A 230,686-nucleotide genomic window follows, 5' to 3' on the forward strand; every position below is an offset into this window, starting at 1 on the left:
TTTCCCTTCCCTAGCTGTAATTATCTTTTTATTAGAAAAAGATAAGGGAGCAGAAGAGTTGGAGGGGGGACTTGCTTTATCCTATCTTTTCTTTAATTTTACTGCTGCAGTTTTAACTGCCTTAATTGGAGGAGTTTTTGTTAGTGCAGCTCTAAACAGCAGTGACTTTATTTTCAAGATCAATGATTTTAGAGGTGTAAAAGTGGCATTTTTAATGCCCTTAATCATTATTTCACTCTATTATTTTGTACAGCCTGGCAGTAAGAATTTAAAAAAAGAAATTCCTAAAATATTAGAGAGTGTTATTAAAATTAAGCATTTAATTCTTGCTGGAATTTTAGCTTTGATAGCAGTTATTTATATCGGAAGAACAGGTAATTTCCCGCTGCTTCCAGTTCCTGCATGGGAATTAACTGTCCGTAGTTTGCTAGAGAAAATATTATATGTGAGGCCCAGATTTAAGGAGTTTTTAATTGGGCACCCGCTTTTTATTTTTTCTTTGTATATAGCTGCTAAAAAGAGAAAAGAACTTTATTTTTATCCACTTTTAATGCTGGCTTCAGTTGGAGTTATAACAACAGTTAATACCTTTTCTCATCTGCACACACCAGTTATGATTTCGCTTTTGAGAACCTTTCATTCCTACTGGCTTAGTTTTATAGTAGCTTTAATCTTGATTTTATTTTATAAAGCTTTTAACTATTTTTATCAAAAATATTATAATATATGGGGCTAAAAGATGAAAAAAATTGTAATCTCTGGTTATTACGGCTTTAATAATCTTGGTGATGAGGCTGTTCTAGCTGGAATAACTTCACTCTTAAAAAAGAAAAATAAAGATTTAAAAATAACCGTTTTATCAGCTTCACCAGCTGAGACAGCTGAGCTGTACAATGTAAAAGCGGTTAACCGCAGCTCAATAATTCAGATTATATCAGTACTAGCAGAAGCAGATCTTTTCATAAGTGGTGGTGGAAGTTTGCTGCAGGATGTAACCGGCAATTTTTCGGTTCCCTATTATCTTGGCTTTGCCTGGTTAGCTAAAATGCAGGGGACAAAAACCGTTTATTATGCTCAGGGAGCCGGACCTTTAAACAAAAAATGGAGCCAGAAGCTGACTGCGCTGACCTTAAATAGATTTAATTTGTTAGGGGTTAGAGATCTGGGTTCAAAAAAGCTTTTAAAAGATATTGGTGTCAAAAAAGACATTAACTTAACTGTTGATCCGGTATTTGCCCTCTATGATCCTCTGCGCAACAGCAGGCAGAAAATAAAGGGGAAGCTAGAAGTTGGGATCTCTGTCAGACCCTGGTCTGTAGATTATATCGACCAACTTGCTGCTGCTTTGAATAAATTTTCAGAAGCAAAAAATGTTAAGTTTATCTTATTTCCAATGCACCAGGGATCAGATGAAGAAGTATCTATTCAGCTCAAAAACAAGCTGAAGGCTGAAGCTGAAATTAATGATCTGCCAGCAGTCCCTGAACAAGCAGTAGAAAAGTTTTCGCAGCTGGATCTATTTGTTGGTGTGCGTTTACATAGTTTAATCTTTGCTCTTTTAAATCAGATTCCGCTGCTGGCTTTAAGTTATGATCCAAAAATTGAGGGGTTAATGTCAGAGCTGGATTATCTGCCATTAATCAAATTAGAGGACTTAGATGTAGAAGCTGTAGTAGAAAAATTAGAATACATATTTGCTGAAAGGTACAGCCTCCGCAAGAAGATTAAAGGCTTTTTGCTAAAAAAAAGGTCTGAAGCAGAAAAATTTTCTGAACTTGTTTTGGAGGAGGTTGACTCTTGCGAAAGCTGATAAAAATTCTTGATGTATATATTGATCAGGCCAACATGAATCAGTCAGTAGAAAGGGTAAGAAAGCTAATTGCTGATCATGAGAACTCCTCTTTAATTGTTACTCCAAATTCAGAGATGCTGGCAATGGCTGCTGAAAACCAGAAATTGGCTAGAATTTTAAACTCAGCTGATCTGGCAACTCCAGATGGGATAGGAGTTGTGTTAGCTTCTAAAATTTTAGGTCAACCTCTGGAAGAAAGGGTAGCTGGTTTTGATTTAATATCAAGATTGTTCAAAGAGTTTGCTGAGGAAGAAATTAATTTTTATTTTTTAGGCAGTAAACCTGGAATTGTTGATAAAGCAGTAAAAAATTTGAAAAAAGATTATCCAAATTTAAATATATCTGGTTATCATCATGGATATATAGATCGTGATGATCAGCAAAAAATTATTGCTGAAATTAATTCAAAAAGTATTGATTTGCTGCTGGTGGGAATGGGAGTTCCGCTTCAGGAAAGATTTTTAGATAAGAACTTAAAAAAATTAAAGGTAGGTGCTGCAGTTACTGTCGGTGGAAGTTTTGATGTGCTGGCAGGTGAAGTGAATAGAGCGCCACTCTGGATGCAGAAAGCAGCTCTGGAATGGTTTTACAGGCTGCTGCAGGAGCCATCACGTTTTGGGAGAATGCTGGCCTTACCTAAATTTATTTTTTTGGTACTTAAATCTAAGTATCTAAAATAAGTTTACAAGTTTATAAGGGGGTATAAAGATTGAATAAAAAAACAATAATTGAGTATCTTGGAATTACGGCCGGTTCATTTTTAATTGCTCTGGCTTTAACTGTGTTTTTAGTTCCTAACAGAATTGCAGCTGGTGGTGTTAGTGGTTTAGCTACTGTTATTTTTTATCTAACATCATTTCCAATTGGGGTTACAATGTTAATTATTAACATTCCTCTTTTTTTAGCCGGGTTAAAAATAATGGGGAAAAGTTTTGGAATTAGAACAATTTATGGAATTGGCTCATTATCAATTTTTACTGATCTTCTGCAGCCACATATGACATCTTTGACAAATGATTTGCTTTTAGCCTCAATATATGGGGGAGTAGTTGGTGGAATAGGACTTGGTTTAGTATTTCGTTTTCGGGGAACAACCGGGGGGACAGATCTAATTGCATCTTTAATAAATTATTATACAGGGATTTCTGTCGGGGAAGGACTTTTAATTGCAGATGGTGTTGTAGTTACTTTAGCTGGTATTTTCTTTAACTTAGAAGTGGCTCTTTATGCTGCAGTTACAATTTTTATTACCTCTCAAACAATTGATGTCATCCAGGAAGGTTTAAATTTTAAAAAGGGAGTACTTATTATATCTGATCGAGCAGAAGAGATTAATCAGATGGTGGTTGATGATTTAAATAGAAGCACAACGGAATTTGCAGCTAAGGGTGGTTATTCTGGAGAAAAAAAGCGGGTGCTGCTCTGTATTATTTCCCGTTCCGAAGTTTCAGAAGTAAAAAGAGCAGTGGCTGATATTGATAAAGATGCTTTTGTAATTATTAGCAATGTTCATGAAGTGCTCGGAGAAGGTTTTACCGAAATTGCTCATTAGTCATGTAACAGTTTAATATTATTTATTATTTTTGAAATATACTTTAAGGAAGCAGGTGGCAGATTTTATGAATAAAATCAGAAAAATATTAGAAAAGAAAAAGCTGTTTTTAAGTTTAACTCTATTAATTTTAATTTCTTTTACTTTTGCAGCAGCAGCTCAGAATGGAGCAGTTCAGGAACAGCTACCAGAAGAGCAGCCGGCAAATAATTATACTAAGGCAGATGCTTTTCAGGATGTAATGTTCTTGCTGCAGAATTATTATGTAGAAGATGTTGATTTTGAAACTTTAATTGAAGGCGCTATTGACGGTATGCTGAATAAGGTGGATCGTTATTCTTATTTTATGTCTCCTTCAGAATACAAAGAAATGCAGCAGGAATATGAAGGTCATTATGGCGGAATTGGTATTGTAATTACAATGCGTGATAATAGGCTGACAATAGTTTCTCCAATCAAAAATACCCCAGGAGAAAAGGCAGGTTTAAGAGCTGGTGATATTATTTCTGCTATTGATGGAGAAGAAACTGCAGAAATGTCTCAGATGAAAGCAGTAGACATGATGCGGGGAGAAGAGGGAACTGAGGTTACATTAACTATTGATCGAGGTGATGAAGAGCCTTTTGATGTAAAAATAACTCGTAAAGATATAGAGGTTCCTTATGTAGAAACAGAAATGAAAACAGAAGAAATTGGGTATATCTCTCTGGCTCAATTTATTGAAAATGTAGGTACTGATGTCGAAAAAGCAGTTGCTGATTTAAAAGATCAGGGAGCTAAAGGAATTATTCTTGACCTAAGAAATAATCCTGGAGGTCTGCTGAATGAGTCAGTTAATGTTGCTTCGGTATTTTTAGATAAAGGTGTAGTCGTATCAGTGAGACAAAAAGATGAGACAGAAAGAATATTAGAGGTTAACCAGGAAATAAATTCTGATACAGAAATTCCACTAATTGTTTTAATAAATAAAGGTTCTGCTAGTGCTTCTGAAATTGTCGCTGGAGCTGTACAGGATTATGATCGCGGTAAGTTAATGGGAACAACAACTTTTGGTAAAGGGGTTGTTCAATCAGTAGTACCGTTGGAAGATGGATCAGCTGTAAGTCTAACAACAGCTCGTTATTATACACCTGATGGCAATTATATTCATGAAAAGGGAATTGAGCCCGGAACAAAAGTTGAATTAGATCTAGAAGCTGCTCAGGAAGATGGCAGTGATAACCAGTTAGATCGGGCTATAGAAGAAATGAAAAACATGATATTTGTCAGAGAATTTCAGGATAAAAAAGCTGCTGGCGAGTAGAAAAACAATTAGTGAAAAAATAAATTTCTAAATAAAGAAACCAGCTCTGTCTGGTTTCTTTATTTGTGTAAAAATGATTGACTAAACAAGGAGGAATAAAATTGACAGAAAACAATAATAATAATTTAGACCAAGAAAAAATTTCATTTAAAAATCGTTTGTCGGTTAAAGCAATTTTAACTGTAGTTGTAATTTTAGTTTTAGCTTTTTCTGTTTTAACATATTTCATTAGTAATAAGGTGGATGATGAGACAACTAGTCTCGCTTTAGACAGAAACTTGAAAACTGTTGAATATATTGACAGTGAAGTTGAAAATCAGCTAAGAGGAACAAGAAAAGTGATTGAAACTCTTGCAACTAATAAAAACATAGTTGAAGGTGATTATGAAGAAAAGAAAATAATCTTTAGCAAAGTTGCTGAATATAATGACCAATTTAATTATTTGTATTTTAGCACACCTCAAGGGGATCATTATCCTTTTCCTGAAGTTTCGCTAAGTTCTGAATATGATCCAAGGGAGCGAAGCTGGTATCAAGATGCCAAAGCAAATTCTGAAGTCATCTGGACAGATATATATTTAGATGCTGCAACTGAAGAACTAGTAATTACTATTGCCACACCTGTTTTTATCAATGGTCAGTTTGAAGGAGTTCTAGGTGGAGATGTTAATCTGAATTTCTTAAGTAATTTAGTTAATGAGGTTCAAGTTGGTCAGCAGGGACAGGCATATATTGTTGATGAAAATGGCCAATATATAGCTCATCCAGAAATTGAAAAAGTTTTAGAAAAGGAAAATATTGATCAAAACTTTAGCTTAAGTTCATTAATAAATAATGATGAGCAATATTTTACTTATCAGCTCCAGGATGAAAAAAGGTTAGTATCATACAGAAAGTTAAATGAAATACCAGGATATGTAATGGCTGAAGTTCCTGAGAGTGAGATTAAAGAGTCTTCTAATATAATAATTAAAAACATTGTGACTGCTTCTATAATTATATTAGTACTTTTAAGTGGGATTATTTTTATTGCATTCCGCAAATATATTGTGAATCCAATTAAATCTATCTTGAAATTTGCAAATGATATAGCAAATGGAAATCTTAAATCTGAATTAGAGATTTCCAAGAATAAAGATGAATTTAGTCTTTTGATGAGAGATTTAAATAAAATGAGAAATAGTTTAATTGACATCATTTCAGATATTTCAAAACAGGCTGATCAAGTTGCTGCTTCCAGTCAAGAACTATCAGCTGCTGGAGAACAGGTTGGTAATAGTGCTGAGGATGTTGGACGTTCTATACAAAATGTAGCTTCTGGAGCGGAAGAACAGTCTGCTCAAATTGATGAAACTGAAAAAGTATTTGAGAGTTTAGAAGAATATTTGATAGAGATTTCTAATCGTGCAAGTTTGATGAGGCAGGATACTGAAAAAGTTATGAATAATATTCAATCTGGAACAAAACAGGTTAATATGTCAGTTGATGGAATCAATGAAGTCAAAAAAGATACTGAAGAAGCATCTGCTACAATTAATAAATTAGGTGATCTTTCTCAAGAAATTGGAGAAATTGTCGAATTAATTAGAGGAATAGCTGATCAAACTAATTTGTTAGCTTTAAATGCAGCAATTGAAGCAGCGCGTGCTGGTGAGTCCGGACGTGGATTTTCAGTAGTTGCTGATGAAATTAGACAGTTAGCTGAGGAGTCACAAAGTGCTACAGATAATATCTCTAATTTAATAGCTAAAGTTCAGGACAATGTAGAGAATGCAGTTAGTAAAATGAATCAAAATAGAAATAAAGTAGATAAAAGTGTAAATAATATTGAAAAGACCGGCAAGGTATTCAAAAACATCAAAAAAGATTCTGAAGCTGTAGTTGAAGGCATCAATGAAATTAATGGTAAGACTAATAAGGTGGAGGAAGGCAGCAGCACTGTTAAAAATTATTTAAAAGAAGTTAATAGTGTGAGTAATGAAGCTGCTGGTAATGCTGAAGAAGTTGCAGCATCTTCTGAAGAGCAGGTTGCTGCTACAGAAGAAATTATTTCTTCTGCTAAAAACATGGCACAAATTGCAGAAAGCCTTGCTAAATCAATTAATAAATTTGATTTTTAATTATTATTTCTGTAATTTAAAGCCAAAAATGACGGTGAGTGAGAAGAATTAAAAACATAATAAATGTTTGATAAGTTATAGGGCTTCCTTTTATTCTAACAATAAAGGGAAGTCCTATTTTAATTTAACAACAATATTTTGTTTATTTAAATTTATTGAAATGAAAACAATTTTCGAAAAATTATAAAAAACTATTGACACATTAATAATAAATTGTTATTATAATAATAAGTTATCATCATAATAAAAATAAATTATTAAAAAATAGCAAAAAGGAGGGATTGAATTGAGAAAAAAAGTTTCAACTAATAATGCTCCAGCAGCTATTGGTGCTTACTCACAGGCTATTTTAAGTCAAAATATCATTTTTACTTCAGGACAGCTGCCTATGGATCCTGAGACAGGTGAAATGCTGGAAAATGATATTGAAAAACAGACAAAACAATCTTTAGATAATTTAAAAGCTATATTAAATGAAGCAAATTCTGACTGTAATAATATTCTAAAAACCACAATTTTTCTTAAAGATTTAGATGATTTTGAGAAAGTTAACAAAATTTATTCTAAATATTTTGATGGAGCACCACCTGCAAGATCATGTATTGAAGTTTCAAAGTTACCAAAAGATTCTTTGATAGAAATTGAAGCTGTAGCACTAGAACGCAAATAAAAATTAGGAGGGTTAAATTATTATGAAATATCCAGCAGAACCATTTAAAATTAAGACAGTTGAGACAATTGAGATGACAAGCAGAGAAGAAAGAGATGAAATCTTAAAAGAGGCAGGTTATAATACATTTTTACTTCCATCAAAAAATGTTTATATTGATCTTCTAACTGATAGTGGTACAACAGCTATGAGTGATAAGCAGTGGGCTTCTCTAATGATTGGTGACGAAGCTTATGGTGGTAGTGAAAACTGGTTTAGATTAGAAGAAGCAGTTAAAGATATTTATGGTTTTGATTATGTAGTACCTACTCATCAGGGGAGAGGTGCTGAAAATATCTTGTCACAGATAATGATAGAAGAAGGAGATTACATACCTGGAAATATGTACTTTACAACTACAAAAGCTCACCAGGAATTAAATGGTGGTGAATTTGTTGATGTAATTGTTGATAAAGCACACCAGCCTGATGTAAAAGCAGATTTCAAAGGAAATGTAGATTTAGAAAAATATGAAAACTTAATTGAAGAGGTAGGAGCTGAAAATATTCCATATATCTGTGTTGCTGTTACAGTTAATATGGCAGGTGGACAACCTGTAAGTATGGAAAACATCAAAAAAGTTAAAGAACTTTCAGCAAAACATGATATTAAGGTAATGTCAGATGCTACTAGATGTGTAGAAAATGCTTACTATATTAAAGAACGTGAAGATGGCTATCAGGATAAAAGTGTTAAAGAAATCTTGAAAGAAATGATGAGCTACTTTGATGGTGCTACTATGAGTGGTAAAAAAGACTGTATGGTTAACATTGGTGGTTTCTTAGCAATGAATGATGCAGATATGTATCAAGAAGCAACATCACTAGTAGTTGTATATGAAGGTATGCCAACATATGGTGGTATGGCAGGCAGAGACATGGAAGCTATGGCTACCGGTATTCGTGAGTCTGTAGATCCACATTATATTGAACACAGAATTAAGCAGGTTCGCTATTTGGGAGATAAGCTTGAAGAAGCCGGAATTCCTATTATAAAACCAGTAGGTGGTCACGCTGTATTCATTGATGCAAGAGAATTTCTACCACACTTAAGTCAGGATGAGTTACCTGCTCAGGCATTAGCAGCAGCAATTTATCTGGAATCAGGTGTTAGATCAATGGAAAGAGGAGTTGTTTCTGCAGGTCGTGATGAAGATGGAACACATCACTATCCTAAATTAGAAACTGTTAGATTAACTATTCCAAGAAGAGTATATACTTATGCTCATATGGATGTTGTTGCAAATGCTGTAATAGATCTTTATAATAAGAGAGATAAAATTAGTGGTTTAGAATTTGTTTATGAACCACCAACATTAAGATTCTTTACTTCTAGATTTGAACCACTAAATGACCAACTAATTGCTGAATAATTGTATATTAAATTAAAGCTATATTAAATATAGAGCAGCCGAATTAAAATCGGCTGCTTTTAAAAAGAATTAAAAATCTGAAAAATAAGAAAAGTTAAATTATATCAGGAGGGTATAATCCTATGGTAAAAAAAAGGCAGGGAAAAGAGCCTACTTTTAGACAGTCTATTTTTGCTTTGCTCTTAGTTATTTCAGTTATTTTAGTTAGTATAAATACTGCGTTAGTTTTAGAAACAGCCATGGTTTTAGGTGCTATAACAGCAGCTTTATTTGCAACATATTTAGGTTACAATTGGGATGAAATTCAGGATGGCATGATTAGTGGTATTAATAACAGTCTTGGAGTTTTAATGATACTAATTATGATAGGTATGGTAGTCGGAAGTTGGATACTTGGAGGAACCATTCAGACGATGGTTTATTATGGTTTAAAATTATTATCACCAGGTATTTTTCTGCCAAGTGCATTTTTATTAAGTACTATTACTTCATTACTAATTGGTAGTTCATTTGGTACAATTGCAACAATGGGTATTGTTATGATGGGAGTAGCAGAGGGCCTTGGAGTTCCAGCGACTATTACAGCAGGTGCGGTTGTTTCTGGATCAATCTTTGGAGATAAATTATCACCAATGTCTGATTCAACTAACTTTGCTGCTGCGATGAGTGATACTGGTTTATTTGATCATATTGGTTCAATGATGTATGTCTCAATTCCAACAGCTTTTACCAGTTTAGCTTTATATGCTTTTATTGGAAGAGGATTTGCAGAAGGAGCATCAAATATTGGAACTGTAGATACTATTTTAAATACTCTTCAGAGTAATTATAATATATCTTTACTCACATTAATCCCACCAATAATAGTTATAGTTTTATCTTTAATGAAAACTCCAGCAGTTAAAACTCTGACAGCAAGCTTTTTAACAGCAAGCGTTTTTGCAGTTTTAACTCAGGGTGCTGGTATGACTGAATTAATTAATGTAGTTGCAAATGGTTATGATGCTAATACTGGAGTTGAGCTGATTGATGGATTATTAACTCAGGGTGGAATAAACAGTATGATGAGTACTGTTGCTATAATCATGGCTGCTACAGCAATGGGTGGTATATTAGAAAAAACTGGAGTTTTAAAGGTCATCTTAAATTCTCTAATGAAATATATTAGAACTCCAAGAAATTTAATTTTAGCAACATTAGCTTCAGCATATTTAATGCTTTTAGCCACTGGTGAAATGATGGTTTCTATGCTTTTGCCTGGAAAAACTTTATCACCAGCTTACAAAAAAATGAATATTAAGACTAATGTCCTGTCTAGAACACTAGAATCTGCTGCAACTTTAGGCTGTGCGGTTTTACCATGGGGAGTTGTTTCAGTTTACATACAGAATGTTTTAGATATTAGTCTGGGATATATTCCATATACTTTTACTCCTTTTATTTCTCCATTAATATCTGTTATTTATGCATTTTTAGGTGTAGCAATATTTAAACTAAATGAAAATGAAGAAATTAAAGAAAATGTTGATTTTGGTAAAGCAAAATCTATGTAAAAATTATATAGGTAATAATTAAGAAGGCTCTTATGCAGGAGCCTTTTTGATTATTTTAAATAGATTTAGCTTGTCTGAAACTTTGAAATTGGATATACTATAATATAGAGGATTTTATAGGTTAAAGATTAAAATCTTTTATTAGTAGATATTAGTATAATAATACTGTATCATTAATTTGGGGAAATTATTCAAGAATATAATAAAATAAAGTCGAGGAGTGAGTAGTGTGGAGAATAAAGTTTTAAATGAATACAAAGTTTTGACAAAATTTATAGCAGAGGTATTGGGGGAACATTGTGAAGTAGTACTTCATGATGTTAATGATTTTGAGAATTCTATTGTAGCAATTGAAAATGGTCATATAAGTGGAAGAGAGGTTGGAGATTCTTTAACAGATTTAGCTTTAAATATTTTGAAAGATGAAGAAAAACTTGAAAAAGATTATCTGGCAAATTATACTGGGAAAACTTATGATGGAAAAGAACTCAGATCTTCTACTTATTTTATTAGAGATGACCAGGGTAAGGTTACTGCTATGTTATGTATAAATATTGATTTAAGCAGATATATTGAAGCTAGAGATTTATTAAATGTAATGATTGGTAAAAGAGATAATATAGAAGAAAAAGAACCTAAGAAAAATTTTGCTGAAAATTTTACTTCTTCCATTGAAGAATTAATTGATTCAATGATTGAGAATTCTATTGGGAGTTCTTCTATACCACCAAGCAGAATGACAGCAGATGAGAAAAAAGATATAACTAAAAAATTAGATAAAAAAGGTGTTTTCTTATTAAAAAATTCTGTCTCAAAAGTTGCTAAAAAACTACATGCATCTGAAGCAACAATTTATAGATATTTAAATGACTAAAAAATAGTTATAAGTAAGAGGATAGAAGCAGAACTGTAAAATCAAGCTGCAGCCTGTTTTTATCCTCTTTAATTATTTACAAACGATTTATGATTTCTCCAACATCTTCAAATACATAGTTAAAATATTTTTTATTATCCTCTAAATCTTTTAGATCCTCTCTTTTAGTTTCACCACTTAAGACTAAAATACCAGTGATGCCTGCCTCATGAGCCATTCTCATATCAGTATATAAACGATCTCCAACCATTGCCAGCTCTGATTTTTCAAGCCTAAATCTCTTTAAGATGAATTCCACAGTTAGTTTTGATGGCTTACCAATTACCAAAGGTCTTTTGCCTGTTGAGGCTGCTAATAATTCAATCATTGACCCTGTATCAGGTTGTGTTTTACCGCCACGTAATGGGCAGACCAAGTCAGGATGTGTGGCTATATAATTTACACCAGACAATATTAGCTCATGGGCATCCCATAGTTTTTTATAATTTAATGTTTTATCAAACCCTAAAACTACATAGTCAACCTTCTCTGGCTGTTCCCGAATATTTTTTTTCTTGTTTATAATCTGATGTCCAAATCTCTCCATTTCTTTTTTTAAAGAATTTGTTCCTAAAAGATAAATTCTTTTCCCCTGCTTTTTTCCTATAGAGGCCAGATAAGCAGCTGTAGTTTCTCCAGAATTAATAATTTTTTCTGGAGGGAGGTCAATATTCATTTTTGAAAGTTTTTGCTGATAATCATTTCTGTTTTTTGAAGAATTATTAGTTAATAATATATAATCACGATTTGTTTCTTTTAGTTTAGCTAAAAAATCGAGAGTTTTTGGTAGAATTTTATTTTCTAAATAAATAGTGCCATCCATATCTAATATAAAAAATTTAATTTCTTTTAAGTCACCCATCAGCTTCTCCTTTCAAGCAGTAAAATCATTTTTGAATTTTTATAATTACTATAATAAGAGAGCCCGGGCATAACTGCTCAGGCTCTCTTATTTAAAAATCTGACTTATATTTCGAGAGTGTCAAATCTAATTTCCAAATAGCTCTGTATAATCCTGCAGAACACTATCTGCCTGATCATCGGCTTTATCTAAAGCGTCTTCAGCAGAGGATACACCTGTAAACGCTTCTTCTACAGCTGTGTCAACAATATCTCTGATTTCTACAAAGTTACCAAGCAGCACACCATTAGCTGCAGGTGATTGAACACCGCTCAATATTTGTAGGAAAGCTGTTAGATAATTTGGATTATCACTGAACCAGCGATTATCCATTAGAGTTTTAACAGCAGCGTTTGTGGAAGGGAAATAACCAGTATCTTTATGCCATTGAATTGTAACATCTGTTCTGCTTAAATATTTAAAGAATTCAACAACAGCCGCATATTCTTCGTCACTGTGCCCCTGCATTACCCAGAGGGAGGCTCCACCAATTACAGAGTTACCGATTCCATAACCTTCAAAGCGAGGTAAGAAAGTAGTTCCAACTTCAAAATCAGCAGATTCCATAATAGAACTTAGAGAAGAAGTTGACTGGATTAACATTGCAACTTCACCAGCCAGGAAATCCTGGTTTGCAGAATATTCACGGCCTCCATAAGCAATAACATCTTTTTCAACCAGGTCAGTCCAGCTTTCTAAGACCATTTTAGCAAATCTCTTATCAAGATATACTTCACTAGCTCTTCCTTCTCGTCCGTTAACATTGTTTGCATAAGGAACATTGTGATAAGCATGCATTTGTTCTAAGATCCAGGCAGGCCAGCCAAAAGATAGGCCATGACTAGCTGCTCCACTTTCAATTATTTTCATACCCATTTCTTCTACATCTGCCCATGTATCAGGAGCTTCCATAATACCTGCTTCTTCAAAAGCATCTTTGTTATAATATAGCATTGCAGTTGAAGAGTTAAAAGGCATAGAATAAAGATTTCCATCAACACTATAATAATTTAGAATTGGCTGAATTACACTGCCAAAGTCAATTTCACCTTCTGCAATTTCATAAACAGGAACAATAGCTTCACTATCTAACATTGTTTGAGTACCAACTTCATAAACCTGGATTATGTGAGGTGGATTTCCTGAACGTACAGCTGAAATCCCCTGAGTTAATGTTTCAGCATAACTACCTGTAAATTGAGCTGTAACGTTAATATCAGGATGTTCTTCATTAAATCCATCAACAATTCTTTCAACTGCAGCCGTACGCCCACCACTCATAGCATGCCAAAACTCTATTTCTATTGTCTGAGCTGAAACCGTTGCTGCACTAAAAGCAAAGAGAGTGACTAAAGTTAAAATAATAATAGTTTTTCTAAGCATAAATTCTCTTCATTTATTTCAATAAATGAAGATTACACCTCCTTTTTGTGATGAAAAATGAATCAGTGACATAAACTTAAAATTCGATCAAGTTTAGATTTTTGAACTCACCTCCAGTTATAAAATTAATTGATTGAGTTCACTTTTCTCTATCCCTCCTCTGATAGATAACAACTACTTTAAGTGATATATTATTTATCCTGCTGCATTGCAAAGCCTTCGACCAGACTTTTCTGCAGAGTTAAATAAACTAAGAGCGGTGGAATAACACCAATTATTAGTGCTGCCATAATAACATTCCATTCCGGTTGAGCATCGGAAGGGATTAACATTTTTAAGCCAATTTGTACTACTCGCACACTGGCACTATTGGTTGTTACAAGGGGCCACAGGTACTGGTTCCAGACCCAAATAAATTCGATAGTAAAAAGTGCAACTATATTACTTTTAGAAAGAGGAATCAAGATTGACCAGAGAAATCTCATTGGAGTAATTCCATCCATTAAACTTGCTTCAAGTAATGATTCGGGTATTGTCATATAAAATTGTTTGAATAGGAGAACTCCGGTAGCACTGGCGAAAAAAGGAATGGTCAGTGCATAATAAGTATCAAGCCAACCTAAATTATCCATTAATTGATAGGTTGGTACTATTCTAATTGGTAATGGCAGCATGTGTGTAATTAAGATCATAACAAACAGAATATTTTTTCCTGGAAAATCCCCAAAATAAACAAAAGCAAAAGCTGCCGAAATTGAAAGAATGATTTTTCCAACTGCGGTAACAACGGAGATAAAAGCACTGTTAAAGAGGAGTCTACCCATATTAGACCGCTGCCAGGCCTCACGGTAATTATTAATTATGTTATCACCGAACTGTAATTTTGGTGGAGAAGTATATACCTCATTAACATTTAAGGTGCTGACCATAAATGCATAAATTATTGGAAATGAAACTAAAAATACAGAAATTATTAAGAAAAGATGAATGAAGAATGTAGTAGATTTTTTGCGTTTCATCCTGAATTCGCCCCTTTACTGATAGAATACTTTTTCACCGGCATATTTAAACTGAATAATTGTTATAATTGCTACAAAAACAAAAAGTATGATTGACTGAGCAGATGCATAACCTGTTCTCATACTTAAAAATGCATCTCTAAATAGTTTATAGGTAACTATATCTGTGGCTCGAGCCGGACCCCCTTGTGTTAAGACATCAACAACACCAAAGGTTAAAAAGAAAACCTGCAGAGTATTCATAATTAATAAAAAGAAGGTTATTGGTGAAATTAAGGGAAAGGTAATCCGCCAGAATTTAGTAAAAGGACTGGCACCGTCAATATCTGCTGCTTCTAATAAAGTCGGTGAAACATTCTGTAGAGCAGCAATGAAAAAGATGAAATTATAACCAAGCATTCTCCAGCTGGAGGCAATAATAATTAAAATAAAAGCTGCTGTACCATTATTAATCCAGTTAAAATCTAAAGTAGTTAACAATTTTATATAATAAGACATAATTCCTACATTTGGATGCATTAAAACTCCCCAGATAATACCTGCAAAAGCAAAGGAAAAGGCAAAGGGCCAGATTAATAAACTTTTATAAATTTTTGCCCCTCTAATTTTCTTGTTAGTAACTACTGCAAGAATTAGAGCAGAGGCAATAGAAATAAAAACTGTAATTGCTGTGAACAAAAGTGAGCGGGTTAGACTGTTCCAGTAAGCAGGTGAAGTTAAGAGTCTATGAAAATTTTCTATTCCAACAAAAATCTGTCTGTTGCCAAAAGGAGTGGAACGAAAGAAACTTAGATAAAGTGACTGAGCTGAGGGATAAATTAAAAAGGTTGTAACGATAATAATAGATGGAGCAATTAAAAGATAAGCCAAATATCTGTATTTTTTAGCGAACTTACTGTTCAATCTGATTACCCCCTGTTTTTTTAATATTTTGAATTCTTTTATTAAACTACAATGTATCTACACCAATATATTTCTCTATTAGTTGGAAAAGACCTGCTAAAAAAATTATAAAACTTTAAAAATCTTTAACAATAAGTTAACGTTAAATTAGTATAATTAAGCTTTACACTTGATACTATAATATCAAGGAAAGCAGAAAACAATTGAACTAATATTAAGAATTGACAAACAATTCAATAAAATATATAATTATGGTAAGCAGAGAATCAAATTTTGTAATTTTTACTGATCTTTTACATCTTAACTTATTTGGTCTAGAAAGTGTAGTTGAGGTCGTTAGTTAAAATTAAAAATTTTTGACTAAAAATTAAAAAAGGAGTGAGTTAATTAATGAAAAAGTTAAGTTTTTTGATGGTGATTGCTTTTGCATTTTTCCTTACACTCTCTGCAGCAGCTCAGGAACCAGTTACAATTGAATTTTGGCATGCAATGGGTGGCTATAATGGTGAGATTGTAAACACCATAGTTGAGAGGTTTAATGAAAGCCATGATGACATTCAGGTTGAAGCTCAAAACACAGGTAGTTATAATGATACTTTAACTAAAACTCAGGCAGCAGTCCAGAGTGGATCAGCACCTCATATTGTTCAGATTTATGAGATCGGAACTCAGGTTATGCTTGATAGTGGAATTATTATCCCTGTAGAAGAATTAGGAAGAGAAGTTGCCCAGGATAACAGTTTTGATTGGGGTAAATTTTTAATTCCAGTTTCTAATTACTATAACGTAAATGGCCAGCTTAATTCTATGCCATTTAATTCATCAACACCTATTCTATATTATAATAAGGATGCTTTTGAAGAAGCAGGACTTGATCCAAATGATCCACCGCAAACTTTTGCAGAATTGAAAGAATATGCTCGCAAACTGACAATTCGCAATGAAGATGGGGATGTAGAACGTTATGGATTCACCTTAGGTATAGTTGGTTGGTTTGTTGAACAGATGACAGCTAATCAGGATGCTTTACTTGTTAATAATAACAATGGACGTAATGGAAGGGCTACTGAATCTTATTTAGATCAGGAGCCAGTTGTAAGATTTATTGAACTATGGCAGGAAATGGTTGATGAAGGTATCATGTTAAATCCTGGCCGCGGCTGGGACGGAGCCAAGCAGGCTTTTCTATCCGGGAGAGCAGCAATGATGATTGAATCAACTGCACAGGTTACTAACTTTACTAATAATGCAGAAAATGATGGTTATGAATTAGGAACAGCTTTTCTTCCTCGACCTGAGGGTGTAGATCGCGGTGGAGTTGTAATTGGAGGGGCTAGTCTCTGGGCAGTAAGAGATCATCCAGAAGAAGAACTTAAAGCAGCCTGGGAATTCTTAAGTTTTCTTTCTGAAATGGAGCAGCAGGTATACTGGTTTGAAAATACCGGTTACTTCCCTGTAACAAAGGCAGCTGTAGAGCACGAAATGAATGGTCAGTTCTTTGCTCAGAATCCAAATCATTTAACTGCTTTCCTTCAGTTATTATTAAGTAAGAGATCTGCTTCAACTCAGGGTGCATTAATCGGTACCTTCCCTGAAGTTAGACAGATTGTTGAAGAAGCAGTAGAAAAGACTCTGCAGGGAGATATGACTCCTCAGGAAGCAATGGACGAAGCAGCTTCTAGAGTAGATAGATCATTAGAACAGTACAATTCACTTTATGAATAAACGTTTTAAAAATTTAATAGCTTTAAAGTGATTACTTACCCCTTCCTCATCTAATGGGGAGGGGGATTTCCATTAGCAATCAGTAATCTTCAGCTTAATATATATACCAGGGGAGGTAGAAATAATTGAAAGAACAAGATTATGATTCACATTTTTCAGTACCTTATTTGCTGATCTTACCCTCAATGATTATTTTAACACTTTTTTTATACTGGCCGACAATCCAATCGGTCATTTTAAGTTTATACCGCACTGCTCCTTTTGGAGCCCGCAGGATTTTTTCTGGTGCTGATAACTATATCAATTTATTTACTGATCCAGTTTACAGGGCAAGTTTAGTTCGGTCTGCTGTCTTTGTTTTGATTACAATTTTTGGTGGGCTTGCAGTTTCGCTTATCCTGTCTGTGCTGGTAAATCAAAAACTGAAGGGGATTAAAATTTATCGGACTATATTCTTTATACCTTATGCTATTTCTCCTACAGTTGCCGGTTCCCTCTGGGTATTTCTTTTAAACCCGGTGGCAGGCCATATTAATTATTTTTTAGATCTTTTGTTTAATGTTCAGGTGCCCTGGCTGACCAATGGTTTTTTTGCCTTTATAGCTATTATTATTGCGACTATCTGGAAAAACATGGGCTTTAATATTATCTTTTTTCTGGCCGGACTGCAATCGATTCCAGACAGCGTTTATGAGTCGGCTAAGATTGATGGGGCCAATGCATTTCAGATTTTTAGAAAGATAACAGTTCCTTTACTTTCTCCAACTACATTTTATTTGATTATCATGAACATAATTTTTACCATTTTCCAGTCTTTTGGAATTGTAGATATTATGACTCAGGGTGGCCCGGCAGATGCTACCAATATTGTGATTTATAAATTATATCGCGATATGTTTGTTAATTTCAGGCCGGGACTGGCAGCAGCTCAATCTGTTATTTTATTAATCTTAGTTCTAATTGTGACCTTTTTCCACTTTAAATTTGGAAGCAGAGGAGTACACTATCAGTAAAAGATTATTTGAGCAGCAGCTAGAATCTAAATTGGAGAAATATAATAAAGGAGTTGCTTTAAGATGCGCAAATCGAGAAAAGATTTATTAAATAAAATTTTGACTCATCTACTTTTAATAGTAATTAGTTTTGTAGTTCTGATGCCAATTTTACTAGCTATCAGTGTTAGTTTTCAGCCTAGAAATCAAATATTTTCTTATCCACCATCACTGATTCCAAATCGATTTTATTTTGGCAACTATATCAATGCCTGGAATTTAGTTAATATGGACCGCCTGCTATTAAACAGTCTGCTGGCATCAGCAATAGTAATGATAGGTAAACTTGCCCTTGGAGTTTTAAGTGGATATGCTTTTTCTCATTTTGAATTTAAATACAAAAAGACACTGTTTTTTGCAATTTTATTTACTCTGATGCTGCCGATGCAGGTGAGAGTGGTTCCCCTATTTGAGTTTGTCAGCAATTTGGGTCTGGCCAATACTTATTCAGGACTGGTTTTACCATTTCTGGCAAGTGCCACTACAACTTTTTTGATGAGGCAGCATTTTTTAACAATCCCGACTTCATTAATGGAATCAGCCCAGCTTGACGGCTGTGGTCCTTTTAGATTTTTATTTCAAATCTTAATTCCGCTTTCTGGACCAACTCTGGCCGGTCTGGCAACAGTTAACTTTTTAGTGATGTGGAATGCCTACCTCTGGCCTTTAATAATTTTAAATTCTGATGAAATGAAGGTTGCTCAGCAGGGTGTTAAAATGTTATTTACCAGTGCTTCCGAGAGGGATTGGGGCCTGATTATGGCAGGAACAATTATGGTTGTGATTCCAACTTTGATTGTGTTCCTTTTAGCTCAAAAATTCTTTGTTAAAGGGATTGCAACTCAAGGATTGAAAGAATAGAAATATATTTTTAAGATAACTTTAGAAATAATCGATGATATAATTTGCAGCTACCTCTGAAAAGTTGTATTATATAAGTGAATCCAATAAAGTTAATTTAAGCAAAAAAAGATAGAAGGAAGTGAATATAATGCAAACAAAAATTATTGGTCATCGTGGTGGAGCTGCTGGGTATCCTGAAAATACTTTAATCGCTTTCAGAAAAGCAGTAGAATTGGGAGCAGATGGAGTAGAATTTGATGTGCAGTTAACAAAAGATGGTGAAGTTGTAGTTATTCATGATGAATTTATTGATCGGACAATGAATGGCAGTGGTTTGGTTAAAGACCACACATTAAAAGAATTAAAAGAAATGAATGCAGGTGAATTTTTTAGTGCTGATTTCAAAAGCGAAAAGATACCAACTCTAAAAGAGGTGCTGGAAATAGTAAAAGGTTTAGAGATTATCAATATTGAACTGAAAAATTATCTTAACTATCCCAAATTAGAAGAGAAAGTATTAAAGGTTGTGGATAAATTTAATATTAGAGATAAGGTTATTATTTCTTCCTTTAATCACTACAGTCTTGAAGATATAAAAAAATTACAGCCTGCAGTTAAAACAGGTGCCATATTAATGTCAAAAATGATTAATCCTTCTGATTATGCTTTTAAGCGTGGGTTTAATAGTTTACATATGCATTTTTTAACTTTTGACAAACAAATAATAGAAAAATCACATTTTATGGGTATCAAAACCTGTGCTTATACTGTAAATTATCCTTCAGCGGCAGCTGATTTAATAAAAAAGGGAATAGATATGATTATCACAGATGATATTGAAATGGTTAAAAAAGTTCGCGAAGAAAATGATATTATTTAGATAATAACTGAACCAAATAATAAAGTTTGAATTTTTTGACTATAAATAGTATAATTAAAAAGTAGACAAAAAGATTTATAGTAATTAAATATTGAATAATTAATCCTAAAATTTCCAGTCGGTTTTTTTGTCATTTGATCTTGTCAAAAAAATATAAGAGGTGATCAAAATGTTAAGAAAGCTCCATTCTCTTAAATCGTTTGAGGTTCACGGACGCGATGCGAAATTAGGGAAAGTCGAAGATTTTTACTTTGATCAACGACAGTTTGTGGTTCGTTATTTGGTTCTTGATACTGGAAGCTGGTTAAACCAGGAAGAAACTTTAATTTCAACCCATGCAATTGACACCATTGATTATGATGACAAAAAAATAATGGTTGATTTAACAAAAGACCAGCTTGAAGATTCTCCCAGCATTAAAAAGAATGAGCCAATTTCAAAAGTAAAAGAGCAAGAAGTTATTGATTATTTCGGTTGGCCTGATTACTGGACAAAGTCTCATTCAAGTGACAGTGAGCTGATTCATGCTGGTATAAGTGAGCGCAAAAAGCTGCTTGATTTTAAAGTTATTGAAAAAGAAAGAGAAGCTCGAGAAAAAGCAGAGATAGCTCAAACAAATTTAAGAAGTGTGGAAGAAATAAGAGGCTATAAAATTCATGCTAAAGATGAAAATTTTGGCCATATAGAAGATTTCTTTGTTGAAGAAGAAGACAGCTGGATAATAAGATATATTCTAGTTGATACTGGAAGAAAGATTAAGGGTAAGAAATCTGTTTTAATTGCCCCTGATTGGATCCACAGCATCAGCTGGGAGAATAAAGAAATTTTTGTTGACAAAGATAAAGAGGAAATTGCAGCAGCACCAAAATATGAAGAAGAAAAATCAAAGAACACAATTTCCAAAAGTTATGAAGAGATACTCTATGACCATTATGATGAAGATAAATATTGGTAAAACAGATATAATTATTAAAAGAGTCCTTAGCGGGACTCTTTTTTCTTACCTATTAAGAAGGATTATGAAAATTTTAAAATTAAGTACTTTAAATTAGTAATGATTATTGCTATAATTAAATAGCAGTACTAAACATATATTCACTTGACTAAAAATGTCTTAAATTTTACTGATATTATTCTAATTTAAGATTATAATTAATTTAACTATATAAAAATGATTAACAGTATTCTTAATTATAGGTGTTTTTAAAATTGGAGGGGATAGTTAGTGAAAGAAGGAAAATTTAAATTAAAGGCCCCTTTTGATCCAAAAGGTGATCAGCCAGAAGCAATAGAGAATTTAGCTGCAGGAATCAAAAAAGGATACCGACATCAAACCCTGCTTGGTGCTACTGGTACTGGTAAAACATTTACAATGGCTAAACTGGTAGAAGAGGTAAATAAACCAACGCTGGTTATTGCTCATAATAAGACTCTGGCAGCTCAGCTGACAAGTGAGTTTAAAGAATTTTTTCCTGATAATGCAGTTGAATATTTTGTCAGTTATTATGATTATTATCAGCCTGAAGCATATGTTCCTCAGACTGATACCTATATAGAAAAAGATGCATCGGTAAATGACGAAATCGAAAAGCTCAGGCTTTCTGCTACAACATCACTTTTTGAAAGAAGAGATGTGCTGATTGTGGCCAGTGTTTCTTGTATCTATGGTCTTGGTTCTCCTGATGATTATTTAAATTTGTCTCTAGATCTTAAAGTTGGCAAAATTATGGATCGTAAAGAGATTACAAAGAGTTTGACCTTTATGCAGTACAGCCGCAACGATATGGATACTTCCCGCGGTCATTTTCGAGTTAAAGGAGATGTAGTGGATATTTTTCCTGCTTATCGCGATATTGCAATTAGAGTTGAACTTTTTGGAGATGAAATCGATAGAATTACTAGAATTAATACAGTAACTGGTGAGGTAGAGGCTGAAATAAATGAGATGACTATTTATCCTGCCAGCCATTTTGTTACTCCAGAGGATAAAGTTGAACGAGCGATTAAAACTATTTCTGCTGAACTGGAAGAACGTTTAAAAGAATTAAGAGCAGAAAACCGACTGGTTGAGGCTCAAAGATTGGAACAGCGTACTCGATATGATCTGGAAATGCTGGAACAAATGGGTTTCTGTTCTGGAATCGAGAACTATGCCCGTCATCTTGCAGGTCGAGAACCAGGGTCCAGACCGATGGCCCTTTTAGATTACTTTCCTGATGATTTTATGGTGATTATAGATGAGTCACATATGACAGTACCTCAAATTGGAGGAATGTTTGCTGGTGATCGTTCGCGTAAAGAAAAGTTGGTTGAATATGGATTTAGACTTCCTTCTGCTCTTGATAATAGACCGCTTAATTTTGAAGAATTTGAGCAGGTTGTGCCCCAGGCAGTTTACGTTTCAGCAACACCGGGTCCTTATGAGAAAAAAAACAGCCAGCAGATAGTTGAACAGATAATTCGACCTACAGGACTTGTTGATCCGGAAATAGATGTCAGACCGACAAAAGGTCAGATCGATGATCTTCTGGAAGAGATTCGACAGGTTGTGGGAGCTGGTGAGAGAGTACTGGTCACAACGCTTACCAAGAAGATGTCGGAAGATTTGACTGAATATCTGGCAGAGGCAGGAATTAATGTCCGTTATCTTCATTCCGATATTGATACAATTGAACGTTCAGAGATTATTCGTGATCTGCGATTAGGAGAATTTGATGTTCTGGTAGGTATTAACCTTCTTAGAGAGGGTCTTGATTTACCGGAGGTTTCTCGGGTTGCAATTTTAGATGCTGATAAAGAAGGATTTCTTCGTTCACAACGGGCTTTAATTCAGACTATTGGTCGTGCTGCTCGGAATATTGGCGGGAAGGTAATCATGTATGCTGATAAAATAACTGATTCAATGAAATTTGCTATTGATGAGACAGAAAGAAGAAGAGAAATTCAGATTCAGCATAATAAAGATAATAATATTATTCCTGAGACAATTATTAAACCTGTTCGTGATGTTGTGAAACCGGTAGATATGGTAGTTTCAGAAGATAAGAGTCGTTATTATGATAAAAGTCAGGAAAATAAAGATCCTGATGATAATAGTCAAAATTATGACGACATGACAAGCAAAGAAATACAGCATTTAATTATAGATTTAGAAGCTGAAATGGAAGATGCAGCTAGAGATTTAGAATTTGAAGTAGCTGCCCAGATCAGAGATGAGATTGAAGAACTGGAAACAAAATTAGAAAATATGTAGAAAAAAATAAGAGTATTTGTAATACTTCAATATAGATTACAGGTCTTATAAGAATATATTATAATTAATGATATCGAATACAAATAAAGAGGTGTAGAATTTAAAATGGGATTAGAACGTTTGATAGTAAAGGGTGCTGAAGAGCATAACCTTAAAAAAGTTGATATAGATGTACCAAGAGATAATCTAATAGTTATTACGGGTTTGAGTGGTTCGGGTAAATCTTCGCTGGCTTTTGATACAATTTATGCAGAGGGGCAGAGGCGCTATGTGGAGTCACTTTCTGCTTATGCCCGTCAGTTTTTAGGTCAAATGGAAAAGCCAAAAGTGGAATATATTGAAGGTCTTTCTCCTGCAATTTCTATTGATCAGAAAACAACCAGCCGTAATCCGCGCTCAACTGTGGGTACAGTAACTGAAATTCATGATTATTTGCGTCTGCTTTATGCCAGAGTTGGCATTCCTCACTGTCCAATTTGTGGTAAAGAAATTAAATCTCAGACAGTTGATGAAATTGTTGATCAGGTGCTTGAACTGCCTGAGAGAACTAAGATTCAGATACTGGCCCCGGTTGTTAGAGGCAGAAAAGGTGAGCATGAGCGGGTATTTGTAGAAGCACAGCGGGATGGATTTGTGAGAGTAAAGGTTGATGGAGAAACGATTCTCTTAGAAGATGCTGAAAAACTTGATAAAAATTTTAAGCATGATATAGAAATTATTGTTGATCGTCTGGTGATTAAAGATGGTATTAGAGAGCGTTTAGCTGATTCTGTGGAGACTGCTCTGGAATATGCTGAAGGCTTAATTATGATTGATGAAATAGATGGAGAAACCACAACTTACAGTGAAAATTTTGCCTGTCCAGAACACAATATTAGTTTAGAGGAGATGTCTCCTCGGATGTTTTCATTTAATTCTCCTTATGGTGCCTGTGAAAATTGTGATGGCCTTGGTGTTAAAAAAGAGTTTGATCCAGATTTAATTTTAGACAGGGAAAAATCGATAGCAGATGGTGGGATAATTCCCTGGGCCAGATCATCCAGTCGTTATTATCCAGCTCTTTTAGAAGCGATGGCTGATGAATATGATTTTAGTTTAGAAACAAAAATAGAAAATTTAGATGATGATATTGTAGAAAAATTAATCTATGGTGATAATAAAAAAATAACTTTTCCTTATACTAATCGTTATGGGAGAACTAGAGATCACACTACTAGGTTTAAAGGAATTACTGGGTATTTAAAAGAAAGAATGGAAAAATCTGACAGCACAAGTGCTCACCGAAAATTAGAAAGATATATGAACGAGATTCCATGTCATGTCTGTCATGGTCAGCGTCTAAAACCAGAAGTGCTTGCTGTTACAGTTGGCGGAATTTCCATAGCTGAATTTAGTTCATACACAATCAAAGAGGCCCATGATTTTTTAGAGGGGGTAGAACTTGATGACAGGCGGGCTAAAATTGGTAAAGAAATTCTAAAAGAAGTCAGAGAACGATTAAGATTTTTGCTCGATGTAGGTCTTGATTATTTAAACCTTGAGCGTTCTGCTGGTACACTTTCTGGTGGTGAAGCTCAGCGGATAAGGCTGGCAACCCAAATAGGTTCTGGCTTGATGGGAGTCTTATATATTTTAGACGAACCAAGTATTGGTCTGCATCAGCGAGATAATAATCGATTGATTAGTACTCTGGAGCATATTAGAGATTTAGGAAATACTGTGATTGTAGTTGAACATGATGAGGAAACAATTAGGGCAGCAGATTATATTATTGATATGGGTCCTGGAGCGGGTAAGCATGGAGGAGAGATAGTTGCTGAAGGATCATTAAAAGATATATTAGCAGAAGAGCGTTCTCTGACCGGCCAATATCTATCCGGAAAAAAGAAAATTGAGGTACCCGCAGATCGATATCAGCCTGGAGATAAATGGCTAAAAATAAAAGGAGCCAGACAGCATAATCTTAAATCTATTGATGTAGAATTTCCACTGGGAACCTTTACCTGTGTTACTGGTGTTTCTGGATCAGGAAAAAGTACTTTAATAAATAATACTCTCAAGCGCAGGATGATGCGGGAATTATATGACTCAACTTTACATCCGGGAGACCATGACGAAATAGAAGGAATGGAGCAGATTGATAAGGTTATAGATATCGATCAGTCTCCGATTGGGAGAACTCCTCGTTCTAATGCAGTGACCTATACGAAGGTTTTTAATTATATTCGTGATGTTTTTGCCAGTACTCCTGAAGCCAAGCAGCGTGGATATGAAATTGGCCGCTTCAGTTTCAATGTTAAAGGAGGCCGCTGTGAAGCCTGTAAAGGTCAGGGAATAGAAGAAATAGAAATGCATTTTTTACCGGATGTTTATGTCCCCTGTGAAGTATGTGATGGTAAACGATATAACCGTGAAACACTAGAGATTAAATATAAGGGCAAGACAATAGCAGATGTGCTGGATATGACTGTAGAAGAAGCCGTAGAATTCTTTGAAAATATTGAACCAATCCGCCGCCGACTGCAGACTCTTTATGATGTTGGGTTGGGCTATATTAGACTTGGTCAGCCAGCAACTACCTTTTCTGGTGGTGAAGCCCAGAGAATAAAGATTGCTAAAGAGCTGGGGAAGATGAGCACAGGTAAAACTTTATATTTATTAGATGAACCGACTACAGGCCTTCATTTTGCTGATATTAAAAAACTTTTAGAAGTACTGCATCGATTACGTGAGGATGGAAACACTGTAATTGTGATTGAGCATAACCTGGATGTAATTAAATCAGCAGATTATTTAATTGATCTTGGCCCTGAGGGAGGAGAAAAAGGAGGAGAACTAGTTGCTTGTGGTACTCCGGAAGAAGTAGCTAAAAAAGAAAATTCTTATACAGCTAAATTTTTAAAAGAAGTTCTTTAGAGTACCGGGTACCATTTAATGGAGGTGCTAAATTTGGATAATATCAAAAGCTTATTAAATTCTAAGATATTGCTGATTATCACAGGCTTAGTTTTGCTGTTTATTGCTCTGTCCGTTGATCTGGAAGTTGTACAGCCGCTGTTATTGCTATTTGTTATTTTTTCTGCTGTTAAATTTGACAGGAAAGCAGTCCTTTATTCTACAGCTTTTTCAATTGCTGTTTTGGCAGTTCAAGATATTTATAATTTAAATATTAATCTCTTAGAATTTATAATTGAGGCATTAATTTTAATCATTGCAGCTTTTTATATTATCCAAAGCACCAGTAAAATCAGGAAATTAAACTTTAAGCTAAGAGAAAGAGTTAAAGAACTGACAGGATTATTTAGAATTTCAGAGGTAGCAGAGGAATATGGATTAGATATTTCTCAGACCATCAATAAAATTGTAAAAGAAATTCCTTTTTCCTATCAATATCCTGATGATTGTGAAGCACGAATAACTTATCAAAAAGTTGAGTATAAAACTGATGATTTTAAAGAAAGTCGCTGGATGCAGCGGGAAGATTTGAAAATTGATGATCAGATTGTTGGCAGCATTGAAGTATCCTATCTCTCAGAACACTCTATAAAATATAAAAACACTGTTTTCTTAAAAGAAGAATTTGATTTATTAAAATCTATTGCAGCTAAAGTTTCAATTATTTTAAAAAACTTAGAACAGGAGCAAGAAATTAAGGAACAGCAGCAGTTTCTGTCAATAACTTTAAATTCAATTGGTGATGGTCTAATAGTTACTGATAAAAAGGGAAGAATCCAAAAATTAAATACAGTTGCTGAAAATTTAACCGGCTGGAGTATTAAAGAAGCCAAAGATAAGGATATAGAAGAAGTTTTTAAAATTTTTAATGCCCAGACAGGAGAGAAGGTAGAAAACCCTGTTGGAAAAGTTTTAAGAGAAGGAAAAATAATGGGCTTAGCAAACCATACAAAATTAATTTCCAGGGATGGTGCTGAATATCACATTGCTGATAGTGCTGCCCCAATCAAAACTGAATCCGGGCAAATTCAGGGAACAGTAATGGTCTTTAGAGATATCACCAGGCGTAAAAAAGCTGAAGCTGAATTAAAAAAGCTGAATGAAATATACAGAACGTTAAGTATGGTTAATCAACTTATAGTTAGAGAAAAATCACTTAAAAAATTATTGGATGAGGCTGTTCAAATAATAGCTGATTACGGGAAATATAAAAATATTTGGATTGGAAGGATTGATAATAATACAGAAAAAATTAGAGTCTTGTCTTTTTCTGAACCAAATAATAGAAAACTTAAAAATAAAGAAAGTTATAATCTTGATTTGAATAATTCTGTGATTGATTTCAAAAAAGAATTAATGAGTGGTAATAATAAATTAATAGTCAACAATCTTTCTGAAACTGAAGACATCAATTCATTATTAAACAGCAGCTGTGGCTCACATGCTTTCTTTTGCTTGAAGGCTTTTGATAAACCATGGGGAGTTTTATCTTTCTGCTCAGCTGAAGAAAATAATTTTGACCAAATAGAAGTAAAACTTTTGGATGAATTAACTGGAGATATTTCTTTGGGTATTGAAAAGATAATTAATGAAAAACGCCGTAAAGATTCAGAAAAAAGGTTGAAAAAAAGTGAGCAAAAATTCAGGAGATTATTTGAAAATTCTCCTGTGGGAATTTTTAAAACTACTTCAAAAGGGAAAGTGAAAATGATTAATCCTCATATGGCTGAAATTTTAGGGTTTGATTCAATTTCTGAAACAATAAAAAATTATAATAATTTAAAAAAAGAACTTTATGTTGATTCTGAACGGCGAGATCAGTTTATCAAACTTATGCAGGAAAATGGAGAAGTCAATAACTTTGTCTATCAGGCCTATGATAAGAATAAAAATACCATGTGGCTTGAGATGGATGCCAGAGTCAGTAAAGAATATGAAGATGGAACTTTTGTGATTGATGGATTCTGTTGGGATATAACTGAGCGAAAAAAGAACCAGGAAAAAATCCAATACATCGGATTTCATGATAAGCTGACTAACCTATATAACAGAGCCTTTTTAGAAGAAGAGATTAAAAGAATTGATACAAAAAGACAGCTGCCAATCAGTATTATTATGGGAGATCTTAATAATCTTAAATTAATTAATGATACTTACGGTCATCAAAAAGGTGATAAATTGATTAAAAAAGCAGCAAGGATATTTGAAAAGTCATGTCGAGGGGAAGATATTATTGCCCGCTGGGGTGGAGATGAATTTGTTGTTTTGCTTCCCCAGACATCGCTTAAGGCAAGTGAGGAAATAATAAAAAGAATTGAGCAGGAAACTGCAAAAGAAGAAGGAGAACTTGCTGTTTCTATTGCTCTGGGAAATGCTGCTAAAATAGATATAGAAGAAGATTTGATGATGGTATTGAGCAAGGCAGAAGATAGGATGTATAAAAATAAGATTTCAAGCCGAAAAAGTGCCCGCAGCAGTGTGCTTTCTGCATTTTTGACTTCTCTGAAAGAAAAAAGCTCAGAAACAGAAGAACATGTTTCTAGAATGAGTCAAATAGCTAATGAATTTGCAGAAGAAATAGGTTTATCTAATTCAGAAAAAGATAGGCTGCAGCTGCTGACACAGATGCATGATATAGGTAAAATTGCAGTTCCTGAGGAAATATTAAATAAAAGCAATGGATTGAATGAAAAAGAATGGGAATTGATGAAAAAACACACCGAAACTGGATTTAGAATTACATCCAATATAGAAGACTTTGCACATATTTCTTACGAAATTCTTCATCATCATGAATGCTGGAATGGAAATGGTTATCCTGATGGTCTAGCCGGCAAAAAAATTCCAATGCTTTCTAGAATGCTGTCTATAATTGATGCCTATGATGTAATGATTAGTGGTAGGCCATATCAACCCTCAATGACTGAAAAACAGGCTTTAGAGGAACTGCAGAGATGTGCAGGTACTCAGTTCGACCCCAAATTAGTGGATAAATTTATTAAAATAATTAGTAATAATCTAAATAAAGGTGATTTAATTGAGTGAAATTGAAAATAGAGAACACATAGAGGCTCAACTTAAGGAGCTGCCCCGACAACCGGGAGTTTATCTGATGAAAGATGAAACAGGTATGATAATTTATGTTGGTAAGGCTAAATCACTGCGCAGCAGAGTTAGATCATATTTTCGTAAAAATGATCAGACCTATAAGACTAGAATGCTGGTTAAATATATAGATGATTTTGACTATATAATGACAGATACAGAAGTGGAAGCTTATATTTTAGAGGCCAACTTGATCAAAAAACATCAGCCTAAATTTAATATACGCCTGAAAGATGATAAGACATATCCTTATATAAAAGTTACTAAAAATGTGGATTTTCCACGAGTGTTTAAAACCAGGATTGTAAAAAATGATGGGGCAGAATATTTTGGCCCTTTTGCTGATGTCGATGCAATATATAAAACTCTGGATGTAATTAAGGATATCTTTAAACTGAGAAGCTGCAAGAAAGAATTAAAAGCTGATGAGCCAGAGGATCGGCCCTGTTTGAATTATCATATAGATAAGTGTTTGGGCCCCTGTATTGGCGCAGTTAGCAGAGAAGATTATCACGAGTTGATTGATCAGGTCTGTCTGTTTTTATCAGGTCGTCAAACTGAATTAAGGCAGCAGGTAGAGGAAAAGATGCAAGAAGCGGCAGCTGAAAGGAATTTTGAAAAGGCCGCTCGTTTTAGAGACGCACTTGAAGCTTTTAAAAAATTAAGTGAAAGTCAGAAGGTAATGACTGATAAAAATATTGATCAGGATGTAGCTGCTTTGGTTCAGGGAGAAGAAGATAATGCCTGTGCTCAACTGCTCCTGGTGAGAAATGGTCGTTTGATTGGACAGGAGTATTTCATTCTTCAGGGAACTGAGGAAGAAAGCAAGGAAGAAACAATGGCTTCTTTTTTACAGCAGTATTATGAACAGGCAGCTGGAATCCCGGATGAGCTGCTTTTAAATACAAAAATTAATTATCAGGAACTTTTGGCTGAAAGATTAGCAAATATTAAAGGAAAAAAAGTAAGTATTCAATATCCTCAAAAAGGGGATAAGAAAAAGATGCTGGAGATGGCTGAGCGAAATGCTGAACAGAACTTAAAGAAAGAAGATATCCGCAGTAAATATGAAAAACAGCGAACTTCAGGAGCGGTTGAAAAGCTGGGAGAAATATTAGGAATGGAAAATGATCCTTATCATATTGAAGGTTTTGACATTTCCAATATTCAGGGAACTGACTCAGTTGCTTCAATGGTAGTTTTTAAAAATGGTCGGCCCTCCAAACAGGATTACCGCCGCTTTAAAATTAAAACTGTCGAAGGTCCTGATGATTTTTCCAGTATGAAGGAAGTAGTTGAACGCCGTTATGCCAGATTGTTGCGTGAAGACAGGGAACTGCCGGATTTGATACTGATTGATGGTGGTAAAGGGCAGCTTAATGCAGCTTATGAAATTTTAGAACTTCTGGGAATTGAAGATCTGCCGATAATTGGCCTGGCAAAAAAAGAAGAGGAAATTTTCAAGCCGGGAGAAAGTGATCCGATTACTCTGCCGCATCATACTCCTACCCTGCAGCTGCTGCAGCGGGTTAGAGATGAGGCACACCGCTTTGCTGTTAGTTATCATCGTAAACTTAGGTCACGGCGTCTAACTCATTCGATGCTGGATGAAATCCCTGGAGTTGGTGAAACAAGGCGAAATGCCCTGCTTCAGCATTTTGGTTCACTTGCTAAAATCAGAGAGGCAAAGATCTGGCAGCTCAAGCAAGTTGATGGTATCAGCGGTAAAACAGCACGAAAAATATATGATTACCTGCGAGAAAATATGAGGGCTTACTAAAAAAAATTAAATTTCTTGAAGGATTTTTTTTACCAGTGTTGAACGTGTAATATAGAGCATCTGATATATCACAGAATAAATAGGAAGTGTTATTATGGTTATTAATAAGAAGAGTCTGACAGATCAGGTTTATACAATGATTAAAGAACAAATTTTAAATCGGGAAGTAGAACTAGGTGAACAGCTTAATACGAGACAGATTGCTGAAGAGCATGGTATTTCTTTAATGCCGGTCCGTGATGCTTTGAGGAGATTGGCTAATGAAGATCTAGTTGAAAACAAACCTAGAGTTGGTTTTTTTGTTAAAAACTTTTCTGAAGCAGAGGTCAATAATATTTTAGAAGTTCGTAAAATGCACGAACTCTATTGTTTAGATAATTATTTTGGGCAGATTGATAAGGCAAAGATTGCTGAACTGAAAGACAAATTTCAAAATGGTAATCAGGAATATTTCAGCAGCTATGATACTCAGTTACATAAAGAGATAATATTTGCTTCGGATAATGATTATTTAATTGATAGTTATTTAAAGATGATCAATCACTATACAATGCTTTTTAGTTATTTAAATTATAAGCGTTCTGAAAAATCAAGACAGGAACACATAGATATTATTGATTGTATTCTTGGAGGAACTAAAGAAAAGGCATATAAAATTTTATTTAGGCACTTAGATAGGGTACAAATTGCTGAAGATGCAGAAATTAAAAAGAGAGCTTAATTGAAAATAGTTGGTTTCTAGTACCACCAGATTATACTAGCAAACCTTTTTCATTAGGTTCTATCACTGAAGAATTATATTTTAAATTAAATGATAAGATAAAAATGTTGACAATCCTGTAACAGGATTATGGGTTTTTGAAAAATAAAAAAAGGATTTTTGAAAATTAAAGCGAATATTTTATAATAGGATTTAATATAAAACATTGTTTTGCTATTCGAAACAGGAATTAAATAATAGTTTCTATTATTTAATATATAAAGGGTTAAGCATATAAGTTAATAATCCCTTAATCAAAATATTTTGGAGGTGGTATTTTAATTTCGGTTGTTTGTTTAATAAAATTTTAATTAATAATCAGGAGGGAAATTATGTTAAAAAATAAAATTTCAATCGTTTTAATTACTTTATTAATGATCTCTGTATTTTCTGTAGGTGCTATGGCTGTAGAGGAATTGAAAATTGTTGCCGCACATAACCAGACTTCTCCAGAAAATCCTTATCAGGTAGGTTTGCTTGCTTTTAAAGACAAAGCTGCAGAGCTTTCTGATGGCGCAATTAATGTAGAAGTACATGCTGGTACATTAGGTACAAGTGAAGCAGAACTAGTTGAAAAACTTAAACTTGGTGCTGCAGATGTTGTATTAGTTTCACCTGGATTTATGAGCAGAACTGGAATTAATGAGATTCAGTTATTTGCATTTCCATACTTGTTTGACAGCTATGATCACTGGGAAAGAGTAGTAGATGGTGAAGTTGGAGATCAAATGGCAGAGCTTGTTAATGAGAAATCAAATAATGATTTCAAATTAATCGGTTACTGGACTGCTGGTGTAAGACACTATTACGGTAAAAAGCCTATCTATGAAATCGAAGATCTTGATGGTGTAAGTATCAGAACACAGACTTCTGGTGTTGTTGCAGACTACTGGAGCAGTTTAGGTGCAGTTCCTACATCTGTAGCATGGGGAGAATTATATCAGGCACTTCAGCAGAATGTTGTAGATGCAGCTGAAAATGCATATCCTTATTATGTACAGCAAAATCATCACAAGACTGCAAATGGTAAATATACTTCAGAAACCGGACATGATTATACTACAAGATTCTTATTAATCAATGGTCGTAAGTTCGAGAGCTTCTCTGATGAGCAGCAGGAAATTTTAATGGAAGCTGCAAAAGCAAGTGTAGAAGCTGAAAGAGCATCATTATATGCTCAGGAAGATGAATATAAACAAATATTACTTGATGATGGTGGAGAAGTAAATGAATTGGATAGAGAGCCATTTATTGAAGCAGCTGTACCTTACCAGAACGAAGCAGCTGAAGAATATGGTGTAACAGAATTATTAGAGCAGATTAGAGAACTTAAGTAAAAAATCAATCACTCCTAACAGGTGTCTTCCTGTTAGGAGTATTTTTTCAATAAGTAGTTAATTTATTGGAACTAAATAATTTGATGTATATAAAATTTTTATTATGGATAAAAAGAGGTGAAACAATGATTAAGAAAGCTGCTAGAATAATGGAAAAAATCCAGGTTACATTTGGTGTGATTTTCTTATCGCTATTTTTTCTAGTTATTGTAATTCAAATGTTTGCTAGATATACTGGTATTTCTTTAATTTGGACAGAAGAAGCTGCTAACTATTCTTTTATTTGGTCAGTGTTTATGGGTGCATCGGTTATGATACATAGAGAAGGACATTTCCGGTTTACTATGTTTTTTAATAAATTAACTGGAAAAGCTAAATCTATTTTAATTATATTTATTAATACAATTTTATTAATTTTTAGTTTTGCTTTAATTTATTATGGGGTTATTGCAACCCAGAATTTCTGGAATTATAATTGGTTTTCTATTCAAAGCTTTAAAATGGGATATATGTTTATTTCAATTCCAATTATGGGGGTCAGTATGACAGTTTACATGATTGATCATATATATGATGCTTATAAAGAAATGAAGAGGTGTGAATAATGTTAGGATTTGGACTAGTTGCTTTATTTTTATTTTTAATGTTTATTGGTGTTCCTATAGCTTTTGTGATTGGAATTATAGCATTTTTAGGGATTTCAGCTGCCCCATATATTCCTGAAGTTACAGTAGTTATGAAAATGTTTAATGGTTTAAACTCGTTTGTTCTTTTAGCTGTACCACTATTTATTTTAGCTGCAAATTTAATGAACAGTGGTGAAATTTCTAAGAAATTAATTAATTTTTCAATTGCTCTTGTTGGTCACATTAGAGGTGGTCTGGCCCATGCAAATGTTTTAGTATCTATGATTTTTGCTGGGATATCAGGTGCTTCACAGGCCGATACTGCAGGAATAGGTAAGGTATTAATTCCAAATATGATAGATACAGGTTATGACAAGGAAACAGCAGTTGGAGTAACAGCCGCTTCTTCAACTATTGGTGTTATTATTCCACCAAGTATTCCGATGATTATTTATGCTGGTTTAACAAATACATCTGTTAGTGAACTGTTTATTGCAGGTATTGTTCCTGGAGTTTTAAGTGGTTTGGGAATGATGATAGTTATTTACATATTATCATTAAAGCGTGGCTATCCAAAATATGAAAGAACAAATTTAAAAAAGATTTTTCGTTTAGCTAAAGAAGCATTTCCGGCTCTTATGACACCAATAATAATCATTGGAGGAGTTATCACAGGTTGGTATACAGCAACTGAAGCTGCAGCTTTTGCTTCTTTATATACTTTTGTAATAGGTATGTTTTATTATAAAACTATTAAATTAACAGATTTACCAGGAATATTAGAAGATACTTTAACTTTAAGTTCTCTTTCTTTATTTGCCTTATCTACTGCAAGTGCTTTAGGTGAATTAATGGGATATTACCAGGTATCTACTATTGTACAAGAATTTTTTACTGCTCATATAGAATCAACTTCTGTATTCATGGTCATTATTATACTATTTTTCTTATTTGTAGGTACATTTATGGATGCTATACCAGCTATGATTTTATTTATACCAGTAATTTTACCTTTAGCCTTGAATCTGGGTATAAGTCCTGTTCTATTAGGTATGGTTGTAATTGTAACACTAGCCATTGGTTTAGTAACTCCGCCATATGGACTCTGTCTTTTAATTGCAGCTAGGATCGGCGATATGTCAATTGAACGTTCTTTTGGAGCAGTGCTGATGTTTATTGCTGTTGTTTTAGCTGTTTTAATATTTATGGCATTTTTCCCGGATATCGCTTTTTATATTCCCAAATTATTTGCTCCATCACTTGGGATTTAACTGATCCAGTATTAAATCAAAAATTTTAGGAGGATTAATGATGTCAAAAAGAGTAGCCATAACCTCAGAATATTTCGGTAAATTTTCTGATGAAGCTTTTAAAATTTTGGAAGATAACGAATTTGAGGTAATAGAAAATAAGTATGACAAGTTTTTAGATAAAGAAGAAGAAATAGTTTCCTTAAGCAAAGATGCTAATGCTGTCATTTGTGATTTAGAAGAGATATCTAAAAATGTTATTGATCAGTCACCAAATTTAGAAATAATTGCTCGGAGAGGTGTTGGGACTGATTCAGTTGCAGTTGATTATGCAGAAGAAAGAGGAATAAAGGTTGCCAGAACCTTAGGTGTTGTGGAAAAACCTGTAGCAGAACTTGTAATGTCATTTATTTTGAATATTTCCAGAAAAATTATTCCTTTAAATAATGATATGCATCAGGGTAAATGGAATAAGATACTTGGAAACAGTTTAGAAGGTAAAACTCTAGGTATTATTGGCATGGGTAATATTGGTGAAGAAATAACTAGGAAGGCTAAAACTTTTGATTTAAACATTGTCTATTATGATGTTGAAAGAAAGTTGAAAGCTGAAGATAGATTTGGAATAAAATACCTCAGTTTGGATGAATTATATCAAAAAGCTGATATAATAACTCTGCATGTTCCTTTAAATAAACATACAGAAAACTTAATTGATTATGAGGCGCTGAAAAAAATGAAAGACACAGCAATTCTTATTAACACTGCCCGAGGGGCAGTGGTGAATAATCAAGATTTAAAAAAGGCATTAGATAATGATTTAATAGCTTTTGCAGCAGTCGATGTTTTTGATACTGAACCTAAAACTGATTCAGTTCTAGTTGACTGTGATAATGTACTATTAACACCACATGTTGGTACTTTTACTGAAGAAATATTTATTAAAATGGATGTTTTAGCTGCTCAAAATGTAGTTGATTTTTTTAATAATTAATACTAAGGGGAGATATTTAATGCTCCCCCTTAAAATTAATTTATCTGAATATACTTACCATTGTATTCGGATTAGAAAATAAATTTAAAAAATCACAATAATTTTGCAGGATTTTTTTTGTCAGTGGCGAATATGTAATATAGAGCATCTGATATATCACAGGAATGAAATAGGAAGTGTTATTATGGTTATTAACAAAAAAAGTTTAACAGATCAGGTTTATACAATGCTTAAAGAACAAATTTTAAATCGAGAAGTAGAATTAGGAGAACAGCTTAATACCAGGCAGATTGCTGAAGAACATGATATTTCTTTGATGCCGGTGCGTGATGCTTTGAGAAGGTTAGCAAATGAAGATTTGGTGGAAAACAAACCGAGAGTTGGTTTTTTTGTTAAAAACTTTTCCGAAGCAGAAGTTAATGATATTTTAGAAGTACGAAAAATGCACGAACTATACTGTCTCGAAAATTATTTTGAGCAAATAAATAAGAATAGAGTTTTAAGACTAAAGGATAAATTTATTAAAAGTCATCATAAACATTTTAGTGTTTTTGATAGTCAGCTGCATAAAGAAATTGTTTTTGCTTCACACAATAATTATTTAATTGATAGTTATTTAAAAATGATTAATCATTTTACTATGCTTTTTAGTTATCTAAATGATCAGCGTTCTGAAACTTCAAGAGAGGAACACATTGATTTAATTGATTCAATTATAGCAGATAATAAAGAAAAAGCATATAAAATTTTATTTAGACATCTTGATCGAGTGGAGATTGCAGAAGATGCAAAAATTAAAAAAAGAATTTAAATTTAGAAATTAATTTGCAATACTTTAAATAATGTTATAATATTAAAAATAGAAAGAAAATTAACAACAAAAAATATCTAGTATAAAAATTTTTAGTTCATCTGATATATCACATATTATATATTCAATATCAGGATATATTATCAGTAAGTGATTTTTAAATTATTCGTCAGGGGTTGATTATTTTGAAAATAAATAATTTAGAATTATTTCAAGTACCACCTCGCTGGCTTTTTCTTAAAATTTCAACAGATGTAGGAATTGTTGGTTGGGGTGAGCCAGTTGTTGAAGGAAAATCTGCTACAGTAAAAGCTGCAGTAGAAGAGATGAAAGATTATATAATTGGAAAAAATCCTTTAGAGATAGAAGATATTTGGCAGACATTATATCGTGGATCTTTTTATCGCGGTGGTCCGATTTTAATGAGTGCTATCGCGGGAATTGATCAAGCTCTATGGGATATAAAGGGTAAATATCTTGAACAGCCCGTTTATGAACTTCTTGGCGGTAAGGTTAGAGATAAAGTTAGAGTTTATTCCTGGATTGGTGGAGATCGTCCTGATAATGTGGCTCAGGCAGCAAGGGAAAAAAAAGATGCCGGTTTTACTGCAGTAAAAATGAACGGTACAGAAGAATTGCATTACATAGATAGTTATAAAAAAGTAGATCAGGCGGTTGCTAGAGTAGCAGCAATAAGAGATCGGCTTGGTCCAGATTTTGGAATAGCAGTAGATTTTCATGGTCGGGTTCATAAGGGGATGGCTCGGATATTATTTAAAGAGCTTGAGCCTTTTCGCTTAATGTTTATAGAAGAGCCAGTTCTTTCAGAAAATATTGAAGCATTAACTACTATCGATACTTTTGGTATTCCAATTGCCCTAGGTGAGAGATTATTTAGTCGTTGGGATTATAAAAAAGTTTTTGAACTAAATAAAGTGGATATTATTCAACCAGATTTATCACATGCAGGTGGAATTTCAGAAGTTAAGAAAATAGCAGCAATGGCTGAGGCCTACGATATTGCAGTAGCTCCTCATTCCCCGCTAGGACCAATTAATCTAGCTGCAAGTTTACAAATTGATGCTGTAACTCCAAATGTATTTATCCAAGAACAAAGTTTGGGGATTCATTATAATCAAGGAAATGATCTTTTAGATTATTTAGTTAAGAAAGAAGTTTTTAAATACAAAGGTGGTTATGCTCAAATTCCAAATGCACCAGGACTTGGAATTGAAATTGATGAAGAGTTAGTTCGAACTAAAGCCAAAGAATCACATGACTGGAAAAATCCTATTTGGCGTAATGAAGATGGTACAATTGCTGAATGGTAAATAATATTTTAAATAAAGGTCTTCAAAGTTTATATGAGGGGTGAATAAAATGGGAAAAATAGAAAGAGAAATAATCAGTCAAAAACAATATTTGCAAACTAAAGAAATAGACAAATATTTAGAAAAATTGGCTGAATTAATTATTCAAAATGAAAAAGAAAACATTTTATTAATTCCACCAGATTATACAAGAAAATCATCAGCTTTAGGGGTAATTACCGAAAAACTTTATTTTTTCTTAGAAAAAAAGATTGACAATATAGATATTTTACCAGCTTCTGGAACTCATGATCCAATGGATGCTGAATCTTTAAAGTCAATGTTTGGTGATATTCCAACTACTAATTTTTTAGAACATAACTGGAGAACTGAAACTATTAAAGTTGGAGAGATTCCTGCAATAAAAATGAAAGAGTTTTCAGATGGAGAGTTAACTGAAGCTTTACCTTTAGAAGTTAACAAACATCTATTTTCTGCTAAATATGATTTAATTATTTCTTTAGGTCAGGTAATACCACATGAGGTTGTTGGTATGGCTAATTACACTAAAAATATTGTTGTTGGCTGTGGTGGAGATCAAATAATTAATAGATCTCATTTCTTAGGTGCTCTTTCTGGTATGGAAAAAATAATGGGAAAAGATCACTCACCTGTTAGAAAGCTTTATGATTACTGTCAAAAGGAATTTTTAGACGAATTGCCACTACTTTATTTAATGACAGTTAATTCGGCTGTTAGTGATAAGAAGACCGGTCTGACAGAAATTAAAGGAATTTTTACTGGTAGCAGCAGAAAAACATTTGAAAAAGCAGTTGCTTTAAGTCAGCAGGAAAATATTATAAAACTTAAAAAAGCACCTAAAAAGATTGTTGTTTATCTAAAAAAGGATAAGTTTAAAAGCACATGGATTGGGGCAAAGGCCATTTATAGAACTAGGATGGCAGTTGCTGATGATGGTGAGTTAATAATTATAGCGCCGGGACTTTATAAATTTGGAGAAGATCAACTTATAGATAAATTAATTAGAAAATATGGCTATTGTGGTACTGAAAAAACACTAGAAAGTCTGCATAACAATCAGGATTTACGTCAAAATTTATCTGCAGCGGCTCATTTGATTCACGGCTCATCTGAAGGTAGATTTAAAATTTCACTTGCTTCTCCAAAATTAAGTCGGCAAGAAATAGAAGCTGTAAATTTTAATTATTTAGATTACCAAGAAATAACTGATAAATACAAACTGGATAGCTTAGAAGATGGTTTTAATACTGTTGATGGAGAAGAGATCTTTTATATCAATAATCCTGCTACAGGATTGTGGGTATATCAAGATAAATAAGAAAATTAGGAGCAAGTTTATAATTCTATAAGCCCTTTAAATCTTAAATTAGTGGAGGTGGTAATAAGAAATAAAATGGATTATCATAAGTTTCAATATTATTTCTAGTTGTAGAGTCTTAATATTTAATTACTTAGATTATAAAAATTATTATTAAAAAATTATTAGGGGGAAATTATCTTGAGAAAAAAATTAATGATTAACTTATCACTTGCTCTTTTATTGCTTTTAACTTTTTCAGTAACTTCACTGGCGGCCGAATACACAATTAATGCGGGTATTGGGTTGAATGATAAATCAGCTCAGTATATGTCTTTAGAATACTTCAAAAAATTAGTAGAAGAAAGAAGTAATGGCGAAATTGAAGTTAATCTTTATCATTCCAGCCAGCTTGGTGATGATAGAGAAATGATGGAAGCCCTACAAATGGGTACACAGCAGATGACTTGTCCATCTACTGCACCTATTGCTCCATTTGTAAATGGATTTAAAGTATTTGACCTTCCTTTCTTATTCCCAACTCACGAAGCAGCGGATTATGTACTTGATGGTCCAGTTGGACAGAATCTACTAAAGCAGCTTGAAGATGAAGGTCTTGTAGGTTTAGCTTATTGGGAAAATGGATATCGTCAGTTGACAAATAGTAGAAGAGCAGTTGAATCTCCAGAGGATGTTGAAGGTTTAAAAGTTAGAACAATGGAAAATCCTATGCATTTAGCTGCCTGGGAAGAAATGGGAGCTAATCCTACACCTATGGCATTTGGAGAATTATTCTCCGCTATGCAGCAGGGTGTTGTTGATGGTCAGGAAAATCCTTGGGGTACAATTTATCTTCAGAACTTCTTTGAAGTTCAGGATTACACAACAGATACAGGCCATGTATACTCACCATTTGTACTTATGATGTCTAAACAGTTCTATGATAAATTACCTACTGATTTACAGCAGGTTGTTAAAGTAGCAGCAATTGAAGCAAAGCATCATAACAGAAAGACTAATAGAGCTATGAATGCTGAATACTTAAATAAATTAAAAGATGTTATGGAAGTTACTATTTTAACTCCAGAGCAAAAAGCTGAATTCCAGGAAGCAGTTCAGCCTGTATATAACCAATTCAAAGATGAGATTGGTGCAGATCTAGTTGAATCTGTACAGCAGCAGGTTGAAGAATTTCAAGCTCAGCAATAACTATTAAACTAATAAGAGGGAGATAATCTCCCTCTTATTTCTAAATTTTTAATTACAATTAATTTTGATTATAATTTAATATCAAAAGAAAATAGGGCTTATTTTGAGATTTAAAAGGGGTGATAAGTATGGAAAACAATAAAATTTTTAATACTTTTTTTAGCATTTATAAATTTATTCTTATTATTTTAACACTTTCAATGTTTATAATTGTAGGAACAAATGTTTTTAGTCGTTTTGTTTTAAATAATTCACTTGGTTGGGCAGATGAACTATCAAGGTTTGTTTTTATTTGGATTTCATTTTTAGGAGCGGTAATGGCATATGGTAGTGATGATCATGTAGGCCTAAATTTTGTTATCGCTAAAATACCATCTGCGAAAGTTCAGAACATAATTAGTATTATTTCAGATCTTTTAATAATGGCAGTATTAGCTATCATAACATATTATGGATATATTGTAGCAACTTCAGCAACAAATGTGTCTCCTGCTCTTTATATACCAATGACTTTAGTCTATTCTATTGTACCACTTAGTGGTTTTATTATGATGCTGATCAATTTAGCAAAAATAAAAAAACATGTGCAATTGTATATAAAAGGAGAAAAAGAAAAGTTTGATATTTTAGATGAAAGTGGGGGTGTAGAATAATGCTTTGGTTATTTTTAGGAACTTTGTTTATATTTGTCTTAACAGGAATCCCGGTTGTTTTTGCACTGGGTTTATCAAATATTGCTTTAATGAATGCTATGGATTTGCAATTTATGGTTTTACCGTCTAAAATGATATCTGGTATGAATAGTTTTCCGCTTTTAGCTATTCCTTTTTTCATGTTTGTAGGAGAGGTTATGAATCATGGAGGAATTGCTAAAAGATTGGTAAACTTTGCTGATGCGATTGTTGGACATATCACCGGTGGTCTGGGTCATGTAAATATTTTAGCGAGTATGTTTTTTGGTGGGATTTCTGGCTCAGCAATTGCTGATACAGCAGCAATTGGTGGATTGCTAATTCCACCGATGATTGAGCAGGATTATCCGGCTGATTATTCAGCGGCAATAACTGCATCATCTGCAGTTATTGGAATTATAATTCCACCAAGTATTCCTTTTATACTTTATGGTATTATTACTAATACCTCGATTGCTCAGCTTTTTATGGCAGGGATTATACCTGGTATATTAGTGGGATTGTCTTTAATGGCTACAACCTATTTCACTACTAAAAAACATGGTTATGGACATATTGTTGAGGCAGAACAGGTACAAAAATTTACTATTTCTCGATTATGGGAGACTTTTAAAGAAGCAGCTCTTGCTTTAACTATTCCTTTTTTAGTTGTTGGAGGTATTTTAGGAGGAGTCTTTACAGCAACAGAAGCTGGTGCTGTAGCAGCATTTGTATCTTTGATTTTAGCTCTAATTGTGTATAAAGAAGTGACTGTTAAAGATCTACCAGGGATTTTATTGGCAACAGCTAAAACAACAGCAATAGTTCTTTTCTTGTGTGGAATGGCAATGGTAACTGCTTGGCTATTAACTGTAGCCAGAGTGCCTTTTGAATTAGCCGAACTTTTAACATCTTTAACTGATTCTACTATTGGAATTTTGTTAATAACTAATATATTATTATTTTTAGTTGGTTTTGTAATGGATTTAACCCCAGCAATGTTAATTTTAGCACCCATTTTATTACCTGTAATGCGTCAGGTAGGAATTGATCCAGTATATTTTGGTGTAATCATGTCAATTAACTTAGGTATCGGCTTAATCACACCTCCTGTCGGAACAGTTTTATATGTAGCAACTGGAGTGGCAGATATTACATTAGAAGATCTGGTTAAATCTATTTTACCATTTTTATTTACACTACTTGCAGTTTTAGCATTATTAATTGCTTTTCCACAAATTGTAATGTTTATACCAAATTTAATGAGATAATGTTGATTAAATAAATAAAGTTGGCTTTATTTAAAGTAAATTATTAAAGCCGATGAGGAGATGATTTAGTTGCTTAGAAGTCAGGAAATACGGAAGCAAGGAGCAGAAATTGATGCTTTGAGAATGGGGATGGACTGGACTGCAGATGATTTAGATAAGATGCAGATTGTAATAGCCAATACATACGGTAATGGTCATCCAGGAAGTTTTCACTTAGATAAATATGTAAGTGCACTAAAAAATGAACTTAAAGAAATTGATGTAATGGGAAGTCGAATGACAACTTCAGACATTTGTGATGGTATTGCTCAGGGTCATGATGGAATGAATTATTCGTTAGTATCCAGAGAGATGATTGCAAATATGGTTGAAATTCAGGCAATGGCTGCACCTTATGATGGGATTGCTTTATTTTCTAGTTGTGATAAATCTGTGCCAGCACATTTAATGTCTATTTTACGCCTTAACTTACCTGCTGTCCATATTCCAGGTGGTTCAATGGCACCTGGGCCAGATGGTTTAACTTTAGAAATGGTCGGAACTTATTCTGCAGATCTCAAGAGAGGTGAAATTACTGAAGAAGAATTTAAAGAATATCAGTATTCTGCTTGTCCAAGCTGTGGAGCCTGTCAGTTTATGGGTACAGCTTCAACAATGCAGCTGATGGCTGAGGCACTTGGTTTAGCACTTCCAGGAGCTGCTTTAATTCCTTCTACAAGCCCGGCTCTAGAGGTAATGACCAAAGAAGCTGGTCATTATTTAGTAGATCTAGTCAAAAAAGGAATCAAACCATCTGATATAGTTACTCGCAAATCATTTGAAAATGCAATAATGATTCATGCTGCTATTGGTGGTTCAACAAATGCACTGCTTCATATACCAGCAATTGCTCATGAATTTGGTTTTGAGATTGAACTAGATGAGTTTGATCAGATCCACCGAGAAATACCTTTTATTGCAAATGTTAAAACAAGTGGTCAGTATCCAACTCATTACTTCTGGTATGCAGGTGGTTTGCCAGCTGTAATGAAAGAATTGAAAGATTATTTACATTTAGATCAGATGACAGTTACAGGAAAAACACTAGCAGAAAATTTAGAAGAACTTGATAAATTTAGCTACTTAGATTATATGCAGTCTGAAGCACCTAAAAACCTGCCTAATGATGTGATTTATCCAGCTTTGGCTCCGATTAATGATGAAGGTTCTTTAGCTGTACTTAAAGGTAATCTGGCGCCAATGGGAGCAGTAGTTAAACATTCAGCAGTTGACCCTAAAATGCATCAATTTAAGGGTAGAATTAAAGCTTATGACACAGAAGAAGAAGCTTTAGATGCTGTATTATCAGGTGATATAGTTTCGGGTGATGCAGTAATCATTCGTTATGAAGGACCAAAAGGCAGTGGAATGCCAGAAATGTTTTACACCAGTGAAGCAATAGCTTCAGATGAAGTATTAAATACTTCTACGGCTTTAATAACAGATGGAAGATATTCTGGTGCAACTCGTGGGCCAGCTATCGGTCATGTTTCACCAGAAGCTGTTGATGGTGGTCCAATTGCTTTAGTTGAAGATGGAGACTTAATAGAAATTGATATTCCTGCTCGAAAACTAAACATTATTGGCCTAAAGGGAGAAGAAAAATCTGCTGCAGAAATTGATAAGGTTTTAGCAGCACGTAAAAAGAATTGGGTAAAGCCAGATTTTAAATTTAACAGAGGGACTTTAGGACTTTATGTTCGTCATGCAGTTCCTGCTGCTAAAGGAGCTTATATTGGGATGGATTAGTATCAATGGTATATTTAATAATTTGAAAATAAAAAGTTAGTAATAAATGAATATTTAACTTAAAAAATAAATTATTCTATTTGATAGAGGTGAAAATAATGACTAAAGAAACCCGTCTAGATCCTCAGACAGCGTATCTTCAGGCTGCACCTGCTCAGTATATTAATGAGAAGGATATTTTAAAAAAGGCTGGAGCTTACGTTAGTGAGTGGGGGAAAAGAGTTCTAATTAGTGGTGGTGTAAGAGCTTTAAATGCAGCAGAAAAAGACTTAATCAATTCTTTGGATGAATATGATATCTATTGGGAGAAGCATATTTTTGCAGGTGAAGTTTCTCAGTCCAATATCGAGATTATTAAAGAAAAGGCAAAAAAAATGAACGCAGATTTAATTATTGGAGTTGGTGGTGGAAAGGCAATTGATACTGCAAAAGCGGCTGCTGAAGATATGAGACTTCCAGTTGCTGCTGTTCCTACTATTGCAGCTACCTGTGCTGCTGGATCAGCTTTTGCTGTTGTTTATACAGAAGATGGACAGTTTGAAAGAGACTATTTTATGACTCAAAATCCACGTCTGGTAATGGTAGATCCTCAAATCATTGCAGAAGCTCCTGCTAAATATTTAAAATCAGGGATTTTAGATTCTCTAGCTAAATGGTATGAAGGTAAGGCTGTAGAAAGTGGAATTGATAATCCCAGTTTAGAAACTGTAGTAGCTATGAACTTAGCTGAGATCTTATATAATAAAATGAGAGAAGAAGCAATTATAGCTGTTGAACAGTGTGAAAAAAATGAGCTAGGTGAAGAACTAAAAGAAGTTATTGATTTAAACATTTATCTAACTACTGTTATACAGAGTTTAGGCCAAAACACTTCTCGAGGTGCTGCCGCCCACGGAATTCATAATGGGATGACTTCAATTGAGGAATCACATGAACTTTTACATGGATTAAAAGTGGGATATGGGATTGTTGTCCAGCTCTTTTTAGAGGAAAAGCCAGAAGAATATATAGATGATGTAATCAAATTTTTCAATGAATTAGGTTTAAAACCATCATTTAAGGGCTTAGGGCTTCCTTTTTCAGAAAAAAATTTAAAGAAGACAGCTTCGAACTCTGTGAATGATACAGTTATGTTAAAAATGCCGATTAAAGTAACAGAAGAAATGATCATTGAAGCTATGAACAAGGTTGAGTCAAAAGTAAATTAAATTTTTGAAACTAATCCCTCCAATTATTAAATAAAGCCAGTTTAGAAGTTGAGAAAATTTTCTTCTTCTAAGTTGGCTTTTGTTTTATTAAGAGTAATTTTTTTAAATTTTATAACATATAAACAATTTTCAAAATAATCTTTTAATTTCTCGCAAATATGATATAATATTATTGAATCAAGTTTTCTTCTTAAAATATATCTTAATAAATATAATTTTCAAGTCAAGAGAAATTATGGAGGTGATAGTTTAATTCATTTTGATAAAATTATTAAACATTTGTTGAAGTCTGAATAAAAAAATAAGGAGGACAAAGAAATGTTATTTAAGAAAAGTATGTTGTTAAGTGTATTATTAATGGTGGCTTTGCTTTTTGTCTCAAGTTTTTCAGCGATGGCTCAGGATGGAGAAGTTGAAATTTTCAGTTGGTGGACCGGTGGTGGAGAAGAAGAAGGTCTAAATGCTTTAATTGAACTGTTTAATGAAGATTATCCTGATGTTGAGGTCATTAATGCTACAGTTGCTGGTGGTGCTGGTTCTAATGCTAAAGCTGTACTTAAAACCAGAATGGTTGGAGGAAATCCTCCAGATTCATTCCAGGTTCATGGTGGTGCAGAATTAGTTAATACTTATGTTGAAACAGGAATGATGGAACCAATTACTGGTTTGCTGGAAGAATGGGGAGTTAAAGACAAGTTTAATCAGCAGATTTTAGAAATGTCTTCTTATGAAGGCGAATATTATTCTATTCCGGTTAATGTTCACCGCTCAAATATTATGTTTTATAACAATGCAGTACTTGAAGAAAATAATGTTGAACCTCCAACAGACTTAGCAAGCTTTAAAGATGCTTTAGCTAAACTGGATGAAGCTGGTGTTGTTCCACTTGCTTTAGGTGATACCAATAAGTGGCCTGCCGGTCAGGTTTTTGAATCACTATTAGTATCTACTTTAGGCCCTAATGGATATAACGGACTCTGGAATGGTGAAACATCTGCTGATGATCCAGCAATTAGAGAAGCACTTGTTCACTTTAAAGACATTATGCAGTATGTAAATGAAGACCACTCTGCTCTTACCTGGCAGGATGCTACTCAGTTAGTACATGAAGGAGAAGCAGGCTTTAATATTATGGGTGACTGGGCTGAAGGATACCTCAAAACATTAGGCTGGACACCTGGGGAAGAATTTGGCTGGACTCCAGTTCCAGGTTCAGAAGGAACCTTTATAGTTGTAACTGATACCTTTGGTTTACCAAAAGGTGCTCCAAACCCAGAAAATGCTAAGAAATGGTTGAAGACAATTGCTTCTAAAGAAGGACAGGATACATTCAACCCAATCAAAGGTTCTATTCCTGCTCGTTTAGATGCTGATAAGAGCAAATATGATCCTTATCTAACAAGTGCAATGGAAGACTTTGCAAGTGATACATTGTCACCTTCTATCGTTCACGGATCTGCAGCTCCCGAAGGATTTATCACAGCAATGAATGATACAATAAATGCCTTTATCACAACTGGTAATGTAGATCAGGCATTTGAAAGCTTCCAGGAAAATCATGAGGAGTATGTAAAATAAATTATAATTAGATTTGACAGTTAGAAAAGATACAGTAGTATTTAACCTAGAATGAAAATATCTCCCCTCCTTTTTTTAGGGAGGGGAAGATTTATTTTTATGGAGTGATAAATATGAAAAGAAAACATAAAGAATCACTTACCTCACTTGCTATTTTATCACCATCAATAATTACACTTGCAGTTTTTGTTTATGGATTTATCAGCCGCAGTGTTCAAATTTCAATGCTTGACTGGGATACCTTTTCTAGTTTTATGAGAAAAGCTAAGGATTATGTAGGGCTGGAAAATTATTTAGGATTATTTGCTGAGTCTAGATTTCAAACTGATCTTTGGAATACTTTATATTTTACCCTCTTTTTTATTCTGGGCTGTTTGGCAATAGGTATTTTATTATCACTAATTTTAAATAATAAGCCAAAAGGCGGATATTTCTTTCAGAATCTTTATCTTTTCCCGATGGCAATTTCATTTGTAGTAACAGGTACAGTCTGGCGCTGGATTTTTGCTCCTGGCCGTCTCCCAGACAATCCCCGAGGAATAAACCTGCTTTTTGAACAGCTGGGTTTAGATGCTTTTCAGTGGGGATGGTTTACAAGCACCAGCAATTTTTTGGGCTTTAATGTAGCCTTAATAGCTGTTATTATAGCTGCTGTCTGGCAGTATTCTGGCTATACAATGGCCATGTGGTTAGCTGGTTTGAGAGGTATTGATCAGCAGCTGATTGAAGCAGCTAGGATTGATGGAGCTAGTAAATGGCAGGTCTTTACAAAAATACTGTTTCCTATTCAAAAGCCAATTACTCTTTCGGCGATTATTGTGCTGGCCCATGTATCACTTAAGGCCTTTGCTTTAATCTATGCAATGACAGGTAGTGGACCAAATAATGTAACAGATATACCTGCAGTTTATATGTTTGAGGCAACCTTTAGATCCAATCGTTATTCAACTGGTTCAGCAATTGCGATTGTGCTTCTAATGATGGTTGGACTGCTGATAATACCTTATTTGGTCAACAGCTTTAAGGAGGAGTAATCAATGGATGAAAAAATGACAACACGCGAAAAAGTAATGAGATATGCTATTTTAATTGCTTTTGCTATATTTTTTCTGATTCCAATGTATGTTCTACTTTCTACTAGTCTAAAAAGTTTTTCGGAAGTATCAATCAATACAATGTGGCAGCTTCCAGGAACTTTATCTTTTGATGGTTTTAGAGAGGCTTTTGCCAAGCTGGCACCAAATGTACTTAATAGTTTTTATCTTGTAATTCCGGCAACTCTGCTGTCTGCAATAATGGGCTCAATGAATGGCTATGTTTTATCACACTGGAAATTTAAAGGGTCAGATACTCTTTTTGCTTTAATATTATTTGGTATGTTTATTCCTTATCAGAGTGTTCTTTTCCCACTGGTACAGTTTATGCAGACAATAGGCCTTTATGGGTCGATACCTGGTTTGATTCTGGTTCATGTTGTTTATGGGCTGCCAATAACTACTTTAATGTTCAGAAACTATTATCAGGATGTACCGGATGCTTTAACTGAAGCAGCAAAAGTTGATGGAGCAAATATTTTTAGTATCTATCGCCATATCTTTTTTCCTATATCTATTCCTTCTTTTGTTGTTGTTTTTATCTGGCAGTTTACAAATATCTGGAATGAATTCTTATTTGCAGTTTCCTTGACTGATACTCAAAGCCAGCCAATTACAGTAGCTTTGACAAATCTGGCAGGAAGCCAGGTTGTAGAGTGGAATGTGCAGATGAGTGGTGCAATTATAACTGCACTGCCAACTCTTTTAGTTTATATTATTTTTGGTCGTTATTTTATTAAAGGTATGTTGGCTGGTTCTGTTAAAGGATAATTTAAACTGAAAATATTAAGATTAATTTTTGATATTCAATCCTAAAAAATAAAATCTAAAAATTAAATAACTTAAGGTATACTCAGTCTGAAAGATTAGGCTGGGTTTTATCTTTATTTTAAAAATCAAAGCCAAAATCTTTAAAGAGGATTTTGGCCTTTTTTCAAGAATTAAATATATTAAGCAATTAATTGAATTTGAATAATTTTAATTTAAAAATATTATTACAGGAGTGACTAATCAATGAAAAAAGTTAAATGGGGTATTCTAGGTTGTGCAAATATCGCCCGCAAGGCAGTGATCCCTGGAATTATAGGGGCAGATAATTCAGAATTAACTGCAGTTGCCAGCCGCAATCAGGAAAAAGCAGAGAAATTTGTAGAAGAATTTGGGGCAAAAAAATATTATAATGATTATGAAGATCTTTTAGCAGACCAGGAAGTAGAAGCTGTTTATATTCCGCTGCCAAATTCTTTACATAAAAAGTGGGTTATCAAAGCAGCAGAAGCTGGTAAACACATATTATGTGAAAAACCACTTTCCGGTAAAAATAAAAAAGAAGCAGAGAAAATGAATCAAGCAGCTGAGAAAAATAATGTTAAGCTAATGGAAGCTTTTATGTATCGTTTTCAGCCCTTTGTAGTTAAACTTAAAGAAATAATTGATGATGGTATAATTGGTGAAATAAAAGAAATCAAGGCGAGTTTTGCCTTTGATATTAGTGGACGAGGTAATGATATCCGAGCTAATGCTGAGCTTGATGGGGGTGCATTAAACGATATCGGATGTTATACTGTTAATATATCAAGGTATTTAATGGAAGCAAAGCCGACCAAAGTAGCTAATTTCTTTCAAAAGGAAAATCAAGCTGGAGTTGATTTAAGTGGTAGTGGGACTCTTTATTTTGAGGGAGGACGTTTTGCCAGTGTTTATTACAGCATCAATTCTCATTCTGAAAAAGATTTAGAAATTATAGGCAGTAGAGGAGTTATTAGAATTCCGGAATTTTTTGCCTGGAAAGAAGAAAACTATTTCTTGATTGAAAAAGAGGGAGAAATAGAAAAATTAGATGTAGAAACCAAAGCACAATATCAGCTGGAAGTTGAAGCCTTTGCAGAGGCGATTATAAACGATACGGAAGTTCCGCTAACGGTCAGAGATGAAAGTTTTGCTAATCTTGAAGTTATGGATGCTATGCGTAAATCGGCTGCCGAAGAAGTTATAGTAAAGCTTTAAAATGGTGGGATCTAATAATTGAATTGTATTGATAGGAGGGTGAATAGTGGAAGTTGAAAAAATTAATCAGGTTATAGAGAAATTATTAGTTTATGGAGAGATCAACAATTTACTGGGGGAATGGGACCGGGTTTCAGCGAGAAATCAAATCAGAGATATTTTAAAAATCAAAGGAAGTCCTGCTGAAGCAGTTACGGCAGAAGATTTTGAGCTTCCTCAAGATCCACAGCCATTATTAGACCAACTTTTAGATTTTGCTGCAGCAGAGAAGTTAATTAATGATAATGTTACTGAGAGAGATCTTTTAGACACGAGGATCATGGGGGCTATGATGCCGAGACAATCAGAAGTTGCACTCAGATTTTATAATACTAGTGAGGAGTTTGGTATTAAAAAGGCAACTGATGAATATTATAATTTAGCACAAGCCAGTAATTATATTCGCCAGGCAAGAGTTGCTCGGGATTTAAATTGGAAAGCAGAAAACGAATATGGCCAAATTGAAATTACAATTAATCTTTCCAAGCCGGAAAAAGATCCGGAAGAAATCGCAAAGGCCCGGGAAGAGGAGCAAAGTAATTATCCTAAATGCTATTTATGTTTAGAAAATGTAGGTTATTCTGGAAATTTAAATCATCCTGCTCGTCAAAATCACAGAGTTATCCCTTTGAAATTACAAAATGAAGATTGGTTTCTGCAGTATTCACCTTATGTTTACTATAATGAACACTGTATAGTTTTTCATAAAGAGCATATTCCAATGCAGATTGACAAAAACACATTTGCAGTATTACTTGATTTTATTGATCAGCTTCCACATTATTTTATTGGTTCAAATGCAGACTTACCACTTGTAGGGGGGTCTATTTTGAATCATGATCACTATCAGGGAGGAAGGCATATCTTTCCAATGGAGGAGGCAGAAGCAGAAGAATTCTATCAGCATCCAACCTTTCCCGATGTAGAAATCAGCCGGATTAAGTGGCCGATGTCAGTAATTAGATTGAAAGCTGATGTCAGAGAAGATATAATAAATCTTGCAGTTAAAATACTAGACAACTGGCGTCAATACTCTGACCCTGAGCTTGATATTCTTGCTTTTTCACAGGTTGAGGGCAGACAGAAGGCACATAATACTATTACTCCTATTGCTAGGAAAAAGAATGGAAGCTATGAATTAGATTTAGTTTTACGTAATAATCGTAAAAGCGAGTCTTATCCTGAAGGTATTTTTCATCCTCATCAGGAATTACATCATATAAAAAAAGAAAATATAGGTTTAATAGAAGTAATGGGAAGGGCGATTTTACCTGGACGCCTCAAGACTGAGTTGAATCTGATCTCCAAATATTTGAGCAGCCAAATAGTAATTGATGAATTAAAAGAGGCTGAAGGATTAGAAAAACATCTGCAGTGGATTTCAGAGCTTAAAAGAAAACATGGAATTAATTTAAGTCAAGAGGAAGCTGAAAAAGTTATTGAAGTTGAAATTGCAGATAAGTTTAGTCAGGTTTTGGAAGATGCGGGTGTTTACAAAAACAATTCTATCGGCTACCAGGGTTTTGAAAGATTTTTAGCTGCAGTTGGAATAGAAAAAGAGGAACTATAATTTAAGAAGGAAGTGGCAAGATATGAGTAAATTCAATCTGGATTCTATTGATTCTTATAGTTATGAACCATTAAGGAAACAGGTTTATAAGGTGTTGCGGGAAGCAATACTCAAGGGTGAACTGATGATTGGAGAAAAAATAACCGAAATGGAAATAGCGGAAGAACTTAGTGTCAGCAGAACTCCTGTACGAGAAGCCTTTAGAATGCTTGAACAGGAGGAATTAATAAATATTATTCCCCAGCAGGGAGTTTTTGTGGCGGGAATAGAGACTAAAAAAGAAATTGATGACATATTTTTACTGCGAACAGAACTTGAGGGACTGGCAGCTTATCTTGCTGCTAAAAAGATAGATGAAGAACAAAAAGTACTTTTGAAAGAATATACAGAAGAGCTGGAAGAATGTATAGCTAATGATGACCAACGAGGCTGTATTCGGGTAGATATTGCTTTTCACCGGATTATTAAAGAGGCTTCTAATAATAGGTGGTTGGAAAAGTTTTTAGATACACTTTTTGAACAGGCGACGAGATTTCGCCGCAGCAGTTTTTCCCGTCAGGGTCGAATGCAGGAATTTTTATCAGAACACATGGAGTTAGCAGAAGCAATAAATAGTGGAGATGCTGACAGAGCTAGAAAGTGTGCTGAAGACCATATTAGAGCAGCCTGGAACAGCATTTTAACTGTATTTGAAAAAGAAAATAATTAATAATTATAAATAAATCAAAATAATACTTTTGCTTACTAAAGGATTATGTTATAATAAATCTTAAGATATTTTTATCATTTCGCAGATTAAAAAAGTAGCGAGAAGATAGGATTTTAAATTAAAGGAGGAAAAATTCAAATGAAGAAAAGTTTAATAGTGATTTTAATTCTGTTGGCAGTAGCAACTTTTAGCACAGGTGTAATGGCTCAGCGCTATGTAGTGGGAACCAATGCAAGTTTTCCACCCTTTGAATATGTAGAAGATGGTGAAATTGTAGGTTTTGATATTGATTTAGTTAAAGAGATTGCTAAACTTCAGGGTTTTGAGGTGGAATTTAGAGATATTAGTTTTGACTCTTTAATTCCTGGTTTGGCATCAGGCAGTCTTGATATGGTTGCAGCTGGAATGACAATTACTGAAGCTAGAAAAGAAGTTGTAGCTTTTTCTGATCCTTATTATTCTGCCAATCAGTCAGTTTTAGTTCACCAGGATTCAGAAGAAGATTTAACTGTTCTGTTTGGTGATAATGATATTGGTGTTCAAACTGGAACTACTGGAGATACCTGGGTTCGAGATAAGTTGATTGAACGTGATATCTTAACTGGTGAGATCAGAAACTATGATTCATATGTTTTTGTAATTAGAGATCTTGCAAATAAAAATATTGATGCAGCTGTTTTAGATAAGCCGGTAGCAGAAACTTATAGTAAAAATAACCCTGTTGATGTAGTTGCAGAAGTAATAACAGGTGAAGAATATGGTATTGCAGTATCTAAAAATAATGCAGCTTTACAGGAAAAAGTTAATGCAGGACTTGCAAAAGTAATAGAAAATGGTACAATGGATGAATTAATTGAAAAATATTTTGAATAAAATATACAGGCTTTTCCTCGCTAGATCCTATTCGGGCTTCTGTGAGGAAAGCCTTTTAACTTTTTATTCTAGTTAATAGACTAATTCTAGAAATCATAAATTTTACTTTTAAGGGTTTAATGAATATAATATTAATTGAGCTTTTTAAAGTTAGATTATATGATAAAGTTTTATCAAAACCAAATTTAGGAAGGATATATTATGGATAAACTAGAACTAATACAGGAAGCGTTACCATATTTATTAGAAGGAACCTGGATCACAGTTCAATTAAGTTTTTGGAGTCTTTTAATTGGTATAGTGGTTGGCCTTCCAATTGCCTTTGCTCAGGTTTATGGAAATAAAGTGCTTAAGGGCGTTGTTGCTGTTTATGAAAGATTGGCCAGAAGTATACCACTTTTAGTTATGCTTTTACTTTTAAACTATGGACTGCCAATGTTGGGGCTGAGAATTCCAGTTTTTAGAGCTGCAGTGCTTGGGATTGGACTTAGATCAGCAGCCTATCAGTCTCAAATTTATAGAGGAGCTATTCAATCAGTTGGTGGTTCACAAATGAAAGCTGCTCAATCAATCGGAATGAGTAAAATGCGGGCCTTTTTTCATATTATAGCACCACAGGCAATTAGAATTGCAATTCCGCCGGTTGCTAATGAATCAGCAATAGTGCTGAAAGATACTTCACTTGCTTTTACAATAGGGGTTGTTGAACTTTTGCGGCAGGGAGAGTATTTTATTGCAACTTCAAATGAGCCAATGGTTATCTACTTAACTATTGCAGCAATTTATTTTATTTTAACTACTATAGTCAATGGAGGACTATCCCTTTTTGAGAAGAAATATCAGATTCCAGGGATAGGTATTGAAGGAGGACATTCAGATGCCTACTAAGCATTTATTAAGAATAGAAGATTTACATCATAGTTTTGAAAATGAAGAAGTTTTAAAAGGGATTTCATTTTCTATTGATAAAGGGGAAACTAAGGTTATTGTTGGCCCAAGTGGGACAGGTAAAAGTACAATTTTAAATAATATTATTCGTCTTGTACCACCGAAAAAAGGTAAAATTTATTTGGAAGATACTGAAATTACTTCAAGTAAAAAGATAAATGAAATTAGACAGCAAATTGGCTTTGTTTTTCAGGATTTTGGATTGTTTAATCATCTTACTGCTAAAGGAAATGTGATGATTGGATTAACTAAAGTCAAAAAGATGAATAAAAAAGAAGCAGAAGAACTGGCCCTTTTTGAACTTGATAGAGTTGGATTAAAAGACTATGCTGATTCATATCCTTCCCAATTATCTGGAGGACAAAAACAGCGAGTTGGAATTGCCAGGGCACTTGCTATGCAGCCAAAATTAATTTTATTTGATGAGCCAACTTCAGCTCTGGACCCAGAATTGACTGGAGAGGTACTTAAAGTTATGCGGAATTTGGCAGAAGAAGGAATGACAATGCTGGTTGTTACCCATGAGATGGGTTTTGCCCGCAGTGTTGCTGATGAATTAATTTTTATGGAAGGTGGAAATATTGTTGAGCAGGGGGATCCTGAAAAGCTGTTTACCAATCCAGAACATAAACGGACCAGAGAATTTCTTTTCCAGTTGACTAATTTATACGGTGAGGGTGAAAACTAATGCTAGATATTTTTATGGAATATTACCCTTTGTTTTTAAGAGGATTGGGTGTTACTGTTTTTGTAACAATAATTTCCTGTTTTTCAGGAACCGTGCTGGGAACTTTGTTGGCTTTAGGTAAAATTTATGGGAACAAATTTGTATCAGCTTTGGTGAGGACTTTTATTTCCATAATTAGAGGTACTCCACTTCTAGTTCAGTTATTTATAATATATTACGGTTTACCATCTTATGGAATCAGATTAGCTCCAATTACAGCAGCAATTATCAGTTTTATTATTAATAGTGGAGCATATCAGGCTGAATATCTGAGGGGATCAATTCAGTCAATTAGCGGCAGTCAGTTAAAGGCTGCTCAATCAATTGGGATGACAAAATGGCAGGGAATAAGGTATATTATCTTACCTCAGGCATTAAGAAGAGTTATTCCATCCTGGACAAATGAATTTATCTATATGATTAAGTATTCTTCTTTGGCTTATGTTATTGGGGCCAAAGAATTAATGACAGAAGGAAAGTTAATTGCCAGCCGTAACTATCAATTTTTTAATGTTTATTTTGTAGTTGCTTTAATATATTTAGCGGTGATCATTCTTTTTGTTTATTTATTTAATAGAATCGAGAAAAAGGTTACGATACCTTAAAACATAGACATATTGAGATCTACAAATTATTGTAATCTTAAATTCAAAGTGCTATAATTGAATAAAGGAAATATATGTAATCTAAATCTACCATTAATTCTAGTTTATGGAAACTACTAAGAGTAGGGTGGTGAAAGTTTTGGATCAAAAGCTTTTGGATGCGATGAGAGATATTATCGTTACTGAAACTAAAAAAATTGTAAAGGAAGAAACTAAGAAAATAGTTCAAGAGGAGACTAAGAAGATAGTTCAATCTGAAACAAGAAAAATTGTGCAGGAAGAAACTAAAAAGATAATTCAGTCTGAAACAAGAAAAATTGTTCAGGAAGAAACTGCAAAATTGAGTACTCAGGTTGAAGAAAACACTCAGATTCTCCGAGCGCTGGAGTCAAATAAAGATATTCAGAATGCTCGGATGGATAGGATGGAACATGATTTGGCTCAATTACTCGGCAGCAGCAAAAAAATCGACGACCTGGAAAATAGGTACATTCACCACAGTCATCAACTAGTCATTGAAACAAATGAAGCGGTGGAAAAGGATGCAGGTTAAATATAATTAGAATATTTTTAATAAAGGCAGTTTCCAGTCAGGGGCTGTCTTTTTATGATAGAATCCAGATTAATTTCCATAAATTGCTTCGGTAAACGGTGGCTGCACAAAAAGAAAGGAGAATTTAAATGAAAATTTATACTAAAAGTGGAGACAAGGGTAAAACTAGTCTTTTTGATAATTCCAGAATTGCTAAAGACTCTCTCAGAGTTGAAAGTTATGGAACTATAGATGAACTCAACTCTTCTCTTGGATTTGCTAAAAACTTTGTTGAAGATGACGAAGCATATAATATTATTCGTACAGTTCAGCGCCAGCTATTTAATTTGGCAGGAGAACTGGCAACTCCTGAATGGGAAAGCTTTCCTGAAAAAATAACAGCAGCAGATGTTGAGTTTTTAGAAAAGAAAATAGATTACTATCTGGCTCAGATGAATAAAAAAGAAAAATCTATGTTTATTATCCCGGGAAGTTCAAAAGCGAGTGGAGCACTACATCAGGCTAGAACTATCTGTAGACGGGCAGAGCGCAGAATTACTGCTCTTGCAGGAGAAGCAGATATTAGTCAGGATTTACAAAAATATATTAATCGTCTATCAGATTTAATTTATTCACTGGCCCGTTTTTCAGAAACTAAACTTGATTATGTGGAGTTCAAAAAGAAATGAGAATTTTAGTTGATGGAGATGGCTGTCCAGTTATTTCTATAATTACTAAGCTTGCTGCCCAGGAAAACTTAGAATTAATTGTCTATACGGATCTTAATCATCAGCATGAGCTTGATTATGGAACTTTAAAAGTGGTAGACCAGGGATTTCAATCTGTGGATATGATCCTTTGTAATAATATTGAACCAGGAGATATTGTAATTACCTCTGATTATGGATTAGCAGCTTTAGCTTTAAGCAGAAAAGCAGAAGTTCTAGGTTTTTCAGGTAGGAGGTTCAGTAATCAAAATATAGAAAGATTATTGACAAAAAGACACCGTCAATTTAAAGAAAGGAAAAGAACAGGGCGTCATACAAGTCATAAAAAAAGAACAGCAGCTGATGACCAAAGGTTTAAAAAGGCACTGCAGAAATTATTAAATTCATAAACAAACTATGGCTTTATTATAAGTTTTTTTATTTTAAATTATAAAAAACCTCGAAGAAGGTGATCTGATGGATAAACAGAAAAAGACAATTTATGCCTGGGCACTCTATGACTGGGCTAACTCCGCCTTCGCAACAGTAATACTGGCAGCAGTACTGCCAATATTTTATAAAGATGTGGCTGGGGTTAATCTTCCTGGTAATCTAGCAACTTCCTACTGGGGCTATACTCAGACTATTGCTATGATAATTATTGCTGCTATTTCGCCAATCCTGGGAGCTGCTGCTGATTACTCTGACTCTAAAAAGTCTTTTCTCAAATTTTTTGTGATTTTAGGTGTTACAGGAACCGCACTTTTATTCTTTGTTAATGAAGGAAATTATCTTTTGGCTTCATTATTTTTTGTTATCGCTAATATTGGTTTTTCGGGTGGAAATGTGTTTTATGACGGGTTTTTAACAGATATCAGTGATTCAAAATCTATTGATTACATTTCAAGTCTGGGTTATGCAGCCGGTTATTTAGGAGGCGGTCTGCTTTTAGCAATAAATCTTTTAATGATTTCTAAACCGTCTTTATTTGGGATCAACTCTACCACTACAGCTATTCAGATCTCATTTGTTACAGTTGCTGTTTGGTGGTTTGCTTTTTCATTACCTGCTTTTAAATATTTACCTGATCCTCAAAAAAGAGTTGAGAAAATTCCATTAGATAAATATACTAAAATGGCATTTAGTCGCCTGAAATCTACTTTTATTAATGTTCGAAAATACAGAGAATTATGGAAGTTTTTACTTGCTTTTTGGCTTTATAATGATGGTATTGGAACAATTATTAGAATGGCAGCAATTTACGGTAGGGAAGTTGGCATTAGTCAAACTGATTTAATTGGTGCATTACTTTTAACTCAGTTTGTGGGAATTCCATTTGCACTGCTTTTTGCTAAAATTGCGGGCAGAATTACTGCTAAAAAAGGAATCTATCTGGCTCTTACTGTTTATATTGGAATTACGTTGTATGGTTATTTTTTGAACTCAGCTATAGACTTTTGGATATTAGCTGGCATTGTAGGTATGGTTCAGGGGGGAGCGCAAGCATTAAGCCGCTCTTTATATGGAGCTATGGTGCCGGAGTCTAAATCAGCTGAGTTTTTTGGTTTTTTTGGAGTATCCAGTAAATTTGCAGCTATAATTGGACCAACTGTTTTTGCTTATACTGGACAGCTTACTGGATCCAGCCGTTATGGAATTCTTGCTATAGCTGCTTTCTTTATTTTAGGAATATTTTTTCTAAGCCGAGTTGATGTTGAAAAAGGTAAAATAGAAGCCAAAAGTTAATTTATAGTAAAGATGATGATATAGTTGAGATATTTAATTTATAAAATATCGCTATATAAATTTAATTCTAAAAGAGGGGGAAGGAAAATGCCTGATTTTTGGACTCATCTTATTGCGGGAGAAGAAATTACAGCAGGAATTAAAGACAAAGAGATACGGACACTTTTAAATAATAATTATCAGCTGTTTAATTACGGCTGTCAGGGAGCAGATTTTTTCTTTTATAAAGATTTTTGGCCATGGAAGAAGTCTGAGATTGGTTCTAAAAAGGGAGAACAAATTCATTCACTCAGCGGTAAAGAATTATTTAAAGAACTTTTGTTAGCTTATAAAAAAGAAGAAATTTATGCCCAATCTAAATTGACTGATTCAGATTTTAAAAAGAATAATCTTGTTTATCTACTAGGTTTTATTTCTCATTATGCACTTGATCGAGAATGTCATCCTTTTATTATTAAAAATGGTGGTAGAGATAAAAAGCATAAATTAATTGAGGCCAGTATTGATATTTATATTATGAAAGAGAAGTGGAATCAGAGTCCGTCTGCCAAAAATCCTCTGCTTTTTTATCAACTCCAGGAAAAACACTTTGCAAATCTTAATTATTTTTATCAGCTAATTTTTGCTAGCATTATTAAAGAAAAGTTAAAAGAAGATTTAATCAAAGAATCCTATCAAGATTTGAGGAAATATCACAAACTATTTTCAACAAATGTTTCTAAAAAATATTATCTGTTTAAATTTTTGAATATATTCACCAGCCAAGATTTAAGCAATCACTGCTATGCTTTAAATGAGAAGGTAGAGGTCTGGCCTGTAGAAAATTATAAACAGTTTGAAAAACACTTTAATAGAGGTATAAAGTCTGCTCAAAAATTAATTGAGCAAACTTTAAGCTATTTCAAAAACGGAACATCATTAACTGAGATTATCAATTTATTTGGTGAAAAAAATTTTTTAGGAGAAGTCTAAGTAGATTTTTATTATTTTAAACAAATTTAATTTTTTTCGACAGGAAGGTCAGTTCTGCTGCTCCATCCAACCCAGGATTCATCATATAATTTTAAATTTTGATACCCGAGCAGTCTTAATGTGAAAAATGTATGAGCTGCGCTTACACCAGTATGTGAAAGAATTACTATAGTTTCTTTATCTTTGGTAATCCCTTTTTCTGTAAGTATTCTATCAATTTCTGCAGCAGATTTAAAGTTATAATCTTTGGTTAAAAACACATCCGATTTTAGATGAATAGAGTTTGGGATTCTTCCTTTGCGTGGAGCCCCCGAATCAGTTTCAGTACCTAAAAATTCTGCTTCAGATCTTGTATCTAAAATAATAAAATTTTGATTATTGAGGTTCTCTGCTATCGTATCCGAATTAATTATCCATTGGTTGAGGACATCACTAACTACGAAATTACCTTTTTGAGGTTTATGAGGGAGCATTTTCTTTTCAAAGCCCTCCTTTTCCCATGCATCATAACCGCCTTCTAAAATCATTATGTTTTTATGGTTATAAACTTGAAACACCCACCATAGTCTGGCAGCCCAAATGCTATTATTATCATCATAAACAATGATTTCAGAATCATTATTAATTCCTTTTTCCTGAGCAACTGCTGCAAATGCACCTGGCTTAGCAATTAAGCCTTGAACCCAACCTTCTGGATCAGAGAAATCATTGTCCCACATATTAACCGCCTGTGGTAAATGACCCAGCAAATATTTAGCGCTATTTCTGACATCAATTATTTTTAGGTTTTCTTGTCCATCTGTTATCATTTGGTTTAGTTCTGTTACCGATATCATAAATTCTTTATTTTTAAAATCAGATTCAGCTGCAGCGGTAAATGTTATTAAAAGAAGAATAATAAAAAAAGTAGAAAATAAAATATTTAAAGATTTATTGTAATTACTCATTTCAGGACCTCCTTGAGGTGGTTACTTTCTTTCATATTTTATTATATACCTTAGTGAGATAATTTTCATCTATTTAAGGATTTTAATTAGAAAAAATTTCAAAGGCAGGATTTTTGTAATTTTTGTTGAAATTAATATAAGAGTGAGTAGAAAATTGACTGTTAGGAGGATAATATGAAAAAAGTAATCTTAGATTGCGATAATACAATTGGGTTAGAGGAAAAAGATGTTGATGATGGTCTGGCATTCTTATTTTTATTAGGCCGCGAAGACATTGATTTAATGGCTGTTACCAGTGTTTTTGGAAATAGTACTTTAGAAGATACTTATAGCACTACAGAAAAGATGTTAAGTGACTTTAAGTTAAAGGATAAAATAAAGCATTTTAGAGGTGCTGTTGAAGCCGGTGATTATGATACTGAAGCGGCTGAATATTTAGCGAAAACTGCAGCAGAAAACAAAAATGAAATTACTTTAATTGCTATTGGACCTCTTTCTAATCTGTATGCCGCCTGGAAGATAGACAATAACTTTTTTGGAAATTTAAAAGAAATAATTATTATGGGTGGGGTTACTGAGCCTCTACAGTTTGGTGATGAGACTATTGATGAGCTTAATTTCAGCTGTGATCCAGAAGCTGCTGAAAAGGTTTTAAAGGCTGAGGTTCCTGTTGCATTAATGTCAGGTAACCTATGTCTAGCAGCTCGTTTTGGTGAAAAGTCATGGAGAAGAGTTAACAGGTCTAAAAATAAAGCAGTTAGAGCTTATATTAAAGATAAAATTAATCATTGGTATGAATATTCTTCTGAAATGATTGGATTAACAGGTTTTTATATGTGGGATGTTGTTGCTGTGGTATATATGACAGCTCCTGAAATTTTTCCATATAATAAAAGAAAATTCTTTTCCAGTGTTGAAGAGTTAAAAACTGGAGAGATTAAAACAGATAAAGCAGATGGCAGGCTGCAGGACGCTGGAATTATTAATTTACCTTCGACTATACTTGATACCAAAAGATTTAAGGATATTGTATTTGCAGCCTGGGATAAAATAGATATTACACCGGAAGGGTATGAAGATGCTGAATAAAGATGAGCTTCAAGATTTGTTTTATATACAACATCAGCTGACAGACGATCTTTTAACTGATGCCGGGCTTAGAACCTTTGCTTCAGTTCTAAATAAAAATTTAGGTACAGATGTATATATATATGATAGATTTCAGGATGATATAATTTATGCAGATCCAAAAATAAAAAGAGACAGTCAATTTAAGGATTATATAAAAGAAAGAGAATTAATACGTAAGGATACAGCTTTTAAATGCTGTCGAGTCGAAATTTTTGAATATCAGTACCAGTGGCAGGGTAAAGAATATAAAGAACTTCAACTTGATATGGGTAAAGAAGATAAAGTAGGGATTTTAACTGTTATTAACTACCAAGATTTAGGTGAATATGAATACAGAATATTAATTGTTGTTGCTAATTCGCTTGCTGTTAAGCTTCATCAGAATGAACTTGTTTCTGAGCTGGCTCAGAAATGCAGCAGTGAACTAATTGAAGACATATTAAAAAACAGGATTGAGGACAAATCTGAGATTATTCAAAGAGCAGAATTAGCAAATTGGGATTTAAATTTGAATTATCAGCTGTATTTATTTTCTATTAATCCGGAAAAAAATCTATCTACAGATGATGCATATTATTTTTATGAAATTAAGGAAAGAGTTATGCAGAAACTTCATTCTGTATTAAAAAAAGAGGTAGCACGAAAATATATTTTGTTTTCTTATGATAGAAATATTGTGCTGTTAATTAATTATGAGACAGAAGCTGAGGTTAATAATGATGATATTGAGCTTGTAAAAAAAGAGCTTGATAAAAAGATAGACAAATTCTATTTTAATATTGGAGCAGGCACTTATGTTAAAGAAGTCTCTCAGATATCTGAAAGTTATCAGCAGGCCTCATATGTACTTGATTTCTTAAAAGCAACTGAAAGAAAAAATGTAATTTATCGGTATAATCAACTTGGAATAATGCGTCTTTTGTGGAAGCTGAACCAGGATGAGCTGAAGGAATTTACCATAGAATATTTAGCAAAACTAATAGAATATGATAAAGGTAACAGTACAGAATGGTTGGATACCCTTGGCGTTTATTTAGAAGAAGGAGGTAGTATTCAGCAGGCAGCTAAACGATTGTTCATTCATCCGAATACTATGAGTTATCGAGTTAAAAGAATTAAAGAAATTTTAGGAATCGATTTACAGGATCAAGAAGTACAGCTTAATCTTCTTGCTGCCTATAAAATTTGTAAATATATTTTAGAAGATGATCTAGATATTTAATTATCTAGATTTTCTTTAAGAAACTTTGTTAACATGTTATCAAATGGAGGTTTTATTATGACTATTATCATTGACTGCATCGGTGATCCCTGTCCTTTACCCTTAATAAAAGCTGAAAAAAAGTTAAGAAAACTTCAGTTTGGTGATCAGTTGTGTGTAGAGATTGACCATAATTGTGCTTTAAATGCTGTTCCAGAATGGGGCAGGAAGAAAGGATATCAGGTAGAAGTGGAAGAGACACCTTATTTAGAATGGAAAATATATATCAAAAAGATCCAAAAAAAACAGCAAAAAGAAGAAGTTGTGCTTAAAGAACAAAAAGAATAGATAAAATTTGTTTGTGAATCTAAAGACAAAACTCCTATACAATTATATAATATTGATAGTTGCTAAAAATATCACAAAGTTTATATATTTTTTGTTTTAAAATTTGAGAGGGGGTCACTTTTTTGTTTTCAGAAAAGTTACTTGAAAAAATTAATGAAGTTATTGAAGATTGTATGGGAGATGCACCTGCTTATTGTTCCGCGACCTGTCCATTACATATAGACCCAAAGACTTATATCAATGAGATAAAAGAGGGTAAATATGAACAGGCAATTGAAACTATTAGAGAGAACACAATTTTTCCAGGGGTTTTAGGTAGAGTTTGTGCTCATCCCTGTGAGGAAGAGTGTAAGAGAAATGAGTTAGAATCAGCTTTATCTATAAAAAACTTGAAGCGTTTTGCTGCTGATTATGATGACCCAGTAAAATGGGATTTATCTAAAGAAAGTCCAACAGGCAAAAAGATTGCCGTTGTTGGTGCTGGACCTGCAGGAGCCACAGCTGCTTTTGAATTGGCTAAAAAAGGTCATGAAGTTGTTGTTTACGAAGCTTTACCTGAAGTAGGAGGAATGCTGAGAGTTGGTATACCTTCATATAGATTACCAGTTGATGTAATTGATGAAGAATACAGCATTCTAGAAAAGCTTGGTGTTGAAACTAAATTAAATACTAAAGTAGGAGAAGATGTTTCTTTTGCTGAGTTAGAAAATAATTATGATTCTGTATTTATTGCTGCAGGAGCACATAAGAGTATTATGCTTCCGCTAGAAGGATCAGATTTGGATGGTATTTTACCAGGAACCGATATTTTACGCAAAGCTGGCTTGGGTCAGGATGTTGAAATCGGCAAAAAAGTTGTAGTTGTCGGTGGTGGTAATGTTGCCATGGATGTTGCACGGACAGTTTGGAGGCTCGGAGCAGAAGATATTCATATTGTCTGTCTGGAGTCTAAGGACGAGATGCCTGCTCACAGCTGGGAAGTTGAAGATGCAATTGAAGAAGGAATCAATGTTCACTGCAGCTGGGGTCCTATGCGTTTCGAAGGCAGCAATGGTAAATTAGAGCAGATAAGAGTAAAAAAATGTGATAGAGTTTTTGATGCTGAAGGTAATTTCAATCCTTGTTATGATGAAGATAACAACATGGTGCTTGAAGCTGATAATGTAATTATGGCAATTGGTCAGAGTGCTGAAACTGATTTTGTTTCAGAAGAAAAAGTTAATAAGTCTAGAGGAAACAAAATCAAGGTTGATCCTGTAACTTTACAGACTCAAAAAGATAATATATTTGCAGGAGGAGATGTTGCAGGACGTCCGCTGCTTGCTGTAGAAGCAATGGCACATGGACGTAAGGCAGCAATTTCAATTGACCGTTTTCTTAAAGGTGAAGATCTTTATGAAAATCGTGAACAGGAAGGACCTTTTGAAACCTGGCTTGAAACTGAAATAGAAGAAGATGAGCCGAAAAGAGAAAGAGTTGGCATGAGAATGATGCCAATTGAGGATAGAAAGGGTAATTTTGATGAGGTAGAATTAGGATTTTCTGAAGAGCAGGCTTTAGAAGAAGCTGAAAGATGTCTAACCTGTGAATGTAAATTGTGTGTTAAAGAGTGTGAATTTCTGGATGAATACACAGAACATCCAAAAGAAATGCTTCAGGAAATTTTAGATGCACCTTATGGCAGCATTGATATCCCTTATTACTGTAATTTATGTGAAACCTGTACAGTTCACTGTCCGAAGGACTTTGAATTAGCAGATATATTCTTAGAAATAAGAAGAGATTACTATCAGGATGGAGAAGGACCGTTAAAGGATCATAATCCAATAACTAAATTCCATCAGCCGCTTGGTAAATCAGGAATGTTTACTCTGACTAAAAAAGATCCAGCTGTTGAAAAAACAGAGAGATTATTTTTCCCTGGCTGTAGTTTATCTTCTTATTCACCGGAAGTTGTAACAAATACTTATAAGTATTTAAAAGATGTTATGCCGGGAACTGGATTTTTATTAAGATGCTGTGCAGCTCCAACAAATATGTTGGGTGAAACAGACAAATTCGAAAAAATGATTGATGAATTAGTTGCAGAAATTGAAAAAACAGGTGCGAAAGAGTTAATCACAGCCTGTGCAGACTGTACTCATAACCTGATGAATGCACTACCAGATGACATCGAAGTTAGAACACTTTATAGTGTTATTGCAGAACACGGAATTCCTGAAGATAGAAAAAATGTTGCTGCAGGTAAAGTGATGTCAATTCACGATTCCTGTACTGGAAGACATTTTACAGATTTACATGATCAGGTGCGTGAAATAGCTGCTGATTTAGGTTTAGAAATTCAGGAACTAGAGCATATTCGTGAAAATACCCGCTGCTGTGGTTTTGGAGGTATGGTTGTCCCTGCAAATCCTGATTTAGCAACTAATATAATGAAACGCAGAGCCAGTGAGACTGATAAAGAGATGATAACTTACTGTGCTGCCTGTCGTGAATCAATGACTATGGTCGATAAACCTGCTTATCACTTATTGGAGTTCATTTTCTCTGACCAGTGGAAAGAAGGGGCAAATGGAAATGATAATCCACTTAAGCAGTGGTTCAACCGCTGGCAGACCAAAAGAAAAGTATCCAAGGTTAAATAAAAAATCTACTAACTATGGTTAAATTAGTGGATAATTATTAAAAATATATATTTAATTAAACTGAAGGATGCCTTTAAACAGGCATCTTTCTATTATGAAAGGTAAAGTTCAGCAAATTTTAAAAATTATCAGGAGGATAATAATGAAAAAAATAATAGTAATGTTAGTTGCGGGTCTTTTAATTTTTTCTTTACCAGCTGCTGCAGCAGAAATTTTAGAAAAAAGTTGGGATGAAATTTTAAATGAAGCAGAGGGCGAAACAGTTAATTTTTATATGTATGGTGGAGATAGAAGAACTAATAACTGGGTAGATACCTTTGTTGCCGAAAATCTCAAGGAGAAATATAATATACATCTACATCGTGTTCCGATGGGTCCTGATGACTATTTAAATAAACTTTTAGGCGAAAAACAAATTGGGAGAAAAACTGGAAGTATTGATTTACTCTGGATTAATGGAGAAAACTTTAAAATAGCAAAAGAAAATGAACTGCTTTTTGGACCCTTTGTTAATAAACTGCCTAACTTTAACAGGTATATTGATAAAGATTCTGAAAGTGTGACTCATGATTTTGGTTATCCAACTGAAGGTTATGAAGCTCCATATGGTAAAGCTCAATTTACTTTCATCTATGATTCAGCAAAAACTGAAGCTCCAGTTGACTTTGAGGCTCTAACTAAGTGGATTAAAAATAATCCAGGTAAATTTACTTATGCAGCTCTACCTGATTTTACAAGTTCTGCTTTTGTTAGACATGTTATTTATAATACCTGTGGAGGTTATGAACAATTTTATGATATGAAAGAATCTGATTTTAAGGAAACAATTCAGCCAGCTGTGGAGTATTTAAAAGAGATTGAGCCTTATCTCTGGCGAGAAGGAGAAAGCTATCCTGCAACTCAGGCTCAGCTGGATAATTTATATGCAGATGGTGAAGTTTGGATGACAATGGGATATCATCCAACTAAAGCTGCTGGAGAAATTGAAAAGGGGAACTTCCCGGAAAGTTCTCGTTCTTTTGTTCTTGAAGAAGGAACGATTTCTAATACCCACTTTTTGGCGATTCCATTCAATGCACCTCAGAAAGAAGCTGCTCTGGTAACTGCTAACTTTCTTTTGAGTTTTGAAGCCCAGTATGATAAAATGATTCCTGCCAATTGGGGAGATTTTACAGTATTAGATACAGAAAAATTAAGTGAAGAACAGAAAAATAAATTTGAAAATCTTGATTTAGGAGAAGCTACACTTCCAATTGAAGAGCTTGAAGCACATCGAGTGCCAGAGATTCCTGCAAAATGGGTTCCAATCATTGAGGAAATTTGGTCTGAAGAAGTTGCTCGTTAAATTTAGTCTTATTTAGGAAGGATAATTATGTTCAAATTCCGTTTTAACAAATGGTATCCATATTTATTATTAAGTCCGGCTTTAATAGTTCTTTTGCTATTATTTCTGGGAGGGGTTATTTTGGGCCTCTCTCAGAGCCTGGGCTATTTTCCTGTTTTAGGTTTGGAAGATCTCACATTAAAATATTATCTGGAAGTTTGGAGCAGTAGAGAATTTCTCCACTCTTTAGCTTTTAGTTTATTTATTTCATTTGTGTCAGCGATTTTAACAACAGTAATTGGAGTTTTTTTTGCTTATCAGCTTTTAAAAATGAAAAATGAAAATAAGGTAATTAACTTTTTGTATAAACTGCCGATAATTGTTCCTCATATTATTGCTTCGTTGATGATTTTTTTGATTTTAACTCAGAGCGGAATCCTTTCACGTTTTGCTTATCACCTGGGAATGATCGATGAAATAGCACAGTTTCCGAGACTTGTTTTTGATAAAAATGGTTTTGGCATAATTGCGGCCTATCTGTGGAAGCAGATACCATTCGTTGTTTTAATGGTTTATACAGTTCTAAAACAAATCAATGGCTCTTTTGAGGCAGCTGCTAAAAATCTTGGAGCTTCAGATTCACAGGTGTTTAGAGAAATTTATTTACCGCTGACAGCCCCAAGTATAGCTTCAGCTTTTATTATTATTTTTGCTTTTTCACTTGGTTCATTTGAAATCCCATATTTGCTGGGACCAACTTACCCTCAAACACTATCCGTTTTAGCTTATAAAAATTACATCAGTCTGGATTTAACGCAAAGACCATACACAATGGTAATTGCAATGTCACTGACCATGATTACTGTTATTTTAATTATTATTTATCGTAAAATACTATCATTAATCAGCCGCTATCATATAGATTAGGTAGGAGAGATAATATGTTTGAAAGAGAAATTTATAGAAAAATTTTAATATATGCCTTAACTTTTTTATTTGCTTTTCCTTTACTAATCTTAATTCTTTGGGCTTTTTCTGGTCAGTGGCCCTGGCCAAACTTATTTGCAGAGAGTTTTACTTTAGAAGGCTGGAGATATTTTATTGATCCAGCAAACGGGGCTTTAGAATCACTGGCAACTTCTGTGATTATAGGTGCTGCAGTTACCTTTATCACTCTTGCTATAAGCATCCCAGCAGGTAAGGCAATGGGGCTGTATAACTTTCCAGGCAAAGGTGCAGTAAAAATTTTAGTTTTAGCTCCCTTAATTGTTCCTCCCTTAGCCGTTACAATGGGGATTCATATTAATTTTATGCTATTGGGTTTGGCAGATAAACTAATTGGAGTAATTCTTGTTCACTTAATTCCAACTTTACCCTATTCGATTAGGATAATGACTCATACCTTTGAAGGATTAGGTGATAAATTTGAAGCTCAGGCGAGAGTGTTAGGTGCGGGTCCTATTCAGCGTTTTATACACGTTACTCTACCTTTAATATCACCAGGCCTTTTTTCAGCTGGTATTTTAGTTTTTATAATTTCTTTTAGTCAGTACTTACTTACATTTTTAATTGGTGGTGGCCGAATTATAACCTTTACTATGCTTTTGTTTCCATTAGTTAATAGTGGTGACAGAATGTTGGCAGCAGTTTACAGTCTTGTTTTTATTGTTTCAGCCTTAATATTTACCCTATTGATGGAAAGAGTTTTAGTTAATCCTGAACAAAAAACAGATCATTTTTATATTTAAGGAGCCATGATATGTCAAGAATTACTATTAGTAATTTAAGCAAAAAATTTGATCAAAAAGATGTATTAAATAATTTGAATTTAGAAGTGGAATCAGAAGAAATGGTAGCGCTTTTAGGCCCTTCAGGCTGTGGAAAAACAACGACTTTGAAATTGATTTCTGGTCTTTTAGCAGCTGATGAAGGTGATATTAAGTTAGACGGAAAATCTGTAATAGATCTTCCAACAGAAAAAAGAGGGGCTGTTTTAGTGTTTCAGGAAAATCTTCTTTTTCCCCATTTAAATATTGAAGATAATATAGCTTTTGGTTTGAAAATGGCAGGTGTAGATAGAAAAATAAGAGAAGAAAGAGTAGAAGAACTTTTAGAACTTGTAAATCTTTCTGGACACCAAAAACGAATGCCCAATGAATTATCAGGTGGACAGCAGCAGAGGATTGCACTGGCTAGAGCCTTAGCCATTAACCCTAAGGTGCTGCTTTTAGATGAGCCAATATCAAATCTTGATGCCAATTTGCGGGAAGAGATGAGGGAACTGATTCGTAAAATTCACGAGGAAGAGAATATGACTACAATTTTTGTTACCCATGATCGGGAAGAAGCTTTACTTGTAGCAGATAGAATTGCAGTTATGAAAGATGGAAACCTGGAGCAGATTGGTACACCAGAAGAATTGTACCGAAGTCCTGTCAATAAATATGTTGCGGACTTCTTTGGTCAGGCAAATTATATTAGTGGCTGTAAAATAAAAGATAAATTCTATCCTGACTGCCAGGATAATATTCAAGAAGATAAAAATAAAGCTGAAAAGAAGCTGGTGATGATCAGACCAGAATTTTTACACTTAAGTAAAAAAGAGGATTCGGAATCAGATTTAATGGTTTTAAAGGCCAAAATAATTAAAAGAAGTTATGCAGGTGAAAGAATTTATTATAAGGTAGAAGCCAAGAAATTAAAAAAATCATTAAGAGTGATTGATTATAACTTAAGCAATTATCAAGCGGGAGAAGAAGTTTTTTTGCATATTCCACTTGATAAAGCAGCTTATTTAGAGGAATGATTATCAATAAGGCCCTTTTGGGCCTTTCTTTGTTTGATAACAACAAAAAAATATGATTTTTTTATTCTTTACCCCTGATGACAATGTGATATATTTAACTATATAATTGTATTGTGAAATATAAAACATTATTAAATCACGGGAGGGAATTATTTTGTTAAAAAGTAAAAGGAACAGTTTGTTAATTGCATCACTAGTTGTAGTTATGATTCTTAGTTTTTCCCTGATGGCGGCAGCAGAATTTGTACCAATTGAGGATAGAGGTTATGCTAATCCTGATGTTTTAATTAGTGCAGCTGAATTATCAGAAATAATGGACAGAGAAGATGTTAAGATTGTAGATTTCCGTAATATGGCTATGTATATGACAGGTCATATTCCTGGAGCAACAAATGTTTGGCGTTCTGACCAGGAAAATCCAGATGCTGAATTTGGCGGTATGAGAGCAAATCCAGAACAGATGGCTGCAATGCTTAGTGAAAAAGGAATTGCAGAAGATGATTTAGTTGTTATTTATGATGCAAAGGGTGACTATGATGCATCTAGAATGTGGTGGATTTTAACCATGTATGGGCATGATAAAGTTAGACTGCTTGATGGTGGTTTAGAAAGATGGAAGGCTTTAGATATGGACACAAGTGTTTTCCCAAGTAGTTATGACGAAACTAATTACAGTTTTGATGAGTCTGAATTTGACTTCTCAATGTTAGCAACCACAGAAGACGTTCAAGAAGCAATTGATAATGATAATGCTTTAATTTTAGATACAAGATCTGAAGAGGAACATACTGGAGAACAGCTAAAAAGTGGTGCTGAAAGAAAAGGTTGTATTCCTGGTAGTGTTTGGATTGAGTGGACTGAAGCGTTAAATGATGATTTAACATTTAAATCAGCTGCAGAGTTGAGAGAAGTTTATGGTGAAGCAATTGAGGGTAAAGAAGTTATAGTTCCTTATTGTCAGTCAGCTGTTAGATCTTCACATACTACATTTGTTTTAACCCAGTTATTAGGTGTAGATGCAAAAGTTCAAAACTATGATGGTTCCTGGATTGAGTGGAGTGCTACAGAAGAATTAGAAGTAGAAAATGGTGAGTAAGACATATCAATAAATAAATAGAGGTTAAAAAATATTGATCACTTTAAGAGATTATTTAAGGGAGAGGGCAACCTCTCTCTTTTTTTAACTTAGAAAAGCAAAGTTATTTTATGATTTAGTAAAATTATGCTATAATAGAAACAAGTTTTATTTATTTGAAAGGCGGAAAATTAAAATTATGGAATTTGAATTGGCAGTTATTATTCCCACCCTAAATGAAGAGAAAAATATTGGGAGTCTTATTGACTTTATAGATCAAGAAGATGTGCAAACAGAAGTAATTATTTCAGATGCTGACAGCACTGATAATACTAGAGAAATAGCTGCAGCAAAAGGGGCAGAGGTAGTTAATTCTAAAAAAGCAAGTCGCGGTTTGCAGCTGAATAGGGGTGCTGAAACAGCATCTGCACCAATTTTATTATTTTTGCATGCCGATTCCACTTTAGAAAAAGGCTCTTTATCAGCTTTGGTTAAAGCAATGGCGAAGCAGGAAGAAAAAATTGGTGGTTGTTTTACTTTAAAAATTAAATCAGAACACCCTCTTTTGAAGTTTATCAGCTGGTCGTCTAATCTTAGAGCTAAATATCTAAATTTAATTTTTGGTGACCAGGGTATTTTTATAAAAAATGATTACTTTCAGCATTTAGGAGGATTTCCAGAAATAGAATTGATGGAAGACTGGGAGTTCTCAAAAAAAATGACAAATGCTGGATCACTAATTTTCTTAGATAAAAAAATTTACACTTCAGCCAGGCGTTGGGAAGAAGCTGGGGTTTTAAAAACAATTCTTTTAATGCATAAAATAAAATTATTATATAAATTGGGATATAGTCCTCAAAAACTTAAAAAAATATACCGTGATGCTCGTTAGTCAATTTATAATAGGAGGAGATTATTTTGCAGGCTGCAGTAATATTAATGAGTAGAGCACCGATCCCCGGCAAAACAAAGACAAGGCTTGAAAGTCATTTAAAAAAAGAAGAATGTGCTGAACTGCATAAAGCATTTTTAAAAGATATTAATACTAAATTTTTAAATCTAAAAAAAGAAAACAATAGAATTGATCTATATTTAAGTTTTACTCCTGGCAAAGAGGAAACTTCGTTTGCGGGGTTTATCAGCAGTGATTTTACTCGAATTCCACAAACTGGCTCTGATTTAGGAGAAAAAATGTATAACGCTCTGAATGATGCGTATCAGCTAAGTGATTTGCCTGTAATTATTATTGGTTCTGATCTTCCACTATTGGATATTGAAATTTTCACTGAGGCTTTTGCAGGTTTAAAAGAGCGAGATTTGGTGATCGGACCATCAGCTGATGGTGGCTATTATCTGATTGGAATGAAAAAACCTCAAAAATTTCTTTTTAACTCTGGAAACTGGGGTAATAGCAATGTTCTCCAGCAAACAATTAAAGAAGCAAGCAGACACAATTTAAAAATTCATTTTTTGCCGGAGGCTTCAGATATTGATACTTTTAAGGAATTACTGCAGCTGAGATCTGAACTGATTAAGCGTGAAGTTAATTTAAATTATCCTAAAAATACTAAGGCTGTAATTGAAAAAATATTTAATTATGAATAAATGGAGGCGAATCTATGTCTTTTCAGGAAGACTTAAAGCAAAAATTAAAAAGTTATATTAGAGAAAGAGATTTCATGCATGCAACTGGAATTAGTAGGAGAGCTAAATTAGAATTTTTAGCTCAGGGAGAGTATAATATAAATTATTTGATTAAAGATGATGAAGAAAAATATGTACTTAGGGTCAATTTGGGCAGCCAGATGCATCTTGATGATCAAATTGGTTATGAATTTTCTGCTCTTCAAACACTGGCACCATCTGGAGTAACACCAAGACCATTTTATCTTGATAACTCTCAAGAAAAAATTGATTATGGTTTATTAATGATGGAATATCTACCAGGACGTCACTTAGATTATCAAAAAGATTTAAAAACTGCCGCTGAGGTCTTTGCGAAAATACATAAATTAGATAGTTCGAAAGCAGAGAGATTGATCAGGGAAGAAAAACCTTTAACTGCAATTTGGGATGAATGTGAGACACTGCTCGAGCAATATTTCAATTCAAAACTAGCAGTACCTGAGATTAAAAGATTTTTAATAAAAATGAAAGCAGAGATGTTTAAAAAGAAAGGAAAAGAGTCGGAACTGATGGATCTTTTTCCAGCTGCAGTAGTAAATACCGAAGTGAATTCTAATAATTTTATTATTGACGATAAATTCAAACTTGCTTATTTAGTAGACTGGGAAAAACCATTAATTACAACTCCACTTCAGGATTTGAGTCATTTTATGGTTCCAACAACTACTCTCTGGAAAACAAATTTTATTTTTAACCAGGGAGAGGAAGAAGAGTTTTTGCATCATTACCTTAAAGCAAGAGGGATGGATTCTCAATACCATGAAGTTAAATCGGCTCTTCATTTATTTAATAAATTTTCTGCAATGCGGGGTATTTCCTGGTCAGCAATGGCCTGGGTTGAATATCAGAGCACTGAGCGTGAAATAAAGAATCAGGATACTTTTGAAACAATGGACAGCTATTTAAAAATAGATTTCTTAGAAATGCTTTTTCCAGGTCTTAATTAATAAGTTTTAAAGATAAATCTTATGATTAATATAACCCCGCGTCTGCGGGGTTTTTTAAGGAGGGTTTTATGCTAGCATTAGAAAAAATAATTGCTTCTTTGATTATGCCGCCAGGACTTTTTGTTTTTTTGTTTTTAATATTAACTATTTATTTATTCAAAAAAACAAAATCAACTATAATTAAAATTACTGCTGTGCTAGCTCTTTTACTTTGTTTTTTTCTATCAACAGCTTTTGGAGTCCAACTTTTACTCCATCCTCTAGAAAATTATGCCGAGAGAAATTCGGTTACTGCCTTTGCCAAACATCCAATTGTTGTTCTTGGTGGCGGTTTGAATTATTATTCTTCTGAGAAAGCAGAACCCTCTGTTCATAGTCTGCAGCGACTAGTAAAAGGATATCAGCTGCATCGCAAATTAGAGACACCTTTGATTTATTCAGGGGGGATCGCTATTGGTCAGCAAAAAATTTCAGAGGCAGAAGCTGCTCTAGAGTTTTTAACTTCAATAGGGATGGATGAAAGTTATTATATTAGTGAAAATCGTGCTCAAACAACCTTTGAAAATGCCGTTTATTTAAAAAAATGGATTAAGGATAATGAAATAAAAAAAGTATATTTAGTGAGTTCAGCCTATCATATTTTACGTTCAGCGGCAGTTTTTAAAGCTCAAAATATCGATTTTTTAATAGTTCACTCAGGATTTATCTATGACCATCAGTTTAGCTGGTTAGATTATCTGCCAAATCGAAGTGCTTTAAGCGCAACTTTATCGGCACTGCATGAATGGATTGGTCTTGTCTGGTATTATATTCGGGGACGAATTTAAATTAATTTAATTAATGTATAATATTTAATGTTATTTTAAACATTTTCTGATAAACTATAAATGTATCTTAGAGAGGGTATTTAAAATTAAAGAGTATTGAGTATTAAAATCTCTTTTTAAGTAAATTTATGTTAAAAATTACTCTTAAGGAGCTTGATATTTTATGGCTAAAGATATATTTAAGGAAAGAAAGAAAATTGATCTTCATATGCATACAACTGCATCTGATGGAGCTTCAACTCCAGCAGAATTAGTAGAGACATGTATAGATTTAGGTTTGAAGATAATTGCTGTTACTGATCATGATAATGTAACTAATGTTAAAAAAGCACAGCAGTTAGGAAAGGAAAAAGGCTTAAAAGTTATTTCAGGGATAGAAATATCTACTTATAGAGGAGAGGCAGAATATCATATCTTAGGTTATTTTGTTGATCTAGAAAATGATGCACTGCTTGGATTAACAGAGGCGATTTTAGATTCTAGAGTAGAAAGAACTCATAAAATGATTGAAAAATTAACTGAAATGGGTTATCCCTTAGATTTTAAAGATGTAAAAAAATATGCTACAGGAGTTAGCCTGGGAAGACCACATATAGCGAGAGCAATGATTGAAAAAGGTTATATCAATGATATTGGGGAGGCTTTTACTGAGGAATTTATTGCAGGTGGAGGAAAAGCTTATGTTGAAAAGAAAAATGTATTACCAGCTGAAGCAATAGAAGTGATTTTAAAAGCTGGTGGAATACCGGTTATCGCTCATCCTCATATAATTAATCATGGTAAAGCTCTTGATAAAAAAGAGATTTCTCGGCTAAAAGATGTTGGTCTTAAAGGTGTTGAAGTTTATCAAACAAAACATAATCAAAAAGTAACAAAAAAATACAAGAAAATTGCAGAAGAATTGGGTCTTCTAATTACAGGTGGTTCTGATTATCATGGAGAAAATTCTCCTGGAATTATGCCTGGTGATAAAGGAATGAGTCAGGAAGAATATGATCAACTGGAAAAACATACCCATTCTATGCTATAATAACTAAAAATATTAAAAGGAGTAGTGAGTAAAGAGAATGCATAATGTAACGATGATTGCTGGAGATGGAATTGGACCTGAAATTTCAGAGGCTGTAGCTAAAATCATTGAGGCTGTGGGTGTAAAGATTAATTGGGATAAGGTAGAAGCGGGAGCTGGAGTGATGGATAAATATGGAACTCCGCTTCCGGAAAAAGTTTTTGAGTCAATCAGAAAAAATAAAATAGCTTTAAAGGGACCAATTACAACACCGGTAGGCAGTGGGTTTCGCAGCGTTAATGTTGCAATAAGAAAAGAATTGAATTTATATGCGAATGTTAGACCATTAAAAGTACATGCTAAAAAATTTGCCAAAGATGAAAATATAGACATGGTAGTTTTTAGAGAAAATACAGAAGGACTTTATGTGGGTATTGAACATTATGTCGGTGATGAAGCAGCAGAAAGTATAAAAATTATTACCCGTAAAGCATCACGGAAAATTACAGAGAGAGCTTTTGAATATGCAGTTCGTGAAGGTCGAAAAAAAGTTACAGCTGTGCATAAGGCTAACATTTTAAAATTTAGTGATGGTTTATTTTTAGAAGAAGCACGCAAAGTTGCTGAAAAATATAAAAAGACAAATCCAGAAATTGAATTTGATGATAAGATTGTTGATAATATGTGCATGCAGATGGTGCAGTATCCGGAACAATACGATGTTCTAGTTATGCCTAATCTTTATGGAGATATTGTTTCTGATTTAGGAGCAGGTTTAATTGGTGGCTTAGGCTTAGCTCCAGGGATGAATCTAGGTGATGAAATAGCTGTTTTTGAAGCGGTTCACGGTAGTGCTCCAGATATTGCAGGTCAAAACAAAGCAAATCCGGTAGCCCTTTTGTTTTCTTCAGTTCTAATGCTGAGGCATCTTGGAGAAACTGAGGCTGCAGATAAAATAGAAAATGCAGTTTCTTTTGTTTTGAATGAAGGAAAAGTTTTGACTGGAGATTTAGGGGGCAGTGCTTCCACTGATCAAATAACAGAAGCTATAATTTCCGAATTATAATTAATATAAGCTTATATTTTTAAGATAAGAGAGGAGAGATTAGTAAATGAAAGCTGAAAAGGGAAAATTAATTAGTTGTTTAAATAGATATAAGGAAAAAGCAGCGGCCAGAAAAAATGCTTATGGACTTGATCCCAGACCCTTAGAAGCAGAAGAAGTAGATTGTCTTTTTGCTGGGTTAAAATTAGATGGTTTAGAATCTGAAGAATTTAAAATATTTAAGCAGGAAAGACTTGATGAATTACTTTTGCGTTTGATTTCTCAGGAGGTTAAGAGAGGGACATTTCCCGCTTCACATGTTAAGGCTGAAGGCCTGGCTCAAGTGATTAAAGAAGCCGCAATTAGAGATGAAGAAAATCAATATTTAAGCTCAGATGAAGCTTTAAAGCTGCTGGCAGATATGAAAGGTGGGGCAGCAACTTCTCGACTTATTGATTTATTTGCTAAAGAAATCTATCGAGATCAGATTACTGAAATTTTAAAAGATACAGTACTAGTAACAAAATCTGATTTTGAGAAATTAGTAGAACTTGCAGCAGAGAATCCATATTTCAAAAAGAAAATTGATGAGTTAATGTTAAGCTGGTCTTACAGAGATTTTGCTGAAAACTGGGAACTTAAGCCTGAATATAATGGTGTATCTTTAAGAGTCGGTGATAATATTACGACCGGCCACTTAAGCCCTTCTAAAAATGCTAACAGCCGTACAGACCAACCTCGTCATGCTCAATTTGTAATGGATGGTCGTGATGATGAAGAAAACCTTTGGGGAAGATTAAATGAGCTTAAAGCAGACTGTTCTAATGTATTTTTCACAGCTGGTAAAGCACTTGGTGAAGGATCTTCAAGAAAATCTGCTACTTATACTATGCAGCAGCTTTTAGGGGAACCTGTAAAAGGGGAGCCAGAAAAGAAAAAAGGTGGAGTTGTAATCGCCAAAAGTTTTGCACCCATATTTAAAGAATCACTGGTTGCCTCCGGAATTTTACCTCTGGAAGCAGATACATCTGAGATTGAAGAAGGAGATAAGCTTAAAGTAAATCTTGAAGAAAAAAAGCTATTTGTTAATGATAATTTAGAACTTGAAATAAAATTACCAATTGATTATAAACTGAAGAAGATCGCTGCTGGAGGCATGACTTATTTTGATGCAGCAAACGAACTTCAGACTATGGCTCTTGCTTACTGCCGCGACAATGGTATTAAGACTGGAGATGTTAAAACTCCTGCTGAAGAAAATGTTGTCAAAGAAGATTCTAAACCAGCTCAAACTCTGGCTCAGAAGATAGTAGCTTATAATAGGCTTGATGGAAAAGATACAATTTTGCCTGGAGAAACTGCTCAGGTGAAGATGAGAGGGGCTTTTTCTCAGGATACAACTGGTCCAATGACTATGGATGAATATCAGTCAATGGCAGGTGGGGACTTTGGTGCAGAATTTGTTGTACAGTCACTCTGCCATACTGGAGAGTGTCCTTCAAGCGCAGAAAGGGATACCCATAAATTTTTGCATGATTTTGTGACTGAGCGAGGAGGAGTTTGCCTGCAGACTGGTGAAGGTATAATTCATACGATTGGTAATCGTTTTGTACTGCCAACTGATGTGATTGTTGGTGGAGATTCCCACACAAGAACTCCACGGGGAGTTTCTTTTCCAGCTGCCTCAGATATTGTGGCTGGAGTTATGAAATATGGCAAGCAGGATTTAACTATGGACGAATCTGTTAAAGTTAAATTTACAGGTCAACCACCTGCTGGTATAACTGCACGTGATTTAGTTTCTGCTCTGGTGATTTATGCAGATAAAACTGTAGGTAAAGATGTTTATAATGGAAGAATTATAGAGATGGAAGGTGTGGACTTTTTATCTTCAGATGAACGCTATATTCTCACAAATGCTGTAGCAGAACGAAGTGCTTCAGCAGGAGTAGTCCCCTCTGATGAGCTGACTATTGAAACTATAAAAGGGAATCTGGAGTATCTAAAAGCTAGACCTGATGCTGATTCTTCTCCATCTGTTAAAAACACAATAAAAGCGATAGAAAAATACTTAGAAGATCCAGTATTATTTGAAGCTGATGCAGATGCAGAATATGCAGCAGAAATTGAAATTCCATTAGAAGAACTTTCTGAACCACTAGTTGCTAAACCACATCATCCCGATAATGTTGCTCCTATAAGCGAGGTTCAGGGAGAAAAGATTGATGAGGTTTATATCGGCAGCTGTGTGGGTGGAGATTTAAAAAGTATTAAAGAAGCAGCAGAAATAATTGCAGGTCATCAGATTCCACAGGATGTTAATGTAGTTGTTGGTCCTGCTTCACGTGATATTTATGAAGAATTAATTGTTGATGGAACTATGGCTAAACTTACCCATGCTGGAGCAACAGTAATTATGCCTGGTTGTGGACTTTGTATGGGAAATAAAAGGCGGATTGGATCTGGAGCTACAGCTTTTACCACTACAACCCGTAACTATCAATCGCGGATTGGACCATCTGATTCTCGAACTTATCTTGGTAGTGCCCAGGTAGCTGGATGTGTGGCTGTACTTGGTCATATTCCAAGTAAAGAAGAGTATTTTAAACTGTATAAATAACGTGCACCTTCCGGCTGCGCGACCAATTATTTCCAATTAAAAATTATATAACCTGAAAAATGGGATTTAAAAATCCGATTTGAGGGATTAAAAAAGTCAGCTTGAGATAAGGCTTTCTATTTTAGTAATAGTAGGCTGAATTAAGAGAAACTTTATTAAATGATATTTATAATCCCTATCTATGTCAAGATAGGGATTATTTTTTTGAGAACAAATTATAAATTTCACTAATAGTAAAGGAGGGGTTGAGTGAAACCAAAAGACAAAAAGATTAAAGCTTTGATTTTGCCATTATTAATTTTAATCTGCTGGTACTTAGGAAGTGAATCTGGATTTTTTAATTCTTATATCCTTCCGTCTCCGACTAGAGTATTGAAAACTCTTTTAGGGTTACTTAAAAATGGATTGCTTTTCAAACATTTATTAGTGAGTTTTTATAGAGTATTTATAGGATTCAGCCTAACCTTTACTGCTGCATTTTCACTTGCACTTTTAATTGCCTTAAACGATTGGCTGAAAGATTATGTTACTCCAACCTTAGAATTTATTCGTCACATTCCTCCTATTGCTTTAATTCCAATTTTGATTTTATGGCTGGGAATAGGAGAAGAGCCCAAAATAACAGTTATAATTCTTGCTGCCTTTTTCCCAGTTTTTTTAAACACTCTTAGTGGAATCAGCAGCTGTGATCCAAAGTTAAAAGAAGTTGGGGAAATATTTGGCCTAAGTAAATGGGAAATTTTTTATCGAATTATTTTACCCCAGGCTGTACCTTCAATTATTGTGGGGATGCAGATAGCATTAGGTTACAGTTGGCGCTCTCTAATTGGAGCAGAATTAATCGCTGCCTCAGCTGGAATAGGTTATATGATAATTGATGCTGAACAGCTTTCTCGGCCTGATATTATAATTGTCGGTGTTTTTACAATTGGTATTTTTGGTTATTTAATTGATTATTTCTTTTTCAAATTTACTCAAAAATTAATACATTCTGGAGGGAAAGATAATGAAATCAATTATTCAAATCAAAAATTTAACTAAAAAATATAAGATTGAAGGTCGAGAAATCAGGGCCTTAAATAATATAAACTTAGAGATAGATACTGGAAGTTTTACAACAATAGTTGGGAGAAGTGGCTGTGGTAAAAGTACCTTTCTCAGAATAATAGCAGGGCTTGAAACAGCTAGTTCAGGCCAGATATCAGGAACAGATAAAATAAGGAGTTCTCTAGTTTTTCAAGAAGCAAGGTTGATGCCCTGGTTAACAGTTGCAGAAAATATTATTTTCCCTTTAAAAAACAGGATAAAAAGAGATAAAATTCAACCAAAAGTTGAAGAACAGCTGCAGCTTCTGGGTTTAAAGGAATTTAGGGATGCTTATCCTGACCAAATTTCTGGAGGGATGGCCCAAAGAACTGCTTTAGGAAGAGCTTTGATTTTTGAATCAGATTTGATTTTAATGGATGAACCTCTAGGATCTCTTGATGCCTTCAATAGATACAAGCTGCAGAAGGAATTGAAAAATATATTTTCAGAAAATGATAAAACAGTTATTTTTGTTACTCATGATATTGATGAAGCAATTTTTTTAGGTGATCAAGTTTTAGTAATGGATTCAGGAGAAGTTATTGAGCAGTTTAATTTAGAAAATGAATTTAGTTTTTCTGGAAATAAAGAAAAATATATTGAGTTAAAAGATCAAATATTATCTGAACTTAAAGCTTAATAAAGTTAGATTTGAATAAAATTTATCAGAATCACAGCAGGCCAAAATTGATTTATGATTATTTTAAATAAAAAAGGAGAATGATTTTAATGAAAAGAAAAATGATGAATATCTTAACAATTATTTTAATTACTATTTTTATTTTTTCAGCAGGAACAACAACTCTTTTGGCTTCAAAGCCAGAAAAAGTAGCTATTTCTTATGTTAAACTACCTTTAAATGTTCCTTCAATAATCGAAAAAGAAAATGAATTATTTGAAAAAGAGTTTAATCCAGATGGAATAGAGGTCAGCTTTCCAGAGATTACACAAGGTTCTAAGATGACACAGGCTGTTGCTGCAGGTTCTTTAGATTTTTGCAATGCTCTAGGAGGGACTTCTTTAATTTTAGCTGCAGCAAATGGAGTTGATATTAAGATGATTGGAACTTACAGTCGGGCCCCAAAAGCTTTTAATATTATGGCTAAAGATCCTAATATTCAAACTACTGCTGATCTTAAAGGTAAAAAAGTTGTGGGACCAAAAGGAACTATTTTACACCAGCTGCTTTTGGCTTCACTGGTAGAAAATGATTTAGATCTAAATGACCTTGAATTTGTTAATTTAGGGATTTCCAGAGGGATTTCTGCTCTTTTAACAGGGAGTGCGGATGCTGCACTAGTTGCTGGACCGGCTGTGCCTCAAGCTTTAGAAAATGGAGCTCATATTATCGAAAGTGGTGAGGGCCTTCTAGATGCAACAATTGTAATAGCCGTAAGTGGTGAGTTTTTAGACCAACATCCAGAAGTTGTTGAGCGTTATCTCAAAGTTCATCAGAAAAGTTTAAAATTCATGGAAGATAATCCAGGAGAAACTTTTTCGATAGTGGCGGAAGAGACAGGAATTTCTAAAGACGATGTTAAGCAGATGTATTCTTGGTACGACTTTAATCCTGAAATCACAGAATCAGATATTAATGAATTGCAAAAAACGCAGGCTTTTCTACTCGAAAATGGAATGCTTTCAGAATCAATTGAAATCGAGAGTTTAATTGTAGAATAATTCACTAAATCAAAGCTTGTTTTTTGAATAAAAATTATATATAATTAGAAATTGCTGCATCATAAATATTAGCTGTCTGCTGATTAAGTATTTTAATTGGCTGACAGCTTTATTTGCTTTTTCAAGCAAAAATTCTGACAATAGAAGGAGATTAGAATGAGCCATTTATTAGACGATTTAAATAAAAAACAGAAGCTGGCAGCTCAAACTTTAAAGGGTCCGGTGCTGGTACTTGCAGGTGCAGGAAGTGGTAAAACCAGAACTTTAACTTATAGAACAGCAAATTTGATTGCTGCAGGTGTGAGCCCAGAAAATATTTTAACAGTTACATTTACTAATAGAGCTGCAGATGACATGAAAGCTAAAATTAGTAAACTAATTGGATCTGAGATTATAGATGAGATGAATTTGGGTACTTTTCACAGTATTTGTTTAAAAATACTTAGAGATAACTTAAAAAAAGTTAACCGTTCTGAAGGTTGTTTAATTTATGATACAGCTGATTCAATTGCAATAATAGAAGATATTATTTTTGAATTTGGCTTAGAAGAGACTGAGTATGATCCAAAAATGATCTTTAATATAATATCTAAAGCAAAAATGGAACTGGTAATTTCGAATGATTTAACAGAAAAATATGCACAGAAAAACAACCAGGGTTCCAAGCATTTTTATCAAATTGTAAGCAGAATTTATAGAGAATACGAAAGAGTTTTAACAAACAATAATTGTTTTGACTTTAATGATTTGATTAAAAAGACAATAGAACTTTTAGAATCTGATGTAGAGATTTTAGAAAAATATCAGAATCAATTTAAATATATTCAGGTTGATGAATATCAGGATGTTAATCATTCTCAATACCATTTGATTTCTTTGTTAGCCAGACCCCAAAATAATATTTTTGTGGTAGGCGATGATTGGCAAGGAATTTATGGCTTTCGCGGAGCTGATATCAGTAATATTTTAGAATTTGAGCATGATTATCCGGAGGCCGAAGTAATAAAACTTGAAAGAAACTATAGAAGTTCAAATAATATTATTTCTGCCTCGAATCAGTTAATAAACAATAATAAGCAGAATAAAGTCAAAGAAGCTTGGACAAAAGCAGATGATGGAGCCCCAATTTTTATTGCTGGTGCAGAAAGCCCTTTGGTTGAAGCTAAGTATGTCTGTAAGAGAATAAACAATCTAGTAGATTTTTATAATTATAAGCTGAGTGATATTGCAGTATTGTGTAGAAGTCATTTTCAGTCTATACAGCTGCAAAATCAGCTGCCCAAATTTAGAATTCCACATCAACTTGTAGGCGGAGTTAGTTTTTTTGACCGCCAGGAAATCCGTTATTTTGTTAATTACCTTAAATTGCTGGTTAATCCAAATGATCGTCTTGCTTTAAAAAGATTATTTAGAATTGAAGTTCATGGAGTCGGAGAAATCTTGTTAAGTGAAATAAATAAATATGCACGTGAAAACAGAATGAAGATTACAGATGTTTTTGAAAGCCCTACTCTTGTCAAAGGAATTGGCAATAATAAAGCAGCAAATATTATTGAATTTCAGCGTCGGGTTATTGACAGTATCCATGATTTGCGTGAAGAAAAACTGCCGATGCACAAAAAAGCAGTGGAATTATATGAAAGAATAGACTTTGATCAAAATGTTCTGGCAGAATTAGATGATTCTGAAAGTCGAAAAAAATATATGAATATGTTTTTAAGTAATATGGCTGATTTTCAAAAAAATAACCCTGGGCGAGGTCTTTATGATTATTTATTGATTAATAAATTGATTTCAGACAAAGATATCACTGAAGATAATCAGGAAAAAGTAAAGGTAATGACAGCTCACTCTGCTAAAGGATTAGAATTTCCTGTGGTTTTTGTGATAGGAGCTGAAGAAGAAGTTTTTCCACACCTGAAGAGTCTGGAAGAAAAAGCTTCTGGTCAAAACCCATATGCTGTTGAAGAAGAGCGGAGATTATTTTATGTGGCAATGACTCGAGCAGAAAAATTATTATTCATTTCTTTTTCTAAACAAAAACTTTCAAATGAACAGGGGCAGTATAAGCAGATTATTCCATCCAGGTTTTTATATGAGCTTCCTGATCAAAGGCTTGATTTTACAAGTGTAGAAAGTAAAAAGGGTGGTTCAGGAATTCAAATGCGTAAAAATGTAGAAGTGATTTAAGCTGAATTAATTATCAACTGGCATCAGCTAAATAGATAATTTTCCATAAGGTTGATAACAATTAAAAATAATCCTTGACAGAGTTAAAATTGAGTGATAAACTACTAAATAACTTAAAAAGAAAATAAAAATCATCAAGAGCGGTGGAGGGACTGGCCCTAAGATACCCGGCAACCTACTTAAAATCTTTAGTAAGGTGCTAATTCCAGCATTCCGGAAAGGAATGATAGATGAGAGGTAACTGAATCCTCTCATGAGGATTTTTTTCATTTCTAACTGCTCTTGATATTTGGAGCAGTTTTATTATTTATAGAGGGTGATTACTATTGATAAAAATTGAAAACTTAACTAAACATTATCATGCAGCTCAGGGAAAAGTAGAGGCAATAAACGGCCTCAATCTGGAGGTTGCTGATGGTGAAATATTTGGAATGATAGGACCAAGTGGAGCCGGCAAAAGTACTTTGATCCGAATGCTCAACCTTTTAGAAAAACCGACTGCGGGGACTATCAATATTAACGGAACTGATTTGACTGAATTAAGCTCCCAAAATTTGAGAGCTGCCAGACAAAAAATTGGGATGATTTTTCAGCACTTTAATCTTTTATCTTCTCGCACTGTATTAGGAAATGTAGCTTTTCCACTTGAGATTGCCGGGGTTAAGAAAAAAGAGAGAAGAAAAAAAGCAAAAGAACTTATTGAGCTGGTAGGTTTATCAGATAGAGCAGATCATTATCCAGCCCAACTATCAGGCGGCCAGAAGCAGAGAGTAGGTATTGCCAGAGCTTTAGCAAACAATCCTGATTTATTATTATCCGATGAAGCAACCTCATCTCTTGATCCTGAAAGTACTAAATCAGTCTTAGAACTTTTGGCTAAAATTAGAGATGAAATGAATTTAACAATTATTTTAATCACACATGAGATGGGTGTAATTAAAGATATTTGTGATCGAGTAGCTGTTTTAGAATCTGGAAGGATTATTGAAGAAGGGTCAATTATTGATATTTTTTCCAGCCCTCAACAGCCGTTAACAAAGAAATTTATAAGTTCAGTTATTGATTTTGACTTACCAGAGAGAATTATTAAACATGTTAAAGCAGAAAGACCGGGAGAATTGATTCGAGTTTCTTTTGTTGGTGAAACAACTCATGATCCTCATATCTCTGACCTGGTAAAACATTATTCAGTAGATGCCAATATATTATATGGTAATATTGATGAGATTCAGGGTGTACCATTTGGAACTTTAGTTTTAGATTTAGAAGGACAGTTAACAAATATAGAGGAAAGTATAGCTTATTTGAGAAGTAAGGATTTAAGAGTTGAGGTGTTAGAAGATGTTTAATTTTATTACAGATTTAGCTCGCTATAATGATTTAATGCTCAGTGGTTTATTAGAAACCCTATATATGGTTGGTATGTCTCTATTTTTTGCAATAGTTGGAGGGATTCCCCTGGGGGTTTTAACAACTATTACTAGACCCGGTCATATATTGCCCAATAAGCCTCTAAATTTTGTTTTAGATGGAATAATTAATATTGGTCGCTCAATTCCATTTATTATTTTAATGGTAGCGGTAATTCCTTTAACAAGATTAATTGTAGGAACTTCAATTGGTACAAATGCCGCAGTAGTTCCCTTATCTCTGGCAGCTATTCCTTTTATGGGAAGAGTTACAGATAATGCAATTTTAGAAATTGACCATGGGGTTGTAGAATCAGCTCAGTCAATGGGAGCCAGCCCGCTGCAAATTGTATTCAAGGTCTTACTGCCAGAATCACTGCCAGCAATTATCCTGGGGCTAACACTGACTGCTATCAGTTTAGTTAGTTATTCTGCAATGGCAGGAGCAATTGGTGGGGGTGGTCTCGGCGATATCGCTATCCGCTATGGATACCAGCGTTTTCAGCTGCCTATTATGCTGGAGACAATTGTAGTACTTGTAATAATGGTTCAGTTAATTCAATTTTTTGGTAATCAGATTGCTTCATTTTATGACCACAGAAGTTAGTAAAGTGATTACTATTTTTAAATTTTAATCTTAGTTAATATAAAATATAATTGTAAATTATTTCTGAAGCTAAAAATCAGATTTAATTTAATAAAAATCAAACGAGTAGAAGAGGAGAGATAATTATGTTAAAGAAAACAATTTTGGTTTTAGTTCTTTTGACTTTTGTATTTGCTGGTGCTGTTCAGGCGGATGATCATGTCTTTAAGGTGGGAGCTACTCCTGTACCTCATGCAGAAATATTAGAATTTATAAAAGATGATTTAGCAGCAGAGGGAATTGAATTAGAGATAGTAGAGTTCACAGATTATGTAACACCAAATTTAGCTTTAGATGACGGCAGTATTGATGCTAATTATTTTCAGCATATCCCTTATTTAAATCAGTTTAACTCTGATCGTGGTTTGAACTTAAAATCGGTTATTAAAGTACACATTGAGCCAATTGCCTTATATTCTGAAGAATATACAAGTCTTGAGGAAATCCCTGAGGGAGCTTCAATTGCTGTACCAAATGATCCATCAAATGAAGGTAGAGCATTACTCTTACTCCATAACGAAGGAATAATTACTTTAGAGGATCCAACAAATCTAAGTGCTACACCAATTGATATTGTTGAAAACCCGAAAAATCTTAAATTTGAAGAATTAGAAGCTGCACAGCTGCCTAGAGTACTGCCTGATGTTGCTGCAGCAGTAATTAATACCAATTATGCGCTTGAGGCCGATTTAAATCCTTTAGAAGATGCATTAGTGATCGAGGGCAGTGACTCACCATATGTGAATGTTGTAGCTGTGAAAGCTGAAAATGTAGATAGTGAAAAAATCAAGGTATTAAGAAAAATTATTAATTCTAAAAAAGTTGAGGAATTTATTATTGAAGAATATGAAGGTGCTGTAGTTCCAGCATTTGAACCTGTTGATAATGGTAAAGCGGCCGATGCCAAAAAAAGCGGCGATTATATTTATTAATTAGAATCAAAAATCAAATAAATTTTTTAAAAAAGTGATCTGCTTTTATAGGGGTCACTTTTTTATTTTAAATAAACAATTTTTTATTATCTGACATAAAAAGTTAAGTGTCATAATAATATTAAAGGATAATGTAAAATCACTTATTGTAATAGTAGGAAAAGAGGTATATAATTTAAAAATGAGGTGATGATCAATGTCTAAAAGTCTGACAACCGTTGTTAAAATTGTACAATTTATGAAAGATTCTGATGTTAAAATATCTAGAAAAGCTTTATTTTTAGTTCCTATAGCTTATCTAATTTTTCCATTTGATTTAGTAGGTGATTTTTTTCCAATTCTGGGTCAATTAGATGATATAGCAGTTTTCGTAGTAATGTGGCCAATTTTAAAAAATCTACTGGGAAAATATGATAAAGGGGACCCGGATATCGAGAAAAGCAGAAAAGACCGAGATGCGATAGATATTGATGATTATACAGTTGAATAGATAGAAATTAAAGTAATTTAAATAATAAAAGAAAAAAATTTTATTATTACTCGACCAAACGGTTGACAAAAAAATAATTAAGATATATAATGACAACTGACCGGTTAGTCGAGAAACTTTTCAAAGTAATCAAAAGGAGGTTTTTATGTCAGAAGATACAAGAACAAAAATCTTAACTTCAGCAGTTCAGCTTTTTTCTAAAAGTAATTATCATGCAGTTTCGATGTCAGAAATAGCTGAAGGTGCTGGAATAAGCAAGGGGACACTTTACTGGCATTTTGACAGTAAAGAAGATTTGTTTAGGGAGATCACAATAAATGGGATGAACTATTTTAATGATAAATTCAAAAAGATATCCCAGTCTGATAAAAATAGTAAAGAAAAAATATACAATTTGATTAATTGTGTATTAAATACTTTTATAGATCATTTGAATATGATTGATGTATTTAGGAATAATGTTGAGTTAATCAGCAGTGAATTTAAAAATACTATAGAGGCTAAACATCAAGAAAATATCAGTGTTGTTGCTAAAATTATTGAGCAGGGAATTGATGAGGGTGTTATTAAAAGTAAAAATCATGCTGATATGGCATCTTTAATTTTATCAGTTTTATTTACTCCTCAGACAAAAGAATTATTGGATAGAAAAACTGAAATAGAAAAACAGGTTGATTTTATTTACGATTTTATAATGTATGGAATAAGTCGAAAGGAGAATTGATAAGATGAAAAATAATATGAAGCAGAGAAACATAGTTTTAGTAGTTTTCTTATTATTAATTCTATTCTTCTCCAGTTCTGCAGTTTTTGCAGTCGGAGAATTAGAATTAGATGGAGCAGTAAAATTATTAATTGAAAATAATAGAACTTTAAAAAATACCCGAAGAGACATAGAAAATGCTGAAAAAGATATAGATTTAGCAGTGAGAAGTTATTTTCCAAGCTTAGATCTGCAGAGCTCTTATACAAAGTTTGATGAAATTCAATTAATGACTGGAACTGATGAAAATTATTCAACTTCAATTTCTTTAACTCAGCCAATCTGGTTGGGAGGAAAGGTAGGAATGCAGAAGGAGATTGCTGGCTATGGTTTAGAAATTGCACGAACTGAGTATGAAAAAACAGTTGAAGATCAGATCTTTTCATTAATTCAGGCCTACTATGGAGTTTTACAGGCTGAGGGAATGGTTGAAATTAGGGAAGAGGCTTTAGATACTGTAAATGAACATCTTCGAGTAGTAAAAAATAATTTGGAGGCAGGAATAGCTATCCGTAGAGATTTACTGCAGAGTCAGATTGAACAAAGAAATGCAGAAGAGGAGCTAACAGCAGCCAGAAATGATTTAAAAATTGCTCGCCGTCGTCTGGCACAATTATTAAATTATGAAGCTGAGTTTACTCTTGAGAATCCAGAAGCCAACTTTGATTTCAGTTTAAAACAAGAAGAATTATTTCAAACTGCTGTAGAAAATGATTCTCAGCTGATGATTTTAGAATTAAATAAGGAAATTGTAAAATTGAATCAAAAATTAGAGGGCCAGTATTACCGTCCAAGTGTTTCTCTCAATGGTTCTTATGATTGGCAGGGAGATGAGTTTATGGATGAAAAAAGTTGGTCAATGACTCTTGGAGTAAATGTACCTTTATATGATGGAGGCAAAGGCGGGATAAATGCTGATAAGCAGGAAAATGAGCTGCAGAAATTAGCAAATAATCAACAGGATCTGCTGGAAAATCTGGATATAGAGGTTGAAGAATATATTTTAACTGTTAAAGAGAGTGAAGAAAAAATTGAACTAGAAAAACTCTCTTTAGAAAATGCAGTAGAAAACTTAGAAATTGCAAACAAGAGTTATGAAGCAGGGGTAGCTAGTAATACTGATGTCATAGATGCTCAAGCTACTTATAATCAATCTAAAATAGCTCTGCTGCAGTCAGAATATAGTTATGAAATTGAACAATTTAGAACTCTATATAAAAGTGGACGTTTAAAAGAATATTTCGAGGATGTGATAAACGATGAAAAATAAAAAAATTATTGTTTTATTTATTGCCATCTTATTTATCAGCAGTGTGGTATCTGCTCAGAATGGACAAATTGTAGAAACAGCAGAGTCAATGACAGAAGATATAAGTTTAGATGAGATAATTACAGGTACTCTATCTCCTATTCAGGATGTAAATATCCCTGCACAGACTGGTGGAGTTGCCGAAAATGTAAGTGTAGAAATTGGTGATGAAGTTGAAGCAGGATCAGAATTAATAAAAATTGATGATGAAGCATTATTAATACAAAAAAGACAGGCTGAGGCTTCATTAGAAAGTGCTCGGGCAAATTATGAAGAACTAAAAAATGGTGCGACTGAAGAAGAACTGGCAAGAGTTAGATCTTCTTATGAAAATGCTAAAACTAGTCTGGAAAGTGCGAAAACTAATCTGAGTTTAATGGAAGAATTATTTAATAACCGTCGGGCTCTAGAACAGCAGCTTGTAAGTGCTGAACAGCAGCTTGAAAATTCAAGACAGGGATTAAATCAGGCACAAATTAATTTTGAACAGGCGGAAAAAGACTATCAGAGATCAAAAAATTTATTGGCAGACAATGTAATTTCAGAAAAAGAATTTGATAATGCTGAAAACTCTTATGAAAATGCAAAAATCTCTTTAGAGCAGGCTCAAACCTCACTTTCAGTAGCAGAAAGAAATTACGAATTAACAAAAGAAACTTATAACAATCCTACAGAATTAAAACAGCAGCTTGAAAATGCACGCAGTCAGGTGAATGGTGCACAAAGCAATTTAGAAGTTGCTAAAGCTAATTTAGATGAAGCAGAAAGAGGGCCTAGAGCTGAAAGAGTAAGAGCCGGTTTGGCCTCAGTAAGACAGGCAGAAGCAAGCCTTGATCAGATTAAAGATCAAATTTCTAAAACAAAAATAACTGCTCCATTTACCGGACTTGTTAACCAGGTTAATGTAGATGAAGGTGAAATGATTGCTAATGGTCAGACAGTAGTTAATCTGCTGAATGTAGAGGAGTTGTATGCAGAGATTGATGTAACGGCATCCACAGCATCTGCTATTAAAAGAGGAGATATAGTAGAAGTAAGAGCTGAAACTATGCAGCATTTTATGGAGGGAGAGATTACTAATATTGCTCCAGCTGCAGATCCTTCAAGCAGAACATTTTTAGTTAAAGTTAAAGTTCCAAACCTTGACTATAAATTGCGAGCAGGTATGTTTGCAGATGTCAGGTTATCAAAAGGACAGTCAGGTGAAGCAGTTGTGGTTCCTATTGAAAGCATTGTTGATCTAAACAGCAATCAGCCATATATATTTGTTATTGAAGCTGGTAAAGCAGTTCGAAAAGAAATTAAAATTGGAATTACAACTGACAGCAGAGTTGAAGTTATAGAGGGACTAAGTGCTGGCGAAGAAATAGTTATTCGTGGACAGAGCAGCCTGCAGGATGGTCAGTCAGTTGAGGTGAGAAATTAATGAAGTTATCTGATTTCTCGATAAAAAGATCTGTTACAACAGCTATGATAATCTTGATGGTGCTTTTGATAGGTACAGTTGCATTATCAAGATTAAGCTTGGATCTTTTTCCGGATATCACTTTTCCTGGAGCAGCAATCATTACAACATATGAAGGTGTTGGTTCAGAAGAAGTAGAAAATCTAATTACCAAACAAATTGAAAGTTCTGTAGCCACTGTAGAAGGTGTTAAAGGTATAAATTCTACATCTTCGATGGGTTCATCAACTGTAGTAGTTGAATTCAACTGGGGTCGGGATATGGATTTTGCAGTTCAGGATCTAAGAGAACAAGTAGATTTAATAAGTAGTGCTGTATTACCTGAAGATGCAGATGCTCCAATGATTTTTAAATTTGATCCATCAATGATGCCAATAATGAATTATGGTGTTTCAGCCGATGGTTTAGAAATTGATGAATTAAAAGAAGAAGTTGATAATGAATTAATTCCTCGTTTAGAAAGAATTTCTGGTGTCGCCCAGGTTAATATGCAGGGGGGACTGGAAAGAGAAATAATTGTTTCAGTAAAAAGAGATAAGCTAAATCATTATAACCTTGATTATGACACTATTACTAATATAGTTAGGGCAGAAAATGTTAATGTTTCTGCTGGGGATGTACTCCAGGGAGATACAGAATTTCTAGTGAGAACAGTAGGAAAGTTTTCAAATTTAGATGAAATACGAAATATTAATATTCCTGTCGGTAATGGTCAGGTTAAACTATCAGATTTGGCTGAAGTGAGAGATGGTTTTGCTGATTTATCAACTTTAGCCAGAACTAATGGGGAAAGAAGTCTTTCTCTTTCAATTCAGAAACAGACAGATGCTAATACTGTTGAAGTAGCTGCTTCAGTTAGAGAAGAAATGGATAGGATTAGAAAAGACTACCCTAATTATAGTTTTTCTATAGCAATGGATCAGTCAGAATTTATCGAGGATTCAATTGCCAGTGTTAGCCAAAATGCTGTAGTTGGAGGATTATTAGCTGTAATTATTCTTTTCCTATTTTTAAGAAATATACGCAGTACAATAATAATTGCAACTGCCATGCCTATATCAATAATTGGTACTTTTATTTTAATGTATTTTGCAGATGTTAATTTAAATGTTATCTCACTTGGTGGACTGGCACTGGGAGTTGGAATGCTTGTTGATAATGCTGTAGTTGTTCTTGAAAATATTTACCGTTATCGGAGTCTTGGAGAAGGTAAAATCGAAGCAGCTCGCGAAGGATCATCAGAAGTGGGAATGGCAATTGCAGCGTCTACAATTACAACAGTGGTAGTATTTTTACCGATTGTTTTTGTTGAGGGAATGGCTGGACAGTTATTTAAAGATTTAGCATTAACTGTAGCATTTTCCTTGATTGCATCTTTAATGGTTGCTTTAACATTAATTCCGATGCTTGCTTCTAAAATTCTTAAAGTTAAACCGGAAGAATTGGAAAGAAACAAAGAAGAAGGCAGAATAAAGAAGATTTATAAGGGTTTATTAGCTCGAGCATTAAAACATCGCTGGGTATTTGTTGTTTTGCTTGTAGTAATGCTTGCAGGAAGTTTTGCCCTCTTACCACAGATAGGATTTGAATTTATGCCCAGTACAGACCAGGGAGCTTTTTCAGTTAGTTATGAACTTCCGGTAGGTACTTCACTTAGCCGTTCAAATCAGGTATCTACAGAAATAGAGTCTACTTTGATGGATATAGAAGAAGTCAAAACAGTAATCGCAACTGTTGGATCTGGAGGTAGAATGTCTTCTAATACAAGCAGTCATATTGGTAATATTAATGTGCAGCTTGTGGATTTAGCAGAAAGAAATAGATCAACAAATGAAATAATGGAATCCGTACGCCAGCAGGTTGAAATACCTGATGTTGACATTTCTGTTGAAGAACAGAGTGGTGGAGGCGGTGGAGGTGGTGGAGCTCCTGTTAATGTAAAATTAAGAGGTGATGACCTTGAAATTTTAGAAGAGCAGACTCTAAAAGCCACTTCAGCAATTCAGGATATTGAAGGATTGCGAGAAATTGAAGATAGTTTTTCCGAAGGTCAACCTGAATATCAGGTTAAAGTTAATCGCTCTATCGCTAGTCGTTTTGGCTTAAATGTTAGCCAAATTGCAAATACGGTTCGGACAGCAATTAGTGGTACTACTGCTACTAGATATGAAATTGCAGGAGATGAATATGATATTAGAGTTCGTCTCGAAGAAGATCAAATAGAAACTATGACTCAGGTGCCTGAGCTAAATATTCAAACTCCAACAGGGGAAATGATACCCCTCAGCAGGATTGCAGAGTTAGAAATAACTGAAGGCCCTGTAGAAATTTTGCGTAAAGATCAGGAGAGATACTCTGAAATAACTGCAGACATTCATGGTGTTGATCTAGGTACAGTAATGGGTCAGATTCAGTCGCGGCTTTCCGAAATTGAGCTGCCTGATGGTTATAGATTTAGTTATGAAGGTGAGTTTCAGGATATGCAGGAGTCATTCAGCAGTTTAGGAATGGCCTTTGCACTTGCTATAGTTTTAATTTATATGGTTATGGCCTCTCAATTTGAGTCCTTAATCCATCCCTTTACAATTATGTTTACCATACCGCTTGCTGTAATTGGAGTTATTTTAGGTATGTATATTACAAATAGCATAATTTCGGTTGCCTCTGTTTTGGGATTAATTACCCTTGCAGGAATAGTTGTAAATAATGCTATTGTTATGGTTGATTATATTAACCAGCTGAGGCGTAAAGGAACAGAAAAGCTTGAAGCAATTATAACAGCTGGAAGTGTAAGGTTGAGACCAATTATGATGACAGCTTTAACAACAATCCTTGGTCTGTTACCAATAGCCTTAGGAATTGGTGAGGGTTCAGAATCAACTCAGCCGATGGGAATTGTAATTGTAAGTGGTCTAACATTTGCTACTTTCTTAACTCTTTTTGTTATTCCAATTTTCTATTCTTTAATTACTGATTTAAGAGCAGTAATTATCTCTAAAATTAAAGGGATACCAAAAGAAGAAGCAGAAAAGCATATATAATTAGAAATACTGAAGCCGGGATTAAAAAATTCCGGCTTCAAAATGTAATAGTATATTTTTGGGGAGTGACTTTATGAATAAAATTAATAATCTCGTTATTAATTTTTATAATGATAAAAAGATTGATTACGAAAAAATTAAATTTTTAGTTGATCATCAGTTCCAAAATAATTCGAATTCTTTTTATATCAAAGAAAACATATTTAGTTATAATTATTTAAGTACTGAACAAAGAAAATCATATTATGAAAACATGCTTAATTTAATGCCAGCAGATGCAGAATTTATGCTTGAGATAAATTTTGATTCAATTAATGATTATCAGGATATGCTGTACAGATTAGAAAAATATAATAAGAATTTTGTTTCAGTAATTAAAAATTCAGCTATCACAAATTGCAGTAGAAATTTTTCTTTTGATAATTATTTAGAACTTATTAACTATTTAGCTGAAATTAGCTGTAATGAGTTTTTAATTTCTATAGATACATCTGATTTATCGATTCTTGAAGATGATGAAGTTATAGATAAAATTAATATTAATGAAAATCTACGGGGGCTGATAATAAATTCGAGTTACCCTTTTGATTTAGATATTGATTATTTTTTAAAAATTAAAGAAAAGTTAAATCCCAATTTAGAATTAATTGGAGCAGCAGATGATTTTTATTATTTAAATTTAAAAAATAGCTTAATTACAATTAGTAAATACTATAATTTGTTTCCTGAATTATTCCAGATGATAAAAAGAGAATATGAAAAAAATAATATCTCGAAATCAAAAAAACATCAGTTAAAACTAAATGATTTTATTACTTATATTAATAAAATAAATCAAGACAAAGCTTTCAAATTTCTTTTAAATAGAAGATTTAATGGTGAATTACAATTAGAATTTGATTTTGAGGAGAAGGCTAAAGATATTTTAATTGAAAAATTTGAGGAAATAAATGATTATATAGTTGACAACAAGTAAAGTTTTATGATATATTATGAATGACCGGTCAGTCATAATAAAATTTGACTTAAGGTTTTGGGCAGGAGAAAGCGTGAAAAAATTTCATAAATGATATTCCAGTAAGCGACTTGTTACCCCTTGTTGTTCCTGCTGAATATCATTTCGGGGGGCACCGGTTTTCTCCTGCTTTTTATTTTAGTTGTTAATCTACCTTTTTCAAAAACTTTAAAGGAGGTGAAAAAACACTTCAGAGGATTGAAATCTATAGGTAGAATAACATAGATAGCTTCTGGTAATAAAGCTTACTTTTAAGTTGAAAATAATAAGGAAACTAGGTCACTTATTGTTTTCTTAAAAATGAAGTATAGTTATCAGGGCTAGAAAGATAATTAAATTTATAAGAAAACAAAAGGAGTGTTAAATTTATGAAGAAACTTACAATTACAATTGCTTTAATGTTAGTCGTAGCATTAGCTATGCCAGCATTTGGTGCTTCTTTCTCAGATGTACCTTCTGATCACTGGTCATATGATGCTATTAACAAGTTGGTTGCCGCTGGTATCGTTGAAGGATATCCAGATGGAGAATTTAAAGGTGAACAGTCAATGACTCGTTACGAAATGGCTGTTATGGTTAGCCGTGCTCTAGATAACATTGTTGATGAAATGGAAGCTATGGGCGAAGGCCTAACTACAGGTCAGGCAGAAGACGTAACTGCTATCGTTAAGTCTTTAATGGAAAAGAACTCTCAGGATGAGCTTTCTGATGCTCAAGCTGAAGAAGTAGCAGATATCGTTGATGCTTTAACATTTGAACTAAGATCTGAACTTAAAGTATTAGGCGCAGAAGTTGACGCTTTAGGTAAAGATGTTGACGAATTAGAAGCTAAAGTAGCTATGATGGACGTACCAGAAGATAACATTGAATTTGGTATGGATGTAGTTACTAAAGCAGAAGTTGCTTATTATGGTGAAGATGAAATGGAAGAAAGAGCAGTTCTTGAATTATTACAGGACGGAGATGCTCTTGACGAAGACTTTACTGATGATCCAGATTTATTCCCAGCTCAGGAAAGATTATGGCAGGAATATAATTTCAATATTGCTGGTGAATTAAATGGAGCAGAGTTCAACTTAGCTGTTGATACAATCAATAATTTATTCATGGATGAGAGAAGTGTAATTAATTATACTGAAGAAGATGAAAGTGAATTCTTGATGGATACTGCTTTATTAGAAGTTTCTTTTGCTAATATTGATCTTAAAATTGGTGATATGCCAGATTACTACCCAGAAACTTACTTCTTAGATGAAGACTTTGAAGGTATTGAAATGAATACAACTATGTTCAATACTAACTTTAAAGCTTTTGCTGGTGGTAATGATGAAGATAACAATGATAATGTAGGTGGAGCGGCAGCTAATGTATTTACAGGTGATGACACAGAGATGGCTGATGAGAAGTACTTTGGTTTAGTTGCTGAAAAAGAAACTGAATTAGGTACATTATCTGGTAAAGTTTATCATGCTAGAAATGTAGTAGATACTGATGTTGTTAACACTACAAATATAAATGAAAAAAGATTTGTTGATTCTTCATATGAAAGTACATTAGTTGGTCTTGGTTTAGAAAACGAGATTAATGATTTCTGGACTATGGGTGGAGAAGTAGTATTTGGTCAGTTTGAAGATGAAAATGGTAATGATGGCGATGACATGTATGCTGTTGTAAATACTGATTATGCAGTTTCTGAAGCTTTTAATGTAAATGGTATGGTTGAGTATGCTGGGGAAGAATTTGTCGGTGTACGCAATGATTTAGAAGAAGCTTTTGGTGACTATACATTAGTTAAGTTTGGTGCTGATTATCAGTTGAATGAAAACAACAATGTTAATGGTTTTGTTAAGTTTGCTCAGGCAGGAGACTTATGGGAAACTGTTAAAAACACACCAGCAACTACTGATGACAAAATGGTTGTTAATCTTGGTCTAGACAACACTTATGGTAAGTTTACTAATAGAGCTTTTGTTGAGTATACTGAATCTGATAACTTTGTCAAAGATCAAGAAGAAATGTTATTCAGTGTAGGTACAGAATACGCATATGATGAAACTATGACTATGGGTGCTAACTTAAACTACAAGACTGAAGAATTAGCTTCAAATGATTTAAAAGACTATGTTTACTTAACTGGTTTTGTTGATAAGCAGTTAAGAGACAATGTATCTTGGTTAACCGAAGCTATGGTTATTGATGGTACAACAGATTATAGTGTAGAGACATTACCTTCTAATAGTACTCTAACTATTCCTGATAATAGTAGTGACCGTGATGATGTTGACGGTACAGGTTATGCACTTACAACATCTTTAAACATTAGCTTTTAATCATAGCTAAATAAGAATACCACTAAAAAGTCGAGGGAACTTTCCTCGGCTTTTTTCTATATTAAACTTTTCAATAAAGCTTTTATAAAGTTCCTGCTGATGATATAATAATTATTGGAAAAGAATAATGAATTTACTGCAGAGGCTTACTATAGAGTGTTAAATTGACAGTCTTTACTTTTAAGATTACTTTCTGCTGAGGTGAGAGTATGAAAAAAATTTTTGTTTATATTTTTTTAATAATTATTATCTTTTCAAGTTCAGTTTATGGACAGCAGACTAATGGAGTTCAGTTAACAGAAATTGAAATGGGTGGCGAGAGTTATTTAGTAGAAAATTATAGTGAATTTAAAGCTAATTATGATAATTTGAATAGGCCTGTTGTTGGTCTTGCACTTTCAGGAGGAGGAGCAAGGGCAATGGTCAATTTTGGAGTAATTAAAGCTTTAGAGGAAGAAGGTATCCCAATTGATTTTATGACAGGTACAAGTATGGGAGCAATAGTAAGCAGCTTATATGGTAGTGGCTTGAATACAGACCAAATGCTTGAGGTAGTTGCTACGACATCATTTGGACGTTTAATTGATTTAGGTATTGGTGGTAGTGGCTCACTAATTGATACTAAAAAGCTGAATGTCTTTTTGGAAGAAATTGCTCCTAATAAAAGGCTTGAGAATTTTGAGATACCAGCGGCTCTTTTAAGTTTTGAGCTGGGGGCTGGGAAAAAATATTTGTCTACAACTGGAAGGATTTCTGAAGTTATTCAAAGTTCTTATTCTATCCCTGTTTATTTTCCGATAGAAAATAGGGGAGAAAAGTATTTTATTGATGCTGGGATTCTTGAAGCAACACCAGCAAAGGCAGCTTCTGTTTTAGGAGCAGATTTTGTGATAGCTACAACTTCTTTTTCAGAAAAAAACTATAAAGAGTTTAGCAGTGCCTCTTCATCGATAGATCGATTTTTAAATGTACTGCAGGAAAATTATTCTCAACAGATAATAGACAATTATGCAGACTTTGTCATTGATATTGACGTAAGTGATTTTAATTTTATGGATTTTAACCAGGTAGATAAATTAATTGATTTAGGCTATCACAGCACAAAAAGAATGATGCCTGCCTTAAAAAAAGAACTGCAGGGCTTGGGTGTTCAAACTATAAAATACCCAGTACGAGAAAGGGTTAATATAAAGGATATTTTGCTGGATCTTGAAAATGATCGATTTGTAGTTGATGGTAGAGAAAGAGATCTATTTTTAAATTATGGGAGAGATTTATCTTATTTTGACCAGGAGCTAATTATACCATTTGAAGATAATTTTGAAACTGGAATTGTATTTAAAGATGATAATCTAACTTTAGATCTCAAGGGAGATGAATTTTTCAATAAGGGGTATGAGGCCCGTTTAGAATTAAAAAAATTAACTAAAAGGACAGATTTGCTGCTGGCATATGCAAACGATTATCAGAGTCAAACTAAAGATGATTACCGCCTGGAAATCAAATATTTTACAGATCTTTTTCAGACCTCACTGGGTTATGGGAGGCAAAAGGGTGAGAAATATTATCTTTTAGGCAGTAATTTCGATAGAAAATATGATGTATTTGGTTTAGAAACTGAAAATGATATTATTTATAACCGTAAAAGATCAGAACTTGCAATATTATCCTCAAATATTATTAGCTTTCAGCTTGGCAGTAAATGGAGTCTGGAAAGTGATATAGTTTATAATAATACGGATATTTTAGACTCGCCAGCTATTTATAGAGGTCAGTCTCTACCTGAACAAACAGAGCTTCAGGCTGCTTTAGATTTTAAATATAACCACCGTTTTCTTGATCCACTTTACTTTGCTGGCTTTTTTCAAACAACAGATATAGGTGCCTATTTATTTGTTGACTATTATAAAGATGGAGAAGATAATGGGGAGACTGCTGGTCTGGGTTTCAATTCTCAGCTTTATTTACTTGGGCTAAGGCCAATTGCTTTAGATTTATATTTTGCTTATGATTTTGAAAGAGATGATGATAGAATAGGTTTAGAATTAGGTTATGAATTTTAAAGATCTAAAATATTATAGGAGATGATGGAGTGGATAATTTTAAAAGTTTTGTTTCGATTGTTTTAATGATTACAGTTTTAATTTTACCTTTTATGACTACAATGGCTGCAGCTGATTCAGATATATTAGGTTCAATCTTAAAGACTGTTGGGATTGGGGTTATTGTAGATCAATTTGCAGAACCGATAAATAACTTTATTAATACTCTGACACTAAATAATGGAGTAGAGGTCAAAGAGGAAACTAAGGTTGTACCAATTGTAACAGTTGGTTCCAACTCTTATGCTGGTGCAGTACAGATCTCAGGTCCAAAAGAAAAAGTTGAGAAAGTAAAGGCAGTTGCTCAACTTGAAGGGGAATTTAAAGACGGAGACTTTAGAATTAGAGCCTTGATACCGATTAATACAACTAATCCGATTGATATTAAAAATATTGATCGAATTGAGGGTGTTGGAGTCACTGCATTGGTTGATATTAATGTTTAATATGATAAAATAAATATATGGAAAAATAAATAATTTTTGAGGCAGCGATAATTTTAATACAAAAATTTATTGGAGGTAATAAAATGAAAAAAACAGCACTAGTTTTATTTTTAGCAATGTTTTTAGTTGTTGGAATTTCTGCAGCTTCTTTTGCTCAGGTTCCAGGCTATTGGGACATCAAAGGAGCAATTGATTTTGGTGGAGAAGCAGATATCGATGGTTCTGGTAGTACAGATGTAGACTCCGGATTTACACTTGTTGGAGAATACAAAGTTCCCTATACTTCGGAGTGGACCTTTGGTGGTGGTGTTCAGTATCAATTAGACCGTGATTTAGATGATAATGGTCTAAGAGATTCTCTAAACTTTGTTCCTTTTTATGCTTTAGCTCACTATAATATGCAGAACAGTCCCTACTATTTCTTAGGTCACTTAGGTTATAATTCCTTTGACATGGATAATACCTCTGACACTTCTGGTGGTATGTATTATGCTGTTGGTGCAGGTATGGATTTAGCAAACAATATGTCTGCAGAGCTAATGTATTCAGTTAATAATGGTGAAGCTGATGATTTTCATAATGCTGGTAATGATGTAGATGTTGAATATTCTAAGTTAACTGTTTCCTTAGGTTATCAGTTTTAATTCAGGTTTTCTTTTAGAATAATTTAAAGCAGTTCTGCCTCAAATTATCGAAACAGCCTGGCTTTTGAGCTGGGCTTTTTTCTTATTTTATTTAAATAATCAAAAAAATATGATACAATTTAGATAAATAAATTATTTAAAAGAAGGGGTAACCAAGTGGCAGATCGAAAAGAAGAAATTATTCAGGCTGGTATTAATATTTTTTCAAAAAAAGGTTATTATAATACCCACATTGCAGAAATTGTAGAAACAGTAGGTATTGCAAAAGGTACATTTTATTTATACTTTAACAGCAAAAAAGATCTTTTTATTTCTTTAATTCGAAGATTTGAAGAGATATTTTCGAATGTATTTAATGTCAATGAAATTGATCATAATAGTTTAAAATTATTTTTCTGCGAAATATTAGAAAATATTTTTAGTCTCTACAAAGAGCATGAAAACTTATCAATAATAATTTTAAGAGAAGCAGTAGCAGTTAATGAAGAGTTTGGATCAGAGTTTAAAAAACTTGACCAAAAGCGTTTTCAACAGCTAGAAGTTTTATATAAATTTTTATTAGACAATGATTTTATTGACCAGGAGCTTGAATTTGAGTATTTTGCCTGTACTTTTATTGGTATTATGGAAAGTATAGTTATGAGGAGATTACTTTTAACTGAAGATGATTTTAATGCTCAAAAAGCGGGAGATAAAATTAGCACTTATCTTGCAAAAGCATTATCAAAATAATTTCAATCTGGAGGGGTTTACAATGAAAGAAAGATTTAATGCATTAGAAGTAATGGAAATGGCTAAGGATATAGAAAAAAGGGGTAAAAGTTTTTATTTAAAACATGCAGAAGCTACAGAAAACCGGGATTTAAGAGAGTTATTTAAACAGCTTGCTGCAGATGAGCAGGATCATTATGAAAAATTTGTAGCTTTAACTGAGGAATTAAAAGCAGAAGGTGAAGAAGCAGATTATCTTTATGAAGAAGATGTAAGTGCTTATTTTAAATATTTAGTAGAGTTTTCAGTTTTCCCTGAAGATGACAGTCAAGAATCTATTGAAGCTTTAAATGATGTAAAAAAAGCGCTTAGATTAGCTATTCAGGCCGAAAAAGATTCAATTTTATTTTACAGAGAAATGTGTGAGAAAAATGAAGGGAAGGCTTTAGAGGCTGTTGAAAAGCTGATTGAGCAGGAAAAAGAACATTTAAAAGCATTAAGTAAATATATTCAAGAATATGGCCGCAAATAAGCATTATGTGTATGTTGTAGAATGTCAGGATGGTACACTTTATACAGGTTATACAACAAATATTAAACGCAGGCTGAAAGAGCATAATTCTGGGATTGGTGCTAAATATACAAGAGGGCGCTACCCGGTTAAGTTAAGATATTCTGAATCATTTTCTAGCAGAAGTCAGGCTCAAAAAAGAGAATATAAAATTAAACAGCTCCCCCGTCAGAAAAAGGAGGAGCTTATTGATTAAAATTTACCTAAAAAGCGGGGTTCGACTTCAAGTTGGACTCCGCTAATTTTATAGACTTCTGTTTTTATTTTGTTAATTAGATTAATTATATCTTCTGCAGTCGCACTGCCTTTATTGACTATAAAACCTGCATGTTTGTTAGAAACCTGAGCCCCACCTATTTGATATCCTTTAAGTCCTGCTTCTTCAATTAAAGGGCCAGTATAGTGTCCAGGTGGTCTTTTGAATATGCTTCCTGCACTTGGTAAATCCATAGGTTGTTTACTCCAGCGTTTTTGATGTAATTCATCCATTTTTGCTTTAATAATTTTTTGTTCAGCTTTTTGAAGTTTTATTGTTACACTAACTGCAGCCCAATCAGGATTTTCCTTTTGTAAAATACTTGTTCTATAGTCTAAGTTCAGCTCAGATTTAGTTAGATTAATTAGCTTCCCGTTTTGATCAACAAATTGAGCTTTAACTATCACATCTTTCATTTCTCCACCATAGGCACCAGCGTTCATATAAAGAGCCCCTCCTAGAGAACCGGGGATACCTGCTGCAAATTCAAAACCGCTTAAAGAATTTTCATAAGCTAAATCAGCAATCTCTTTTAACTCAAGTCCAGACTGGGCAGTGATTATGTTATTATCAATCTGATAATTATTTAAAGCTGCTGTATAAATAATAATCCCTCGATAGCCCTTATCAGAAATGATTAAATTACTACCCCTGCCTAAAATAAAATAAGGAATTTCTGATTCAATAATTAAAGGCATTACTTCTTGTAAGGCTTCAATTTTTTCTGGTACTAAAAATAAATCAGCTGGACCTCCAACCTTAAAACTTGCAAATTCTGCTAAACTTTTATCTTTTTCTACTGTTAAGTAGTTTATTTTTTCCAGTTTATTTGTTAAACTAGTTATATCAAGATATTTTTTCATTATAGATGCTCCTTATAGATTTAGTTTGAGATTATAAATCTTATTTTTAGCTAAATTTATATTCAATCTATTAATATGATATGTTAAAATTAAATAAAAATCAATTTTAGTTAGTATAAATTTATATTTCAAATCTGCAGGGAGAAATTGGGGGATAAAATGAAGTATAAGGAAATAGCATTAAATGATATAAAAAGTCGTCCAGAACAGGTGCGGCAGGATTTTTCTGAAGAAAGAATAACTAGTCTGGCAAAATCCATCGCTGAAGTAGGTCAACTGCAGCCAATTGTAGTCCAGAAGAAAGAGGATCATTATTTACTAATAGCTGGAGAAAGAAGGCTGAGGGCTGTAAAAAAGGACAGAAAAGATAAAATTGCAGCTGTGATTTTTGAAGATGATATTTCTCCAGAAAAATTCAGACAAATCCAGTTAATTGAAAATCTGCAGCGGCAGGATTTAAATCCTTTAGAGAGAGCTATTTCTATCAATAAATTTATTGAAGCTAATAATTTAAGCAAGAAAGATGCTGCTGAAAAACTAGGGGTTGCCAGAACTACACTGACTCTCTGGCTAAATATTTTAGAAATGAAGGAAAAATATCAGCAGGAAGTTTTAAAAGATGATTCTCCTATTACTTTATCTCATCTAAGTTTGGCTCATGCTTTAGCTTCTAAAACAGGTGACCCAAATAAAGCTAATCAACTTTTGGATGCTGTAATAAAATATAATTTAAGCAGAAAAGAATCTCAGGCTGTAATAGATTTATTTTATAAATATCTTCATATCCCAATGGAAGAGGCAGTTTCTGCTGTCTTGTTGAAAAGAGAAAGATTAAAAATGAAAGATTATTGGGATGATGGTACTAAAAATCAGAATAGAAATCCAGTTCGTAAGTTATTTCGTTCTTTTTCTAATATAAACGATAATATAGAAGAATTTATGGAAGAAGAAGGCAATATACCGGAAGAAGATAGAAGTGATCTTCTTGATGAATTTTTATATTTATATCAAATCATGGGGATTTTAATCCCGGATTTAAAAGACAAAGATCTAAAATCATTAATGAAAGAGCTAAAAAGCAAAAATAAATAGTATAAAAATTTTTATGTTTAAATAAGTCTGACGTCTAACTACAATCTTTTTACAATTAATATAACTTAGGGGTGTTACTTTGAAAAATATTAACAGAATTATTTTGATGGTTATGGATAGTGTTGGTATTGGAGAACTGCCTGATGTAGCTGAATATGGTGATCAGGGTGCTGCCACCTTGCAAAACACAGCAGCTGCAGTTGGTGGTTTAGATCTTCCAAATTTAGAAAAAATGGGTCTTGGAAAAATAGAAAATATTAAGGGAATCAATTCTGAAATAAAAGCCGAAGGAGCTTATGCTAAGGCTGCTGAAAAGTCTAAAGGTAAAGATACAACTACAGGCCATTGGGAAATTGCGGGTTTAATTTCCAAGAAACCTTTTCCCACTTATCCAGAAGGTTTTCCAGCTGAAATCATGGAGAAGTTTGAAGAAGCGATTGGGAGAGAAACTCTGGCCAATAGACCGGCCTCTGGAACTGTGATTATTGAAGAGCTGGGAGAAGAACATATAGAATCAGGAAAGCCAATTGTTTACACTTCTGCTGACAGTGTTTTTCAGATTGCAGCCCATGAAGAAATTATTCCAGTGGAAGAACTTTATGAATACTGTAAAAAAGCAAGGAGGATTTTGCAGGGAGAGCATGCTGTAGCCAGAGTTATTGCCCGTCCTTTTGTGGGAGAACCAGGTAATTTTGAAAGAACTGCAGCCAGAAAAGACTTTTCTCTTGCTCCACCTCAGCCAACAATTTTAAATCATCTTAAAGATAATGGTTTAGAAGTTAATGCTGTCGGAAAAATAACATATATTTTTAACCACAGTGGAATTACTGATGCTGTCACCACTTCCAATAATATGGATGGTGTTGCTAAAACTTTAGAATATATGGACCAGACTGAAAGAGGATTGATTTTTTCTAATTTAGTTGATTTTGATCAAAACTACGGACATCGTAGAAATGTAGAGGGTTACGCGGCTGCTCTGAAGGAATTTGATCAGAGAATCCCTGAAATTAAAGCAGCTATGAGAGATGATGATCTGTTAATTATAACTGCTGATCATGGCTGTGATCCAACTCATCAGGGAACAGATCATACCCGAGAATATGTACCAGTTTTAGTCTATGGGAAAAGTGCTGCAAAAAATTTAGACCTTGGAATAAGAGATAGTTTTAGTGATATAGCAGCTTCAATTGCTGAAATTTTTGATTTAAATATTGAAACAGCAGGTAAAAGCATGACTTTTTAAAAAGGAAATATTTTAGAAATCTAGAATATATTAATTAGAAGACTTTTATTAAATATTAAAATAAAGGAGGGACGAAATGACAGTAAGAGAATTTGCTGAAAAATATAAACTAGAAATAGTCGCTGGAAATAATTTAGATGTCGAAATAGAAGGTGCTTATTTTGGTGATAACCCTCATGATGTAATGAAAATGGCAGAAGGTGGTAATATCTGGCTGACTACTTTAGATGATTTAGTAGCAGTTGGAGTTGCTTTACTGGCTGACATTTCAGCAGTTATTCTAGTTGAAGATCGAGACTTTGAACATGTTGCAGTAAAAAAAGCTTGCAGTAAGGGAGTTAATCTCCTTAAATATCGGGGTTCTAAATTTGAATTAGCTGGTCAATTTTATGAAGATCTAAAGTAATAATCTAATTAGAATTTTAAAATAGTTTAAAAAGTTCTTTGATTTTAGCTATTAATTATTTTTAGAAATTTTTCAGCAGCCTTTGACAAAGGAATATTTTTCATTTTAACAACTGCCAGTTTTCTTGCTGGCAGTTGTTCTTTTATTTTAACCTCAAAAAGATCCTGTTTTTTCAGATTAAGAGAATATTCAGGAACTAAAGAAATCCCCAAACCAATTTTAGTCATTTCAATTAATAGATCTACGCTGCCTAGTTCAACAGCGGCTTCAATTTTAACACCTGCTTCAGTTAGACTTTTTTCAAAAAACTGACGGGTTGTAGTTTTAGCTTCCAGCATCAATAAAGGATATTCCTTTAATTCGTTTAATGTAACAACCTTGTTTTTTAATTCCTTAAATTCTTTACCTGCGATAAAGATATCATTGAAGCTGTAAACTTCATAATATTCCATCTGTTCTCTGATTTTAGGATTAGGAAGATTGCTGATAATTAAATCTACTTTATTTTGCTGCAGCAGCTCAACACAGGTGCTGGAAGTTCTATTTGTAATTTTAATTTGAATATCTGGATAAAGTTGATGAAAGCGATTTAAATATGGCAGCAGAAAATCTTTGGAGATTGTGTCATTGGCTCCGATATGGATTTCCCCTTTTTCTAAATCATTGATTTCTTTGATACTTTTTTCACCATTTTCAATTAAATTAAATGCTGGTTCAATGTGGTCAAATAATACTTTTCCTGCTTCAGTTAATTTGACATTGCGGGTGCTGCGTATAAAAAGTTCAGTCTTAAGCTCTTTTTCTAAATTTTTAATATTTTGACTGACTGCAGACTGGGAGATGAAAAGATTTTCAGCTGCTTCAGAAAAACTCAAATGTACTGCAACTTGATAAAAAACTTTGTATAATTCGTAGTTTAAAGCCATTTATTATTTCTCCTTATTAAAAATATTAGTATTATTAATTTTACTACTTAAGTGTATCATTCTATAATTAAATTGCAAGAGATTCTTGTTCTGATAAAGTTAATTCTAATAAAATTATAATCTCACTCTAATAATGATATTTAGGACAAACTACATTTCTTAATTTAAATAAATTGAACTATCAATTTTTGCTTATAAAAATTTTAAAAAAGGGGCGCTTAAGATGGCAGATAAGATTAGACGGGTTTTTGTTGAGAAAAAGGAAGGTTTTGATGTTCAGGCAGAAGAGATGCTGCATGATTTTAGAGAGAGTCTGGATTTAAAGCATTTAAAATCTTTAAGGCTGTTAAATCGCTATGATATTACTAATATTTCGGAGTCAGCATACCATGAGGCTTGTGAGACAATATTGGCAGAGCTTCCAGTAGATTTAATTTATCAGGAAAAAATTGAGATTGGAGCAGAGGAAGAAATTTTTGCAGTTGAATATCTTCCTGGACAATATGATCAGCGGGCTGACTCAGCAGAACAATGTATTCAGATTTTAAATAACGATGAGAAGCCTACTGTTCGGGTGGCCCAGGTATTTATTTTAAAAGGGAATTTAGAAAAAAATGAGGTAGACAAAATAAAAGATTACTATATTAATCCTGTTGATTCGAGGGAGGCAGCACTGGAAAAGCCAGAAATACTCGAGATGAAACATAAGCTGCCAGAAAAAGTTGAGAGGATAGAAGGTTTTATTGCAGCAGATGACAGGGGTTTAAAAGAGATACTTTGTGAACTTGGTCTGGCCATGACCATGGCTGATTTAAAGCATACTCAGAAATATTTTAGAGATGAAGAAAAGAGGAACCCAACAATTACCGAAATTAGAGTGCTTGATACTTATTGGTCCGATCACTGCCGGCACACAACTTTTTTAACCAAAATTGAAAAAGTAGAAATAGAAGAGAGTAAGTTTACTGTGGGAATAAAAAAAGCATATCAGGAGTATTTAAATGGGCGCCAAAAAATTTATCAGGGAGAGGAAAAAGATATCTGCCTGATGGATATTGCTTTGCTGGGCATGAAAGAATTAAGAGCAGCTGGTAAGTTAGAAGATTTAGAGATTTCAAATGAGGTTAATGCTGCTAGTATTGAAGTTGCTGTTGATGTAGACGGAAAAACTGAAGACTGGCTTGTTATGTTTAAAAATGAAACGCACAACCATCCAACTGAGATTGAGCCTTTTGGTGGGGCGGCTACCTGTCTTGGGGGCGCTATTAGAGATCCATTATCCGGTCGTTCCTATGTTTACCAGGCGATGCGGGTAACTGGAGCTGGTGACCCTAGAACTCCAATTGAAGAAACCATGGAAGGTAAATTACCCCAGAAAAAAATTGTGCAGGAGGCTTCTGACGGCTACAGTTCTTATGGAAATCAGATTGGTCTGGCAACAGGATTGGTTAATGAAATCTATAATGAGCGCTACCTAGCCAAACACATGGAAATAGGGGCTGTAATTGCAGCCGCGCCTAAAGAAAATGTGGTCAGAGGTGAAGCTCTACCTGGAGATATTGTAGTATTATTGGGCGGTAAAACAGGCCGTGACGGATGTGGAGGAGCAACTGGTTCTTCCAAGGTGCACACGGAAGATTCAATCGAAGAGAGCAGTGCTGAGGTACAGAAGGGTAATCCACCAACAGAAAGAAAGATTCAGCGGTTATTTAGGAATCCAGAAGTCAGCAAAAAGATTAAAGTTTGTAATGACTTTGGTGCCGGTGGAGTTTCGGTGGCTATTGGGGAGCTTGCAGCTGCTTTGGAAATAAATTTAGATGCTGTACCAAAAAAGTATGAGGGTTTAGATGGTACAGAGCTTGCAATTTCAGAGTCACAGGAAAGAATGGCAGTTGTCATTGAGTCAGCTGATGTAGATAAATTCATAGAGCTGGCTGCAGAGGAGAATCTGGAGGCAACAGTAGTAGCAGAGGTTAAAGATCACCACCGCCTAATTATGAACTGGAATGGTGATGACATTGTTAATCTGAGTCGAACTTTTCTGGATACAAATGGGGCAGCTCAGAAGACAGAGGTTAAAGTTAAGAAACCTAAAGAAGAGCATAACTATTTTAAAAATGCTGCAGCTGAGCGTCTGGAGGCAGGAACACTTAAAGAAAAGTGGCTTAACAATTTAGCTGATATCAATGTTGCAAGTCAAAAGGGACTAATCGAAAAATTTGACAGCTCAATCGGAGCTGGTAGTGTAACAATGCCTTTTGGTGGTAAGTATCAGCTGACTCCAACTCAGGCAATGACAGCAAAAATCCCTTTAATCAAAGGAGAAACAAGTACAGGAACAATTATGAGTTATGGGTATGATTCCAAATTAAGCACCTGGAGTCCTTTTCATGGGGCACTTTATGCAGTAATAGAATCAACTGCTAAAATTGCTGCAGCAGGTGGAGACTATTCTAAAATTAGATTTACTTTTCAAGAATATTTTGAGCGTCTGCGTCAGAATCCAGAGCGCTGGGGTAAACCATTTAGTGCTCTGCTGGGAGCCTATAGGGCTCAGAAAGCTTTCGGTCTGCCTGCTATTGGCGGCAAGGACAGCATGTCCGGAACATTCAAAGAGATAGATGTTCCACCAACTTTAGTTTCTTTTGCTGTGGATACAGTTAATGTTACTAATGTAATTTCACCTGAGTTTAAAGAAGTTGGCAGCAAGTTGATTTATCTGCCTGTGGAAAGAGATGAAGCAGAACTACCAAATATAGAAAAACTTAAAGAAAATTATTCTCAAGTAGAAAAATTGATTTCAAACGGAAAAATCAAAGCTGCTTCGGCAATTACTATTGGCGGATTAGCAGAATCTATTTCTAAAATGAGTTTTGGTAACAAGATTGGAGTGGAGATTACTGCTGATTTAAGTGAAGAACTTCTTTTTTCTCCAGAGTATGGTGCCTTGATTTTAGAAGTTCAGGCAGGTTATAAGCCCGAAGAATTATTTAAAGGTTTAGATTATAAATATCTTGGACAAACTACTGCTGAAAAAATAATAAAAGTTAAAAGGGTTGAAATCACTATAGAAGAAGCTATCAAAAGCTGGTCAGAGCCTCTTGAAAAAATATATAAAACAGAAGCAGCAGAAGATGAGATTGCTGCATTGATTGAGCCTGAATTGGAATCAGAGTTATTAAACTTTGACCCCTATCAGAGTGAGAAGAAACTTAAGTCAAAAATTAAGATAGCTAAGCCTAAGGTTTTAATACCTGTTTTCCCAGGCACAAATTGCGAATATGATTCAGCTCGTCAGTTTAGAGAAGCTGGAGCAGAGGTTGAGACCTTTATTTTTAAAAACTTAGAGCCAAAACAAATTGAAAACTCAATTGAAAAAATGGCCGCTTTAATTAATGAATCACAGATTGTAATGCTGCCGGGAGGTTTTAGTGCTGGTGATGAGCCAGATGGATCAGGGAAATTTATTGCAGCAGTATTTAGAAACCCTGAAATCAAGGAAGCAGTAATGAAGCTTTTAAATAATAGGGATGGCTTAATGCTTGGAATCTGTAATGGTTTTCAGGCTTTAGTAAAACTTGGTCTTTTACCTTATGGTGAAATAAGAGATCTAACAGATAATTCACCAACTTTAACTTATAATACGATTGGCCGCCATGTTTCTCAGATGGTAAATACTAAAATTACTTCTAATAAATCACCCTGGCTTGCTAATGTAGAGGTTGGAGATATACATTCAATCCCAGTTTCACATGGAGAAGGTCGTTTTGTTGCGGAGCCAGAAATGATCAGAAAAATGCAGCATAGGGGACAGATTGTAACTCAGTATGTAGATTTAGCAGGGAAGCCAACTATGGAGATGCCTTATAATCCAAATGGATCGATTGCAGCTGTAGAAGGAATCTGCAGTCCTGATGGCAGAGTCTTTGGTAAAATGGGTCATTCTGAAAGAATTGGGAAAAATGTAGCTAAAAATATTATAGGAGAAAAAAATCAAAAGTTATTTAAGGCAGGAGTAGATTATTTTAGAAAATAAAAAATTCATATTTCCTTCACATTTCTCCTTTATGATATAATTAAAGAGAGATACTCAAGATTAAATAAGGAGCAGTGATACTATGTTTAGACTTGGTCATATGGGAAGATTCGGTCATATGGGATTTAATAGCTTTTGGGGAGGCGGAGGTTTTATGATGATTTTTTGGTTTGTTATTCTGGCAGCAGTTATATATTTTATTGTTCAAAAAAGTAATGAGAATAAGAATTATAGGGCAAATAATGGAAGAGAAAATTATAATGAACAACAAATAAGCAGTTATAGAGATAATGCAGAAGAAACAGCAAGACAGCGTTATGCAAAGGGTGAAATCTCTAAAGAAGAATTTGAGGAGATTATTGAGAATTTAAGAAAATAATATAACACATTTTCAAAGATGGTTTTGATTCTTAAGGTAGAATTGAAGCCATCTTTTTTTATTTGTAAAAGCTAATTTATTTAAAATTCTTCAAAGACAATAATTGTACATTAATAACTAAAAATAGTATAATAAAGTTAAATTATGATATAGGATAAATTTGCTTAATTGATGAAGTCTCTGCTATAATGAGTTTTGTTGTAAAAAAACTTTTAAATTTTTTGAGGTGAAAATTAATGAGAACGGTTGGTACAGAAGTGAGAGGTCTTAGAGCCCCAATTGTTAAGGAAGGGGATCAACTGGTAGATATTGTTGTTGATTCACTAAAACAGTCTATAAAGGGAGAGGGAATTGAACTTCGTGACAGGGATGTTTTGGGGATTACAGAATCTTTAGTGGCCAGAGCCCAGGGTAATTACATTGATGTTGATGATATTGCAGCTGAGATTAAAGAAAAATTTGAGGGAGATTCAATCGGGATTGTGTTTCCAATTTTAAGCCGAAATCGATTTTCTATGATTTTAAAAGGAATTGCTAAAAGTGGAAAGAAAATTTATCTGCAGTTAAGTTATCCCAATGATGAGGTCGGTAACCCTCTCTTAGATGCCCGTAAACTTTATGATTTGAAAATTGACAGTTATCAGCATGTAATTGAAGAAGACGAGTATTATGAAAAATTTGGAGATTTCAAACATCCATTTACTGGTGTTAATTATGTTGACTTATATAAAGAAATTGCTGCTGAAACAGAGATAGAAATTATTGCAGCTAATCAGCCGGAAAGTATTTTAGATTATACAGATCAGGTCATAGCTGCTGATATCCACACGCGTGAGCGGACAAAAGAAATTTTAAGAGAAAATGGTGTCAAAAAGGTAATTGGCCTTGATGAAATCTGCAACCAGGATCAGGGTAGTGGTTATAATCCTGAATTTGGTCTCCTGGGTTCAAATAAAGCTTCAGATAAAAAATTAAAACTTTTTCCAAAGGATGGGGAGCAGTTTGTAGAAGCTGTACAGAATAAAATTAGAGAATTCAGCGGTAAAGAAGTTGAAGTTATGATTTATGGAGATGGAGCTTTTAAAGATCCGGCTGCAAAAATCTGGGAGCTTGCTGATCCAGTTGTATCGCCAGCTTATACTAAAGGTCTTGAAGGAACTCCAAATGAGGTGAAGCTAAAGTATCTGGCTGATAATGAGCTTAAAGATTTAAAAGGAGAAGAGCTGCTCCAGGCAATGAAAGCTGAAATCAAAGAAAAAGATTCAGATCTAACAGCCAATATTAAATCACAGGGAACAACTCCCAGAAGACTAACTGATTTACTGGGAAGTTTATGTGATCTGGTTAGTGGTAGTGGAGATAAAGGAACTCCAATTATTTTAATTCAGGGTTATTTTGATAGTCTGGCAGATGAATAATTTTTTGCTTTTAATTTAAGTCAAAGATAGAAGGAGAAAATATAATGAAAGAAAAAATTGCAGTTGTAACTGACAGCACATCTGATTTAACTAAAGAAGATTTGGAAAAGTATGGGATTAAATCAATTCCGCTTAAGGTTATTTACAGTGATGCACAGTATCATGATCGGGTAGATATAACTCCGTCAGAGGTTTATGAAAGTTTTGAAAGAGAAATTCCAACAACTTCTATGCCTTCTCCCCAGGAAATTATGGATGTTTATAATGAATTAAAGGAAGAAGGTTATACTCACATCATTTCTATTCATATTTCTAGCGGACTCTCTGCAACATACAGCAACTGTATGATGGTTGCAGGTCAAATTGAAGGAATAGAAGTGGAAGTAGTTGATTCAAAAATGCTATCTAAAGGTCTGGGCAGACTTGTTCTTTATGCTAATTCCTTAGTTAGTGCAGCTGAATTATCCTTTGCGGAAATTATTGAAAAAGTGGAAAGCAAAAAAGATAAGATTGAAGTCTTTTTTGTAGTTGAAACTCTAAAATATCTCAAAAAAGGTGGTAGAATTGGTAAAGTATCAGGAACTATTGCTGAATTTTTAAATATAAAACCGATAATTGCTATTGATGATGAAGGAGAATATTTCACTTTTGATAAGGTCAGAGGGCGTAAAAGATCTCTTAAAAAGATGTATTCTATTATAAAAAGTAAACTTCAGGACGGGAAAGAATATGTTGTTGACGTAATGAATGCGGCAGCCGAAGAGGAAGCGCAGGGGCTTTTAGAGAAATTTGAAAAGCTTGCTCAGATTAAAGAGACTTATTTTAGTGAGATTAGTCCTGTTATGGTTGTGCATACTGGCCCGGGATTAATTGGAGTTGTTTTAACAGAGATTGATAAATAATAATTTTAATTAAAAATGATTAATAACAAAAGATTAGTAAGAACAGCCATTTAAGGCTGTTCTTTTTTTGATTTATACTTGACAAAAGCGCTCAACTTTATTATAATTTTATTAATAAAAATAAGAGGTGATAAAAATGGATAAAAATAAAAAATTTAAGCTTAATTGGTCCGAAAATCAGGCTTTTGATTATAAGTTAATTAAAGATCCAGAAAATAATAAATCACACATCGAAAAAAGAAGAGAGAAAATTAAAAAGGGAGAAATGGAGTGTTCTGAATGGTGGTTATGTTGGAGAAATCAGTAGTAAGTTTTGATAAAAATTATAAATTTAAAATCAAATTATTTTAAATCCTCTTTTGGTTTGCAGCTGAAAGAGGTTTTTTTAGTTTAAAGCAGGATTTTTTTTAGTTACAGCTAATTCAAATAATAAGTAATTTAATTATAAATGTCATTGGAGATGATCAAAATGGAATTTTATTCTGAGTTTAGTAAAAACTATGATAAAATTTTTCCACTCAATTCAAAAAAACTTGAACTTATAGACAATACATTTAAAAAATTAAAAGAAGAGAGAAAAGAAGTAAGGCTGCTTGACGTTGGCTGTGGTACCGGTAGTTATGCCATAGCATTAGCCAAAAAGGGTTATCAGGTTCAAGCAATTGATCTTGATGCAGAAATGATTTCTATAGCAGAATCCAAAATGAAAAAAGCCAGAGTTGAAGTTGACTTTTACAGACTTGGAATGCTAAATTTAAAGGAAAAATTTAAAGAAGATAGTTTTGATGGGATTTACATTATTGGGAATGTGCTGGTTCACTTAAAAAAGGAAGAGATTAAAGAATTTTTAGCGATAGCAGCAGATTTAATAAAAGAAAATGGTAAAATCTTTATTCAGATAGTTAATTATAATCGAATATTGGAGCTGGATTTAGATGGTTTACCAACAATTTACAGTAAAGATGACTCTGTTCGCTTTGAGCGCAATTATGAATATGATGAAACAAAAAATATAATATATTTTAAAACTAAATTGATTGATCATTTTGATGATAAAATTTTATCAGAAAATGAAATAAGACTTTATCCACTTTGCAAAGGTGAGCTGAAAGCTGATTTAAAAGCAGCAAGTTTTAAACTCGAAAAGATTTATGGAAGTCCAGCTGGTGACAAGTATCGAGGATTGAGTTCAATACCTCTAATAGTTACAGCTCAAAAAAATAAGTAAAATATATTATCTTTGGGTATCTGGTTACCTTAATTTGGATAATTTTCCTAGGATAAGTCTCTTTAAATTTTTTTATTACTATGGAGGAGAAATCATGAAAAAGAACAAATATGATTGGCGGCTCGGGTTTCTTGGTTTTTTAGGATTGATGGGTTTTCAGGCTTTTAGTCTTGAACAACCAGTTTATTTATTGTATTTTTCATTTTTTAGTTTTTTTTCAGCTTTTCAATATAAGTATTCTAAGCTAAAATATTTAGGATTACTTGGCTTATTGGGAATTATTCTATATTTACTCGCTTTAACAGGTGTAATTACAGTCTGAAATTCATTAAAAATTGAGGGGATTAAGATGCTTAAAAAAATAGGAATCATAATTTTATTTATTAGTTTAGCACTGCTTCTAGGAACAGGGGGCTATTATTTAATGATAGAAATTATAAATAACTCTAGTCTGCCAATCCTAATTAGGTTAGCGCTCATTGGACTAATTGTTGCTCTGCTTATAATTTTAATTGCCTTAATCAAAGAAAGACGGGAGGATAAGAAAAATGAAAGATTTGATCATCGTGAATACTGAAAGTGTTGCAGGTAGAGAAATAGCTAAACAGCTTGGTCTGGTAAGAGGAAATACAATAAGAGCCAGACATATTGGCAGTGATATAATGGCTGTTTTGAGAAATATAATTGGCGGAGAAGTAAAAGAATATACGCAGATGATCAGTGAAGCTCGGGAAGAAGCCTTAAAAAGAATGATTACAGAAGCTGAAAGTTTAAATGCTGATGCAGTAGTTAATGTTCGTTTCACTACTTCTCAGGTAATGGGAGGAGCAGCTGAAATTTTAGCTTATGGTACTGCTGTGAAGTTAAAGTAATTTTTCGAATTAGAAAGTAAATTATGAAGAAATTATTATTTTTTTACATGTTTAATAAAAGTGGGCAGATATCTGCTCACTTTTTGTTTTATAAGCAGGGAATGAATTAAATTTATCGAATAACTATTTAAAGGATTAATATATTTAATAAGGAGCAGAGAAATGATAAATCATATACATATATTGGGGCCATCTGGTTCCGGTACTACGACAATTGCTGAAGAACTGAGTACAAAATATAATTTTGCTCATTTTGATGCAGACAACTATTTTTGGAAACAGACTGATCCACCTTATCAGCACCTGCGTTCAATTGAAGAACGTAGGAGGCTGCTAAAGGAAGACCTTAAAAACGAACCCCGCTGGATAATTAGCGGTTCTTTTTGTGGTTGGGGAGATATTTTTATGGAGAAATTTGATCTGGTAATTTATCTTTGGACTCCAATTGATGTTAGAATAAGAAGACTAAAGAGCCGAGAACAGAAACGTTTTGGAAGTGCTGTCCTTCCAGGAGGAAAAATGTTTGAACGCCACCAGAAGTTTTTAGATTCAGCAGCCAGATATGATTATGACCAAACAGAATTCAGAAATAAAAGAACTCATGAAGAGTGGATGCAGCAGTTAAGTTGTCCGATCTTAAGAATTGAGGGTGAACAGACAGTAAAAGAAATCGTTTCAATAGTAGAAGAAAAAATTGTAGAGCTAGAAAATTAATTATTTTAATAGAATCAAGGAGGGAGAGTTAATTTGAGCAAAATATTAGTAATCAAAAATAAAATTTTTGACCTACCAGCAGGAGCAGAAGAGGAAATAATCAGTCTGGACTCAAAATTAGAAGTAAAGATAATTGATTCCAGTGAGGATTATCTCCCGCTACTAAAAGAGGCTGAAATAGTTTTTGGTTGGCCCAAAACAGATTTAGTAAAGCAAGCAGAAAATTTAAAGTGGCTGCATCTGCCTAGTGCTGGTGTAGATCGTTATGCAAATAAAGAAATTTATCAAAATCAGGATATTCTGCTGACAAATTCTAGTGGTGTCTATGGTAAACCAATAGCAGAACATGTATTTGCAATGATTATGGCGTATAATCGTAATTTGATTGATTATGCCTATAATAAAAAAGAAAAAAAGTGGCAGCGCAAAAATAAAATAAAAGATTTTTTCAATTCTACAGTGGGGATTTTAGGTTTTGGAGATATTGGCAGCACAATTGCTAAAAGGGCAAAGTCCTGGGGAGCTGAAGTCCTAGTCTTAAAAAGATCTATGATTGAGCTGCCTGAATATGTTGATCAAATATATTTAAATCGGGATTTAGATAAACTTCTTCGAAAATCTGATTATGTGATTCTAACTCTTCCTGGGACTCCAGAGACTGAAAGGATAATTGGTAGAGATGAATTTGAAATTATGAAAAAATCAGCTTTTATTATTAATATAGGCCGGGGTTCATTAATTAATCAGAATGATTTAATTAAAGCTTTAGAAGAGGATTGGATAGCCGGAGCAGGTCTTGATGTGACAGATCCAGAACCTCTGCCGGAAAACAGTAAACTATGGGATCTTGATAATGTGATTTTAACACCTCACACATCTGGCTTTTCTCCAACAAATGACCAGAGGCGTTTTGAAATTTTTAAAGAAAACTTAGAGAGCTATATCAATAGTCAACAGCTTAAAAATATAGTTGATTTTAAATTAAAATATTAGGTTTTATAGATTAAAACTGCTTCTTGCAGTTTTTTTCTTTTTAAAGCAGGAAAATCAATCTGAGTAAAGAAGTATATTTAATAGAAAATATGATTATTTTTATCAGAATAATTATATTTATTTTTTTCGAGGAGGTTAGTATTTAGTGCAGAAGTTTAACTTTGGAATCAAAAAGAAAATGATATTATTTATAGTAATATTGGTGATTTTGACAGTGGTTACTCTGGGTTTTTATTCTTTAAATAATTTAAATGAGACACTATATTTGGAAAAGGAAACTCAGGTTAGGGAAATGGTAAATTCAGCACTTGGAGTCATAGAGTATTATCATCAAATGGAAACAGATGGTGAAATAAGCAGGGAAGAAGCTCAGAAAAAAGCTGCTTCGGCTGTCGAAAAAATGACCTTTGGCCAGAATGATCAAGATTATTTCTGGATTAATGACCAGCAGCCAGTAATGATAATGCACCCTTACTCTAAGTCTTTAGAAGGTGAAGATATTGGTTCAATTCAGGATCCGGATGGGAAATATTTATTTAGAGAAATGGTTGAGGTTGTCAAAAAAAATGAGGCTGGTTTCGTAGAATATCAGTGGCAGTATTATGATCAGGAAAATCGTATTGAACCTAAGCTCTCTTATGTTATGGGATTTGGACCATGGGATTGGATTCTTGGTACTGGTGTATATATTGATAATATCAGAAGTTCATATTTAGAGTTAAGAAATCAATTTTTAGTAATTGGACTAATAATTTTATTAATTTCTCTTTTTCTAACTTATTTGATTGCTAATTATTTGGCAAATCCGATTAGCTTATTAACAGAAATTATAGATAGGCTGGCAGATTTTGATCTGAGAGATAATAATAAAGAAGCTCTAAACAATTACAGCAATCGTGGTGATGAAATTGGCTCGATTGCGGCAGCTTTAAAACAAATGAAAAATAATCTTTTAGAATCGATTAAAAAAGAGTCAGACATTGCCGAAAATCTTGCAGCATCAAGCGAAGAACTTTCAGCCAGCAGTCAGGAAATGTCGGCTTCAGCAGAAGAGGTCAGCCGTTCAATTAATAATTTAGCTAAAGGAATAGTTGAACAAAATGACAAGCTGTCTCAAACAGAAAAAAATATAGTTGAGCTTGATCAAAAAATTGATTCAATTACTGAAAAAGCAGGAGTAATTAAAACTGAAGCTGCCGAAGCAGGGAAAGAAATTGATAAAGGAAGTAAAGCTGTGAAAACTACAGTAGATGAGATAGAAGTTGTAGTTGATAATCAACAAAAAGTTTTGAAAAGTGTATCAGAATTAGATAAATTATCTGGAGAAATAGGCAAAATTATTGAAATTATTAATGGAATTGCAGAACAGACAAATCTGCTGGCTTTAAATGCAGCAATTGAGGCTGCAAGAGCTGGAGAAGCTGGCCGGGGCTTTAGTGTTGTAGCTGAAGAGATAAGAGAACTTGCTGAAGAATCTTCTAAGGCAACTGGTGAGATTAACACTTTGATTAAAGAGATTCAGACCAAAGTTAGCGATACTACAGAAATGATAACAGAATCTGATCAGGGAGTTAGGGCAAGCAGTAGAGCAGTTGAAGAAGCAGAAAAAAACTTTGCTGAAATTGAAAGTGTTGTTTTACGCTTGAGTAATTTAATAAATGAAATTGCTGATAATTCTCAAGATATGAAAAATAATAGTAAAGACGTTAGCAAAGCTGTAGAAGATATTTCTGAAATAAGTAGAGAATCTGCTTCAATTGCAGAGGAGGTAGCAGCTGCTTCAGATGAACAGAGTAATTCAACTATTGATATTGTAAACGCAGCAGAAGATCTGGCTGAAATGGCACAAGAATTGACAAGAATCACTTCAAAATATCACAGTTAAAAAAATCAAGATGCCCGGAGCCTGAAGAGTGCTTTTCGGGCATTTTTAATTTCCAAAATTTTATTAAAAAAATAAAGGTTAATAGTAATTGTTAGCGAAGTATAAAAATATAAAGTTCTTGAATTAAAGAGCTTTTAAAAGCTTTAAAGATTATTGACAATAAATTTTAGAGGGGAATAAAAATGGAAGATAAGGTTATAACAAAAACAAATATCAGAAAATTTAAAATAAACAAATTTATTGAAGTTGAAGATGTTGTAATAAATGAGAGTCCTCTGACACTTTTTATAAATGAATATCAATTTTTAACTTTGATGATTTTAAAGGAAAATTTAGAAGAGCTTATAACCGGCTTTCTTGCAAGTGAGGGGATTATAGAAAAGTGGCAGGATATTAAAAATATTGACTTTAAGTATGATAAGACCGTAGCTTTAATCGAAATAAATTCAGAGTTTAATCCTAATAATTATAAAAAAAGGACATTAACTTCTGGTTGTGGAGGTGGTAAAACTTTCATTAACCTCAAAGATTGTGCTGAAGCTCAGAAAATTAAAAGCAGTCTGCTATATCCAGCTGAAATATTTACAAATCTAATGTTAGAGCTGCAGCAGAACACTAATTATTTTCAAAAAACTGGCGGTACACATACTTCTGCTTTATCAAATGCTACTAAAATAATCTATCAAGTAGAAGACATCGGACGTCATAACACCCTGGATAAAATAATTGGTAGAGCACTAATAGAGAACATTGATCTAAAAGATAAAATTATACTTACCAGCGGAAGAATTTCTTCAGAAATGATTATAAAAGTACTTAAACAGGGAATACCATTTTTAGTATCCAGATCAGCACCAACAAATGCTGCAGTTAAAATTGCCAGAGATCGGGATATCACTTTAATTGGATTTTGTAGAGGTCAGCGCTTTAATATTTACAGTGGAGAAGAAAGAATAGTACTAACTTAAAGATAAATATAAATATTTATCTTTAAGTTAAGACAAGAAGTCGAAAGGGGTTGGCATATGTCAGAAAAAAAGAGAGTTCTGATTGCTAAATTGGGTCTTGATGGTCATGACAGGGGAGCAAAAGTTGTAGCACGTGCTTTAAAGGAAGCTGGAATGGAGGTTATATATACAGGTCTTCGTAATACACCAGAAGAAGCTGTAAGAACTGCTCTACAGGAAGATGTAGATTTGATTGGAATTAGTATTTTATCAGGTGCTCACAAAACACTTGTTAAAAAATTTTTCGAAAATCTGGAGGCTGAAGATATTAAAAATATTCCAGTTATTGTAGGAGGAATAATTCCTAAAGATGATTATAATTATTTAAAAAAATTAGGTGTTACTAAAATATTTGGCAGTGGGAGTTCAATTAAAGAAATATTAAATTATTTGAGAGAAATAAGATGAAAAATTGAAGTTAGGTTAAAAAAAGAGAGGAGGAAACAGCTTGTCCAAGCAAACAGAACAGCTGTTTCGGCAGACTCAGAGTGAGTTTATCGCTGCAGTTAAAGCGGGCAGAGAAAAAGAAATAGCTCGAGCTATCTCGCTTTTAGAAGATAAGTCTCCTTTAAGCAGAGAAATTATGGAGAATCTTTATCAAAATTTTAATAAACCATATATTATTGGAATTACAGGCCCAGCTGGTTCTGGAAAAAGTTCTTTACTTAATTTGATGCTTAAAGAATGGTTAAAAAAATCAGATGCTAAAATTGCAGTTATTGCGGTTGATCCTACAAGCAAAAAGAGTGGAGGAGCTTTTTTAGGTGATAGAATTAGAATGAAATCCATTCTTAATGAACAGCGTATATTTATCCGCAGTATGGCCAGTCGGGGAAAGATGGGGGGAGTTAATTCTGCTGTTTATGATACAGCAGTAATTTTAGCAGCAGCTGGTTATCAAAAAATTGTGATTGAGACAGTTGGTGTAGGACAGACAGAAATTGATATAGTAAGTTTAGCTGACACTACTTTAGTTGTTTCTGTGCCTGAAGCTGGAGACGAAATTCAAATTTTTAAATCAGAATTAATGGAAGTTGGAGATATTTTTATACTTAATAAAGCTGATTTACCGCAGGCAGCTAAAATGGAAGTGCTAATTAAATCAAATTTTTCTTTAATTGAAACAAAAGATAAAAAGAAAATTGAATCCAAAAGTAGCTGGCAGAAAACACTGATAAAAACATCGGTTTTAAATAACCAGGGGATAAAAAACTTAATTGAAGAGTTAGAAGATCATTATAATTATTTAAAGTCAAATAATATTTTAGAGAGAAATAAAAAACTTCAGTTAAAAAAACATTTACTAAATTTACTGCAGTCAGAAATTTTGGAAAAAGTAACCTTTAAATTTGAGCAGGAAGATGAATTTGATAAATGTTTAACTGCAATTTTAAGAGGAGAATCCTCGCCATATCAATTAATTAAAGAATTTGTTGATAATAATTTAACAATCTAAGTTGACTTGTGGTCAGTTTTTTGCTATCCTTAATTGTGTCGATTAAATAAAGGAGGTCAATGTGAATCCCAAACAAATAGAACATATTGGTATTGCAGTAAAAGACTTAAAAGAATCACTCAAATTTTATCAAAATATTCTGGGCTTAGAATTTCTTAAACAGGAAATAATTGAGTCACAGGAAGTTAAAATTGCTTTTTTAAAAGTTGGAAAAAGTAAAATTGAGCTGCTAGAGCCGTTAAATGAAAATAGTACAATTGCCAAATTTATTAAGAAGAATGGAGAAGGGATTCATCACTTTGCAGTTTTAGTCGACAGTATTGAGGATAAGGTCAGATTAATGCAGGCTCAGGGAGCGAAAATGATTGGAGATAAGCCTTCAGAGGGAGCAGATGATATGAAGATAATTTTTGTCCATCCCAAAACAACAAATGGAGTCTTATTAGAATTATGTGAACCACTTGCTAAGGAGGAAAAATAATGTCAGTAGAAGATAGGGAACACTCATTAGAAAATAAAAAAGAGACGATTCGTCAGGGTGGCGGCCAGGCACGAATTGAAAAACAGCATAAAAAGAATAAAAAAACCGCTAGAGAGAGAATTGAATATTTGCTGGATGATGGAACATTCAATGAACTAAATATGTTTGTTGAAAACCGAAGTACTTCTTTGGGAATGGATGAAAAGGAAGTGCCAGGTGAAGGAGTTGTAGTTGGTTATGGTACAATAGAAGGTCGTTTAGTTTATGTTTATGCTCAGGATTTTACAGTCATGGGAGGTTCAGTTGGTGAAGCACATGCCAATAAGATCTCGGAGGTAATGGATCTAGCTGTTAAAAATGGTGCACCTGTAATCGGCCTTAATGATTCTGGTGGAGCCAGAATTAATGAGGGTATAGACTCACTTAATGGTTATGGGGAGATCTTTTATCGTAATACAAAGGCTTCTGGTGTGGTACCCCAGATTACAGCAATCTTAGGCCCCTGTGCTGGTGGAGCAGTTTATTCGCCAGCAATCACAGATTTTATTTTTATGGTTGACCAGACATCAAAGATGTTTATTACCGGTCCCAATGTAATTAAATCTGTTACAGGAGAAGAGGTTTCAGCTGAAGAATTGGGGGGAGCTAAAACCCATAATCAGATAAGTGGGGTTGCCCATTTTATGGAAGAAAGTGAAGAAGCTGCTTTAGATAATATCAGGAGACTACTTTCTTACATACCTGATAATTATAAGGAAGAAGCAGAAAGACTAGAGGTTCAGGATAACCCTGGTCGAAGTACTGAAGAATTGAAAAAAATTGTTAAAGAAAATCCACAGAAGGCTTATGATGTTAGAGATGTAATTGATGTTCTGGCAGATGAAGATAGTTTTATGGAAGTTCAGCCATATTTTGCTCAGAATGCAGTTGTAGGATTTGCCAGATTAAATGGACGCAGTGTGGGAATAGTAGCCAATCAGCCTCAGTATCTAGCAGGTTGCTTAAATATTGATGCTTCAACTAAGATTGCACGTTTTATTCGGTTTTTAGACAGTTTTAATATTCCTATTGTTTCATTAGTTGATGTGCCGGGTTATATGCCGGGTACAGAACAGGAATATGGTGGAGTAATTCGTCATGGTGCTAAGGTTTTATATGCTTATTCAGAAGCTACTGTGCCTAAGATAACTTTGATTATGCGCAAAGCTTATGGCGGAGCATATATTGCTATGGGAAGTCGCTCTGTCAGAGCAGATCTAGTTTATGCCTGGCCAATAGCAGAAATAGCGGTTATGGGACCAGAAGGAGCTGCCAATATAATTCACCGTAAGGAGATAAAAGCAGCAGACGACCCGGAACAGATGCGCCAGCAAAAGATAGATGACTACAAAGATAATTTTGCTAATCCATACATTGCAGCTAAGCGGGGAATGGTTAACGATGTTATTAAGATGGAAGAGACCAGAGCTAAGCTAATCAATGGTTTAGAGATGCTGAGCAATAAGCGTGAAGATGGACAGGATAAAAAGCATGGAAATATTCCGCTTTAATATAAGCTCTCAAAAATGCATTTAATTTATATCAGTATTATTATGCTTAATTGAAACAATACGATGAGGTTTTTAAACATAAAATAGAAATAAGTAGGTGAAAGTATGAATAATTATGTTCTTGGTCTGGAGTTATTAATAATTGGAATGGGAACAGTTTTTCTTTCCCTTTATCTACTCTCAGTTTTCCTCCATTTTAGCGGAAAACTCTTTGGACCGGAAAATAAAGCTAGAAAGACGACTAAAAAACATTCAGTACAGAAAAAAGAAGCTGAAAAAGCTGCAGTAAAGGGAATATCTCCTCAGAAGCTGGCTGCAGTGACAGCAGCAATTTATGAGAGCTTAAGTGATCAAAAAAAATATCGAGTAATATCCATTCAAAAAAGTAATCGAAACTGGAAAAGATAGGAGCTGAATTATAATGAAAAAATTTAGAGTTGAGATAGATGGTGAAGAATTCATTGTAAATGTTGAAGAAATTGGTAGTGAAGAAAAAAGTGTTAATTCGCAAAGCAGTGTAGGTAGTGTTGGCAGCAGGAGTTCTGCAGCCACAGAGAAATCATCCTCAAAAAAAGCTACTTCAAAACCTAAAGCTAAGCCGAAGAGAGAAATGTCACCACCTGCTGATATTGGCGAAGGTGATATTGTAGCTCCGATGCCGGGTAGTATTTTAGAAATTAATGTAAAAAAGGGTGAAAGTGTCAATCAGGGAGACATTTTAATAGTATTAGAAGCAATGAAAATGGAGAATGAAATTACTGCAGCTCAGTCAGGAACTGTTAAAGATATCAAAGTAAGAGTCGGAGACAGTGTTGATGCAGAAGATATACTGCTGGTAATTGAGTAGGGGGTTAAATCATGTTAGATAAGATCTCGCTTTTTGTCCAGTCTACTGGTTATTTAAATTTGGGCTTAGGACAATTTATTATGATTATCATTGCCTCCATACTTTTATATTTGGCAGTTGTTAAGGAATATGAGCCTCTGCTGTTGGTGCCAATTAGTTTTGGTATGCTTTTAGTTAACCTTCCTTTAGGTGGTTTAATGGCAGCTGGAAAAGATGGACAGGTTGGAGGGTTATTATACTATTTATATCAGGGTGTAAAATTAGGAATTTACCCCCCAATTATTTTTATGGGAGTTGGAGCTTGGACTGATTTTGGTCCGATGATTGCTCAGCCAAAGACAGCTCTTTTAGGTGCAGCAGCCCAGTTTGGTATTTTTGCTACTATATTTGGTGCAATAGCCCTAGGTTTTTCACCTGCAGAAGCAGGAGCAATAGGAATTATAGGTGGAGCTGATGGACCTACAGCAATTTTTTCAGCCAGTCAGCTGGCTCCACATTTATTGGGACCAATTGCAGTTGCTGCTTATTCATACATGGCTTTGGTACCAATTATACAACCTCCAATTATGAAGGCTTTAACTACTAAAAAAGAACGTCAGGTAAAGATGGAACAGCTGAGACATGTAACAAAAAAAGAAAAAATAATTTTTCCTATAGCTGTTACTTTACTAGGAGGTTTATTAGTGCCTTCAGCACTTCCTCTTTTAGGAAGTTTAATGTTCGGTAATTTAATGAGAGAAGTAGGAGTTGTTGATCGATTATTAAAAACAACTCAAAATGCTCTTATGAACATAGTAACTTTATTTTTGGGTTTAACTGTTGGAGCAACAGCAAGTGCTGAGGCCTTTTTAAATACTGAAACTATTGGGATTTTAGTTTTAGGTTTAATTGCTTTTAGTTTTGGTACTGCAGTTGGAGTATTATTTGGAAAATTAATGTACAAATTTAGTGGTGGTAAAGTTAATCCGCTGATTGGAGCTGCTGGAGTTTCCGCAGTACCAATGGCAGCTAGAGTTGTGCAAAAAGTTGGTCAGGAAGAAAATCCATCTAATCACCTATTAATGCATGCCATGGGTCCGAATTTCGCTGGAGTAATTGGATCAGCGATTGCAGCCGGAACTTTATTGTCAATACTGGGTTAAGATAAGATATGAAATAAGGAAAAAGAAAAAAATTAGGCCAGCAGTAAAATGCCGGCTTAATTTTAAGAATTAATTATCAGAAAATTAAATAAATTTTTATAACTTTTTTAACTACCTAATTACCTTAAGCTAATGGTTCATATTAATAATTTTTAAATTAATTTTGAAAAGCAGTGAGTAGAGAGCAGCTGGCTTCATTTCAGTCTGTAAACAGTCACATAAGATAATAAAAATCTAATTTTGAGGAGTGAAAATATGGCCAGAGGTGATAGGGTAAGGTTAGATAATCCTGATTGGTGTAAAAATTGTGGAATTTGTATTTCTGTCTGTCCGACTAATGTTTTGATTAAAGGCAGGGATAGAGTAGAAATTGATGATCTAGAGAAATGTATAGGCTGTCAAAATTGTGAGTTAATTTGTCCTGATTTTGTGCTGAAGGTGGTGGCTCAAGATGAAAACTAAAATATTCAAACCTGAAAAAAGAGCTCTGCTTACCCAGGGAGATCAGGCTGTTGTAGAAGGAGCAATAGCAGCAGGAGTTGAATTTTTTGCTGGTTATCCAATTACTCCTGCTTCTGAAATAGCAGAGGGTTTTGCAAGAGAGCTTCCCAAAAAGGGCGGAAAATTTCTGCAGATGGAAGATGAAATTGCTGGTATGGCTGCGGTAGTTGGAGCCTCACTGGCTGGTAAAAAAGCAATCACTGCAACAAGTGGTCCCGGTTTTGCTTTGAAACAGGAAAATTTAGGATTTGCAACTATGATTGAGGCACCATTAGTTGTAGTGAATGTACAGCGGGTTGGACCTTCAACTGGACTTCCAACTTCACCTTCCCAGGGTGATGTAATGCAGACCCGCTGGGGAAGAAATGGTGATCAGGAAATAATAGCTCTGGCTCCAGCTTCAGTTGCTGAAAGTTATGAGCTTACAATTAAAGCTGTTAACTTAAGCGAAAAATTCAGACAGCCGGTAGTTTTGCTCTTAGATGAAGTGATTGGACATCTAAGAGAAAAGATTTATCTAAAAAGTAAGGAAGAGATTGAAATTTATAATCGCAAACGACCAAATTTAAATCAGGATCCAGATCAATTTTTGCCATATAAACTGACTGAAGATCTAATACCTCCGATGGCTGATTATGGCAGTGGATTAAAGTATCATACAAGTGGTCTTTTTCATGATCAGAGTGGTTTTCCAGATGGTAAAAAAGAAACTGCTAAGCTCATGCAGGATCGTCTGCATAATAAGCTGCATAACAACTTAGACCAAATAATTTTTTATGAAAAAGATATTAGAAGTGATGATAGAGTGGCTGTTTTAAGTTACGGTTCGGCTGCCAGAACAGCAATAAGTGCAGTTAATACAGGTCGTAAAGATAACTTTAAAGCTGGTTGGTTTAAACTTCAGACTATCTGGCCTTTTGCTGAAAAAGCAGTTGCAGAGCTTGCTGATCAGGTAGATACAATTATTGTTCCTGAATTGAATCAGGGACAGTTAATCAGAGAAGTTAAAAAAGCAGCAGCCGGCAAAGCTAGAGTGCTTGGAATTAATTCTTATGATGGAGATTTAATAAAACCAGAAGAAATCAGAGCCCTGCTGGAGGAGGTATTATAATGGATTATGAAAAATATTTAAGAATTGATAAGCTCCCGCATATCTGGTGTCCGGGATGTGGTCATGGAACTATTTTAAACTCATTTATTAGGGCCTTTGCTGAAAGCAGTTTAGACCAGGATAAAACAGTTGTGGTTTCAGGAATTGGCTGTTCAGGCAGGGCAACTGGTTATTTAAATTTTGACACACTGCATACAACTCACGGCAGGGCAATAGCTTTTGCTACAGGTGTTAAAATGGCAAATCCTGAGTTAAATGTGATTGTAATGACTGGGGATGGAGATGGAACAGCAATTGGTGGTAACCACCTGATCCATGCTGCTCGTAGAAATATTGATCTAACTGTAATTCTATTTAATAATCAAATTTATGGGATGACCGGCGGACAATTTTCACCGATGACACCAACCGGTGATCAAGCTACAACAGCTCCTTATGGTAATATAGATCAAAACTTTGATCTGGCAAGACTGGTGGAGGGTGCAGGAGGAGGATTTATAGCTCGAGGAGCAACCCATGATCCAAGACAGCTAAAAAGCTTATATCTAGCAGCCTTAAAACACAAAGGGTTTTCTTTTGTGGAAAGTTTTTCTCAATGTCCAGTTAGCTATGGACGTCAGAATAAATCTGGTGATGCTGTAGAAATGCTTAAAAAACAGCAGGAAGATACGGTTGGCTTTAAAAAATGGCAGGATCTCAGCTTTGAAGAAAAGGAAGGAAAATATCCTCTTGGAATACTAAAAGAGGTTGAAAGTCCTGAAAGCGAATACACAGAGCGCTATCAAAAAATTATAGAAAAGTTAAAAGAAGAGGAGGCTTTCTAATGAGCAGATATGAAATAAGGTTAAGTGGTGCTGGTGGCCAGGGGATGATTTTGGCTGGGATTATTCTTGCAGAAGCAGGTGTTATGGTTGATAATTTAAATGTAAGCCAGAGCCAATCTTATGGTCCTGAATCACGCGGAGGTGCAAGTAGATCAGAAGTTGTTTTTGATGAAGAACAGATTGATTTTCCCAAAGTTATCAAGCCTGATCTTTTAGTCTGCTTAACTCAGAAGGCTTTTGATCAGTATGGAGAAGATTTGAAAAATTATGGTGTTATTATAGCTGACAGCAGAATTGATACAGCAAGTTTAAAAGAGGAACTAAAAGATAACCTTTACCAGCTTGACATTTTGGATATTGCTGCAAAAGAAATTGGCAAAGAAATTTCAGCCAATATGGTTGTACTAGGAATAATTGCTAAAATAATTCAAAAAAAAATACCAGTAGAATTTATCAAAAAAGCTATTATAGAAAAGGTACCTCCAAAAACAGTTGATGATAATATGGAGGCCTTTGAACTTGGTTTTCAATTAAATTTAGATAAAAGGAGTTATGCTTATGGGAGAATATAAAGATGATAAGCTGAAAAACAATAAATTATCTGACTTAGAAAAAGCCGAAAGAGATTGGGAAGAAAAAAAATATCAAAAGACAATTGAGCGGTTTGGTTTAAGAAAAGATAAATTTTTATCTGATTCAGAAGAAGAAAAAAAAGCATTATATACTCCTTTAGATTTGAAGGATATTGATTATCAAAATGATCTTTCATTTCCTGGAGAATTCCCTTATACTCGTGGAGTTTATCCAACAATGTATCGATCTCGGCTGTGGACAATGAGGCAGTATTCAGGATTTGGAACTGCTGAAGAGACCAATAGACGTTTCAAATACCTGTTAGAACAGGGTCAGACAGGTCTGAGTGTAGCTTTTGATCTTCCAACTCAAATTGCTTATGATTCAGACCATCCTTTAGCCGAAGGAGAAGTGGGTCGAGTTGGAGTTGCAATTGATAGTGTTGATGATATGAAGCGGTTATTTGCTGATATTCCTTTAGATAAAGTTAGTACATCAATGACTATTAATGCACCTGCTGCTGTTATTTTAGCAATGTATATTGTTACAGCTGAAGAACAGGGAGTTAATCCCCGAGAATTGGCCGGAACAATTCAGAATGATATATTAAAGGAATATATAGCAAGGGGTACCTATGTTTACCCACCAGAACCTTCTTTAAGATTGATAACAGATATATTTGAATACTGCTCAAAAGAAATGCCTGGTTTTAATACTATTAGTATTAGTGGTTATCATATTAGGGAGGCAGGTGCTACTGCTCTCCAGGAGCTTGCCTTTACTATAGCAGATGCATTAGAATATATAAAAGCAGCTTTAAAAATTGGACTAGATATTGATGATTTCGCACCGAGATTATCGTTTTTCTTTGCTTCTCAGATGAATATACTAGAAGAAACAGCAAAATTTAGAGCAGCTCGTAAACTCTGGGCTGAAATAATGGAAGAAAGGTTTGGTGCCCAAAAAGAAAAGTCTAAACTTTTACGTTTTCATACTCAAACTGCGGGTACTGCATTAACTGCTGAACAGCCTTTAAATAATATAATTCGCGTTACAATTCAGTCTTTAGCAGCAGTTTTAGGAGGAACCCAATCACTGCATACAAATTCTTATGATGAAGCACTTTCTCTGCCTTCTGAAGAAGCTGTTGAAATTGCTTTGAGAACTCAGCAGATAATTGCAGAAGAAAGTGGAGCTGCTGATGTAATTGATCCTCTAGGAGGGTCTTATTATTTAGAAGAACTTACAGCTTCCTTTGTGAAACATACTAAAGAATATTTAGAAAAAATAGATCAGCTTGGTGGTATGGTTGAAGCTATTAAAGCTGGATATGTGCAGCGAGAAATCCAGGATAGTGCTTATCAGAAGCAAAAAGAACTTGATGAAGATAAAAGAATAGTTGTAGGAATAAATAAATACAGGTGGGGCCATCACAATGAAGAGATGGACTTACTGAAGGTTGATCCGGATCTGGAAAAAGAACAGAAAGAAAAACTTAAAAATTTAAAGAAAAAAAGAAATCAGCTGCTTGTTGAAAAAAAATTATTACAGATCAAAAATGCAGCTGAAAAAGATAAAAATTTAATGCCTCCAATTATTGAAGCAGTAAGGGCAAAAGCAACCTTAAACGAAATTAGTGATCAGCTTCGAGAAGTTTTTGGAGAATACCAAAATAGAAATATTTAATTATTATTAAAACCCTGCCAAATTTGAGGCAGGGTTTTTAACTTTTATAAAGAAATATAATTTTAAGAGCTTTTTTAGAAATTTAAGACTATAAAATAAATAAAATTAGACTTATCAATGATCAGGGGGGATATTATGTTGAAAAATGAAAGACTTAAAAATTTAAAAGGAAGACTAAACAATTTAACTGAAGAAGTAGTTTTAGAAATGCTGGAAAATATGCTGAAGAGAGAAGAATTTAAAGATGTTTGTAAAGATGAAGATTGTTTGCTAGATATGGCAACATATGCTCTTAACCGTCTACCTGCAAAGTATGTAGCAACATCAAAAGGAAAGGTATTTTCAAAAATAGAAGAACTGGAACAGCAGCATTCTGTTGATGTGCTTTCTGTAGTTACTAAATCAATTAAAGTTGTTTCTGAGAATGCTCATCCCAACAATAATTAAACTTTTGTATAATTTGATAATAAAACAATTTTAGGGGAGATTGATATGTTAAATGAGCGTTTTTTTAAAACAGGACATGCTGTAATAATAATATTAGTTATAATATTTCTTTTAGGACAGATACCATATTTTACTGTACCATTAACTTCAGTAATGAGTTTTGTTTTGCTGCCTTTATTATTTAGTTCTTTTTTATATTATTTAATGAGGCCACTTGTCAGATTTTTAGATAAATGGATAAATAATAAATCGCTTTCAATAGTAATTTCATTAATTGTTGTTCTTGCTATTTTAACAATTGTTTTTTATTTTGGAGGGAGCATTATTTATGAGCAAGGAAAAGAGGTAAGCCAGAGTTTAAGTGGTAATTATAATTATATATATAATTTTATTCTAACTATAATAGAAAGATTAAGGGGATATATAAATTTTGACAGTGCGTTTTTAGAAGAATTGAATTTAAGGGAAAGAATATTTTCTTATGCTAATAACTTAGCTCAAAAAATTTCCTCCTATAATTATATGGGGATTTTTAGTTCGATTACTAACTTTGGACTGATAATTTTATTGATTCCTTTTATTGTCTTCTATTTACTTAAGGATGACCAAAAGATATTTAATAACTTTATGAAAGCTGTTCCGGAATCTAAAAAAAGAAAAATAGAAAAATTAGCAGAAGAAATTGATCATTTACTTGCTACATTTATTAGTTCGCAATTAGTTGTAGCCTTCTTTTTAGGATTGACAATGTTTATTGGTTTTTTAATTATTGGGTTACCTAATGCAGTTGCACTTTCATTTATTGCAATGATAACTTCTTTGATTCCGATAATTGGTCCTTTCTTTGGCAGCCTGCCTGCAGTTTTTGTTGCAGTCACAAACAGCTGGTTTTTATTTTTAGGGGTATTAGTGATTATTATAATTGCTCAATATCTTGAAGGCAACCTTATTAGGCCACTTGTTCAAGGGAGAAGATTAGAAATCCATCCAATAGTAGTTTTATTTGTAGTATTATCAGGAGTATATTTATTTGGATTTATTGGGGCATTAACTGCTGTTCCTTTATATGTAGTTTTACGACTGCTCTTTCGAAAAAAGTATATCGAAAAAGAAATTTAATATTTTTTATGGTGGTACTTAATGTCTGGATATGATTTCCAGACAACCGGTATCATCATTTTTTTTGTAAATTTAATTACTTTTTTAACGAAATCCTTGACTAAAGTTGAGTAATGTTGTAGGATATAAATAGCACAATGCTGAGCAGATTACTTTAATAAAGGAGATGACTTAGATTATGAATAAAAAACTGCTAAAAATATCTAGTTTGAAATCTAAAGTTGAAGATCAAAATATTTTAAATGGAATTGATTTAGAGGTTAATAAAGGCGAAATACATGTAATTATGGGTCCTAATGGTGCTGGAAAATCAACTCTGGCAAATGTTTTAATGGGTCACCCAGAACATGAAATTATAGATGGAGAAATTGAATTTGAAGGTGAAAAAATTAATAATCTAGCAGTAGATAAAAGAGCGAAAAAGGGTATTTTCTTATCATTTCAGTATCCTCAGGAAATTCCAGGAGTAACTGTGGAAAATTTCCTTCGTACAGCTAAAACTGCAGTAAGTGGTGAACAGCAGAGTATTTTTGATTTTAAGTTTTTATTAGAAGAAAAAATGAATCTGCTTGATATTGAACATTCTTATGCAGACCGTTATTTAAATAAAGGTTTTTCCGGTGGGGAAAAGAAGAAAAATGAAATTTTACAGATGGCAGTTCTGGAGCCAAAGTTAGCTATTTTAGACGAAACAGACTCTGGGCTTGATGTAGATGCTACCAAAACAGTTGCTGAAGGAATTAAGAAACTAGCTTCTGAAGATAATGCAATGATAATAATAACTCACCATAATCAGATTTTAGATTATATAAAACCAGATTATGTTCACGTTTTAGTTGATGGAAAGATTGCTAAATCAGGAGATATGGAATTGGCTAAATTAATTGAAAAAGAAGGTTATGCAGAATATAAAGAAGAAATCTTAGATGAAAGTAATTCTAAAACTAATTGTTAGTTTATTAGGAGGTTTTTTAGATGAGCGAAAAGACAGAAGTCAAAGATATTGACCGCAGTCTTCATGATAAAAAAAATGAAGCAAAACATCGTTATCAATCAGCTAAGGGTCTAACTCCTGAGGTAATTAAAGAAATCTCAAGAGAAAAAAACGAGCCAGAATGGATGCTCGAGTTTAGACTTAAAGCTTTAGAAATATATAAGAAAAAAGAAGTTCCTACCTGGGGAGCAGATATTTCAGATTTAGATATGGAAAATATAATTACCTATGTTCGACCTGATGCAGATCTTCAGAGTGATTGGGATCAGGTTCCAGAAGAGATTAAGAATACATTTGATGCTCTGGGGATTCCAGAGGCAGAAAAAGAATCTCTGGCTGGAGTTGGAGCCCAGTATGATTCTGAGGTTGTATATCACAACTTAAAAGAAGAAATGGTCGAACAGGGTGTTGTTTATATGGATATGGAAAATGCTGTTAAGGAACATGAAGAATTAGTTAAGGAACACTTTATGAAATTAATCACACCTAATGATCACAAATTTTCAGCTCTGCATGGAGCCGTCTGGTCTGGTGGTTCATTTGTTTATGTACCGGCAGGAGTAAATGTAGATATTCCTCTGCAGTCCTATTTCCGCCAGAATGCACCAGGATCTGGACAGTTTGAGCATACTCTTATAATTTTAGAAGAAGGAGCAAATGCTCACTTTATTGAAGGCTGCTCAGCCCCAAAATATTCTGTTAATAATCTTCATGCAGGTGCTGTAGAATTATTTATAAATAAAGGCGCCAAACTGCGCTACAGTACAATCGAGAACTGGTCCCGTAATATGTATAATTTAAATACCAAGCGGGCATTAGTTGAGGAAGATGGAGTTATTGAGTGGGTTTCCGGATCATTTGGCTCTAAGGTATCAATGCTTTATCCAATGAGTATTTTAAAAGGCGCTAGAGCTAGAGCAGAATTTACTGGTGTTACTTTTGCAGCTGAAGGACAGTATTTAGATACAGGAGCTCAGGTAATACATGCTGCTCCTAATACTACTTCAACAGTTAATTCCCGTTCGATTGCTAAAGATGGTGGGCATGCATATTATAGAGGTTTGCTTAAAGCAACTAAAAATGCTCATGGTGCTAAAGCTTCAGTTTCCTGTGAGTCTTTAATGCTTGATAATGAATCTAAATCAGATACTTTACCGATTATGAAACTGCAGACTGATGACATTGATATTGGTCATGAAGCAAAGGTTGGTCGGATAAGTGAAGAGGCTATCTTTTATCTGATGAGTAGAGGGATTAATGAGGAAGAAGCAAAGGCGATGATTGTAAGAGGATTTGTAGAACCAATTGCTAGTGAACTACCATTAGAATATGCAGTTGAACTAAACAATTTAATCAACCTTGAACTTGAAGGTACTATAGGATAGGTGATAATGAGATGTATAATAAAAAATTAGTTGATAACTTAACCACAGGTCAATCAAAACTTCTCAGCAGTAAAAGAAGAGAAAGCTTTAATGTTTTTGAAGAGTTGACTAAAAGTGATTTTAATAGAATAAATTTGTTTGATTATCAATTTCCGGAGTACAGCCCCTATAATAAAGAATATTTAAAAGAAAAAAAGTGGCATAGTGAACTTGTGCTTAAAAAAATGACAGATAATCTAAATAATGAAGAGGAAATCATTAATTATTTAGAAGAATTTAAAGGAAAAAAAGTTAAAAAAGGTAATCAGGGACTTGATGAAAAATATTTAGCTATGGCTGAAGCTTTTTATAATACAGGCCTATTTATTAAAGTTCCTAGAAATACAGAACTAAAATTACCTGTAGAGATATTTTATGAATTAGATTCGGAAAATCCTGTTTTAATTGATAATAATTTAATTGTAGCTGAGGAAAAATCTAAACTAACCATAGTTATTGATTATAGGATGAAAGATCAAAAGTTAGCTGCTTTTCACAATGGTCTAACTCGCGTAATTGTTAAAGAAAATGCTGTATTAAATATTATTAAAGTTCAGCGTTTTAACGATCAAAGTGACAATTTTGATAGCAATGTTTCTTTAGTTTCAAACCAGGGTGAATTAAATTGGATTCCTATAGAACTTGGAGCAAAGAATTCTGTTACCAGTAATGAAAACACCTTAATTGATGATGGCAGCAGCGCCAGCATTAGTTCAGTTTATTTTGCTGATGGAGATAGAAAAATGGATCTAGGTTTTAAGATGAATCACCAGGGACGCCACAGCAGCAGTGAGATTGAAAGCAGGGGTGTTTTAAAAGATAGAGCTCAGAAAGTTTTTAGGGGAGATTTATATTTCCAAAAGGGTGCAGGACAGGCTAAAGGTACTGAAAAAGAAGAAGTACTACTTTTGGATAAAACAGTTGATTCTGATTCTATACCAGCCTTATTTTCTGAAGAAGATAATGTTGAAGGAGAGCACGCGGTCAGCGCCGGTCAAATTGATCAGCAGCGCTTATTTTATTTAATGAGCAGAGGTATGAGTAAAGCAGAAGCCAAGCAATTAATGGTGGAGGCTGCTTTTAATCCTGTTTTTGATAAAATACCTCTTAATGACCTTAAAGGAAGTGTTATTAATGAAGTTAAAACAAGAATACGCAGTTAAAGAATCTGCCACAAGTGAAAAATTCGCCCAAAAATATAAAGCTGATTTTCCTATCTTAAACCAGCAGATAAATGGTAAAGGTTTAATTTATTTTGATAATGCTGCGACAACTCAAAAACCAGAATCGGTTTTGGATGCAGTGGATAATTATAATCGGACAATTAATGCTAATCCTCACAGAGGAGCTCATACTTTAAGTGTTCGTGCTACTGAAGCTTATGAGAACGCAAGGGAAAAAGTTAAGAATTTTATTAATGCAGAAAAACAAGAGGAAATCATTTTTACTCGAAATACAACAGAATCTTTAAATCTATTAGCAAATAGTATGGAAGCTTTAGTTGAAGAGGGGGATGAAATTTTAATTTCTGTTTTAGAACACCACAGTAATATTCTCCCCTGGCAGCAGCTGGCTGAACGAAAAAATCTTAAACTTAAATATTTATATCCTGATGAAAATTACAGAATTTCGCTTTCAGAGTTGAATGAAAAACTGTCAGCAAAAACAAAAATTTTAAGTATTTCACAGATGTCTAATGTTAGTGGAGTTATTAATCCAGTGAAAGAAATGGCAGAATTAGCACACAAAAATGATGCTTTAGTTGTAGTTGATGGTGCTCAGGGTGCTCCTCATATTAAAACGGATGTTAGAGAATTAGATGCTGATTTTTATGCTTTTTCTGGACATAAGATGCTTGGACCAATGGGAATCGGGGTTCTTTACGGTAAAAAGGATCTTTTAGAAAAATTACCTCCTTTTCTAAAGGGTGGAGGTATGATAGAATATGTAGGAGAACAGGATTCTACTTATGCACCACTTCCCGAAAAATTTGAGGCAGGAACTCCTAATGTTGAGGGAGCAGTAGGTCTCAAGGCAGCAATAGAATATCTAGAAGATATCGGGCTTGATAAAATTAAAGAACATGAGCTTGAGCTAACTGAATATGCGCTTTCGAAAATGAAGCAGCTTGATTATGTTGAAATAGCTGGTCCTACAGATTTAGAAGATCGCGGAGGAATTATTTCATTCAATTTAAGAGATATTCACTCTCATGATTTGGCTACTATAGTTGATAGTGAGGGAATTGCTATTCGTTCAGGTCATCACTGTGCACAGCCTTTAATGAAATTTTATCAGCTTAATTCAACAGGACGAGTTAGTTTTTATCTTTATAATACAAAAGCAGAAGTGGACAAATTTATAGAATCCCTTCATAAAGTAAGGGAGGTTTTTGGATATGGATCTTAACTCAGTTTATACAGAGTTAATAATGGAGCATAATAGAAATAGCCGCAACAAGCATCCTCTGGATGGTGCAGACCTTAGTGAACATGGTCATAACCCAAGTTGTGGTGATGACATAACTTTAGAGTTGAAATTTGATGGAGATATCATTAGTGATGCAGCTTTTACAGGAAGTGGCTGTGCAATCTCACAGGCTTCAACTTCAATTATGATTGATTTAATTAAGGGCAAGAGTATTGAGGAGGCATTGGAGTTGGTTGAAACTTTCATTGCTATGATCAAAAAAGACATCAATGACCAGCAGGAGTTAAGAAAGCTTAAAGATGCAATGGCTTTAAAAAATATTTCTAATATGCCCGCAAGAGTTAAATGTGCAGTGTTATCCTGGCATACTCTAAAGGAAGCTTTAAAAGAGAGAAATTAACTTTTGAATAATTTTTTTAAAAACTTCACCTTTTTGGTGAAGTTTTTACTTTACATAAGACTAAATAGCCTATATACTAATGATAATGAGTATCAAATAGTTTCAAGCACATTAACTTGTCGAAATTTAGTGAATTAATAAAAACTCTATAATTCTATAATATCATAATAAGAGGTGGAAAAATTGGAAGATAGAAAAAAGGGAATAACATATATACTTTTATCATCATTGTTTTTTGCTTTAATGGCAGCAACAGTTAAGTTTTTGGGGGATATGCCGACAGCGGAAAAGATTTTCTTTAGAAATTTAGTTGGTATTTTCGTAGCTTTTAGTCTGGTTAAGAAGAGCGGAAGCTCTTTAGTTGGTAATAATAAGAAGCTTTTAATTTTAAGAAGTATTTTTGGACTTTTAGGTATAGCAGCTTATTTTTATGCACTAGCAAATATGAAATTATCAGATGCAGTAATTTTAAATAAAATGTCACCATTTTTCGTAGTTGTATTTGCAGCAATATTTTTAAATGAGAAAATTACTAAAAAGCAGATTGCTGCATTAATAACTGCTTTAATAGGTGCTGTTTTGGTAATTCGTCCCGGTTTTGATTCAAATTTAATTCCTTCTTTAATTGCTTTAATGTCAAGTATATTTGCAGGAATTGCATATACCGTGGTTAGACAGCTTCGAAAAACTGATTCAGCAGCTACAGTGGTATTTTATTTCAGCCTTTTTTCAACTTTGGCGATGGTACCATTTATGATTAGCGGTAGTTTTGTAATTCCCAGTCCAGTTCAGGCATTTGCTTTACTTGCCTTAGGTTTATTTGCGGCAGCAGCTCAGCTCTTTATGACAAATGCTTACCGGCATGCAGAAGCGGGAGAACTCTCTATATACACTTATGCTAATATAGTTTTTTCTACAATTTTTGGGCTGGTCTTATTCCAAGAAATTCCTGATTTCTTTTCAGTGCTTGGGGCACTCTTAATTATATCTGCTGGCTATTTAAATTATCGAGCTAAAGAAAAAGAAGCTTTAGAAAAGGCAGCAGAGTTAAGATTAGAAGAAGAACAAAAGAGTGCGGTTTAGAAAATTTAGTGATGTTTTTAGATTTCCTCCAGTTTAATGACTGGAGGCTTTCTTTTTTAAAGAAGTAAAGATTGCAGAATACTTTCTGAAAACATATAATTAGATTAGTTGGTTACTTTTAATAGATATGGAGGGATAAGTAATGAAGGAAATAAACACAATTTTTTTAGATGTTGATGGTACACTTACAGATGGTAAGGTTTATTTAGATAATGGCAAAAATGAATTTAAAGCTTTTAATGTTAAAGATGGTTTGCTGGTAGTTCAAGCTATTAAATTGGGTTATGAGGTAATTATCATGACTGGTAGAAAATCTGAGGTTGTAGCCCGTCGAGCGGCTGAACTGGGAATAGAAGAGTATTATCAGGGAGTTCGTGATAAAAAATCAGCTTTAGAAAAGCTAATGAAAGAAAAAGAGATTACTTATGATAATTTAGCTTATTTAGGTGATGATCTAAACGATCTAGAAGTAATGAAAGAAGCTGGATTTGCTGGCTGTCCTGCTGATGCTGCTGTAGAGGTTAAAGAGACTTCTGATTTTGTTTCTGAAATCAATGGTGGTAATGGTGCTGTTAGAGAGATTTTAACTCAGCTTCTTAAAGCTAAGGGAGATTATTGTAAGGTTATAGAGAATTTTTCTGGAGAATAATTTAATTTATGCTATATTGTTGAAAAAATTTATTAAAACCTATTGACAGATTGTAGTATGTAGTTGTATAATAAATTAAGTTGAACACAATCTAATTAAATAAAACTAAATAGGGGTGAGCTTATGGAAAAATATGATATATTAAAATTAGATAATCAGATTTGTTTCCCTCTATATGCCTTATCGAGAAAGGTTATTCAGTTATACAAACCGCTACTTGATAAATATAATTTAACCTATACTCAGTATATAGTTATGCTTGTTCTTTGGGAAGAGGATAGGATTTCAATCAAGGAAATGGGAGAAAAACTTTTTCTGGATTCAGGTACTATTTCTCCTGTAGTTAAAAAACTGGTTAAACAGGGTCTGGTTGAGAAATATAGGTTTAAAGAAGATGAGCGAATAGTAATGATTAAGCTAACTGATAAAGGTCGGGAAATGAAAGAAGAAATTGTTGAAATACCAGAAAAATTATATAGAGATTTTGAAGGAGATAAAGAAGCTCTTTTTCAGCTGAAAAAGAATTTAGATAAGATATTAAAAGAGTTTGAAGAAGATAGTTAAATCCTGTTTAGGCAGGGTTTAACTTATATTTTTCAATAATAAATTGTACACAATTTAATTTAATAAAATAAAAAAGGAGAGATTAGAATGAGCATATATCAATTTAAAGCAAATGATATCATGGGTCAAGAAGTCAATTTAAAAGATTATGAAGGTAAAGTGCTCATGATAGTTAATACAGCAAGTGAATGTGGTTTAACTCCACAGTTTGAAGGATTAGAAGAAATATACCAGGAATATAAAGATCAAGGTTTGGAAATTTTAGGTTTTCCCTGTAACCAATTTGCCAATCAGGATTCTGGTACAAATGAAGAAATCAAAGAATTTTGTCAGATTAATTATGGGGTTACATTTAAAATGTTTGAAAAAATAAAGGTTAACGGTGAGGATGCACATCCCTTATTTAAATATTTAAAGAGTGAAACCGGTTCTCTGTTGGGAGGAATTATTAAATGGAATTTCACTAAATTTTTAATAAATCGAGAAGGTAAGGTAGTAAATAGATATGCACCGACAACTGAGCCAGCAAAAACAAGGGCTGATATAGAAAATTTATTATAAAGTTATTATAAAAAGCGGAGTAGAATAATTCTACTCCGCTAGCTGTTATAATATATAGTTTGATTTTAGAAGTGCTAATTATCAAGATGCACCTTCATTAATGGTTATAACTTCCATTTTTTCTATTGCTCTATCAATTAATTCTTCAATAGCTAAATCTTCTTCTCCAAAATGAATAGTATCAAGTTTGGGTTGAGTTGCTGGATTATCAGGCACAAAAATTGTACAGCAGTCTTCATGTGGTCTGATTGAAATTTCATAAGTGCCGATTCTTTTAGCCAGGGCAATAATATCGTTTTTGTCCATTGTAATTAGTGGACGAAGAACTGGAAATTGAGCTACTTCATCAGATGACCGCAGCCCTTCTAAAGTCTGACTTGCTACTTGTCCCAGACTTTCTCCGGTTACCAGAGCCAACTCATTATTCATTTTAGCTAATCGGTTGGCAATTCTAATCATCATTCTTCTCATAATTGTTACAGTATATCTGCTAGGAGATTTTTTTAATATTTCCTGCTGAATTTCTGTAAAATATGGAATCTGCAGTTTGATCTTCCCACCATAACGGCTTAAAACTTTTGCCAGGTCAATTACTTTTTCCTTTGCTCTTTCAGAAGTATAAGGAGGAGAGTTAAAATAGACAGCATTTAAGCTTAAACCTCTTTTTAATCCAAGCCAACCTGCTACAGGACTGTCAATCCCTCCAGACAATAAAAGTAGAGCTCTACCAGATGACTTAACTGGCAGTCCTCCAGGGCCAGCTTCTCGCCTTACAAAAAGATAAATTTTTCCTCTTCTAATTTCAACTTCAAAAAGATGCTCTGGCTGATGAACATCTACACTGAGCGGGGTATCTTTACTTTCAACTTCTCGTAAAATTTCTGCTCCTAGCTCTCGATTAAGTTCAGGACTTTCAATTGGAAATGACTTGTCAGCTCTAGTTGTTTCAACTTTAAAAGTAGTAGGATAGTTCTGAACTTCAGCTTTAAAAAGGTTAACTGCTTCTTTTTTTAGTTTTTCAAAATCCTGCTCATTAAAATCAGCTACCTTTTTTCCAATTCTAAATCTCTGGGCCGGACTTAAAGAAATAATACCTGGAACATTGACTAACCTATCAACAATTTTTTCAATTTCAGTACTTTCTGCATAAAGGAAAATACGGCCATAAATAGTACTAATTTCAAATTCTCCCAGGTCACTGGTTGCTCTTTTAATGTTTGCAACCAATTGAGAGATGAAATCATTAATATTGTCACCTTTTAGACCAATTTCTCCATAACGAATAATTATTAAATCGTACAAAATTTTCACCTCATTAAAAAAGTTTAAGAAAATCTATTTGTTTTTTTAAAATTTCTATAAAGTAATCTAAATCTTCATTTGTGATTTCTTGACTTAAGCTGACTCTGAGTGCACTTTCGCTTCTAGACTCTGATAGGCCGCAGGCATTGATGATTCTGCTCCCTTTTTTCTTGGAAGAACAGGCAGAACCAGTAGAAATATAAACACCCTGGCTTTCCAGAGCGTGCAGCATAGTTTCACCTTTGATTCCCGGCAGAGAAAAATTAATAATATGAGGAGCACCAGCTGCTGGTGAGTTAATTACAACTTCTTCAATCTGCTGTAGAGAATTTAAAAGATAATTTTTTTTGTCAGCTAGATTAATATCAATTTTATTTTCTGGAGAAAAGAAAGGCATTTTTTTAACTGCCTGACCAAAGCCAGCTATTCCGGGAATATTTTCTGTTCCTGAGCGTAAATTTCTTTCCTGGCCTCCACCATAGACTAAAGGTTTTAAGTTAATTCCATTTTTGATGTATAAGGCTCCAACACCTTTCGGAGCGTGAATTTTATGACCGCTTATTGAATAGAGATCAATTGGCCACTGATTTAAATTGCAGTAAACTTTACCAAATGCCTGCACCCCATCTACATGATAAAAGCAGAGCTTGTTTTTTTCTTTAATTATCTCAGCAATTTCTTTAACAGGTTGGATTGTTCCCAATTCGTTATTAACATGCATAATGCTGACTAATAATGTTTCCTCAGTAATTAAGGATTCTAAATGATTGAGATCAACATATCCTTCCTGATCAACTTCAACTTGATCTACCTGCCAGCCCTCTTTTTCTAAAGCCTTAAAAAGCTCAGCTACTGAGGAATGTTCGATTGGAGAAGTAATTAAATGTTTGCCGCGATTTTTGTAGGACTCAGTAATTCCTCTAATTGCAAGATTATTACTTTCTGTGCCACCTGAGCTAAAAATGATTTCTTTTTTACTTACTCCCAATTGAGATGCAGTTAACTCTCTAGCTTTTTCTAATATCTTCTCTGCTTTTAAGCCAAATCGGTGCAGTGAAGAAGGATTGGCATAACTATTTTCTAATGCGTTAACAACAGCAGCAGTAACCTCTGGAAATGCTTTAGTAGTAGCCGCATTATCTAAGTATATTTCTTTTTCCATTAAATTCACTCCTAATTTTAAACACTAACTTTTATTATATCAGTAATGAATTAAGAAATAAATAGCTGGAACTGATAAATTAAGATAATTAGCTTTTTAAATGAGCTAAGTGTAAAAAAGAATACATTATTGTCATAAATATTTTAAATTTAATGACATAGTGATATAATGTAAAATGAACTATAATTATATTTTGTTTTATTTTAAACCTAAATTTTAATAATTTGATTAAAATATAATAATATAATAGGAGGAAATATTTTGCGTTTAATAGATACACATGCTCATTTAGACTTTAATGATTATGACCAGGATAGAATCGAAGTTTTCAATAGAGCGCGAAAAATTGGAGTAGAAAAGATTGTCAATATTGGTGCTGATTTAGCAGGAAGCCGTAGAGCTGTAAAACTTGCAGAAGAATATGATGACATATATGCTGCAGTCGGAATTCATCCGCATGAGGCAGATACAGTTAACAAGCAAAGCCTGAATGAAATTAAAGCTTTAGCAGCTTCTAATAAAGTAAAGGCAATAGGAGAATGTGGTTTGGATTTCTATTATGATAATTCACCGAGGGAAATTCAAAAGGAAGCTTTTAAAAAGCAGCTAAATTTGGCTTTAGAATTAGAACTACCTGTTGTTATTCATTCCCGGGAAGCAGCAGCAGAAACTTTAGAAATCCTTGACGAAACAGCTGATTTTTCTGGGGAATTAATTTTTCACTGTTATGCTTATGGAGCAGCAGAAATTGAAGAGATAATCAAACGAGACTATTATGCAGCTTTTGGAGGTTTAATAACTTTTAATAGTGCTCAGCCAATTAGGGATGCTCTTAAAAAGATGCCGTTAGATAGAATCTTACTGGAGACTGATGCACCATATTTAACTCCAACACCACATCGAGGAAAAAGAAATGAACCAGCTTTTTTAGAATATATTGTTAAAAAAGCAGCAGCAGTTAAAGGAATTAGTGCTGAAAAAATGGGTGAAATTACAACTGAAAATGCTGAAAGAATCTATAAATTTTAAACATTATTTTATAATTAAAATTAACTAGTATTAATTCAGGAGGAGTCTAAAATGAATATTGGTATTATTGGTCTTGGAGATATAGCTCAAAAAGCATATTTACCATTAATTACCCAGCTGGAAGAAGTAGAACCTTATTTTTGTACTAGAACAGAAAGTACTCTAAAACGTTTGGGAAAAAAGTATCGAGTTGAGAACATCTATAACTCAGTCGATGAGCTATTAAAAGAAAAACTAGATGCTGCTTTTGTTCATACAGCAACTGAAGCACATTATTTAATTGTAAAAAAATTATTAGAGTTAAAAATACCTACTTTTGTTGATAAACCAATGACATATCATTTAGAAAAAACTGAAGAACTGGTTAAAATAGCAGCAGAAAATGAAACAATTCTAATGACCGGTTTTAACAGGCGTTATGTACCAACTTATCGTTCGCTTCTTAAAATTAGAGATCCTAAGACAATAATTATGGAGAAGAATCGTACCTATCAGCCAGGTAAAGTACGTGAGTTTATTATGGATGATTTTATCCATGTAATTGATACTTTAACTTATTTAATTGGAAAAGTTGATTTGGATAATATCGCTGTTAATAAAATTATGAGAGATGATAAGCTAATTCAAGTTATTTTGACAATAAAAAATAAAGAAAATACTGCTGTTGGAATAATGAATCGTGATAATGCAATTACTGAAGAAACTCTTGAGATTATGGGTTTTAAAGAGAAACGTAAAATAAAAAATATTACTCAGACAATTGAATATACAGCTGAAGGAGAAAAATACTCTCAAGCAGCTGGCTGGAACAAGATGGGCTATAATCGAGGTTTTGTAGATATGATTAATGAATTTTTAAAAAGAGTTAAGACTGGTAAAAACAACAAAGAAGAAACTGCTGCAGATCTTTTGACCCACCGTGTGGCAAAAAAGATTATAAAACTGTAGTTTTGCCTGAATTAAAGTAGTATGATAAAATTATAACAAATAATTAAATAAGGATGATTTAAATCAATATGAAAAATAGAATTGCAACACCTTCGGCAACCAAAAAAATTTTGAGAGAACACAATTTAAGTTTAAAAAAGAGTCTTGGACAAAATTTCTTGATTGATTCAAATATTATTGACATTATTACAGCAGCATCAGCTATAGATGGTGATGAATTTATTATTGAAATTGGGCCAGGGATTGGTTCTTTAACTCAGGCAGTTTTGGAGAAACTAACTAGCGGTAAATTACTTGCAGTTGAAAAAGATGCTGCTATGGTTGAAGTATTAAAAGATATTTTTGCTGAGGAAAAGAAATTAACTCTGTTAAATCAGGATGCACTTAAAATCAACTGGGAAGAAATAGCAGCAGAATACAATGCTGAAAACAGAAAAATGAAGCTGATTGCCAACCTCCCTTATTATGTAACCACCCCAATTATTATGGGTGTTTTAGAAAGTGAAATAAAATTGGATCAGATGGTTTTTATGGTTCAAAAAGAGGTAGGAGAAAGAATCTGCGCTGGTCCAGAAACCAAAAAATTTGGTTCTTTAAGTGTGGCAGTTCAATATCATATGCAGCCTGAAATTGTGCACCAGGTCCCCTCATCAGTTTTTATTCCCCAACCTGATGTTGATTCTGTAATTGTTAGTTTATCGCCTTATGCGGAAAATATTTATCAGGAAGAAGTATTGAACAAAAAGTTTTTCTTCCAAATTGTCAAGTCAATATTTCAGCAGCGTCGAAAAACTCTCCGCAACAGTCTTAGTAAATCTGCTGTTATAAATCTTGATCGCGATCTTGTAACTAAAGCTTTAGAAGACGAAGGAATCGGGCTCAAAAAACGAGGGGAAAAACTCTCGATTTCTGAAATGATATCTATCAGCAATAGAATTTATAAAATGATAAATTAAATTATTGGAATTCTTGGGAGGAGGAATAAAATTGGTTAAAGTTGAGATATGTGTCGGCAGCCACTGTTCACTTGTAGGGGCTTTAAATATTTTAGAAACTTTAGAAGAACTTCAAACAGAGTATCCAGATCAAATTCAAATAGAAAAATTAGAATGTATGGATATGTGTGATGATATCAAAAATGCTCCCCTGGTTAGGGTTGATAAGGAACTGATTACTTCAGCTCAGACTCAGATCGTGATCAGTAAAGTAATGGAGAGGATAAGATGAGCAAACTAAAAGGTGTCTATACTGATATTGTAAAGATTAGGCGAATGGTCTTTGCTGAGCTGGCAAATCTAGCTCTCAAAGATGCAGAATGTGAAGAATTTGATAAAATTCCCTACAGGATTATAGATACAGAAGAAGCTACATATAGATCAAGTATTTTTAAAGAAAGAGCCATTGTTGCTGCTCGAGTTCGGATGGGTCTGGGAATGGATTATGAAACAAATCAGGAACACAAACTTCTTTCTGAAGGAATTAGAAATTTTCTTAAGAATGATAATAATTTAAAAGAACCTCTAGTTAATGTAATTCGTTTTGCCTGTGAAAAATGTCCAACTAATGCTCATTTTGTTACTAATAACTGCCGTAAATGTTTGGCTCATCCCTGCAGTATTGTTTGTCCGGTGGATGCCATTACTATTGAAGAGACTGCAGCGGTGATTGACCAAGAAAAGTGTATTAATTGTGGAAAATGTAAAGAGGCTTGTCCTTATGAAGCAATAGTTAATTATGAGCGTCCCTGTGCAGCAGCCTGTGGAGTCGATGCTATAGAAAATGATGACTATGATCGGGCTAAAATTAATCAGGATAACTGTGTTAGTTGTGGTCAGTGCATTATTGCCTGTCCTTTTGGGGCTATTGCAGATAAATCAATGATTTTCCAGCTGCTGAAATCGATTAAAAGTGGTGAAGATGTACGAGCAATTATTGCACCTTCGTTTGTGGGCCAGTTTGGTCCTTTGGTTTCTGCAGAAAAAATTGTGGCAGCACTTAAAAAATTGGGGATGAAAGAAATTCGAGAAGTTAGTCTTGGAGCAGATTTTGCTTCTTTACATGAAGCTGAGCTTTTTGCTGAGGATATTCCGGAAAAACAATCTTATCTTGGAACATCCTGCTGTCCTTCCTGGACTTATGTGGCTGAAAAACATGTGCCGGAGGTCAAAGACAATATATCAGAATCCAGTTCACCTATGATTTTTGCAGCCCAGTCAGTAAAGGAAGATAATCAGAACAGCAAAGTGGTATTTATTGGGCCTTGTGTTTCAAAGAAGCTGGAAGCTTTAAGCGATAAAGTGAAAGATGAAGTAGATTATGTTATTACCTTTGAAGAATTAGCAGCAATTTTTGTAGCAGCAGATATAGAGCTGACAAAAGTAGATACAGAAGAAAAAATTAATGATGCTTCTTATTATGGTCGAGCTTATGCTAATGCTGGTGGAGTTGCGGAGGCTATCAGACAGAATTTAAAAGCAAAATATAAGATGGATCCTCCTATTACAAAAGCAGATGGGCTGTCAGAATGCAAAAAAACCTTAATTAAGGCTAAAGCAGGAGTTTTAGATGGTAATTTAGTTGAAGGTATGGCCTGTAAAGGTGGTTGTGTAGGTGGCCCAGGAACCTTATTGACTACTAATAGAGGTGCTAAGTATGTGAATAAATTTGCAGAAGAATCGCCTTATGATTTTGCTTTTGAAAATAAAAATTTAGATTCAGAAAATAAATAACCAAATATTATTTAGAGCAGTGCAGTTTAGAATCAATAATTTTAATAGTAGACCTTTGCCAAATTAACAATCATATGATATACTTAATCTGAATTGTTTTGAAAATGAGGTGATTCTTAATGGAAGAAAATGTTCTAGATAAAATAAAAAAAGAAGTAAAATCTTATGTTGGACACAGAGTTAGTGTTAAAGCAAATCGCGGTAGAAGAAAAGCTGTGGAAAAAGAAGGTGTCTTAGAAAAAACACATGAGAATGTTTTTGTAGTAAGAATAAACGATCACAACCAAATCAGACGTTTATCTTATACTTATTCAGATCTTCTGACAGATAATGTAATAATTAAATCTAAGGATGATGAGGTTAAGATTGGTGTTTGATTTAAAATAGAGTATATAAATTTAATATGCAGCCTGATTTGGCTGCTTTTTTCCTGTTATTTTTTAATTCAATTATTCTATAATTTAGTAAGATAATAATAAGATAATCTGAAATTTTGAAAGGGGAGATAGGTTTGGGATTTGATATGGCTATAGGGTTACTGGGTGGTTTAGGACTCTTTATATACGGGATGAAACAGATGAGTGAGGGTCTACAAAAAACTGCTGGTAAAAAACTGCGTCATTTTTTAGCAGCTATGACTTCTAAACCCATTATGGGGGTTGGTGTAGGTGCTTTAGTTACCTCAATTATTCAAAGCAGTAGTGCTACTACAGTAATGGTTGTTGGTTTTGTTAATGCTGGCATAATGACCCTGTTTCAATCTGTAGGAGTTATTATGGGTGCTAATATTGGTACTACAATAACTGCTCAGTTAATTGCATTTAAGCTGGGTGACTATGCTTTTCATGCAATAGCAATTGGAGCATTTACATACTTATTTTCTAAACGAAAAAAATTCCAATATATTGGGCAGGTTTTATTAGGTTTTGGTCTTTTGTTCTTAGGTTTGGAAACAATGGGAGATACAATGGCACCACTTAAAGATTCAGTTGTTTTTGTTAACTGGATGGAAAGTTTTGCTCAGTACCCAATTTTAGGTGTTTTAACTGGTATAATTGTAACAGTTGCAGTACAGAGCAGTAGTGCATCTTTTGGTATTTTACTTGGTCTGGTTACTGCCGGAGCAATTAACTATGAATCTGCAATTCCGATTTTATTAGGTAGTAATATAGGTACAACTGTTACAGCTATTTTATCTGCTATTGGTGCAAATCTGACAGCAAAAAGAGCAGCAGCAGCCCACTTTTTATTTAATGTAATTGGAGCGGGAATTATTATTTCTTTACTTTATATTATTCCTGATTTTTCAGGTGGTTTAGAGTCTATATTATTAGGTATTAGTAATTATTTTGGTCAGACAGCACCTTCTACAGAACGTCTGCTGGCGAACACTCATACTTTCTTTAATGTAATTAACACAGCACTCTGGCTTCCCTTTACAGCTTTCTTAGTTTATTTAGTTAAGAAGATTGTTCCAGGTGAAGATACAACTTTAAAACACGGTACAACCTTTATTGATGAAAGAATGTTGAGCACTCCATATGTAGCTATTGACCAGGTTAAAAAAGAGATAGTTTATATGCATGGTATTGCTGCTGATATGGTTTGTGATTCTGTTAAAGGATTTTTAGAAAGTGATGGAGATGTTATTAAGCAGATTAAAAGACATGAGGATATAGTTAATGAAGTTGAAGAAGAGTTATTACACTTTATTCAAAAAATTCCTCAGGCTCAATTAAATGACATAGATATTAGAACTCTTGATAAATATTTTGCAGTAGTAGATGATATTGAAAGTATTGCTGATGATGCAAATGATATTACTGATTTTATTGAAAATCGTTTGGATAATAAGTTGGAGTTTTCTAAAGATGCTCAGGATACAATTGAAGAAGTATATGATATTATTTGTGACGTTTTAGATAAATCAGTTGAATTAATTGAAACTCATGATTTAGAAATTGCGGCTGAGATTTTAGAGGTTGAAGAAAGATTGGATGAAATGCAGATTCAATTTAGAGATGAAAATATCAGCAGAATCAAAAGATCGGATAAAGAGGCTTGTGATCCTAACTCCGGGATTTTGTTACTAGAAATACTCGATAGTATGGAGCATATCAGTGATCAAATGGCTGATATTGCTTACAGTATAATAGAAATATATGAAGAAAGACAACCAAAAAGTCATGAAGATGATGTGAAAGTAGTATAAGTTTACAAAAAATTAACATATAAATAGATTTATTTGGGTAGAGCCTCCTTTTTATGGGAGGCTCTTTTTGCTATAATGGAGAAAAGGGATTATCTGATTTAGCCACAGACTCCATTGACGCTTTTCATATATAATTTATTTGGAACTGCCTTAACTCCCTTCGGTCAAACAATAGGCAGTCTATTTCCAAATAAATTATAATCAAAGCTATTCCGTCTGAAGTGCAAAATCAGATAAACCTTTTCTCTGGAAGATACTTGTAATTTGAGTTAGTATCTTAATTTAGCAAATTGTTCTGATCGTAGGTACGTTGGAGTTTTCTAACTCACTTCGGGCCGAAGCACCGTTGTGCTAGTGCTGAGCCGACCACGCGTTTATAGAAGAAGGCTCAGTGAGACATGGAAAAACTTTTTTCATAATCAGTTGTATTCAAACCTGCTTCAGTTAAAGTTTTAATTTAGATAAATCACTATCTTTAGGGAAGATTTGTAGTTTAGATTAGTATCTTAATCCAAATAATTTGTTTAATGATGAGCACATTTTGTTTCTAACTCTCTGCGGTCCGACGTAGCGCTTTACTAGTATTTATTAAGGAGGCTCCAATGTCAAAATCACTTTCCGAGATGTCACTGGAAGAGCTGTGGCAGCTTTTTCCTATAATTTTAAAAGAACATAATCCAGAATATAAAAATTGGTATTTGGAAGAGAAAAATAATCTGGAATCAATATTGATTTCGGAATATATTGAGCGGATCAATCATATCGGCAGCACGGCAGTACCTAGATTACTAGCTAAGCCAACAGTTGATATTTTACTTGAAATTTCAGCTGAGGCTAAAGTTGAACTGATTGTGGCAGAACTTAAAAATAATGGCTGGATTTTGATGCATCAAAATCAAGATGATCAGAATTTAAATTATGTTTTTAATAAAGGCTATACACCAGAGGGATTTGCAGACAAAGTTTTTCACCTTCACCTGCGATTTCTGGGGGACTGGGATGAACTTTATTTTAGAGATTATTTAATTGCTTACCCTGAAGCAGCAGAAAAGTATGGGGATTTAAAAAAGAGTTTAGAAGCAAAATATAAACATAACCGAGATGCCTATACTGAAGCTAAAACAAAATTCATTAAAAAATGGACAGCTGAGGCCAGAAAAGAGTTTAAAGAAAAATATAGGCCTTACGGAATTTGAAAGCTTAATTTACACAAATAAAGAAGTTAAAAATAAAAATCCGGGAGGATTTATAATGGAAAAAATACTTGTAGTTGAAGACGAAAAAAATATTAGAGAACTAATAGAGTTTAACTTAGAAAACGCAGGTTATAAGGTTGATACTGCCTCAGATGGCAGAACAGCAATGGATAAACTTTCTGAGCAAATTGATCTGGTAGTTTTAGACCTCATGTTACCTGAGATTGATGGGATGGAAGTCTGCAGAAGAATGAGGGGCAGTGAAGAGCTGCGGAAGATTCCAATAATCATGCTGACTGCTAAAGGAGAGGAAGTAGAAAGAATTTTGGGGCTTGAAATGGGGGCAGATGATTATATGACAAAACCATTTAGCCCAAGGGAACTAGTAGCCCGGATTAAAGCTATCTTCAGACGAATTAAAGAATTTAAGGCAGACAGCGAAAAACTAGAAGACGAAGTAGTTGAAGCAGGAAAGTTGAAACTGGACATTCCCAGACATGAGGTAATCTATGGAGATAAAAAGATTGTTTTAACACCAAAAGAATTTGAGCTGCTCCGCTACCTGGTTATAAATCAGGGTAGGGTTTTAAGTCGAGATTTACTTTTAGAGAAAATCTGGGGTTATGAGTATGCCGGAGATACCAGAACTGTTGATGTTCATGTCAGAAGACTTCGCAAAAAAATTAAAGCTGATTATATAGACACAGTCAGAGGGGTGGGATATAAATTTGTTAAAGTGGAATAAGTTAGGCATTAAAAATCGTTTAATTATTATATTTATTCTAATCCAGCTTTTAATTATTGGCTTAAGTTTTTATTATTATAGTACAAACCACCGCGAATTTTACTTAGAACAGGAAAGAATTAGTTTAGATCATTATTCTCAGTTAATGCTGAACAATATAGAGGCAGAAGAGATAATGGATTCAAGACAAAGCTTGGAAGCTAAAGCTGCAGAATGGGCCAGTGACTCAGAAACTAGAATAACTATTATTGCTGCAGATGGAAGAGTACTGGCAGATTCACATTACGAAATATCTGAAATGGATAATCATCTTAATCGACCTGAGGTTGTTCAAGCTATTAGGAGTAATAATTCTGGTAATGAAATCCGTTATAGTGAGACAATCGGTGAAGAAATGCTCTATTATGCTGTTCCAATTAAAGAAGATGGAGATATAATAGGGATCTTAAGAACTGCCCGTCCGCTAGAATTTATCAGGAATGTTTTAGTTGAAGATATCAAAAATTATTTATTTTTCTTTGCTCTTCTGGCAGTAATTACAATAATCCTTGGCTGGCGTTTAACTTACAGTATTGTCAAACCACTGGAAACTGTTACAGAAACTGCAGAAAAAATATCTGAAGGAGATTTGAGCCAGCGGATCCCTGTCAGAAAATATAATAGTGAAATTGAAAAACTGGCCCGAATGTTCAATTTTATGGCAGAAGAGCTGGAAGAAAAGATTACAGAAATTTCTCAGGAAAAAAACAGGATTGAGGCTATTTTAGAAAGTATGGTTGATGGAGTAATTGCAGTAGATAAAGACGGTAAAGTTTCTTTAATCAATCCTGCAGCCCGCAAAATTTTTAATATAGAAGCTGAAAAAGTAAAGGGTAAAGAACTGATCAGCACCCTTTTCAGCCACAGAATAGATATGTATTTAGAGCGCGCCTTTGATAAAAAAGAAACTATTAGTAGAGAAATCAAGTACAAAAATCCTGAGCCAAAAATTATTCAGGCGACTTTTATTCCTCTACTCGATGAAAAGGAAAATGTAGCTGGTGGGGTAATAGTGCTGACTGATATTACAGAACTTAGAAAATTGGAAACAGTACGCAATGATTTTGTGGCAAATGTTTCCCATGAGTTAAGGACTCCATTGACCTCAATGATTGGTTATTTAGATACACTTTTAGAAAGTGATATTGAAGATCCGGAGACAAGGGCCAGGTTTTTAAAGATAATCAAAGAAGAGACTGATCGCCTTTCGGTTTTAATTAAAGACTTAATGAACTTATCAAAGATTGAGTCTCAGTCATTTGAACTAAAAGCAGAAAACATTGAAGATGTTTTGAAAAAAGTTATAAATCTTTTATCTAAAAAGGCTAAAGATAAAGATATAGATTTTCAGGTAGAAATTGCTGAAAACTTACCACTAGTTTATATGGTTTGTGAACAGATAAAACAGGTATTGATCAATTTAATTGATAATGCAATTAAATATACCCCAGTTGGCGGCAAAATAGAGGTTAAAGTTGAAAAGGAAGCCGATAAAGTTTACTTTTTTGTTAAAGATAATGGAATGGGGATTCCTCAAGTAGATCAGGAAAGAATTTTTGAAAGATTTTACAGAGTTGATAAAGCACGCAGTCGTGAACTTGGTGGAACAGGAATCGGGCTTTCAATTGTGAGAAATATAGTTAAACAGCATGGAAGTGAGATTCAGGTTAAAAGCAGAGAAGGTGTAGGCAGTGAATTCTATTTTTACTTAAAAGCTGCTGAACAAAAATAGTAGGCTAAACAGAAAGAACTTCTACTTGAGTTTAATTCAAGAAGAAGTTCTTTTTATTATTTGTTTTGTGCTGCTTTTATCAGCTCAGCAAATAAATTCATAAAATAGCTGCTGTTATCAATTAAATCTTCCGGATGCCACTGAACTCCTATTAAAAATGATTCAGCTTTGTTTTCGACAGCTTCAATTATTCCACATTCAGATTTAGCAGCAATAGTTAAGCTCTTTGAAAGATCTTTAATGGCCTGATGGTGATGAGAATTAACATCTAAATGGTCGGCAGCTAAAATTTTATTCAGTGTAGTATTTTTTAAAATATTAACTTTATGATTTACATACTCTAAATTCTCTCTTCGTTTTGAATCTAAGGGTAGATGACTGAACTCACAGTTTAACTGATGTTCTAAATCCTGATATAAACTCCCTCCTAGAGAAACATTAATTAACTGCATACCTCGACAGATACCTAATATTGGGATTTCAGCTTTATAGGCCTCTCTAAATAAAGAGATTTCCCATTTATCTCGATCAGGATTAATATTTTCTAACTCAATTACATTATCTTCACCATAACTGGCAGGATCTATATCTTCCCCACCACTTAAAACCAGAGCATCAATTAGAGCAATATATTCCTTCAGCTGTTTATGAGTGTCAAAAGGAGGAATAATGATTGGAGTTCCGCCGGCTCTGTAAACTGCATTAATATAACTGCAGCGAATTTTAGTATATTTTTTGTTATGCTCACAGTCACAAAAAGCTGTAATTCCAACAACTGGTGTTTTCATAGTTATCAATCCCTAAATTAATATATTTTAAGTTAATTATATATTAATTAAAAAGCGCTGTTTTGTCAAATAACTTACTAATTAAATAATAATTGTTGTTATATCTGTTTAGATTAATGTGATTAGTTGATTTTTTATCTGCACCCAAAATTGATTTTGGATATTCTTCTTATTGATTGCTGTAATAGCAAGCTTTGTAAGATGATAATAGTTTTTAAAAGAAATTAATAATTAATTAATTTGACATGAGAAATGTATTACTATATAATCATATTAGTAAATATTAATATGAAAAGAGGATATACTTATGGAAAAACTACTTATCTTTTTAAAATGTATAGCAGATGAAAATCGACTTAAGATCTTAAAACTGCTTTTAGATGGCCAGTATTGTGTTTGTCAGTTGGAGCAATTATTGGACAAATCACAGTCCAGTGTTTCACAACATCTTAGTTATTTTAAGGAGTTGGAGCTTTTATTAGAAGAAAAGAACGGGAAATGGATTTACTATACTATAAATAGAAGTATTTATGATAGTTATCTGGCCAGTTTAATCTCATTAAAGGCTAATTCTTTAGCTGACTTGAAGCTGCTTGATCTAAAAGATAAGATCGACCACTTAGACACAGCTGCAGAAATTAAATCAGGTTCTAAAGGGGGCTGCTGTTAGTGTTTATAATATTTGAGAGATTTGCAGATTTAGTGGCTTACAGTTTATTTGAGCTTGAAGCAGGAACTAGATTAGGAGAGTCAGTACACTTTTTCTTTTATGATACAACTAAGATCATCTTTCTGCTTTCAATAATGATCTTTTTCATCTCAATTATCAGAAGTTATTTTCCACCAGAAAAAACAAAAAAGCTTTTAAGTAATTACAGAAAGATTACCGGTCATATTATGGCCTCACTGTTGGGAGTAGTCACCCCATTTTGTTCCTGTTCTTCAGTACCAGTTTTTATTGGTTTTGTTGAGTCTGGAATTCCTCTGGGGATTACCTTTTCTTTTTTAATAACTTCACCTATTGTGAATGAGGTGGCCCTGGTGATGCTTTATACAATTTTTGGCTGGAAGATAGGGACTCTTTATTTGGCCAGTGGTATTTTGGTAGGCATTATTGGTGGAATTGTAATTGAAGCTTTAGGTATGGAAAAATATGTAGAAGAATATGTATATCAGATCAGTGCTGGAGAAAGTGAAGTTGAAGAACTTGACTGGAGTGCCAGGATTAACTTTGCAAAAGCAGAAGTTAAAGAAATTGTAAGCCGTGTTTGGAAGTATGTGATAATTGGTATCGGAATTGGTGCTGCAATTCATGGTTATGCACCAGCTGAGCTATTAGCAGAGTATGCTGGGGCCAGCAATCCACTTTCTGTTATTGCAGCTGTTATTGTTGGAATTCCACTTTATGCTAATGCTGTTGGTACAATTCCAATTGTGGAGGCCTTGATGGGCAAGGGTGTTGCTCTGGGAACTGCTTTAAGTTTTATGATGGCAACAACTGCCTTATCTTTACCAGCAATGATTATTTTGCGTAAGGTGATAAAGCCAAAACTAATTACTGTTTTTGTAACAGTTGTTGGACTTTCAATTATTGGTGTTGGCTATATGTTTAATTTTGTCATGAGTTTTGTTTAATATAAATTAACTTTAGGTAAAAAAATATTTTTGTGTTTGTTAAAATAAATGAAATCATTAATTAAAATCAGAGGAGTGTTAATTATGGAAATTACTATTTATGGACCTGGATGTAAAAATTGTGTCAATTTAGCTGACAATGCGAAAAAAGCTGTATCAGAAATTGGTGTTGATGCAGAAATAGTTAAAGTGGAAGACATGAAAGAAATCGCAATGGCTGGTATTATGAGTACACCTGCTATTGGAATTGATGGAGAAATCAAAATTAAAGGTCGAGTTGCAACTGTAGATGAAATAAAAGAATTAATCTCTTAATTTACATTAAAGTTAACAGATTTAAAATATTATTTAAAGATACCTAATTTAATAATTATTAGGTATCTTTTTTGATTTAAATTATCATTTCTAGTATACTTATAATGAACTAATAATTTAAATAGATTTCAAAAAATTAGCAGAATCAATTGGAGGTCTTATTAATGTCAAAAGTAGTAAAGAAAGCTGAAAAACTTGCCGATGAGATTTTAGAATCAGAAGAATATAAAGCTATGGCTGAAGCTGAAAAAAGAATGGATTCAGATGAAGAGGCTTCAAAATTAGTGGGAAAAGTAGAAAATTTACAGAAAAAAATTGATCAGAATAGACAGGATGAGAAATTAAAAAAAGAAATGTCATCTCTGCAGAAAACAATGTGGGAAAATGAGAAGGTAAAATCATTTATGCAGAAACAGCAGTCTTTCAGTAAATTAATGTCAGAAGTTAATAAGAAAATCAGCCAGACAATTAATCCACAAGATTCCTGTCATCATGATCATGAACACAACCATGATCATCACCACAACCACAACTAAAAACTTTTTTATTAGATTAACTGAGTGCTGATGTTAATAATTACTTAAATAAAATAGTAGGACAGATAAAACCGCCTTTCGGGGCGGTTTTTTATTTGTTTACATTGTTTTAACATAAGTGACATACTGCTGTAACATTAGCCTGTTATTATTTTAATCAGAGTCAAGTTAAAGAAAAAAATAAAAATTCCTTAAGGGGGAAAATATTTAATGAAAAAAATTAATTCTCTTATTGTTGTGTTGGCGCTGTTATTAGTAGCTGTTATGCCTTTTAGTGTAATGGCTCAGGAGGAACTTACAATTCAGGGTTCTTCTACAGTTCTTCCCATCGCTCAAAAAGCTGCAGAAGTTTATATGGAGAAAAATCCTGATGTAAATATTTCTGTTCGTGGTGGTGGATCAGGTAATGGTATTGCTGCCTTAATTGATGGAGCGGTCGATATTGCAGATGCTTCCCGCTTTATTAAGCAAACAGAAGTTGAAGCTGCAGTAGAAAATGGAAATTATCCAGTGCCTCACAGAGTAGCAATGGATGGAATTGCTGTAATAGTTAACCCTAATAACTCAGTTGAAGATTTAAGCTTAGATGATCTTAAGAAAATTTATAGTGGTGAGGCTACAAACTGGTCTGATTTTGGAGGAGCAGATAAAGAAATTGTAGTTATTTCGAGAGATTCCAGTTCAGGTACATTTGAAGTATTTAATGAAATTACACTGGGTGAAGAAAGACTTACTCAGGGTGCTCTTCTCCAGGCATCAAATGGTGCAATTGCTGGTGTTGTTTCTGATACAGAAGGTGCAATCGGTTATGTAGGTCTTGGATATTTATCTGATGCAGTTAAAGCTGTAAAGGTTAATGGAGTTACCCCATCTAATGCAACTGTAGCCAGTGGTGAATTTCCAATTGCACGGCCACTATTCATGTTTACTGATGGCTGGCCAGAAGGGTTAACCGGGAGATTCATTAATTTCATCTTAAGTGCTGAAGGTCAGAGCTTGATTGAAGAACAGGGTTTTGTACCTCTTCACTAATAATTGTTTTTAAGTAACATTACAAAGTTAAATAGATAAACATCATATATGCTAGTATCAACTAGAAAAAGGGAGAGGCCTCTCCCTTTTTCTCAATGTTTATTTATAAATTTTTTCTAAATTTGAGAGGTGAAAATTTATGTTAAATTGGAAAACTAAAGAGAAAATAATAAAAAATATACTCCTGGTTTTTGCTTTTTCATCAATACTTTTTTTAACAGGGATTATAATTGTTTTATTTAGAGAGGGAGCGCCAATTTTTGCTGAGGTAGGGATTGCTGAATTTCTTTTTAGCAGTGACTGGTATCCTACTTATGATCCACCTGGGTATGGTATTTTCAATCTACTTTCTGCTTCTATTGTTGTGACTATAGGGGCGATGGTGATTGCAGTACCCTTTGGCGTTGCTTCTGCAGTTCATATTTCTTATATCTTACCCAAAAAATATAAAAATATTGTTAAACCAACAATAGAAATGCTGGCTGGTGTACCTTCTGTTATATATGGGCTTTTTGGAATGAAAATTTTAGGGCCATTTTTAAGAGATGTTTTTGGTCTGCCGACTGGTTTAACTGCACTAACCGCAATGATAATGTTAGGAATAATGGCTCTACCAACAGTAGTCAGTCTGGCAGAAGATGCAATTACAGCTGTTCCCAAAAGCTTTAGAGATGCCTCTCTAGCTCTGGGAGCAAATAGACTGGAAACGATGCTTAGAGTTATTCTGCCTACAGCCTCTTCCGGGATTGTAACCGCAGTAATTTTAGGAATGGGAAGGGCGATCGGAGAGACAATGACTGTTTTGATGGTAGCTGGAGGTGCTTCGCTATTTCCAAGTAATATTTTAAAACCTGTTAGGCCGATGACAGCTACAATTGCTGCTGAGATGGGAGAAGCTCCAGTTGGTAGTGAACATTATCAGGCTTTATTTGGAATCGCGATAATCCTATTTTTAATTACTTTAGTTTTTAATATCTTTGCAGATATTGCTCAGCAGAGATTTAAAGAAAAGGTGAGTGGAGAATAATGGAAAATAAATTAACTAAAAGAAAAGCGACAGAAAAATTAGTCTTCGGATTTTTAGGATTAATGATGCTTACATCTATAGCAATTCTCGGCATTATTATATTCTTCATCTTTAAAAGAGGGTGGGGAGTAATTAGCTGGGAATTCCTAACTTCTATGCCCATGAATGGGATGACAGAAGGTGGAATTTTACCTGCTATATTAGGTTCTTTTTATCTGGTAACAGGATCTATTCTGGCAGCAACCCCACTGGGAGTTTTTGCTGCTATTTATATGACTGAATATGCTAAAAAGGGTAAATTAACAAGAATCATTAGAATTGGTGTTAGTAATTTATCTGGTGTTCCGTCAGTTGTTTTTGGTCTTTTTGGTTTATCAATATTTGTGAAATACCTTAATTTTGGAGTCTCAATTTTGTCAGGAGCACTTACTTTAGCGATTGTAATTTTGCCAACAATTATTAGAGCCTCAGAAGAGGCATTAATGTCAGTTCCTGATGAATACAGAAGTTCTTCTCTAGCTCTAGGTGCTACAAAGTGGCAGACTATTAAAAACGTAGTTTTGCCTGCTTCTTTACCTGGTATTTTAACAGGTTGTATCCTGGGAGTTGGTCGAGTAGCAGGAGAAACAGCTCCGATAATTTTTACAGCAGCTACATTCTTTTCTATGAGATTGCCTAAATCAGTATTTTCAGAGGTTATGGCCTTACCATATAATATTTATGCACTAGTTTCTACTGGTACATCACCGGCAAAACAAGTTCCTATTGCTTATGGTACTGCTGTAGTATTACTGGTTCTTGTTTTATTTATTAATTTGATTGCAATTTTTATGAGGATTAGATATAGCAAGAAAAATGCAAATTAAACTGAAAGGAGTAAGTATATGAGTGAATTGAAAATGGAAGTTAAAAATTTAGATTTTTATTATGATGATTTTCAGGCTTTAAAAAATGTAAATATACCTCTTGAATCAAATAAAGTTACTGCTTTAATCGGCCCTTCAGGATGTGGGAAGTCTACTTTTTTAAGAACTTTAAATAGAATGAATGATTTGATTGATGGTGCAAGAGTTGATGGAGAGGTTCTTTTTGATGGTAATAATATATATGATCAAAAGATAGATGTTGTAGAGTTAAGGAAAAGAATTGGGATGGTATTTCAGCAGCCTAATCCATTTCCAAAATCAGTTTTTGATAATGTAGCCTATGGCCCCAGGATTCATGGGATCAAGGATAAAGATAAACTGGAAGAAATAGTAATTGAAAGTCTTAAAGGAGCTGCCTTATATGATGAGGTAAAGGATCGCCTTGATGACTCAGCTCTTGGACTTTCTGGTGGTCAGCAGCAGAGGCTCTGTATTGCCAGAGCACTGGCTGTAAAACCTGAGGTTTTATTGATGGATGAGCCTGCTTCTGCTTTAGATCCGGTGGCAACAGCAAAAATTGAAGATTTAATAGAGGAACTAAAGAAGAATTATACAATTGTAATTGTTACCCACAGTATGCAGCAGGCTGCAAGAGTCTCTGATAACACTGGTTTCTTTTTAATGGGTGATCTTGTAGAATACGATAAGACAGACAAAATATTCGAAAATCCTTCTGATCAGCGAACAGAGGATTATATTACAGGGAGATTTGGTTAAATTTAACTTATATTACTAGTAAATTGATATATTGATGATATAATTAAGTTGTAAAGTAGACATTTTAAACTAGACCTTTAAAATAACTTTAGTTTAGGGGGAACAATTATGAATGAATCTAGGAAAAGTTTTCACAAAGAATTAAAAGACTTAGAAAAAGAAATGTTAAAAATGGGAAGTTTAGTTGGAGAAAGTATTAGTAAAAGTATTGAAGCATTAGTTAATAAGGACCGTGAACTAGCTTCTGAGGTTATAAAAGATGATGATATAATAGATGATTACGAACTTGATATAGAAGAAAAATGTACCCGGTTGATTGCACTGCAGCAGCCGGTAGCAATTGACCTCAGAAAAATCATTGTAATTTCTAAATTAGTTACTGATTTAGAGCGGATTGGAGATAATGCCTCCAATATCGCTCACAGAGTTAAAGATATTGGAGATCAACCTTTGATCAAGGAAATGCAGGATTTGCCAGGTATGAAGGATATAGTTGTTCGACAGCTGAGAGAGAGCCTGGAAGCTTTTGTAGAAATGGATATTGAAAAGGCAAAACAGGTTGCAGCTAGAGACGAAGAAGTTAATCAGCTAGATAAACAGATTAATGCTGAATTACTTACTGTAATGGAAAATGATTCTTCTACAATCGAGCAGGGAACCTCTTTGATGTTTATCAGCCGTTTTTTAGAAAGAATTGGAGATCACTCAACAAATATCTGTGAACGTACAGTTTACATGAAAACAGGAGAATGGACTGAGTTAGAATAATAAACTTAGTTTGAAAAAAACTATATTTAAGAATACTTCTAAAAGATGCATTCCATTAAGAGGGGTGCATTTTTTTTATGTGAAAATAATTTTAATTGAATTAAATCTTAGCATGTGATAAAATTTCTAGTTAGTAAATAAAAGGGGGATAACTATAAATCATGTTAAAAAAGTTTTTAAGCTATTATAAAAACCACTGGAAATTATTCACAGCTACTCTTGCTAGTGCTGTTTTAATGTCAGGTCTGGATTTGGTTTACCCGATGTTTATTCAGCAGCTGATAGATGAACACTTTCCGGCCAGAAATTTAAATATGATGGTCCGAATTTCAGTGATCTTATTGATTATTTATTTACTGCGGTTTGTTTTTCAGTATATTGTTCACTATTGGGGACATGTAGTTGGAATCAGGATGGAGACAGACATGCGCTCAGATCTTTTTACCCATCTGCAGAAATTATCTTTTAAGTTTTATGATAATAATAAGGTCGGTTATTTAATGTCCAGAGTAATTAATGATTTAAATAATATATCTGAACTTGCACATCACGGTCCGGAAGATGTACTTATATCTTCCATGCTTTTGATTGGTTCACTGGTTATTTTAATCAATATGCACTGGCAGCTTGCCTTGGTTACTTTTGCTTTGATTCCGATTATGTTCTTTTTTTCCAAAAAGTTAGGGGAAAAAATGTACCATGCTTTTAAAGTAATTAGAGAGAAAATGGCAGAAGTTAATACAATAGTGGAGGATAGTTTAAGCGGCATCAGGGTGGTTAAATCTTTTACAAATGAAGACTATGAAAATGAAAAATTTTGTGAGGGGAATCATAATTACCGCCGCTCAAGGGAGTGGGCTATGAAAAATATGGCGCAGTTTCACTCGGGCATGAATTTGTTTATAAATTTAATTAGATTAAGCACCCTGGCAGCAGGAGGATATTTCATTTATAATGGTTCACTTTCAGTTGGACAGATGGTAGCTTTTTTATTTTATGTAGATATGTTTATGAATCCAATCAGAAGGCTTGTTAACTTTAACGAGCAGCTTCAGCGTGGAATGTCCGGTTTTAGCCGTTTCAAGGAACTTTTAGAGGTTGACCCTGAGATAGTCGATAGTCCTGATGCACATGTGCTAAAGGATGTTGAAGGATTAATTAAATATGAAAATGTAACCTTTGGTTATGACAATCATGAAAAAGTACTTAGCAATATTGATATAGAAATTGAACCTGGAAAAACAGTAGCTTTTGTTGGACCTTCAGGTGCCGGTAAATCAACTTTGACTAAGTTATTACCTCGCTTTTATGAAATTGATAAAGGACGAGTATCAATTGATAATATAGATATTAAAGCTGTAACTTTAGAATCGCTTCGCCGTAATATAGGTATTGTCCAGCAGGATGTTTTCTTATTTAATGGTACAGTAAGGGAAAACATAGCCTATGGTACTGCAGATGCTTCTGAGGCAGAGATTATTGAAGCTGCAGAAAAAGCTAATGCACATAATTTTATCTTAAATTTAAGAGAGGGTTATGATACAGATATTGGTGAAAGAGGAGTTAAACTTTCAGGAGGCCAGAAACAGCGAATATCTATCGCACGTTCTTTTTTAAAGAATCCACCTATTTTAATTTTAGATGAGGCGACATCTTCACTCGACAATCGTAGTGAAAAAATCATTCAAGAATCCCTAGAAAAATTGGCCGAAGGCAGAACAACTCTGGTTATTGCTCATCGTCTATCAACAGTAATAAATGCTGACCAAATTATAGTATTAACAGAAAAAGGCATAGTTGAACGGGGAAAACATGAGGAATTAATAAAAAATGGTGGCGAATACTCTCAGTTATATAATGAGCAGTTTTCTACAGAACTAGTAGGATAAACAATCAGAAAAATTATATGAATAAAGATTGCTAAAAAGCCGGGCTTTGTACCGGCTTTTTTCTTTGACATCAGTCTCTAAATCTGCGATACTATAAACAGTGACAGATAAATTCTGAATAAATGTTTTTTAAAATAACAAATACAGATTAGGAATTGCCGGAAAGGATGATTTTTATGAGTAAAAAATTATATCGTTCAAGAAATGATAGAATGATTGCTGGTGTTTGTGGAGGCCTGGCTGATTATTTTGATGTTGATTCTTCATTAATCAGACTGGCTGTATTATTAATATTTTTGTTTCAGGGAGTAGGTTTAATTGCTTACATTATTGCCTGGCTTGTTATGTCTGAAGAACCTATCAAAAATGAATACAGAATGCCTGATGATTATTATATAGAAGAAGATAACGATATTAATAAAGATGATAAGCAAGAAAATAGTCAGCATAAGCATGAAGACAACGAAAGTAATAACAGTGATCAGAGATCAAAAAAACAAGCTGAAAAAGAATACTATCAACAATATCAAACAAAAGATTCAGGTAGTAATAATCGCAAGAAAATACTTGCTTTTATAATGATTATAGTTGGGTCAATTTTTCTCGTAGACATCTGGATCCCCGAATTATACTGGGAAAAATATTGGCCATTAATTTTGATTGCTGCAGGGCTTTTATTACTTAAGGGTGATAACGATGACAGATAACAGAGATCGAAGTTTGCTTGCCCTAATTCTAATTTTTGCTGGGTTAATTTTTTTAGGAGATAGCCTGGGTAAATATAATTTCAACATTTTTTTCTTTTTGCGCAGCTGCTGGCCGGTATTGTTAATTATTTTTGGTTTTCATATTTTGCTGCAGAAAACTAAGTTTTGGTTTATTGTGCCAATAGTAATTATTTTATCAGCTGTATATTTAATTTATTTATTGCTGAATAACCAGCCATTTTATTTTATGCCTCAAATAAGAATGAGAATTTTTGATTTTAGGAATCTGCCTTTTCAATAATATTATAAATTAAAAAAACCACCTTGATTATCAAGGTGGAATTAATTTTAATTGATCTTAATTCTTTTTTTGATGACAGGAGCTAAAATTAAGACAATAATTATTTTGGCTAAATCTCCTGGAATGAAGGGAAGAACAGTCATATTAAAGGAAGCTAACAGCGATGTAGAAGTTATAAAAGAAAAATAGATAGTACCAATAATATAATTGCTTGAAACAGCAGCTGCTAGAACTAAAAAATCCTTTTTCTTATCGTTAAAAGAATGAGCAGCTATCCAGGCTGCCGGGATAAAGCTAATTAGAAAGCCACCAGTTGGGCCTAGTAAAACTCCCAGACCGCCTCTGCCTCCAGAAAATATTGGTAATCCTAACGCACCTAACAAAAGATATGTAACTTGAGCAAGAACACCATACTTTTTGCCGAGCAGTTTACCAGAAAGTAATACAAAAAGGGTTTGTAAAGTAATTGGGACTGGCCCAATTGGAATTATCAGATAGGCAGAAACCGCTGTTAAAGCAGCAAATAAAGCTGCTTTGATCATTTTATTTATTTTCAATTTGTTAAACTCCTTTCAAAATAGAATAGATAAAACAAATTTGACCGAGAGTCAATTTGCATCAAAATAATGTTATCATAATCTTATAGTTTTTTAAATAGTAATTTATAAATTATTAAAATAAAATCAAATTTGGGGGATTAGAATGAGAGAAATATATTTAAAAGCACCTGCTAAAATAAATCTTGCTCTGCATATTAAAGGGTTAAGAGAAGACGGATTCCATGAACTGCAGATGATAATGCAGAGTATCAGCCTTGCAGATAGAATAAAATTAAAGAAAAAAAGCGGAGGTATTGTTGTTAAGACTTCACATGTGGAACTGCCCACTGATGAAGAAAACCTTGCTTATCAGGCAGCTGAAATATTTTTTGGTCAACATCCGGAGATTGGTGAAGGGGTAGAAATATATATAGAAAAAAATATTCCTATTGCAGCAGGAATGGCTGGAGGGAGTACAGATGCTGCTGCAGTTTTAAAGGGTTTACACCAGCTTTTTGAAATAAAAATGAATTACAAAGATATGAGAAAAAATTTAGAAACAATAGGTTCTGATGTTCCCTACTGTCTTGAAGGAGGTACAGCCTATGCTTCTGGCAAAGGTGAGCTTATAGAAGAACTTCCCTTTATTGGAGAAAAATATTTGGTTATTGTAACACCATCATTTAAAATTTCAACTCCAAAAGTATATGAGCTTTATGATCAATTGGGAAAAACATATAATTCAGATTTTGAAGCAATATTAGATAATCTTAAAAATGAAAATCAAATAAACTGGAATTTAGATTTTAAAAATGATTTAAAAACTGCTGCTGAAAAAATTTGTCCTGAAATTACTGAAATAAAAGATATTTTTAAAAATACTAAGGCTGAATTTACTATGATTTCTGGTAGTGGACCAACAGTTTTTTCATTTTACAGCAGCCGTGAGCAGGCGGAAAAAACTGCTGCAAAATGGCCGCGCAAGAATGATTTTGTAACAGCTGTAAAAACAATTGATAAATACTAAATAAAATATTATAAAATAAAAGCTGACATGAGATTGACATGAGATATCTTTCGTGTTATACTTTTGCCAATAATTATTAAGACTTTGGGAGTAGTGATTAGGATGAAAACGGAAAAAAATATCACCATGAAAGAAGCAAAAGAGAAAACAGGGTTAAGTTCACGACAGATTCGTTATTATGATCAACAAGAACTGATATTTCCAGGCCGCAGCAAAGGTAATCAGCGTCTTTTTTCAGATAATGATATTAAAAGATTGCTGAAAATCAAAGAACTTCTTGCTGCAGGAAATAGTGTTGAGACTGTTAGATCAAAATTAAAGGCTCCTGAGTCTCAAACTAGTGATCAGTATGAAATAGATTCTGATAGTGAATTTGATGACTATTCAGACGTTGAGCTTGATTCGCTTTTTCCTGTTTCAAACCGTTCTGAACTAATAAAAAAACTTTCCCGGAGTAACAGTGAAAGATTTAATGAGGAGGAAGAATAAGTGGAAAAGTACAGCAGAGAGAAGATTTTAAAGTTAGCTGATGAGAAGAATGTTGAATTTATTAGACTGCAGTTTGTTGATATTTTAGGTATTATAAAAAATGTTGCAATTACAATTGAGCAGCTGCCAGAAGCTCTTGATGGTAAGATCATGTTTGATGGTTCTTCTATTGAAGGGTATACAAGGATCCATGAATCTGATATGTATCTTAAGCCAGATTATAATACATTTACCATTTTCCCCTGGGAAACCAGTGGTGGATGTACAGCCAGAATGATGTGTGATATTTATTTACCAAATGGAGAACCTTTTGTTGGTTGTCCTAGAGGTGCTTTAAAAAGAGCGATGGCGGAAGCTGAAGAAATGGGTTATGAAATGTTTGCCGGGCCTGAGCCAGAATTTTTCTTATTTGAAAAAGATGCAAATGGTAATCCAACGACTAATACTCATGATAAAGGAGGATATTTTGACCTGTCTCCAGTTGACTTAGGAGGAGAAGCTCGTCGCGACACTGTTTTAGCTCTTAAAAAAATGGGTTTTGAAGTAGAAGCTGCCCATCACGAAGTTGCACCAGGACAGCACGAAATTGATTTTAAATATACTCCAGTTTTAAGAACAGCTGATAACATTGCAACTTTCAAGTTTGTCACCAAAATCATCGCAATGCAGCATAATTTGCATGCTACCTTTATGCCAAAGCCAATATATGGTGAAAGTGGTTCTGGTATGCATGTTCATCAGTCATTATATAAAGATGGAAAAAATGCCTTTTATGATCCGGATGATGAGTTTGGTTTAAGTGAAATAGCTTATTATTATATAGGTGGATTATTAAAACATGCAAAAGAAACTACTGCAATTTTAAATCCTACTATTAACTCATACAAGAGGTTAGTCCCTGGTTATGAAGCTCCCGTGTATATTTCATGGTCAACTCAAAACAGAAGTGCTTTAGTTAGGGTGCCTTCAGCTCGAGGAAATGGAACACGTTTAGAACTAAGGAATCCTGATCCTGCTGCAAACCCATATTTGGCAACTGCAGTGATGCTCAGAGCTGGATTGGATGGAATTAAAAATAAAATTGATCCTGGTGAGCAGACAACAGATAATATTTATGAGATGGGCTATAAAGAAAGAAAAGCAAGAGGGATTAACAGTCTTCCGTCTACTATGGAAGAAGCTCTTAAATATTTTCAGGAAAGTGAATTTATGCGAGAATCATTAGGGAATCACATTTTTAATCATCTTGTGAAAGCAAAAAAAATTGAATGGTCAATTTATAAAAAACAGGTACACAATTGGGAAATTGATCAGTATTTAAGTACATATTAAAGCTTAACCGGAGGGATTATTATTATGGAAGGCAGAGAAAATATACAGGAGCATTTAAAAAAAATTAAATTACGAAATTTAGATACCAGATCATTATCATTTTTAGCTCTGTTTATTGCTTTTACTGCTGTAGCAACATATCTCCATATTCCTGGGCCCAGCAGCTCTTACTTTAATCTGGGTGAGGTAGCAATTTATACAATAGCCTTAACTTTTGGATCTAAGGCTGGAGGAATTGCTGGGGGATTTGGTTCTGCATTAATGGATATAATTTTAGGTTACTCAATTTGGGCCCCGTTTACTTTTGTAATTAAGGGTTTAGAGGGTTTATTAGTTGGTAAAATTGCAAGTCAGGATAAAGATGAAAAATTTGATAGAAAGATTTTTGCGATAATTGTTGGTGGGAATGTGATGATAATTGGTTATGCACTGGCAAAAGCCTTTCTGCTGAGCTGGGCAGTGGTTCTGCCTGAAATAGGAATAGACTTTGCTCAAATGCTGATAGGTGGAGTTCTAGCAATCCCTCTATCTCACCATCTTGATAACTATTTTAGGAAGTGATATTTTGGAAATTGGTAAACTAGCAGGGAATAATTTAAAAAAGGTAATATTAGATAAAATCGATCATTTTAGGTCAGATGTTTTAGTTCCAGCAGGTGAAGGAGAAGATAGTGCTGTTGTTGATCTAGGAGATTCTTTATTAGTGATATCATCTGATCCGATAACTGGTGCAGAAAAAAATGCTGGGTTTATTGCGGTTAATGTTTCTTGTAATGATATTGCAGCTGCTGGGGCTGAACCCTTTGGTATTCAGGTGGTATTGCTGTTACCCCCCAGTTTAGGCTCTGAAAATGCAGAAAAACTTATGCAGGAAATTGTTGAAACTGCTAAGGGGATGGAAATAGAAGTTTTAGGTGGTCATACAGAAATTACTGATCTTGTTCAAAAGCCCATCATTACAGTGACAGCATTAGGTAAAGCAGTTAAAGAAGAGTTAACATCCAGTGCTTCTGCAGAAATTGGAGATTATTTATATATTACTAAAGGGATGGGAATAGAAGGGTGTTATATTTTAGCTAATGACTATGAAGATTATTTGCTTGAACATGGTGTTAGCAGAGATTCAATAGACAAAGCATCTAACTATCTAGAGCTTTTAAGTGTTATTCCTGAAAGCAGATTAGCAAGAAAAAATGGAGTTAAAGCAATGCATGATGTTACTGAAGGAGGAGTTTATGGTGCAGTTGCAGAAATGGCATCAGCATCAGGATTGGGATATGTAATTGAAGCAGATAAATTTCAAGTTAAAGATGAAATAGATGACATTTGTACAAATTTAAATATTGATCCGGCTGGTTTAATTTCTTCGGGTGCAATGTTAATTGCAGCTTCTCCAGAAAATGATTTAGAAACATTATTTGCTGAAAAAGGAATTGAATTAATTAAAGTTGGGAGAATTATTGAAAAAGGGAGTTATATCGAGGAAAACGGAGAAAAGGAAGAATTTTCCTTACCGGTGGAGGATGAACTTTGGAAATTTATTAAAAAAATCACAAAGGACTCTTGACAATTACAAAATTTGGAATTATACTGGTATTAACAAAAAATTCCAAAGGCGGTGTATTTATGGAAATTACAGATGTCAGAGTTTTCCCAGTCGATATTAATGGAAGTTTGGTCAGGGCTTATGCTACGGTGACTTTTGATGATGCTTTTGTGATTCGTGAGATGCGGGTGGTTGAAGGAAAAAATGGAACCTTCCTCTCTATGCCCTCACGCAGAAAAAGAAATGGAAACTATCAGGATATCTGTTTCCCAATTTCCGCAAAGTTAAGGGATCTAATGGAAAACGAAGTTTTAGAAAAATTTAATGAATTATTGGAAACTGCTTAATTATAAAACTTATTAAATATTTTATAGAAATAACACTACTTTTAATATAGGGTAGTGTTATTTCTTTCTGGAAAGATGCGAGGCTGCTCTTTTTCTTAGATTTGATATCTTGACAAAATTGATTTTCTCTGTTATACTTCAAGCGATTAAAGAGGCAAAATGGTTTTTTTATGTCTTTTTTCTAGCAAATTAAATTAATGATTTATTGCCAATACTGAGGAGGATATTATAGATGTCAGATCTTTTAAGTATTATTCTAGCAGCCGGGAAAGGCACTAGGATGAAATCGGATAAAATAAAAGTACTGCACCCAGTTGCAGGTAAAGCAATAATAAAACATGTTATTAATACTTTAGATGGTTTAAATAGTAAAATTGTTAATGTGATAGGACATCAAAAAAATGAAGTTCAGACTGAATTAGAAGATTTAGACAGATTAGACTTGAATTATGTAATTCAATCTGAACAATTAGGTACCGGCCATGCTGTATTACAGGCAGAAAAATACATTGAAAAACATGATGGGCCGGTTTTAATTCTTTATGGAGATACCCCTCTCTTAAAAAAAGAAAGTATTGCTGAATTTGTCAAAGAACATCGGGAAAGCAAATCTGATTTAACAGTTATGACTGCTCTTGTTGATGATCCGAAAGGATACGGTAGAATTGTAAAAGATGAGGCTGGAAGCTTATCAGCAATTGTGGAAGAAAAAGATGCTAATTCTGAAATAAAAAAAATAAAAGAAATTAATAGTGGTGTTAATTGTATCGACAGTGAAATTTTAAAAGAGTTTTTAGATAATATGGATAATGATAATGCCCAGAAAGAATATTATCTGACAGATATTATAAAATATGCAGTCAAAAAGAATAAAAAAATCAATACTTATATTGTAGAAGACTCAAATGAAATATTAGGAATCAACACAAGAAAACAGCAGGCTGAAGCAGAAAAGATACTACGAAGTAGGATTATTGATAAGCATTTAACTAATGGAGTTACAATTATTGATCCGAATACAACTTTTATAGATTCTGAAGTTGAAATTGCTCAAGATGTTACTATCTATCCTTTTAATTATTTAGAGGGTAAAACCAAGATTGGATCAAATACTGTAATTAATCAAAATTGCAAAATTAAAGATGCAGTTATCGCAGATAATGTTAATATACTTTCAAATACTGTTATTAAAGAGAGTAAAGTTGGAGCAAATACTAATGTTGGCCCTTTTGCTTATTTAAGACCTGGATCTAAAGTTGAAAACAACTGTAAAATTGGTGATTTTGTAGAATTGAAAAAAACAACTGTCAAAACTGGAGCTAAAGTACCTCATCTTTGTTATGCTGGAGATGCTGAAATAGGTGAGGGGACTAATATTGGTGCTGGAACAATTTTTGCTAATTATGATGGAGAGAAAAAACATAGAACTACTATTGGTAAAAATGCTTTTATTGGTAGTGACTCAATTTTGATAGCACCCTTAACAATTGGAGATGGTGCTAAAACAGCAGCTGGTTCAGTTGTAACTAAAAATATTAAATCTGGTGACACTGTAATGGGAGTTCCTGCTCGTATCTATAAATCAAAAAACAAGGAAGCTTAAGTTATGCGGATAAATAAGCCAGGGGGTCAAAAAATGTCCAGTTATAGTGAACAATTAAAAATATTTGCTGGTAACTCACATCCTCAATTAGCTCAGGATTTATGTGATTATCTGGGTACAGAGCTGATTAATGCTGACGTGACAAGATTTAAAGATGGAGAAATTGGGGTTAGAACACATGAAACTGTAAGAGGAGCAGATGTTTTTGTGATTCAACCGACTTCACCACCGGTAAATGAAAATTTGATGGAGCTGCTAATAATTATTGATGCACTGAGGAGAGCATCAGCCAGAAGAATTACAGCGGTTATACCTTACTATGGTTATGCTCGTCAGGACAGAAAAGCCAGCCCTCGTGATCCGATCACATCAAAATTAGTTGCAAATTTGTTGACAGAAGCAGGTGCCCGCCGAGTTCTATCAATTGATTTTCATGCTCCACAGATTCAGGGTTTTTTTGACATCCCGGTTGATCATTTATATGCTTCTCCAATAATGGTTGATTATTTTAAGAATATGGACCAATCTGATTTGATTGCTGTGGCTCCAGATGTTGGATCTGTGAAAAGAGTTCGATCTTTTGCAGAAAGCCTTGATATTCCGATGGCAATTATAGATAAGAGAAGACCCAAACCTAATGTGGCAGAAGTAATGAATGTTATTGGTGAGGTAGATGGCAAAAATGTTATATTACTTGACGATATAATTGATACTGCTGGTACAATTACAGCAGCAGCTAAGGTTTTGAAAGAAAAAGGGGCGAAAGATGTTTATGCCTGTGGGACACATGCTTTGTTTTCAGGTCCGGCTGTTGAAAGATTAAAAAATGCGCCAATAAGCAAAATTATTGTTACTAATACTATTGCTCAAAAAGAACATGACCTTGATAATCTAGAAGTGCTTTCTGTCGCTCCTTTAGTAGGAGAAGCAATTGATAGAATTTTTAAGGATTTATCTGTTAGTGTATTATTTTAAATAATTTTTATAAAACACTTGCCCAAATTGGGCTTTGATGTTATAATAAAATTTGTTATGTCTTATTTATCGCAGACCTGCCAGTATTATTCAATAATCTGGTTTAAAATTTAATTTATGCAAGGAGAGGATAGTCATGGAGAGACATTCTATTGAAGCTGAACTAAGAACTGAAACTGGAAAGGGAGTAGCCCGTAAAATAAGAAGAAACGGACTTATTCCTGGTGTTGTTTATGGAAGAGGAAATGATCCAAGATCTATAAAAGTAGATCCACTGGATATCGAAAAGCTTCTCCATTCTAATGCTATCTTTGATCTGACTTTTGTCGGAGAAGATGGAGAAGAAGATGAAGCAGTTGTAATTATTAAAGATTATCAGAAAGATATAATTAAGCAGAATCTACTGCATGTAGATTTTCAGTTTATTTCTATGGACGAAAAGATTACTGTTTCTGTACCAATGCACTTAGAAGGAGATGCAATTGGTGTTAGAGATGGTGGTGTATTACAGCAGTTATTACGTGAAATTGAAATTGATGCATTACCTGCTGAGATTCCAGAAGAAATTACTATTGATATTTCTGAACTTGAAGTTGGACAATCTTTATCTGTAGCTGATCTAGAGCTTCCTGAAGGAATTGATCTGGTAACTGACAGTGATGAAGTAATTGTTACTGTTGTTACACCTACTGAACTTGTAGAAGAAGAGGTAGAAGAAGAGGAAGACGAATTCTTAGAGCCAGAAGTAATTGGTGAAGAAGAAGATGAAGAAGGAGAAGAAGCAGAAGAAGAGGAAGAACCACAGGAATAATTAAAGAAGAGATATTGATTGCGCGGCCTGGTAGGCTGCGCTTCAATTTATTAATGGAGGTTTGAAATTTGAAAGTAATTGCTGGTCTTGGTAATCCAGGTGAAAAATATTCTTATACCAGACATAATATAGGATTTATGGTTATTTCAGAATTGGCAGAGAGATTTAGAATTAACAGCAGTTATAAGTTTGATGGTTTAATTGGAGATTTTTTCTTTGGTGGAGAAAAAATAATAATATTTCAACCAATGAAATATATGAACAAAAGTGGTCAACCGATATATAAAGTTCTTGATTATTTTGATATTGAGCCTGAAGATCTGCTGGTTATTCATGATGATTTGGATCTTGAACTGGGAAAAATTAGATTCAAACAAAATGGAGGCAGTGGTGGTCATAATGGAATTAAATCCATTATTAATAATTTAGGTACTGATAACTTTAAAAGATTAAAAATTGGAATTGGCAGACCGCCGAAAAATATACCTGTTCCTGATTTTGTCTTAACAACTTTTATGGGAGACGAAAAAGAGAATTCAGAAAAAGTTGTTAAAGAGGCTGCTTCAGCAGTCGAATTAATGCTAAAAGAAAATATCATGAAAGCGATGAACAAATATAATGGATAACAGGCCCGTACATTTTATGTAGGGGCTATTTTGCCATTTTTTATTATTTTAATTTTATTGTGATTAAATTCAAAGATTAGCTGTAAGGAGCAATACTGAGATGAATTTTAAAGATTTATTATTAGAAAATCAAAAATTTAAAAAAATTGCGAAAAATATAAATACATCAGCACAATCAATTAGTGGTTTAAGCGGAAGTAGAATTTCTTATTTTGCTGTTAATTTTTTAAAAAAAGCGGAGAAAGATATAATATTCTTTTTACCAGATAATTATTATTTGCAGCAGATGCAGGAAGATCTAATTCGTTTAATTGGAAAAGATGAATTTTTAGTCTTTCCGGAAGAAGAAATACTTCCTCATGAACAATTAATGCCTGATTTAACAACTATGAGTGAAAGAACCAAAGTTTTAACTGAGCTTGTTTTTTCTATTAATCAGAAAAAGAAAATCATTTTAACTACTCCAGCAGCAGTCTTCAAAAAACTTCCACCAAAAAATATTTATAAGAACAGCAGCATAAATATTAAAACAGGAACAGAACTTGCAATTTCTAAATTAAGGCAGAAACTTTTTGGACTGGGTTATAAAAGGGAAGAGATGGTAGAAGCTCCTGGTCAATATAGTATTAGAGGTGGAATTATAGACATTTTCACACTGCTTGATGAACAACCATTTAGAATTGAGCTTTTTGGAGATGAAGTAGATTCAATTCGTAAAATTGATTTAACAGCTCAAAGATCTAAAACTCAGGTAGATCAGATTACCGTTCCTCCTTTTGCTAATATTGTAATTGATCAGGATGTTGTTTCCAGAGCTTATCCAAGCTTAGAAAATACTTATTCTAAAGCAATTTTAAAGCTTAAAGAAAACAACCAGTTAGAAGAAGCTGCTTATTTAAGAGAAAAATCCAAAAAAATGCTGGAAGATTTAAAAGAAAAACATCGTTTCCCAGGGTTTGAACAGTTTTTACCATTTTATTATAAATATACTGATAATTTCTTTGATTATTTAGAGGAAAGCATAATTTTTGCTGTTAGGCCTAAGAAAATGGAGCAGCTAACTCATGATCATTATCAGGAAATTATTGAAACACACACAAGGCTTTTAGAGCAGGGGATGGTTTTTCCAGAATACCTTGATAATTTCATTTCTGAGTCGGAGTTTAAAAATGAAATCACTAAAAATAGAGTGGTAGATATTAACTCCGAGTTTGAACAAAATAAAGTTATTGAAAATGATATTCATTTTAACACATCTTCTTTAGAACCTTTTCACGGCCAACTGGAACTCTTTAGTGAAAAACTAATGGAATTATTAAAGAAAAAATATCAAATTGCTATTACTTTAAATTCAGCCAGCAAAAAAAGAAGATTAAAAATGTTCTTAGAAGAAAAAAATCTTGTTGTCGGTGAGAGTTTTGAGGAAAGTAGAATTGTTATTTTTTCTGACAGTTTAGCTGAAGGATTTATTTTTGATGATATAAAACTTGCAGTTTTTAGTGATAAAGAAGTTTTTGGTAATGAACAGAAAAGAAAAAGAAAAATTGGAGATTTTGAAGATGGAGTAGAAATTTCCAGTGTTGACGACTTAAAAGCTGGAAACTTCGTTGTTCATGAAAATCATGGTATTGGGAAGTATCTTGGTGTTAAAACTTTAGAAATTCAGGGACAGCACAAAGATTATCTAGTTTTGAAATATGCTGGAGAAGATAAACTTTATGTTCCAACCGCAAAAATAGATCTTGTTCAGAAATATATAGGGTCAGATGCTGGTTCACCTAAATTATATAAGTTAGGCAGTAGTGACTGGAAAAAAGTAAAAGAAAAAGTTCAAAAGTCTGTTGAAGAAATGGCTGTTGGATTATTAGAGTTATACGCTGAAAGAGAAACGTTGATAGGTTACCAATTTTCAGAAGATGACCTCTGGCAGCAGGAATTTGAAGAGGCTTTTCCATTCGAAGAAACACCTGATCAGAAAAAAGCTATTGAAGCAGTAAAATCTGACATGGAGTCAAAAGAACCAATGGATCGTTTATTATGTGGAGATGTTGGATATGGAAAAACTGAAGTAGCTATTCGAGCTGCCTTTAAAGCTGCATTAGATAGTAAACAGACTGCTGTTTTGGTACCAACTACAATTCTGGCACAACAGCATTTTAATACTTTTTCTGAAAGAATTGAAGAATTTCCAGTTAGAATTGGGATGTTAAGCAGATTTAATACAGCTGCTCAACAGCGAAAAACTTTAAAGAAATTAATAAAAGGTGAAATAGATATTTTGATTGGAACTCATCGATTATTGTCTAAAGATGTTATTTTTGACGACTTAGGCTTATTGATTATTGATGAAGAACAGAGATTTGGAGTTACCCATAAAGAAAAGTTAAAAAATTTGAAAAAGAATGTAGATGTTTTAACTTTAACAGCGACACCTATTCCAAGAACTCTTCATATGGCATTAGTTGGAGTAAGAGATATGAGTTTAATAGAGACTCCACCTGAAAATAGATATCCAATCAGGACTTTTATTAAAGAAAATAATAAAGAATTAATTTCCAGCGCCATTAGAAGAGAGTTGGCAAGGGGCGGACAAATTTATTTTGTTCATAACAGGGTTAAAGATATTGAAAAAACAGCAGGTAAGCTTCAAAAATTAATGCCTGAAGCAAAAATTGCTGTTGCCCATGGACAGATGAATGAAAACCGATTAGAAAAAATAATGTATGATTTTTATCATCACAAATTTGATATTTTAGTTTGTACAACAATAATTGAAACAGGCCTTGATATTCCAAATGTTAATACAATTATTATTAATCATGCTGATAAGATGGGTTTGTCACAACTATATCAATTACGTGGCCGGGTTGGTCGAACAAATAGGATCGCTTATGCATACCTGCTCTACGAAAGAGATAGAATTTTACCAGAGATTGCAGAAAAAAGGTTGGAAGCAATTAAAGAATTTTCTACCCTTGGTTCAGGTTTTAAAATAGCTATGCGTGATTTAGAAATTAGAGGTGCAGGTAATTTATTAGGCCCGGAACAGAGTGGACATATTGCAGCAGTCGGATTTTCCCTGTATACTAAATTATTAGAGGGAACAATTGAAGATTTAAAAGGTAAATCTGATCAAAAAGAATTTGAGGTTGAAATTGATCTTAATTTAGATGCTTATATACCTGATGATTATATTAAATATGAAGCTAGAAAAATTGAAATATACAAAAAGGTTAAATCTATAGAGAGTGAATCTGATGCTGTAGATGTTATAGATGAGCTAATTGATAGATTTGGAGAGCCGCCGATTGAAGTTATGCGTTTAATAAATGCTGCCAGACTTAAATTTTTAGCTTATGAAATGAATATTGAACAAATAAAAGAAAAAGATGCTAAAATTATTTGCCAGTTTATTAATGCTAAAGTAGTTGAGGGAAGCAGGTTATTAGAATTTAGTCAGAAGTATAAAAGGCAAATTAAAATTAAATCTGCCAAAAAACCACAAATTCTAATTAAAATTAATGACCCAGAAAATGTTGATAAACAATTATTAAAAATGCTAAAATATTTAAAGAGTTTATGAATTTATATTATAAACCAATAATTCGAACTGGAAAGTAATTTAAATTTAAGAATTAAAGGGTGGAAAAAATGTCGGAAAACACAAAAAAAGGCAGCTTTATTAAGGGAGCGGCGATTCTAACAGCTGCTGGATTGGCAGCAAGAGTAATGGGCTTTGGCTACCGAGTTATTTTAACCAGGATTATTGGGGCTGAAGGGATGGGGCTTTATCAAATGGCCTATCCAATTTATACTGTTTTATTGGTTGTTTCTAGATCGGGTATACCTGTAGCCCTGGCGAAGCTGATCGCAGATAAAATTGCAGCTGACAAGAAAAAAGAGGCATATAAAGTTTTTAAAGTAGCTAGAAAGATGAGTTTTGTTATTGGTCTTTTGATTTCGATTATAATGGCTTTGTCAGCAAAGCCATTAATATCTTTTCTTTCTCTTGATCCTAGATCATATTATGCAGTTTTAGCAATTTCTCCTGCTATATTTATTGTTTCAATTATGGCATCATATCGAGGTTTTTTTCAGGGGCTGCAGGATATGGTTCCAACTGCAAAATCGCAGGTTTTCGAACAATTTGTTCGGATGTTTACAATGATTGGGCTTGTCATACTGTTAGTGCCTTACGGTTTAGAGTTTGCAGCTGCTGGAGCCAGCTTTGGGGCTGTGAGCGGTGCTTTGGGTGGATTAATAGTCTTATTAATAATTTATTCAAAGAGAAAAGAAAAGATATTTACCTTTTTAGAAACTGGCGATGATTCTGTAGAACTCAGTTCAAAAAATGTTGTTAACAAGATAGCCTCACTGGGAGTTCCAATTACTCTTGGAGCTTTAGTTATGCCTTTGATGAGTCTTGTTGATTTAATCTTCGTTCCCAACCGTCTGCAGGATGCAGGTTTTATGATCAGAGAGGCAACCGAATTATACGGAATGTTTTCTGCTGTAGCAATGCCGCTTGTGAATTTTCCGACCATTATTACAGTTTCTCTATCAGCTAGTCTTGTTCCAGCGATTGCTGAAGCTTATACTTTGGGGAGGAATAAACTAATACAGTATCGGACTCAAACAGCTTTGAGGCTGACAGTTTTAATTTCTTTACCAGCTGCTGCAGGCTTATTTTTGCTTGCTGAACCGCTGACAGAAATTATTTTCGCTGAACCAGGAGCGGCAGTACCACTTCGTTTTGTTGCCTGGGGGGTATTTTTCATTGCTTTACAGCAAACAAGTACTGGAATTTTGAATGGAATTGGAAAAACTACTATTCCAGCTCGGAACTTGATGATTGGCGCAGTCTTTAATGCTTTTATTAATTATACACTTACCGCTATACCAGCTTTTGGTATTAGAGGAGCTGCTTTAGGAACAAGTACTGGTTTTGCAATCGCAGCTTTTTTGAATTTATATTATGTGAGAAAAGAAAGTGGATTTAAAATTGATACTAAAGCTATGATTTTAAAACCTATTACATCCGTTTTATTAATGGGAGCTTTTGTTAAAATATTTTATAATTATCTGCTTGTTTTTCTAGAAAACAATAAAATAAGTTTTGCTTATCCAGTGACTACTTTCACAACTGTAGCTGCAGCGGCTTTATTTTATTTTGCTATATTACTTTTGTTTAAAGAAATAAAATATAATGATTTAGCAATGGTCCCACTGTTTGGGGAAAAGTTAGCTGTTAATCTAGAAAAAATTGGTGTTTTGAAAAGGGATAATAAATAATTTAAGAGAAAGCAGGAGGTATAGTTTTGGAAAAAGATATTAGAAATGGAATTTTAAAAGAGCTGGATCAGCTAATTAAAATTATGGCAGTTCTTAGAGGCCCTAATGGATGTCCCTGGGATAAAAAACAGGATTATTATTCGATAAAGGAAAATATAATTGAAGAGGCTTATGAAGTAGTCGAAGCATTAGAAAAAAATGATATACCGGCATTTAAAGAAGAATTAGGAGATCTTTTATTGCAGGTTGTTTTTGAGTCCCAAATTGCTTATGAAAAAGATGATTTTAATTTGGGTGATGTGGCAAGAGTTCTTAGAGAAAAACTGATTAGGCGTCATCCTCATGTTTTCGCAGAATTAGATGTTAGTGGTTCTGATGAGGTTTTAAGAAATTGGGAAAGAATAAAAAAAGAAGAAAAAGAAAACAGTAATCAGCTTAATTCCTTGCTTGATAAATTTAATCAGGGCCAGAGTGCTTTAAACCAGGCTTATGATATTCAAAAAATTGCAGCAGAAGTTGGTTTTGATTGGAATAATTTGAAACCTGTTTTAGATAAAATTGAAGAGGAATTGTCTGAATGTAAAGAAATAATCGCTGTAAGTTCTGACAACATCAAGCTTACTCAAGAAAATCTAAGTAAAGATAAAAAGATACATCTTGAGTCGGAAATTGGAGATTTGCTTTTTGCTGTTGTTAATTTAGCACGTTTTAATGATATAAACCCCGAAATTGCTTTGTTAAAGACAATACTTAAATTTAAAAATAGATTTGCTTTTATTGAAAATAGAGTAAAAAGAGATAATAATGATTTTGAAGATTATAATTTAGAAGAACTAGATGAATTTTGGAATCAAGCTAAAAAAGAAGAATAAGTATATTTATAGGAGGATTATTAGATGAAAAAAAGTATTATTGCTATTTCAATTATTGGTATTTTATTTAGTTTAGTTATGACTACTCCTGTCTTAGCTTTTGATGTTGCAACTGATTCCGCTATATTATTAGAAGCTGAAACAGGTCAAGTTTTATTTGAGAAAAACGCTGATCGTAAATTACCACCAGCCAGTATAACTAAAGTAATGCCCCTTTTAATTACTATGGAAAAATTAGAAGAAGGAAGTATTTCTTTAGATGATAAGGTAACTATTAGCAGGTATGCTCAGTCAATGGGAGGCTCACAAATTTATTTGGCGGCTAATACACAGGTTGAGTTGGAAAAGTTAATTAAAGCAGTAACAATTGCTTCTGGCAATGATGCAAGTGTGGCAATTGCAGAATATATTGCTGGTACATATAGTAATTTTATTGCAATGATGAATGATAAAGCTGACGAGCTAGGAATGAACTCAACTAATTTTGCTAATTCAACTGGACTGCCGGATCCCAATCATTATTCAACAGCACGGGATATATCCATAATGGCAAGAGAATTATCTAAGTATCCACAAGTTTTAGAGTGGGCTTCTATCTGGACTGAGACTATTCAACTTCCAAATAGAGAGGCGATGTTAGTAAATACAAATAGTTTAATTAATAAATATCCTAGTATGGATGGTTTAAAAACAGGTCATACCCAGGAAGCTGGTTTTTGTCTTGCTTCTACTGCCAAAAAAGGAGATACACGATTGATTTCGGTAGTTTTACAGGGAGAAACTCTTACTGAAAGAGAAGAAGCAACAACAAGACTTTTAGATTATGGATTTAACGCTTTTTCCAAAAGAAAAATAGCAGCTGCAGGTGACCAGATTCAAAATATTCCTATTGCTGAATCAGCAAATAAAGTTGCTGTAGGTGAGGTAGCCCGTGATTTATATGTTATGGTTCAAAAGGGACAAGAAAAGGAAATCTCACAAGAGGTTGAAGTTAGAGATTCTTTAACAGCTCCAATTGAAAAGGGAGGAGTCCTTGGAAAATTAACTGTATATAATGGTGAAAAAGTAATTTCCACTGTAAATGTAGTAGCAGCTGAAGAAATAGAACGTGCTAATATAATTACTCGGATGTGGAGAAAAATTTTTAATTAATAAATTCCATTAAATAAAATAGAATGATTATAAATAGATATGCATTTAGTAATTGCAAATAATATTATTAAATCTAGAATATATAACACTCCATTGTTTTTAAATTGATTGATGGAGTGTTTTTTTTATTTTTTTATTTTAAATTCTTGACAATGTTTAATTTTAATGTTAATATATTAAACGTTGCAGTGAAAATAATTTCGTTTGTAATTCTTATCAAAAAAATCTTGTTTAACCTTGACAAAAACAAAATTTGATGTTAAGATAATGTATGTCGCTGAAAAGTTATATAAAACAATTTTTTGGCGGACAAAATTATTTTAAAAAGTTCTTGACAAAGCAAAAAGAGCTTGATAAGATAATAAGCGTCGCACAAATAATCTCCGATAAAATTTAAGCTCATAACTGATCTTAAATCGGAGTTTAAAAAGAACTTGGATTTAAAGCTTAAATATTTTTCTTCTTTATATATAAGAGAAAATACAAGCTTAAAATCAAAGAAAAATCTTTTTTAAAAGTTTTTCTAAAAAGTTCTTGACAAAGTGAGGCACAGTTGATAAGATATTAAATGTCGCTGATAAAAAACGCGACAGAAAATATAGAAGAAAACATTATCTCTAAATAAGAATAAATATAATATCGGCGCCGCCCTCAATGGGCAAGTCCGAAAATATCAATTTGTTCTAAAAAAGAGATTTTGTGAACCTTGAAAATTAAACAGCAAGCCAACGTTAATATACTTTGAGTGTTAAAACTTAAAAGTAATTATTAGTTTAAAGCTTATATTAAATAATATGAGCCAAATTCAAATTCTTTATACGGAGAGTTTGATCCTGGCTCAGGACGAACGCTGGCGGCGTGCTTAACACATGCAAGTCGAACGGTCTACCTCGACAGAAACCTTCGGGTTGAAGACGAGATCTAGATAGTGGCGGACGGGTGAGTAACACGTGAATAATCTGTCCTCAAGTCTGGGATAACCTGGCGAAAGTCGGGCTAATCCGAGGTAAGCTGAGAGTGTGGCATCACACAATCAGAAAAGGTGCTTTGGCATCGTTTGAGGAGGAGTTCGCGGTAGATTAGCTAGCTGGTGAGGTAACGGCTCACCAGGGCAACAATCTATAGCTGGTCTGAGAGGACGATCAGTCACACTGGAACTGAGACACGGTCCAGACTCCTACGGGAGGCAGCAGTGGGGAATCTTCCACAATGGGCGAAAGCCTGATGGAGCAACGCCGCGTGAGTGAAGAAGGTCTTAGGATTGTAAAGCTCTGTCCTTAGGGAAGAACCGTGGATGTAGTTAATGACATCCACCTGACGGTACCTTTGGAGGAAGCACTGGCTAACTACGTGCCAGCAGCCGCGGTAATACGTAGAGTGCAAGCGTTGTCCGGAATTATTGGGCGTAAAGGGTACGCAGGCGGATAATCAAGTCAAGCGTGAAAGGTGTCGGCTTAACCGACAGACTGCGTTTGAAACTGATTATCTTGAGTGTAACAGAGGAGAGTGGAATTCCTAGTGTAGTGGTGAAATACGTAGATATTAGGAAGAACACCAGTGGCGAAGGCGACTCTCTGGGTTAACACTGACGCTGAGGTACGAAAGCTGGGGGAGCGAACGGGATTAGATACCCCGGTAGTCCCAGCCGTAAACGATGGATACTAGGTGTTGGAGGTTCGAATCCTTCAGTGCCGGAGTTAACGCATTAAGTATCCCGCCTGGGGATTACGATCGCAAGATTGAAACTCAAAGGAATTGACGGGGGCCCGCACAAGCGGTGGAGCATGTGGTTTAATTCGAAGCAACGCGAAGAACCTTACCGAGAATTGACATCCCGTGACCATCTATGAGAGTAGAGTATAGCACTTTGTGCTACACGGAGACAGGTGGTGCATGGCTGTCGTCAGCTCGTGTCGTGAGATGTTGGGTTAAGTCCCGCAACGAGCGCAACCCCTGTTCTTAGTTGCCAGCGAGTAATGTCGGGGACTCTAAGAAGACTGCCGGTGAAAGTCGGAGGAAGGTGGGGATGACGTCAAGTCCTCATGCCCTTTATATCTCGGGCTACACACGTGCTACAATGGCTGATACAGAGGGGAGCAAAGCTGCGAAGTGGAGCAAATCCTTTAAAATCAGTCCCAGTTCGGATTGCAGGCTGCAACTCGCCTGTATGAAGTTGGAATCGCTAGTAATCGCAGGTCAGCATACTGCGGTGAATACGTTCCCGGGCCTTGTACACACCGCCCGTCACACCAATCGAGTTGGATGCACCAGAAGTCATCTGCGGATGCCAAAGGTGTGTCCGGTAAGAGGGGTGAAGTCGTAACAAGGTAGCCGTACCGGAAGGTGCGGCTGGATCACCTCCTTTCTAAGGAGAGAACGTGAGCTTGCTGTTTAATTTTGAAGGTTCTATCAAAGAACTTTCATTTAATAAGTAATAACAATAAAACTGTACATTGAAAAATGCATATAGGAAATAAATTGATTAAGCTAGAAAGAGCTTATGGTGGATGCCTTGGCATTCAGAGTTGAAGAAGGACGCGACCGGCTGCGAAAAGCCGTGGGGAGCTGCTAAATAAGCGTAGATCCGCGGGTATCCGAATGGGGCAACCCACCAGTGTGGAGCACTGGTATTATGTGGTGAAAGAAGTAGCCATGTAAGAACAAGCAGGAGAACTGAAACATCTTAGTACCCTGAGGAAAAGAAATCAAAACGAGATTCCCTTAGTAGCGGCGAGCGAAAGGGGAAGAGTCCAAACACATTAAGTGTAAGTCTGTAGACGTTGCTTAATGTGGGTGTGGGATAGACTTTACTAAAGGCTACAGCCTTTAGCTGACTTAAATTTTTTACCCAGTCAAATGAGCTGGAAAGCTCAACCGTAGGAGGTAATAGTCCTGTAGACGAAAGGTAGAAGAAGTCAGAGATTTATCCAGAGTATCACGGGCCACGAGAAACCCTGTGAGAATAAGGGAGGACCACCTTCCAAGACTAAATACTCCTGAATGACCGATAGTGAACAAGTACCGTGAGGGAAAGGTGAAAAGAACCCCGGGAGGGGAGTGAAATAGAAACTGAAACCATAAGCTTACAATAAGTAGGAGGGCTATTAGAAAGCCTGACTGCGTACTTTTTGTATCACGGACCGGCGAGTTACTAATCGTAGCGAAAGGTTAAGTCATAGAGATGAAGCCAGAGCGAAAGCGAGTCTGATAAGGGCGGAAGTTATGATTAGTAGACCCGAAACCGAGTGATCTATCCATGACCAGGGTGAAGCGAGTGTAAGAGCTTGTGGAGGCCCGAACCCACTTATGTTGAAAAATGAGGGGATGAGTTGTGGATAGGGGTGAAAGGCCAATCGAACTCGGAGATAGCTGGTTCTCCTCGAAATAGCTTTAGGGCTAGCCTCGATGTAAAAGTTAAATGGTTGTAGAGCACTGATTGGACAAGGGGCCCAACAAGGTTACCAAATCCATTCAAACTCCGAATGCCGTTTAGTGTTCATCGGGAGTCAGACTATGTGGGATAAGCTTCATAGTCGAAAGGGAAAGAGCCCAGACCACCAGATAAGGTCCCAAAGTATATGCTAAGTGGAAAAGGAAGTGAGATCGCACAGACAACCAGGATGTTGGCTTAGAAGCAGCCACTCATTTAAAGAGTGCGTAATAGCTCACTGGTTAAGCGGTTTTGCGCCGAAAATGTAACGGGGCTAAAGCATATCACCGAAGCTGTGGATTTATGGTTATATTTATATGATTGTAAGTGGTAGAGGAGCATTGTGTACGGAGAGAAGCTGTACCGTAAGGAGCAGTGGACTGTACAGAAGAGAGAATGCCGGTATGAGTAACGAAAAAAGGAGTGAGAATCTCCTTCGCCGAAAGTCTAAGGATTCCTGAGGAAGGCTCGTCCTCTCAGGGTTAGTCGGGACCTAAGCTGAGGCCGAAAGGCGTAGGTGATGGAAAATCTGTAAAGATTCAGATACCACTGTAAATTGATTGAGTGAAGTGGGGACGCGGCAAAGAGAGTGGAGCGTGTGACTGGAAGAGCACGTATAAGCTAAGGAGTTAGGGTAAGGAGGCAAATCCCTTTACCCGCTAATAACTTTTAGTGATGTGGAGCCAAAAGAGGTGAAGCCACTTAATGAGTCGCCAAGAAAAACCACTAACGAGATTTATAGTGCCCGTACCGCAAACCGACACAGGTAGACGGGAAGAGAATTCTAAGGCGCGCGAGAGAACCCTTGTTAAGGAACTCGGCAAAATGACCCCGTAACTTCGGGAGAAGGGGTACCCATTAGTGTTAGCTAGTGGGTCGCAGTGAAAAGATCCAAGCGACTGTTTATCAAAAACACAGGTCTCTGCTAAGTCGTAAGACGAAGTATAGGGGCTGACGCCTGCCCGGTGCTGGAAGGTCAAGGAGAAGGCTTAGTGCATTAGCACGAAGGTCTGAACCTAAGCCCCAGTAAACGGCGGCCGTAACTATAACGGTCCTAAGGTAGCGAAATTCCTTGTCGGGTAAGTTCCGACCTGCACGAATGGCGTAACGACTTGGATGCTGTCTCAACAAGGGACTCGGTGAAATTAAATTGCCTGTGAAGATGCAGGCTACCTGCGACAGGACGGAAAGACCCCGTGGAGCTTTACTGCAGCCTGATATTGGGTTTTGATGTAGAATGTACAGGATAGGTGGGAGACTTTGAAACTGGCATGCCAATGTCAGTGGAGTCGCTGGTGGGATACCACCCTTTCTACAGCGGAATTCTAACTGGAGGCCATAAACTGGTCACAGGACATTGTCAGGCGGGCAGTTTGACTGGGGCGGTCGCCTCCCAAACAGTAACGGAGGCGCTCAAAGGTTCCCTCAGTGCGGATGGAAATCGCACGAAGAGTGTAAAGGCAGAAGGGAGCTTAACTGCAAGACAGACAAGTCGAGCAGGTACGAAAGTAGGACTTAGTGATCCGGCGGTATAGTGTGGAATTGCCGTCGCTCAACGGATAAAAGTTACCCCGGGGATAACAGGCTTATCTCCCCCAAGAGTTCACATCGACGGGGAGGTTTGGCACCTCGATGTCGGCTCATCGCATCCTGGAGCTGAAGCAGGTTCCAAGGGTTTGGCTGTTCGCCAATTAAAGCGGTACGCGAGCTGGGTTCAGAACGTCGTGAGACAGTTCGGTCCCTATCCGTCGCAGGCGAAAGATACTTGAGAAGAGCTGTCCCCAGTACGAGAGGACCGGGATGGACACACCGATGGTGAATCAGTTGTTCCACCAGGAGCATAGCTGAGTAGCTAAGTGTGGAAAAGATAAGCGCTGAAAGCATCTAAGCGTGAAACAGACTTCAAGATTAGGTATCTCACTTTGTTAAGAAGGTAAGATCCCTTAAAGATGATAAGGTAGATAGGCCAGAGGTGTAAGTGTAGTAATACATTAAGCTAACTGGTACTAATAGATCGAGGGCTTAATCATTATTTCCTATATGTATCTTTGATTGTATAGTTATCTAAATTTTAATCACCGATTAATTATTAACGCTTTTAATTACTTTTTTTCAGTAAAAGAAAGAACTCGCTGTGCTCAAACAGCTTTCTTTTTAAACCTTCAAAAAAGCAATGAAAAGCTAAATTAATCAAGGTTCTGAAATTTAGACAACATAAATCTGTGAACTGTTTTCTTAAAGATCAAATGAATAGAGCAGATTAAATGAAAATTTTATAGATTTCCGGTGGTAATAGCGGAGGGGCAACACTTGTTCCCATCTCGAACACAAAAGTTAAGTCCTCCAGCGCCTATGGTACTGCATTGGTAACGATGTGGGAGAGTAGGTCGCTGCCGGTCCTTTTTTCCAAGCTTTGATGATTTTTATAATACTGGGGTGTAGCCAAGCGGTAAGGCACTGGGTTTTGGTCTCAGGACGCGTAGGTTCGAATCCTACCGCCCCAGCCATTTAATTATAAATTATCATCATTATTTTGGGCCATTAGCTCAGTTGGCAGAGCACCTGACTTTTAATCAGGTTGTCGGAGGTTCGAATCCTCCATGGCTCACCATTTATAGCGCGGGGTAGAGCAGTCTGGTAGCTCGTCAGGCTCATAACCTGGAGGTCATCGGTTCGAATCCGGTCCCCGCAACCATTTTAAATATAAAACTTTAATAATAGATTTTACATCAGGCAAAATTACATGGTGATGATGCGGGAGTAGCTCAGTTGGCTAGAGCATCAGCCTTCCAAGCTGAGGGTCGCGAGTTCGAGTCTCGTTTCCCGCTCCATATAACATGGGTCTATAGCTCAGTTGGCTAGAGCATGTGGTTCATACCCACAGTGTCAGAGGTTCAAGTCCTCTTAGACCCACCATTTGTATATTCATGGAGAGGTACCCAAGTGGCTGAAGGGGCGGGTTTGCTAAACCTGTAGCAGGGTATTTACCCTGGCGAGGGTTCGAATCCCTCTCTCTCCGCCATTTAATTTATGCCCTCATCGTCTAGGGGTCTAGGACACCAGGTTTTCATCCTGGCGGCAGGGGTTCGAATCCCCTTGAGGGTACCATTTTGCGGGCGAATAGCTCAGTTGGGAGAGCACCTGCCTTACAAGCAGGGGGTCACAGGTTCGAGCCCTGTTTCGCCCACCATTTAAAAAATGAAGTATATTGTTAGACTGGAAGAGATTCCTTTCTCGACATCTTACTTCCTACATCCAAATACGGAGGTGTAGCGTAGCGGTTTAACGCGCCGGCCTGTCAAGCCGGAGATCGCGGGTTCAAATCCCGTCTCCTCCGCCATTTTTTTGCCGATGTAGCTCAGTTGGTAGCAGCGCTTCCATGGTAAGGAAGAGGTCACCGGTTCAACTCCGGTCATCGGCTCCATTACTTATCCAGCCATGGGGATATAGCTCAGCTGGGAGAGCGCTACACTGGCAGTGTAGAGGCCAGGGGTTCGAATCCCCTTATCTCCACCAAAATTTATTTTGTTGGAGAAAAATAAAATATTTTAAGTTATAGAATTGGATATTTTAAATGATTCTAGTTCCTATTTCTTAATTCCTACATTTATCTGGAGGGGTGCCCGAGTGGTTAAAGGGAGCAGACTGTAAATCTGCCGGCGATGCCTACAAAGGTTCAAATCCTTTCCCCTCCACCATTTAATATGCGGGAATAGCTCAGTGGTAGAGCATCACGTTGCCAACGTGAGGGTCGCGAGTTCAAATCTCGTTTCCCGCTCCATTTATTAATATTAGATTATGCACCTGTCGGTGCTTTTTTTATTTTAATATATGTTTCAATTTTCTGACAAATATTTTTAACTTTAATAAATTCTTTTTTACTGCTATAATAATAGTAATTATATATAGTACCGAGAATTGAGCAATTCAGTTAAATCTGAAAATATAATTAAGAGGTGTTAAATATGCATGAAAAATTATTTACTCCAGGTCCAACGGAGGTAAGAACAGAATTGTTACAGCAGTTATCAACCGCTCAAATTCATCATAGAACTGAAGATTTTTCTATTATTTATGATGATATTCAAAGAAATTTACGAAAGCTTCTTTATACTGATAATCCAGTTTTATTATTCTCTTCTTCATCAACAGGGGCGATGGAAGCTGCGGTAGCAAATGGTGTAAAAAAAAGGTGTTTAAATTTTGTTAATGGAGCATTTTCAGATCGCTGGCATCAGATAACAAAAAAGAATGGGATTCCTTGTGATAAGGTTAATTTAGCCTGGGATCAACCTGTTAAGCCAGATTTGGTTAGAGAAAAATTAAAAAATGGTGATTATGATGCAATAACAGTCGTTTTAAATGAAACTTCTACAGGTTTGATGAATCCTATTAAAGAAATAGGAGCAGTTGTAAAAGAGTTTGATGATGTTTTATTTTTAGTTGATGCAGTTTCTGGAATGGCTGGAACAGAAATTAGAGTAGATGACTGGGGCATAGATATGTGTTTAGCAGGTGTACAAAAAGCATTTGGATTGCCTGCAGGTTTAACTGTTGCTTCAGTAAGTGAACCGTTATTAAAAAGGGCTGAGGAAGTTGAAAGCTGCAGCTATTATTTTAATTTACCTCTTTTATACAAATATCATCAACGTTCTCAGACAAGAACTACTCCTGCAATTCCACAAATTTTTGCTTTACAAAAGCAGTTGGATGATATTGTTAACAATGAGGGTATTGAAAATAGATTTGCTAGACATCAAAAGATGGCTGAATATGTTCAAAATTGGGCTTTAGAGTATTTTGATATTTATCCAGAAGAAGGTTATTGGTCGAATACTGTTACCTGTATTGAGAATAATAGGGGAATTGATGTTAATAAGCTGATTGATGACTTGGCAAAAAAATATAATATTAGAATCGCGAATGGTTATGGAGACTTAAAAAATAAAGCTTTTAGAATTGGTCATATGGGAGATTTAACGATGGTTGATATTAGGGGATTGTTGTCTTTGATAGAAGATATTTTATCTTTATAAATTTTAATTAAATATATTTTTAAGCTAGTTTATATTATTATAGAAATAGCAGCCATTTTAAAATGGCTGCTATTTCTGTTTTTTAAATTTCTAAATAACTTAAATCTTTAACTTTTGTATCTAATTCATCTAGATGATTTTTTATCTTCCTCATAATTTCCTTAGATGGCTTAGAATCAATCTGCATCATCATAATTGCATTTCCACCAATTTCTTTGCGTCCAACCTGCATATTTGCAATATTAATATCTGCTTCTCCAAGAGTGGAACCAATTTTACCGATTACTCCTGGTTTATCTTGGTAACTTACAATAATAAACTCACCTGAAAGATCAAGGTCGATTCTTAAACCATTGATTTCAATTAATCTAAATCCGATAGGTAAATAAGTACCGGCAAGACTGTACTCATTAAATTCAGTTTTTAGGTTTATTTTGATTATATTTTTCAATTCACCTTCATTTTGAATTTGACTTTCTTTAATTGAAATTCCTCTTTCTTTTGCAACATGCATAGCATTAACAAGATTTATTCTATTATCCAAATTTGGCTCTAAAATTGATTTTACCAAACTTAAAGTCATGGGTTTTTGATTATATTGAGTAACTTCTCCACCATATTCTACCTCGACAGCTTCAATTCTCTCATGACCCTTCCATTTAGCCACAAAATTGCCTAATTTTGTTATTAAATTAATATATGGTTTAGCCTGATTAAAATCTTGCGGATCCATTGCGGGAATATTTAAAGGTGATTCTGGTAAATTATTTTTTAAAACGGAAACAACTTCTTCTGCTGCAGTAATTGAAACATTATCCATGGCTTCTGTTGTAGTTCCACCTAAATGGCATGTCATAATAACATTATCCTCAAACTTAAGCAGAGGGTTATTACTTGCTTTTACTGGTTCTTCTTCATGAACATCAATTGCAGCTCCAGCTATTTTATTTTTTTCTAAAGCTTCTGCTAGAGCTTTAGTATCTACGTTTTGGCCTCTAGCACAGTTAATTACACGAGCTCCCGGTTTCATAATTGCAAATTCTTTATGACTTAAAATATGATATGTTTCATCAGTCAAAGGAGTATGTAATGTAACGTAATCTGATTTTTCTAATACTTCTTTAAAAGGAAGCAGAGGTACATTGATTTTTTCTGCTTTTTGTGGTGATAGGTATGGATCATTAGCAATTACTTTCATGCCAAAACTTTGAGCTCGTTTGGCAACTCGACTTCCTATTCTACCAAGACCAATTATACCCAATGTTTTTCCTTTTATTTCAACTCCCATATATTTTTTTCTATCCCAGATATCATTGTGTAAGGCCTGGTTTGCTTGAGAGATATTACGAGAAAGAGAAAGCATCATTCCAAGTGTATGCTCAACAGCAGAGATTGTGTTACCTGTTGGAGTGTTAAAAACAAATACACCATTTTTAGTTGCCTCATCTAGATCAATATTATCATATCCAGTTCCTGCTCTACCTATAACTTTAAGATTTTTAGCTTTGTTTAAGGCTTCTTTATCTAATATTGTCATACTTCGAACTATTATTCCATCATAATCAGCAATTATTTCTAAAAATTCTTCCCGACTTAAATCTGGATTAAAATCAACTTTCATGCCTGCATTTTCTAAAACATCAATACCCTTTTGAGCAATATTGTCACTAACTAGTACTTTGTACACTTATTACCACTCCTTCGCTCTTCTTGCTACTAATTTTTATTAATTATATCTAAAAGAACTTGATAAAGCAAGGATTTAATTCTTTAAAGTGATAAAATATTTGAAATATCCTAAAATTTACTTAAAAGGTGTCAAAAAATTTCAGACTTGCCGTAGAGCTAATTAAAATATATAATGGATAATGAGGAGTGATAAGTATGGCGAAGGTATTTCCATTTAGAGCCTATAGGTACAATCAAGAAAAAATAAAAGAATTAGAGCAGGTAGTAACACAACCCTATGACAAAATTGATAGTAAACAGCAGGATAATTATTATAATCGGAGTCTTTACAACATTGTTCGCTTAATTTTAGCTAAGGAAAATAATCGTTATCAAACAGCAGCTAAAAACCTTGAAGAGTGGATAAAAGATGAAATACTAATTCGTGATCAAGAGCCAGGGATTTATATTTATAATCAGGAATATGAAGTTGATGGAGAAAAAATTATTCGTAAAGGATTTGTTGCTCTAGGCGAATTAGATGCTGGGGAAGGTGTTAAGGAACATGAAACGACTATGGAAGGTCCAAAAGCTGATCGTTTAAACTTAATTAGAGCAACGGAAGCCAATTTTGGTCACATTTTTATGCTTTATTCAGATCCAAAAAATGATATCAATAATTTATTAAGCGAAAATATGAAGTCAGAACCATTAATTACTGTAAAAGATGAAGATCAAAACATACATAAAATTTGGAAATTAATAAATTCTGGGTTAATTAATGAAATAAAAGAAAAAATGATTAGCAAAAATTTATATATTGCTGATGGACATCATCGTTATCAGACAGCTTTAAATTACCAGAAAGAATGCCTGGAAAAAGGTTGGAAAGCTGATGGAGTTGAGAGTTTTAATCATCGTTTAATGACTTTTATTAATATGGACGATCCTGGTCTAAGAGTATTGCCAACTCATAGATTGGTATATGGAATAAAAGATTTTAAAATAGATTTATTTTTGGAAAAAGCAGCTGAAGATTTTGAGATCAATGAATTTAAGTCAAAAGAAGAAATGTATAATTATTTAGATAAAAATAAAGATAATAAAGTCTTTGGTTTTAAAGCAAAAATGGATAAAAACTATTATGCTTTTAAATTTGAAAATGAAGAAGCCTTAACAGAAATTGAAGGGGAATATTCTGAAATATATAAGAAATTAGATGTTAGTATTTTGCACAATATTTTATTAGATAAATATCTTGGGATTGATAAAAAAGCATTAGCTGCTAAGTCTAACCTTGATTATATTAGATATCGAGATAAGGCTCTTGCTAAACTAGGTGAAGATAACTATCAGGCAGCATTTATTTTAAATCCGACATCAGTTGATGAAGTTAAAAAAATAGCTGATCAAGGTGAAAAAATGCCGCAAAAATCAACAGATTTTTATCCGAAACTATTAACTGGTTTAGTAATTAATAAGCTTTTAATAAAAAAATAAATTTTTGAATTAAATTTATCTAAAATTAATTTAGTAAGTTTTGAGGATGGGGTTTATGACTGAGTACACAAAAAATATATTAGTATATCTGGCTGCAGTTATTGTATTAATTTTACTTGGTTTAACTGCCCTTTTTATAGGGTCAAGCTATATAAATCCAGTAGATGTAATATCATATATTTTTAATAATAATCAAGTGTCTGCTTCGACAGCAATTATTATTTCTGAAATTAGACTTCCAAGAATAATTTTAGCTTTCATTGTGGGATCTGGGTTAGCTGTAGCGGGGGCTGTATTTCAAGCAATCATCAGAAATCCAATGGTAGATCCTTACATTATTGGTATATCTGCAGGAGCAGGTACTGGAGTTATGCTGGCTCTTTTTTTAGGGATTGAGATTTCTATTTTAAACCTTAATTCAATTCCTGCTTTTGCTTTTGTCGGAGCTGTTTTAACAGTTTTTATTGTTTATCAATTAGCTAAAGTTGGGAAAAAACTTCCGGTTTTAACTTTTCTTTTAGCAGGTGTTGCTATGAGTTTTATTTTGAATTCGCTTATGTCCTTTTTAATGGTTCTGAGAACTGAAAATTTACAGCAATTAGTTTACTGGTTAATGGGAAGTTTAGCCGGTTCTTCCTGGTCAGATATACAAATGATCTTGCCATATTTTTTAACTGCTTTGGCTTTTATAATTTTTTATTTAAAAGATTTAAACATTTTACTGTTGGGGGAAGAAAGTGCAGCCCATCTCGGTCTAAATGTAGAAAGAACAAAAATTATTTTATTGGGATCTGCTTCTTTAATTACAGCATCTGTTGTTTCGGTTAGCGGAAGTATTGGGTTTATTGGTTTAGTTGTCCCCCATATTACAAGATTGATTATTGGGCCAGACCACAGAAAGTTGATACCTTTAACAGCTTTATTTGGGGGTGGTTTTTTATTGATTGCTGATACAGCTGCTAGAACTGTAATGGCTCCTATGGAATTACCAGTAGGAATAATAACTGCTTTAGCTGGTGGCCCTTACTTTATTTATCTATTACGCAATAAATCTAAAAATATTTGGTGAAAATTATGTTAAAAACAGATAAGATTAAATTCAGCTATAATAAAATAAATATTCTAAAAGGCATTGATTTAAACATCCCAAAGGGATCTTTTGTTGGGATTATTGGTCCAAATGCTTCCGGTAAATCTACCCTATTAAAGAATATTAGTAAAACTTTAACTGCGGATCGAGGCAAGGTTTATCTGGATAAAAAGGTTTTGAATGACTATAAGCCTATAGAATTAGCTAAAAAGATGGCTGTTGTTCCTCAAAATACAGAAGTTAATTTTAATTTTAATGTATATGATATTATAATGATGGGTAGGCATCCTTACCAAAGCAGATGGTCATCTTTGAAGCAAAAAGATAAAGAAATGGTAAGAAGAATAATGAAACTTACTGATACTTCTAAATTGAAAAATAAATTGATCAATGAATTATCTGGAGGAGAGAGGCAGAGGGTCATAATTGCTAGAGCTTTAGCTCAGGACCCTGATGTGTTATTATTAGATGAACCAACATCTAACTTAGATATAAATTATCAAGGGGAAATTTACGATTTATTGAAACATTTAAACCAGAAATTCAATTTAACTATTATCACAGTTTCACATGACTTAAATCTTACTGCTCAGTATTGTGAAGAATTACTGCTTCTGAAAAATGGCAAAATATTTGCAGCTGGAACTGCAGAAAACGTTTTGACTGAAAAAAACATCAAACAGGTATACAATACAGAAGTATTAATTAAAATAAATCCTATCTCTGGCAAACCATTTGTGACTTTAATACCTGAAAAAAAAGATAAATACGAAAATGAAAAAAATAAGGATTTCAAAATTCATGTAATTGCAGGTGGGGGAACTGCTCAAAACTTTTTGTATAAACTTGATAATGCAGGGTATCCATTAAGTACAGGAGTTTTAAATATCGGAGATGCTGACTGGCAGGCAGCAAAAGAGCTTGGTATTGAAATAGTTGAAGCACCTCCATTTATTGATGTGACTGAAAAGGAGATTAATAAAAATAGGGAGTTAATCAAAAAAGCAAACCTGGTTATTTTGAGTGATTTACCTTTTGGACATGGTAACTTACCAAATTTAGAAATTCTGCTTGAATTTCCCGAAAAGAAAAAAATTCTTTTTTCTAATCTGAATATAAAAAAAAGGGATTATATTAAAGGAGAAGCGGAAGCAATCTGGAATAAAATAATAATAGAAGATGAAAATGTTATTTTGCTAAAAGAAAAAGACGATTTAATAAAAAAAATTAATGGGTTGGAAAACATGGAGATGGAGAGGTAATTATGATAAAGGCTGCAGACCTAGAAAACGAATATTTTTTAGTATTAATTCCTGGAAAAGAGCTTGTTGAAACTGCTTCACAAGTCCAAAAAATTGTTTCTGAACACTATAATCTTTATCCAGATCAAATATATCCGCAGCTGCATATTACAATTGACAGAATAGATAAAATAAAGGCTAAAAAAGCTGAAGAAATTCTAATTAAAAAAATTAATGATTTTGGTAAAATCGAAATTGAAGTAGACAGATTTAGTTGTATTAAATTTTCTGATCAACATCAGCTGGTCTTAGAAGTTAATGAGACAGAATCATTAAAGAAATTTTCTGAAGCTATTCATCAAAGTTTAATTGCTGAGGGGATTTCAACTATTGAAAATTATGAAGAGTGGATGTTTCATATTACAATTATTAGTAATATCTTTGCTGAAAACCCAATTCCAATGGATGAGTTAACAGAAATTTGTTTGTTTATGGAAGGAATGTCCAGACCACTATCAGCAGCAGCTGAAAAGTTAGAAATTTGGCGACCTACCTTGGATCCAGTAGAGAAAGTAATTGCAAGTTTTGATATAAATTAAAAAACTTTAATATTTTATATGAATTTATAATATAATAATAGGAGTGATGATTATGGCAAATGAAATTAAAGCTTTTATCTTTGATCTTGATGGAGTAATAACAGATACAGCAGAATATCATTATAAAAGCTGGCAGAAGCTGGCTGATGAAGAAAATTTAGTTTTTAATCGTGAGATAAATGAAAAATTGCGTGGAGTTTCTAGAATGGATTCACTTGATATAATTTTAGACGGCAAAAAACTGCCAGAAGATATTAAAAAAGAGTGGACAGATAGAAAAAATGCTTATTATCAAAAGTATCTAGAAGAAATTACGAAAGAGAATATTCTTGATGATATGGAAGCTAAATTAAATAGACTAAAAAATGATGGTTTTAAGATTGCAGTCGGCTCATCGAGCAGGAACGCACGGAAGGTTTTAAAGCAGCTGCAGATTTATGATATGTTTGATGCAATTTCAGATGGTAATAGTGTTGAGAATGCTAAGCCAGCACCAGATCTTTTTTTGCACACAGCAAAAAACCTTGGCCTTAAGCCGGAGGAATGTGTTGTTTTAGAAGATGCAGAATCTGGTGTAGAAGCAGCCTTAGCTGCAAATATGAAGGCAGTAGGAGTTGGACCTGAGTCAAGAGTTGGTAAAGCTCATTTAGTTTATGGGAATGTTGGATCAATCGATTTTGATGAAATTTTAAAAAAATTATAAAAAACTTCAAAAAAAAGAAGGAATTTTAGAGTCTGTGAAGAATATAGAATTAAGAGTTATTTTACAGACTCTTTTTTCTTTATAAGTTTCGCAAGCGCTTGCGTAAATTATAGTAAGTGTTTAAATTGGAGGTAAAAAGATGCAGATCACCCTCAAAGATATTGCTAGAATGGCTGATGTTGCTGAATCAACAGTTTCTAGAGCTCTAAATAACAAGCCTGGAGTTGGTGAGGATACTAAATTAAAGATTTTGAAAATTGCCAAAGAGCACAATTATCGTCCAAATCAACTAGCAAGAGGTTTAGCAGCAAATAAAACAAATATGATAGCTGTAATTCTTTCAGAGATGGACAGCCCTGGAAATATTGAGATAGTCAAGAGTTTGGAAAAAGCTGCAGAAAAAGATAGTTATCAAATAATACTTTGTAATACAAATAATAAGCCAGAAAAAGAAAAATCTTATTTAACACTCTTAGAATCAAATCAAGTTGATGGAGCTATTTTTATTGGGGGGAAACTTGTAGGAGGTCATCTTTTACGAGCTAGTTTTAGTCCAGATAATAATATAGTATTAGTTAACCGTCTGGCAGAGGAAAATTTTTTTACTTCTGTTTTAACTGATTATAGTCAGGGGATTTATAAAGCTGTAGATCATCTTCTTGAGCAGGGTTTTGAAAATATAGCTCTTATTTGTGGAGAAGATGATAATCTAATTGAAGAAGAAAAAATGTCTGGCTACAAATTAGCTTTAACTGATCATAACTATCAAATTAATGAAGATCTAATTTTTTCAACTAAAGCTGATAGAAAATCAGGTTATAATGTCTTTTTAGAAATAATTGAAGGAGATATTATTCCAGATGCATTTATTTCAACACGTGAGTTAACGACTATTGGTCTGGTAGAAGCAATTAAACTAGGGGGATATTTTATTCCGGATGATTTTGCAGTAGTTGGTTATGGGGATAACATTTTGACATCAGTTATTGATCCACCGCTGACTGTATTAAGTGAGCCGGTTGATGCTTTAGCTAATTATTCTTTTGATTTTTTATTAAAACTTATTAATGAAGAAATGAAAGATCAACAAATTAAGGTTCTAACTCCCGAATTAGTTATCAGGGAGTCATCAATATCAAAATATAATTAAAATTATGAGGAGGATTTTCTAATGGCAAGTGTGACTTTAGAACATATTTATAAGCGGTTTGGTGATTTTACAGCTGTTAAGGATCAGAGTTTGGAAATTAAGGATAAGGAATTTGTTGTTTTAGTAGGACCTTCTGGTTGTGGTAAGTCAACAACTTTAAGAATGATTGCTGGTCTGGAAGAAATTACTGAGGGGACTTTAAAAATTGGAGATCAGGTGGTTAATGATGTAGCACCTAAAGATAGAGACATTGCAATGGTTTTCCAGAATTATGCACTTTATCCACATATGAATGTTTATGATAATATGGCGTTTGGGCTTAAATTACGTAAATTTCCAAAAGATGAAATTGAAAGAAGAGTTCAAAATGCTGCTGAAATTTTAAGTATTGAACAATTGTTAGATCGCAAACCTAAGCAGCTATCTGGTGGTCAGAGACAGCGTGTTGCTTTAGGACGTGCAATTGTACGTGAACCTAAAGTATTCTTAATGGATGAGCCACTATCTAACCTTGATGCTAAATTGAGAGTTCAGATGAGAACAGAATTATCAAAATTACATGATGAACTTCAGACAACAATGATTTATGTAACTCATGATCAAACAGAAGCTATGACAATGGGAGATAGAATTGTCGTACTTAAAGATGGTGTAGTTCAGCAGGTTGATGATCCATTATCGTTATATAATAAACCTAATAATATGTTTGTTGCTGGTTTTATTGGTTCACCAGCTATGAACTTTATGGATGCTAAAATTGAAAAAGATGGAGATACCTACTTCATTGAAGGAGATGGTGCTTTTAAGATTAGGGTACCTGAAGATAAGGAAAAGTTAATTAAAGATTATATAGGTAAGGATGTAGTTTTTGGGGTTAGACCGGAAGATATAGTTGATACTGATATAACACATGACTTTGAAGTTAAAGATGATAACTCCTTTAAAGCAGATGTAGAAGTTGTTGAACCAATGGGATCAGAAATTTATCTCTATTTAGCTGAAGAAGGACATTCATTAATTGCGAGAGTAGAGGCTGAAAGCAAGGCTGAAGTTGGAGATACTATCTCCCTTGGTATTGACCTAAGAAAAATTCATATTTTTGATGCTGAAACAGAAGAATGTGTATTTTAAAACTAGAAAATCAAATTAAGATTATAGATATTGCAGCAGCTGGATTTCAAAATCCAGCTGCTTTTTTGATTAATTTTAAAAATTCAAGTATAATTATTAATATAAAGTTTAAATGCGATAATAGTTTGTTTAGGAGGAATATAAATGCCTCGTCAAAAAAAAGATTTTTTGTTGAATCCATTTCTTTTAGCCATAATAGCCATCATAGCTTTAATTGCTGCGTTTAATTTTTATCAAAATATGACTAGAATAACTCAAATTGAAAATAAAATAGAAAAAATAGAAGCTGAAATTGCTAAAACAGCAGCTGAAAATGAACAACTGCAAAAACAAATTCAAAATAGCGATAATAAAGAGTATATAGAAGAAGTTGCTCGAGAAAAATTGGGTTTGGTAAAACCGGGAGAAAAATTATTGATACCCGTTGAATCGGAAGATGAAGCAGAAAACGATAAGCAGGGTAAAAAAAGTGAGGATAATAAAAAATAATATTTCAATAAAGGAGATTTTAAATGTCAAAATACATAAAAACAGATTTATATGAACTTGCAGCTTCAGAATTAAAATTAAAAAAAGAAAACGTTAAAACAACAGTTGTTCTTTTAGATGAAGGAAATACTGTTCCTTTTATTGCACGTTATCGAAAAGAAATGACCGGCAGTCTTGATGAAGAAGAAATAAGAAATATAGAAGAAAAAATAGATTATTTGCGCAGATTAAATGAAAGAAAGAATGAAGTTGCTGAGGCAGCAGAAAAGCAAGATAAATTAAATGATAAATTATTAATTAAATTGAAAAAGGCTGATACTTTACAAGAGGTTGAAGATTTATATCGTCCTTATAAAGTTAAAAAGCAGACAAAGGCTGCTAAAGCAATTGAAAAAGGCTTACAGCCCCTGGCAGAATTAATATTTTCACAGGAGATAAATGAAGCTGAAATCAAAAAAAATGCTGAAAAATATCTGGATTCAGAAAAAGAACTGAACTCTGTGACAGATGTTTTAAGCGGAGCAGAGGATATAATTGCTGGAGAAATATCAGATGATGCTGATTTAAGAAAGCAGTTGAGAAATTTTGTCTTTAAAACTGCTAAAATATCCTCCGAACAAAAAAATGAAGATGAAGAAGGAAAATATCAAGATTATTATGAGTTTAAAGAATCAATTAATAAAATTCCGCCTCACCGTGTTTTAGCTTTAAACAGAGGTGAAAATGAAGATGTTTTGCGGGTTAAAGCTGAAGTTGATGATGAACGTGCTATTGAAATGATTTATAACATCTATAAATTTGATAACAGAAAAAATGGCAGCTTTAAATATCTAATAAATTCTGTAGATTATGCATATAAAAGGCTGATCTTTCCATCTCTAGAAAGAGAAGTTAGAAATCACTTAACTGAAAAAGCAGAAGAAAAAGCAGTCAGTAATTTTTCAACAAATCTTCACTCTTTATTAATGCAGCCACCTTTAGAAGGCAAAAGAGTTCTTGCAGTTGATCCAGCTTTTAGAACTGGCTGTAAATTAGCAGTTTTAGCTGAAGATGGAGGTTTATTAGAAACAGGGGCTATTTATCCCCATCCTCCTGTTAATCAAATCGAAACAGCTGCTGAAAAAATAGCTAATTTAGTGAAGAAATATAATGTTGATTTAATAGTAATTGGTAATGGAACTGCAAGTAGAGAAACTGAGACATTTATTGCTGAACTAATTAAAGGAGGAATGGATGTAGAATATACGATTGTTAGTGAAGCTGGTGCCTCGGTTTATTCTGCTTCTAAATTGGCCCGGAAAGAGTTTCCTGATTTAGATGTTTCAATCAGGGGCGCTATTTCAATTGGCAGAAGAATCCAGGATCCACTTGCTGAATTGGTTAAAATTGATCCCAAATCACTTGGGGTAGGAATGTATCAGCACGATATTTCACAAAAAAAATTGGAAAAAGCTTTAAATGAGGTAGTTGTTGATGCAGTTAATCATGTTGGAGTTGAGATAAATACTGCTTCTGCCGCTCTTTTAACTTATGTTGCAGGAATAAGCGCTAACAATGCTGAGAAAATTATCGAGCACCGCAGTCAAAATGGAGCCTTTAAAAAGCGAAAAGAGTTACTAGATGTTTATGGATTTGGCCCCAAAACGTTTGAGCAGGCAGCTGGATTTATTCGTTTGGATTCAGCAGAAGACCCGTTTGCAGTTACTCCTATTCATCCAGAATCTTATGAGTCAGCAGAAAAAATATTAAATAAAATAGATTATAAAGCTGAGGCAATTCGAGATAAAGATACAGTTGAAATTATTAGAGGGAAATTAGAACAAATTGACTTAATAGAAATAGCGAATCAGTTAGATATTGGTTTACCTACAGCTAAAGATATTGCTGCAGCTTTAAAACAACCAGGCCGCGATCCCCGAGATTCAATGCCTGCTCCTATCTTTCGTAAAGATATTCTAAAAATCGAAGATATTGAATCAGGTATGATTTTTAAAGGAAAAGTTAGAAATGTGGTGGATTTTGGAGCATTTGTAGATATTGGTTTAAAGCAGGATGGATTATTACATATTTCGGAAATGAGTCAGATGTATGTTAATGATCCTTTTGAAATTGTTGAAATAGGTCAAAATATAGAGGTTAAGGTCCTAGATGTTGATCAAAAACGGGGTAGAATTTCTTTAACTTTAAAATTTTAGAAAATTTTAGCCGATAAATTTGACAGTTCTGTCGTAATTAAGTTATAATGAGTACAATATTAATATCTAGGGAGGAATTTTTTAAGCATGTCCATTGAAGTTGGAACTATAGTTGTAGGAGAAGTTACAGGGATAACAAATTTTGGTGCTTTTGTTGAATTGGAAACCGGAGACACTGGCCTCGTTCATATTTCTGAAGTTGCTAACACTTATGTAAAAGATATTAGTAATTTTCTTAAAGAAGGTGATGAAGTTAAGGTTAAAGTCATTAATGTAGATGATGACGGGAAAATTGGCCTTTCCATCAAGCAATTAGAGGATCCAGGTGACAGAATTGATCACGCTCCAGAAATGTCTTTTGAAGAAAAGATGGATCGTTTCTTAAAACAGAGCAGTGAACGTCAGCAAGATCTAAAAAGTAGAGAGGCAAAAAACGGCGGTAGTTCTAAATAAATATTTGCCATTATTTTATTAACTTTTTAAACATCCTTTAATTCGTTTAAGGGGTGTTTTCTCTTTTTATAGAAAGCAAATAATAAAAAATATAGGAGAAATAATAATGAATGAGCATAAAATTATAGAGCTGCAGCTAGATAGAAAAATTAATAACTTTTTAAAAACAGCAAAATATTGCCCTTTTGGTTATCCAGCGGTAATTGTTGTTAACCCATTTGCTAATAATGTTCCGGCACCAACAATCTATTGGTTGAGCTGCCCTTATTTAAATTATGAAGTTGATCGTTTGGAAGCTGAAAGTGATTTGATTTCTGAACTCAAAAATAAATTGCAGTCTGAAAAGAAGTTTAAAAATAAAATGACTGAGGCCCATCAAGAATATGCTGACAAAAGAAAAAAGCTATTATCTGCTGAACAATTAAATAAAGCCAGGGATATTTCTGAAGATTTATATAGGACACTCATTGACTCTGGTGTTGGTGGAATTAAAGAAAAAGAAGGAATAAAATGTCTGCACACTCATTTAGCTGATTTTTTAGCTGATAAAATTAATCCAGTTGGTGAAGTTGTATTTAGCAAAGTTAATTGGCCTAATAACTGTCAGATATGTAAAGAGAGGGTTGATCAATTTGAGAGCAGCAGCAATTGATATTGGAACAAATTCCTGTCGTCTGCTAATAGCTGAGAATAAGTCAAATAAATCTTTTGATATTTTAAATAGAAAACTCGAGATAACTAGGCTCGGCGAGGGTGTAGATCAAAATAGACTTTTAAAAGAAAAAGCTGTTAGTCGGGTTTTTAAAACTTTAAAAAAATACAGAAAAATAATTGATAAACTAAAAGTAGATAAAGTTAGGGTTATTGGGACTAGCGCTTTAAGAGACGTTAAAAATTCTTATTTATTAACTGATAAAATAAGCAAATTAGATTTAGAACTAGAAATAATTAGTGGTGAAAAAGAAGCAGAATTAAATTATTTAGGAGCAGCATCTAATTTAGATGAAAACTTTTTGTTAATTGATATTGGTGGTGGCAGTACAGAATTTATTTGGCCAACTACTTCTGATATAAATTTTAAAAGTTTAGATATTGGATGTGTACGCATGACTGAAAAATTTATTTCTAATCCAAAAGACAAAATTAGTTTGCTCACCCTTAAAAACATCCAAAATTATGTAGAGGATCTTTTAAAAAAAGAATTGATTTTAAACAAAAAATTTAAAGTTAAGGGTGTTGGAGGCACAATAACAACTGCAGCTGCAGTTAAACTTGCTTTAGAAAAATATGACAGCAATAAGATAGAAAACTTAAAACTTAGATATTCTGAACTTGAAAATATTATAACTAAATTAGCTGATCTAGAATTACAAGCAAGAGAAAAAATTAAAGGGCTGCAGCCTAAAAGAGCTGACATTATTGTTGCTGGTCTTGTAATTTTAAAAACTATACTGGATTACATAAATAGTAAGGAACTGTATGTAAGTGACCATGATTTACTTTATGGTTTATTAAAAGAAGAGCTTCTGCTTAGATAAATCTAGCTCCTTAAGTAGGTGCTTAAAAGATGTTTAAAAAGGGAGACTATTATGATGGAAAGCAGATTTCAAAACTTTATTAGAAAAAATAACTTACTTGATAATTGTAAAAGCATACTGCTTGCTGTTTCAGGTGGCCCAGATTCTTTAGCAATGCTAAACCTTTTTTATGATCTTAGTAAGGAATTGAAGCTAGATATTGCGGTAGCGCATTTAGATCATAAGTTTAGAAAAGAATCTGCTGCTGAAGCTGATTTTGTTGAAAAAATTGTTAAAGAAAAGGGGCTTAAATTTTTTAGGAAAAGCAAAAATCTGCCCATGATTATAAAAGAAAAAAATATTTCTGTAGAGGCTGCTGCTAGAAAAGCTAGATTTGATTTTTTTAGAAATATTATCGGGAAATATAATTATGATGCATTAGCTCTTGCTCATCATAGAGATGATCAAGCAGAAACAATTTTATTAAACTTATTTAGAGGCACAGGCCTAAAAGGATTAAGCGGTATTAAAGCTAAAGTACAAATTAAAAAATTAACTGTAATCCATCCTATGTTAAATTTTAGTAAAAAAGAAATTTTAAATTATTGTCAAAAAAACAAATTGGAGCCCTGTTTTGACAGCAGTAATGAGCAAAGCATTTATAGTCGGAATATAATAAGGAATGAAATTTTTCCGATTGTAGAGAATAAAATCAATCATAAAGCACGTGAAGTTATTTCTCGTAACAGTAAAATTATTGCTGCTGAAAGTGATTTCTTAGAAAAAATGGCGGTCCATAAATATCAAGAAATTATTAAAGAAAAGAATCAAAGTAAGGTTACAATAGATTTTGATAAATTTAAAAGTATTGATCAGGTTTTACAGCGCAGAATCTATAGATTGATTTATAATAAACTTAATAACAATCTTGATGACTTATATTTTGATCATATTTTGGAGATAGAAAAACTAATTTCTGATTGCCAGACTGGAAGAGGTGTAGATATAGCTTCTGAAATCAGGGTAGAAATTAGTTATTCTAATTTAATATTTTATAAAAAAGAAAAAATAAAAAAAAATAATAAATTTTTTCAAGCTAAAGAAATTGAAATAGAAGGAACTACTAAAATTAATGAAAATTACAGTATAAGTTCTACTATTTTAAATAAAAAAGAAGTTTCTTTTGATGAAAATCCTCATCAGGCAGTTTTTGATTTTGATAAATTAAGTTTACCTTTAAAAATAAGAAGCAGAAATCCTGGAGATAAGTTTATACCGCTGGGAATGAGTGGACATAAAAAAGTGAAAGATATTTTAATTGATACCAAAACACCTAAGAATTTAAGAGAAAAAGTTCCTGTGATTACTGATGCAGATGGTAATATTATATGGTTGGCTCCATATAGAATTTCTAATGACTATAAAATTACTAAAAAAACAAATAAGATTTTAATTTTAAAATTAAAATATAATTAGGAGGATCACAATGGGAGAAAATAATATTTTTGCAGATGATATTAAAGAGGTTATAATTAATGAGGAAGAGATAAAACAGCGGATCCAAGAGTTGGGGAAAGAGATTACAGATACTTATAATGACGATGATGATATTGTAATGCTTTGTATTTTAAGGGGAGCAATTTTATTTATGGCTGATTTGGCAAGAGAGATTGATCTACCAGTAGTTTTTGACTTTATGGACGTTTCCAGCTATGGTGCTTCTACTGAATCATCTGGTGTAGTTAGAATCATTAAAGATATGGAAGAAAATATCGAAGGAAGACACCTATTAATTGTTGAGGATATTATTGATACTGGGAGAACTTTAAAACATGTTATTGATATGCTTCAAACAAGAGATCCTAAAAGCATTAAGGTTGTTACTTTATTAGATAAACCGGATAGAAGAGTAAAAAAAGAAATTGATGCTGATTTCAATGGCTTTGAAATACCAGATAAATTTGTTGTTGGATATGGGCTTGACTTTGCTGAAAAATATCGAAATCTATCATTTATTGGAGTTCTAAAAGAAAAATTATATATTTAAATACTCACCGGCTTAAATACTGATATTTATATTTTTGAATTTTCTAATTGAAATTTAATATTTATAGTTTATAATGTATTTTAGCTGAACATTTTATTTTTTTAAAACTAAATCGGATGATTGTGGCTGAGAATAATAGATTATTTACAAAATATAAATATTATGTTATAATATTTTACTGTATATGATTTAAGCCGTAGGGGAGGTAAAGAAATTTGAATAAGTTTGTTAAAAATATAGGATTTTATTTAATTCTGATTGCAATATCTATTTTAGTTGCTCAATTTTTTATGCAGCAGGGACCAACTACTGTAGAGGATTTCACATACACAAATCTACTGCAGGAGGTTGAAGCTGATAATATAAATGAGGTAACTATTATTGGTAATCAGGAAGTGACAGGTACTATTAATAATAGAGATTTTAAAGTTCCAGTTCCACCGGAGGCTATTCCATCTTTAATGCAGGAGTTACGAGCTGGTGATGTTAACATAAAAACTGAGCCGCAGCCAACAACACCCTGGTGGATTAATATCTTAAGTTATATTTTACCTGTTGTAATTTTAATTGTCGCCTGGATTTTTATTATGCAGAAGATGCAGGGTGGCGGCAGTAAAATGATGTCTTTTGGAAAAAGCAAAGCAAAATTAAACGAAAGTGATGTCAAAGTAACATTTGATAATGTTGCTAATTATGATGAGGTAAAGGAAGAACTGCAGGAAGTAATTCAATTTTTGAAAAAGCCGGACAAGTTTACTGAATTAGGTGCCGAAGTACCAAAAGGAGTCTTGATGGTAGGGCCTCCAGGAACCGGTAAAACATTGATGGCAAAAGCAGTTGCTGGAGAAGCAGGAGTTCCTTTCTTCTTTATCAGTGGTTCTGATTTTGTTGAGATGTTTGTTGGTGTAGGTGCTTCACGAGTAAGAGATTTATTCGAAAAAGGTAAAAAGAATTCACCATGTATTATCTTTATTGATGAGCTTGATGCTGTTGGGCGTCAGCGTGGAGCTGGTCTTGGCGGTGGTCATGATGAGCGAGAGCAGACATTAAATCAGCTATTGGTTGAAATGGATGGTTTTGAACCCAATGAAGGCATTATTCTAATGGCTGCAACAAATAGACCGGATGTTTTAGACCCGGCTTTATTAAGACCGGGACGTTTTGATCGTCAGGTAATGGTAGATAAGCCAGATAGACTAGGAAGACAAAAAATACTTGAAATTCATGTGAAAAATAAACCTTTAGATGATGATATCGATTTAGAAGTTCTTGCAAAAAGAACTCCAGGATTTACCGGTGCAGATATGGAAAATCTAGCAAATGAAGCTGCTATTTTAGCCGCTAGAAGGTCAAAAAATATAATTGCAATGAAAGAATTTGACGATGCTATTGACCGAGTTATTGCTGGACCTGCTAGAAAGAGTAAGGTTGTTTCGGAAGAGGAGAAAAAGCTTGTTTCCTATCATGAAACTGGCCATGCTCTACTTGGTGAACTGCTGGAGCATGCTGATCGAACTCATAAAGTTACAATTATACCTCGGGGTAGAGCTGGTGGATTTACAGTTCCGCTACCTTCAGATGATCAAAACTTTATGACTAAAGGACAGCTGCTTGATAAGGTTACCAGTTTAATGGGGGGACGAGCTGCAGAAGCGATTTTCCTTGATGATATTAGTACTGGAGCTCAAAATGATATAGAAAGAGCAACTCAGATTATTAGAGCAATGGTAACTGAATATGGAATGAGTGAAAATTTAGGCCCATTAACCCTAGGCCAAAAGCATGATCAGCAGGTATTCCTTGGTAGGGATATTTCACGTCAGAGAAACTACAGTGAAGAAGTTGCTGCTCGGATAGATAAAGAAATTAGTAAGATGGTTGAAGAATGTTACAGTAAAGCTGAGAGACTGCTCAGAGAAAATTCTGATACAGTAGAAAGAATTGTAACTGCTTTAAAAGAGCATGAAACATTAAACGCTGATCAGATTAAACGTCTGATGAGAGGTGAAGAAATAACTGGAGATCCAAATAAAGATAGAATAGAAGAAACAGATGATTCTGATGGTGATCAAAAAGAGGATGAAGGTATAATAAAAACTTTCAAACCCGAACCACAGAATGCATAAAATAGATTCAACTTAAAAGACCAGCTTAGCGGCTGGTCTTTTTTTTATAAAAAAATAATAAAATGTAGTTTAATTACTTTATTTATTGTTATCGAAAACCTATAATAATAATCAATATCGATTATCGATAAAGGAGTGAAAATATGAAAAACAGTATTTTGAGGAAGATGTTTTTAGCATTTATGAGAATTCATATTCTTCACCATGCAAAAAAAGAAGAATTTTTTGGATTGTGGATGATTGAAGAGCTAAAAACTCATGGCTATGAAGTAAGCTCAGGAACAATATACCCGATTCTCCATTCCATGGAATCAGATGGAATATTGAGCAGCCGTGAAAAAACTATTGAGGGAAAGGTAAGGAAATATTACAGCCTTACCAAAAAAGGAGAAAAAGTTTTAGAAGAAGTTAAGAAGAAGACTCAGGAATTGAGCCAGGAAATAATGGAGGCATAAATATAATCAAAATATAAAAAATTTCAGGGAGGCTTATTATGTTTAAACTCGAAAAAATAAAATTTAAAGATATCTTAGATATAGAAGAAATATCATTGGAAGAAAATATGGTTACAGCAATTTTAGGAAGTAGTGGAGGTGGTAAAACAACTTTTTTGAAGCTTTTGAATAATATGATAACAGCTGATCAGGGTAAAGTTATTTATCGGGGAAAACATATAGAAACTTATGATCCGGTGTCTTTGCGGCGAGAAGTTGTAATGATGCCCCAGGATCCTCAAATTTTTAAAGGTACTATAAAAGATAATTTTATTAAGACAGAGGAAATTAATGATAATAAAAATTCAAAAAGCTTAAATTATAATGAGCTTTTGCGAAAAGTTTCATTGACTCAAAATTTAGATGATACAGCAGATAATTTGTCCGGAGGAGAAAAACAGAGATTAGCATTAGCTAGAGTTATGCTGTTGGAGCCAAAAGTTCTGCTTTTAGATGAACCTTCTTCCTCTCTGGATAAAAAAACTGAAGAGAAAATAATAGAGATGGTGGTTGATTATGTTAGAAAAAATGATAGAACTTTAATTATGGTGACCCACAGTCCCGAAATTGCAGAAAAATTTGCTGATAAAATAATAAATATTGAAAAAGGTAAAATTATCAAATAAATCAAAAAGATAAATTTAAAAGATATCAGGAGGGTTATTAAAATGAATGGAACAATAGATATTCAAATAATGCAGCTTGCTTTTGCATATATATTTGTTTTAGTTTTATTATTTATTGTTAAAAAGAAAGAAATTGGTCACAAAGGAGAAATTCTATTAGCTTCAGTAAGAATGACAATTCAGCTGATTGCAGTTGGATTTATATTAGAATATGTTTTTTCTAATCAAAGCCCGGTCTATAGTATATTAATATTATTAATAATGGAGACATTTGCAATTTATAATATTTTTGGAAGAGTTGAAGCGACAATTTCAAAAAAATTAAAATTGATTATTGCTAGTTCCATGTTTTTGGGAACCTCAATCAGTATCTTCTTTTTTGTAATTGCAGTTGTTGGTCTTGATCCCTGGTTTAGGGCAGATTACTTTATTCCTCTTTCGGGAATGTTAATTGGTAATTCAATGACTGGTATCTCTTTAGGGGTGAATTATTTAATTAATGGTTTTAGAGATAACAAAGATCTAGTTGAAAATTATTTAATGTTAGGTGCAGAACCTGAAACAGCTGTTAAAGAAATAAGCAATAGAGCTTTTTATAATGCGGTTTTGCCGACAATTAATTCCATGATGGGGATGGGTATTGTTTTTCTACCGGGAATGATGACCGGTCAAATTTTAGCTGGAGCCTCTCCAGTTATAGCAATAAAATATCAAATTGCAATTATGATGGGTATTTTAGGTAGTGTAACCTTAACAGTATTTTTTATGGTTAATAGAGGTGCTAAAACATTTTTCAACTCACGAAAACAGTTAAATCTTTAGTATAATTAATATACTATCTAATTATTAAAGAAGGAATTGCTGAAACTATATTGAAATATTTATATAGGTATTTAAAATTTAAGTTAGAGTTTATTTTAGTTTGATTATTTAATTTAGAATAGGAAATTAGGGGGAAATATAGTGAAAAGTGATATTCAAATTGCTCAGGAAGCAAAAATGCAAGAAATAACAAAGATTGCTGAAAAAGTTGGTTTAAAAGAAGATGATTTAGAATTATATGGTAAACATAAAGCTAAAGTAAAGCTGGATGTTTTAAAAAGACTATCTGATCGAGAAGACAGTAAGTTAGTTTTGGTAACTGCAATCACACCAACTCCAGCTGGTGAAGGTAAAACAACAACTACTGTTGGTCTGGGCCAGGCTTTAAACAGAATTGGAAAAAATGCTGTAATTGCAATTAGAGAACCTTCATTAGGACCTACAATGGGGATCAAAGGTGGGGCAGCTGGTGGAGGTTATTCTCAGGTGATACCAATGGAGGATATTAATCTTCATTTTACAGGAGATATTCATGCTATTGGTGTAGCACATAATTTATTGGCAGCAGCAATTGACAACCATATCAAACAGGGTAATGAGTTAAATATTGATCCAACTCAAATAACCTTTAAAAGAGCTTTAGATATGAATGATCGTGCACTTAGAAATACTATTGTAGGTTTAGGTGGGACAGTAAATGGTCAACTAAGAGAAGATGGATTTTTAATTACAGTTGCTTCAGAAATAATGGCTATACTTTGCTTGGCCAATGATTTAATGGAATTAAAGGACAAATTGGGTAAAATTGTTGTGGGATATAATTATGATGGGGAGAGTATTACTGCTCACGATTTAAAAGTTGAAGGAGCAATGACAGCACTTTTAAAAGATGCTATAAAGCCTAATTTAGTTCAAACTTTAGAAAACACACCGGCCTTTATACATGGAGGACCATTTGCTAATATTGCTCATGGCTGTAATAGTGTTATGGCAACTAAACTTTCAATGAAATTAGGGGATATTACCGTAACTGAAGCAGGATTTGGGGCTGATTTAGGTGCTGAAAAATTTTATAACATAAAATCAAGATTTGCTGATTTAAAACCAGATGCTACAGTCCTGGTAGCAACTATCAGAGCTCTAAAAATGCATGGAGGAGTAAGTTTAGACGATTTAACTGAAGAAAACTTAGAGGCCCTGGCAGATGGGATCGAGAATTTGGAGAAACATATAGAAAATGTGCATAAGTTTGGGGTACCAACAGTGGTAGCAATTAATAGATTTCCTGATGATACTGAAGCAGAGCTGGAATTAGTTCGTCAAAAGTGTGAAGATTTGGGTGTAAATGTAGCATTATCTGAGGTTTGGGCTCATGGAGGAAAAGGTGGGGAAGAATTAGCCAACGCTGTTGTGAATGTTTTAGAAAATGAAAAAAGCAATTTTGATTTTCTTTATGATGAAAAGGCTCCAATTAAGAAAAAATTGAAATAATTGCTAAAGAAATTTACGGAGCTGATGGTGTTGATTATAGTGATAAAGCAATTTCTCAAATTGAAAAATATAATGAGCAGGGATATTCAGATATTCCCGTTTGTATGGCTAAGACTCAAAGTTCAATTTCTGATAATCCAAATTTAAAAGGACGCCCTAAGGGTTTTAAAATAAGCGTCAAAGAAATTAATCTTTCTGCAGGTGCAGGTTTCTTAGTTGTTATGACAGGACCAGTTTTAACAATGCCTGGTTTACCCAAGAGGCCTTCAGCAGAAGATATAGATATTGATGCTGATGGAAAAATTTCAGGATTGTTCTAAAGTACTTTAAAAAGATTAATAAATAAGTTATAATGTATTAAATAATATAGTGATAGAGTAGACAGGAGGCGTAGAGTGTCCAGAGATGGGACGTTGCTTTGGAACGAAAGCTATAAGCTGCGGTCTCCCTGTCGCGTCCGCTGTCATCAAAGTGTCCTCTTTCTTTGGTGCAGAAAAACTATCATCTTAACCAAAGAGGGAGGGAGGTGTAAAAAATTAAAATTAGTACCCAAAAAATAGCGTATCTTTCATTTTTAACGGCTTTAACTATTATTTTAACGAGAATATTGAGTATCAGAATTCCGATTGCAGGAGTTGAGGGTGTTAGAATAGGATTTGGGGCATTACCTATCATATTTGCAGGTATTGCATTTGGTCCTGTTGCTGGAGGTATCGTTGGAGCTTTAGGTGATTTGCTTGGCTATTTTATAAATCCACTTGGAGCCTATATGCCGCATTTTACTTTAACATCTTTTTTAACCGGATTTATTCCTGGTTTTATGGTGTTTTATGTTTTGAAGAGATGCAGAACTCTACCTATAATCTTTATTTCTATATCAATTGGGCAGCTAATATCTTCTTTAATTTTAGTACCGTATTTTATTAATTCACTTTTTGGAGTTCCTTTTACAGTTTTAATGCCTCCGCGATTAGTAAGTCAGTTAATAAATATACCTATTTATGCATATTTTATTAAAATATTATTAAACTATAATGCTGTAAAAATCAGAAAAATTGAAGCTGGTACAAGCTGTTAATTAATAAAGGGCCCAATTTTTGGGTCCTTTTTCTAGGAGAATCTATATGGATAATTTAAATTTCTTTGATAGTATAAAAATTAAATCAAACTTAAAAAAACCCTTAAGTAATAGAGTTAAACTAACAATATTTTCTAAAACTGACTCAACAAATGATCAGGCCAAAAAATATCTAAAAAAAACAAAAAACCCAAATAATATTAGCGATATAAATGTTTTTGCTGCTGATTTTCAGGAAAAAGGTAGAGGTAGGAGAGGTCACAGTTGGTTTTCTGGTGGTCCAAAGGGTTTAGCGGCCTCTTTTTTATTTGCTGTAGATAATGATATAGAAAAGATCCCATTAATTACTGCAGCTGCAGCACTGGTATTAAGTGATACTTTTGATTTTTTTGGTTTGGAAACTGAACTAAAATGGCCAAATGATATTTTAGTCTCTCAAAAAAAAATTGCCGGTATTTTATCTGAACTAGTCATAGATAATAATCAAAGTGCTTTTGTCATAATTGGCTGTGGTGTAAATTTAAATAATTCTAATTTCAAAACAGAAATTAGTAATTTGGCAACATCGTATTATTTAGAAAAAAAAGAACAAATAGATAAAAACTTATTTCTGTCTGTGTTAATTGAAAAAATGAATGATTATGTAAATGATTTTTTTAATCAAAAAAGAAAAGAAATAATTATGACCTGGAAAAATAAATTAGCCTTAGTTGGTAAAAAAATTGATTTTAATCATAAAAACAGAAATTGTAGTGGTGAAATAAAGGAAATATTAGATAATGGAGACTTATTAATAGACTTCCAAAATGGCCAAAGCAAAAAAGTCAGTTCACTTAATACTTCTTTAGATTATAAAAGTTTAAAAAAATATAACAAATAATTTAAGAAAGGTGCTAAAAAATGAAATTTAAAATATTGATATTTTTGATAGTGATCTCTTTGTTTTTTTCATTTTCAGCTGCTGCTCAATATTTAGAAGTTGCACTAGTAAGTGATATTGGAGGCTTTGGAGATAATAGTTATAATGATCAGTTGAGATCATCAATTAGTAAAGTTGAGCAAAATCTAAATATTTTATTTGAGTTTAGGGAATCAACTTTAATGACAGAATATCTGGAAAACATAAATTATTTTGCGGAAAATAACTTTGATTTAATTTGGGGTGTAGGTTTTACTATGGAGCAGGCTGTTAAAGAGGCAGCTCAAATGTATCCAGAAAAGGATTTTATAATCTTTGATGGGATAGTTGAAGAAAAAAATGTTAGCTCTATAACTTTTAAAAAAGCAGAATCTGCTTTTTTAGCTGGGCTAATTGCTGCTCTGGAAACTAAAAATTCTAAAGTAGCTTTTGTTGGAGCAAAAGAGAATGAAGACCTTAAGCAGTACCAAATTGGTTTTAACACAGGTGTTCAAACAGCAGATTCAGAAGTGAAAATATATAATAGATATCTCGGCAGCTTTAATAATTTTTCTAAAGCGAAAAATATAACTGAAGAACTTGCTGCAGAAAATGTTGATATTATTTTTTATGCTGCAGGGGCTGCTTCCAACGGAATTATAGAAGCGGCTTTAGAAAAAAACATTTATTTAATTTCGTTAAATAGAGCAGATATAAATTTAGCGCCTAATAATATATTAACAGTTATTTTAAAAAATACTGATCAAATTGCACAAAAAATTATAGAAGCTCGTTACAATAATAATTATGTTAATGAAATAAAGGAATATGGTATTAGTGATAACGCTTTTACATTGGCCCAAAAACAGGCAGAAAAATTAATTAGTTCTGATACTTTAATAAAGCTTGAAGAATATAAACAGCAATTCCTAGCAGGTGAAGTTCAAATTTCAGGAGGACTTCAATAATTCTAACTAAAAAAAGATGACCAATAGTCAAAAAAACATTTAAATCTTTACTATTCTGTGATAAGATAAAATAGAATATAAAGTTAAGATTATTTTAGGAGTGATAAATTGAAATTACCTGAATTGAAAATTGCTGATTTGAAGCCTGAATTCCCAATTATACAGGGTGGGATGGCGATTCGTGTGTCGATGGCTGAACTGGCAGCTGCAGTAGCTAATGAAGGTGGGATTGGAGTTATTGGAGCTTCAGTTATGACACCAAAAGAATTAAAGGCTGAAATTAAAAAAGCAAAAAAACTTAGTGATGGTATCATAGGTGTTAATATAATGTTTGCTGCTTCCGGATTTAGTGAGCTGCTTAAAGCTTCTGTAGAAGCTGGTATAGATGTAATAATCTCAGGTGCTGGTTTTTCTCGAGATATGTTTAATGTTGGTAAGGAAAGTAATACTCCTGTAATACCAATTGTTTCCTCTTTGAAACTTGCAAGAATTTCTGAGAAACTTGGAGCGGCTGCAGTTGTTGTTGAAGGTGGAAACGCTGGAGGACATTTAGGAAGTGATGAAAACAGTTTCAGTTTAGTTAAAAAAATTGCAGGAAAAATAAAGATCCCGGTAATTGGTGCTGGTGATGTTGTGACTCCAGAAGATATTGAAAAAATGCTGAACTTAGGTGTAGATGGCGTACAGATGGGAACTAGATTTTTAGCAAGTGCAGAAGCCTCAGTTGCTGAGGAATTCAAAAAGTTATGTGTTAAAGCTTCATCTGATGACGTTATGAAAATTATGAGTTCGGTTGGTTACAAAGCTAATGCAATAAAGACTAGATTTTCAGATTTAATAAAAGCTGGTGAAGCACCGCCACCGGCTAACTGTACTGATTGTCTAAAACACTGTACGAAAAAGTTTTGTATTAAAGATGCACTGGTTAATGCAAAAGCTGGTGATTTAGATAATGGTGTATTTTTTACTGGTGAAGGAATTGGAAGGGTCAAAGAGATATTATCTACTCATGAAATTTTTCAAAAAATTAGAGATTACTTTAGCAAATAATTGGGAAATAAGTTTATAGGCTGCAGATCTGGATCTATTTTCTGCAGCCTTTTTACAATCTGAGTTATATAAAAAAATATAAGGAGAAATTGAAATGATTTTAACAATGGATATTGGAAATACTAATACAGTGCTTGGCTTATATGACGGAGATAAGCTTAAGACTCATTGGAGAATTTCAACAGATAGAAACAAAACTCCTGATGAATATGGAATGCTCTTTAAAAATTTATTTGAGTCAGCAGATATAGCGGATGATGCTGTTAATTCCATAATAATTTCAAGTGTTGTGCCACCTATTTTAAGAATTTTAAAGAAAACAGCCTATCGTTATTTTAATGTTAATCCATTAGTAATTGGCCCAGGAGTCAAAACAGGAATGAATATAAAAACGGATAATCCAAAAGAAGTTGGAGCAGACAGAATCGTGAATGCGGTAGCTGGGCATCAACTTTATGAAGGGCCTCTGATTATTGTAGATTTTGGTACAGCAACAACTTTTTGTGCTATTTCTGAAAAAGGTGAATATTTAGGTGGGGCTATTGCACCTGGGATTGGTATATCTTCTGAAGCTTTATTTAGTCAATCAGCTAAACTGCCTCGAATTGAATTGATTGAACCAGGTCATGCAATTGGGAAAAATACAATTGATGGGATGAAATCGGGAATAGTTTATGGTTTTGTCGGTCAGGTTGAATATTTAGTAAAAAAATTCAAAGAAGAATTACCTAAAGAAGCAGTAGTAATTGCTACTGGTGGGTTAGTTAGTTTAATTGCAGCTGAAACTGATTCTATAGATTATGTTGAACCTTTTTTAACTTTAAAAGGATTAAAACACATAGCTGATATTAATGGAATGGGATCATAATGGAGATTGCTAATTTAAAAATTGAGCCACCTGCTTTTTTGGCGCCGATGGCTGGAGTAAGCGATTATCCTTATCGGCAGCTAGTAAGACAAATGGGGGTTGAGTTGTTGTATACTGAAATGGTTAGTTCAAAAGGCTATGAGTATGGAAACAAACGAACAGCTGAACTCATTGAATTCGATAAAGAAAAAAATGGTAAAATAGCGGTTCAAATTTTTGGTGATGAAGCAGAATTTATGGCCAGAGCTGCTGCAGGTATTTCCAAAGAATATGATATTGATCTGATAGATATTAATATGGGATGTCCTGCCAGAAAAATTGTAAAAAATGGTGCTGGCTCTGCTCTAATGAAGAATCCTGATTTGGCTTTTGAAATAATAAAGAAAACTGCTGATGCAGCTGAGGTGCCAGTAACTGTTAAAATGCGAAGCGGCTGGGATGATGAAAGCATTAATGCTGTAAAATTAGCTAAAATTTCTGAAGAAGCTGGAGCTGCAGCTGTTGCAGTTCACGGTCGTACACGAAGTCAGTTTTATAAAGGTCAGGCTGATTGGAATATTATAAAAGATGTTGTTAATGCAGTTGAAATTCCTGTTATTGCAAATGGAGATATTTTTTCTGCAGAAGATGCTGCTGCAATTTTTAACAAAACTAAATGTAATGGAATAATGGTTGGAAGAGCTGCTCAAGGGAATCCCTGGATTTTTAAAGAAATTATTGAATATTTAAATACCGGAGAGTTAATTAATCCTCCTTCAGATATAGAAAAGATTGAAATGGCAATAAAACACTTGAAATTAGCAGTAGACTATTATGGAGAAGGTCATGGTGTTCCAATAATGCGCAAACATATTTCCTGGTACTTAAAAGGAATGCCAAATGCAGGTGAAATGAAAAACAAAGTAAATCAAACATCTAATAAAGATAAATTAATTAATTTCTTAAGAAAATATCAAAAGTCATTATAAAGAATCATAGCAAATTATTGTAGTCTAATACTATTATTTAGCAGATTATGATAAAAAGCTTCTTGACAATAAAACTAAAGTTATTTATAATAATTAATAATTGTAGACTTATATGGGTGTCAGGTGATTTGCCTGGCACACTTTGTTGTTGGGCTGAGTTTGATGGCCCTTTTGATAGTTTTAGATATATTAGATAATTTAGAGAATTATAAAATTTCAAATATAACATTTAGAAAGTAGAGGTAGATATTTATGTCAGAACAACAAGTAATGTTGACAGAAGAAGGTTATGAAAAATTAGAAAATGAACTCGAATATTTAGAAACAGAAAAAAGACGTGAAGTTGCTAAAAGAATCAAAGTTGCCAGAGAGTTTGGAGATATCAGTGAAAACTCAGAATATGATGATGCTAAAAATGAGCAGGCTTTTGTCGAAGGAAGAATTCAAGAAATTAAAAATATGATTAACAATGCACATGTTGTAAAGGATGAAGATGTTACCGATAAAAAAGTTAATCTTGGTACAACAGTTATGCTGCATGACCTTGATAGTGATGAGAAAATCAGCTATACTTTAGTTGGTTCAGCAGAAGCAGATCCATTAAACTACAAAATTTCTAATGAGTCTCCAATTGGAAAAGCTATATTAGGCCATGCCATTGGAGATGAGGTAACTGTAGAAACTCCAGCTGGAGAAGTTGATTATGAAATTATTTCAATAAAAAAAGTTAAACATTAACAAAAATATTAAATAAAGTTTTAGGAGTTATTATTTGTTTTGTTAATTTATACTGGAATATTAAGAAATAGAGTTTAGCCTCTATTATAATTTAATAAGGAGTTGGATATTTATAATGAGTGAAAATATGCTCGAAGACATGAATGAATTAATGCTGCAGAGACGGGAAAAGTTGACTCAACTTAGGGAAGAAAAAGAAAAAGCTTTTGCCGAAAAATATGAAACTACTCATCATGCAGCAGAGGTAGAAAATAATTTTGAAGAACTTGAGGAAAAAGAAGTTAAATTGGCTGGACGTCTAATGGCTATTCGTACTCACGGTAAAGCAAGTTTTGCTGATTTAATGGATATGAGCGGAAAAGTTCAATTATATGTAAAGCAGAATAATATTGGAGAAGACCGTTATGAATTTTTTCAAGATCTAGATCTTGGTGATTTAGTTGGCATTACTGGCACAGTTTTCAAAACAAATAGAGGTCAAGTATCTATAAGAGTTTCTTCTTTTGAACTCTTAACTAAATCTTTAAGACCACTACCCGAGAAGTTTCATGGTTTAAAAGATAAGGATATTCGCTATCGCCAGCGTTATTTAGATTTGATAGTAAATCCTGATGTTAAAGAAACTTTTGTTATAAGAAGTAAAATTATTAAAGAGATGAGAAGATATTTAGAGGATCAAGGATTTTTAGAAGTTGAGACACCAATGATGCACCCGATCGCTGGTGGAGCTACTGCCCGCCCTTTTGTTACTCATCATAATACTTTAGATATGGACTTATATTTAAGGATTGCACCCGAACTTTATCTTAAAAAGCTTATTGTGGGCGGTTTTGAGAAAGTTTTTGAAATCAATAGAAATTTCCGTAATGAAGGTATGTCATATAAACATAATCCTGAATTTACAACTATGGAACTTTATCAGGCACAGGCTGACTATCATGACATGATGGAACTCACTGAAAATTTAGTCAGTCATTTAACAGAAGATGTTTTGGGTACTACTACTCTTGAGTATGAAGGGACTGAGCTTGATTTCACAGCTCCTTGGGATAGAATAACAATGGTAGAAGCTGTTAAAAAGTATGCAGATGTAGATTTTGCTGAATTTGAAACAGCGGAAAAAGCTTATGAGGCTGCTGCTTCAGTAGGTGTGAAACCTGAAGAAGGATTGTCTTATGGAGAAGTCTTGAATGAAGTATTCGAAGAGCGAGTTGAAGAAAAATTAATTCAACCAACATTTATTATGGATTATCCAATTGAAGTATCACCATTAGCACAAAAGATTGAAGATGATCCGCGTTTTACTTATCGTTTTGAGGCATTTGTTTATGGCCGAGAAATTGCTAATGCATTTAGTGAGTTAAATGATCCAGAAGAACAGAAGCAAAGATTTGAAAAACAGGTAGAAATGCGTGAAGCTGGAGATGAAGAAGCACAAATGATGGATTATGATTTCATTCGAGCTTTAGAATATGGTATGCCACCTACAGGTGGTTTAGGAATTGGTATTGATCGATTGATTATGCTCTTGACTGATTCCAGTTCGATTAGAGATGTCATTTTATTCCCAACTATGAGACCAGAAAGTAATGAATAATATAATTAAAAGAATAGTCGGCTTCAACCGGCTATTTTTTTAATTAAACTTTATTAAATATTCAGTTAATTACTTTGGATTTAAAGATGAAAGGAGATTATTATGTTTGAAGAATTATCAGTTAAGACAGAAAATCAGGTTGAGTTTATTGATATTACAAATGAAATACAAAATAAGGTCAGAAATTCGGAGGTCAAGAATGGGATGCTATATATTCACATTCCGCATACAACTGCAGCGGTTACTATAAATGAGAATGCTGACCCTGATGTTAAATCCGATATTAAAAAAGAAATAAATAAAATGATACCATTTAATGATAATTATGCACATTTAGAAGGGAATTCTGCTGCCCATATAAAATCAAGTTTATTTGGTGTTGATCAAAATATCATAATTAAAAATAATAAATTATTACTGGGAACCTGGCAGGGAATATATTTTTGTGAGTTTGATGGCCCAAGAACTCGAAAAGTTTATTTAAAACTAAGCAAAAATTAAAAGCTTTTTCTAATTTTCTCTTGACAATTCGCCTAATTGATGCTAAGATAATGTATGTCGCTGAAAAGTTATATAAAACAATTTTTTGGCCGACAAAATTATTTTAAAAAGTTCTTGACAAAGCAAAAAGAGCTTGATAAGATAATAAGCGTCGCACAAATAATCTCCGATAAAATTTAAGCTCATAACTGATCTTAAATCGGAGCTTAAAAAGAACTTGGATTTAAAGCTTAAATATTTTTCTTCTTTATATATAAGAGAAAATACAAGCTTAAAATCAAAGAAAAATCTTTTTCAAAAGTTTTTCTAAAAAGTTCTTGACAAAGTGAGGCACAGTTGATAAGATATTAAATGTCGCTGATAAAAAACGCGACAGAAAATATAGAAGAAAACATTATCTCTAAATAAGAATAAATATAATATCGGCGCCGCCCTCAATGGGCAAGTCCGAAAATATCAATTTGTTCTAAAAAAGAGATTTTGTGAACCTTGAAAATTAAACAGCAAGCCAACGTTAATATACTTTGAGTGTTAAAACTTAAAAGTAATTATTAGTTTAAAGCTTATATTAAATAATATGAGCCAAATTCAAATTCTTTATACGGAGAGTTTGATCCTGGCTCAGGACGAACGCTGGCGGCGTGCTTAACACATGCAAGTCGAACGGTCTACCTCGACAGAAACCTTCGGGTTGAAGACGAGATCTAGATAGTGGCGGACGGGTGAGTAACACGTGAATAATCTGTCCTCAAGTCTGGGATAACCTGGCGAAAGTCGGGCTAATCCGAGGTAAGCTGAGAGTGTGGCATCACACAATCAGAAAAGGTGCTTTGGCATCGTTTGAGGAGGAGTTCGCGGTAGATTAGCTAGCTGGTGAGGTAACGGCTCACCAGGGCAACAATCTATAGCTGGTCTGAGAGGACGATCAGTCACACTGGAACTGAGACACGGTCCAGACTCCTACGGGAGGCAGCAGTGGGGAATCTTCCACAATGGGCGAAAGCCTGATGGAGCAACGCCGCGTGAGTGAAGAAGGTCTTAGGATTGTAAAGCTCTGTCCTTAGGGAAGAACCGTGGATGTAGTTAATGACATCCACCTGACGGTACCTTTGGAGGAAGCACTGGCTAACTACGTGCCAGCAGCCGCGGTAATACGTAGAGTGCAAGCGTTGTCCGGAATTATTGGGCGTAAAGGGTACGCAGGCGGATAATCAAGTCAAGCGTGAAAGGTGTCGGCTTAACCGACAGACTGCGTTTGAAACTGATTATCTTGAGTGTAACAGAGGAGAGTGGAATTCCTAGTGTAGTGGTGAAATACGTAGATATTAGGAAGAACACCAGTGGCGAAGGCGACTCTCTGGGTTAACACTGACGCTGAGGTACGAAAGCTGGGGGAGCGAACGGGATTAGATACCCCGGTAGTCCCAGCCGTAAACGATGGATACTAGGTGTTGGAGGTTCGAATCCTTCAGTGCCGGAGTTAACGCATTAAGTATCCCGCCTGGGGATTACGATCGCAAGATTGAAACTCAAAGGAATTGACGGGGGCCCGCACAAGCGGTGGAGCATGTGGTTTAATTCGAAGCAACGCGAAGAACCTTACCGAGAATTGACATCCCGTGACCATCTATGAGAGTAGAGTATAGCACTTTGTGCTACACGGAGACAGGTGGTGCATGGCTGTCGTCAGCTCGTGTCGTGAGATGTTGGGTTAAGTCCCGCAACGAGCGCAACCCCTGTTCTTAGTTGCCAGCGAGTAATGTCGGGGACTCTAAGAAGACTGCCGGTGAAAGTCGGAGGAAGGTGGGGATGACGTCAAGTCCTCATGCCCTTTATATCTCGGGCTACACACGTGCTACAATGGCTGATACAGAGGGGAGCAAAGCTGCGAAGTGGAGCAAATCCTTTAAAATCAGTCCCAGTTCGGATTGCAGGCTGCAACTCGCCTGTATGAAGTTGGAATCGCTAGTAATCGCAGGTCAGCATACTGCGGTGAATACGTTCCCGGGCCTTGTACACACCGCCCGTCACACCAATCGAGTTGGATGCACCAGAAGTCATCTGCGGATGCCAAAGGTGTGTCCGGTAAGAGGGGTGAAGTCGTAACAAGGTAGCCGTACCGGAAGGTGCGGCTGGATCACCTCCTTTCTAAGGAGAGAACGTGAGCTTGCTGTTTAATTTTGAAGGTTTTATTTCGGCCATTGAGGCCGTCAAAGAATCTTCTATAATACTTAATAAAATAATATGAAAATAAAATAAATCCTACATAATGGGGTTTATATTTATTTAAAAAGCGAATGGGCCTATAGCTCAGTTGGTCAGAGCGCACGCCTGATAAGCGTGAGGTCAGTAGTTCAAATCTACTTAGGCCCACCATTTTCTATCCTTTTAACACATGCATGGATAGCAATTGGGAGATATGGGGGTATAGCTCAGCTGGGAGAGCGCCTGCCTTGCAAGCAGGAGGTCAGCGGTTCGAATCCGCTTACCTCCACCATTCAAGATTTTATTAATATTAGGCCATTGAGGCCGTCAAAACTGTACATTGAAAAATGCATATAGGAAATAAATTGATTAAGCTAGAAAGAGCTTATGGTGGATGCCTTGGCATTCAGAGTTGAAGAAGGACGCGACCGGCTGCGAAAAGCCGTGGGGAGCTGCTAAATAAGCGTAGATCCGCGGGTATCCGAATGGGGCAACCCACCAGTGTGGAGCACTGGTATTATGTGGTGAAAGAAGTAGCCATGTAAGAACAAGCAGGAGAACTGAAACATCTTAGTACCCTGAGGAAAAGAAATCAAAACGAGATTCCCTTAGTAGCGGCGAGCGAAAGGGGAAGAGTCCAAACACATTAAGTGTAAGTCTGTAGACGTTGCTTAATGTGGGTGTGGGATAGACTTTACTAAAGGCTACAGCCTTTAGCTGACTTAAATTTTTTACCCAGTCAAATGAGCTGGAAAGCTCAACCGTAGGAGGTAATAGTCCTGTAGACGAAAGGTAGAAGAAGTCAGAGATTTATCCAGAGTATCACGGGCCACGAGAAACCCTGTGAGAATAAGGGAGGACCACCTTCCAAGACTAAATACTCCTGAATGACCGATAGTGAACAAGTACCGTGAGGGAAAGGTGAAAAGAACCCCGGGAGGGGAGTGAAATAGAAACTGAAACCATAAGCTTACAATAAGTAGGAGGGCTATTAGAAAGCCTGACTGCGTACTTTTTGTATCACGGACCGGCGAGTTACTAATCGTAGCGAAAGGTTAAGTCATAGAGATGAAGCCAGAGCGAAAGCGAGTCTGATAAGGGCGGAAGTTATGATTAGTAGACCCGAAACCGAGTGATCTATCCATGACCAGGGTGAAGCGAGTGTAAGAGCTTGTGGAGGCCCGAACCCACTTATGTTGAAAAATGAGGGGATGAGTTGTGGATAGGGGTGAAAGGCCAATCGAACTCGGAGATAGCTGGTTCTCCTCGAAATAGCTTTAGGGCTAGCCTCGATGTAAAAGTTAAATGGTTGTAGAGCACTGATTGGACAAGGGGCCCAACAAGGTTACCAAATCCATTCAAACTCCGAATGCCGTTTAGTGTTCATCGGGAGTCAGACTATGTGGGATAAGCTTCATAGTCGAAAGGGAAAGAGCCCAGACCACCAGATAAGGTCCCAAAGTATATGCTAAGTGGAAAAGGAAGTGAGATCGCACAGACAACCAGGATGTTGGCTTAGAAGCAGCCACTCATTTAAAGAGTGCGTAATAGCTCACTGGTTAAGCGGTTTTGCGCCGAAAATGTAACGGGGCTAAAGCATATCACCGAAGCTGTGGATTTATGGTTATATTTATATGATTGTAAGTGGTAGAGGAGCATTGTGTACGGAGAGAAGCTGTACCGTAAGGAGCAGTGGACTGTACAGAAGAGAGAATGCCGGTATGAGTAACGAAAAAAGGAGTGAGAATCTCCTTCGCCGAAAGTCTAAGGATTCCTGAGGAAGGCTCGTCCTCTCAGGGTTAGTCGGGACCTAAGCTGAGGCCGAAAGGCGTAGGTGATGGAAAATCTGTAAAGATTCAGATACCACTGTAAATTGATTGAGTGAAGTGGGGACGCGGCAAAGAGAGTGGAGCGTGTGACTGGAAGAGCACGTATAAGCTAAGGAGTTAGGGTAAGGAGGCAAATCCCTTTACCCGCTAATAACTTTTAGTGATGTGGAGCCAAAAGAGGTGAAGCCACTTAATGAGTCGCCAAGAAAAACCACTAACGAGATTTATAGTGCCCGTACCGCAAACCGACACAGGTAGACGGGAAGAGAATTCTAAGGCGCGCGAGAGAACCCTTGTTAAGGAACTCGGCAAAATGACCCCGTAACTTCGGGAGAAGGGGTACCCATTAGTGTTAGCTAGTGGGTCGCAGTGAAAAGATCCAAGCGACTGTTTATCAAAAACACAGGTCTCTGCTAAGTCGTAAGACGAAGTATAGGGGCTGACGCCTGCCCGGTGCTGGAAGGTCAAGGAGAAGGCTTAGTGCTTATGCACGAAGGTCTGAACCTAAGCCCCAGTAAACGGCGGCCGTAACTATAACGGTCCTAAGGTAGCGAAATTCCTTGTCGGGTAAGTTCCGACCTGCACGAATGGCGTAACGACTTGGATGCTGTCTCAACAAGGGACTCGGTGAAATTAAATTGCCTGTGAAGATGCAGGCTACCTGCGACAGGACGGAAAGACCCCGTGGAGCTTTACTGCAGCCTGATATTGGGTTTTGATGTAGAATGTACAGGATAGGTGGGAGACTTTGAAACTGGCATGCCAATGTCAGTGGAGTCGCTGGTGGGATACCACCCTTTCTACAGCGGAATTCTAACTGGAGGCCATAAACTGGTCACAGGACATTGTCAGGCGGGCAGTTTGACTGGGGCGGTCGCCTCCCAAACAGTAACGGAGGCGCTCAAAGGTTCCCTCAGTGCGGATGGAAATCGCACGAAGAGTGTAAAGGCAGAAGGGAGCTTAACTGCAAGACAGACAAGTCGAGCAGGTACGAAAGTAGGACTTAGTGATCCGGCGGTATAGTGTGGAATTGCCGTCGCTCAACGGATAAAAGTTACCCCGGGGATAACAGGCTTATCTCCCCCAAGAGTTCACATCGACGGGGAGGTTTGGCACCTCGATGTCGGCTCATCGCATCCTGGAGCTGAAGCAGGTTCCAAGGGTTTGGCTGTTCGCCAATTAAAGCGGTACGCGAGCTGGGTTCAGAACGTCGTGAGACAGTTCGGTCCCTATCCGTCGCAGGCGAAAGATACTTGAGAAGAGCTGTCCCCAGTACGAGAGGACCGGGATGGACACACCGATGGTGAATCAGTTGTTCCACCAGGAGCATAGCTGAGTAGCTAAGTGTGGAAAAGATAAGCGCTGAAAGCATCTAAGCGTGAAACAGACTTCAAGATTAGGTATCTCACTTTGTTAAGAAGGTAAGATCCCTTAAAGATGATAAGGTAGATAGGCCAGAGGTGTAAGTGTAGTAATACATTAAGCTAACTGGTACTAATAGATCGAGGGCTTAATCATTATTTCCTATATGTATCTTTGATTGTATAGTCGATATTAAATCGAATCTCAATCAAGTTCTTCGATTTGAAGTTAATATCTCAGTAGGACAATAACGCCTACAAAAACAATGAATATTTCCGGTGGTAATAGCGGAGGGGCAACACTTGTTCCCATCTCGAACACAAAAGTTAAGTCCTCCAGCGCCTATGGTACTGCATTGGTAACGATGTGGGAGAGTAGGTCGCTGCCGGTCCTTTTTTATACTCCCCGATAGCTCAGTTGGTAGAGCAGGTGACTGTTAATCATCTTGTCGCAAGTTCGAGTCTTGCTCGGGGAGCCATTTTATATTTATGTATTCAGACCTTTGGAGGGTCTTTTTTTTATTTTAATATGATAATTTATTGCATTCACTTTAGGTGGATGCTTTTTTTGTGTCATAATTTACTTGCATTTTTTTATAAATATAGTATTATAATATTAAAGGTCAAAATAAGTCAAAGTTAGGAGGGGAGAGTATGTCCAGTTTGTCTGATCAAATAGAAAGGTATTTAAGAAGACAAATCTCTAAATACCAGGGCAAAGTAAAGATTAAAAGAAATCAATTAGCTGAAAATTTCGATTGTGCTCCTTCCCAAATTAATTATGTTTTAGATACAAGGTTTACTGTAGAAAAAGGTTATGTCGTTGAAAGTCAGAGAGGTGGAGGCGGCTTTATTAGAATAATTAGAGTGAGTTTGGATTCTGATAAAGAAGTTATTCAAGAAGTAATTAATAAACTAGATCATGTTGTGACCCAAAGGGAAGCACATGGAATTATTAAAAGATTATATGATAATGAATTAATTTCTGAAAGAGAATCTTATTTAATGGAGAGAGCTGTTCATAGAAATGTTTTAAATACTTCTCTACCAGAGCGCGATTATTTAAGAGCTAGAATACTAAAAAATATGCTCGAAGTTATTTTTAAAGTTAAGGAGGACCAGCAATGATCTGCGAAAGATGTGGTGAAAGAGAAGCAGCAGTTCATTTAACTAGAATTATAAATGGAGAAAAAGAGGAAATGCATTTATGTGAAAAATGTGCAAGAAAAACCAGTGAATTTAATTTTGATGATAACCTTGGCTTTCAAAGTTTGCTATCTGGAATATTAAATCAAAATTTTTCTAGTCAAAATTCTCCAAAACTTAATAACGGTCAATCACAGAATTTATTCTGCAAAAATTGTGGGTTGAGTTATCAAGAGTTTGCAGAGAAAGGATTTTTTGGCTGTCATGAATGCTATCAAACTTTTGCAGATAAATTAAATCCTCTTTTAAAAAGAATTCATGGTAATACTCAACATTCTGGAAAACAACCTGAATCCTTTTTGCAAAAATCAGAAATGGAATTTGAAATTGATGAGCTCAAAGAAAAAATGAAACAAGCCGTTGATGAAGAAAATTTTGAAAAGGCTGCTGAAATAAGAGATAAAATCCATGCTATGAAAGAGGACATGGAGGCAGATGATAATGAGAAATAAAATAATTAATGACTGGCAAACTGCAGGTGGGAAAGATAAAGATGTTGTTTTGAGCTCTAGAATTAGGTTAGCTAGAAATCTGAAAAAATATAAATTTCCGAATAGGAGCAGCTACCAGGAAAAAAATGATTTAATTAGTCATATAAAGAATAAACTATTTTTTTTAATTGACCAAAATTATGATTTTTATTTAATGAATGATTTAACTGAGGTTGAAAGAAATGTTCTTCATGAAGAATATCTTATCAGTAAAAATCATATTCAAAATTCTGAAGCTAAAGCTCTGTTTTTAAATAATATAAATAATATATCAATAATGGTTAATGAAGAAGATCATCTACGGATCCAAATTTTAAAATCTGGTTTTGAATTTAATCATATCTGGAATGAAATAAATGATCTGGATGATCAATTAGAACAAAAATTAGATTATGCATTTTCAAGTAACTGGGGTTATTTAACCAGCTGTCCAACAAATGTTGGGACTGCATTAAGAGCTTCTGTAATGTGTCATTTACCCGCATTAGTGTTGAGCGGCAGAATTGATAATATTTTAGGAGCAGTAGGAAAGTTTGGACTAACTGTAAGAGGTGTTTCAGGTGAAGGTAGTAATAGCGAAGCTGAGCTTTTTCAAATATCTAATCAAATAACTTTAGGATTTAGTGAAATAGAAATTATAGAGAAATTAGAAAGTGTTATTCAACAGATAATAACTGAAGAAAGAAAAAGCAGAGAATATTTATTAAGAAACAATTTTTTGAAATTAAAAGATAATGTTTTAAGATCATTAGGAGTTTTAAAGTATGCTTATCATTTAGATGAATCAGAAGCTTTAAAATATTTATCAAGAATCAAATTTGGTCAGGACACAAATTTGATTGAGGAAAAACTTGATCCGAATCTTTTTTCTAAATTATTATTTAGAATAAAAAATGCGCATCTTTTATATAATTCTAAGGAGAAATTAGAAACAGAAGACTTAAATATAAAAAGAGCTAAAATTATTAGAAATGAATTAGATAGGGAGTGAAAATAATGTTTGCAAAATTTACTGAAAGAGCAAGAAAAGTATTAAGTATTGCTGAACAAGAAGCTTTGAAGCTTAAACACAGCTATGTTGGAACAGAGCATATACTTTACGGTTTAATAGCTGAAGGTCAGGGTATAGCTGCTCGTTCACTAATTGATAATGGTATAAGTAAAGAAGTAATTGAAAGTAAAATTATAGATATGATTGGTGAGGGTCAAAATGAAGTGAAGGGTTCAATTGGCCTAACTCCAAGAAGTAAAAAAGTTTTAAATTTAGCAATGGATGAAGCCAGGAAAATGGGTCATAATTATATAGGAACAGAACATCTATTGCTTGGATTAATTAGAGAAGGAGAAGGCGTTGCCGTTAGAATCTTAATGGATTTAAATAGTGATATTAGCAATATAAAAGAAGAAGTGATTGATTTACTTGGAGGAAAAAGTTCTATGAAGAAGAAATCTAAATCTTCAAGTAGAAAAACAAAAAACTTAGATGAATATAGCCGCGATTTAACTGAAATGGCAAGTGAGAACAAGTTAGATCCCGTTATTGGTCGTGATAAAGAAATTAATAGAGTAATTCAGGTTTTAAGCCGTAGAACTAAAAACAACCCAGTTTTAATAGGTGAACCAGGTGTTGGAAAAACAGCAATTATTGAAGGCCTGGCTCAGATGATAATAAGTGAGAACGTACCTGAATTATTACTGAATAAAAGAGTTGTGTCGCTTGATTTAAGTTCTTTAGTAGCTGGTTCAAAATATAGAGGAGAATTTGAACAGCGTTTAAAGGCTGTAATGAATGAGATTATTGAAAGTGGAGATATAATATTATTTATAGATGAAATGCATACTCTGGTTGGTGCAGGTGCAGCCGAAGGAGCTATAGATGCAGCTAATATTTTAAAGCCAGCTTTGGCAAGAGGAGAACTACAGGCAATTGGAGCTACTACTTTAGATGAATATAGAAAATATATAGAAAAAGATGCAGCTCTGGAGAGACGTTTCCAGTCAGTACTTGTAGAAGAAAATTCAACAGAAGAAGCCATTGATATTCTAAAGGGTTTAAGAGACCCTTATGAAGCACATCATAAAGTTAAAATTACTGATCAGGCTATTGAAGATGCTGTTGTATTATCTCATAGATATATATCTGATAGATTTTTGCCTGATAAGGCGATTGATTTAATCGACGAGGCAGCTTCTAAGGTTAGATTAAGCAATAGTACAAGACCGCCAGAATTTAAAGAGTTAAGTCAAAAATTAGAAGAAGCTGAAAAAGAAAAAGAAGCAGCTGTCAAAAATCAAGAATTTGAAAAAGCAGCTAGAATGAGAGATCGAGAAAAATCATTAAAAAAAGAACTAGAAGAATTGAAAAACAACTGGGAAGATGAAAAAGGAAAAGCTGAAGCAGTTGTTACTACTGAAGATATAGCAGAAATTGTTTCCAGCTGGACTGGTATACCTGTTACTAAATTAGAAGAAGCAGAAACTGAGAGACTACTACGTTTGGAAGACGAACTTCATAAACGAGTAATTGGACAGGATGAAGCAATTAATGCGGTTTCTGAAGCTGTTAGAAGGGCTAGAGCTGGACTTAAAGATCCTAAACGTCCGATAGGTTCTTTTATTTTCTTAGGACCTACTGGTGTTGGTAAAACAGAACTAGCCAAAACTCTTGCAGAGACAATGTTTAATGATGAAGATGCAATGATCAGAGTTGATATGTCAGAATACATGGAAAAACACTCAGTTTCCAGATTGGTCGGTTCTCCTCCTGGGTATGTAGGCCACGATGAAGGTGGTCAGTTAACTGAGCCTGTTCGCAGAAGACCATATTCTGTGATTTTATTTGATGAAATTGAAAAGGCACATCCTGATGTATTTAATGTGCTGCTTCAAATTTTAGAAGATGGTGTTTTAACTGATACCCATGGACGGAAAGTTGATTTTAAAAATACTATTGTAATTATGACATCTAATGTAGGCGCTGATTTTATTGAAAAACAATCTCAGCTTGGTTTTAAAACAGATAATGATGAAGAAGCAAATTACGATAAGATGAAAGATAATGTTATGTCTCAACTTCGCAAGACATTTAGACCTGAATTTTTAAACCGACTTGATGAAATTATTGTGTTCCACTCTCTAAATAAAGAACACATCAAGAAAATTGTTGATTTAATGCTTGATGATTTAAGAGCAAGATTAAAAGAAAAAGGTATTGAATTGGAAATGACTGAAGCTGCCAAAACTAAGTTAGCTGAAGATGGCTATGATTCTGAGTTTGGAGCTCGACCGCTCAGGAGAACAATCCAGCGTCAAATTGAAAATCCATTATCAATAAAAATATTGGACCATGAATTTGAAGAAAAGGGTAAAATAACAGTAGATGTCAAAGATAATGATTTTGATTTTATAGTTAGTTAAGGAAATATAAGTAAATTAAGCCTTCTTGTAAAATGATGTAAAAAATGATATAATTAGAAACAAATATAAAGAAATTTTACAAGTAGGAGCTATTAATAATGGCGAAAGCAAAAAAGTATTATCTATGTCAGGAATGCGGATATAAGTCGGTTAATTGGATGGGTAAATGTTCTAACTGTGGTTCCTGGGATAGTTTTGAAGAAGTTATAGAAGATAAATCAAAAAATAATACAAATAAATATGATCTAGATAGAGAGGGGAAAGAGCCTCAGCCGATTACTAAAATTTCTTCGGTTAAGCGTCAGCGACTTCAAACAAATATAACTGAACTTGATCGAGTACTTGGCGGGGGTATTGTTTCCGGTTCTCTAATTTTACTTGGCGGAGCCCCTGGTATTGGTAAATCAACACTGATACTTCAGGTGGCTTCTCTTTTTAGTAAAAAATATGGAAAAACCCTTTATCTTTCTGGGGAGGAATCGGCCTCTCAAATAAAAATGAGAGCTGAGAGATTAGATTGTATGGAAGAAAATCTTAATATTTTAGATGAAAGAGATTATATGGTTTTAGAAAATCATATTTCTAAAAACCAAAATTATTCATTAATTGTTGTAGACTCAATTCAGACTGTTCATATTCCTGAGTTAGATGCTGCTCCAGGTAATTTAACTCAGATAAAAGAAGTTACCAATCGTCTTGTGAAACTTGCAAAAACAACAGGTATACCTGTTGTTTTAATAGGCCATGTGACAAAAGAGGGAGAGTTGGCTGGTCCAAGGGTTTTGGAACATTTAGTTGATACGGTACTTCAGTTTGAAGGTGATAACTATCATATGTATAGGATGCTTAGAGCGAAGAAAAATCGTTTTGGATCAACAAATGAAATTGGTGTTTTTGAAATGAAAGAAAAAGGGATAGAAGAGGTAGCTAATCCTTCTAGTTTTTTTATTAATGAGAGATCGGCTGATGTATCAGGCTCAGTAATAACTCCAGCTTT

At 34.0% G+C, this 230,686-nt stretch carries 203 protein-coding genes, 16 tRNA genes, 6 rRNA genes, 1 pseudogene and 2 riboswitches (2 of these 228 running past the window's edge); of the genes and pseudogenes, 214 read left to right on the top strand and 12 right to left on the bottom strand.

The genetic code is table 11. The annotated features are described in order from the left end of the window. From ACZ446_RS01095 to ACZ446_RS01140, 10 genes are all read left to right on the top strand, one after another. Positions 1–736, top strand: the 3' portion of a protein-coding gene (locus ACZ446_RS01095; protein WP_464393327.1) for a DUF5693 family protein. 1,223 nt of this gene lie to the left of the window's left edge; only the last 736 of its 1,959 coding nucleotides appear in the window; its start codon lies off the left edge, out of view; its stop codon occupies positions 734–736. Between the two features lie 3 nt (positions 737–739). Continuing rightward, on the top strand, positions 740–1,810 hold the full coding sequence (gene csaB, locus ACZ446_RS01100; RefSeq protein ID WP_464393328.1) for a polysaccharide pyruvyl transferase CsaB: 1,071 nt from the start codon (positions 740–742) through the stop codon (positions 1,808–1,810). After that, positions 1,798–2,532, top strand: a complete 735-nt coding sequence (locus ACZ446_RS01105) for a WecB/TagA/CpsF family glycosyltransferase (RefSeq protein ID WP_464393329.1) — start codon at positions 1,798–1,800, stop codon at positions 2,530–2,532. Before csaB ends, ACZ446_RS01105 begins: the two co-directional genes overlap by 13 nt. A gap of 29 nt (positions 2,533–2,561) precedes the next feature. Beyond that, positions 2,562–3,404 carry a YitT family protein gene (locus tag ACZ446_RS01110; protein ID WP_464393330.1) on the top strand — a complete coding sequence of 281 codons (843 nt, stop codon included), beginning with the start codon at positions 2,562–2,564 and terminating at the stop codon, positions 3,402–3,404. A 67-nt stretch (positions 3,405–3,471) separates the two neighbouring features. Next, positions 3,472–4,707, top strand: a complete 1,236-nt coding sequence (locus ACZ446_RS01115; protein ID WP_464393331.1) for a S41 family peptidase — start codon at positions 3,472–3,474, stop codon at positions 4,705–4,707. A 101-nt stretch (positions 4,708–4,808) separates the two neighbouring features. Continuing rightward, the gene (locus ACZ446_RS01120; protein WP_464393332.1) at positions 4,809–6,827 is read left to right on the top strand and encodes a methyl-accepting chemotaxis protein; all 2,019 of its coding nucleotides are present in this window, start codon (positions 4,809–4,811) and stop codon (positions 6,825–6,827) included. Positions 6,828–7,113: 286 nt separating this feature from the next. Beyond that, positions 7,114–7,497: a RidA family protein gene (locus ACZ446_RS01125; RefSeq protein ID WP_464393333.1), complete on the top strand. Its 384-nt coding sequence runs from the start codon at positions 7,114–7,116 to the stop codon at positions 7,495–7,497. A gap of 22 nt (positions 7,498–7,519) precedes the next feature. After that, entirely contained in the window at positions 7,520–8,908 is a 1,389-nt protein-coding gene (locus tag ACZ446_RS01130) for a tyrosine phenol-lyase (RefSeq protein WP_464393334.1), read from the top strand. 122 nt (positions 8,909–9,030) lie between these two features. Continuing rightward, positions 9,031–10,461: a Na+/H+ antiporter NhaC gene (gene nhaC / locus ACZ446_RS01135; protein WP_464393335.1), complete on the top strand. Its 1,431-nt coding sequence runs from the start codon at positions 9,031–9,033 to the stop codon at positions 10,459–10,461. A gap of 229 nt (positions 10,462–10,690) precedes the next feature. Continuing rightward, complete coding sequence (locus tag ACZ446_RS01140) at positions 10,691–11,335, top strand: helix-turn-helix transcriptional regulator (RefSeq protein ID WP_464393336.1); 645 nt, start codon at positions 10,691–10,693, stop codon at positions 11,333–11,335. Between the two features lie 76 nt (positions 11,336–11,411). Here the strand turns inward: ACZ446_RS01140 and ACZ446_RS01145 are convergent, their stop codons facing one another. The 4 genes from ACZ446_RS01145 to ACZ446_RS01160 form a co-directional block, all read right to left on the bottom strand. Further along, positions 11,412–12,236 (bottom strand): HAD-IIA family hydrolase, encoded by an 825-nt coding sequence (locus ACZ446_RS01145; protein WP_464393337.1) that lies wholly within the window; start codon positions 12,234–12,236, stop codon positions 11,412–11,414. A 126-nt stretch (positions 12,237–12,362) separates the two neighbouring features. Further along, complete coding sequence (locus ACZ446_RS01150; protein ID WP_464393338.1) at positions 12,363–13,658, bottom strand: ABC transporter substrate-binding protein; 1,296 nt, start codon at positions 13,656–13,658, stop codon at positions 12,363–12,365. A 191-nt stretch (positions 13,659–13,849) separates the two neighbouring features. Then, complete coding sequence (locus tag ACZ446_RS01155) at positions 13,850–14,677, bottom strand: carbohydrate ABC transporter permease (RefSeq protein WP_464393339.1); 828 nt, start codon at positions 14,675–14,677, stop codon at positions 13,850–13,852. A gap of 15 nt (positions 14,678–14,692) precedes the next feature. Next, entirely contained in the window at positions 14,693–15,580 is an 888-nt protein-coding gene (locus ACZ446_RS01160; RefSeq protein ID WP_464393340.1) for a carbohydrate ABC transporter permease, read from the bottom strand. A gap of 390 nt (positions 15,581–15,970) precedes the next feature. On the opposite strand from ACZ446_RS01160, the gene ACZ446_RS01165 reads away from it, so the two are divergent. The 37 genes from ACZ446_RS01165 (at position 15,971) to ACZ446_RS01345 (ending at position 59,854) form a co-directional block, all read left to right on the top strand. Further along, positions 15,971–17,305 (top strand): ABC transporter substrate-binding protein, encoded by a 1,335-nt coding sequence (locus tag ACZ446_RS01165; RefSeq protein WP_464393341.1) that lies wholly within the window; start codon positions 15,971–15,973, stop codon positions 17,303–17,305. A 125-nt stretch (positions 17,306–17,430) separates the two neighbouring features. After that, positions 17,431–18,318 carry a carbohydrate ABC transporter permease gene (locus tag ACZ446_RS01170; protein WP_464393342.1) on the top strand — a complete coding sequence of 296 codons (888 nt, stop codon included), beginning with the start codon at positions 17,431–17,433 and terminating at the stop codon, positions 18,316–18,318. 63 nt (positions 18,319–18,381) lie between these two features. Then, complete coding sequence (locus tag ACZ446_RS01175; RefSeq protein ID WP_464393343.1) at positions 18,382–19,218, top strand: carbohydrate ABC transporter permease; 837 nt, start codon at positions 18,382–18,384, stop codon at positions 19,216–19,218. 130 nt (positions 19,219–19,348) lie between these two features. Then, on the top strand, positions 19,349–20,080 hold the full coding sequence (locus ACZ446_RS01180) for a glycerophosphodiester phosphodiesterase (RefSeq protein ID WP_464393344.1): 732 nt from the start codon (positions 19,349–19,351) through the stop codon (positions 20,078–20,080). Between the two features lie 169 nt (positions 20,081–20,249). Further along, positions 20,250–21,035, top strand: a complete 786-nt coding sequence (locus ACZ446_RS01185; RefSeq protein ID WP_464393345.1) for a PRC-barrel domain-containing protein — start codon at positions 20,250–20,252, stop codon at positions 21,033–21,035. 270 nt (positions 21,036–21,305) lie between these two features. Then, positions 21,306–23,333 (top strand): excinuclease ABC subunit UvrB, encoded by a 2,028-nt coding sequence (uvrB, locus tag ACZ446_RS01190; protein ID WP_464393346.1) that lies wholly within the window; start codon positions 21,306–21,308, stop codon positions 23,331–23,333. Between the two features lie 105 nt (positions 23,334–23,438). Continuing rightward, a complete protein-coding gene (gene uvrA, locus ACZ446_RS01195) occupies positions 23,439–26,249 on the top strand; it encodes an excinuclease ABC subunit UvrA (RefSeq protein ID WP_464393347.1) in 2,811 nt (936 codons plus the stop codon). A 33-nt stretch (positions 26,250–26,282) separates the two neighbouring features. After that, positions 26,283–29,333, top strand: a complete 3,051-nt coding sequence (locus ACZ446_RS01200) for a diguanylate cyclase (RefSeq protein ID WP_464393348.1) — start codon at positions 26,283–26,285, stop codon at positions 29,331–29,333. 67 nt (positions 29,334–29,400) lie between these two features. Then, positions 29,401–31,173 carry an excinuclease ABC subunit UvrC gene (gene uvrC / locus ACZ446_RS01205; protein ID WP_464393349.1) on the top strand — a complete coding sequence of 591 codons (1,773 nt, stop codon included), beginning with the start codon at positions 29,401–29,403 and terminating at the stop codon, positions 31,171–31,173. Between the two features lie 94 nt (positions 31,174–31,267). Then, positions 31,268–31,894, top strand: a complete 627-nt coding sequence (locus ACZ446_RS01210; RefSeq protein WP_464393350.1) for a GntR family transcriptional regulator — start codon at positions 31,268–31,270, stop codon at positions 31,892–31,894. A gap of 371 nt (positions 31,895–32,265) precedes the next feature. Beyond that, on the top strand, positions 32,266–33,270 hold the full coding sequence (locus ACZ446_RS01215) for a TRAP transporter substrate-binding protein (RefSeq protein WP_464393351.1): 1,005 nt from the start codon (positions 32,266–32,268) through the stop codon (positions 33,268–33,270). A 125-nt stretch (positions 33,271–33,395) separates the two neighbouring features. Next, positions 33,396–33,875, top strand: a complete 480-nt coding sequence (locus ACZ446_RS01220; RefSeq protein ID WP_464393352.1) for a TRAP transporter small permease — start codon at positions 33,396–33,398, stop codon at positions 33,873–33,875. Continuing rightward, positions 33,875–35,167 carry a TRAP transporter large permease gene (locus tag ACZ446_RS01225; RefSeq protein ID WP_464393353.1) on the top strand — a complete coding sequence of 431 codons (1,293 nt, stop codon included), beginning with the start codon at positions 33,875–33,877 and terminating at the stop codon, positions 35,165–35,167. The genes ACZ446_RS01220 and ACZ446_RS01225 overlap by 1 nt, the downstream gene beginning before the upstream one ends. A 40-nt stretch (positions 35,168–35,207) precedes the next feature. Further along, on the top strand, positions 35,208–36,140 hold the full coding sequence (locus ACZ446_RS01230) for a phosphoglycerate dehydrogenase (protein ID WP_464393354.1): 933 nt from the start codon (positions 35,208–35,210) through the stop codon (positions 36,138–36,140). A gap of 184 nt (positions 36,141–36,324) precedes the next feature. Beyond that, a complete protein-coding gene (locus ACZ446_RS01235) occupies positions 36,325–36,951 on the top strand; it encodes a GntR family transcriptional regulator (protein ID WP_464393355.1) in 627 nt (208 codons plus the stop codon). Between the two features lie 185 nt (positions 36,952–37,136). After that, positions 37,137–38,282 (top strand): galactonate dehydratase, encoded by a 1,146-nt coding sequence (dgoD, locus tag ACZ446_RS01240; protein WP_464393356.1) that lies wholly within the window; start codon positions 37,137–37,139, stop codon positions 38,280–38,282. A gap of 49 nt (positions 38,283–38,331) precedes the next feature. Next, complete coding sequence (locus ACZ446_RS01245) at positions 38,332–39,621, top strand: nickel-dependent putative hexonate epimerase (protein WP_464393357.1); 1,290 nt, start codon at positions 38,332–38,334, stop codon at positions 39,619–39,621. Between the two features lie 180 nt (positions 39,622–39,801). Then, on the top strand, positions 39,802–40,809 hold the full coding sequence (locus ACZ446_RS01250; RefSeq protein WP_464393358.1) for a TRAP transporter substrate-binding protein: 1,008 nt from the start codon (positions 39,802–39,804) through the stop codon (positions 40,807–40,809). 128 nt (positions 40,810–40,937) lie between these two features. Then, positions 40,938–41,462 (top strand): TRAP transporter small permease, encoded by a 525-nt coding sequence (locus ACZ446_RS01255; protein ID WP_464393359.1) that lies wholly within the window; start codon positions 40,938–40,940, stop codon positions 41,460–41,462. Beyond that, the gene (locus ACZ446_RS01260; RefSeq protein WP_464393360.1) at positions 41,462–42,751 is read left to right on the top strand and encodes a TRAP transporter large permease; all 1,290 of its coding nucleotides are present in this window, start codon (positions 41,462–41,464) and stop codon (positions 42,749–42,751) included. The genes ACZ446_RS01255 and ACZ446_RS01260 overlap by 1 nt, the downstream gene beginning before the upstream one ends. A gap of 69 nt (positions 42,752–42,820) precedes the next feature. Next, positions 42,821–44,539 (top strand): dihydroxy-acid dehydratase, encoded by a 1,719-nt coding sequence (gene ilvD / locus ACZ446_RS01265; RefSeq protein ID WP_464393361.1) that lies wholly within the window; start codon positions 42,821–42,823, stop codon positions 44,537–44,539. A 98-nt stretch (positions 44,540–44,637) separates the two neighbouring features. Beyond that, the gene (locus tag ACZ446_RS01270; RefSeq protein WP_464393362.1) at positions 44,638–45,747 is read left to right on the top strand and encodes an iron-containing alcohol dehydrogenase family protein; all 1,110 of its coding nucleotides are present in this window, start codon (positions 44,638–44,640) and stop codon (positions 45,745–45,747) included. A 318-nt stretch (positions 45,748–46,065) separates the two neighbouring features. Continuing rightward, positions 46,066–47,325 carry an ABC transporter substrate-binding protein gene (locus tag ACZ446_RS01275; RefSeq protein ID WP_464393363.1) on the top strand — a complete coding sequence of 420 codons (1,260 nt, stop codon included), beginning with the start codon at positions 46,066–46,068 and terminating at the stop codon, positions 47,323–47,325. A 113-nt stretch (positions 47,326–47,438) separates the two neighbouring features. Continuing rightward, positions 47,439–48,359: a carbohydrate ABC transporter permease gene (locus tag ACZ446_RS01280; RefSeq protein WP_464393364.1), complete on the top strand. Its 921-nt coding sequence runs from the start codon at positions 47,439–47,441 to the stop codon at positions 48,357–48,359. A 15-nt stretch (positions 48,360–48,374) separates the two neighbouring features. Next, complete coding sequence (locus ACZ446_RS01285; RefSeq protein ID WP_464394361.1) at positions 48,375–49,190, top strand: carbohydrate ABC transporter permease; 816 nt, start codon at positions 48,375–48,377, stop codon at positions 49,188–49,190. Positions 49,191–49,433: 243 nt separating this feature from the next. After that, positions 49,434–50,426, top strand: coding sequence for a Gfo/Idh/MocA family protein (locus ACZ446_RS01290; protein ID WP_464393365.1), 993 nt, complete (start codon positions 49,434–49,436; stop codon positions 50,424–50,426). 46 nt (positions 50,427–50,472) lie between these two features. Then, positions 50,473–52,035, top strand: a complete 1,563-nt coding sequence (locus ACZ446_RS01295) for a UDP-glucose--hexose-1-phosphate uridylyltransferase (RefSeq protein ID WP_464393366.1) — start codon at positions 50,473–50,475, stop codon at positions 52,033–52,035. 22 nt (positions 52,036–52,057) lie between these two features. Continuing rightward, positions 52,058–52,744 carry a GntR family transcriptional regulator gene (locus ACZ446_RS01300; RefSeq protein ID WP_464393367.1) on the top strand — a complete coding sequence of 229 codons (687 nt, stop codon included), beginning with the start codon at positions 52,058–52,060 and terminating at the stop codon, positions 52,742–52,744. Positions 52,745–52,882: 138 nt separating this feature from the next. Beyond that, the gene (locus ACZ446_RS01305; RefSeq protein WP_464393368.1) at positions 52,883–53,617 is read left to right on the top strand and encodes a basic amino acid ABC transporter substrate-binding protein; all 735 of its coding nucleotides are present in this window, start codon (positions 52,883–52,885) and stop codon (positions 53,615–53,617) included. Between the two features lie 201 nt (positions 53,618–53,818). Next, positions 53,819–54,505 carry an amino acid ABC transporter permease gene (locus ACZ446_RS01310; RefSeq protein ID WP_464393369.1) on the top strand — a complete coding sequence of 229 codons (687 nt, stop codon included), beginning with the start codon at positions 53,819–53,821 and terminating at the stop codon, positions 54,503–54,505. Then, entirely contained in the window at positions 54,495–55,253 is a 759-nt protein-coding gene (locus ACZ446_RS01315; RefSeq protein WP_464393370.1) for an amino acid ABC transporter ATP-binding protein, read from the top strand. Before ACZ446_RS01310 ends, ACZ446_RS01315 begins: the two co-directional genes overlap by 11 nt. After that, entirely contained in the window at positions 55,253–55,897 is a 645-nt protein-coding gene (locus tag ACZ446_RS01320; RefSeq protein ID WP_464393371.1) for an amino acid ABC transporter permease, read from the top strand. Before ACZ446_RS01315 ends, ACZ446_RS01320 begins: the two co-directional genes overlap by 1 nt. A 139-nt stretch (positions 55,898–56,036) precedes the next feature. Further along, positions 56,037–56,450, top strand: coding sequence for a hypothetical protein (locus ACZ446_RS01325; RefSeq protein WP_464393372.1), 414 nt, complete (start codon positions 56,037–56,039; stop codon positions 56,448–56,450). A gap of 128 nt (positions 56,451–56,578) precedes the next feature. Next, complete coding sequence (locus ACZ446_RS01330; RefSeq protein WP_464393373.1) at positions 56,579–57,118, top strand: cob(I)yrinic acid a,c-diamide adenosyltransferase; 540 nt, start codon at positions 56,579–56,581, stop codon at positions 57,116–57,118. After that, complete coding sequence (locus ACZ446_RS01335; protein ID WP_464393374.1) at positions 57,115–57,546, top strand: YaiI/YqxD family protein; 432 nt, start codon at positions 57,115–57,117, stop codon at positions 57,544–57,546. The genes ACZ446_RS01330 and ACZ446_RS01335 overlap by 4 nt, the downstream gene beginning before the upstream one ends. Before the next feature lie 67 nt (positions 57,547–57,613). Further along, positions 57,614–58,882 carry an MFS transporter gene (locus ACZ446_RS01340; protein WP_464393375.1) on the top strand — a complete coding sequence of 423 codons (1,269 nt, stop codon included), beginning with the start codon at positions 57,614–57,616 and terminating at the stop codon, positions 58,880–58,882. 87 nt (positions 58,883–58,969) lie between these two features. Beyond that, positions 58,970–59,854 (top strand): zinc dependent phospholipase C family protein, encoded by an 885-nt coding sequence (locus ACZ446_RS01345; protein ID WP_464393376.1) that lies wholly within the window; start codon positions 58,970–58,972, stop codon positions 59,852–59,854. 26 nt (positions 59,855–59,880) lie between these two features. On the opposite strand, the gene ACZ446_RS01350 is transcribed toward ACZ446_RS01345, so the two are convergent. Next, entirely contained in the window at positions 59,881–60,801 is a 921-nt protein-coding gene (locus tag ACZ446_RS01350) for a sulfurtransferase (RefSeq protein WP_464393377.1), read from the bottom strand. 174 nt (positions 60,802–60,975) lie between these two features. Between ACZ446_RS01350 and ACZ446_RS01355 the strand changes: the two genes are divergently transcribed. The 36 genes from ACZ446_RS01355 (at position 60,976) to ACZ446_RS01530 (ending at position 102,491) form a co-directional block, all read left to right on the top strand. Beyond that, positions 60,976–61,890 (top strand): nucleoside hydrolase, encoded by a 915-nt coding sequence (locus ACZ446_RS01355; protein WP_464393378.1) that lies wholly within the window; start codon positions 60,976–60,978, stop codon positions 61,888–61,890. Beyond that, entirely contained in the window at positions 61,880–63,154 is a 1,275-nt protein-coding gene (locus ACZ446_RS01360) for a PucR family transcriptional regulator (protein ID WP_464393379.1), read from the top strand. The genes ACZ446_RS01355 and ACZ446_RS01360 overlap by 11 nt, the downstream gene beginning before the upstream one ends. Before the next feature lie 57 nt (positions 63,155–63,211). Further along, on the top strand, positions 63,212–63,481 hold the full coding sequence (locus tag ACZ446_RS01365; RefSeq protein WP_464393380.1) for a sulfurtransferase TusA family protein: 270 nt from the start codon (positions 63,212–63,214) through the stop codon (positions 63,479–63,481). 122 nt (positions 63,482–63,603) lie between these two features. Next, positions 63,604–66,126, top strand: coding sequence for an FAD-dependent oxidoreductase (locus tag ACZ446_RS01370; RefSeq protein ID WP_464393381.1), 2,523 nt, complete (start codon positions 63,604–63,606; stop codon positions 66,124–66,126). Between the two features lie 142 nt (positions 66,127–66,268). Then, positions 66,269–67,471 (top strand): ABC transporter substrate-binding protein, encoded by a 1,203-nt coding sequence (locus ACZ446_RS01375; protein ID WP_464393382.1) that lies wholly within the window; start codon positions 66,269–66,271, stop codon positions 67,469–67,471. A 27-nt stretch (positions 67,472–67,498) separates the two neighbouring features. Further along, complete coding sequence (locus tag ACZ446_RS01380) at positions 67,499–68,377, top strand: ABC transporter permease (RefSeq protein ID WP_464393383.1); 879 nt, start codon at positions 67,499–67,501, stop codon at positions 68,375–68,377. Between the two features lie 14 nt (positions 68,378–68,391). Next, a complete protein-coding gene (locus ACZ446_RS01385; RefSeq protein ID WP_464393384.1) occupies positions 68,392–69,198 on the top strand; it encodes an ABC transporter permease in 807 nt (268 codons plus the stop codon). Positions 69,199–69,209: 11 nt separating this feature from the next. Next, positions 69,210–70,256, top strand: a complete 1,047-nt coding sequence (locus tag ACZ446_RS01390) for an ABC transporter ATP-binding protein (RefSeq protein ID WP_464393385.1) — start codon at positions 69,210–69,212, stop codon at positions 70,254–70,256. 154 nt (positions 70,257–70,410) lie between these two features. After that, complete coding sequence (locus ACZ446_RS01395; RefSeq protein WP_464393386.1) at positions 70,411–71,352, top strand: sulfurtransferase; 942 nt, start codon at positions 70,411–70,413, stop codon at positions 71,350–71,352. 178 nt (positions 71,353–71,530) lie between these two features. Further along, complete coding sequence (locus tag ACZ446_RS01400; RefSeq protein ID WP_464393387.1) at positions 71,531–72,223, top strand: TIGR04283 family arsenosugar biosynthesis glycosyltransferase; 693 nt, start codon at positions 71,531–71,533, stop codon at positions 72,221–72,223. A 47-nt stretch (positions 72,224–72,270) separates the two neighbouring features. Then, entirely contained in the window at positions 72,271–72,936 is a 666-nt protein-coding gene (locus ACZ446_RS01405) for a TIGR04282 family arsenosugar biosynthesis glycosyltransferase (RefSeq protein ID WP_464393388.1), read from the top strand. Positions 72,937–72,950: 14 nt separating this feature from the next. Beyond that, entirely contained in the window at positions 72,951–73,964 is a 1,014-nt protein-coding gene (locus ACZ446_RS01410; protein WP_464393389.1) for a phosphotransferase, read from the top strand. Between the two features lie 68 nt (positions 73,965–74,032). Then, entirely contained in the window at positions 74,033–74,791 is a 759-nt protein-coding gene (locus tag ACZ446_RS01415) for a YdcF family protein (protein ID WP_464393390.1), read from the top strand. A gap of 163 nt (positions 74,792–74,954) precedes the next feature. After that, positions 74,955–75,821, top strand: a complete 867-nt coding sequence (locus ACZ446_RS01420) for a PHP domain-containing protein (RefSeq protein ID WP_464393391.1) — start codon at positions 74,955–74,957, stop codon at positions 75,819–75,821. 37 nt (positions 75,822–75,858) lie between these two features. After that, entirely contained in the window at positions 75,859–76,866 is a 1,008-nt protein-coding gene (locus ACZ446_RS01425; protein ID WP_464393392.1) for an isocitrate/isopropylmalate dehydrogenase family protein, read from the top strand. Positions 76,867–76,912: 46 nt separating this feature from the next. Beyond that, positions 76,913–79,465 (top strand): aconitase family protein, encoded by a 2,553-nt coding sequence (locus ACZ446_RS01430; RefSeq protein ID WP_464393393.1) that lies wholly within the window; start codon positions 76,913–76,915, stop codon positions 79,463–79,465. Positions 79,466–79,714: 249 nt separating this feature from the next. Continuing rightward, positions 79,715–80,506 (top strand): ABC transporter permease, encoded by a 792-nt coding sequence (locus ACZ446_RS01435; RefSeq protein WP_464393394.1) that lies wholly within the window; start codon positions 79,715–79,717, stop codon positions 80,504–80,506. Next, on the top strand, positions 80,472–81,191 hold the full coding sequence (locus ACZ446_RS01440) for an ABC transporter ATP-binding protein (RefSeq protein ID WP_464393395.1): 720 nt from the start codon (positions 80,472–80,474) through the stop codon (positions 81,189–81,191). The genes ACZ446_RS01435 and ACZ446_RS01440 overlap by 35 nt, the downstream gene beginning before the upstream one ends. 89 nt (positions 81,192–81,280) lie before the next feature. Beyond that, positions 81,281–82,231 carry an ABC transporter substrate-binding protein gene (locus tag ACZ446_RS01445; RefSeq protein ID WP_464393396.1) on the top strand — a complete coding sequence of 317 codons (951 nt, stop codon included), beginning with the start codon at positions 81,281–81,283 and terminating at the stop codon, positions 82,229–82,231. A gap of 156 nt (positions 82,232–82,387) precedes the next feature. Beyond that, a complete protein-coding gene (locus ACZ446_RS01450; protein ID WP_464393397.1) occupies positions 82,388–84,421 on the top strand; it encodes an ATP-dependent helicase in 2,034 nt (677 codons plus the stop codon). Between the two features lie 128 nt (positions 84,422–84,549). Further along, a riboswitch (SAM riboswitch) is annotated at positions 84,550–84,658 on the top strand. Positions 84,659–84,747: 89 nt separating this feature from the next. Next, positions 84,748–85,770 carry a methionine ABC transporter ATP-binding protein gene (locus ACZ446_RS01455; RefSeq protein ID WP_464393398.1) on the top strand — a complete coding sequence of 341 codons (1,023 nt, stop codon included), beginning with the start codon at positions 84,748–84,750 and terminating at the stop codon, positions 85,768–85,770. Continuing rightward, positions 85,763–86,437 (top strand): methionine ABC transporter permease, encoded by a 675-nt coding sequence (locus ACZ446_RS01460; protein WP_464393399.1) that lies wholly within the window; start codon positions 85,763–85,765, stop codon positions 86,435–86,437. Before ACZ446_RS01455 ends, ACZ446_RS01460 begins: the two co-directional genes overlap by 8 nt. Positions 86,438–86,562: 125 nt before the next feature. Beyond that, positions 86,563–87,408, top strand: a complete 846-nt coding sequence (locus ACZ446_RS01465; protein WP_464393400.1) for a MetQ/NlpA family ABC transporter substrate-binding protein — start codon at positions 86,563–86,565, stop codon at positions 87,406–87,408. A gap of 196 nt (positions 87,409–87,604) precedes the next feature. Beyond that, entirely contained in the window at positions 87,605–87,898 is a 294-nt protein-coding gene (locus ACZ446_RS01470; RefSeq protein ID WP_464393401.1) for a YkvA family protein, read from the top strand. A 145-nt stretch (positions 87,899–88,043) separates the two neighbouring features. Next, positions 88,044–88,622, top strand: a complete 579-nt coding sequence (locus ACZ446_RS01475; RefSeq protein ID WP_464393402.1) for a TetR/AcrR family transcriptional regulator — start codon at positions 88,044–88,046, stop codon at positions 88,620–88,622. Positions 88,623–88,626: 4 nt separating this feature from the next. Next, positions 88,627–89,931, top strand: coding sequence for a TolC family protein (locus tag ACZ446_RS01480; protein ID WP_464393403.1), 1,305 nt, complete (start codon positions 88,627–88,629; stop codon positions 89,929–89,931). After that, entirely contained in the window at positions 89,921–91,396 is a 1,476-nt protein-coding gene (locus ACZ446_RS01485) for an efflux RND transporter periplasmic adaptor subunit (RefSeq protein ID WP_464393404.1), read from the top strand. Before ACZ446_RS01480 ends, ACZ446_RS01485 begins: the two co-directional genes overlap by 11 nt. Continuing rightward, positions 91,396–94,476, top strand: a complete 3,081-nt coding sequence (locus ACZ446_RS01490) for an efflux RND transporter permease subunit (protein ID WP_464393405.1) — start codon at positions 91,396–91,398, stop codon at positions 94,474–94,476. The genes ACZ446_RS01485 and ACZ446_RS01490 overlap by 1 nt, the downstream gene beginning before the upstream one ends. Before the next feature lie 73 nt (positions 94,477–94,549). Further along, positions 94,550–95,452: a hypothetical protein gene (locus ACZ446_RS01495; RefSeq protein ID WP_464393406.1), complete on the top strand. Its 903-nt coding sequence runs from the start codon at positions 94,550–94,552 to the stop codon at positions 95,450–95,452. A gap of 407 nt (positions 95,453–95,859) precedes the next feature. Beyond that, positions 95,860–97,821: an S-layer homology domain-containing protein gene (locus ACZ446_RS01500; protein ID WP_464393407.1), complete on the top strand. Its 1,962-nt coding sequence runs from the start codon at positions 95,860–95,862 to the stop codon at positions 97,819–97,821. Positions 97,822–98,030: 209 nt separating this feature from the next. After that, positions 98,031–99,884, top strand: coding sequence for a patatin-like phospholipase family protein (locus tag ACZ446_RS01505; RefSeq protein ID WP_464393408.1), 1,854 nt, complete (start codon positions 98,031–98,033; stop codon positions 99,882–99,884). Between the two features lie 29 nt (positions 99,885–99,913). Further along, positions 99,914–100,369, top strand: a complete 456-nt coding sequence (locus ACZ446_RS01510) for a hypothetical protein (protein WP_464393409.1) — start codon at positions 99,914–99,916, stop codon at positions 100,367–100,369. 83 nt (positions 100,370–100,452) lie between these two features. Then, positions 100,453–101,013, top strand: coding sequence for an outer membrane beta-barrel protein (locus ACZ446_RS01515; RefSeq protein ID WP_464393410.1), 561 nt, complete (start codon positions 100,453–100,455; stop codon positions 101,011–101,013). 156 nt (positions 101,014–101,169) lie between these two features. Next, the gene (locus ACZ446_RS01520) at positions 101,170–101,745 is read left to right on the top strand and encodes a TetR/AcrR family transcriptional regulator (RefSeq protein ID WP_464393411.1); all 576 of its coding nucleotides are present in this window, start codon (positions 101,170–101,172) and stop codon (positions 101,743–101,745) included. 22 nt (positions 101,746–101,767) lie between these two features. Then, the gene (locus tag ACZ446_RS01525) at positions 101,768–102,256 is read left to right on the top strand and encodes a ferritin family protein (RefSeq protein ID WP_464393412.1); all 489 of its coding nucleotides are present in this window, start codon (positions 101,768–101,770) and stop codon (positions 102,254–102,256) included. Further along, on the top strand, positions 102,243–102,491 hold the full coding sequence (locus ACZ446_RS01530) for a GIY-YIG nuclease family protein (protein ID WP_464393413.1): 249 nt from the start codon (positions 102,243–102,245) through the stop codon (positions 102,489–102,491). The genes ACZ446_RS01525 and ACZ446_RS01530 overlap by 14 nt, the downstream gene beginning before the upstream one ends. On the opposite strand, the gene murB is transcribed toward ACZ446_RS01530, so the two are convergent. Next, the gene (murB, locus tag ACZ446_RS01535) at positions 102,488–103,414 is read right to left on the bottom strand and encodes a UDP-N-acetylmuramate dehydrogenase (RefSeq protein WP_464393414.1); all 927 of its coding nucleotides are present in this window, start codon (positions 103,412–103,414) and stop codon (positions 102,488–102,490) included. The genes ACZ446_RS01530 and murB overlap by 4 nt on opposite strands. 159 nt (positions 103,415–103,573) lie before the next feature. Here murB and ACZ446_RS01540 point away from each other — a divergent pair, with 159 nt between their 5' ends. The 3 genes from ACZ446_RS01540 (at position 103,574) to ACZ446_RS01550 (ending at position 106,158) form a co-directional block, all read left to right on the top strand. Next, positions 103,574–104,506 (top strand): ParB/RepB/Spo0J family partition protein, encoded by a 933-nt coding sequence (locus tag ACZ446_RS01540; protein ID WP_464393415.1) that lies wholly within the window; start codon positions 103,574–103,576, stop codon positions 104,504–104,506. Positions 104,507–104,585: 79 nt separating this feature from the next. Continuing rightward, positions 104,586–105,752, top strand: a complete 1,167-nt coding sequence (locus ACZ446_RS01545; protein ID WP_464393416.1) for a phosphopentomutase — start codon at positions 104,586–104,588, stop codon at positions 105,750–105,752. Positions 105,753–105,828: 76 nt separating this feature from the next. Beyond that, a complete protein-coding gene (locus ACZ446_RS01550) occupies positions 105,829–106,158 on the top strand; it encodes a hypothetical protein (RefSeq protein WP_464393417.1) in 330 nt (109 codons plus the stop codon). A gap of 44 nt (positions 106,159–106,202) precedes the next feature. Here the strand turns inward: ACZ446_RS01550 and ACZ446_RS01555 are convergent, their stop codons facing one another. Then, positions 106,203–107,084, bottom strand: coding sequence for a LysR family transcriptional regulator (locus tag ACZ446_RS01555; protein WP_464393418.1), 882 nt, complete (start codon positions 107,082–107,084; stop codon positions 106,203–106,205). Between the two features lie 223 nt (positions 107,085–107,307). Here ACZ446_RS01555 and ACZ446_RS01560 point away from each other — a divergent pair, with 223 nt between their 5' ends. The 36 genes from ACZ446_RS01560 (at position 107,308) to ACZ446_RS01735 (ending at position 140,360) form a co-directional block, all read left to right on the top strand. Next, the gene (locus tag ACZ446_RS01560; RefSeq protein ID WP_464393419.1) at positions 107,308–111,120 is read left to right on the top strand and encodes a phosphoribosylformylglycinamidine synthase; all 3,813 of its coding nucleotides are present in this window, start codon (positions 107,308–107,310) and stop codon (positions 111,118–111,120) included. 82 nt (positions 111,121–111,202) lie between these two features. Continuing rightward, entirely contained in the window at positions 111,203–111,499 is a 297-nt protein-coding gene (locus tag ACZ446_RS01565; protein WP_464393420.1) for an SHOCT domain-containing protein, read from the top strand. Positions 111,500–111,735: 236 nt separating this feature from the next. Continuing rightward, complete coding sequence (locus ACZ446_RS01570; RefSeq protein ID WP_464393421.1) at positions 111,736–112,917, top strand: coenzyme F420-0:L-glutamate ligase; 1,182 nt, start codon at positions 111,736–111,738, stop codon at positions 112,915–112,917. Positions 112,918–112,961: 44 nt separating this feature from the next. Beyond that, on the top strand, positions 112,962–113,819 hold the full coding sequence (locus ACZ446_RS01575; protein WP_464393422.1) for a DegV family protein: 858 nt from the start codon (positions 112,962–112,964) through the stop codon (positions 113,817–113,819). A gap of 136 nt (positions 113,820–113,955) precedes the next feature. Beyond that, entirely contained in the window at positions 113,956–114,126 is a 171-nt protein-coding gene (locus ACZ446_RS01580) for a hypothetical protein (protein WP_464393423.1), read from the top strand. A gap of 162 nt (positions 114,127–114,288) precedes the next feature. After that, positions 114,289–115,047 (top strand): class I SAM-dependent methyltransferase, encoded by a 759-nt coding sequence (locus tag ACZ446_RS01585; protein ID WP_464393424.1) that lies wholly within the window; start codon positions 114,289–114,291, stop codon positions 115,045–115,047. Positions 115,048–115,141: 94 nt separating this feature from the next. Next, the gene (locus ACZ446_RS01590; RefSeq protein ID WP_464393425.1) at positions 115,142–115,369 is read left to right on the top strand and encodes a DUF3796 domain-containing protein; all 228 of its coding nucleotides are present in this window, start codon (positions 115,142–115,144) and stop codon (positions 115,367–115,369) included. Between the two features lie 27 nt (positions 115,370–115,396). Then, the gene (locus tag ACZ446_RS01595) at positions 115,397–115,624 is read left to right on the top strand and encodes a hypothetical protein (protein WP_464393426.1); all 228 of its coding nucleotides are present in this window, start codon (positions 115,397–115,399) and stop codon (positions 115,622–115,624) included. Further along, positions 115,596–115,919, top strand: coding sequence for a YbjQ family protein (locus ACZ446_RS01600; protein ID WP_464393427.1), 324 nt, complete (start codon positions 115,596–115,598; stop codon positions 115,917–115,919). The genes ACZ446_RS01595 and ACZ446_RS01600 overlap by 29 nt, the downstream gene beginning before the upstream one ends. 162 nt (positions 115,920–116,081) lie before the next feature. Then, positions 116,082–116,633, top strand: a complete 552-nt coding sequence (locus tag ACZ446_RS01605) for an AAA family ATPase (protein WP_464393428.1) — start codon at positions 116,082–116,084, stop codon at positions 116,631–116,633. A 33-nt stretch (positions 116,634–116,666) separates the two neighbouring features. Then, complete coding sequence (locus ACZ446_RS01610) at positions 116,667–117,626, top strand: D-2-hydroxyacid dehydrogenase (RefSeq protein WP_464393429.1); 960 nt, start codon at positions 116,667–116,669, stop codon at positions 117,624–117,626. A gap of 145 nt (positions 117,627–117,771) precedes the next feature. Then, positions 117,772–119,511 (top strand): methyl-accepting chemotaxis protein, encoded by a 1,740-nt coding sequence (locus ACZ446_RS01615; RefSeq protein WP_464393430.1) that lies wholly within the window; start codon positions 117,772–117,774, stop codon positions 119,509–119,511. A 182-nt stretch (positions 119,512–119,693) separates the two neighbouring features. Next, on the top strand, positions 119,694–120,479 hold the full coding sequence (gene fdhD, locus ACZ446_RS01620; RefSeq protein ID WP_464393431.1) for a formate dehydrogenase accessory sulfurtransferase FdhD: 786 nt from the start codon (positions 119,694–119,696) through the stop codon (positions 120,477–120,479). Between the two features lie 57 nt (positions 120,480–120,536). After that, the gene (locus ACZ446_RS01625) at positions 120,537–120,926 is read left to right on the top strand and encodes a cobalamin B12-binding domain-containing protein (RefSeq protein WP_464393432.1); all 390 of its coding nucleotides are present in this window, start codon (positions 120,537–120,539) and stop codon (positions 120,924–120,926) included. 40 nt (positions 120,927–120,966) lie between these two features. Further along, the gene (gene meaB, locus ACZ446_RS01630; RefSeq protein WP_464393433.1) at positions 120,967–121,974 is read left to right on the top strand and encodes a methylmalonyl Co-A mutase-associated GTPase MeaB; all 1,008 of its coding nucleotides are present in this window, start codon (positions 120,967–120,969) and stop codon (positions 121,972–121,974) included. A 61-nt stretch (positions 121,975–122,035) separates the two neighbouring features. After that, entirely contained in the window at positions 122,036–122,455 is a 420-nt protein-coding gene (mce, locus tag ACZ446_RS01635; protein ID WP_464393434.1) for a methylmalonyl-CoA epimerase, read from the top strand. Further along, positions 122,455–124,005, top strand: a complete 1,551-nt coding sequence (locus ACZ446_RS01640; protein WP_464393435.1) for an acyl-CoA carboxylase subunit beta — start codon at positions 122,455–122,457, stop codon at positions 124,003–124,005. The genes mce and ACZ446_RS01640 overlap by 1 nt, the downstream gene beginning before the upstream one ends. A gap of 105 nt (positions 124,006–124,110) precedes the next feature. Then, entirely contained in the window at positions 124,111–124,413 is a 303-nt protein-coding gene (locus ACZ446_RS01645) for an OadG family protein (protein WP_464393436.1), read from the top strand. A 13-nt stretch (positions 124,414–124,426) separates the two neighbouring features. Then, complete coding sequence (locus ACZ446_RS01650) at positions 124,427–124,852, top strand: biotin/lipoyl-containing protein (protein WP_464393437.1); 426 nt, start codon at positions 124,427–124,429, stop codon at positions 124,850–124,852. Between the two features lie 11 nt (positions 124,853–124,863). Beyond that, complete coding sequence (locus ACZ446_RS01655) at positions 124,864–125,994, top strand: sodium ion-translocating decarboxylase subunit beta (protein WP_464393438.1); 1,131 nt, start codon at positions 124,864–124,866, stop codon at positions 125,992–125,994. 255 nt (positions 125,995–126,249) lie between these two features. Beyond that, the gene (locus ACZ446_RS01660) at positions 126,250–126,456 is read left to right on the top strand and encodes a 4Fe-4S binding protein (RefSeq protein ID WP_464393439.1); all 207 of its coding nucleotides are present in this window, start codon (positions 126,250–126,252) and stop codon (positions 126,454–126,456) included. Next, complete coding sequence (locus tag ACZ446_RS01665; RefSeq protein WP_464393440.1) at positions 126,446–127,606, top strand: 2-oxoacid:acceptor oxidoreductase subunit alpha; 1,161 nt, start codon at positions 126,446–126,448, stop codon at positions 127,604–127,606. Before ACZ446_RS01660 ends, ACZ446_RS01665 begins: the two co-directional genes overlap by 11 nt. Next, on the top strand, positions 127,606–128,430 hold the full coding sequence (locus tag ACZ446_RS01670; RefSeq protein WP_464393441.1) for a 2-oxoacid:ferredoxin oxidoreductase subunit beta: 825 nt from the start codon (positions 127,606–127,608) through the stop codon (positions 128,428–128,430). Before ACZ446_RS01665 ends, ACZ446_RS01670 begins: the two co-directional genes overlap by 1 nt. Continuing rightward, positions 128,430–129,002, top strand: a complete 573-nt coding sequence (locus tag ACZ446_RS01675; protein WP_464393442.1) for a 2-oxoacid:acceptor oxidoreductase family protein — start codon at positions 128,430–128,432, stop codon at positions 129,000–129,002. Before ACZ446_RS01670 ends, ACZ446_RS01675 begins: the two co-directional genes overlap by 1 nt. Next, complete coding sequence (locus tag ACZ446_RS01680) at positions 128,989–130,689, top strand: acyl-CoA mutase large subunit family protein (protein WP_464393443.1); 1,701 nt, start codon at positions 128,989–128,991, stop codon at positions 130,687–130,689. Before ACZ446_RS01675 ends, ACZ446_RS01680 begins: the two co-directional genes overlap by 14 nt. 135 nt (positions 130,690–130,824) lie before the next feature. Further along, positions 130,825–131,136: a late competence development ComFB family protein gene (locus ACZ446_RS01685; RefSeq protein WP_464393444.1), complete on the top strand. Its 312-nt coding sequence runs from the start codon at positions 130,825–130,827 to the stop codon at positions 131,134–131,136. Between the two features lie 45 nt (positions 131,137–131,181). Further along, a complete protein-coding gene (locus ACZ446_RS01690) occupies positions 131,182–132,255 on the top strand; it encodes an AI-2E family transporter (protein ID WP_464393445.1) in 1,074 nt (357 codons plus the stop codon). A 178-nt stretch (positions 132,256–132,433) separates the two neighbouring features. Continuing rightward, positions 132,434–133,210: a Fe-S cluster assembly ATPase SufC gene (sufC, locus tag ACZ446_RS01695; protein WP_464393446.1), complete on the top strand. Its 777-nt coding sequence runs from the start codon at positions 132,434–132,436 to the stop codon at positions 133,208–133,210. A gap of 20 nt (positions 133,211–133,230) precedes the next feature. Further along, positions 133,231–134,634 (top strand): Fe-S cluster assembly protein SufB, encoded by a 1,404-nt coding sequence (gene sufB, locus ACZ446_RS01700; protein WP_464393447.1) that lies wholly within the window; start codon positions 133,231–133,233, stop codon positions 134,632–134,634. A gap of 11 nt (positions 134,635–134,645) precedes the next feature. Next, the gene (gene sufD, locus ACZ446_RS01705) at positions 134,646–135,836 is read left to right on the top strand and encodes a Fe-S cluster assembly protein SufD (RefSeq protein ID WP_464393448.1); all 1,191 of its coding nucleotides are present in this window, start codon (positions 134,646–134,648) and stop codon (positions 135,834–135,836) included. Beyond that, a complete protein-coding gene (locus ACZ446_RS01710) occupies positions 135,808–137,082 on the top strand; it encodes a cysteine desulfurase (protein ID WP_464393449.1) in 1,275 nt (424 codons plus the stop codon). The genes sufD and ACZ446_RS01710 overlap by 29 nt, the downstream gene beginning before the upstream one ends. After that, positions 137,072–137,503 (top strand): Fe-S cluster assembly sulfur transfer protein SufU, encoded by a 432-nt coding sequence (sufU, locus tag ACZ446_RS01715; protein WP_464393450.1) that lies wholly within the window; start codon positions 137,072–137,074, stop codon positions 137,501–137,503. Before ACZ446_RS01710 ends, sufU begins: the two co-directional genes overlap by 11 nt. A 183-nt stretch (positions 137,504–137,686) precedes the next feature. After that, on the top strand, positions 137,687–138,586 hold the full coding sequence (locus tag ACZ446_RS01720; RefSeq protein ID WP_464393451.1) for a DMT family transporter: 900 nt from the start codon (positions 137,687–137,689) through the stop codon (positions 138,584–138,586). A 142-nt stretch (positions 138,587–138,728) separates the two neighbouring features. Next, positions 138,729–139,235, top strand: a complete 507-nt coding sequence (locus tag ACZ446_RS01725; RefSeq protein ID WP_464393452.1) for a KdsC family phosphatase — start codon at positions 138,729–138,731, stop codon at positions 139,233–139,235. Between the two features lie 123 nt (positions 139,236–139,358). After that, positions 139,359–139,799, top strand: coding sequence for a MarR family winged helix-turn-helix transcriptional regulator (locus tag ACZ446_RS01730; RefSeq protein WP_464393453.1), 441 nt, complete (start codon positions 139,359–139,361; stop codon positions 139,797–139,799). A gap of 87 nt (positions 139,800–139,886) precedes the next feature. After that, on the top strand, positions 139,887–140,360 hold the full coding sequence (locus ACZ446_RS01735) for a glutathione peroxidase (protein WP_464393454.1): 474 nt from the start codon (positions 139,887–139,889) through the stop codon (positions 140,358–140,360). A gap of 81 nt (positions 140,361–140,441) precedes the next feature. Here the strand turns inward: ACZ446_RS01735 and thiI are convergent, their stop codons facing one another. Further along, the gene (gene thiI, locus ACZ446_RS01740) at positions 140,442–141,662 is read right to left on the bottom strand and encodes a tRNA uracil 4-sulfurtransferase ThiI (RefSeq protein WP_464393455.1); all 1,221 of its coding nucleotides are present in this window, start codon (positions 141,660–141,662) and stop codon (positions 140,442–140,444) included. A 13-nt stretch (positions 141,663–141,675) separates the two neighbouring features. Further along, on the bottom strand, positions 141,676–142,824 hold the full coding sequence (locus ACZ446_RS01745; protein ID WP_464393456.1) for a cysteine desulfurase family protein: 1,149 nt from the start codon (positions 142,822–142,824) through the stop codon (positions 141,676–141,678). Positions 142,825–143,085: 261 nt separating this feature from the next. Between ACZ446_RS01745 and ACZ446_RS01750 the strand changes: the two genes are divergently transcribed. The 10 genes from ACZ446_RS01750 (at position 143,086) to pnpS (ending at position 153,454) form a co-directional block, all read left to right on the top strand. Continuing rightward, the gene (locus ACZ446_RS01750) at positions 143,086–143,853 is read left to right on the top strand and encodes a TatD family hydrolase (RefSeq protein WP_464393457.1); all 768 of its coding nucleotides are present in this window, start codon (positions 143,086–143,088) and stop codon (positions 143,851–143,853) included. A 51-nt stretch (positions 143,854–143,904) separates the two neighbouring features. Further along, positions 143,905–144,801 (top strand): Gfo/Idh/MocA family protein, encoded by an 897-nt coding sequence (locus tag ACZ446_RS01755; protein ID WP_464393458.1) that lies wholly within the window; start codon positions 143,905–143,907, stop codon positions 144,799–144,801. A 68-nt stretch (positions 144,802–144,869) separates the two neighbouring features. Beyond that, on the top strand, positions 144,870–145,757 hold the full coding sequence (gene rsmA, locus ACZ446_RS01760) for a 16S rRNA (adenine(1518)-N(6)/adenine(1519)-N(6))-dimethyltransferase RsmA (protein ID WP_464393459.1): 888 nt from the start codon (positions 144,870–144,872) through the stop codon (positions 145,755–145,757). A gap of 31 nt (positions 145,758–145,788) precedes the next feature. Beyond that, positions 145,789–146,028, top strand: coding sequence for an NAD(P)H-dependent oxidoreductase subunit E (locus ACZ446_RS01765; RefSeq protein ID WP_464393460.1), 240 nt, complete (start codon positions 145,789–145,791; stop codon positions 146,026–146,028). After that, positions 146,025–147,530 (top strand): 4Fe-4S dicluster domain-containing protein, encoded by a 1,506-nt coding sequence (locus ACZ446_RS01770; RefSeq protein WP_464393461.1) that lies wholly within the window; start codon positions 146,025–146,027, stop codon positions 147,528–147,530. The genes ACZ446_RS01765 and ACZ446_RS01770 overlap by 4 nt, the downstream gene beginning before the upstream one ends. Positions 147,531–147,649: 119 nt before the next feature. Then, positions 147,650–147,907: a Veg family protein gene (locus ACZ446_RS01775; RefSeq protein ID WP_464393462.1), complete on the top strand. Its 258-nt coding sequence runs from the start codon at positions 147,650–147,652 to the stop codon at positions 147,905–147,907. A gap of 191 nt (positions 147,908–148,098) precedes the next feature. Then, a complete protein-coding gene (locus ACZ446_RS01780; RefSeq protein ID WP_464393463.1) occupies positions 148,099–149,742 on the top strand; it encodes a Na/Pi cotransporter family protein in 1,644 nt (547 codons plus the stop codon). Between the two features lie 602 nt (positions 149,743–150,344). Beyond that, a complete protein-coding gene (locus ACZ446_RS01785) occupies positions 150,345–150,938 on the top strand; it encodes a GrpB family protein (protein ID WP_464393464.1) in 594 nt (197 codons plus the stop codon). Positions 150,939–150,993: 55 nt separating this feature from the next. Then, complete coding sequence (locus tag ACZ446_RS01790; RefSeq protein WP_464393465.1) at positions 150,994–151,683, top strand: response regulator; 690 nt, start codon at positions 150,994–150,996, stop codon at positions 151,681–151,683. Continuing rightward, the gene (gene pnpS / locus ACZ446_RS01795; RefSeq protein ID WP_464393466.1) at positions 151,667–153,454 is read left to right on the top strand and encodes a two-component system histidine kinase PnpS; all 1,788 of its coding nucleotides are present in this window, start codon (positions 151,667–151,669) and stop codon (positions 153,452–153,454) included. Before ACZ446_RS01790 ends, pnpS begins: the two co-directional genes overlap by 17 nt. 56 nt (positions 153,455–153,510) lie before the next feature. Here pnpS and ACZ446_RS01800 read toward each other — a convergent pair whose 3' ends face one another. Next, positions 153,511–154,242, bottom strand: a complete 732-nt coding sequence (locus tag ACZ446_RS01800) for a gamma-glutamyl-gamma-aminobutyrate hydrolase family protein (protein ID WP_464393467.1) — start codon at positions 154,240–154,242, stop codon at positions 153,511–153,513. Positions 154,243–154,549: 307 nt separating this feature from the next. Between ACZ446_RS01800 and ACZ446_RS01805 the strand changes: the two genes are divergently transcribed. The 12 genes from ACZ446_RS01805 to ACZ446_RS01860 all read left to right on the top strand — a co-directional run bounded on the left by ACZ446_RS01805 (position 154,550) and on the right by ACZ446_RS01860 (position 164,095). Further along, positions 154,550–154,912 (top strand): ArsR/SmtB family transcription factor, encoded by a 363-nt coding sequence (locus tag ACZ446_RS01805; RefSeq protein ID WP_464393468.1) that lies wholly within the window; start codon positions 154,550–154,552, stop codon positions 154,910–154,912. Beyond that, positions 154,912–155,877 (top strand): permease, encoded by a 966-nt coding sequence (locus ACZ446_RS01810; RefSeq protein WP_464393469.1) that lies wholly within the window; start codon positions 154,912–154,914, stop codon positions 155,875–155,877. The genes ACZ446_RS01805 and ACZ446_RS01810 overlap by 1 nt, the downstream gene beginning before the upstream one ends. An 84-nt stretch (positions 155,878–155,961) precedes the next feature. Further along, complete coding sequence (locus ACZ446_RS01815) at positions 155,962–156,192, top strand: thioredoxin family protein (RefSeq protein ID WP_464393470.1); 231 nt, start codon at positions 155,962–155,964, stop codon at positions 156,190–156,192. Positions 156,193–156,356: 164 nt separating this feature from the next. Next, a complete protein-coding gene (locus tag ACZ446_RS01820; protein ID WP_464393471.1) occupies positions 156,357–156,728 on the top strand; it encodes a YlbF/YmcA family competence regulator in 372 nt (123 codons plus the stop codon). A 210-nt stretch (positions 156,729–156,938) separates the two neighbouring features. Then, positions 156,939–157,760, top strand: coding sequence for a phosphate ABC transporter substrate-binding protein (locus tag ACZ446_RS01825; RefSeq protein WP_464393472.1), 822 nt, complete (start codon positions 156,939–156,941; stop codon positions 157,758–157,760). A 139-nt stretch (positions 157,761–157,899) separates the two neighbouring features. After that, a complete protein-coding gene (pstC, locus tag ACZ446_RS01830) occupies positions 157,900–158,787 on the top strand; it encodes a phosphate ABC transporter permease subunit PstC (protein WP_464393473.1) in 888 nt (295 codons plus the stop codon). Continuing rightward, positions 158,787–159,653, top strand: a complete 867-nt coding sequence (pstA, locus tag ACZ446_RS01835) for a phosphate ABC transporter permease PstA (RefSeq protein ID WP_464393474.1) — start codon at positions 158,787–158,789, stop codon at positions 159,651–159,653. Before pstC ends, pstA begins: the two co-directional genes overlap by 1 nt. Before the next feature lie 18 nt (positions 159,654–159,671). Continuing rightward, the gene (gene pstB / locus ACZ446_RS01840; protein WP_464393475.1) at positions 159,672–160,430 is read left to right on the top strand and encodes a phosphate ABC transporter ATP-binding protein PstB; all 759 of its coding nucleotides are present in this window, start codon (positions 159,672–159,674) and stop codon (positions 160,428–160,430) included. 108 nt (positions 160,431–160,538) lie between these two features. Further along, positions 160,539–161,198 (top strand): phosphate signaling complex protein PhoU, encoded by a 660-nt coding sequence (gene phoU, locus ACZ446_RS01845; RefSeq protein WP_464393476.1) that lies wholly within the window; start codon positions 160,539–160,541, stop codon positions 161,196–161,198. A gap of 161 nt (positions 161,199–161,359) precedes the next feature. Further along, complete coding sequence (locus tag ACZ446_RS01850; protein WP_464393477.1) at positions 161,360–163,087, top strand: ABC transporter ATP-binding protein; 1,728 nt, start codon at positions 161,360–161,362, stop codon at positions 163,085–163,087. 176 nt (positions 163,088–163,263) lie between these two features. Next, positions 163,264–163,794: a PspC domain-containing protein gene (locus ACZ446_RS01855; protein WP_464393478.1), complete on the top strand. Its 531-nt coding sequence runs from the start codon at positions 163,264–163,266 to the stop codon at positions 163,792–163,794. Further along, positions 163,784–164,095: a LiaF transmembrane domain-containing protein gene (locus ACZ446_RS01860; protein WP_464393479.1), complete on the top strand. Its 312-nt coding sequence runs from the start codon at positions 163,784–163,786 to the stop codon at positions 164,093–164,095. Before ACZ446_RS01855 ends, ACZ446_RS01860 begins: the two co-directional genes overlap by 11 nt. A 47-nt stretch (positions 164,096–164,142) precedes the next feature. On the opposite strand, the gene ACZ446_RS01865 is transcribed toward ACZ446_RS01860, so the two are convergent. Then, a complete protein-coding gene (locus ACZ446_RS01865; protein WP_464393480.1) occupies positions 164,143–164,652 on the bottom strand; it encodes a biotin transporter BioY in 510 nt (169 codons plus the stop codon). A gap of 145 nt (positions 164,653–164,797) precedes the next feature. On the opposite strand from ACZ446_RS01865, the gene ispE reads away from it, so the two are divergent. The 31 genes from ispE to ACZ446_RS02020 all read left to right on the top strand — a co-directional run bounded on the left by ispE (position 164,798) and on the right by ACZ446_RS02020 (position 189,172). Next, positions 164,798–165,661: a 4-(cytidine 5'-diphospho)-2-C-methyl-D-erythritol kinase gene (ispE, locus tag ACZ446_RS01870; protein ID WP_464393481.1), complete on the top strand. Its 864-nt coding sequence runs from the start codon at positions 164,798–164,800 to the stop codon at positions 165,659–165,661. Positions 165,662–165,787: 126 nt separating this feature from the next. Next, positions 165,788–166,150 carry a MerR family transcriptional regulator gene (locus ACZ446_RS01875; protein WP_464393482.1) on the top strand — a complete coding sequence of 121 codons (363 nt, stop codon included), beginning with the start codon at positions 165,788–165,790 and terminating at the stop codon, positions 166,148–166,150. Further along, positions 166,151–167,482 (top strand): type I glutamate--ammonia ligase, encoded by a 1,332-nt coding sequence (gene glnA, locus ACZ446_RS01880; protein ID WP_464393483.1) that lies wholly within the window; start codon positions 166,151–166,153, stop codon positions 167,480–167,482. A gap of 24 nt (positions 167,483–167,506) precedes the next feature. Next, complete coding sequence (locus ACZ446_RS01885; RefSeq protein ID WP_464393484.1) at positions 167,507–168,043, top strand: ECF transporter S component; 537 nt, start codon at positions 167,507–167,509, stop codon at positions 168,041–168,043. Further along, positions 168,021–169,049, top strand: a complete 1,029-nt coding sequence (locus ACZ446_RS01890) for an AIR synthase family protein (RefSeq protein WP_464393485.1) — start codon at positions 168,021–168,023, stop codon at positions 169,047–169,049. The genes ACZ446_RS01885 and ACZ446_RS01890 overlap by 23 nt, the downstream gene beginning before the upstream one ends. A gap of 59 nt (positions 169,050–169,108) precedes the next feature. Next, positions 169,109–169,375: a SpoVG family protein gene (locus ACZ446_RS01895; RefSeq protein ID WP_464393486.1), complete on the top strand. Its 267-nt coding sequence runs from the start codon at positions 169,109–169,111 to the stop codon at positions 169,373–169,375. A 232-nt stretch (positions 169,376–169,607) separates the two neighbouring features. After that, the gene (gene glmU / locus ACZ446_RS01900) at positions 169,608–170,978 is read left to right on the top strand and encodes a bifunctional UDP-N-acetylglucosamine diphosphorylase/glucosamine-1-phosphate N-acetyltransferase GlmU (RefSeq protein ID WP_464393487.1); all 1,371 of its coding nucleotides are present in this window, start codon (positions 169,608–169,610) and stop codon (positions 170,976–170,978) included. A 33-nt stretch (positions 170,979–171,011) separates the two neighbouring features. Continuing rightward, entirely contained in the window at positions 171,012–171,953 is a 942-nt protein-coding gene (locus tag ACZ446_RS01905; protein WP_464393488.1) for a ribose-phosphate diphosphokinase, read from the top strand. 136 nt (positions 171,954–172,089) lie between these two features. Further along, positions 172,090–172,764 carry a 50S ribosomal protein L25/general stress protein Ctc gene (locus tag ACZ446_RS01910; protein WP_464393489.1) on the top strand — a complete coding sequence of 225 codons (675 nt, stop codon included), beginning with the start codon at positions 172,090–172,092 and terminating at the stop codon, positions 172,762–172,764. Positions 172,765–172,832: 68 nt separating this feature from the next. Beyond that, the gene (gene pth / locus ACZ446_RS01915; protein ID WP_464393490.1) at positions 172,833–173,390 is read left to right on the top strand and encodes an aminoacyl-tRNA hydrolase; all 558 of its coding nucleotides are present in this window, start codon (positions 172,833–172,835) and stop codon (positions 173,388–173,390) included. Between the two features lie 100 nt (positions 173,391–173,490). Next, positions 173,491–176,973 carry a transcription-repair coupling factor gene (gene mfd, locus ACZ446_RS01920; protein ID WP_464393491.1) on the top strand — a complete coding sequence of 1,161 codons (3,483 nt, stop codon included), beginning with the start codon at positions 173,491–173,493 and terminating at the stop codon, positions 176,971–176,973. A gap of 68 nt (positions 176,974–177,041) precedes the next feature. After that, the gene (locus ACZ446_RS01925) at positions 177,042–178,682 is read left to right on the top strand and encodes a putative polysaccharide biosynthesis protein (RefSeq protein ID WP_464393492.1); all 1,641 of its coding nucleotides are present in this window, start codon (positions 177,042–177,044) and stop codon (positions 178,680–178,682) included. A 26-nt stretch (positions 178,683–178,708) separates the two neighbouring features. After that, positions 178,709–179,554, top strand: a complete 846-nt coding sequence (mazG, locus tag ACZ446_RS01930) for a nucleoside triphosphate pyrophosphohydrolase (RefSeq protein ID WP_464393493.1) — start codon at positions 178,709–178,711, stop codon at positions 179,552–179,554. Positions 179,555–179,578: 24 nt separating this feature from the next. Continuing rightward, on the top strand, positions 179,579–180,706 hold the full coding sequence (locus ACZ446_RS01935) for a D-alanyl-D-alanine carboxypeptidase family protein (RefSeq protein WP_464393494.1): 1,128 nt from the start codon (positions 179,579–179,581) through the stop codon (positions 180,704–180,706). 815 nt (positions 180,707–181,521) lie between these two features. Next, a 16S ribosomal RNA gene (locus ACZ446_RS01940) occupies positions 181,522–183,071 on the top strand. A 115-nt stretch (positions 183,072–183,186) separates the two neighbouring features. Beyond that, a 23S ribosomal RNA gene (locus ACZ446_RS01945) occupies positions 183,187–186,166 on the top strand. A gap of 252 nt (positions 186,167–186,418) precedes the next feature. After that, positions 186,419–186,535 (top strand): 5S ribosomal RNA (gene rrf / locus ACZ446_RS01950). Together the 16S, 23S and 5S rRNA genes with 13 tRNA genes alongside form the textbook arrangement of a ribosomal RNA operon. Positions 186,536–186,568: 33 nt before the next feature. After that, a tRNA-Gln gene (locus tag ACZ446_RS01955) sits at positions 186,569–186,643 on the top strand. A gap of 28 nt (positions 186,644–186,671) precedes the next feature. Next, positions 186,672–186,747 (top strand) — tRNA-Lys (locus ACZ446_RS01960). 7 nt (positions 186,748–186,754) lie between these two features. Further along, a tRNA-Met gene (locus ACZ446_RS01965) sits at positions 186,755–186,831 on the top strand. Positions 186,832–186,890: 59 nt separating this feature from the next. Next, positions 186,891–186,967 (top strand) — tRNA-Gly (locus tag ACZ446_RS01970). Between the two features lie 8 nt (positions 186,968–186,975). After that, positions 186,976–187,052, top strand: a tRNA-Met gene (locus tag ACZ446_RS01975). A 13-nt stretch (positions 187,053–187,065) separates the two neighbouring features. Beyond that, positions 187,066–187,158, top strand: a tRNA-Ser gene (locus ACZ446_RS01980). Positions 187,159–187,168: 10 nt separating this feature from the next. Then, a tRNA-Glu gene (locus tag ACZ446_RS01985) sits at positions 187,169–187,244 on the top strand. Between the two features lie 6 nt (positions 187,245–187,250). Continuing rightward, a tRNA-Val gene (locus tag ACZ446_RS01990) sits at positions 187,251–187,326 on the top strand. Between the two features lie 73 nt (positions 187,327–187,399). Continuing rightward, positions 187,400–187,476, top strand: a tRNA-Asp gene (locus ACZ446_RS01995). A gap of 7 nt (positions 187,477–187,483) precedes the next feature. Next, positions 187,484–187,560, top strand: a tRNA-Thr gene (locus ACZ446_RS02000). 16 nt (positions 187,561–187,576) lie between these two features. Next, positions 187,577–187,652: transfer RNA gene (locus ACZ446_RS02005), tRNA-Ala, on the top strand. Positions 187,653–187,749: 97 nt separating this feature from the next. Beyond that, positions 187,750–187,834, top strand: a tRNA-Tyr gene (locus ACZ446_RS02010). Between the two features lie 8 nt (positions 187,835–187,842). Continuing rightward, a tRNA-Gly gene (locus ACZ446_RS02015) sits at positions 187,843–187,917 on the top strand. 184 nt (positions 187,918–188,101) lie between these two features. Then, positions 188,102–189,172 (top strand): pyridoxal-phosphate-dependent aminotransferase family protein, encoded by a 1,071-nt coding sequence (locus ACZ446_RS02020; RefSeq protein ID WP_464393495.1) that lies wholly within the window; start codon positions 188,102–188,104, stop codon positions 189,170–189,172. 82 nt (positions 189,173–189,254) lie between these two features. On the opposite strand, the gene serA is transcribed toward ACZ446_RS02020, so the two are convergent. After that, positions 189,255–190,859, bottom strand: a complete 1,605-nt coding sequence (gene serA / locus ACZ446_RS02025; RefSeq protein WP_464393496.1) for a phosphoglycerate dehydrogenase — start codon at positions 190,857–190,859, stop codon at positions 189,255–189,257. A 197-nt stretch (positions 190,860–191,056) separates the two neighbouring features. On the opposite strand from serA, the gene ACZ446_RS02030 reads away from it, so the two are divergent. From ACZ446_RS02030 to radA, 39 genes and pseudogenes are all read left to right on the top strand, one after another. Further along, positions 191,057–192,340, top strand: coding sequence for a DUF1015 domain-containing protein (locus tag ACZ446_RS02030; RefSeq protein WP_464393497.1), 1,284 nt, complete (start codon positions 191,057–191,059; stop codon positions 192,338–192,340). Between the two features lie 55 nt (positions 192,341–192,395). After that, complete coding sequence (locus tag ACZ446_RS02035; RefSeq protein WP_464393498.1) at positions 192,396–193,409, top strand: FecCD family ABC transporter permease; 1,014 nt, start codon at positions 192,396–192,398, stop codon at positions 193,407–193,409. Positions 193,410–193,414: 5 nt separating this feature from the next. Continuing rightward, positions 193,415–194,692, top strand: a complete 1,278-nt coding sequence (locus ACZ446_RS02040; protein ID WP_464393499.1) for an ABC transporter ATP-binding protein — start codon at positions 193,415–193,417, stop codon at positions 194,690–194,692. A gap of 2 nt (positions 194,693–194,694) precedes the next feature. After that, a complete protein-coding gene (locus ACZ446_RS02045) occupies positions 194,695–195,270 on the top strand; it encodes a 2'-5' RNA ligase (RefSeq protein WP_464393500.1) in 576 nt (191 codons plus the stop codon). 52 nt (positions 195,271–195,322) lie between these two features. After that, positions 195,323–195,973: a beta-phosphoglucomutase gene (gene pgmB, locus ACZ446_RS02050; protein ID WP_464393501.1), complete on the top strand. Its 651-nt coding sequence runs from the start codon at positions 195,323–195,325 to the stop codon at positions 195,971–195,973. A 139-nt stretch (positions 195,974–196,112) separates the two neighbouring features. Continuing rightward, complete coding sequence (locus ACZ446_RS02055) at positions 196,113–197,123, top strand: LacI family DNA-binding transcriptional regulator (protein WP_464393502.1); 1,011 nt, start codon at positions 196,113–196,115, stop codon at positions 197,121–197,123. 21 nt (positions 197,124–197,144) lie between these two features. Next, complete coding sequence (locus ACZ446_RS02060; protein WP_464393503.1) at positions 197,145–198,254, top strand: ABC transporter ATP-binding protein; 1,110 nt, start codon at positions 197,145–197,147, stop codon at positions 198,252–198,254. Positions 198,255–198,398: 144 nt separating this feature from the next. Then, positions 198,399–198,743: an FtsB family cell division protein gene (locus ACZ446_RS02065; RefSeq protein ID WP_464393504.1), complete on the top strand. Its 345-nt coding sequence runs from the start codon at positions 198,399–198,401 to the stop codon at positions 198,741–198,743. A gap of 23 nt (positions 198,744–198,766) precedes the next feature. After that, positions 198,767–200,938 carry a Tex family protein gene (locus ACZ446_RS02070; RefSeq protein ID WP_464393505.1) on the top strand — a complete coding sequence of 724 codons (2,172 nt, stop codon included), beginning with the start codon at positions 198,767–198,769 and terminating at the stop codon, positions 200,936–200,938. An 87-nt stretch (positions 200,939–201,025) separates the two neighbouring features. Then, positions 201,026–201,391: a S1 RNA-binding domain-containing protein gene (locus ACZ446_RS02075; protein ID WP_073160526.1), complete on the top strand. Its 366-nt coding sequence runs from the start codon at positions 201,026–201,028 to the stop codon at positions 201,389–201,391. A gap of 106 nt (positions 201,392–201,497) precedes the next feature. Next, positions 201,498–202,043: a DUF501 domain-containing protein gene (locus tag ACZ446_RS02080; protein ID WP_464393506.1), complete on the top strand. Its 546-nt coding sequence runs from the start codon at positions 201,498–201,500 to the stop codon at positions 202,041–202,043. After that, a complete protein-coding gene (locus tag ACZ446_RS02085) occupies positions 202,024–202,929 on the top strand; it encodes a Ppx/GppA phosphatase family protein (RefSeq protein WP_464393507.1) in 906 nt (301 codons plus the stop codon). Before ACZ446_RS02080 ends, ACZ446_RS02085 begins: the two co-directional genes overlap by 20 nt. A 54-nt stretch (positions 202,930–202,983) precedes the next feature. Further along, positions 202,984–204,384, top strand: coding sequence for a tRNA lysidine(34) synthetase TilS (tilS, locus tag ACZ446_RS02090; protein WP_464393508.1), 1,401 nt, complete (start codon positions 202,984–202,986; stop codon positions 204,382–204,384). 10 nt (positions 204,385–204,394) lie between these two features. Then, the gene (hpt, locus tag ACZ446_RS02095) at positions 204,395–204,955 is read left to right on the top strand and encodes a hypoxanthine phosphoribosyltransferase (protein WP_464393509.1); all 561 of its coding nucleotides are present in this window, start codon (positions 204,395–204,397) and stop codon (positions 204,953–204,955) included. A gap of 215 nt (positions 204,956–205,170) precedes the next feature. After that, the gene (ftsH, locus tag ACZ446_RS02100; RefSeq protein WP_464393510.1) at positions 205,171–207,081 is read left to right on the top strand and encodes an ATP-dependent zinc metalloprotease FtsH; all 1,911 of its coding nucleotides are present in this window, start codon (positions 205,171–205,173) and stop codon (positions 207,079–207,081) included. A 143-nt stretch (positions 207,082–207,224) separates the two neighbouring features. Beyond that, positions 207,225–207,536, top strand: a complete 312-nt coding sequence (locus ACZ446_RS02105) for a PadR family transcriptional regulator (RefSeq protein ID WP_464393511.1) — start codon at positions 207,225–207,227, stop codon at positions 207,534–207,536. A 38-nt stretch (positions 207,537–207,574) separates the two neighbouring features. Beyond that, positions 207,575–208,201, top strand: coding sequence for an ABC transporter ATP-binding protein (locus ACZ446_RS02110; RefSeq protein WP_464393512.1), 627 nt, complete (start codon positions 207,575–207,577; stop codon positions 208,199–208,201). 42 nt (positions 208,202–208,243) lie between these two features. Next, positions 208,244–209,023: an ABC transporter permease gene (locus ACZ446_RS02115; protein ID WP_464393513.1), complete on the top strand. Its 780-nt coding sequence runs from the start codon at positions 208,244–208,246 to the stop codon at positions 209,021–209,023. 141 nt (positions 209,024–209,164) lie between these two features. After that, positions 209,165–210,834: pseudogene (locus ACZ446_RS02120) on the top strand (formate--tetrahydrofolate ligase). 51 nt (positions 210,835–210,885) lie between these two features. Next, positions 210,886–210,979, top strand: a riboswitch (THF riboswitch). 70 nt (positions 210,980–211,049) lie between these two features. Beyond that, on the top strand, positions 211,050–211,592 hold the full coding sequence (locus tag ACZ446_RS02125) for a folate family ECF transporter S component (RefSeq protein ID WP_464394362.1): 543 nt from the start codon (positions 211,050–211,052) through the stop codon (positions 211,590–211,592). Positions 211,593–211,638: 46 nt separating this feature from the next. Then, on the top strand, positions 211,639–212,472 hold the full coding sequence (locus ACZ446_RS02130; protein WP_464393514.1) for a biotin--[acetyl-CoA-carboxylase] ligase: 834 nt from the start codon (positions 211,639–211,641) through the stop codon (positions 212,470–212,472). Between the two features lie 20 nt (positions 212,473–212,492). Then, a complete protein-coding gene (locus tag ACZ446_RS02135) occupies positions 212,493–213,458 on the top strand; it encodes a BMP family ABC transporter substrate-binding protein (protein ID WP_464393515.1) in 966 nt (321 codons plus the stop codon). Between the two features lie 108 nt (positions 213,459–213,566). Beyond that, positions 213,567–214,508, top strand: coding sequence for an NAD(P)H-dependent flavin oxidoreductase (locus ACZ446_RS02140; protein ID WP_464393516.1), 942 nt, complete (start codon positions 213,567–213,569; stop codon positions 214,506–214,508). Positions 214,509–214,602: 94 nt separating this feature from the next. Further along, on the top strand, positions 214,603–215,376 hold the full coding sequence (locus ACZ446_RS02145) for a type III pantothenate kinase (RefSeq protein WP_464393517.1): 774 nt from the start codon (positions 214,603–214,605) through the stop codon (positions 215,374–215,376). Further along, complete coding sequence (gene dusB, locus ACZ446_RS02150) at positions 215,376–216,344, top strand: tRNA dihydrouridine synthase DusB (protein ID WP_464393518.1); 969 nt, start codon at positions 215,376–215,378, stop codon at positions 216,342–216,344. Before ACZ446_RS02145 ends, dusB begins: the two co-directional genes overlap by 1 nt. A gap of 252 nt (positions 216,345–216,596) precedes the next feature. Next, positions 216,597–217,082 (top strand): transcription elongation factor GreA, encoded by a 486-nt coding sequence (gene greA / locus ACZ446_RS02155; protein WP_464393519.1) that lies wholly within the window; start codon positions 216,597–216,599, stop codon positions 217,080–217,082. Positions 217,083–217,197: 115 nt separating this feature from the next. Then, positions 217,198–218,679, top strand: a complete 1,482-nt coding sequence (gene lysS, locus ACZ446_RS02160; protein ID WP_464393520.1) for a lysine--tRNA ligase — start codon at positions 217,198–217,200, stop codon at positions 218,677–218,679. Between the two features lie 102 nt (positions 218,680–218,781). Then, entirely contained in the window at positions 218,782–219,180 is a 399-nt protein-coding gene (locus tag ACZ446_RS02165) for a secondary thiamine-phosphate synthase enzyme YjbQ (protein WP_464393521.1), read from the top strand. Positions 219,181–219,778: 598 nt separating this feature from the next. Continuing rightward, positions 219,779–221,328, top strand: a 16S ribosomal RNA gene (locus ACZ446_RS02170). 151 nt (positions 221,329–221,479) lie between these two features. Then, positions 221,480–221,556 (top strand) — tRNA-Ile (locus ACZ446_RS02175). 45 nt (positions 221,557–221,601) lie between these two features. Next, a tRNA-Ala gene (locus ACZ446_RS02180) sits at positions 221,602–221,677 on the top strand. Positions 221,678–221,752: 75 nt separating this feature from the next. Then, positions 221,753–224,732 (top strand): 23S ribosomal RNA (locus ACZ446_RS02185). Between the two features lie 118 nt (positions 224,733–224,850). Next, positions 224,851–224,967, top strand: a 5S ribosomal RNA gene (gene rrf / locus ACZ446_RS02190). Positions 224,968–224,978: 11 nt separating this feature from the next. Continuing rightward, positions 224,979–225,054: transfer RNA gene (locus ACZ446_RS02195), tRNA-Asn, on the top strand. Positions 225,055–225,229: 175 nt separating this feature from the next. Next, positions 225,230–225,703, top strand: coding sequence for a CtsR family transcriptional regulator (locus tag ACZ446_RS02200; protein ID WP_464393522.1), 474 nt, complete (start codon positions 225,230–225,232; stop codon positions 225,701–225,703). After that, positions 225,700–226,233 (top strand): UvrB/UvrC motif-containing protein, encoded by a 534-nt coding sequence (locus tag ACZ446_RS02205; RefSeq protein ID WP_464393523.1) that lies wholly within the window; start codon positions 225,700–225,702, stop codon positions 226,231–226,233. The genes ACZ446_RS02200 and ACZ446_RS02205 overlap by 4 nt, the downstream gene beginning before the upstream one ends. Next, positions 226,223–227,263: a protein arginine kinase gene (locus ACZ446_RS02210; RefSeq protein ID WP_464393524.1), complete on the top strand. Its 1,041-nt coding sequence runs from the start codon at positions 226,223–226,225 to the stop codon at positions 227,261–227,263. Before ACZ446_RS02205 ends, ACZ446_RS02210 begins: the two co-directional genes overlap by 11 nt. 5 nt (positions 227,264–227,268) lie before the next feature. Continuing rightward, positions 227,269–229,689: an ATP-dependent Clp protease ATP-binding subunit gene (locus ACZ446_RS02215; protein ID WP_464393525.1), complete on the top strand. Its 2,421-nt coding sequence runs from the start codon at positions 227,269–227,271 to the stop codon at positions 229,687–229,689. 98 nt (positions 229,690–229,787) lie between these two features. Next, positions 229,788–230,686: the 5' portion of a DNA repair protein RadA gene (gene radA, locus ACZ446_RS02220; protein ID WP_464393526.1), read on the top strand. It continues 472 nt past the right edge of the window; only the first 899 of its 1,371 coding nucleotides appear in the window; it begins with the start codon at positions 229,788–229,790; its stop codon lies beyond the right edge, outside the window.

The organism is Halanaerobium sehlinense, assembly GCF_055379485.1.

What these genes read in the sequence shown, in the direction of transcription:
- csaB (WP_464393328.1), top strand. Translation starts at nt 740, where the DNA reads ATGAAAAAAATTGTAATCTCTGGTTATTACGGCTTTAATAATCTTGGT.
- ACZ446_RS01115 (WP_464393331.1), top strand. Translation starts at nt 3,472, where the DNA reads ATGAATAAAATCAGAAAAATATTAGAAAAGAAAAAGCTGTTTTTAAGT.
- ACZ446_RS01130 (WP_464393334.1), top strand. Translation starts at nt 7,520, where the DNA reads ATGAAATATCCAGCAGAACCATTTAAAATTAAGACAGTTGAGACAATT.
- nhaC (WP_464393335.1), top strand. Translation starts at nt 9,031, where the DNA reads ATGGTAAAAAAAAGGCAGGGAAAAGAGCCTACTTTTAGACAGTCTATT.
- ACZ446_RS01145 (WP_464393337.1), bottom strand. Translation starts at nt 12,236, where the DNA reads ATGGGTGACTTAAAAGAAATTAAATTTTTTATATTAGATATGGATGGC.
- ACZ446_RS01150 (WP_464393338.1), bottom strand. Translation starts at nt 13,658, where the DNA reads ATGCTTAGAAAAACTATTATTATTTTAACTTTAGTCACTCTCTTTGCT.
- ACZ446_RS01155 (WP_464393339.1), bottom strand. Translation starts at nt 14,677, where the DNA reads ATGAAACGCAAAAAATCTACTACATTCTTCATTCATCTTTTCTTAATA.
- ACZ446_RS01165 (WP_464393341.1), top strand. Translation starts at nt 15,971, where the DNA reads ATGAAAAAGTTAAGTTTTTTGATGGTGATTGCTTTTGCATTTTTCCTT.
- ACZ446_RS01175 (WP_464393343.1), top strand. Translation starts at nt 18,382, where the DNA reads ATGCGCAAATCGAGAAAAGATTTATTAAATAAAATTTTGACTCATCTA.
- ACZ446_RS01180 (WP_464393344.1), top strand. Translation starts at nt 19,349, where the DNA reads ATGCAAACAAAAATTATTGGTCATCGTGGTGGAGCTGCTGGGTATCCT.
- ACZ446_RS01185 (WP_464393345.1), top strand. Translation starts at nt 20,250, where the DNA reads ATGTTAAGAAAGCTCCATTCTCTTAAATCGTTTGAGGTTCACGGACGC.
- uvrA (WP_464393347.1), top strand. Translation starts at nt 23,439, where the DNA reads ATGGGATTAGAACGTTTGATAGTAAAGGGTGCTGAAGAGCATAACCTT.
- uvrC (WP_464393349.1), top strand. Translation starts at nt 29,401, where the DNA reads ATGAAAGATGAAACAGGTATGATAATTTATGTTGGTAAGGCTAAATCA.
- ACZ446_RS01210 (WP_464393350.1), top strand. Translation starts at nt 31,268, where the DNA reads ATGGTTATTAATAAGAAGAGTCTGACAGATCAGGTTTATACAATGATT.
- ACZ446_RS01215 (WP_464393351.1), top strand. Translation starts at nt 32,266, where the DNA reads ATGTTAAAAAATAAAATTTCAATCGTTTTAATTACTTTATTAATGATC.
- ACZ446_RS01220 (WP_464393352.1), top strand. Translation starts at nt 33,396, where the DNA reads ATGATTAAGAAAGCTGCTAGAATAATGGAAAAAATCCAGGTTACATTT.
- ACZ446_RS01225 (WP_464393353.1), top strand. Translation starts at nt 33,875, where the DNA reads ATGTTAGGATTTGGACTAGTTGCTTTATTTTTATTTTTAATGTTTATT.
- ACZ446_RS01230 (WP_464393354.1), top strand. Translation starts at nt 35,208, where the DNA reads ATGTCAAAAAGAGTAGCCATAACCTCAGAATATTTCGGTAAATTTTCT.
- ACZ446_RS01235 (WP_464393355.1), top strand. Translation starts at nt 36,325, where the DNA reads ATGGTTATTAACAAAAAAAGTTTAACAGATCAGGTTTATACAATGCTT.
- ACZ446_RS01245 (WP_464393357.1), top strand. Translation starts at nt 38,332, where the DNA reads ATGGGAAAAATAGAAAGAGAAATAATCAGTCAAAAACAATATTTGCAA.
- ACZ446_RS01255 (WP_464393359.1), top strand. Translation starts at nt 40,938, where the DNA reads ATGGAAAACAATAAAATTTTTAATACTTTTTTTAGCATTTATAAATTT.
- ACZ446_RS01260 (WP_464393360.1), top strand. Translation starts at nt 41,462, where the DNA reads ATGCTTTGGTTATTTTTAGGAACTTTGTTTATATTTGTCTTAACAGGA.
- ACZ446_RS01270 (WP_464393362.1), top strand. Translation starts at nt 44,638, where the DNA reads ATGACTAAAGAAACCCGTCTAGATCCTCAGACAGCGTATCTTCAGGCT.
- ACZ446_RS01275 (WP_464393363.1), top strand. Translation starts at nt 46,066, where the DNA reads ATGTTATTTAAGAAAAGTATGTTGTTAAGTGTATTATTAATGGTGGCT.
- ACZ446_RS01280 (WP_464393364.1), top strand. Translation starts at nt 47,439, where the DNA reads ATGAAAAGAAAACATAAAGAATCACTTACCTCACTTGCTATTTTATCA.
- ACZ446_RS01285 (WP_464394361.1), top strand. Translation starts at nt 48,375, where the DNA reads ATGACAACACGCGAAAAAGTAATGAGATATGCTATTTTAATTGCTTTT.
- ACZ446_RS01290 (WP_464393365.1), top strand. Translation starts at nt 49,434, where the DNA reads ATGAAAAAAGTTAAATGGGGTATTCTAGGTTGTGCAAATATCGCCCGC.
- ACZ446_RS01300 (WP_464393367.1), top strand. Translation starts at nt 52,058, where the DNA reads ATGAGTAAATTCAATCTGGATTCTATTGATTCTTATAGTTATGAACCA.
- ACZ446_RS01305 (WP_464393368.1), top strand. Translation starts at nt 52,883, where the DNA reads ATGAAGAAAAGTTTAATAGTGATTTTAATTCTGTTGGCAGTAGCAACT.
- ACZ446_RS01310 (WP_464393369.1), top strand. Translation starts at nt 53,819, where the DNA reads ATGGATAAACTAGAACTAATACAGGAAGCGTTACCATATTTATTAGAA.
- ACZ446_RS01315 (WP_464393370.1), top strand. Translation starts at nt 54,495, where the DNA reads ATGCCTACTAAGCATTTATTAAGAATAGAAGATTTACATCATAGTTTT.
- ACZ446_RS01320 (WP_464393371.1), top strand. Translation starts at nt 55,253, where the DNA reads ATGCTAGATATTTTTATGGAATATTACCCTTTGTTTTTAAGAGGATTG.
- ACZ446_RS01330 (WP_464393373.1), top strand. Translation starts at nt 56,579, where the DNA reads ATGAAAATTTATACTAAAAGTGGAGACAAGGGTAAAACTAGTCTTTTT.
- ACZ446_RS01335 (WP_464393374.1), top strand. Translation starts at nt 57,115, where the DNA reads ATGAGAATTTTAGTTGATGGAGATGGCTGTCCAGTTATTTCTATAATT.
- ACZ446_RS01340 (WP_464393375.1), top strand. Translation starts at nt 57,614, where the DNA reads ATGGATAAACAGAAAAAGACAATTTATGCCTGGGCACTCTATGACTGG.
- ACZ446_RS01345 (WP_464393376.1), top strand. Translation starts at nt 58,970, where the DNA reads ATGCCTGATTTTTGGACTCATCTTATTGCGGGAGAAGAAATTACAGCA.
- ACZ446_RS01350 (WP_464393377.1), bottom strand. Translation starts at nt 60,801, where the DNA reads ATGAGTAATTACAATAAATCTTTAAATATTTTATTTTCTACTTTTTTT.
- ACZ446_RS01355 (WP_464393378.1), top strand. Translation starts at nt 60,976, where the DNA reads ATGAAAAAAGTAATCTTAGATTGCGATAATACAATTGGGTTAGAGGAA.
- ACZ446_RS01360 (WP_464393379.1), top strand. Translation starts at nt 61,880, where the DNA reads ATGCTGAATAAAGATGAGCTTCAAGATTTGTTTTATATACAACATCAG.
- ACZ446_RS01365 (WP_464393380.1), top strand. Translation starts at nt 63,212, where the DNA reads ATGACTATTATCATTGACTGCATCGGTGATCCCTGTCCTTTACCCTTA.
- ACZ446_RS01375 (WP_464393382.1), top strand. Translation starts at nt 66,269, where the DNA reads ATGAAAAAAATAATAGTAATGTTAGTTGCGGGTCTTTTAATTTTTTCT.
- ACZ446_RS01380 (WP_464393383.1), top strand. Translation starts at nt 67,499, where the DNA reads ATGTTCAAATTCCGTTTTAACAAATGGTATCCATATTTATTATTAAGT.
- ACZ446_RS01385 (WP_464393384.1), top strand. Translation starts at nt 68,392, where the DNA reads ATGTTTGAAAGAGAAATTTATAGAAAAATTTTAATATATGCCTTAACT.
- ACZ446_RS01390 (WP_464393385.1), top strand. Translation starts at nt 69,210, where the DNA reads ATGTCAAGAATTACTATTAGTAATTTAAGCAAAAAATTTGATCAAAAA.
- ACZ446_RS01400 (WP_464393387.1), top strand. Translation starts at nt 71,531, where the DNA reads ATGGAATTTGAATTGGCAGTTATTATTCCCACCCTAAATGAAGAGAAA.
- ACZ446_RS01405 (WP_464393388.1), top strand. Translation starts at nt 72,271, where the DNA reads ATGAGTAGAGCACCGATCCCCGGCAAAACAAAGACAAGGCTTGAAAGT.
- ACZ446_RS01410 (WP_464393389.1), top strand. Translation starts at nt 72,951, where the DNA reads ATGTCTTTTCAGGAAGACTTAAAGCAAAAATTAAAAAGTTATATTAGA.
- ACZ446_RS01415 (WP_464393390.1), top strand. Translation starts at nt 74,033, where the DNA reads ATGCTAGCATTAGAAAAAATAATTGCTTCTTTGATTATGCCGCCAGGA.
- ACZ446_RS01420 (WP_464393391.1), top strand. Translation starts at nt 74,955, where the DNA reads ATGGCTAAAGATATATTTAAGGAAAGAAAGAAAATTGATCTTCATATG.
- ACZ446_RS01425 (WP_464393392.1), top strand. Translation starts at nt 75,859, where the DNA reads ATGCATAATGTAACGATGATTGCTGGAGATGGAATTGGACCTGAAATT.
- ACZ446_RS01430 (WP_464393393.1), top strand. Translation starts at nt 76,913, where the DNA reads ATGAAAGCTGAAAAGGGAAAATTAATTAGTTGTTTAAATAGATATAAG.
- ACZ446_RS01440 (WP_464393395.1), top strand. Translation starts at nt 80,472, where the DNA reads ATGAAATCAATTATTCAAATCAAAAATTTAACTAAAAAATATAAGATT.
- ACZ446_RS01445 (WP_464393396.1), top strand. Translation starts at nt 81,281, where the DNA reads ATGAAAAGAAAAATGATGAATATCTTAACAATTATTTTAATTACTATT.
- ACZ446_RS01450 (WP_464393397.1), top strand. Translation starts at nt 82,388, where the DNA reads ATGAGCCATTTATTAGACGATTTAAATAAAAAACAGAAGCTGGCAGCT.
- ACZ446_RS01460 (WP_464393399.1), top strand. Translation starts at nt 85,763, where the DNA reads ATGTTTAATTTTATTACAGATTTAGCTCGCTATAATGATTTAATGCTC.
- ACZ446_RS01465 (WP_464393400.1), top strand. Translation starts at nt 86,563, where the DNA reads ATGTTAAAGAAAACAATTTTGGTTTTAGTTCTTTTGACTTTTGTATTT.
- ACZ446_RS01470 (WP_464393401.1), top strand. Translation starts at nt 87,605, where the DNA reads ATGTCTAAAAGTCTGACAACCGTTGTTAAAATTGTACAATTTATGAAA.
- ACZ446_RS01475 (WP_464393402.1), top strand. Translation starts at nt 88,044, where the DNA reads ATGTCAGAAGATACAAGAACAAAAATCTTAACTTCAGCAGTTCAGCTT.
- ACZ446_RS01480 (WP_464393403.1), top strand. Translation starts at nt 88,627, where the DNA reads ATGAAAAATAATATGAAGCAGAGAAACATAGTTTTAGTAGTTTTCTTA.
- ACZ446_RS01485 (WP_464393404.1), top strand. Translation starts at nt 89,921, where the DNA reads ATGAAAAATAAAAAAATTATTGTTTTATTTATTGCCATCTTATTTATC.
- ACZ446_RS01490 (WP_464393405.1), top strand. Translation starts at nt 91,396, where the DNA reads ATGAAGTTATCTGATTTCTCGATAAAAAGATCTGTTACAACAGCTATG.
- ACZ446_RS01495 (WP_464393406.1), top strand. Translation starts at nt 94,550, where the DNA reads ATGAATAAAATTAATAATCTCGTTATTAATTTTTATAATGATAAAAAG.
- ACZ446_RS01500 (WP_464393407.1), top strand. Translation starts at nt 95,860, where the DNA reads ATGAAGAAACTTACAATTACAATTGCTTTAATGTTAGTCGTAGCATTA.
- ACZ446_RS01505 (WP_464393408.1), top strand. Translation starts at nt 98,031, where the DNA reads ATGAAAAAAATTTTTGTTTATATTTTTTTAATAATTATTATCTTTTCA.
- ACZ446_RS01515 (WP_464393410.1), top strand. Translation starts at nt 100,453, where the DNA reads ATGAAAAAAACAGCACTAGTTTTATTTTTAGCAATGTTTTTAGTTGTT.
- ACZ446_RS01525 (WP_464393412.1), top strand. Translation starts at nt 101,768, where the DNA reads ATGAAAGAAAGATTTAATGCATTAGAAGTAATGGAAATGGCTAAGGAT.
- ACZ446_RS01530 (WP_464393413.1), top strand. Translation starts at nt 102,243, where the DNA reads ATGGCCGCAAATAAGCATTATGTGTATGTTGTAGAATGTCAGGATGGT.
- murB (WP_464393414.1), bottom strand. Translation starts at nt 103,414, where the DNA reads ATGAAAAAATATCTTGATATAACTAGTTTAACAAATAAACTGGAAAAA.
- ACZ446_RS01540 (WP_464393415.1), top strand. Translation starts at nt 103,574, where the DNA reads ATGAAGTATAAGGAAATAGCATTAAATGATATAAAAAGTCGTCCAGAA.
- ACZ446_RS01550 (WP_464393417.1), top strand. Translation starts at nt 105,829, where the DNA reads ATGACAGTAAGAGAATTTGCTGAAAAATATAAACTAGAAATAGTCGCT.
- ACZ446_RS01555 (WP_464393418.1), bottom strand. Translation starts at nt 107,084, where the DNA reads ATGGCTTTAAACTACGAATTATACAAAGTTTTTTATCAAGTTGCAGTA.
- ACZ446_RS01560 (WP_464393419.1), top strand. Translation starts at nt 107,308, where the DNA reads ATGGCAGATAAGATTAGACGGGTTTTTGTTGAGAAAAAGGAAGGTTTT.
- ACZ446_RS01565 (WP_464393420.1), top strand. Translation starts at nt 111,203, where the DNA reads ATGTTTAGACTTGGTCATATGGGAAGATTCGGTCATATGGGATTTAAT.
- ACZ446_RS01570 (WP_464393421.1), top strand. Translation starts at nt 111,736, where the DNA reads ATGAGAACGGTTGGTACAGAAGTGAGAGGTCTTAGAGCCCCAATTGTT.
- ACZ446_RS01575 (WP_464393422.1), top strand. Translation starts at nt 112,962, where the DNA reads ATGAAAGAAAAAATTGCAGTTGTAACTGACAGCACATCTGATTTAACT.
- ACZ446_RS01580 (WP_464393423.1), top strand. Translation starts at nt 113,956, where the DNA reads ATGGATAAAAATAAAAAATTTAAGCTTAATTGGTCCGAAAATCAGGCT.
- ACZ446_RS01585 (WP_464393424.1), top strand. Translation starts at nt 114,289, where the DNA reads ATGGAATTTTATTCTGAGTTTAGTAAAAACTATGATAAAATTTTTCCA.
- ACZ446_RS01590 (WP_464393425.1), top strand. Translation starts at nt 115,142, where the DNA reads ATGAAAAAGAACAAATATGATTGGCGGCTCGGGTTTCTTGGTTTTTTA.
- ACZ446_RS01595 (WP_464393426.1), top strand. Translation starts at nt 115,397, where the DNA reads ATGCTTAAAAAAATAGGAATCATAATTTTATTTATTAGTTTAGCACTG.
- ACZ446_RS01600 (WP_464393427.1), top strand. Translation starts at nt 115,596, where the DNA reads ATGAAAGATTTGATCATCGTGAATACTGAAAGTGTTGCAGGTAGAGAA.
- ACZ446_RS01605 (WP_464393428.1), top strand. Translation starts at nt 116,082, where the DNA reads ATGATAAATCATATACATATATTGGGGCCATCTGGTTCCGGTACTACG.
- fdhD (WP_464393431.1), top strand. Translation starts at nt 119,694, where the DNA reads ATGGAAGATAAGGTTATAACAAAAACAAATATCAGAAAATTTAAAATA.
- ACZ446_RS01625 (WP_464393432.1), top strand. Translation starts at nt 120,537, where the DNA reads ATGTCAGAAAAAAAGAGAGTTCTGATTGCTAAATTGGGTCTTGATGGT.
- ACZ446_RS01640 (WP_464393435.1), top strand. Translation starts at nt 122,455, where the DNA reads ATGTCAGTAGAAGATAGGGAACACTCATTAGAAAATAAAAAAGAGACG.
- ACZ446_RS01645 (WP_464393436.1), top strand. Translation starts at nt 124,111, where the DNA reads ATGAATAATTATGTTCTTGGTCTGGAGTTATTAATAATTGGAATGGGA.
- ACZ446_RS01650 (WP_464393437.1), top strand. Translation starts at nt 124,427, where the DNA reads ATGAAAAAATTTAGAGTTGAGATAGATGGTGAAGAATTCATTGTAAAT.
- ACZ446_RS01655 (WP_464393438.1), top strand. Translation starts at nt 124,864, where the DNA reads ATGTTAGATAAGATCTCGCTTTTTGTCCAGTCTACTGGTTATTTAAAT.
- ACZ446_RS01660 (WP_464393439.1), top strand. Translation starts at nt 126,250, where the DNA reads ATGGCCAGAGGTGATAGGGTAAGGTTAGATAATCCTGATTGGTGTAAA.
- ACZ446_RS01665 (WP_464393440.1), top strand. Translation starts at nt 126,446, where the DNA reads ATGAAAACTAAAATATTCAAACCTGAAAAAAGAGCTCTGCTTACCCAG.
- ACZ446_RS01670 (WP_464393441.1), top strand. Translation starts at nt 127,606, where the DNA reads ATGGATTATGAAAAATATTTAAGAATTGATAAGCTCCCGCATATCTGG.
- ACZ446_RS01675 (WP_464393442.1), top strand. Translation starts at nt 128,430, where the DNA reads ATGAGCAGATATGAAATAAGGTTAAGTGGTGCTGGTGGCCAGGGGATG.
- ACZ446_RS01680 (WP_464393443.1), top strand. Translation starts at nt 128,989, where the DNA reads ATGGGAGAATATAAAGATGATAAGCTGAAAAACAATAAATTATCTGAC.
- ACZ446_RS01685 (WP_464393444.1), top strand. Translation starts at nt 130,825, where the DNA reads ATGTTGAAAAATGAAAGACTTAAAAATTTAAAAGGAAGACTAAACAAT.
- ACZ446_RS01690 (WP_464393445.1), top strand. Translation starts at nt 131,182, where the DNA reads ATGTTAAATGAGCGTTTTTTTAAAACAGGACATGCTGTAATAATAATA.
- sufC (WP_464393446.1), top strand. Translation starts at nt 132,434, where the DNA reads ATGAATAAAAAACTGCTAAAAATATCTAGTTTGAAATCTAAAGTTGAA.
- sufB (WP_464393447.1), top strand. Translation starts at nt 133,231, where the DNA reads ATGAGCGAAAAGACAGAAGTCAAAGATATTGACCGCAGTCTTCATGAT.
- sufD (WP_464393448.1), top strand. Translation starts at nt 134,646, where the DNA reads ATGTATAATAAAAAATTAGTTGATAACTTAACCACAGGTCAATCAAAA.
- ACZ446_RS01710 (WP_464393449.1), top strand. Translation starts at nt 135,808, where the DNA reads ATGAAGTTAAAACAAGAATACGCAGTTAAAGAATCTGCCACAAGTGAA.
- sufU (WP_464393450.1), top strand. Translation starts at nt 137,072, where the DNA reads ATGGATCTTAACTCAGTTTATACAGAGTTAATAATGGAGCATAATAGA.
- ACZ446_RS01725 (WP_464393452.1), top strand. Translation starts at nt 138,729, where the DNA reads ATGAAGGAAATAAACACAATTTTTTTAGATGTTGATGGTACACTTACA.
- ACZ446_RS01730 (WP_464393453.1), top strand. Translation starts at nt 139,359, where the DNA reads ATGGAAAAATATGATATATTAAAATTAGATAATCAGATTTGTTTCCCT.
- ACZ446_RS01735 (WP_464393454.1), top strand. Translation starts at nt 139,887, where the DNA reads ATGAGCATATATCAATTTAAAGCAAATGATATCATGGGTCAAGAAGTC.
- ACZ446_RS01745 (WP_464393456.1), bottom strand. Translation starts at nt 142,824, where the DNA reads ATGGAAAAAGAAATATACTTAGATAATGCGGCTACTACTAAAGCATTT.
- ACZ446_RS01755 (WP_464393458.1), top strand. Translation starts at nt 143,905, where the DNA reads ATGAATATTGGTATTATTGGTCTTGGAGATATAGCTCAAAAAGCATAT.
- rsmA (WP_464393459.1), top strand. Translation starts at nt 144,870, where the DNA reads ATGAAAAATAGAATTGCAACACCTTCGGCAACCAAAAAAATTTTGAGA.
- ACZ446_RS01770 (WP_464393461.1), top strand. Translation starts at nt 146,025, where the DNA reads ATGAGCAAACTAAAAGGTGTCTATACTGATATTGTAAAGATTAGGCGA.
- ACZ446_RS01775 (WP_464393462.1), top strand. Translation starts at nt 147,650, where the DNA reads ATGGAAGAAAATGTTCTAGATAAAATAAAAAAAGAAGTAAAATCTTAT.
- ACZ446_RS01780 (WP_464393463.1), top strand. Translation starts at nt 148,099, where the DNA reads ATGAAACAGATGAGTGAGGGTCTACAAAAAACTGCTGGTAAAAAACTG.
- ACZ446_RS01785 (WP_464393464.1), top strand. Translation starts at nt 150,345, where the DNA reads ATGTCAAAATCACTTTCCGAGATGTCACTGGAAGAGCTGTGGCAGCTT.
- ACZ446_RS01790 (WP_464393465.1), top strand. Translation starts at nt 150,994, where the DNA reads ATGGAAAAAATACTTGTAGTTGAAGACGAAAAAAATATTAGAGAACTA.
- ACZ446_RS01800 (WP_464393467.1), bottom strand. Translation starts at nt 154,242, where the DNA reads ATGAAAACACCAGTTGTTGGAATTACAGCTTTTTGTGACTGTGAGCAT.
- ACZ446_RS01805 (WP_464393468.1), top strand. Translation starts at nt 154,550, where the DNA reads ATGGAAAAACTACTTATCTTTTTAAAATGTATAGCAGATGAAAATCGA.
- ACZ446_RS01815 (WP_464393470.1), top strand. Translation starts at nt 155,962, where the DNA reads ATGGAAATTACTATTTATGGACCTGGATGTAAAAATTGTGTCAATTTA.
- ACZ446_RS01820 (WP_464393471.1), top strand. Translation starts at nt 156,357, where the DNA reads ATGTCAAAAGTAGTAAAGAAAGCTGAAAAACTTGCCGATGAGATTTTA.
- ACZ446_RS01825 (WP_464393472.1), top strand. Translation starts at nt 156,939, where the DNA reads ATGAAAAAAATTAATTCTCTTATTGTTGTGTTGGCGCTGTTATTAGTA.
- pstC (WP_464393473.1), top strand. Translation starts at nt 157,900, where the DNA reads ATGTTAAATTGGAAAACTAAAGAGAAAATAATAAAAAATATACTCCTG.
- pstA (WP_464393474.1), top strand. Translation starts at nt 158,787, where the DNA reads ATGGAAAATAAATTAACTAAAAGAAAAGCGACAGAAAAATTAGTCTTC.
- pstB (WP_464393475.1), top strand. Translation starts at nt 159,672, where the DNA reads ATGAGTGAATTGAAAATGGAAGTTAAAAATTTAGATTTTTATTATGAT.
- phoU (WP_464393476.1), top strand. Translation starts at nt 160,539, where the DNA reads ATGAATGAATCTAGGAAAAGTTTTCACAAAGAATTAAAAGACTTAGAA.
- ACZ446_RS01850 (WP_464393477.1), top strand. Translation starts at nt 161,360, where the DNA reads ATGTTAAAAAAGTTTTTAAGCTATTATAAAAACCACTGGAAATTATTC.
- ACZ446_RS01855 (WP_464393478.1), top strand. Translation starts at nt 163,264, where the DNA reads ATGAGTAAAAAATTATATCGTTCAAGAAATGATAGAATGATTGCTGGT.
- ACZ446_RS01860 (WP_464393479.1), top strand. Translation starts at nt 163,784, where the DNA reads ATGACAGATAACAGAGATCGAAGTTTGCTTGCCCTAATTCTAATTTTT.
- ispE (WP_464393481.1), top strand. Translation starts at nt 164,798, where the DNA reads ATGAGAGAAATATATTTAAAAGCACCTGCTAAAATAAATCTTGCTCTG.
- ACZ446_RS01875 (WP_464393482.1), top strand. Translation starts at nt 165,788, where the DNA reads ATGAAAGAAGCAAAAGAGAAAACAGGGTTAAGTTCACGACAGATTCGT.
- ACZ446_RS01885 (WP_464393484.1), top strand. Translation starts at nt 167,507, where the DNA reads ATGGAAGGCAGAGAAAATATACAGGAGCATTTAAAAAAAATTAAATTA.
- ACZ446_RS01895 (WP_464393486.1), top strand. Translation starts at nt 169,109, where the DNA reads ATGGAAATTACAGATGTCAGAGTTTTCCCAGTCGATATTAATGGAAGT.
- glmU (WP_464393487.1), top strand. Translation starts at nt 169,608, where the DNA reads ATGTCAGATCTTTTAAGTATTATTCTAGCAGCCGGGAAAGGCACTAGG.
- ACZ446_RS01905 (WP_464393488.1), top strand. Translation starts at nt 171,012, where the DNA reads ATGTCCAGTTATAGTGAACAATTAAAAATATTTGCTGGTAACTCACAT.
- ACZ446_RS01910 (WP_464393489.1), top strand. Translation starts at nt 172,090, where the DNA reads ATGGAGAGACATTCTATTGAAGCTGAACTAAGAACTGAAACTGGAAAG.
- mfd (WP_464393491.1), top strand. Translation starts at nt 173,491, where the DNA reads ATGAATTTTAAAGATTTATTATTAGAAAATCAAAAATTTAAAAAAATT.
- ACZ446_RS01925 (WP_464393492.1), top strand. Translation starts at nt 177,042, where the DNA reads ATGTCGGAAAACACAAAAAAAGGCAGCTTTATTAAGGGAGCGGCGATT.
- ACZ446_RS01935 (WP_464393494.1), top strand. Translation starts at nt 179,579, where the DNA reads ATGAAAAAAAGTATTATTGCTATTTCAATTATTGGTATTTTATTTAGT.
- ACZ446_RS02020 (WP_464393495.1), top strand. Translation starts at nt 188,102, where the DNA reads ATGCATGAAAAATTATTTACTCCAGGTCCAACGGAGGTAAGAACAGAA.
- ACZ446_RS02030 (WP_464393497.1), top strand. Translation starts at nt 191,057, where the DNA reads ATGGCGAAGGTATTTCCATTTAGAGCCTATAGGTACAATCAAGAAAAA.
- ACZ446_RS02035 (WP_464393498.1), top strand. Translation starts at nt 192,396, where the DNA reads ATGACTGAGTACACAAAAAATATATTAGTATATCTGGCTGCAGTTATT.
- ACZ446_RS02040 (WP_464393499.1), top strand. Translation starts at nt 193,415, where the DNA reads ATGTTAAAAACAGATAAGATTAAATTCAGCTATAATAAAATAAATATT.
- ACZ446_RS02045 (WP_464393500.1), top strand. Translation starts at nt 194,695, where the DNA reads ATGATAAAGGCTGCAGACCTAGAAAACGAATATTTTTTAGTATTAATT.
- pgmB (WP_464393501.1), top strand. Translation starts at nt 195,323, where the DNA reads ATGGCAAATGAAATTAAAGCTTTTATCTTTGATCTTGATGGAGTAATA.
- ACZ446_RS02055 (WP_464393502.1), top strand. Translation starts at nt 196,113, where the DNA reads ATGCAGATCACCCTCAAAGATATTGCTAGAATGGCTGATGTTGCTGAA.
- ACZ446_RS02060 (WP_464393503.1), top strand. Translation starts at nt 197,145, where the DNA reads ATGGCAAGTGTGACTTTAGAACATATTTATAAGCGGTTTGGTGATTTT.
- ACZ446_RS02065 (WP_464393504.1), top strand. Translation starts at nt 198,399, where the DNA reads ATGCCTCGTCAAAAAAAAGATTTTTTGTTGAATCCATTTCTTTTAGCC.
- ACZ446_RS02070 (WP_464393505.1), top strand. Translation starts at nt 198,767, where the DNA reads ATGTCAAAATACATAAAAACAGATTTATATGAACTTGCAGCTTCAGAA.
- ACZ446_RS02075 (WP_073160526.1), top strand. Translation starts at nt 201,026, where the DNA reads ATGTCCATTGAAGTTGGAACTATAGTTGTAGGAGAAGTTACAGGGATA.
- ACZ446_RS02080 (WP_464393506.1), top strand. Translation starts at nt 201,498, where the DNA reads ATGAATGAGCATAAAATTATAGAGCTGCAGCTAGATAGAAAAATTAAT.
- tilS (WP_464393508.1), top strand. Translation starts at nt 202,984, where the DNA reads ATGGAAAGCAGATTTCAAAACTTTATTAGAAAAAATAACTTACTTGAT.
- hpt (WP_464393509.1), top strand. Translation starts at nt 204,395, where the DNA reads ATGGGAGAAAATAATATTTTTGCAGATGATATTAAAGAGGTTATAATT.
- ACZ446_RS02105 (WP_464393511.1), top strand. Translation starts at nt 207,225, where the DNA reads ATGAAAAACAGTATTTTGAGGAAGATGTTTTTAGCATTTATGAGAATT.
- ACZ446_RS02110 (WP_464393512.1), top strand. Translation starts at nt 207,575, where the DNA reads ATGTTTAAACTCGAAAAAATAAAATTTAAAGATATCTTAGATATAGAA.
- ACZ446_RS02115 (WP_464393513.1), top strand. Translation starts at nt 208,244, where the DNA reads ATGAATGGAACAATAGATATTCAAATAATGCAGCTTGCTTTTGCATAT.
- ACZ446_RS02130 (WP_464393514.1), top strand. Translation starts at nt 211,639, where the DNA reads ATGGATAATTTAAATTTCTTTGATAGTATAAAAATTAAATCAAACTTA.
- ACZ446_RS02135 (WP_464393515.1), top strand. Translation starts at nt 212,493, where the DNA reads ATGAAATTTAAAATATTGATATTTTTGATAGTGATCTCTTTGTTTTTT.
- ACZ446_RS02145 (WP_464393517.1), top strand. Translation starts at nt 214,603, where the DNA reads ATGATTTTAACAATGGATATTGGAAATACTAATACAGTGCTTGGCTTA.
- dusB (WP_464393518.1), top strand. Translation starts at nt 215,376, where the DNA reads ATGGAGATTGCTAATTTAAAAATTGAGCCACCTGCTTTTTTGGCGCCG.
- greA (WP_464393519.1), top strand. Translation starts at nt 216,597, where the DNA reads ATGTCAGAACAACAAGTAATGTTGACAGAAGAAGGTTATGAAAAATTA.
- lysS (WP_464393520.1), top strand. Translation starts at nt 217,198, where the DNA reads ATGAGTGAAAATATGCTCGAAGACATGAATGAATTAATGCTGCAGAGA.
- ACZ446_RS02165 (WP_464393521.1), top strand. Translation starts at nt 218,782, where the DNA reads ATGTTTGAAGAATTATCAGTTAAGACAGAAAATCAGGTTGAGTTTATT.
- ACZ446_RS02200 (WP_464393522.1), top strand. Translation starts at nt 225,230, where the DNA reads ATGTCCAGTTTGTCTGATCAAATAGAAAGGTATTTAAGAAGACAAATC.
- ACZ446_RS02205 (WP_464393523.1), top strand. Translation starts at nt 225,700, where the DNA reads ATGATCTGCGAAAGATGTGGTGAAAGAGAAGCAGCAGTTCATTTAACT.
- ACZ446_RS02210 (WP_464393524.1), top strand. Translation starts at nt 226,223, where the DNA reads ATGAGAAATAAAATAATTAATGACTGGCAAACTGCAGGTGGGAAAGAT.
- ACZ446_RS02215 (WP_464393525.1), top strand. Translation starts at nt 227,269, where the DNA reads ATGTTTGCAAAATTTACTGAAAGAGCAAGAAAAGTATTAAGTATTGCT.